Genomic DNA, 230686 nt, shown 5'->3' with positions numbered 1-230686 from the left:
TAGCATTAGAATCAACACATCATGTTTTAAAACTTTCATCACGTATTCAAAATAAATTGGACTTTATTTACCTTAAGGAATCTGAGTTTTGGTTAAGTGAAGTTATAGATTCTGCAATTTATTTACTACAACCATATCTCAATTCAGATATTAATATTATTAAGAATTACGAAGTTGACGTGAAAGTTTTGGGTGATTCTATACATTTACAAGAAACTTTTCTAAACATAATTAAGAATGCAATAGAAGCTATGGAAAGTAAAGGGGAGATAGTAATTAAAATCTATAAAACTAAAAGAAAATTATTTATAGATTTTAAAGATAGCGGAAAAGGAATTAAAAAAGATGAACTTTTACTTGTGTTAAACCCCTTCTACTCGACTAAGGGAACTAAGGAAGGTAATTATGGATTAGGTTTAACCTATTGTTATAATGTTATGCAAAAACATCATGGTGATATTACAATGAAAAGCAAACTAGGCCAAGGTACTACATTTACATTATCATTTCCTTCAAAAAGGATTATTGAACTTACCTACTAATATAATTTTAAATCAATAGGAGCGAACAACTTATGAGCAATATTAGGTTAATGATTGTAGAAGACGATCCAGTTTGGATGAAATGCTTATGTAATTATATAGGAAAAGAAAGTGATATTATTATTGTTAAACAAATATATACGAAAGAAGAAGCTTTTCAAGTATCTTGTAATGATATTGATGTAGTTTTATTAGATTTAACACTTTCAGAAAATGATGAAAACTTAAGTGGACTTGAGGTTGCAAACGAATTATACAACAGAGGATTAAAAAAAATTATAATATTAACATCATGGGATGAAAAAGAAATTATACTTGAAGCCTTTGATAAAGGGGCTATTAATTACGTCACCAAATTATCTTATAGAGATATTCCCAAAGTTATCAGAGAAGCTAATTGTAGTAAGGTCAGTCTTCATTCTGATGTCTCAACTGTACTTATTAATGAAATTAAGACTGAAAGAAAAATAAAAGTGCTAACTCCCTCGGAACGTGAAGTATATAAGCTAAAAGAACAAGGTTTAAACAAAAACCAGATTGCGACAATACTATATAAATCTATTGAAACAATAAAAAAACAAATACAGATGATAAACAAGAAATTAAAATAAAGAATTTCATTTGAAAGTTTTTGTAATAAGACTTCTGAGCAATCTAATCTCATCGTATTAATTATAAGTTACTCCCTACTCTTAAAGCATTAATAGAACAATCACTTTATTGTTCATGTAGTTAGGAATTGTTGTGATTATCAATTGTAGTTCCTTCTAGATCAAAAAAGATTTAGGAGGAACTACAATTGATTTTTTTATAACTCAAACTAAAAATCCTAAATAAAAAAGTTGTTCTAAAGAATTTTTTGACTTTCTCATGCCTTAATAATCCGTGTTATCTTAGCATACTGAAATTTGAAGCATCCTAACACAATTCAAAATATCCCATATAACTTGTAAGCTACTCTTTCAAAATAAATTGTAATTGCTTCTAGACAATTATAATTTACTTTTGAGGGCAATTTACTGTGGATAGTTTATCAAGTTTTGCATGAAAATTACAAAACAAACCTTTTTTACTCTTATTTATTTTTTCTCCAGTTATAATCTGAGAGAATAATATCATCCAAGGTATACTTAGGCTCCCAATTTAGCTTGTTTCTTACTTTTGTACAATCAGCTAACACACTTGCAGGGTCCCCTTCACGTCGTCCAACATAAGTGTAATTTAATTTTGTATCTGTCACTCTCTCAACTGCTTGAGCAATCTCCGTAACTGAAAATCCCTTTTCGGTACCGATGTTAAATAAATCAGAAGGATGTCCAGCAAAAAGATAATCCATCCCCATAACATGGGCTCTAGCTAAATCTAAAACATGAATATAATCTCTAATGCATGTTCCATCTTTTGTATCATAGTCTTGACCGAAAATTTGTAAAACATCATTTTCACCTAGAATTGTCTTATTAGCATTCGGAATAATATGTGTAGGATTTTTAACTCTTAAACCATTTGAAGCATCTAATGACGCGCCAGCTACATTGAAATATCTAAAAATAACATATCGCATATTATAACGAGAAGCTGTCCAATGAATTAATCTTTCACCTGCATACTTAGTTTCCGCATAAGGATTGATAGCTGCCACTGGTGTTTCTTCAGTAGCTTTACTATCAAAACAATTATCTCCATATACAGATGCGGTAGATGAGAACATTATTCTTTCAATCTTATATTTAACTAATATTTCTAATACTTTCTGTAATCCTGTAACATTAGCTTCATAATATTCGAATGGTTTTTCCATGCTTTCGCTCACAATAATTTTACCTGCACAATGTAATACAGCGTCAATCGTTTCATTTTCAAAAATTCGAGAAAAGTCATCTTGATTTGTAACATCTAATTCATAAAATTTTGCCCTAGAATCAATTGCATCTTTGCTACCTGAACTCAAATCATCTGCAACAACTACATTATAACCATGATTTATCAATTCTGTTACTGTATGAGAACCAATATATCCAGCTCCACCTGTTACTAAAATATTTTTCATAATTTACATCTCCTAATATTTACATATTCAATCCGCCATCAACAGTGAAAACTTGTCCTGTTATATAATCACTTTTTTTAGATGCTAAAAAGGCGACCATTTCCGCGACATCTTGTTTTGATCCAAACCTATTTAAAGGTATTTGTTTCAAATATTCATCACGAATATTTTCTGGTAAACTATCTGTCATATCACTAATAATGAAACCTGGTGCAACAGCATTTACTTGAATATTTTTTTTACCTAACTCTTTTGCTAATGCCTTGGTAAAACCAATTATTCCGGCTTTTGAAGCTGAATAATTAGTTTGTCCTGCATTTCCTGATAATCCTGAAACAGAGCTCATATTTATAATTTTACCCTGCCTTTGTTTAATCATCACCTTTGCAGCTAATTTAGACGTTATAAAGACGCTTGTTAAATTAGTATCCATGACCAAATCAAAATCTGATTTGGTCATTCTTACAATCAAGTTATCTTTTGTTATACCCGCATTATTTACTAGTATATCTATTTTTTTATATTTTTCAATAATGTTACTTATAAGCTCGATAACTTCCAATTCATCACATAAATTCGCCTTCATACAAACTACATTTCCTGCATAATTAAGTGAATTTATATGTTTTTGTAGTGTCCTTGCCGATTCTTCACTCTGAAAATAGTGTAAAATTACCAAGTAACCATCTTCTGCTAATTTTTCAACGACACTTGAACCAATTCCTTTTGAACCACCTGTAACTAAGGCTACTTTTTGCATTCGTAATCTCCTATTTCACTAAATAAATTGTTAATGGTATTACCGATTAAGTCATTAATGCTTGGTAAATTGCGAATATTAATTAGAGCATTTTGTAAAAGTTTCAGAACCTCTTCTTGAGTTAATTCCCCATCACGTTCAATAGCAGCCTTCACATCACAAATTAGTTCCAATATATCAATTAAATCTATTGAAAAGTTAGTTTTGCACTGCATTGAATTAAAATGATGTCGGTTTTGTGAATGAATTTCAATAGCTTTACCTAATTTTGTATTTAAAAATTCCTTATATTCTTTTGAATGAAAATCTTTTTTTCTTAACTCGTCATTGTATTGATCATATGAATTAAAAATGATATCATTCGTTATCTTATCGTTATCATGATACAATTGTCGCATATAGAGTTCATCTATACACCGCTTTATATTATTGCTTACTTTTTCTTTATGATTAATTATATCTTTCCGGTAGTTACTCATTGCTCCATACCTTTATCATTTCATTAATAGGATCAAAATAAGAATATCTATCTCCTATCAAAATACCATCAAACCCTATGTTTTTAGCCATTTCAGCTTCTTCTAATCCTACACAGCCACCAAACAGACATTGGTATTCAAAATTAAAGTTAGAACGTTTTAACTCATCCATACATCGTTTAATTTCTTTAAAAATACACATAATTTCATACTCATTGTAGCATTTAATACCTTTGATCGTAGATTCTATACATTCATATGCAATAATTACTTTTTTATTGTCTAAAAAGACATTCTTAAGGATACTATTCAATTCCTCAACAATTTCTGTAGGGTTGTTGGTAATACCGATACAAAGTATGGGTACAATATTATGATCCAAAGCATTTTCTAATCTTTGTTTTATAATGGAAATATCTTCATTCAATGCTTTACGTCTTTCTAAATGACCCACCATTGTATAGTTTATCCCTAATTTTTTTAAAACATTGGGGGAAATCTCCCCCACTATTCTTTTTTTTATAGAGATATTTTGACTTATAATTTCAGCTGAATACTTGTTATTCTTAATAGGCAACGTAGGGGCAATTAATATATTATGTTTAGACCCGTATGCTGGGACTTGTTCACAAAACTTTTCTTGCATGTCGATATCCATCTTGCTTTTCAAATTAATAACGCACAACATTATAATTCTACCTTAATGTATTCAATTAGTTGATTTTCAAATTCTTTATACTGAGGATCCTTAACTACATTATGGAATGAAATCGACTTACGTTTAGTAAATCCACAGAATTGCATCGTTTTATGGATTGGAAGAAGCACATCGTCTACATCTTTATTTCCAAAAAATTCTCCCTCTGTTTTAAATGCATGCTTAGGTGCATTCCAAGTTGTAGATAAAATATAACTTTTTCCTTTCATTAATCCACCAGCACCATATTTTTCTGCGAAACTATAAAATTGGTTATATTCGAATACCTCATCCATATATAACTTTAGTTTACCTGGTACAGAGAACCAATAGATAGGGAATTGATAAATAATCAGATCTGCCCATAAAAATTTATTTCTTTCCTCCATAACATTGTAATTCATAACACTACTTAATTGAATATTATGCTTACTTCTTAAATGATTTAAATACACATTGACTAATGAAAAATTCAAATCCCCTTTACTAAAATCATGCTTCTGATAACCATTTATTATTAATATATTCATTATTAAAAAACCTCACTCTTTCATTGTAATATTTCTTCACTATATATAAGTTAATAATTAATATGAACCTATCGTATTTACAAATATAGACGTTATTTTCACAAGTTTTTTGTTAAAACTTAATTAGCCTTCTATATTTCATATTGATCTTTAAATGTAAAGTTACAGTATCGTTAAAGAATAATTAGAGCTTTGCATCTCATTTTTTATTCCATCAATGCCCATATTCATACCAACACTCTCGAATTAACATTTATTTTATTTATATATTTATAAATTTTTATTTTTGTATCAGTAATTTATCTCCTTTCTTTTAACTCTTATAAGAGCCAATTCAAAACTAAAAAAGTAACATCTAATCATAAACAAACTACTTTTATTTAAAAAGTTATTTATTGGTTTATTAATAAAATCTAGATGTATAAGGGGAGTGCTTAAAATTAGAAATATCTTGTGACATTGTATTAAAATCTTCTGTAACCCATTTCATCAACAATCCAAATATTAATATATAACAAACTAAAAGAGGAGGGGTATTTTTCCCCCCCTTCTCTTTTTCCATTAATTGTGATAAAATTTACGTTTGTAAAAATTTAGTTAATGCAACTTCTCAATAAAATCCCTTGGTTTTGGTGTAAAAATTAATAATGCGTAAAAAATGAATCATTCATAACGTAATGGCATTTTATACATTAAGACCATCAGATAGATTTCATTTTTGGGTAATTTGTAATTAAATGATAGATGTATATTTCCCTAACTCAAATTAGCCCTTCCTTTACTACAAATAGGTTGGCATCATTTAATCTAAATCCATAATAAATTTCTGATTTTCTTGAATTCTCCCTAAGGCAAGGAAATTATTTTTTACAGCTGCCTCTTTGTATGAATTGTAACTATTTGCACACACTATAATTGGAAGGCTTGAATCATTGTCATTGAAAAATGTTCAGCGCTTCCGCTCCTTAAGAGAACAGTCTACGCAACTGTTCTCTTTTCCTTTTTTCACAAAAATAACAGGACAAGCATAATTAAATGCACTACGATCAATCTCATTGCAACATTCTCAACGTTCCCTCAACAATTTCTCAATATTTTTCATGGACAATAGCACACTTCCTCAACGTTATTAATATCTTAATATTAAATACTGAAGGAGGTGCTAGAAAATGACTTGGTTCATTATTTTAGGATTTATGCTTATTTTAAGTATAGGCGGCTTTCATACACATAGTATTCATATCATTTTCAAAATAGATTCAGATACAAAAACTATGCCAAGTTGGTCTTTCGTTAATAAAATAAACTTTCGAACATTTAAAGAATTGTTAAAAAACCCAAACAGGAATAAACTCAAAAGCCTTACCATAGGAGAGCTGTTTATCCCTTTAAGTCTATTCAATAAATTATTTGGCAAAACATTAATTTTTCTAATCCTATTCTTCTATTCTCAATTCTTAAACTAAATATAATATGAGATGAGTAAAAGAATAACAGTCACCAACTATAACAAACAACAGACCGCCTATTACAGACGGTCTGTTTTAAAACAAATTGACTATATCAACAGAATAAGGATGACTTAATTATTCAGAATATTCTTATTATTCATGAAAAAAATTGTAGTTAAATATAAACTATCTATTTCCTGTTATTATCAGATTAAGCCTTTACAGAGAAAAGGGGGATATTATGACTGTTCAAGAAAAAAGTAATAAGCAACTGATGGAATTATTAAATGAATGGTATGAAAAAATTCGTTTATATCATGTAAAAGAAGCAAAACAAACATATCTACAAGTAAAGGAAAGTTTAAAAGTAATAGAAACTGATCCATATTTATCATTTTATTACTCACTACTGGATTTCAGATATAAAGTCTTGGTAGATGGAGTGAGTATTACAAAAGATTCCTTTAAAAATATAGAAAAACTCCCTAATATCGAAGAGGATTTTTTATTTTTAGCTTATTATTATCATTTCTTTAAGGCAATCCACTTTACAATTATAGCAAATTATACTGAAGCGAAAACACACTATGAAAAAGCGGAAGGGCTTTTAATTGATATACCTGATGAATTAGAAAAGGCCGAGTTTGAGTATAGATTTTCAACTTACTGTTATCAATCTTATCAACCATTTGAAGCGATTCAACATGTAGTAAACGCCAAAAAAATATATTTGAACCATGTAGGATATGAAATTAATACTGCTTTATGCGACAATGTATATGGTTTAGCCTGTATAGATCTAAGAGAATTTGAAAAAGCGGAAGAATGTCTCAATACGGTTATTGATGTTTTTAATAAGTATGATGAGGAACATTTATTATTAAGAGCACGTTACAATTTAGGCTGGTTATATAATATTCAAGATTTATATCCATTGGCGATCCGACAGAGTTCTGAAATTATAAATAAAATACCGCATCATTTTAAAGCATTATTTGTCTTAGCAAGAGCATATTATAAATTAGAAGGCATTGAAACAGCTAAAGCATATATCAAGCAAGGAATAAACTATACGAATGAAGCAGGAAATGAGGAATATAAGCACCGTTTCGCAGTTTTAAATGAACTACTCACAGAATTACCTAGAATGAAACTAGAAACAGTAGTTGCTGATGCAATTTCTTATTTTGAAAAAGAAGAAATGTGGGATTGTGTAAAAGAATATGCAGAGATTTTAGCAATTCAATTTTATGAGACAGATAACCATGTTAAGGCGAGCAAATATTTCTACATTAGCAGTAATGCTGGTAAGAAACATTTGAAAAAAGGAGCGTTAAAGTGATGAAAAAAATAAAAAAAATTGTATTAAGTATGGTAGTAATAGGTGCATTAGCATATAGCATGAATAGTTTACATGCACCTCAACAATCTTCTACTAATGGTGGAGATACACCAGCACCAACAGTACCTAGTGTCTCTGTAGAAGTATCTATTGATTAATGTAATACATTTTTCTCGCTTTAAAAAATCAGAAAATTCAACCTTTTAACAAATGAATATTGAATCCCTAGTCCGAAACAGTTTTGTTTCGGGCTATTCACATTACTATACTTATACGTAGGAAGATATACTAAAAGTAGACGAGATTTTCTATACTTGACCTTCCCCCACTCACTTCGCGTTCCTTGAGGAAGGAGTCTTCTTGGCTAAAATGATAAAATACGAGCATCCTATCACCAAATATGGGATGCTCGTATCTATACTTCTAATTAATAAGATTTAAATCTACTTCTTAGAAAAATCATAATTCTATAATCATTTATTATGCTTACAATGTATTAGCTAGATTACAAGATCGCAAAATGATACCCACCCTTTGGATACCTAAAGGCGAAGGGCTTTCTCGTTCGGAAAGGACTGTAATCTCTTCTCTTTTTGAACTAAGGCCTTTAACTTTTTCAAATAATCGATTTCCATACGTAAACATTCATTTTCATCTTTTAATGCCTCTATAATCCCTTCAATAGCTGCATTATCTAACTTTGAGCTTGTTTTTTCCATAGCTGGACCCCCTTTCTTCTTTTTACATAGGAATTCCACGACCTTTAAATCATATATTTCCCTTCATCTACGAACTATTCCAATAAATTCTTTAACACAAACATTTAATTTAATTTATTTCATTTGTTTTTATTTTATTTCTCAAAATTTCAGATATATCTTTTGAAAAATCTACTGTATTCCTCCCATATCTATCTCCCCTAAATGAATCGTAATACATATTATACCCAACACATTTATAAGCTTTAATCGTAGTTTTAACAAAACCTACTTAATTTCAAACAAATATTACACTTTATTCTGTCAACTCCTCCTATATTGATAAATATAAAATATCTAATATGTTTGACATTTCAATGACTTATGACAGGAAAATATATACATTAAATTAAACCTAATGTATCTTTGAGTTGTAAGTCGTAGTTAGTTGGCCAACTTTCAATACACTTTAATAATTAAAAATAAGGGGGATTTAAAATGAATCAAGTGTTAAGGAAAAGTAAGAAAAAAATGATGTATCTAGTCGGTTCACTTCTAATTTCTCTATCAATGTTTTCAACTACAAGTTTTGCAGCTACAGAAGGTGCTGTAAAAAGTGTTACAAATGGCAACTATACCGGTATTGCAGCTGATATAAATCTACCAAAATCAGTTGTTGTCAAAGATGGATATGTGAATTGGTATTTAGGTATTGGAGCATCTAAAGTTGAAGGCGGTATTTCAAAAACATCAAGTGGATATAAAGTATTTCTTAATTCCGGATATAATGAATCAGGTCAAAACAGTAAGTATTGGAACACACAATATGATACATCAATTAAAGATGGTGATCGAGTAAATCTTAAAATAATTAATAACGGAAATGGTACGGTTACTATGTATGTAAATGGAAGCCCTAGATATGCAAATCAGCCTGTATATGGCTCATTTTCTCAATACGAACCAGTAAAAATGGTTCATGGCGTGGAAGATACTGGACGTAATTCTTTTAGCCAGGCTAGCTTTTCAAACGTACTTCTAAGAACAGATACATCTGGATCTACCTACAAAAGTTGGAACAGTTCAATTTCTTCCTCATTTTCTAAACACGGTACTTATGGTAACAATTTCACAGTTTATTCTCAAGTACCATTAAGCGCTAGTTTACGCTAAAGAGGTTATGTGCATAATAATGGTTTTGTTAAAAAAGTAGTTGCACTTTGCAGCTACTTTTCTATATGGATTAAATTATAATAAATATAGAAGCAAAAATAAATTACATCTTTCATACTTTAGCTTCTTTGAATTCAATAACATCTGATCAACCCAAACTTAACGTATCGAGGTTCTTCTTGTATTAACTACTACATGTTTTATTATGAAAAACTATTCAAGTAAACATTTATACATTTATATATTATCAATATATAAATTTTCGCTCTTTCTTTAGACGTCTACCCCTTCCCCCGTTGATAATAAACCTTGATCCTTCAACTTTTTCAAAAAACAGGTTTTTCATTTAAGTGTTATGTACAAAAAATGTAGAAATAGTTAATTTTTACGTTTTTTTACATTTTATATCCTTATACCATATTTCTAAATCCATAGGAGGCATAGTTACTTTACAGGTATATAATTTCAATCCCTCTTTTTCTATCTCACCAATCTTAATATCATGAAGAAAATATGGTAACTGCTCATATGTAAAAATTTTTATTGGTTTTTCTTTTACATATCCCATGCTATGTTTGAAATCTATTTTATAGCAACCATTGAATTGAAGAGTTACATCATTATCCCCATCATTAAAAATCAAAATCACTTCATCACCAATATAATTGCATTCTAATTTAGTAACCCACGCATCCCAGTAATTTAACTTATCAATGTTTTCTTGAATTCTTTGAACATTCATATTTCTTCATCTCACTTTTTATATGGAATATGAGCATCTAGACTTTAAGCACTTCCACCCGATTTTTTTATCTTTTCCCAACAATTTCTACAGTTTATAAAGTAGTTGAACCCTTTTATTCAACTACCTTATAATACGTTCTACATTATATTAAAATATCTACTACACTAGTTGAATTCATACTAGGACAACCTGCAAACCAAATAAACAATTAATTCAGAAATATTTTTAGAAACTTCATTATCTCACAATTACTTTTTTTAAAATAAATCAAAAAATTTTTCTTTACTTTAAATTCCATAGTTCATATAATCTTCTATGGAATTACATTTTTTTCTAAATAGCTCCTCATTTCTAAGTATTCGAAAGGGCAATTACAAATTATTATACCTTTATGTTTAACCAAGTAAAATAAAAATCCAGTTTTTCACAAGGAGAAGTGACTGCATGCAAGATATTTTAAAGCTATTTCCGAGCGTTGACGGAAATGAAGAAAAGCAACAACTTTTATTAGAATCTATGCAGAAAATAATCAAAAATCTTGACCGATTAAAAAATGAAGAGCGAGCTACTTTAGGTAAATGTGAGGAAAAATCAGAAGGATACTATAATAGCTTGATTCACCAAAGTCATATACCACTAGCTGGAATCACTATGTCTGAGGTTATAGAAGAGCTAAACCAATTTATGGATGGTCATCCTTATCCAAATAAAAATTACTTGTCTAACGCTGTACCACTACCAAGTATACCTTCACTATTAGGTGTAATAACCATGTCTCTTTTAAATGGTAATGGTGTTTGGGATGTATATGGTCCAGGGGCAGCTGAAGCAGAAGTAAAAGTGGTATCCATGCTTTCAAAACTGATAGGCTATAATCCACATAACAGCGGCGGCTATACAACATGGGGTGGACAAGGATGCGTGTTTTCGAGTTTGCGCTTAGCAATTTCTAAACAATTCCCATCAGCAAAAGAACATGGTGCTCCACAAAATGTATATTGCTTTGCTTCTGAAAATGCACATTATAGTTTATTAAAGTCAGCTGAAGCAACTGGCATTGGTTCAAATCACTTAATAAAAGTGAAAACTGATCCTTATACAAACTCTATGGATATAGAAGATTTAGAGAATAAAATGATACAAGTTATTAAAAATGGCGGTATCCCCCTTTATATTCTAGCTACTATGGGGTCAACAGATACTTTTACCATTGATGATATAAAAAAAATTAAAGAGAGTGCTGAAACAATACAGAAAAAATATAAATTAAAACCTATTTATATCCATGCGGATTCTGCAATGGGCGGATTCTATAGTTTCTTTAATAATTATAGTTTCGAAGAAAATCCACTCGCATTTGAACCTAATGTGAAAAATGCCTTACAATACGTACAAGATAAAATGCAATATATGTCCCTTGCAGACAGTGTATGTTTTGATTTTCATAAATTAGGACAAACACCTTATGCTTCAAGTATTCTAATCGTAAAAAATCATACTGATTTACAACTGATGGACATTGAACAAGATGATACACCTTATCTTGGTAATAGATCATATGGGAGTTATCATACAGGCTATACATTAGAATGTTCACGTGCTGGTAGTGCTATTCCGATGTATATCAATCTATTAGCCTTTGGAATTGAAGGATATCAAAAATTATTAGCAAATTATATTCGTGTAAATCTATTATTTAGAGAGAAGTTACGCAAGGCGCTACCTCAAGTCGCAATTACAAATGATTTTACATATGGACCAATTACAACTTTCCGTTTCTATCTGAATGGAGATGGCCAAGAAAATTGGGGAAAAGAACGAATAGGCCTTGCAACAAAGGAAGAAATTGAGGATATAAACCGATTAAATATAGAACTATTTAATTACCTAGGAAAAAATCGTGATCAAGTATTTTTTGGTGATACAACTCGTTCTTGTGTAGTAGATGTAATAAACAGTTATGATAGAAATCCAATTTCTACATTAAAATTCTTTTCTATCTCTCCATATACAACTGTTGAATGTATAGATGATATCGTAGAATTTCTTTATGAACATATTTCGATTGCTACTAAACAGATTCATTCATATGTTTCATAACCATATTTGTTAGCGCTTTAATAGTTAAACTTAACTAAATGAAATAAAATTTTTAATCCTTTTAATTACTATTCACTATATCAGGAAAGAGGAAAAACATATGAATATAGAGCTACTTGATACACACCACGTGAAAGATGCAGCACATTTACTTGCACATTCTTTTGTGAATAATGAACCTCTTGTAAGCAGTTTACAAATTCCTTTTGCTCCTTTTCACAAAATGTGCGAAGAAATGATGAAACAAGCTGTATCTCAAGCTATGTCATTTGTAGCAATAGAAAACTTTCAAATTGTTGGGGTTCTTTTAACAAAAAAAGTAACCCAGCCACTAATAGATGCAGATAAAGCGAATGAACTATGCCCACAAATGGAACCTATTTTTCAACTTTTAGATACATTAGAGACAGAATCTATTGAGTTTTCTCATTTAGATAAAGAAAAATTGGTCTATCTAGATATGGGCGCTTGTCATCCAGATTGGATGGGAAGTGGTATAGTCACTACCCTGCTTTCACATGCCATTCAAGAAATAAGTAAAAGAGATTATGATTTTATTGCTGCTTGTACAAATAAAATTTCTCAAAAAATCCTAAAAAAACTGTGTACGACCTATGAAATGAATGAAATAGTGTATAGTAATTTTCTTTATAAGGAAGCATACCCATTTGCTAACACAACATCTTCCTTAACAGCTCAATTACTTTATATACCTCATTCTCAATTCGTCATCAAGGCCATATAAATTTGTGAAGAAGGCTAGCTGTACTTTTGTGCAGCTATTTTTTATACAGAATTAGTTAGTAATAGATATTCAAGTTAACATAATTGTCACCTTTCACAATTTTACCAAATCATTAAAGGAATCTCCTTTCCCCTATCGAATTATTGTAGAGGAAAGGAGAGGAATACATGGAAATTCTAGGATTAGATCCTCGTGCATTAGCGACTTTAGGTGCACTTGAATACACCAATCGACGCAATAAATTAATTGAAGACTCGGAGAATAACATATATGAGTGTAAAGAAATAAAAGAAATACTTCAATCACTCCCTAAAGAGAAGCAGATTGAGGTTCTTGAGAATCAAGCTCACTTTGAAGCAGTGGCAAAGATGATTGAACAAAACAATTTAATTCTTTTAGAACAGATGAAAGCTCTACAGCTAATTCAGAAATAACAAACTTATGATTCATTAATTCTACATATGCTTCCATAAATTATGATATAAATTAAATAAGTTACGTTCATTAAAAAACCTCTGATTTCCATAATATATATGAAATCAGAGGTTTTTTTCAGTAGATCAAACTTCAATACTTTCAATAGGTCTTGTTTTAGAATATAAATGGCCAAATACATGAAAAAATTCCACTTTTAATGTCATCCCTTATTTTCTAAATAGAGGTGCTATTTTATCAATGCGATTTGTCCAAATTCCACCTGTATAATCATCTGGAAGGCGTTTTATATCTTCAGATGAGTCAAATCCACTTGAAAATCCAAGCCCATTTCCTCCTACAACGATAATTCGAGTATCTGATTTATCCATTCGATTAAGAAAACGATTAGGCCATCCCCAAAGCAAAGGAGCTACTTTATCTGGTATATGTAATTCTCCATGCTTCATGCTTGAAGGTATGTAACCAGTCCACCCTACCGCCATATAAGTAAGAAGATCCTTTTTCATGGTTGCTTTTGACATCGTTCGTAAACTAGGAATGTGCTCTCTTACCGCAGCAATCGGCTTATCACCACCATATACTGTTAGTTGAGCAAGGCGTTTCGCTGGTAGTTTCTTGAGGTAAGTAGCCAATTGGATTCCCTCGTTTTCATCATCACTTTTAATATGAATAAGAAAAGAACGATCTGGAAAATGGTTAAGCACGTCATCAAGTGTTGGCATAAGATTAATCCCTTTTCCACGAAACGGGAATGTTTTCCCCCCGTCAGCTGTATACCCGTAACCAATATCAAGTGCTTGTAATTCTTTTGTTGTAAAATCTCTTGTAACACCTTTACCATTAGTACGGCAATCAAGAGTCCAATCATGAAAAATGACAAAATTATTATCTTTAGTTGGTTGAACATCCAACTCTACTAGGTCAGCCCCAGCTTTAAATGCCGCTTCCATAGATGGAATTGTATTTTCTAAATAAGAATGTTCAGGTTCATGTATACGTTCTGCTGTACACGTATCCCCCTCAATTCCCTCCATGTTAAATGTTTGCGAAAGTCCTCGGTGAGCAAGAAGAAGAGGTTTTCCCTCGTCTCTCTTTGCAAAAAAAGAACTGTTATTTACATAAACAAGTACGAAAAGAATAAAAATTATCCAAGTCGTTTTACGTTTAAGTAACTTTTTTATTTTATTCATTGTATGCTCCTCTTAAATATTAGGTAAAATGCTTTAAACAATATCCGGCATTTAAATACTTTTAAATTCTATAGCTTATCCTATTCCTTTGCAATGGAGATTATAAACAATTGTATGTTACTATTTTTATATAAAGCAGGAGCGATCCAAAGGTATTTTGTAACTATTATGTAGTATCATTTTTAAGAATTCATGTCTACTTTAAGACTTTCTTAGTGGTGATGGACATGTAGTGCTCTCTATAATAAGTTTTCTTCCACAAACAAAAAGAACCATAACCTTACCGAAACGGCAAATTTATGGTTTAAATCACAATTTTATCCGTAAAGTTCTATAACTTTTTGCCACCTACTAGTAATCGAATAGTATCCCCTCATACACACATGTCTTTGTTTATTTCTTTGAGATAATTTGCAGCGTTATCTTTTAAAGACTCATGAATTGATGTTTTTTAAAAATTCATTTTCTAATTCTACTATCTTTCTTTTACGAGCTTTTATTTTTCTAACAGGCACCCCAACATACATATACCAATCATCTAAACTTTCTTTTACCATACTCATCGCGCCAACTGCTGCTCCTTCTCCTATTACTACATTTGGAAAGATAATAGAATGTGCACCAACAATGGCATGCTTTTTTAAAATAACTTTTCCAGCTTTCACATTTTTATATTGATGTGGAACAGTCGGTCCCATTAATGTATTTCCGCTAAAATCATCAATTGCTGCATATACAATTGTTTTTGATGAAATATTTGCAAAATCATGCATTTCAATTCCCATTTCTCCTCCAAATAACGCTGTATATGCCGCTATATGCGAATAACTTCCAATTGTAATTTTGCCACTTAAAATGCAAAAGTCATCAATTCTTACATTATTTCCAACAGATATAGCACCTGGATTATATATGCTGGTTTTTTTACTTATTAATACATTTTCCCCGACAGATAGAAAGCCAATTTCGCTCAATTCTTCTTGACTATAAAAACTATTCATCTGTGGAAACCTCCTTCTGCATTAAACACATTATAATTTTCTCTACGATTTCTTTTGTCATTCCTTCCCATAAAGGTAGACTAATTATTCGTTTTTCTATTTTATTTGTATTTGTTAAATCTGTAGACTTATATTTTTTAAAGAAATCTTGTTGATGACAAGATGGTGAAAAATATGATCTAGCTTCTATCTTTTGCTTTTTCAACTTTTCTATTATCTGCATATTGTTAATTTTTTCTGAACCGAGAATAGGCATAAATTGATGAATAACTGCTTTTGTCTTTTGAACTTGCCAGCCTTTTTTTATTAATCCCGTACTTTGTAATAACTGTTTATACCATTCAGAGATACGAGTTCGTTCTTGCATTTTTTGATTCCATTTATTTATCGTTGTAATCCCAATAGCTGCTGCATATTCAGTCATTTTACAGTTAAACCCCATCATCGTACATTCACGATTATGATCAAATCCAAAATTACCCATTCTTTTAATTTGATTTATCTCTTCCTCATTATGGCTATATATCATGCCACCTTCACCAATTCCGAAAGGTTTTGTTGCATGAAAGCTATATACAATCATACCACTAAAATTCTGACCGTAATGTATACCCTCATGCATTAATCCAAACCCTGGTGCCGCATCTACAACAACCGGAACACCCTTTTTCTCTAATTCTTCATAGTCTTTCAAGTCCATCCATGATCCGAATGTTGCATATGGAACAACAACTGCAACCTCTTCTTTTAATTCATCAATTTTATCCAAAAGTACCGTTTTATCCATACACCAATCATCTAATGAAATATCAATAAAATAAGGCTCCAAGCCACACCAAATAGCTGCCAATGGCGTAGCAGGGAATGTAAAACTAGGCATAAGAGCATACTTTCCTTTTTTTCTTTTCTTACATTGAATTGCCGCCATTAACCCTAGCGTTGCGTTTGCTACTGTTGTAACTGCTCCCCTGTTCTGAAAAAATTCCGACATAATTGTTTCTTCAAAACGTTGATTTATAGGTCCATAATTTGTATATATGTGGGATATATCAATTTGCTCTAATTTATCTAAGTACTCGTTTGCAGGTACAATTGACGCACGTAAAAAAGGAATATTCTCCATATGCATCTATTCCTTTCTATCATTTTCGGACAATATAGAGCATATCCGTTTCAGATAATCCGAATTTCCTAGCAATTTCTATTCCTTGTTTCTCAGCTATGTTATACAATTCTACCTTAAAGCCCGCATCTGTTAATCGTTGAATAAATCCCGATCGATTATAAATCCTAACATGATCTTCTTGACCAAAGGCTAATTTTCTCAATAATGGCGTTACAATAGATTTATCCTCTATAATAAAATCTACATTCATTACGATTGGCACTTGAATAATTCCCCATCCATTTGGCTTTAGTACCCTATATAATTCTCGCATTGCTTTTTCATCGTCAGGCACGTGTTCTAATACATGACTACATAAAATAACATCAAAGGTATTATCTTCGTATGCAATTCTCGTAATATCAATTTCCTCCATTAAAGAATCCTTTGGTTCTAAATCCCCACATGTATAAGTAATGTTTTTAAACTGGTTAAGCCACCCTCTTACCTTCTCTTCAGGTGCAATATGAAGCATAGTATAATTCCTACTTAACAAATCCGTCTCTGTTTCAATGTACGCACGATACAACCTGTCACGATCCATTGAATAGCAAACTGGACAGATACCTGTATCTTTATTCCACATCTCAAATTCATATTTTAGAAAATCATAATGTGCTGGCCAAGGAGAAAAACTTTTAAATTCTTGATTGCAATATTGGCAATAACAAATATTTTTCTCAAATATATGAGTAACTAGTTTAATTAACCCGTTTTTTATCTTTTCATTATAAATTTGATCTAGTTCTCCACTTCTTACTGCATCCTTAAGTATAAATCCCGCATTCTCCAAACAATAAGATAAGCTCTCTTTATAATCTTGTTCAGTATTTAAAAACCCACTATTATGTGCATCTGTAATTAATTCAATCCATTCTTCAATTGTCATTAATATAAAGTACATTTGTTTTTGATTTTGTCCACTATGTTGTCTAAAGTAGCTAAGAGGTTCCTCTATATAAACTACTTTTCCTTTCCTCATCATATCTAACCAAGTTGAAATGTCATTAATAGAAGAATACGCTTTCCCCTTAAAATAACCAAATTTCCCTCCAAAAAAATTGCGATTAAACAAAACCGTTGTCGGTTCTCCAACTACGTTTTTCAAGTTTTTCAACATATAATTCCCTAGTGTTTCCCCTTCAAAAATTGTAGTTTCTATGGCAATTTTCATATTCAATGTCGATGGGGGTAATACCTCTCCATTCTCATCAATCAGTTCACGGTACGACGTCACAAATGCAATGTTTTCTAATTCAAAAAAGTATTTCATCATTCTCTCAATCTTTTCAAGATGAAATAAATCATCATCTAGTAAAAAATTTATATATTCACCAGTAGCAAGCTCTATACATTGATTAAAATTTTCAGCCACCAATGGATTTTCATTTTTAACATATGTTATACATTTATGTTCTTTTAAGTATGGCTGGATCATTGTTTTTACTTCATCATTTGTACTATCGTCAGAAATTATAATTTCAATATTTTCATAGGTTTGATTCAAAGCACTTTTGAGGGCTAATTCTAAGTAATGAGGTCTATTGTAGGCAGGAATTAGTATACTGACTTTTGGGAGGTGCGAGTTGATATTCATACGCTGTTTTTTCTTTTCAATATTTATTTTCTTTAGCTTGATTTGTTGATAGTAGTCCAATGAATATAATATGGATGATGGAACAATTCTTCTTGCATAGTCTAGAAAATTTGTAATAGCTCTGTCTAACTCCTCTTCGGAGGATAAGAAACCATATTTTTCTCCAGCTATAATAATACTATGAGAAAAATCCTCTAACCCATCCATCATTTTATTAGATTCATTTAACTGCTGATTTGAATGTAATCGAAAGTAACTGAGTGTCTCCGATATATATACTGCTTTCCCTTTACTCAGTAAGGATAACCATGAAGCTACATCTACGTTGCAAAGATACCGCCTTTTATCAAATACACCATACGGTTCTGTTAAATCACTTTTACGAAATAAAACCGTTGTCGGTTCTCCTATATAATTCTTTTGATTCATAATCACCATTTTTCCTAATTGTAGCCCATCTATAATCGTATCTGTAAAAAATAAACGCATCGTTGCATAAACGTCTGGCAATAGGTTTCCTTCTGCATCCATTACTTGGCGATGTGATGTTACAAGCTTAATTTCATTATCTAGGTCATTTAAAAAGTATTTCATCATTTTTTCAATTTTATTTACATGAAATAAATCATCATCCATTAAGAAATTTATATACTCACCTTTCGCTTTATGAAATAACATACGTGAGTTCTCAAATTGTCCAAGAGTTGACTTATTTTTTATATAAATAATATTTGAATGATCATACAAGTACTTTTGTAACACTTTCTCTGTTTCTTCGTTTGTACTATCATCCCCTATTATAATTTCTATATTAGGATACGTTTGTTCTAATACACTACATAAAGCTTTTTCAAAGTAGTGTGGACGATTAAACGTAGGAATTAATACACTTACTAAAGGCGTTTGATTTATTTCCTTTTCATTTGTACCATTTTCCATTCTATTCCTCCGCCTTTTTATTTATTTTCACTTTTGAAATAGACATGCTACTACAAATCTATTTATTAGACGAACTAGATCTGAAAGGTGTTGCGAAAAACAAATAAATAACTTTAAAAACAGCATCTATGTTGACATAGTGTAGAATAAACCTGGATAACTTTTTTCGTCCCATTCTATTTATTTGTAAAATGCGGCATTCTTTTTTCAATAAATGCCTTTACCCCCTCCTTCACATCCTCTGTTTGAAATACTTTTCCAAAGTAACGCGCTTCAATCTCAAGCCCTTCTTGTAAAGGTACTGCTGCCCCTTCGCGAATTGCCACCTTCATATAGGCGAGAGCTGGAAGAGAAAATTTACTTATATCCCTTGCAATCTCTTTTGCTTTATTTAACGCCTCTCCTCGAGGGGTAATGTAGTTAACCAAGCCTATTTCTTTTGCTTCTTTAGCTGTAATCGATTTCCCTGTGAACATCATCTCTTTTGCTTTCCCTTCTCCAATTAATCTAGGTAAGCGTTGGGTTCCTCCAGCCCCAGGAAATAAACCTAACGTAATTTCCGGTAATCCAATTAAAGATTGTTCTTCTATTATCCTTAAGTCACAAGCAAGTGCTAATTCACATCCACCACCTAGCGCTAACCCATTAACAGCAGCTATAGTCGGTTTAGACAGATTCTCTAGTTGATTAAGTGGCTGTTGCAATTCTAATGATTTCATCTCGGCATATCTTTCACCTTTACCTATCCAATCTGGAAATTCTTTTATATTCCCTCCTGCTACAAAAGCCTTTTCTCCACTTCCAGTTATAATTACGACTGAAATATCATTATCAATTTCTATTTTCTCTAATACACCTACTAATTGTTGAACTACTTCTAAACTTAAAGTGTTGACTGGTGGATTTTGAATTGTAACGACTGCAATACTTCCTTTTTTATTACAAGTTACTACTCGTTCATCCTTCATAAAAAGTCCCCTTTTAAACTCTCTAATTTTTCACAACACCAAGCTTCTTCACTTTACTCACCATCAACCTAAATTTCCGAATATGTTTCCGCTTTTAGAAATTCATCAATTTATTGTATGTACTGTAGAAGCATAAAATGAGCAATCCTTTCTTGGCACCATTTTATAATCTCAACATATTTTTTAATTGTTCTTTTACTGTATTAATTAGCTTCATGTTTCTTTGGTTTCCGTTACACAGTTTCTGAAGCTGGGATGACTCTTAGAAAAAATGAGATAAGAAGACTGATACATGAGGTACATTAAATGAGAACAATTTAAGAAAGACACCATTTTAGTAACCACTTGTATTTAAGTCTTTCTTAACTAATTTGTTGTAATTACAAATAAATCACTTCATCAAACCATCCACCAAAACGAACAGTATTATTAAAAATATCTTCGAATAAACTGCGCTTTTCAGCTTGTTTAAATAAAAAATTTGAAAACCTATCTCTTAAACCCAATTTCTCAACGCCTTTCAATTAACGTACGTTTCCGGATCCGTTAAAGTAGTTTTGTTCCTATTTTAAATTTAAGCTCTGCTATGCATGTTAGACAATTAATTATGCATAGACAATTTCCCAAAAAGTATACAGCTAAATATAATATTGTGAAAAACAAGATTAAGATAAGGAGTGATTGACTTTGTATCCTCAGGATTGTTATAAAGTCCCTTATACCTATGCCCAATGTATGGCGGATTGCACACCTGGAGCTCCAGGTTTCGAATATGAATGTCGGCCTATATGTTGGCCGTATAAAACAAGACCTTGGTATCTACAATGTACAAGACCTACAGCATATACACCTTATGGCATGAACCAAGCTGTACCTTATAATCCACAGCCATCTTATTCTCCCTATTCCTATCCTGGAACGATGTACGTAGATTCGCATAGTACCCCTTCCCCTTCAAATGATCCTTGTATGAAAGAATGCGCAAAAGGTGGAAGTAGTCTTTTGGATTGTTGCTATTACTGCGGATGGTGCTAACAGATATTCCTAGAGCCAAAAAGAGCTTTGGACATCAGGTAGGCATTGTATCATAATAAAAAAACCCATCTTCTCTAAGTTGGGTTTCTTATTTTGACGAATATATAAATTTACATAAAAACGTTCTTCTCCTGATTTAGGTGCCCAGCACTTATAAAGGACTTAAAAATACACGCTATTATAACGATTAGAGTTTTTCTGTTACAACTCTAGAAGTTTCATTTTCACATATACAGTTTGTTGAGAATTTCAGGATTTTTTTCGAATAATCTCTGTTAAATAACAATGTTGACATTCCATCAAAAAAGGACTTGGTCCTTATAATTAATCTCTTCGACTTAGCCCTTAAATTCAAGAGCTGAAAGGCGTGCCTCGAGGTTAGCTAACTTCTTATGTAACTCATCATTTTCAGCCTTGAGTTTTTCATTTAAACCTTGAATAGCAGCCAAGGCTACGCCTTGTAAATCAACGGTTGAAATATGTTTATTATCCTCTTCATTTAGTTCAAAGACGCCATAGAAGTCCTGAGCGGTCGGGCCAATGTGACGCTCATTAGATGTATCATCTTTATAGTTCCAAGACTGGATTGGTATGCTTGCTAATTTATCAAGAATCTCAAGCGTGTCGACACTCGAGAAATTTTCCTTAGAGTTTTTGTCACTTGTAAGATTAACTCCGCGTACATTGACGTCACCGTTATTTAGAACCCGGAAGACCTCGCCGGCATTTCTACTTGTACCAATGATTATGTCTCCTCCTATAGTATCACTATAGGCCATCAGAGCTGGCCTAGACTCCGATCGGGTTAAAGCGAAAATACCGATGTGTTTATTACTTAACCCCCAAACACCAAAATGGTTCTCGCTGTAGGCAGAGACACCAGCTCCAGCTTGGCTTGTAGCTCTTACTCCAGAATTAACATTACTCTCACCCAAGACCCCATACCCTCCTTGGCTTCTGCCAAAAACACCAACTCCTTCACTGGCGGTATGTTCCCCAAAAACAGCAGGTACAGTTGGATTATTAGAGTCACCGACCAAATTAGGCATTTATATTCCTCCTTGTGCCATTTCAATTAACTAAATGATAAACGTTTCTCACTACAAATATATTTTGAGTATTGTATTTAAGAACTCACAATCCAATGTATAACTTGCTTATTCTTAGATTACATAATAAGTTTAATAAGAAATTCAACACTGTTAACAGCGTCTATTTTTACAATACTAATGGTTAAAAAATTAATATTCATGTTTCATCTATAAATATCATCTAAATACTCATCGTAACCTTCATCTGGAATAGTATTTTCCATCATATTCAATGTTTCTTTATGACCAATTAACATGGCAACAAACTCATCAATATGCTCCGGTGATTTACGTTTAGATGGTGTTTTTAAATTATTTATGTTTGTAATTATTTTGCGTTACTTGCACAAAAAATAAGTAAAGGATTGTCCGTTTTAATTCGATCCTGGAGTAATAAAATTTCAAAGTCATCAAATGGCTCATTCATGTGAGTTGAGTACTGCGGAACTTCCACACATTGAATACCAAGCATCTCCCACTTTGAGATACCAATCTTTCAAACTACTATAAAATCATTTTAACTTTAATTGGAAGAAAGTAGTTTGTTTTACTTACCGTTATAAATACATAGTACTTATGTACCCCATCTTCCTATTCCCTTGACAGGGTGGAAGTCGCTGGTTCGAACCCATTCGGGATCATACAAGGTAGTTTCTTATGTATAACAGTTTGTTAGGATAGATGAAACAGTCCTTTTAGGGCAGAAATGGGGCAGGAATTTTATTTTCTTCCTTTTCAACCCTACTCCTTAGAAAAAATCCTATCTAACTCTCTTTTTATATTTTTATTGTCAGGAAGCATTGCATGTTCATTCATAAGTCTCCCTGTCTTACGAAAATCATCTAGAAAATCAGACTTACTATCAGCTCTAACCTCTTTATAATTGCGGCCCGCTAAAGCTTCTTTTTCTTTCTTTTCATTAAGAAACCTCGCTTTATATCCATATACTAATCCAATTGCTATGCATGCTATAGGGGCTGTAGCTCTAAACAGTTTTGCCTCTCCCTTCTTTGATAAAAGCGAATAAGGGAATTTTTCTACAAACTGTAACTCTAATTGCTTTTTTAATTCTTTATTTATATCGTCTTTCCACAAAAATAATAAAAACATTGCAGAGCCGAACCTAAACAAGAACGAGCCCTGGAATTTCTTATATTATGTTTCCTTCTCCACTCCCCTTTCTAATAATGCAGGATTCGGAATAATCCCTAATGGGGACATATCTACATATATTTCTCCAAAAACCGAAAATTTTGCTGGATGTTTTTCACCTAAAATATAACTTAGATTGTTTTCAAACCAAGTTACTTTCTCTTTGTTCGCTCTTTCACTGTTGTATGCTATTTTCATCAACCATCTTAAAAATATTGAATAGTTATATTCTATTTGTATTACATCATTTTCATCATACTCTGTTAAGAAGGGTTTAATAATCAAGTCTCTCCTCTCAGTATCTAAGAAGGATTAATTGAATATTTTCGATTATTTAACTCGTTTGTTTTGTAAATTTAATGGAACGTTCCTTAAAAACGCTCCTTATTTTGCTTATCATTTCTTATCCTCATCGCCTTTTGTGGCGAATCTTTTTCTCATATAAACTACCAAGAATATTTTCTATATTTATGAATAACCACAAGAACACCATTTATTCAAACCATAATATTCCATGTGAATATGTTACTATAAGAGAAGATGAGGAGGTGCAAAAATGAAAGCAGTAACAAATTATCGAAAATTACTTGAGCAAGCTAATATCAGAGATGGCGATTTTTTAAAAGCGATTGAACTCATCGAGGTGACTGAAGAAAACAATCGAACTGAAATCCGTTTTTCTTATTATCACCTAACTAATAAAGGAAATTGGAGGATTACACCAAGTCCGTTAACTATTGTAGAAGATAAGTGGTGTGAACTATTCGAAAAAGCACTTCAAACAAATGTATTTCCTGGAGAATTTATTGAACATGTATACGCTGTTTGTAAAAATTACTTAGTCTCATTGTCTGAGATTGTGTACAAAATTGAGATTAAAAAAGATGGAAATTATGATATTTATGCTAAAGGCTGTATCAAGGATGGAAATTCATTACACGCGATAGAACGGGTTTATTCAAAACGAAGAAACCGCGAAGAAATCCGCTTTGCATGGTATCAACGAAATCAGCTAGGAAATTGGAGATTAGTAGCCAAAAGACCTTTAGATGTGATAGAAACGGAATGGTTTGACCTATTTCAAGTAGCAGTTAACCAACATGTATTTAATCGGTCAACTGTCGAGTTTATGATGAATACGGCAGGAAAAATGCTAGGGATTTAGTAATCTTATAACGACGTTCATAAATATTCTATACATGTACTATATACGTAGCCAGTCCTGCAACTTCGTAATAATCAATGAATGTGAAGGATCCTAAAATGACAGTTTAACGGTCTTAGATCTTGCAGTGTGACGGTACTATACGCTTTAATAAATTATAGAAAACAAGACGGATGTATAACTATTTAACCACAAACATTGATATGACGGTATCCGTAAATAATGCCGACTTCCATTGACTCCTTGACAGGATGAAGGCCATGAGTTCGATCCTCTCCGAGGTTATACTGAGACGATTAAATGGCGTTCTATCAACGGATAGAGTGTTATTTTTATGCAATTATTTAGCCGCCAAGGTTAATGAAGAGAATAAAATTTAAATTAAAAAATGTATTAATAGAGAATAAGATCAATCAAAACAAGCTGGTTCAAATACTAAAAGTAATGAATCCTTCTACAGTAAATGGAATGAGCAATGGAGATATTAAAAAGATCAATATTGAAACACTAGCCAAAGTATCGGATTATTTTAAAAAAACGATATTAGGGAATTATTCGTGACTATAATAGAAGATGAGTAGAATGCTGAATAAGGCCAGCTTTTTGATGAAATTTTTCTGACGTCGGGAACCATGTGAAGAGATAGGAGGTCTAAATTCAAGCTATTCGAAGTATAAAATTTTGTTATCTCGCATTATTCCTTACAAATTTGTCCATAAAAAACAATTCACACTCCCATAATATCCTTTTATTTGTTATAATTATATTACAATATATTAATTAAAGTGAATGAACTGACTGATACAAATGACAATAAATCTAGTGATCCGTTTATAAAAATACAAATAACTCGTGATGACTTTAATAAAATTACATTCGATCACTTTGATTATAAAAATACACCTAAAGTCGTTACAGAATACTGGGAATCTCCTGCGTATAATGGAATGTAATTAGTATCAATATTCTTATTTGAAAGGTGGCAAGTGCTATGATGATTTTTGATGATATCAATACACCTATTGCTCTCTTTTTCATGTTTTTCATTATGTTTCTTGGGAATAAAGAAAAAGATGCCAGCACGTTATGTTTATCACTTTTATTCGGTGGGATGGTAGTGGATTACTGGCTAAATATAAAAGGACTAAACGATACATATATTGGTACCGCTTGGAATGTATTCTATTGTATTATAATGATCATTCTAATACCTATGATGATTCATAAGACTATTAAAAATATAAAATACATAAAGGCAAAAATAAAAAGAAATCGAGCTATTTAAAAATTCGACCGCCCGTAATAGGCGGTTTTCTTATTCATCTCTATTCATCTTTCCTCTTAAATCCACTGCCGCATGACCCAATCCTCCCCCTCCCCTCCGCATAGCATGTACTAAAAGGAGGTACGTAATAATATGTCAAACTACTATTACGATCGGTCTAAAAATTGCTATTGGAAGAAACGTAACCACCACCAGAAATGCAACTGCGAATGTAACTGCCATCCACGCTATCATACGTTCACATCCGGCCCTTTATTCCGTAATGCAGACACCGATTTCATCCAAGTGTCCGCGCTTAATCAAACCGACGAACCACAAACCGTAACTATAGCGGTACAAAATTACCAAGATACTTGCGATGGTGATGTATACCCTTCATATGGATATCTTTGTGGTGAACTAATTAACGATGACAATAACGGTAACGGGTCAGATGCTACTACGCGCAACGGCGACGATGGTTGCATCTATTGCGAGCCCGAAGGAGTAGTCCCGTTTATTGGTCCGGTAACATTTACGATTCCACCTCGTCAATTGTTTAGCGTAAGGGTGTTTCGGCCAGGAGACCCGCATATACCGCAAGACCCTACGTATGTAGTTCGAGTGACTCTTCCAGGTGATCCTTACCGACCAGAAGACCCTTTCGCTCCTACCGATCCTCACTCTCCTATTTCCATAAACACATGGGGCATTAATTTCGCAGGTGTAATTCAGCAGGGGAATACGGTGTTGAACGGGCAGTTTACGAGGTATCCAGGCGATCCACATATTCCAGGTGATCCTGGTTAATACGTATTATTGAACTACCCCCACTTTCAATTCGTTTAGAAATGAGGGATTCCTAAGTAAAGAGTTCTATCGAACTCTAATTGATTAGGCTAACCCCGCAGTCCTTGCGGTTAGAAGCCTTATCGCTTCATTCTTTAGATTGATACTTGCGTTAATATCCCTATCATGGTGTGTACGACAAGAAGGACAGTCCCATTCACGTAGGTTTAGATTTTTAACGTCTTTATTTTGATATCCACAACAAGAACATAATTGGCTGGAAGCAAATGTTTTTGATACGACAATGACTTGTTTGCCATACCATTTTGCTTTGTATTCCAACATTGATCGAAATTGTGACCAAGATACCTCACTAATTACTTTTGCTAACTTATGATTCTTTAACATATTGGATACTTGCAAATCCTCTATACCGATAACATCGTGGTTTTTGATGATTTCAGTTGAAATTTTGTCCAAGTAATCTTTTCTAGTATTTGATATGTATTCATGAATTCTAGCTACCTTTACTCGTTGTTTATTCCAGCGAGAAGATCCTTTCATTCTTCTAGAAAGCGCACGCTGTGCTTTCGCCAACTTATTTTCTAATGATCGGAAAAACTTCGGATTTTCATAGTGTGTTCCATCTGACAAAATAACGAAATCTTTTAGTCCTACATCTATTCCAATGTAAGAATCTGTTTTCGGAAGTTCTTGTACTTCTGTTTCAACTAATAGTGACACAAAATATCTACCAGAAGGGTTCCGTCTAACTGTAGTATTGACAATACGCCCCTCTACTTCACAACTTTTGGCAAATCGAACAAGGCCTAGTTTCGGCAACTTTATTTTGTTCCCTACAACGGCAATGTTTTCATTTGTTTGTTTTGTGGTATAAGATTGTACGTTGTTCTTCTTAGATTTAAAGTGCGGTGCGCTGTTTTGTTTTTTGAAAAAGCGTGTATACGCATCCGCAAGGTTGCGAACAGACGACTGAATCGCAATACTATCCACTTCTTTTAGCCAAACAAATTCTTTCTTCATGGCAGGAAGTTTGGCAGAGCATGTACCATATGTTAAACCTTTCCCAGTTTCTTTATATGCGTGAGGAAATGATTGAATACAAAGCGAGAACAACCTATCGTTTTGTTAATTAGAATTGCTTGTGCTTGATTTGGATAGATACGAAACTTATAGGCTTTATTAATTATCATTTGATTCACCTCCATTTCGGTATATGACTATTATACACCAAACGTACATTCGGTAGTTGGTGAAGTAACACTTTATGTATGTCGAACAATTAAGATGGCTTCCTGCCATCCCTTGTTCGAAGCCAATTCATCTCCCACCTAACTCACTGGGCTGTGACCCTTCACGCTCCTTGAGGAAGGAGTCTTCTTTGCTAAAATGATAAAAAATCGACCGCCTGTAATAAGCGGTCTTTTCTACGTCTACTAACGTATATTTACATAAGTCGGACTAGCCGTAATGTAGTACGTTTTTCCTATGTATAAAGTTATGAATTATGTGCTGCCATCATATATTAATGCGGAAAGGTTGTGATGATATGAATCTTGTCCCAGATCGACAGGATACGAATTTTTGGTGGGCAAATTCAAACTTTTTAGTTAATGCTCCCTATACCGCGGAATCAAAGCCAGATGGCTTTCATTTCAAAGGTATGAAAACTTATAATGGTGGCTCGCTGCTCAAACTTCAATTCGGAGTTACGTCTCGCTATGAGCTCCAATCAAACCGGGTTCCACGACCAGATCGTGGTCCATGGCGTTCTGCTCCTAGAATTGAGTTATTTGGTGGAATACTTGGGTCTACAACTGCTGGAGGTTTATTCAGTGGTGATCAATGGAGTAAATGCTGGATGACTAAAAGACAAACTATCTATCAGCATGTCTTTGCTCCACCTGGAGCTGATAATAGGAAAATAATTGGCACAAACTCTGAAGTTCAGACACTCATTTTCTTAGAAGGCTCTAATAAATTTAAGGAGCACCGATTCACTGGATCTCAACCTATGCCATTAGTAACCCTAAACCAAATATTTCCTGGTATAAGTATTTGGGCAGAATTAGAAGTCCTTTTCCACGTTCAGCTCGAAGGTGGGAGCACTCTGTGGATAGATCATTATAACGACATTGTCGTACGTAAATTTCAATGGCCACTTGAACCAATTTAACTCCCATTAACATGTCTCTTTTAAAATCCTGTAATAAGATTTCAATTCTTTAGTTATTTATTACATTTCCTTCATAAGTTCAATCTCGTTACATATGAGCTGTTCCCGTAGGGCCTTATCCCAACAGGTATACAGCTCTTTTTTATTGATACTAAAAATTCTATGTTGGTATGACACACCATATCTTGCGTTGTCACTTTCTTAGGCATACATAGCACTACAAACTACAATTTAAACGTTTTTAAATACTCTGTATCTACCTGAATCGGAAAATTTCATAATGATACAAAATATTTTTCTTTTAAATTATTTACAATGATCTCATATTACTTTCCGAAAATTATTCTCTTATTTCTATCAAACGGCAGCGACCGGAAAAATGGAATCCACTGTAAACTATAAAAATCCATTTCCTCCTATCCATACTATATAATAAATTAATCCAATACTCTGGAAATATCATATACGAGTGTTAAGAAAGAAAAGAAATACTTCAATCACTCCCTAAAGAGAAGCAGATTGAGGTTCTGTAGAATCAAGCTCACTTTGAAGCTGTGGCAAAGATGATTGAACAAAACAATTTAATTCTTTTAGAACAGACGAAAGCTCTACAGCTAATTCAGAAATAACAAACTTATGATTGATTAACTCTACATATGCTTCCATAAATAATGTATCTTTATTTATACCTTCAGCCTCTGTTTTTACAGGGACTTTTGTTATACGTTGATTCATATTTTGAATTTGAATGGTTTCTTTCACATGTATGAATAGGTCTTCTAGTAAACCTGGTGTAGACTCTAATTCTTGTTTTTCAATCTCCTCTGTGACAGCACTTATAAATTCCCATAGTACTTTTGCACCTAATAGTTCCGCTAATCGTTTTTCACGCATTTCAAATGTTTTCATATTCATATTGAACACTTCCTTCTCCGTATTTTTTACCGTTAATTAAATTATGTAGACTATGATGTAGCTGCTATATAAGGTAATTAAATTCTCCTCACCAACTGTAAACTATAGTTTACAGTTGGGCCCGAAAATAGATTCCACGTTTGTTCCCAAAATTACAGCTATTTTTATAGCTAACTTAACATTGGGTTGTTTTTTATTATTCTCTATTTCAGAGATGTAGGTGCGGGATAACCCTGCAAGTGCTGCTAACGTTTCCTGTGACATTAGCTTTTCTTTCCTCAACTCAGCTATCTTATTCATTTCTCCAATCCCCTTCATTCTTGTATTCATTTGATTACAAAACAATTGTAAACCATAGTTTACTTAATCGTCAACAATGTTTTACATATTTTTTCTGTATTTTGGTTTCTTTTTGTAAATTATTGTTTACAATTGTACTAGGAGGATTACACATGAAGAAAACTCTTGGTGAAATTATTAAAAATTATCGTTTAACAAATAAGCTATCCTTGCGCGATTTTGCTCAAAAATGTGATGTTAGCCATACTTATATAGACAAACTTGAAAAAGGCGTAGATTCCAGAACTGGAAAACCAGTAGAACCAACACTATTAGTAATAGAAAAGATATCAAACGCCATGAATATAAGTACTAAATCCTTATTAGAAGAAATAGGATTCATTGCAAAAGATAGTACGGAAGTACATGATACAGAATTAGAGAAATGGTTTACAGCTATTAAAAGTTCCTCTCCCCAAAAGCGAGAGGAATTAAAGAAGTTTTGGGAATTTATAATACAGAAAAAAGATTAATATATCAAAAGGACCTCCACCTTGACAGGGTGGAGGTCTTGAGTTCGAATCTCTCCGGGGTCATATGAAAAACCCCTTGATAGTGAAGTGAACCCGAATAGTGGTACATGAAAAAAACACCTCCAATGAATTCGCATACTAAGTATGCAAATTCATTGGAGGTGTTTTTCGTTTGAAGACAAGAGTTCATTACCCAGAAGAAACAAAGTGGAAAGTGATTGAAATGAAGAAAGACGGCTATTCAAATCGTACAATTATGGAGAAACTCGGAATTAAAAATGTTTCCCAAATTAAGACATGGATGAAATGGTATCGTACAGATCAAACGTATCGTTTTCAACAACCTGTAGGAAAACAATATTCTTATGGAAAAGGACCAAAAGAGCTCAGTGAATTAGAACAGCTACGTTTAGAAAATAAACATCTAAAAACAAAATTACTTGTATGGGGAAAGTATCTGGAAATCGAAAGGGGCTGAAACCAGAAACTGTAGTTGCTTTATGGGAAAATGTAAAAACAAAAATAAAGGTAAAAGAATTGTGTAACGTATTAGAATTACCCCGTTCCACATTTTATCGTTGGTTACAACGAACGGAAGATTTGAAAGATGGTATAGAAGAGAAAGTAAAGGACGTTTGTCTTAGGCATAAATTCCGGTATGGATATCGAAGAGTGACCGCTACTCTTCGAAAAATGGGACTGTGTGTCAATCATAAAAAAGTATTACGAATCATGAGACAAAATCACATTCTTTCAAAAGTACGTCGAAAGAAAAAGAAATATATCAATGGTGCGGAGCCAATGGTAGGCCCTCATCGATTGGAGCGCCAATTCGATGTATCCAGACCAAATGAAAAGTGGTTTACGGATGTGACGTATCTCTTATTTGGAGAGCGTACCTTGTATTTATCAACGATTATGGATGCCTTTAATCGTGAAATTATTAGTTGTGTCATCGGCGAATCACAAACACTGACATTAGCGATGAAGACATTAAAACAAGCAATGAGAGGGCGAAAAGTAAAAGATGTCCTTCTTCACTCAGATCAAGTAAGTATTTATACAGCAAAAGAATTTCAAGCGTATGCCAAAGAAAACGGCATGATCACCAGCATGTCCTGGAGAGGAAATTGCCATGATAATGCCGTCATGGAAAGCTTCTTTGGTCATTTAAAAAGTGAAGCTTTCTATTCACAAAAGATAACAAAAGTATCCAACACAACTGTGCGAAAGATTGTGCTAGAATACATTCATTACTACAATTGTGTGCGAATTCAAGAAAAATTAAACCTCCTATCCCCTAAAGAATTTAGGGAACAAGTGGTTTAGGTGTTTTGATTGGTGTCCCCTTTTCGGGGGTCACTTCAATTTGATATGGGTGTTCATTAAATTTAATTACTTCACTAACTCTCAACTAATTATGCTCATTTCATAATCTTTTTCGAATTTTATTGTTTGTCCATCTTGTATACTTACAGCAAGAGAAGTGCGTTTCTGAATGTAACACCCTAGTTCTTTTTTATACCTGGAATCTCCCCATTAAGTTCAAAGCTAAGCTTTTTCATAATAAGGATATTTATATCTTTCAACAAACTTTGATTGAAATTTATTAAATAAGTAAGCTTCCAACCTAAATTTCCAATAAACTAAATAACTTACTATTCACTTATTCTTCTGGATACTCTCTATCAAATATTACATCGATTGCATCAGCGTCTCCTAAATCAAATCCTCGTCTATCTTCATCATAATCATCATAATCCATTTCCGGATAAAAGTGTTGATTTAATGCCTCCGTCATTTTGTCTTCAGATATATATTCATCCATCATTCTTTCTAGCTTCTCTTTGATTATTTCAAAACCTATCGTTTTATCTACCTGATTTCTAATTTCCTCACCAATATCTTTTCTAACATTCGAACAAAGCTTTTGTATTTCCTCATCAATTTTCTCTTCATCTTCCCCTGACGGCATTAAATCATAAAAAACTTCAAAACCTTCAATACCATCTATATAATCATAGACGTCAAGGTCACTTAAGTAATAATCAAGTTCCTCAAGCAAATTTGAAACTAATGTTTCTGCCAATTCAGGAAGTAACAGTTTTTCATTTTTTATCAAAGATAGAACTTCTAATATTTCTTCGAAATTTAAGCCTCCTATGTAATCATCCCTAAATTTTTCATCTTTTAAATTCTCACCAATCTCATAAAAATCATATAATGGTTTTTCTTTTAAAAACTTAACTACAAGATCTTTCTTTTTCAACTTATCATCAAAGAAACTTAAATTTTCATCAAATTTATTGAAATTACTTTCTATAATTGGTTTATAACAATCATTAAGAATTTGATATTTAGCTACACCACAAAATAAATATGATATTTTTTTATTCCCTAAGCTTTTTAGCTTTATGAAATCTCCTGATTTCAATTTACTAATTAATATTTCTTCCTTATCTTTTTTTTCATACATTTTTTCTAGTTGCTCTATATATACAATAGATTCTTTAATTGCACTGAGACCTATTTTATTCGAGTAAATATGACTATCCATATAGTCATTTATAGAAGGGTTTAGTACACCTATCTTCTTTAAACCATAGTCATCTAAAATCCTAACTAATGATTTAGTCAACCTAGCTTCCACTACAGAAAAATAATCAATTGTACTTCGTGCACGCCCTTCTTTATTCAATCGAAATATAAAACATTCTTCTAAAACATCCCTATCCACATATGTATCTGTTAACGAAAAAAGAGTATACATAAATATTCTATCTAGTTCTTCTAGCTTTTCTTCAAATTCATCTGCCCATACATCATTAGGATAATTTAAGTTTTTTAAGATATATTGATAATAACCTTGCGAATCAACTTCACTATATCTATACTCTTCAGTAACAAATTCAATTATACGTGGATTATAATTCTTATGATTAATTATACTTCTATACTTTCTATTTACCCTCAGTGCGTCGTAATACGCTTTTGGTATTTTATTTTTTAATAAATGATTGTAAAAGATTTCAGCTTTTTCTTCTGATAAAATATTTTCCATATCAATAGTCTTTAAAGGGACTTTTCCTTTGTTTAGATAACGTCTAAATTCTAATCTAGATCTTTTAGCCTCATTTAAAATTGTAACTCTAGTATTTAAAATAAGAACCTTGTTGTCATATTGATTAATATACTTTATTAAAGATATTAACTCTTGATCTTGGCCTTCTTTTAATTTGAAGTAATACTGACCTAGACAATCATCTAATAGTACAACTTCTTTTACATCCGGATTTTCAGATATAACATTTTTAATATTACTAACTTGTCCATCAGTAGTATACCTAATAATATAATCCTCTTTAACAAATGCTGCAGCCAACATTTTTGAATTAATCGATTTCCCAACCCCCGGTGCACCGTAGAGCATCAGCAATCTATGCTTCTTTAACATTTCTAACGCTTCATTAAAAACCTTAGTTTGAACAAAATATTTAAACTCTTCGTTAATGTCATCTAATAATACCGCACTATCAATGAATACTTGATTATTAAATATATCTTTCAACAATTTATCTGATAGTAACCATAATTTAAAGTTTTTTCTTAGTATATCCTGATTACTATCTTCATCTAAGAAATCAACCAAGACATCCCTAGTTATTATGTTAGAAGTATCTTTCATATATCCCTTAAACAATTTATATATTTCATTTATATTAGCTGCTGTAAGTTGTTGGGAAACACATATATAGTATTGAGTTGGTTTCAATTTTTCAACTTTATCAACTTCTTTCTTTAAAGAGGTTAACAAGCTATTAAAATTACTTTTAGCATAATGTTTAACTTGTACCACTATATTTTTATTTGCAACATCATCTACTAAATCAATTCCCCCGTCCCTTCCAGGCGCAAAATATCTTAATTTCACACCCAATTTTCTACTTAGTATATCTGCACATAACTTTTCAAATTCAACATCACTTAAATTAGTAAAATCGTACACATATCTCCCTCCCTCGTAATCAAATCTCTATTTATCGTCTATACATCTAATTAATGTAATGAACTAAAAAAACTAAACCTCTTCTTTTATATTAAAAATATCAGCTTTAATTCATTTCTTCCTTAACACTACTCAATACTTTAAAAAAATTAATAGAAGCATATAACATTGAACATGGGACATCATTTAATTTTACAATGTCCATTATGCTCATTTTGTTTTGAAGCTATTTAATCTTTTATTTAGTATTCAAAATAAAAAGAAATCCTTCTCTTTATTGAAAGATTTCTTTTTACAAATATACGAAACACTTTCTACACGTCTAAAATTATTTCCCCACTATTCTCAGTTACGAATTTGCTGAAACTGAACGCTTCTTCCGTGTTAATAATATACTTTCAATTAATTCAATTTCATCTACTGAAACAGTTTTTTCTTTAACTGCTTTTTCAAACTCTCTTGTCATATCATATGACTTAGCTAATTCAAGTACTTTTTCTTTTGTTTCCATATTTACACTTCTAAAAGTCGGAACAATTTGGGCATGAACATGACGCTTTTCATGAACAAATTTAAAATCAATAAAATCAACTAAGAGAATATCACATAATTCTTTTATATAATCGTCATCTTTCTCTCTCATCATATTAACAATCAAACTCGTCAAATGATTTTTCTTTAGTGCTTTATGGTGACTTGCACATAGTTTTAATAACTTTCTTTGACGTTCTCTGTCTCCATAATCAATATTAGGATTTATAGCATAAGTTAGGACCTCAGCAACGGCATTTTTATTTATTGAATTCAATAATACTTCTTGAATTGTCTCTGCTGAAATACTGCTTTGCAGTAGTGCTTCTAAAAGTGCATATTTCTCTTCAATTCCTACTAGTCCAGTATAAAATTTATTCACAACTCTTCTAATAACATCATCATAATCTTCGGAGTGTTTATCTTTCATACTTTCTATTCCTCTAATCAAATCAATAAATTGGGCTTTACTAATAGAATCGAATTGAGAATAAAGTTCATCTAAAAACCCTTTAGGTTCTAAGTATATATTAGTAATCAAAAATTCAATATACAAATTATAATTTGCCTCTGTAAGTTGATCTCTAACCGATTTCAAGAAGTAAAGTACATCTAATTTATTTGAATCTGTAATTGCCTTAGAAATTACTATATTTAAGGATTCTTCAATCCTCTCTTCTGGTATATTATTACCAACATACATTAAACCTTTTATCGTCACATCTGGATAGCTATCTGCAATACTAATTAGTGTATCAGTAAGTCTTTGCAAATAGTCTTTATTAATAATATTTGATGTAGTGCCTACTAGTCTTAAAAAACCTATCGCCCAACCTTGATATTGATACCATGAATTAGAAGTTAAGTAATCAATCCCCTGATGGATGGATTTTCTAATATAAGCATAATTCTCTTCTTGTTTTTTTAGTACAGTAAGTAATTTATTTACCCTATCAATGTCATCAATATTAACATAATTATTAGAAATTGTATTTGTTATACTATTAAAGAGTGCTGTTCTTTGTGAATCAGTAAAGTATTTGTTCACTCGCTCAATTATTTTATCGTATAAAGATGTACTAAATGTTTGAGTTATTAAGAAATCAGATACTTTATTTAACGCCTTAAAGTTATCTTTTTCTAATACTACAATATGTTCAATTAATAATGACATTTCCTCTAAAATAGACTTATTTTTTTGATCAAGCTGATTGTAAATAAAAGTATCTAATCTCTCCTTCAATTTCTCAACACAATCAAAATTAAATCTAATCTTTCTTATCAATCTAGATATACTTATGGTATTTTCAAAATTGATATCCGAAAGTGAATACACAATATTCGCTCCCGATATCTCATCTATATGGTGACTTACCGGCTCTAAAAGATCCAATATATTTAGTAATAGAGAGTTATCAGCAATATCAATTACTACAGAAATTGTATGAATAAATTCTTCTATGTGGCTACTTCTTATAAGAGGCGACACTTCTAAGAATACATTAGTAGCTTCATCTAGTTCGTCATCATCTGCTTCTTCCATATAAGAAATAAGTTGAATATAAAAATCAATATCAAAGTATTCCACAAATAGATTTGAATTTTTCTTATATAGATGCAATAGCTCTATAAATGGATAAAAATTATAATTTTCATCTTTCATAGCAATAAATTTTTTAATTTTCCATTTCACACTATCTGGTAACTTTTCATTCTCTGTAAGAAAATAATCTAAAAGATTCGTTATTTGTTTAATAAATTCCTTATCGTTCATTTCTTTACCGGAAATTTTTTTCCAGTTAGTATCTCTATTAAAGAGACTATCAATTGTAAATACTAAAGGTTTTTCAGCTTCAATTTTATTATCAGCTATCATATAAACATCTAATAAATTTTGTGATTCAATCTGCCAAAATCTTACTTGATTCATTCCATGTATAGTAAGTTTATATATAATTGTATTTGCAAGCTCTCTCTTTAATATACTAGGGACATGATTAATTAATTGATATGCAACTTTTAATACTGATGATAATTCTTTTTCTTTTGAATTTTTCACTTCCTCAATTACTACTTGTGTAATGTTCTCTGGTTGCTGTTCTTGCTCTAATATAGAAATAATGCCCTTTTCATTTCCACTTACTAAATTTTTACGAATATTACGTTGTTTTTCATCACCAGCTTTTAAACCAATAGCATCTTGTCCCAGATAAATAAACGGGGCTATATTTTCGATAGTAATATGTTGTGTTCTAATTAAAAAGTTTATAATTCCTTCATAATCAGATTTCAACCTATAAACTTCACTTTTTTTATCAAATAACATCTTTATTGTTGATTTCACAGTCTTTTCATTTTGGTCTTGAGCATGATAAAAAGACAATAAATCATCTAGAAAATCAAAATCATTCATAAGATTTAAATATACATCATTATAATCCGATTGTATGACAGATAACTTAGCTAAAAACCTTAACCCCTGTCCCCCCGTCAAGAGGCTGTTCTCCAACTTTCTTCCATTATCTTCTCTAGCTTTTGCTATCAGAAGATTATTAGTAAAAGTATTTAATAATTTCTTGACCTGCCTAGGTGTTGATACTTCAGCATGAATAAGAATATCCACAATCTCTTCAAAATTTTCGTCACAAAGTTCAATTAAACCAGGTGCTTCTTGCCTTACCAACTCTGATGCATATTGCTTCATATCACTCTCTATAATTGGTGGTAAGGGCATTCTAAAGTGAAACAGCTTATCTAAAAATAATTCACCGTCAATATACTCCGCAGATTTATTTAGCTTTTCTTTTTCTAATGCTCGAATTAAAATATTTTCGTCACAAGTTACAATAAAAATACATTCGTCTACATCCACAAAAGCTTTAATAGCATCTAAAGCTGCTACAACTTTCTTAGGACTTAGCCTATCTAAATCATCAACTATAACTATCAATTTACGAAAATCAGGATGCTTTTCTTTATACTTTTTGATTTCTTCTTTAAATAAATCTTCATACTCATCAGCTGTTTCAATCGGTTTAAGTACTTTAATATCTGCAGCTTTATGCTGAATAGAAGATTTCACGAAATCTTGCACCATCTTATAAAGTGGCGTAATTATAATAGGGACCCACATATTTTTTTTAAAATCTTTGAATGATTCCATTACATTTTCTTTAAAAGTATTCTCCGTAAAAATTGCATTAATTGCATCCCAGATTAAAAATACTAGTGCGAAAAGGGAGGATGAAGCTAAAAATATAAATCCTAACACACCTAGTACTGGTAATAAATCCTTTATAACTCCCTTAATACTATGTGTCTTATCATTGACATTTACATCCATAAAATATTGACGAAGGCTTTCTCCAAACTGTTTCCAAATACTATCAGATTGATCTTCATTTAATGTTTTCCATAAATTTTTTAAAAAGGCCTTTTTTAAAGAGTCATTTTCATACTTCCATGCATTAATTTCATGAATTTTATACTCAGATTTATTATGAAGTTCTTTTTTCAATAAATTTATTATGGAGGATTTCCCTACCCCCCATTTACCAATTAAAGCAATGTTAAAAGGAGGATTATGTTCATCAATTAATTTTTTAATGTTCTTCACATAATCATGATGGTGAAATGCATCATCCTCTTTATTATTTAAAGCTGTATCTTTTAAAAAATATTTCTTTTCCAATTCAAAACCACCTTTAATTTTCCATCAATTGAAAATCTACTATAATATTAGAATATACACGCATTTTTATTCCTAATTAATTATATCAAAATTTATTAGGAATTATATTCCTTTTCCTTTTATTAATTTTTCAAATCTGTATATAAAACCAGATATTGTCCTTCCTAAAAATCAACTATCTAATTTTTTTCATACTTCAATTTTTCATAAACTAATTTTGAAAAACAACTCAATTAAAACACATATTTAAATCCCTATACCTTATGAAATTTAAAATCCGTATATTATATATTACAAATTTATTAATTAAGTAAAAAAATAACTCTAGGGAAGCATATCCTTGCACAACAAAAAAGGAAGCATAAACCTGCATTTTATGCAAAGTTATGCTTCCTGTTATAAAAAATGTACTAACAGAGAATAAGATAAATCAAAACAAGCTGGTTGAAATGCTAAAGGTAATAAGTCCTTCTACAGCAAATAAAATGTGCAAAGGAAGTATTAAAAGAAGCAATATTAAAACTCTCGCTAAAGTGGCCAATCATTTTGAAATAGACGCTACTAGAGAATTATCCGAAATTATAAAAAGAAAAAAACTAAATGAAGGATTCTTTTTTTTTGAGGAATTTTATTTCCTCATTTGATATACTTAACACAAAAATATGGAAAGGCATGAAGATAGGTATGGGAAAATACGTAGAAGACGCTTTGGAAATTATCCAGGACAACTATTTATATTTTTTGTCCAGAGAGTACAAAAATTTTATAATTAATATAAAAACATACGAGACTATTAATTCCTTTATTAATCTAGGATTTATACAGAATAATCCAGATGTTTTTATCGATTTAGGGCGAGAAAGTAATAATATTACAAATTCAGATTACATAAAAATATTGAACGATCGCGAGAGTGATCAATCACTCCATACAATATGTAGCGAGAATACGTTTAAAAATTTTGTTAGTGTCCTAGAAGACTTTTTAAAAGAAATATTAGAATTTTTATTCAATAATTATCCACATCATGTTTTTCAAAAAAAGGAAAAAATTGAATTAAACCAATTACTCCAATATGACTCTTTAGATTTACTTAAAGAAAAAATAATTAAAGAAAAAATTATAGCATTATCTTATAACAATCTTGCTGAAATGATTAGTTATATAGAAAAAGAATTTAATGTTAATTTCGAATTCCCACCTGAGATTATAGGAGCTTTAGTTGAAATCACCTCAATAAGAAATATACTTGTTCATAACAAAGGAGTTATTAATGAACGTTTTTTAGAAAAACATAAAGGAAAAGAACAGTATTTTGTTGAAGAACCTTATGAATTAGACATGAAAATAGTAATGTCCGCTTCAGAAATGGGTAATATATTCGAAATGCTCGAAAAATTAGGTCTGAAAATATTTAAGGCACTAGATAAAAAGTTTAATAACTCCCCTAAAAAATAGAGAGCCAATAACTAGACTCTAATTTTATTAGCACGGACATTAACTCGAAGAAAATCTCCTAGCCATGAGAATCTTTACTGACATTTTACTAGCAATTTAAATAGAACAACATGAAATGAATATACTTTATACTAAGCAACCAGATCTATTACAGAGCTGGTTGCTTTTTCATTAAGTTAGCAAATCTTTAAATAGGAGTTTCTTGCGATAATGTAGTACGTATTCCCTTTCAAATGTACTAATTAGAGGCGTTGCTATACATTTTAAAACCTTTTTTCCTAAAGGTGGAATTTAATATTTATATCTAAAGTAATACAAACACATTCAAAAAGACCTACAACTCGCAATATCCATGGTGTTACCTATATTCCAGTGTTGTAATTATTATAACATAATAATTCTTCACTGCGTTCCAGGTGTAAGATAACTGGTCGGCTACTAAGATTCAACTAATATACTTTCATTAATCAATATGTAGAATAAAGGAAAACTATAGAAAATAATGTAAAGTTATAAATATTAATGTTAAAATATACTTATGTTTTATAAAAAGATTAATAAGGAGTGTAATCCAATGCCAGTACAAAGAAGTGGTCCAGTCCCACCGTTTTATGAATATGTTACTAATAAAGCCTTAATTCCACACAACGGCGCTAATACCCAAGCAATCTCAAATTTAGGTGTACATGAGTGGGTTGAAATCCCTAGATACCAGAGGGGAATTTCTTGGGATATCGAAAATGTAGAAGAATTCCTTGGTTCTCCTTCTATACTATTGGGAAATGTCATTCTAGCTCAATTCCCTCATACAGGTCAGTTTCAAAATCTCCAAGCAGGTAATTACTTAATATTAGTAGATGGGCTACAACGTTTTTCCGTTGGTACAATGATTCTAGCTATATTGCATTCAAAGATTTTTAGTACTGGTGCTCCTTTTCATTCTACTGATTCACAGCACTTCCCTAATCTCTTAGCAAGAGTATTTGCATTAGCTCCTGTTTATTTACATAATGACCATGAGTTACTTAATCACCCTAGAAACGCGATAGCCAACCAATATAGAAGTCTTAGAGAAAAGGTAGAGGGCTATATTAATGAGAAATTACAAAATGGTCAAGGATCTCAGCTGGCCGACCTAGTTCAAAATACTTTTTTAAACAGGCAAGTAGCTGTAGATATCTATTTTAATTTTAGTGCTCCTATAGATATAATGAACACATTCCTAGGGATTAACACAGTTAGGGTTGACCTAGGACCGGTTGATCTATTACGTGCATTAATCATTGAAAAAGGCTCTTCATCAGGATGGTCTGCAATCGATATTGATGATGTAGAGAATGATTTTACAGCTATATTTACTAATAACGATAAACCTGATACAAGCCTTTTACCTTTTGTAAACGTAATATTGAGGTCATTAAGACGCAATGGCAGTCGGGTATTTCCATCTTGGGGTGGAACCCTACTTCGATCTGAAGTAGATGACTTTCTAGACTTCGTACAAACATTTAAGAATCCAGTACAAACCAATGGGTATTTCCAAGAAATTAAGGAATGTGGAAATATACCTTTCGCAATATTATTATCGTACTACTATATACAGAATATTCATGCTGGTGCTCCTAGACCTTCCTTTTTAACGGGAGGAAATAATGAAAACTCAGATTTACATTCGTTACTAATTGCAAGCTATAGGGTTCTAATTGATGGCACGATTGGTCGAACAAGAACATTTGCTGAAAAGATAGTTGACGGTACTTTAACTGCATCTCTTTCAAATATTGCAGATGCCATTTCTAGACAATTTATTAATCGATCAGTAACTCAACAATTAGACCGTCTCTGGCTTCAATCAACATTAAATAAAGTTGATAAGAATAAAGCAAAGCGTATATTTAATGCCATGCTGTTACCGCATCACGGTTCTGTCAACCCATTTAATCCGATAGCTTTCGGACGTTCATCTATACATTTCCATATAGACCATCTTATTCCTCAAAGTCTTTTAGGAAGTGCTCAAGGCGATGAAGGAGAGACTCTAAGGAATTTTGCACCATTACCACAGAGTCAAAATAGGCTCGCAAAGGCAACACATTGTTCATCAAAATTAGCACCTGGACAAATTTATGAAAACTATCTATCAGGTGGATCGCATGTTCCTCACCCTTACTGCCAATGGCTTGTAGATAGTTACCATACGATCCCTTCACCGTCAGACCTTGATAGACCTGAGTTACTTGAACCAAATCAAACGCCCGATATTGGATCTCAACGAATTGAATATATAACTAATCAATTAATAACTAGAATTTAGAGATATAGTGAGAAACGACTTTTTTCAAAAGATCTAAGATAAACAACGTTGCTCTCCAAGAATTAAGACTGCCCTTGAAAAAGGCGTTATTTTCATTAAATCAAGAAGAGCATAAGTGGGTGATTTTATACCCACTAAAACCTGATCCTAAAAAAAGATTTGAAATTGGTTAAACTTCACTTAAGAACTTGCTTTATATATTATGAATTGTGATAGGTAATCTTTTAAACGTCATCTTTGGATGGCGTTTTTTTATATGATCATCCAGTTTCAAAAATACATCTTTATTTGTTAAACTTATTAATTCAACATTTCTGGTAGTAGACTCCTTCGTTTTCAATTAATAAGTCTTAATGGTTGTTTTTCATTTGATGTTTTAAATATAACCCTATCATCAATACAATCTATAGCAACGGTAAAGTCTTCGCCCTGATATAATTCAAAAATATTCCATATAGAAAAACTAATTTGTATAATAGTCCATTTGAGGACCTTGAACCTGTATTCTCATGTATTTCGTAAGTTTCTAAGTTAGGATAATAAATTATCTCCACTAGCTATCTCTGCTTTAAACCCCAAGAGCAATTTCATAGTAACTACACGAAAAATATTTACTCTAATTAAAGTTTAGCCATAAAAAATTATATAAAATAAAAAAGCCGCTAATGCGACTCTAACTTACTCATTATTTCTGCGAGACTCCCTAGCAATGGTTACCTCAGATACATTTGGCTTGCTGAATTTCAGTACGACAAAACCTAAGTTTATATCGATTCCTTCAAAACAATTAGTTACTTTGTTCATAAGCACCACTCCCTTTCTTACAATTTTCGCTAGGAAAGTACGAGTACCCAAGGCCCCGCCAGACTTCGGGAGCGAAGCCTCACACAAGTAATGAGTTTATTTAATTATAACAGAAAATTCTTTAAATTGACATAACCTATCGCTTTTTTTCCATACTCTTTTCTAATTTTTTTACGATATCATTTTTAATCGAATTTATCAGACATAAATATAAAATAGAACAAGTGTATCAATTTAACTTTAAAAACTTAAATTCAAATAATCATCTCTAATTTATACCATATCCTCTTCTAAACCCCTTACTATTGTTGTACCTAGTCTCAAATATTTTCAACTACTTAAGAAAGCATAATTCTGCTTCTCCTGATACATTAGTCGATAGAAGAAAACAATCCCTATATTTCTTATTCTTTATTTTAAATCATGATACAAATATAATTCTACTATTATAATCAAACTTTCATTATCTTTTCGTAACAACATTATAATTTATAAAAAATAAATGGTAGCAAATACAACTTAGCTACCATTTCACTCTAGTACTTATCTACTTAAAAATTTAAATCTCACTATAAAATCTTTACTAGCGAGTATATCTTCACTTTCTTCATTTAATATAAGGGATTTATTTTCATCTACAACTTTAATAGATGCACTTGGAAATTCCTCTTGTAAATTATCAATAAATTCTTCTATAGTAGCAGTAAAAACATTTACATCCATATTTTGTGATACTTCATTGATTATGTTCTTCCTAAGAATAGTATTGTCTACTTCCTCAATAGTAATTTGAACTTGATTTATTGTTTCTCCTTGCTCTAAAAAAGAATTAATAATCCTAGTATGTAAAGTATATGCCAATAAAATTACCTCCATCCTCTATCTATTAAATCATAACATATTTTCTTTTACTTAGTGAATCAAACAAGTACAATTGATGGGATGTACAAAATTAAATTTACTTCTCCTCTGTATATCGCTGGTATATATCGATTCCTTATGAACAACTGGTGATTTAACTCTGGACCAACTATTTCCAATGCTTTTCGTACAACTGAATAAGTTTTCTCGGTTCTGGGCGACCCATTCAAAATTTGATTTTTAGATAAATTCATATGTAACACATTCTTTCGATTTTCTGTGTTATTAGAATCAAAACCAATATTCTTCTTTATATCTGTAAGTAAATTATTACTATTATCTTTCCAAAAAACACTATTTATTTATATAATATATTTAACAAATACAAATAAAGGATTGTAGTTATGAGTAAACCAGAAGAAATAATTGAAGCATGGTGGCACTTGGAAACATTAGCACCAGGACAAATTCAAACGAAATATTTAAAAGAGCCTATAGCAAAAAAATATTTAAAAAAAGAAAGTTATGTAAAAAAGTTTTCACTATTCAAAGATGCGGAAACAATAGAGTTTCCACAAATTTGGCAGCAACTTGAATTAAAATCAGAGCAAATTCAGAAACGCTTTGGTTTTTATGGCAATGTATATTACGAACATGAATTAACTCAGTATCAACGCTATTTACATAAAGTGAAAGAAGAGATTATTAATCCCTCTTTTACAATCTGTTTTAGCTATTATGTAGAATTTGACAAAGATGGTAAATACATTGATGAATCACTTTTCATCCCCTATTTACAGCTCTATATTAAATTAATGGAAGAGCATGGTGGACTACAGGATGTAGACTTTATGCAATTGTATAATGAGCATAAATACCTTTTAAATACACAAGCAAATGCAATTAATGGCGGTCTCTTCAATGATCAATGGTTAGATGAATTCAACAAACAGTTCAAACAATTTTTTGGAACTTTACCACGTTCAGAAATTTATGTATTAGAGTGTATCTTAAAACAAGAACAAGATGAAGAAAATATGAAATTTAATAGCTTCTTTACAGAGGACTTACTGTACGCGAAAAATGATTTAAACGATACACTAGCAACATTTCTAACACCAGCAGCAAACCGGCAAGATATTAATGAAAACCGTGAATACATCGAATATATTCTACATCCAGATCGCCTTCCCTTAGGAAGATGGCCTTCGCCAATTAAGCATCGATTATCATTAATGCAACAGGTAGCTGTAAATGAATTTTTCGTATCAAATACTCCTGTCAGCTCGGTAAATGGTCCACCAGGTACAGGTAAAACAACACTATTACAAGATATATTTGCTGAAATTGTTGTAAAGAAAGCAGATGCAATGACTCGATTTAGAGACAACGTTAATGACATGATAACGAAAACGAGCCTTAAAGAAAAAATTCCGCATCTATTTAAAGAAAATGAAGAAGTAGAGCGTTTTATTTATGAAATTGCACCATCCATTACAAAACATGCAATAGTCGTTGCATCAAGTAATAATGGCGCAGTTGAAAATATTTCAAAAGAATTACCTCAACAAAAGAAAGTTGATGGATGCTTTTTAGAAGAATTAATGACTTATCAATACGCCCCAAAAACAGCAAAAAAAATGATTAGTCAGGATAGCTGGGGACTATTTTCAGTAGCACTTGGTAACAGTTCTAATATTAAAAAGGCAGCACAACAATTACTAAATCGTAAATTCAGTGTAATGACTGAATGGAATAAATCAAAAGCAGCTCGTGATGAAGCAAAAGAAAATTGGAAAACAATTTGTGATGAATTCATTCAATTAAAAAATGAGGTAGAAGCAGAGAAATATGCCATCTTACAAATGATGGAAGGACGTAAAGAAGCAGATGAAACACTACTACAGTCGACAGATGACTTTTGGAACGTTTCAAATTACGAAAAACGTCAGCAAAGTGTATTATTTCAAACAGATAATTTAAACATTAAGCGCTCAAAATTATTTATAAAGGCAATTCATGTATTAAATCACTTTATTCTCATTCATGGTGAAAAATTACGTGCGGCATTATCTATATTAGAAAAGAAAAACACATTAGATTTAAACCAAAAGGAATCGATTGAAAAGCTTCATATAATGTGGCATACTGTCCACTGTTTCTTCCCTGTTGTGAGTACAACTTTTGCAAGCTTTGCATCGATGTATCGCGGTATTGACAAAGACTTTATACCCTATTTAATGATTGATGAAGCTGGTCAAGCTGTACCCTCACAAGCAGTCGGAGCTTTATGGCGCTCACAGAAAGTAATGGTTGTAGGTGATCCGCTGCAAATCGAGCCTGTGGTTACAACAGACAATACGATGTTAGAAGATCTACGTAAAATTTATAAACTTAAGGAAGACATATTAGGTATCAAGTGTTCTGTTCAATCTGTAGCAGATCGCAGCAATTATAAAGGTTCTTTTGTCCAAGATAATCGATGGATTGGTATGCCACTTTGGGTACATCGTCGCTGCTTAGAGCCTATGTTTTCAATGGCCAATGAATTAGCTTACGGTGGAAAAATGGTATTAGGAAACGAAGGAATAGGAAAAAGTGAGTGGTATGATGTTAAAGGGAAGGTAAGTACTCAACAATTTGTTAAAGAACAAGCAGTAGAGCTTGAACAAAAATTAGAAGTGTATTGGAAACAAAGGATTCAATACCAGCTATTAATGAAAATGTGGGAACTTGCTGGAAACGAACCAGCAATGGTATTAAAAGAATTGTTTTATGAACACTTTATGGCACAGCCAGAAACTTCAACAGAGCTAGACGTACTATCTCTCCAAGAATTATTCAAACAATTTATTTCGTACAGCCCACAGCTACGCTTGGAAGAATTTGAAAACCTTTTAACATTAATTGCAGATGAAAAATTAAAACCACCTTCCATCTACATTATTACGCCTTTTACGGCTGTTAAAAACGAAACAATAAAATTCTTAAAAAGAAAAGACAATTGTTGGACGCTACTACTAAACACATTAAAACGAGAATTACGTCATGATGGTATTGATGAAGCTGCCGAAGCATATCGAAAACTATTAATAAATATTGCACAACAAGAAAATGATTGGTATAAAGATTGGGTAAGTGACAATATTGGAACCGTTCATACATTTCAAGGGAAAGAAGCAGAAGTGGTTTTCTTCATTACAGGTACAGATTATACGAAGAAAACCGCTGCAGAATGGGCGTGTAAGGAACCCAATATTTTAAATGTTGCAATCACACGCGCTAAGAAAGAATTTTATATAATTGGAGACCTCCAATTATTAAAAGAATATCCAAATTATCAGATCATATTAAATAACCAATTAAATACGTAAACATTCAATATATGCACACACATGCCGAATAAAATACATTTCATATTACTTGAAATAGTAATATGAATAAATAATTCTCTAAAATCAAAAAGATTTAATTCAAAACTAAACTTACAAATAACAATAAAGGATACGAACAAAATTCGTATCCTTTATTATTTCAGAAACTGATAAGACTATTAAAAAGCTTTTTGAGATATTAGATACAATTTAGAAATTTATCTCTTTATGTTCCCTCTTCTCTTTTTACATGAACCTACACATAAAAAATTATGCTACCAACTGAGATCTTGTCTTGGGTTATATACCTAGTCCCAGGGTAACAATTTAAGCTATTTATAACACATTAATTCTTCAATAAAGTATATCTTTTTCTCTTCCTTGTATTTTCCGCCCACAAATTAGAGAACATAATCGTTTTAATATGTGTTATTTTTTAATAATATCTATATCATTTACTTTTTTAAACTCAATAACTGCGGTTTCTATGTTGGCACTGTACTGATTAAGGTACTCATGTGCCTTATTTAGAGCTTCAGGGTCGTTTGTTTCTTTAAACAAACTAATAGCTTTTGCTGCTAATACAAGGTAACGCGTAGCTATTTCCAAATCTGTATGGGCGGAATTGTATTCATCAGGTATTTTCATCTTTTTGATTTCTTTTTGTGATTCTTCTAGATTTTTTACAGTGTCCTGAATATTAAGTATATCTGTTAATATAGTATTTGCTTCTTCTTTCGAATACACTACATTACCCTTTTCATAGTAGTTAAAGGAGTTTTCAATAGCTTTTTGAAATTGTATAGCATCATGTTGGAAGCCTTCAACATTAGATACAATTTGTTCTTCATACGATTCTTTTGATATAGGTACGCAACCTTTAGTTAGCCAAATTAATACAAAAATACAAATTACACTTCCAAACATTTGTGAGATAGTAGCGTCTCCGTTACGAATCCCTGATATTATAACCCATACAAAAACAAGTATTAGCAGAATACCGACAATTAGTCCTAAATTCAATTTGAATTACCACCCTTTTGAAATGAATTTTGTTAAAATTATATATTTATATATATTTTTATTATAATTAAAAAAATAGATAGTTCAATGTTCTTACTAAACATAGTTTGTAACGACTCTCAATTCAACGCAAGGGGAGTATTTTAGAAATGGCATCAACCCGCTGAGAAATTAGAAGCTACGGTTCTTGTAGGAATTGAATACTTTGAACGAGAAGATTTATATGAGTATATCTATGAATGCTGTAATGCTTTAGCAGAAAAGATTTCGAACAAGGCCAGTATGCCAAAGCAGGTACATACTTCTATAAATATTAACAATGTAATACTGATTGGATACATTACCATTATTTTCACTCATTTCAAAATCATAATTAACAACATTTAGTAATTATAATATAAAAGAAAAATTTTTTCCATTTAAAGGATTATTTTTACATTATATTTAAAATCCCCCTTCATAAAAGAACATACGCTCTATTATGAAGGGGGCAATCACAGTGTATGACTATTCAATCCTAACGAATAGAATCATCTTATGTGTAGTTCTATGAAGTTTTTACGATTCAGTAAGTTGCATCAAAATGGGATTAGACCCTATGCATACAAAGTTAGCAGTAGTCGGTGATGTAAATAGAAGCGGTTCAATCGTTCTAGCCGCAACTCCACCCTTAAAAGCATTGAGTGTAAAAAAGAATGTATGGTTTGGTATTTAAGAATGCAAATCAGACTGTATTTGATACTATGGAACATTATCCCTTATATTTTTCATTCCTACTGCTACTTATGTTATTTCTAAATTAATATGTTCATAATTAAAAAAGAGGGTGCTCGCAGCTCCCTCTTTTTTTAGATAATTAAATATGCTCTCCATGATCCATAAACACTTCAATAGTTTCATTTTGTGATACGTCTTTTACATTAGTAAGACCAAAAGTAAAAACAGCGGATAACATCATCATTAATAAGATTGCTTTTTTCATTTTAGCGCCCTTCTTTCTATACTCTTTTTGTCTGCATCTAAAGCGATGTGTAAATACTTGCTGGCTTTTTCGTGATTTTCTGAACCATAGAATATATTACCTAAAAGATAAGCATATTCTTTTACCCAATCATATAATTCTTCTCTTTCAAAATACGAAATACCTTCCATGACCACCTTTTCTAATTCTTCTTGTGGTGCATAGTTATGTAATGCTTTTAAAATTTGAAAATGATGACGATAACATAAGTCACTAATCTTATAGCCATTCTCAATATATTCATTAGCATTATGATTGTGACCTAACTTAAAATGTTCTCTTGCTAAAAGAAACATCGTTTTAGCGTTGTTTTCTAGTGATTCCTCTAAATGCTTAATTGCTAACTCTGACATGTTTTGACTTGCATATAAAAGTCCTAAATTGTGCTTTACACGTTTAGTAAGACTTTCGTCATGAGATTTTTGGAAAGTACCCAATGCTGAAAGTAAATATTCTTCTGCACTTTCGAAATCACTTAAGCGAGTGTGTGCCATCCCTAAAGTATTCAAACAAGCAGCAGTTTTTAATTCATACCCTGGACTAATTGAAAATACTTCATTTGCCTTCGTAGCAAATTGAATTGCTAGGATTGGTTTCAATATGTGATAGTAATGAACTGCAAGCCAATAATTAAATTCAGCTTTTTCTATTTCATCATGCATGTACTCTAAATACTTTTCAGCTTCTTCAAATTGCATTCTTGCTTCACTATGGTTTGCTGTATTAGTAGCATAAATTGCTTTAAATAAATGATGATAGTACTCTAAAAATGTTTCTGTAGGCTCTTGTAATGGCTCAATTTTATCCAAAATATCTTTTGAACTATCCATATCACGAATTAGCAGATTATACCGTGCATTCAATAAAGCATAGTAGACTAATATTGTTTGGTCTTCCTTAATATTATTGATTTTATCTGCGATCTCTTCTTTTATTTTATTAGACTGTAATACACGTTGTGAAATTATAGCTTGATACCAGTCGTTTAATAGTTTTGTGATTTCTTCTTTAGAAATAATTTCAACATTCATATACGCTACCCCCTTTTGTTAAATGTTACCACATCATACTTGTTTATATAAATGATTTTGTGAATATTAAAACTTGATAAACTTTTTCGAATACTTATATTAAACAATGTTAATTTCAGATTTATTTAACTACCCCCACTTTAAATAATTATCTGTTAATCTTACCAATCCAATTAGTACAACAGTTAATATGATACACAGGGAAGATTTAATTGAATAGAAAATATATATTGAATAACTTCCCTTAAAATTAGTATCAGTATCCCCCATTCCCTCGTCTACCGATTTTAATATCCGTATTTCTTCAAGTACACATATATATGATTTGATTTTATACGAAAAACCATGAATTATTAAAAATTTAGTTTCAGATAGAAGACGTAGACCATAGGAGTTGGTGTTTCTTAATCCAGAATACATTACTGGGTCTTTTTTTATTAATACAAGATATAAATCGTCAGTTTTAACTATATAGTTGAGAAGGAATGCTTATAAAAAGAAGGAGGATCATAATGAAATATCAAACAATGTTTCCCTCATTAAAAAATCGCTTTTTATCTTTATACTTTCTTTCAGTATGTTAATTTTCACACTCCCTGCCTCTACCTTTGCACAATCCAATAACAATGCAAATCCTGTTACAAATTACTATGTATCTCCAACCGGAAACGACCTCAATCCCGGTACATTAGATCAACCTTTTGCTACCATTCAAAAAGCTGCTAATGTTGCTAAAGAAGGTAGTACAATCTACATAAGAGGCGGAGTTTATAACCAAAAAGTTCGTGTCACTCATTCTGGTGCCTCAGGAGCACCCATTACTTTTCAAAATTACCAGGATGAGAAAGTCATTCTCGATGGTTCTAAGGTCAAGTTAGAAGATGATGGATTATTTACAATAGAAAACAAGAATTATATTCAAGTAAAAGGATTAGAATTTCGTAATTTAAAATCAACAAAAGTTAACGAAACCCCTATTGGTATTTATATCACCGGAACAGGAAGTTACATTGATATTAGAAATAATTATATCCACCACATCGAAGCGAATGTAAAGAATGGAAATGCACATGGTATTGCTGTCTATGGTACTTCATCTAGTGCACAAAATAATTTAAATCATATTGTGATTGATAATAACGAAGTAGCAAATTTGAAATTAGGATTGAGTGAGGCTATTGCTGTGAATGGGAATGTAGATTCCTTTGAAGTTACCAATAACAAGGTACATGATAACAACAACATTGGAATTGTTCTGATTGGACATGAAGGAGTATCTCCAGTAGCTGCTTTAGATCAAGCACGGAATGGAATTGTTCGTAATAACATTGTCCATCACAATTCATCCATCAATAATACTAGTTATAATGAATATTCAGCCGATGGCATTTACGTGGATGGCGGGAAAGAAATTATCATTGAGCAAAATCAGAGCTATGATAACGACCTTGGTATTGAAGTAGCAAGCGAACATGCAGGAAAAAGCGCAAGCCAAATTACCGTTAGGGACAATACAATATCAAATAATATCATGAGTGGCATTGCAATTGGTGGGTATGACAGTCAGCAAGGATATGCCGAGAATAACACGATTACAAATAATATTATTTATAAAAATGACACAAAAGATCAAGAAAGTGGCCAAATCGAATTAAATTATGATATCCGAAACAATGTAATTACCAATAACCAAATCTATGCAAGTAATAGCCGTATTTTTATTTGCAATAATTTTAATAAAAACACTGGGAACAAACTTGATTACAATCATTACTATGGAGAATTCGATCAAAGTAATGGCTTATGGCAATGGAAAAGAAAAACATATAAAGGATTTTCATCTTATCAAGCAGGGATGAATCAAGAAGGAAATGAACAACATAGTGAATTTAGCAAATTATCCCCTTCGTTCAAACTAATTTTAAAATAAAACAAATTTAATAAAACAACATTAGCTTAGCTCACTTCATCTCCCCTCTCCTATAATATCAAGGATGATTTAAAAGTTGCAGTTTCAATGGTAAATAAAAAGACTCCTCTTTGAAAAAAGTTTAATCAAAATGGAGTCTTTTTATAGAAATCTATATTTAGTTTTTATAAAAAAGATTGTTCAAAATTCATGAGCATATCTATCATATTCATTTACTCATACATGAACTATTCTTCAAACCAAAACAAAACTTCAAGAGGAGCTTTTAAAACCTTCGCAATATCATAAGTAAGTTTGAAGGAAGGGTTATATTTTCCATTTTCGAGATTACCAATTGTTTCTCTTCTAACACCGACTTCCTTGGCTAAATCTTCTTGAGACATATTTAGTTTTACTCTATATTCTTTCATTCGAGTCTTAATTGGCATCTTGCATCCCTTTCTTTTCTCTACGCTCAAATATTTCTAAATTGATTATGAATGTTCCTAAAGGTATGGACACTGAAATTATAACGAAGAACCGAATTATATGTAAACTTTCAAAAATAAAAACACTTAATAGCAATAGACTACCTAGTACTATTGCTACGAAAAAAGCCCTCGTAGCGGCGATACGAACATGTAGTATAAAAAGCTCATCTGGTACTACTTTTGCATATGCAAAGAAGAAAAAGAAACCGAAAAAATAATATGCCCATGAAATATTACCTAAAAATGTAAAGGGACCTAAAAAACCCAGAAAACCGAGAAATCCTAAATAAGACAACTTATTTTTCATAAAAACCCCCATGTGATATATTTCGCTCTATATGTTATGAATATATCACATTAACTTGGAAATAAAAAGGACTGAAAACAGTACAATTTTCCAGAAAAAACACAAATTAACTCTTTTTTATTCCAAACTTGCTATATTATTACGTATAATAAAGATATACATATATAACATTATATTTTGAGGAGGCCTTTATCTTGAACTACGGCTGGGCTGGAACTATTGAACAATTTAAGCAATTAGATGTACATTTTTTTGTTACACAATTGCTTAATCATGTTTATAAAACCAATGTAAATGATCCAAAAATAGATTCTCAAAAGAGAGCATGGATTGATAGTTATAATAAACTACAAGATTTATTTAATCGATTTTCTAATTTAGATGCATCACTTATTTTTGAATACGAGATTTTACGTGGAGGTGGTCGGCGTCCAGATGTACTTTTATTAATTAATGGTTATTTGATAGTCCTTGAATGTAAAAGTTATAATAACGTTTCGCCTTCTGAATATATCCAAACATCCCTTTATATGCGTGATCTTGAACATTATCACTCAGCTATTCAACAATCTAACATCCAAGTTATAGGTGTTTTACTGCTCACAAACTATGTAGGTGAACGCTGGATTTTCCAAAAAGATTATCAAGTAACCCTTTCAACAGTTGATGGATTGGAAATTATTATCAAACGATTATTAAGTAAAACAAAAGTACCTACTTTGACACGAGATGAAATAATTAATGGGGTCTATGAACCCTCACCTTCTATGCTAGAAGCTGCTCGTTCCATTTTAAATAATGAACCGCTCCCTGACATTAAAGCTGTATCAAGCAGTAATTTTCCAGAAGTACAGCAAACTGTACGCTCAATCATTGAAGAAGCCCGAAATACAAATACCCACCATCTCATTTTAGTATCTGGCGAACCAGGAGCAGGTAAAACATATTTAGGTTTGACCATTGCACACGAGATGAAAAATGCAGTTTATTTATCTGGTAACGGACCATTAGTAGACGTATTACAAGACACGCTGAAAAATAGAACCTTCGTACAAGGTCTATATGGCTATAAAATGGATTTTCTCGAAAAGAGAATGACTCCAAAAGAACAAATAATCATTTTTGATGAGGCCCAACGAGCATGGGATGCAAAAAAAGTCGACCAATCACTCACTCGAAGAAATCGAGAAGCTCAAAAATTAAGCGAACCGGATATTATAATGAATGTCACAACAAATAATAAGCCTTGGAGTGTAACAATTGGCTTAATTGGTGAAGGACAAGAAATCTATTCTGGTGAAGAAGGTGGTCTCGCACTATGGAATACTGCGATCGCTGGAAAAAACGTGACTGTTCACTCTAAACATCCTAATTCTATATTCACAAATGCAGCACATTATAGAACACATTCTCAGCTACATTTAAACTCATCTTTCCGTGCTCATGCAGCTTTAAAATACTATGAAATTATTAATACCTTATTAGATGCTAATTTTGAACAAACAAAAGAGCTTATTCATAAGCTACCAAAAGAACATTATCAACTTTTTATTACACGTGATTTAGCCAAAGCTAAACATACTTTACATCAGCTTTATCAGGATGATACAAAAACAGTTGGTGTTGTCTGTGCTGGTGGCGCTGATCGTCAAAAAGAAGTCCCTGTTCTACCAAGGGATGAACGATATGAACGCCCTAGTAAGATCGCTCAATACTTTAACTATCCCGAATCCCAGTACTATTGTAGGACGCTTAACTATAGCTCAACTGAATTCCAAACACAGGGACTTGAACTAGATATGACGCTTGTTCATTGGGATGATGATCTATATCTACAGAATGGGACTTGGAAGGGACAGCACTATCAATGGGGTGTTGAAGATCCGTTCCAAATTAAGCTCAATGCGTATAGAGTTATTTTAACAAGAGGTCGGGATGGAACAATTATTTACATACCACCAAAACCGATTCTAGATGAGACTTGGAACTTATTAAAAAACCATTTGCACATTCCTGAATTGATGTTTTAGAACTTTTGAATAAAAGAAGTGTAAAAAACGTTATTCTTTCTAAAAAGATACTAGAAAGAATAACGTTTTTATGAATTTTTCGATTCAACACGAATTACAGCTACATTTAACAATTTCATACATAGCCAACTATTCAATGGGATTATATCTGTTCTTTAAAAAAACTTGCACCAGAACCTTTCTTAGATACTAGTAGGTTCGGAGACTAAAATTGTTTTAATGGAATTAATCTCTTTTCTTTCATTAGTAGTTGGATCAAATCCCATTAAGTTACCAATAGCTGTATCAAAATTTTCAAGTGCTACCTTTTCCGTAATTAAATTCGATAATTCTGGGAGGTCTATAGCACAGGATAGAGCCTTTTCCATCATATGATGCGCTTCTCCAGTTCCAATAATTGTAATACCTTTTGATAGTAAATCAAACGGTTTAACCGTAAACTCATAGGTATCATCAAATCCCATTGGAATAAGTCTTCCGCCTTTTTCAATTAACGGATATGCCCAGTCTAGTTGATTACCTATGGCATCAAAAATCACATCGAACTTTCTTCCTTGATTAATCCGGTAGATTTCTTCTAAAGTAAGTTTTTGCGGATGATATACATATTTAGTTATTTTTCGTGCAGCTTCTGTTCTAAAGGGACCAATTTCTGTGGCAACTGTAATTCTAGAAAGCTTTCTAGCAATCATCTGAACTAATAGTCCAATTGGCCCAGACCCTAAAACTAGAACGGAGTCATCTGGTTTTATATTAGCTTTTTCTATAACGCTAAGAACACATGAAAGAGGTTCAATTAATGTTGCTCTCTCCCATTCCATTGAGTCAGGTAATTTATAAATAAATCTATCTTCTCCAACGTAATACTCTCCAAAAGTCCCATGAGAACCAATTCCTAGCTGCCATTCATCAAACTCTTCGCAATAACATGTTAAACCTTTTCTGCAGTAATAACATTTCCCACAAAACTGAGTAGGATCAATTACAACACGGTCTCCCACAGTTACATTTCTAACCTCTTCTCCTACCTCGACTACGACTCCAACCGATTCATGTCCCATAACCATATTTGGAGCGGCATACATCTTTCCTTTTAATACATTTAAATCGGTCCCGCAAATCCCAGTACCATAAATCTTGATTTTCACATCATTATTTTTTTGTATTTGAGGCTCTTCCACTTCTTTATATTCTAATGCTTTATTTTCAGTCCATACCAATGCCTTCATACTTTTTCACGCTCCGTTTCCAATTAATTTTCTCCAATAAATTTTGGTGTAATTCTTTGGTAGAAGCTGCTATACATGACTGCTGGTTAGTATAACTGAGATCTGTTAAAAGAGTTTCATCTAAAGAATTACCATATGCGTCAGTAATAATCACTCCTGCTTTTTTCGCTAGAAATACACTAGCAGCTATATCATATGGAAAGAGGTGTAAGACTTGACCATTTCCTACCCTTTGAAAATCTGTTAACAAATCTGGATAATCTTTAAGAAGTCTATTCCCGATATCTACATATGCATCCATTTGACCTGTAATAATTCGTGAAATAGAATAAGATGCACTATTAAATATAAATACACCACCATTATTTGCTGACTCATCAATTAGATGTCCATAAGCATCAATCATTAAGTTAGTAGGATGACCGTTAAACTCAAAACTCCAAAACATATTCTTAATATCTTTACCCTGACTTAAGTTTGGTAATTGGCTATTATAGCCTTCAAATTCAATGGAATTTGAAAAAATATCACTATACATGTAGTTACCTGTTTTCAGTTCCATTAAAAACGCATATTCAATATCTTTAATTTTAGAGTTGTCCTTGTATTTTGCTAAAGCAATAGAAATACAAGACATTTCAAGTCCTGCAGCTGCAGGACGTGTACCATCAATTGGATCTACAATTAAAATATATTGTGGATTTTCTCCAAAAATCTTAAGTCCACCATCCTCAGTATAGAATGCAACTGGTTCTTTCTTATCTGCTATATAATCTAGAACCGCATTTTCTGCTGCAGCATCAATATTAAACTGCGCGTCTCCACCTGGGGAATATCCATTTACCAAACGGTTTTTCAAAGTTCCCTTTTGACTTTTCACCTTATCATATACGTATTTTCCTAACTCAATAATATAGGTTCTCATTTGATCTCCTCCAATAGATGAGTTAATTTATAACACAATTCTTCTGCTTCACTTAGAGTAATAGTAAGAGGTGGACGAATTTTAAAAACATTTCCGTAGCCATATCTAGACGTTCTGATAATTATGCCATGATCCATAGCACGTTTTGCAATATGATTTGTAAGCTCAACATCGGGTTCATTATTATCTTTTACTATTTCAACCCCAATCATTAAACCTACACCCCTTACATCTCCAATAAACTTAAATCTTTCTTTCATTTTTTCTAAACGTTCCATTATATAATTTCCAACGACAGTCACGTTGTCCAAAAATCCAGGTCTTTGTAATATATCAATTGTGGTACATGCTGCAGCAGACGCCATTACATTGGATCCATAAGTAAAAGAATGATGATGACCAGGCATTCCTACATACTTCTCTTCGGTAAGAATAGCTGCAACTTGGAATCCAGTTCCACCTAACCCTTTAGCTACTGTCATCATATTAGGTTGTACATCAAAGTAATCAGCAGCAAACATCTTACCTGTTCTACCAAATCCAGTTTGTATCTCATCAAAAATTAATGCAATATCGTGTTCTTCACATAATTTTTTCAACGCTTTGAAATATCCTTTTGGTGGAACAATATTTCCTCCATTTCCTGAGATCGGCTCAACCATAATAGCTGCAACATTCCCTGTACTTGCATATTCAATAAAATCATTAATTCTCTCCACACATAGCATTCCACAAGAATCAGATTTTTGATTATAAAAACAACGCATGCAATAAGGGTCTGGAACTTGCAATCCAAAGGAAAATTGAGGTGGGAATGGTTCTCTTCGAAAAGCATTTCCTGAAAGAGCTGACATCATATATGTTTGTCCCAAATGGCTGCGGAACAAAGAAATAACATCACGTTTCCCAGTATTGTATTGTGCCATTTTAATAGCACCTTCATTTGCTGCTGAACCACTGCTAACTTTTGGGTGTGCTCTTGTGAGATTGCTAGGAGCAATTTCAACAAGTTTCTCTGCTAATTTGTTTACGGGGTCTGTTTGATAGGATGAAGTAACATGAATAAGATTATCCATTTGACTTTTTACTACGTCGATCACTTCTTTATTACTGTACCCTAAATTCAAATTGAATGTAGCTGATGCGCAGTCAAAATATTTATTTCCATTCTGATCGTAAAGGTAGATACCTTCCCCTCTCTCCATAACAACATCGTCTACTTTGTAATACAGACTGTCAGGATTTGTTAAACTTTTAACTTTACCATTCATTTTTACAACACTCCTATTATTTTAGTAATGTTAAAATTTGTTTGTTAGGGGCCCCACCTAACAAATAATGGATTATGACTGTATTTACTTATGCACCACAATTTGAAAATTGTTATTAAATAACAGTCTCATAATATAATGTGAAATATCCATACTACAAGTTAATTTAAAGTAAATTATGTTGAGAAAGTAAAAAATAATGAATTTTTAGAAAAAACAAAATAAAAGGTAGTATAATTAAAAATTATTACCATCTAAAAATTTAATTTTAAAATTTAAATTTTTTCTATATAACAATATTGGTAATATCTAGATATTAAATGTTTAGTATATGCAATTGATTTAAACAATAAATTACTTATAAGGGGGAGAAATAGTTGTTAAAACGTTTACTTTGGATAAGCTTCTTTTCGTACATGTTAATCGCTTTTACCTTAGTCATCATTGGTGCAATGCTACCTGAGATTCTACTTCACTATAACCAAAATTATAGTAATGGTGGTTTACTCATCTTTGGTCAATTTGTTGGGTTTTTATTTGGTGTACTTAGCATGCCTTTTCTAGTTAGAAAACTAGGGCGTAAAAATGTTGTTCTCCTGGGTTTAATTATGATTAGTGTTGAACTTTTTTCATTTTTTCTACCAAATTGGTATTTTCTTTTTCCATTAGTCGGGTTAGCAGGATTCGGGGCTGGATTAGCGGAATCTTGTATTGGCACAATCATCTTAGTTACATTTCAAGAAAAACAAGCCTCAGCAATGGGTAAACTAGAAGTCGCATTTGGATTAGGCGCACTATTTATGCCACTTTTCTCTAGCATACTTATAAGTAAGGGGATTTGGGAATATGCATTTTTGATATTGGGGTTGAGCTCATTTTTAGTTATGGTTGGATGGAAGGTATTGTCTTTTGGTGAAGTAGATGAATTTCTTATAAAGAATACAAATGTCAATACACCTGTTAATAAAACAACTGGTTCTTATACTAAAAAGACGTTTTTAATCATTACATTTTCTGCAATATACTTCTTCTGCTATGGTGGGAGCGAAGTATCTATTGTTCATTTTTTACCTTCACTTTTCATGGAAGAGTGGGAAGTCCCTAATTCTCTTGCGACACTGACGGTAACTGTTTACTGGACGGCAATGGTAATAGGGCGTGCGTTAACAGGCTTTATCTCTGAAAAGCTTACCTATAACAAGTTTTTACTTTCAATTAATATTGGCGGCTTAGTTGTACTTATTTTGCTAGCCATTAGCGGTAATGTTTGGTTAGGTTTCTTTCTATGCTTCTTTCTGGGTTTATTTATGGCAGCAATGTTTGCGATTGCCTTAATTATCACAAACCTATATTTTCCTGGTCAAACAGAAAAGACAACTAGTATATTATTAGCTACAAACGGCCTAGGTGGCTCGTTGATCCCAATCATTATAGGACAAAGTATGGATAAGTACCCTGTCCAAATTACTTTCTGGCTATTTGCCTGTATCATGTTACTCATGCTCATATTGACAATTGGAATTCAAGTTTTAGGAAATACTCATTTATCAGTTATACGAGAACATGAAAACAATCATAAAATTTAGATTCTAGAGTCTTGATGCAAGTATATAAAGAAGGACAAGCATAATCGTAGATTTCCGTTAAACCATATTTTATAACACCTCCGGGTTAAAAATCCCGTGGATTTTCAATAAAGAACGGCTTAGTTTTTCATTTTGAGGATATTTGCCTTTCTTAACTTGATAATGATGTGGTACCTTCAGCATTTCGGAGAAAACACATGCTAAGCAAAAAAATGAGCCGTCCATATGGACAGCTCATTTACATAATTTTAGTTTGTTAACTTTAGTCATTCACTATTAAAATACGTTCTTTGTCTAGTAACTCTAAGAATTCTTCTAGATATTCTAAGTTCAATTTGAATATCTTTTTCTGATTCATTAATAAGCTCCCCAATTTCACTTTGTTTAAAAGTGAGGGATTCTTATGTGAAAAATTCTATCAAATTCTAATTGATCAAGTCATCCTTCCTGTATATTTCTACAAAAAGAATAGTGATTCTTTTGAGCTATATGAATAGAAATTTATTTTAATTTAAATTACGCCTTTTTCCCTTAAGGTTATTTACTATATTAATAAGGAAAATTAGTCCACAGACAAGAAATAAACAAGGATGCACCCATGTTCTAAAATTAACAAGACTTATAATAAGCATTATAATGCAAAGGATACAACCTATAATATCAATGCTAAAAGATAACTTCCCCTTTATTGCTTTCATTTATAACCATTCCCTTCCAGATGCCACCTTTAATTTATAATTCTCAATATAATAATAATATACGTTTCGACTTTTATTTTTTTACATTTAATTACTTTTTTGGTTCTGGTGCAACAAATACCGTTATTGTGTGCACCCGGATAGCAAGATAGCAATTACCGATGAAATTAACAGTACACCTGAACAGATTGAAGAATCCACTACAAAAAAGCTAATGAAGCAAAATAAACAAAATATAGATTTGAATTATATTTCTCAACAACTAAAATTACTTAATGTGGCAAAATAATACTCGGGTTGGCACCCAATACCATATTACGATGGTTCCAGTCCCAGTAAGGCACCTTTGGGTGTTTTTTCTTTTGTTTGAAACACATTCTGGCAAAATTCTTGTATCTTTGTTGATTTACGCCTCACATAAACCAACAAACTTCGTATATATAATTTGTTACCCTAAATGGGTTGACAATACGAACCGTTATAGGAGGATTTTGTGAATGGTAAAAACAGCATGTGTAAGTATGATTACTGGCATTATTTTAATATGTTCAACAGGATGTGCCACTCAAACTGATTCTATTACAGCTAAAACTCAATCAATAGATGATGGCACATATACAACAAAAGAGATCACAGACGCATTTCCTGTAGGAACACCCATAACTACTTACATTCAAAAAGAAGAAAAACTTAACGTAAAACATCTCACCAATATTTCACTTACAGATGGTGGCGTCGGTAGAGTTCTGGAAGCAACAGATGGTTTTGTTGTTGTATGTGGGAATGAAAAAGGAGTTTTTGATGTGTTAACATTTAAAACTCTGGAAGATGTAAAGAAATATGAACAGAGTTTAAAGCGATAATTAATATCCTTCTTATGCCTTTTACACAGACATTGTCCTCTTGCTCTTGCTATGGCTTTTTCTATGTACAGTATGAATTGCATGTACACAAACGTAATAATAGTCACCTAATTACATATGAAGAGGTGCAAAAAATGAATAAAACAGGATTAACAAAAGTAGTAGTAGAAAAAGCTGAACTTATACAAAAAGATGCTACTGCAGCAACACAAGCGTTATTAGATACAATAACAAATGCGTTAGCAAATGGATAGAAAGTACAGATTTTTGGCTTTGGTACATTTGAAGTACGTGAAAGATCTGTCCCACAAACAGGGAAAGAAATGCAAATTGCGGCTTCAAAGCCACCTGCTTTTAAAGCAGGAAAAGAATTAAAAGAGGCAGTGAAACAATTACACATAGTCAAAAGGCTTTCCACGCCCCAGCTTTGCCTCCTACCCTTCGCATATCCTGTTTTGGCTAGCTAATCTGGTTTGTTAAGGAGGAAAAGAGAATGAGGGCAAAAAAAGAATCCTCTACAGACCAGGATTCTTTTTTTGAAGTATCGCCTATTGTGATGTACTTTTTAAGAATGTGTAGTAGAAGTTTATAACAAATCCGATTATAAAGAGGAATAATACGAGGAGATAAACTCCTTTTTTGTTATCTTTTGCTATTATTTTATCTAGTTCAATATAAGTACCAAAACTTATTACCGACAACAAAATAGCCTGAAAAATATTAAACATCCTTTATTAACGATATTATTAATGTCAAATAAAAAAAGAAGAGAGAAAACATTCTCTCTTCACCAATAATATTTTACAGAGTAAGTAGGGTAAAAAACTATATAGAGATGAACCACTAAAATACTTTACCTAGTGAATTATATCATAAATCACTCTAAAAAAATACATATCACATACATTTTTGTTTTATTTATGACAAAATTGTTAAATATTTGAATGAAGAAAGGCTTTATATCTAAATGAATAGAAAGGTGTTGGTGTGATAATAAAATTTAAGGAGGCTTTCTATTATGTTTTCAAAAAAACAAAAATTATTAACAGTAGTTACAACATTAACATTAGGGTGCGGATTTACTTTTGGCTTAACACCTGCTTCTGCGGATACTGCCAATAATACTTCTCCAATTAAGGAGGAACAGGTACGAATACAAATACCTTTCACGGGCTATGTTATTTCAGCAGACGATAATTACTTAATTGTTGCTGATACTTTTACGAAAGAAGAAGCACTTTATTATCAGAATAATTGGTGGGAGCTAGTTTCCCAAAATAAAATTTTAAGAGTACCTGTATCCAATGGTGAAAACTACAAATTAGGTGAAAAATTAAACGTATACGCTGCTGCTTGGACTTACTCTTTACCACCAATCGCTATAATGCCAACAATTGAAAAAGTAGTTGATTAAATACTGCTTATCTAATAAAAGAAACATTGCCCTAATTAGAGCAATGTTTCTTTTATTCATTTGGCATTAGAAATTGAAATGGAAGAGAATAGGTTTGGAATGCTATTCTCAAAAGAATCTGCTTAAGTCATACGTAAAAACATAAGGTAAATTAAATTGTATACACGCTGATCACGGTGATTTTTCGATGCCCCCATCATAATGAATCTCTCCTTTTCCTCTTTTTATCAATATTAGTAGGTAAAGAGGGGCAGACACAAAAACAGGTTGTGGAGAAAGTCTTCTTCACAACCTGAGAGTAAGTTATATATTCAAATATGACTTGTTCTTTTAACTATTTAGTCTTTTATAATCTGCTATAGTCGATATAACTAGAATCATAATAAATCCACTGACCTGTTCCAATTCTTAGCCAACCATTCTTTTCTTCATATACTGTAACTTTTTCGCCTTTACTTGTCTTTCTAACAATAGAATAGTTTGTACCTGATCCGCTTCGAACATTTACCCCAATACCATTAATTTGAGCCGTTCCAATTACCTTTTCTACACTACCATTTTCAATTACTTGTAGCATATTTAGAATGAATGTTGCTGTTTCACCACGAGTTGTTGTTCCTTTAGGGTCGTATTGATTGTCACCCTTACCTCTTACAATACCTAGGCCATACAGTCTTTGTACGTCTTCTTTATATATAATTTGGTCTTTATCTGAGAATGGTAGGTTTACAACTGGTCCCCATATACCTTTATACTGTAAAGCCTTGTTTACAATAATTGCTGATTCTTCTCTTGTAATAGGTGTGTTTGGGTCAAAATAACCATCTCCTCTACCTTGAATGATACCTGCACTTGCAGTACGTTTAATACCATCCCGTAAAGTTGAATTTGCATCGTTTAGGTCTTTAAATGAAGCATCTCCAGCTGGCAGGTTTAGAGAGTTAGAGATTAATTGAGCAAATTCGGCTCTTGTTATCGCTCTATTGGGTGCGAAAATCCCGTTTCCTTCCCCTATCATAATCCCCCTTCTATTTAACTCTCGAATAGCTTCTTCATACCAACCTCCTGTAATGTCATCTTTTGGTTGATAAAGATCATTATAATACCCCTCAACGCTATTTACGAATACATCCCATTGCCCATTATTAATCATGTTAGCAGGGCAGATTTTACCGCTCCATTTTTGGTGTTTTACAATGTTATTTAACGGTACACCAGTTTCTTTCATTAAATAAGCTACAAGTTTCTTAGCGTTATCTACCGCTTTACTGTAGTTTCCGTCACTGTTAACTGCGATTTCGATTGCAATGGATTCTCTATTACCTGGACCATCACCGTCTCCTGCATGCCATCCGTTCTCGTTTAATGGTAGGTGTTGATAAATCTCTTTATCGTCTACTGTAAAATGCCACGATGCAGCTCGGTCTGTGTTGCCTACTGCTTGGTTATAAAGGTATTGGGCGTGGTTTCTAGCACCTGCTCCTACACTTGTATTATCAGTCTCATGAATTGTAATGTACTTTGGACTCATATAGTTTTGAGGACGAATATTATCGTTACCTGCTGGTACAATCCATTCAGTGAATGGAACACCATTTATTGTACTAGAGGTGCTAGATGATATGGGAGACAAACTACGTTTTGTTCTGTTTGAATTGTTAGGAACAGTTAGTGTACCTGTTTCTTCATGAATACCTTCTGAACGTTGAAGACTATCTACTTTCTTATTGTCGACAGTGCCTCCACCACGTCCGTCTACTTCTTTAAAACTAGCTTCAATACTTTTTAAAGCCTGTTCATCTGATGTTGTTTTACTTTGTTCCTGAACGTTTGTAGATTGCTTATTGTTTACTAATTGTTGTTCCTCTGCAAACGATACCAATGGTGAAGATAATACCGTTAATCCTGCCGTGAATGCTACTACTTTTTTATTAAATTTAATATTCATTTCTAATTTGGTATACCTCAATATTTTAATAGATATACCTTCCTCCTTGTACTTCTTTTAGTGTGAATGATAGTTTGAATAATGGTAGCCTGAAACTCAAAATAACGGATTGATTTTACATTTTATATGACAACCCGACATCTATAAGTCCTTCATGAAATGTTAGTACTTTAGAATTATAACACAGCACGGTTGCAATACTTCCAAGACTCTTGCAAGTAATCTCCTAATCTTGGATATACTGATAGTTTGACTCTAAAAAAGGGCGTGATCACATTACTATCAAGCTAAGATTATACAATGTCAAGTATAGTAGTGATTATTTCTTTTTTCTAAAAGCCAGACTTAGAGAATTTAAAGGTTTGCATGCGAAATAAACCCTATCGGGTTTCATTTTTTGAATTAGGCCGCTTAATAGATCATATTCAAGTTAAATTTTCATCCCAGCAGTATAGCTACATCCTCCAGCCCCAGGGTAAATGGTTGAAAATATATCTGAAAGCTGAAATGCAGTGGAATCTAAAATGCGAATACGCTTGAAAATAGAGGTGTATGGAGAAGAAAGTGGTATAGATGAAGTTAATTTTTTATTTAGAAGGTTAGTCAATATATGTTGTAAAAACTGAACGGCTGATTTATTAAACCTTTGATACAGTCCTTCTGTGGATGCTTCTAAACAGCTAGATAGCTGCGCTAAAGAGGTTGTAGCGATATTTTGACTTATCCATATACATAAAGCGACTAAATCTTTTGCTTGGTATTTACTGGTTCGTTTTACGAAACCAACATCTCTAGCAAGATCCCGTAAGATATTTGGAGATAAAAAACTTTGAATCTCTTGAGCAAATAGTTGTAATTCATCAGATACAGAAATAGACATTCAAAAGCGCCATCCTTTCCTATGATTCTACAAAAAGAATAGCATATTTTTTTTCATTTTAGGGAGGGTTTTGTTGAATTATCTTGATAGCGATTGGTGGTACCCCTTATAGGATAATAGAAGTTTGCATTTTTAATTTTTTCACACTCTATTAACAAGGCAGTTATAGCATCCTGGTTTAGCGTTAAGAATGTGAATATATTCTACTTCTTTATTATCAAAAATTTCATCTATATTTTCTCTTAAATTTACACCTTCTGTAACCCTTGCTTCTACAATCATTGAGTCAGCATTGTAGCCGCGTACAGATAGATACCTATGATGTAACATATGCGGAATTTCATTTACATCTAGCTTAGCAGTAGTTGCTCCCTTTCGTATAAATATAGGACCACTTGCTTTATAAGGCGAATTAACACTATGATATTGGTAATTCAGTAAAATTACCTCTTCTCCTACCTCTGCATCCTTCAAACTTATCCTGCAAGGATATCCAGGGTTTTTATTTGCTATTATTTTGACTGCTCCGATACTTTTTAATACTTCTTCATTCATTAGAAATAGGTTATTAAACTCCTTCTCTTGCAACGCAACGATTTGAAAGTTATTTCTCATATTCTATCCTTCCTTAATTAGTTGTTATAAAGTATTTCACTAATGGTGCTACCACTAAAGTTCATAAAACTTGTTCAATAATCTTGCCTGATTGTTGAGGATTGAATTAAAAAGCTTACAATTCTATAACAGAGAAAAAATGGCTTATTATTGTTCAATACAAAGTTGTTTACTTTTAATCAATCAATAATGATTTATCGAAAAATACGATGAGTACAAAACACTCTTGTTAATTCATGCTATCTTTTGTTAAAGAACGTGAATTCAGTCAAGTTCTTGGTTTACGGTATTTCCACTATGGAAAGCACGGAATTGACTCGGTGAAAATCCTGTATTTCTTTTAAATGCATTATAAAAGCTAGATACACTTTGATAGCCTGTTTGATAACCAATCTCTGTACTATTAAAGACCGTTGTCAAGAGAAGTTCCTTTGCTTTCTTAACTCTGATCCTTTCTAAATATATTCGAGGAGTATACCCTGTTCTTTCTTTGAAAATCCGATTTAAATGAAAACGACTAACTCCTACCCTTGATGCAATTTCATTTAAAGACATGTTTTGAACATAATTATTTTTTATCAATCGCATAGTATCTTCCAAAACGCATTCGAACGGGTCGTATATTTTTATATTTAGATCTGATCGGCATCTTTTGCATGGGCGATAGCCTGCCCTTTGAGCTTCGTGCGCATTTGAAAAAAAGGATACATTTTCATAATTAGGAACCTTAGACTTGCAAGAAGGCCGGCAAAAAATTCCAGTTGTCTTGACTGCGTAAAAGAATATCCCGTCATACGCTGAATCACATGATACTGTTGCTTTCCACATGGTATCTCTGGAAAGGTTATTTTGATCCTTCATTAGATTTTAATCCCCCCTTGTAGGCGAAAATCTTATTACTCAAAATCATATAAATCGCATATATAGCCACGACAATTAACGGGACAAATATATATAATTGAAAAAATGGAATCACCAGCAAACATAAAATGAAAGAGATTAACGATGCCCACCATGCCGGTGTGTTCTTCCTAAATAATTTAACGCCTGCTGCCATTGAAAGAACATAAACTAGAATCCCAAGAGAAGTCGGTATAAACAAAATATCATCAAACGTTAGTGACAAAGCTTCTGTCACTAATACACCTGCTACCGAAAAACAGATAACAAACAATACCATCTGTCTTGGAATTTGAGTAGTTGCATGCAACCTTGAGAGAAATTTTGGAAAAGCACCACCTCTGCTTAATGAATATCCTAATTGCGTTAGGCTGGCTACAAAAGCATTCGCTGTCCCTGTACAAATAATTAAAGCTAAAACAGCTGTAACGACTTTGGCACCTCCACCTACTGTATCTCCCATTATAACACCAATAGGAGACAGGTTGCTTTCTTGACTGCCATACGTGGCCGTTCCAATAGTGACAAGGCTTAGCGCTAAAAATAATAATCCAATGACAACTGCACTAATAACTGCTCCTTTGACAATATCTTTTTCTGGCCTTTTAAAGTGCTCAGCCAGATTACAAATCGCCTCCCAACCGAAAAATGACCAAAAGATAACCGTTATAGCGTTCCCGACAGAAAACCATCCATTTGGAACAAAGGGATTAAAATTTCCCCATTGTATTCTTGGAAACGCCACAAATATAGCTGACGCTAAAAGAATTAGTAATATAGAACTTAAAATCAATGCAACTTTACCACTAACATTTACGCCGTAATAATTGGAAACACCTGCAATTACCAAAATAAAGACGGCAATTACAATTGTTTCAAAATGCGAAAACCCAAATGCCTGACTGACGTAAAAAGCACCAGTTAAAGATACAATCGTTTGACCAACTGCTGCTGTTACAAAGTAAAACCACCCAGCGATATTGCCAAGATGATATCCAAATGAATTTCTAACAAAGGTTGCTGCTCCACCGGAATCAGGATATATCCGTGCCAAACTAGCAAAGGAATAAGCAAGCGGAAAACTAATTATAATAACGATAAACCAGGATACAATAGATGCAGGGCCCGCTATTGAGGCCGTTACCCCCGATAAAAAAAGGACACCTGATCCTAGAATAGCTGAAATGTATAACGCAATTCCTTGAAATAATCCAATGGCTTTATTGTTCATGATCTCCCCCCCTTTTATAGTATTTAGTGTACTAGTAAAAAGGGGGGAATTCTTCTTGTTTTTTGCGGTTTAATTCGTTTAATAAAACAATCAAAAGCATTTTTATTGTTCAGTAAACAACTTGTCATGAAACCATAAAACGAACTAAAATTTTTCTTAAGAGTAGAAAATTCGGCTCGCTTTATGTTGGGATTCGCTTAGCGTATATTTTCGTTAAAACGTGGGCTGGATCCCATTGCCATCAACTTAAGAAATTAAATGTTCCCCAAAACGAAAAAAATGAATTAAATCCTCATGGACACCTATGAAAAGATGAAATTTTCGTTTTGGGGGCACTTCAAAATGTTAGCTTGATGGGCATGGGGTCCTGCCAACATAACAAGAATTTCGTATGCCAAGGAATTATTAGGTATATTTTTTTAATATATCCATTTTAAAAATAAATTATACAAATAATATGTTATATCCACATGTACCCTAACTGATATAACGTATAAGGCAGCTATTGGCTAATCAAGTGTACATATTTGCTTATGACGCAATAGATGTTTAACCAAGAAGAAAAGCATTAGAGGAAACAAGAAATTGAATAATAAGATATCTTGCAATATATTTCTCTTTGTAAAAAGATAAGATCCTACTCTCCGATCTTATCTCCTTTATTTGTAAAATTGCAATAGGGCTACCGCCATATGCCCCTTTTCATGATTAGTTGGTTTTACTTTTAATACTCTCAGTTGCTTTTTTAAATAGTTTCATTGCCTGTTCTGCTTTGTTTTCTGCCTGTTCCAATTTATTATCATTTTGTTCTTCTAATGCCTCTGAGAGTAATTGCAGAGCATTCCAGTAATTATCCATTGCCTGTTTTATCTTTTTTTGTTCAACTTCTAACCCTTTAGGTGCCTCAAGGTATTTGATGTCTCTTACGTGTATTTTGGCCATATCCAAACTCAATTGGATTTCACTTTTCTTTGACTCATAATCCTTTATATCCGAATGCCCTATATCTTGTATCAGTCTCATAACTTCATCCATCTTATTTGTATTTTCTACGATGGCTGCTTTGTATTTATCAACTTCTGAACCACTAACTTTGTCATTTAAATCTTCCTCACGATGACCCTCTTTGGCATGTTTCTGGTTCTCTTCCTTTACCTTTTTCTCTACATCAGGGTATTTCTCGTTTATCCCATTAAATACTGTCCCCCATTTAGAAACACCATCATCTATCCCAAACATACCGTTTTGTATGCTTTCTTTTGCTTTATCCTTATCATATTCACCATCATACTTACGGGCATCATACTGTCTAACTGCATCTTCTACTTTTATTAGGTGTTTTCTAATCTCTTCTACCCCTTCTTGTATTAAAAATTGGTAGTCTTCATACTTTTTAGGTGGTTTGATTTTTTCAAAACGGTTTATGTCCAAACTAATGTGACTAATTAAGGAATCTATCTCACCTATGTAGACACCCTCTTCTGTAAATAATTCATCAGTTTTCTTTTCTAGTTTTTTTAAATGATACTGGAATTCTAAGTGTAGTTCAGTCAAACGATAAGGGTAATCTTCTTCAGATACCTTTACCTTCTTTTCACCTTCTGTGTCTGATACATTTGATTTACTTTCTTTACTACTTGATTCGTCTTCCTTACTTCCCTTTTCATACTCAATTCTAGACAATGCGTTTCTTAGTTGGTTTTCAATGTGTTCATCACTATAGTGCAATTTCTTTAGGTCAGATACCATTTTATCTGCATCATAATACTTATCTACTTTTCTATACTCTGACTGTGTAAGTCCATATGTATTTAATGTACAACCTACTAGCATGAAACTAACACTTAATCCTGCTATTGCGATACCCTTAAATGATTTATTAATATTCATTTTAAACTTATCCCCTTTTTCTTTTAGTAATTCTTTTCTTCAACAATAGACAGACCTTCATGTGTTTTTGCATTGTCTGCTGCGTCAGTTTAGTTTTCCTAACTTATTGTTTCAGTCTTAACTTGAATTTCTTCCTTATAATTACAAAAGGGATATACCTAAACATATAACTGCTAGTAAAATATATCCTTATATTATTTTATAATGATAATAATTAATGAGTCAAAGTGATTTGCGAAAACTACCAACTCAGATACATACTTTTATAGAAATACAGTAGGCCTTTTTACATTAAAAAACTCACCATCCAACAGAAATGGCGAGATCCTTATATATTATTTAATATCTTGTTTTCTCTAATGCTTTTCTTCTTAATTAACAAATAACTGCACTATACGTTATATAAGCTAAAATATCTGAAAGGTTTACTCTGATAAAAGCCAAATGACTACAAATATTCCTGTAACTGCCGCACCTCCGAAAAATCCTACCAATATTTTCCCATGAGTACCATTAACAACTTCTTTTAAATCTGCTTTTGCCTTTTTCTTGTCTTCTCCTGATAAAATCCAGATAAGCAAAAAGCTAACCTTTCATGCCCAGCTTCAAATCCACTTCCTAGTAATTGCTTTCTTACTTTACTTTAAATTTTTACTAACTCATACTCTATGTGCCTCTCCCCCACATCACCATCAAGCTAACAGAACAAAATACATCCTAAAATAAAATACGCCATCCTTTCCTATGATTCTACAGAAAGAATAGCGTATTTTTTCTTTTTATGGATACATTTTTCAGCTCGATAACGATGGGGTGTTACCTCAAATATAATTATTTTATTTACATGTTTCTTTTAAATTTCTTTCAAATCTTTTCATAGGTTGGTATACAAGAACGTGTAGTGATAAACCTATCACTGCAGTAATGTTTAAAATAATACTTATAATCATTAAAGACCATTCTATAACTGGAGAAAAGTATCCATTCGTACTTAACGTAGAAGAACTTATACCAAGTAGTAAAATCACTATTAGTAAAGGTAAGTTTTTAACCAATTTGAATCCCCCTTTAAATGTAATATCTTTATATTATTATATCACACACTAGTTTATGTAATTAATATACGATAGTTATCTATGAGCAATTTTACATGTTTTTTTTGTTACAAGTTAGCACGAAATTTTGTTCTCGGGTACTATAAAATTTCCGCTTGATGGCGATGTGGTTCTATCCCATCGCTATCAAGCTAAGAAATTCATTGTACACCAAAACGAAAAAAGATGAAAAAATAATAAAAAGCTTATCATTAAGTGCTAAAAGATAAGCTTTTTTGTCTATACTTATTAAATTTTATTTGATTTCTTCCATGCTAATACTGTAATAAGATATTGAATACCAAATAGGAAAGCGAAAAGTATAATAAATCTTGCTATTACTGATAACCATCCAACGAAATCTTCAGGTAAGTTATATTTGTATGTGGTAGCACCTATTGCGACAAAACATAAAATAAAGGTATTACTCATTTTTTCTTTTAATTTTTCTTTTAATTGTTCTTTATTATTAATATCCGTTTCATAGACACCAGTTAGAATAGATTTAATAAAAACGAATATCATATAACAAATTATAATGGCTAATGAAGCAGCCCATTCTAAAAATGGACGGTGTAGATATGCTCCTCTTATTATAAAATCAACAAAAGCTATAAATAGGACAATAATTCCAGATTGAGCCCAAATTTTCATTTCGATTTGTTGAATTCTTTCATCTGGGTGTGTACTGAGTGAAAACCATTTTTTTAGTTTTTCCATTTTAAAATTCCTCCCAAAATAATTTATCTAAACTTTTATCTAGTGTTTTAGCTGTATGAATGCAAAGTTTTAAAGAAGGGTTCTAATTATTACTTTCAATAAGACTAATGGTTTGTCAAATAACGTTTACAATATCGACCAACTCTTGCAATCTTCACTTTACTTAAAGACATTAAATACACCTCACTTGTAAAGATAACTTCACACCATAAATCTTATATTTTATATATTAAATTATTAATAACATAAATGCAATATATATTTTACATTAAGTCATTTATAAGTTACTAAATTCTGTGTTTTTGTATCTAAAACTATCCTACAAATATAAAAATAGGTAATTCTTTCTGTAGAATCATAGGAAAGGGTGAATTTATTATATCTGTTTCTATATATAATAAATTAGAACTATTTGTTCAAGAGATTCAAAGTTACTTGTACTTATCTCCCAATTAATTGTGCAATCTAACCTTTTCATCTACTAAGTTCTTTTACTAAGGAATAGAAACTAAAAAAGAAATAGGAATGAACTTTTTTTATTATTGTGTTCATCTTTTTTTGTTTTAGGAGAGATTTTATCTTTTAGCCTGGTAACAACGCGGAAGGATCCTAAGTTTAACAATCCCTGTAGTTACTGCATACTAGCAACAACCTTTTGAAATTCAAGTTACTGCGATGTATAATTATCAAAAAATCTAAGGAGTCATATATATGGCTAACATAAAAATAAAAGCTGAGGTTCTGAGTATAGGGTTACAAATTGGTTTATTTTCAAAAACTGAAATAATTGATTGGGCTGATCAGACAATTGAAGCATTAGATAGCCCTTCTATTGAAATTATAGAAGTTTCTCTATCTAGTAATGATAAGTTGGTTGACATCGTACCTAAATTAAAAAACGTAAAAGGAACGTATGATAAAAAATTACCCGTAAAAATAATACTTGGACTGTTATGGGATAAATTTATCCTAAATGAAGAAAATGTATTGAAAATAAAACCATTTATATCTAATTTGATACATAATAATTGCTGTGAGGAATTCAGTTATGTGGATGAACAGCTATATAATTTTAATGAGGAAATTAATTTAGCCGCAGATAATATATATGGGAATCTAGAAGATATTAATCAAGAATTAAAAAGCTTTCTATTTCCTTATAAAGACTTTAGTAATCACTTCAGTTTTTGGGAAACTTAAAAAATATTAAATTGATGGTAATAGATCATTCGGAAATGCCCCCATAAAATAGTAGTTTTATCGTTTTCCGACAGAAGACTCCTTCCTCAAAAATGTGAAGGTGTGAAACACCAATTTTAGGTGGGAGATGAGTGTCGGTTGGCATAAGCCAACATATTTGCTATCATTTACTTGTACAGATTGCTCTTCGAAAACTGAAGATATGAGGTTGGTTGCAGAAAAACGTTGCAGCCGTAAAATCTTCAACGTTCTATCGCCCCACGCTTCTCAAAATTGCGAAAACCAAGCTAAAGTAGGTAGTGTGGTGAGTCAGCGTACAAGATACTTATGTTCTCACCGTAGGGACTGCGGGTAGAGCCTCCTAAGATAACTGGTGGATACATCGGTGTTCGCAGGAATCTCCCACTTCAAACAGTCCGTTAGGACGTTAAGTGGTGAGTAGTTCAATATTACAGCTATCCTACAAAGTGGTTTATCTGTTCATGAAAAATAAGAATTCATTACACATAATACCGAAATTTATTTTCCTGCTTTGAACCTCACTCCTATAGAATAGCTAGTACAAATAGTTGAACTCTTAAAAAGAGCTTTAAAAAATAAATAGTAAGACCAATTTTCAACCGCCCTTTACAGGTGATCTTTTACTTTTTCTACTTCACATATACAAAGAGTTCATTTGTCGTAATATAGTATCTTCTCCCCTTTTCATTCATGATTCTTTACTTCTTTTCTCTCTCTCTTGCCAATGAATAAGGTATATAATTGAGTACCTGTCAAAACTGTTTTTCTTCCACATTAAGATAAAAATTTACTATCAACTAAAGATTCTATTCCTTCACCGTTTCTCCAATACATAACTGGATTAGGCCTTCTGGAGGCTAAAGGGGCCAGGAAAGCAGCAAAGCTAGCGTAAGGTGCTAAATTCCCTCAAGGCATCTCAAAAGCTGAACAATTATTTAATATTCCTATACTCTCCACTCTCCAACATACAACAAAATACATCGTAAAATATATTTTACGATGTATTTTAAAAGGGAAATCGTCATCAGTTTTCTCACCCATATATTTATGAAGAGCTTTACCATTCACGATAAACTCCTCAAATTTTAAAAAGTTCTTTTAATTGTATTATACGTTTTAAACATAGATTTACACGTATAACAAAGGGATAATACGGATAAGTTATACTAAATGAACGTGGTTCAAGTCGCAGGAAGGCACCTTAGGGTGTCTTTTTTTGTACATAATAAAAGCCTCACCATCCTATGGAAACGGTAAGTCCTTTAAAACAAATAGTAATTGTAAATATATTAATTTTACATTACATTAAGGTTAGAGAAAACTCTTATACTAATACAGTGCTAAATAGTAGGTGAAAAAATGGAATTTAAAGATTTGGGTATTACCATTAAAGAACTTAGAATTAAAAAAAACATATCACAATCCGAATTGTGTCATGGAATATGTTCACAAAGTCAAATTAGCAAGATTGAAAAAGGTGTTATTTATCCATCTAGTATATTGTTATATCAATTATCAGAAAGACTTGGCATTGATCCGAATCATATATTTGCACTAACTCAAAACAAAAGATTAAAATATGTAGAAAATGTAAAATACGTAATAAAAGATTGCTTAAAGCAAAAACAATATAAAGAACTTTATGAAATAGTAAAAAAAGAGAAAAACTTAAATAATTTTCAAACAAACGAAGAGAAACAATTTCTAATATGGCATGAAGCAATTGCTATATTTGAGGTAAATAGATCTACAAAAACTGCTTTAACTCTTTTAAATCATGCATTAAAACTAACTTTAGCCACTTCTGATTTTTTATCAGAAAGAGAAATACATATTATGCAGACAATGGCTATATTTCATGGGGAAAATAAAGAATATGAAAAAAGTATTACGATATTAAAAAGATGTTTAACTAATTTTAACAAGTTAGATTTTCCTAGAGATAAAGAAATTAAATTAAAAATCATTTTCAATTTAGCAAAATGTTTAGACTTCACATATCAACATGAAGAGGCAATAAAATACATTGATAAGGGCATCAAATTAGCTATTAATCTAAATACTTTATACCTATTAGGTGAACTATTCTATTTAAAAAGTCAGTGTTTATTAAAGATTAAACAACACAATGTAGAAGATGTTGTTTATAACTGGAAAAAAGCATTATTTATATTTGAACTAACAGAAAAAGAATATTATATAAAAATGGTACAAGATGAACTTATTGAAATACAAAATAAAAAACACTCATAATTTCGTAAAAACTACTTAAAAAACCCACAGGAAAAGTTTCCGTAGGTTTTACATTTATAAACATATTATTATTTTTTATAAAACCGCATCTCCAATTATTAGATAACTATCTAATCCATTGGAAATGCGGTTTACTTAGGTCATTAATATTTCAGCTATTCTCTTTATTTGAAAATTACATCTACCATACTAATTTAATATTATATTCCTGAAGCCAACTATTAACTTGAAGTAAATAATCTATTATACCTCTTGCATCATTACCTGAAATTACTTCGTCTTTTCCTTCTGCAATAGCACGAACTCTTTCTACATTAATTAATGGCAAAATAGGTGATTCAGGATTGTTCAACACATGTAACATCCAATCACTAATACCTTGTAGATAAGAGGCATCCTTAGTGCTTGGATATGCACTTTTTTTGCGATAACGTACATCCTCTGGAAGTACATTTTCAAAAGCTCGACGTAAAATACCTTTTTCAATATTGTCTATGCTTTTCATTTCGAATGGGACATTCCATAGATATTCTACAAGCCGGTAATCGCAAAATGGAACTCGTACTTCAAAGCCATTCATCATACTTGTGCGATCTTTTCGTTCTAGCATAAATGGCAAGAAACGTGTAATAAACATGTAAGACATTTGACGTTGCTTCATTTGCAGATCACTTTCACCTTCTAAAAAGGGAACCTCAGCAACCGCATCTTCAAATTTTTGTTTTTGATATTTTTCAGGGCTAATCTTCGCTTTAAAATCCTCTGATAAAATTTCTGTACTATACCATAAATTAACACTCCAAGGGAATATCTCTGCATCTAGAAACTTCTCTTGATGGAACCATGGATATCCTGAGAATACTTCATCTGCGGATTCACCTGAAAGTGCAACTGTTGCGTCTTTCTTCATTTCCTTAAATAGCAAATAAAGAGACGTTTCTAGTTCTCCAACTCCAGGTAGATCACGCGCTCGCATTGGAGTTAATAAATACTCTATTAAACTATCTGATCCTAACTCTATAGAATGATGCTTTGTTCCTACATATTCAGCCACACGTTTCACCCAAGGTTCATCACGATCAAAACGAAGGAAGTCTTGCTCAAAGTCTTTTTCATCATTGATGAAATTCAGGGAATATGTATGAAGACGTTCCCCTTTATTCCCAAATTCGTTTCCTGCTAAACCTGTTAAACCACTGGAATCTAAACCTCCGGAAAGCATAGATACCACTGGTTTATCAGCAATTAACTGACGTTTAACCGTATCTTGTAAAATGGAGCGGATTGTCTCGACTGTTGTATCAATATCATCTACATGTTTTTTACTTTCAAGTTTCCAATACTGTGTCGTATTCGAACCATTAGAGGTAAACGTCATATAATGGCCAGCACGCACTTCATGTATATCCTTGAAAATAGCATGACCAGGAGTACGTGTTGGTCCAAGACAAAATATTTCAGAAAGTCCTTCTTTATCTACCTCAGCATCTACAAGTGGATGCGAAAGTAAAACTTTTAACTCTGAACCAAAGAGAATTGCGCTTCCCCTTTGAGCGAAAAATAAAGGCTTCACGCCTAGATGGTCACGACCAAGCATCAATTTCCCAAATCTTTCATCCCAAATACCAAAAGCAAAAATCCCATTTAAGTGTTGAACACAATCTTCTTGCCACTCTAAGTAAGCGTGTAGTAATACCTCTGTATCCGACTTGGTCTGAAATTCATGACCTTTCTCCTCAAGTTCTTTACGTAATTCTTGATAGTTATAAATTTCTCCATTGAACGTAAGGCCAATCGTATTATTTCCATCTTTATACAGCATAGGTTGAAGGCCACCTTCAGGATCAATGACGATGAGACGTCGATGACCTAATGCCGCTCGTTTTGAAAACCAATGCCCCTCTGCGTCAGGTCCTCGGTGAATGATAGCATCTGTCATTTTTTTTAACGTTTCTTGTTCATTAGACAAGTCTTTAGACCAGTCTATCCACCCTGCAATTCCACACATAGTGTCTACCTTCTCTCAAATAGTATAGAAACCGACTAAAATCAGATATCAGTCGGTTTTCCGTAAAAAAATCCGACTAAAAACATCTTTTAGTCATGTTTATATAATAAAATGAATTAAATAAAAAATCAAATAATTCACTCAAGAAAGAAATCACTGTCCCCTTTCACTTTAATTCTCATCGTCCGATTATAAAAATTATTACCTCAAACTTTCAACTTTATCCCTAGGTTATAAAGTTGCATTCTATTATAGTTATATACTAGAAATAATAATGGTGTATGTTATTCTATAAGAAGCAAATAAAGGACTTTCTATTAAGTGATACAAATGAACTGATACAGAATTTAAAGACAGAAAACTTCGCTAAATATTTCAAGGATAGGGTGTAGACAATGATCAAATTAGAAAAAGAAAATAAAAAGATGAAAATCATTCAATCTGCCACAATACTGTTCTCTACGCGTGGTGTCCGTAACACAACAGTTGATGAAATTGCAAAGACAGCTAAAGTTGGTAAAGGTACTATTTATTATTACTATACAGATAAAACTGAAATATTATGCGACTGCTATATGCGTCATATTCAGCTTAAACGCTCACAATTATTTAATTTATATAAAGAAGAAAAAGATGTTTTACTTCGAATACAAAAAATTCTTCATTATATCAGCCTAGAATATCATCAAGATCCGTTTGTTTCTACACTCTTTCAAGAATATAAAGAGTACCATTCACCTGAAATTACAACTTGTTTTAAACAATCTGAAGAAGAAGCAATTAACATGATAAGTAATTTACTCGAAAAAGGTTATCAGCAAGGAGCTTTGCATAAGGTACCATTACCACTTACAGCTTTTATGTTAGTACGAATGATTTTTAACTACGAACAGGATTATATAAAAGATGATAAAAGTGATACAGAATTTCTGCAGTTGCTAAAGCATATGCTTCATAAAAACTAGTTTTAACCACATACACAAAATAAGTGCGTTACAAATATATGAAGAAGAACGTGAATTATGGTGTTTTTTTATGAGCTCCTTTCACTCTAGGCAAACATACAAAATATCCAACGCTTATATAGGAATGAAAAAATAGTCCAGCAAAAAGAGCGTGTTTTCATCTATCTAAACACGCTCTTATAAATATTTAAACCCTATATGAATTGCTTATTCCACTCTAATTGTCTTTTAACTCATACATATCTTTTTAAATACGTTTATCATGCCAGAAGTTTATTGGAAAATGATTATTCTCATCATAAGCTTCAAATTCATACCCTTTTTCTTTTAATCCTTTTATTATTGCTGGGACTGCCGCGACAGATTGTGGATGAATATCGTGCATTAAAACAATTTCTTTTGAAGACGTCGCACCTGCTAAGACATTTTGAACAATTTTTGCGGCCGCTACATCCACAGGTAATTTATTGTATTTCCAATCTAGAGAATCAATTGTCCAATCCCATACTTTTAAATTATTTCCGACCACCTCATTTCGAAGTGAATCATTTAATCCAGGCATTGATCCATATGGTGGACGTGTTAATTTCGGTGTGTTTCCAATAACATTTCTAATTAAAGATTGATCCTCTTTCATTTCCTTCACATATTCCTGATTGTTGTATAACTTTTTAAAATCATGTGTCATGCTATGCATGCCCACATAATGGTTTTCTACATGCTCTCGTTTCACTAAACCCGGGAACCTTTTCACATTATCGCCAATTAAAAAGAATGTTGCTTTCACATCATTTTTCTTTAATACATCTAATAGGTTAGCTGTATATTTTCCTGGTCCATCATCAAAAGTTAAATATGCAACTTTTCTTTCTTTACCATCGAAACGATTAGGTATCGATTTTTTTAATTCATTTTTAGGTAGACTGCTCACTTGTTGAACACTGTTAACCTCTTCCGCATTTACCAGCTTAGGATTCGTAATAGATTGAAACATGTAATACCCTATTGCTACTAATGTAATAGCCAACAATACACTTACAATTCTTTTTTTCTTAAGCTTAATTTTCATATTATAAACTTCTTTCTATCAAATCATTCCACTTTAAGTCGTTTAGTTTTATTATTTTATTAACTTATTAAGTTTTTTAACTTAACCAATCTCAATTTTGGACTATCATTTTAATAATCTATATAGGTGAAAATTAGTGCCCTGCACTAGCGTTCATGGCATTTCCTATAATAGTTAAAACTACCGGAAATAATACTGGTCCTAAGGTAAGGAAAATGTTTAAAAGTATAATAAAATTATATAGTGGGCTATAATTTTTACTATTACTGTTTTCGAAAACTAGGATGAATAATGTTATTACAGTAATCAAATGTAGTAATAAAATTATCAACCAATAATACATCATTATAGTAAGATTCCACTTTCCTAATAGTTGGTATGTTACCCCTATTATTATCCCTAATATAGTAACATTAAAGGAAATAAACAAAGTTCTTTTTAGTATTTTAGGAAATGTTTTATGATCCACAGTTTTATTATATAAACCGATTAAAATACCCAAAGATAGATATGCCAGTAATAGCCCTACCCAATTCCAAATCCAATCTTGATCCCCCATTAAATTAAACAAAAGCGAAAGGATCCCTCCTACTGCAAAAATCGAGGAGATCATAATACTATTTAAAGCTGATTTCATACTATTCTCACTTCCTTAAAAATTTTACAATACAGCATTGAAGTCTACTCTTAAGTTGTCCTTTACTTATTAGAATCCTTTTCATTAAAAATCTTGTATGGAAATCCCATCATATAATCCGGTCATCATACCTATTAGCATATACGGAGAATGGGTAGGCCCAGCAAAAATTACATGTACATGATCCCATACCATAATTTTCAAACTAAACAAAACTCCACCAAATCCTACTCCACATGGTAGATATACAAATAGAGGATGCGATCCATCAACTTTTATTTGTATATCAATTATTCAGACGAGTAGCAACTACTGCATTACCTTAAAATACTTGCTTTGATTTTTCATGGTTAATAAAATAGCACATTTGATTCTTATTAACTTATGTTCCTCCTTCTTCTACTGCTTTACTATAACCAGCTGTATATTCAAAAATAGTAGCCCCTTTATTTCTAAGTTAATCTTTTTCCCACTTTTTCGCAGCTGCTGCCATATGTACATATGATATTTTAAAATTAATCATAATTTATTATAATTAAGTATATATTAACAATTTATTAAGTATAAGTAAATAAAATTAATAATAATTTAATTTTATTTACTTATTTAAAGGGGATTACATATATGAACGATATTAATGTTGGTCACAAAATTATGGTATTTAGAAAAGGTGCCGGATTAACGAGTAAGCGTTTAGCAGAGTTAGCTGATATAACACCTTCCATGTTAAGTCAGATTGAAAAAGGAATCACAAACCCTTCATTACAAACACTAAAATTAATTTCTGTAGGATTAAATATTCCATTGTTTAATTTTTTCTTAGAGGATACCAATACAGAAGAATTAGTTGTAAGAGCTAACCAAAGGAAAAAAATAACTTTTCCTGAAAGCGGCAATGTTTCGTATGAGCTATTATCTCCTAATTTAGATGGAGCACTAGAATTGGCTTTAATGAATCTGTTACCTCAAACTGCTTCATCTATGGAGCCTGTGGCACATAAAGGGGAAGAAATAGCATTTATTATGGAAGGACAAGTGAAACTATATCTAAATGATGAGGTTTTACTTCTCGATACAGGTGATAGTGTTAAAATCCCACCTTATGCAAAGCATAAATGGGAAAACAACTCTTTAAACAAAGTCACTGTTATATTTGGAGTAACTCCACCATCTTTTTAATTTCAAATACTAGCGAAGAAAAGTTAGAGAAAATAATTCTCTAACTTTTCTTGTATACATAACTTTATTTTAAGAAAGTAAAAAACTTATCTCTCAATTATATGAGATTATAATCTAAACGATTAAAAGTAGTGAAATAGATCTTTTTAATTACATACTTAATTTACTTTTTAATGTCCAGTATTTTTCTCCATTCGCTTCAAAAGAGAATTCTACCCATCCATTTGGATCTTCACGATAAATAAAGATGGTTGTTCCAGGAGTTACTGTACCAACTGTATTCTCCTCGACAGCTACATCTGGTCTACTTTTAATTTTTAAATTAAATGGATAAGGTACCTGATAGTAAGTAGCTGATGATACAACATTTGAGCTTGAACCCTCTGCATACATTTTATATGGAATTTCATTAGATAACGCGTCGACATCTAATGTTTTAGGATTCTTGGGTAATTTTTTTGCATATGTATAGTCTTCTACACGAAACGGTTTAATACGTTCCATAATCCCCGCAATTTTCTTAGCCCAGCCTTTATCTGATGCATATTTTACGTTCATGCCAGTTAATGTTGGTCCGTTATAATACATACCATTTTCTTCCAAATATCTTTCTCGTACATAATTAGCGTTATAAGCAATGCTATCGCCGTAGCTTGGTAAATATTTCGCATATTTAAAAGGATCTCCATCATATGCACGTAGACCGAATAGATTATGTTTTTGATATGCGATTTCTGATTTTCCGTATCCAGATTCTAAAATCGCATGCGCCGCTAAATAATGAGCACTCACGCCATATTGATTTTGCGCATTGATAAAATCTTGCCCATGTCCAACTAAAGGACTATCCGAATGATATTTCGCAATAAAACTATCAATCTCTTGAGCTGTAATTTTCGAAGCCACTGTTAAATTTAAATCTTCATATGAGGTAGCAGTAATAACCTCCTTTTCATCATTTAAATTTTGTTGTAACATATCTGTTTTTGCAGTAAGTTGAGCAGCTTCAGCACGTGTTATAAATCTATTTGGTTGCCAACCGTTCTCGGTACCATTAGAGATTTTTAAATCTATTAAAATATTGGCATATTTTTCTCCCCAATGCCCTTTTAAATCTTCAAATCTAACCTGCTCGTTATGATTTGGTGTGCTTTGTAGTTTATATGCATTTACTAGCATCGTAGCCATAGCAGCGCGATTTACTTTTCCGGATGGATTGAAGATTCCATTACCTTCACCTCTAACAATCCCAGCTTTTTCAGCAGCAGCAATATAAGGAGTAGCCCAGTGGTTTTGTGAATCTGTAAAAGATGGTTTTGCATTAGGATCAATTTTTATACCTAAAACTTTTGTCATAATTTTTGTAGCCGAAGCTCTGTCTAAAGAGTCATTTGAACCAAAAGTTCCATCTGGATAACCATTTAATACCTGTTTATCAACTAAATAGTTAACTGATTTATCAGCCCATGTAGGAACATCAGGGAATTTATGAGTATCTGCTAAAATATTAGAAGAATTGGAAAATATAGCTCCTGCAAGGATACCTGTTGCAATTAATTTGTGTTTCATTAAAATAAACACCTCTACCATTTTATTTATCAAATTGAGATTTTCTATTTTTATATTTACATGTTTGTAATAAGAATGAAATCGTATTATCACACATTCAATTTGATGTAATGAGTATAGTTACTTATATACATAAGTGTCAATGAATGTCTTTTACAAAAATGGATAATATTCACACAGATTTGAATTTTCCTGATCTTATAATTGACTTATGCATATGGTAAATTTAATAGTTATATTTCTTTTCGATAGTGTAAGTTTCTTGAATTTAATGCTTTATTTTTTAATCTATTAGATATAGGGGCATTTTATTAGATTATTTAGGCACCCTCTTCCGATTCCCACACTTTAATAAATTCAAAACCTTTTAATTCACTTTGTTCAATAAGAGCCTTCAACTCGTCTGAAATAAAGACAACCGTCGGATGAATTTTTCCATTTATGTAGACTTTAAAAATCATTTCATTTTGAACTATATTAAAATCAAATGCGAACTTTTCACAGCCTACTATAAGGCCTGTAATTAGTTTTTTAAAGATTGCTTTATCTCCATCAATTGCATCTAGTACATTCAACACGTGAATCAAGTAATATACCTCACTAGTTGAATTGCGTAAGAGTGGTAAAAATTCAACATTATCGCCTATTAAAGGTTCAAGTACTTGCTTGGCTTTTTCACTAATCATTGGTGCACCAGTTCCTCCCCAAAATTTAGGGAAATCACTATGATTATCTCCTTCAATACACTCTATATATATTTTTCCCCATGAATTTGTTAAATGAGTTATCGAATTTATTTTTCCATCAATATATTTTTTGTGGTCTTCTTCAAAATTTAATAACTGGAAAGACTCATAGTTATCTAATACACTCTTTAATACCCATATTTTCATGCTTATTCCCCTTAACTATTCTTTTATCTTCTAAAGTAACTAAATTATTACGTAGCAAAAAATCGTTTACTACTATTTACTTTGTGATTCTAAAATATATCTTGAATATAAATTACTATACTTATTCATAATAAAAAGCTTATACAAGTGCATAAGCTTTTTATTTTTTACTCTCTTAGATATGGGTTCATATTACTAATCTAATTAGATTTCTTTACGCACCCTCTTCTGAATCCCACACTTCAGTAAATTGAAAACCTTTTAATTCACTGTCTAAAATTGCATTTTTGAATTGATCTGATACTAAAAGATAGTTAGGGTGTACCTTCCCATTTATATTCAATTTAAAAATCGGTTCGTGCTGGACAACATAAGGAATAAATACAAATTTTTTACATCCTATTATTAAACCTGAACTTAACTTATCAAAGATTGTTTTATTAGTATCAAGTGCTTCCAACACCCTTAAAACATGCATAGCATAGTATTTTTTGTTTGTTTGTTTATGAATTAATGGTAAAAATTCAATATTATCTCCTACTATAGGTTCTAAAACATTCTTGGCTTTTTCACTAATTATTTGTACACCAGACTTTCCCCAAAAAATAGGAGAATCGCTTGATTTTCCTTCATCTGTTACCTCAATAAACTTAGGCGTCCATGAACCTGACAAACTTACCATAGAATTAAAACTAGTTTTAAAATATTTTTTATCCTCTTCATAGTTCAATAATTGAAAGGTTTCATAATCATCAGTCGAGCTTTTTAATTGCCAAATCTTCATATATATTCTCCTTTATTATTGCCATTTATATAGTTATTTCTTGGGTTCATTTAATCGCAAATTACCCTCTAATAAATCTCTTCTTATCCCATGTAACACTTCAGCTATATCAGCTTGAGTACCACCCATTTCTATAACAGAATTCAATCTTTCTGTTACTTCTCTTATATACTCTTTTGAGTGGCTACCTATATGTAAAACTTCAGTAGTTACATAATCATTTATTTTATATGGTAAAAACACCCCATTGACCGCAGCATCATAACTTATCCCTATCTCTTGTAATAATTCCTGAGCTTCCACAGCCCTACTATCATTCCAAGGTACTATGTGATGTGCCGCATTAGGATATGGAGGTGTGTCAACTCCTGCATCTTTAAGTTCTGCACGTAATTTTTGAGATGCTGTATAAGAATCAGGATATTCGTTTTTCACCTCTACTCTATCAAGAACCTTATCTGCATATTCCTGAATTACTTCTTGAACATCTTTAACTTTACTTCTTCCACTAGTTTTGGAAAACATAAATGTTTCACGAGCTTTGCGTAAAACTTCAAATGTTTTTATTTGATTGCTTCCAAATCCACTTGCACCTGCAAATGCCAACCGATCCGTCAGTGGCAATTTATTTACGAAAGAAGACATTCCTGTGGAGAATTTTGCTCCTTTTGCTAATGTAGTGACTTTACTTATCCCCTTATCACCAATAAGTCCAAGTCCAATTTGTGTAAAAGCATAACTTCCCCACTTAGCACGACTTTCAGCGTCTCCATTTATTACATCATTAATAAACGAATCTGATAATGTGTTCCACATAGCAGGTAAGGTTTCATTTAAATGAGTAAAAGCGTACCCCATGTTCTCCCATGTTTCCCATTTACCAAGTGCCACAACACCATCTATTGTATCTTCAACTGCTTGACCCGTACCTTCTAAAATACCATCTATAATTTTTTCAGAAGTAGATTTTTCAGGAGGTTTCTTGCACACCGCTCCCTCTTCCATTGATCCTTCCTTTAAAAGATTATCAACTTGACGTTTTCTTTCATCAGCAATTTCTTGGATCGAAATGGTCCAATCCATATTTAATCCTTGTGTACTAAACGTACCACTTACAGGACTAAATCCTTTCCCGCTTTGGACTTCAGCAAGGCCGGCAGTAAGGCTAGCCACGAGTTGAAGAGCTGTGTTGTAGTTATTACTGGACGTATAGTTAAATTCATATAGATGCTCTAATTTTTCTTGCAGTTTTTTTCTCATCTCCACTAAAATAATAACCATGGCATCTATTCCAGGCAACACTGTAGCAATACTAATCGATTCTATACTTGAGATCATTCGATTAATTTCTTGAATTTGCTCTCTTATTTCTTGTTCAATGACATCTGTGGAAGCAACTTGTGATTGAAAATCGCTTGGAAATGCATCATTTTGACGGATTAATTCTTCACATAAATAAATGATACCTTGTGCTAAAGGACGAAAAGTTTGGACAAAAAATATTTTTGCACTACTATATGTTTGCCCTTGTAAAACTGTATCAGTTGCAAAGGTATCAATTGATTGGATTGCTTGCTCCATAGCTTGGATAGTAGCGACACAAACAGCATTCATGCTTTGGGTCTGATTTTGTACTTCCCCTAAATACATATTTAAACTCATGCTTTGTCCTCCCTTTTTAATCGCTGTTGCCGATAGGTAAGGTCAGTTTCTAAATCAATAAGATTGCGTCTTTCTTTAAGTAATATTTCTTTTTGATTTTCCAATTCCAATGCTAATTTCCGCTCAATATTTTGCGACTCTTGAAGCTTATTCATAAAAAAATGAGAAACATCTTTATCACCATGCCATGTTTCTAAAATCCTATTAAATAAACGATTATTTCGATTTCTCAATTCGTGAAAGTCCATTTCTGCTTGTCTCTGGATTTGAATCTCTGTTTGATTTCGATCCTGTTTTTCAAATACTATCCGTAATTCATGATTAAATTCATTTATTTGCTTTTCCACATCTTGACTCATCGTATTCTCCCTACCCTTCTCCCTTTATCGTAGGTTGCCACATTAGCGAAATGTCTTTTGTAGTTCATTATCCATTCTTTCAAAATCCTTAGCTACTAAATGAATATTATCAATTGCTCGTTGAAAGGCCCCACAAAATTGTCTAGTCAAATCTAGCATTTGTTGATTCACTTCTTGGGCCTGAGCATTAACAGATAGTGTAGTACGGCTCGCCTTTGTTATAGAACGATTTGTTGCACCTTGAATTGTATCCGATGCATTTTTCATTTGTGTAGCAATTTGTGTAGCCGTTTGATAATTACTTTGAAAGTTTCCCATCATTTAAACCCCTTCTAGTTCCAAAATCATCAAGAAAATTATACCATGTAAGAATATTTCAATGTATCAAATATTTCTAGTAAGGAATTGATAGCTCTTAATGATAAGAACGAAGCTTTTCTTACCGAATTTCAATTAAGGATCTCTTCAACAGATGTAGTTGAAATAGAACTATTAGAACAAATACTGAAGTTACGAAGCAAGTTATGCCAGTAGCAGGTATGGGTGCAATGGGGAGCAAATATTTTTATGGAGTTTGGTTTAGGATGGATTGGAGATAAAGGAGCAGGTCAAATTGGAAAAGCAACTTCCCCTGGAGGCTCTGTAAAGTTAACGACATTTTCAGGTGATACACCTTATATTTCAAGCCACTTACCATTAAAAGATCGATTTGCTTTTGCTGGTGGAGATGGTTTGCGATCTAGATTTGACACACCAGACTTTAAACAAGCTGAAGAAAAACTCTCTACCTATCAATTTGCTAGTAGTGGAAGAATTAATAGTAGCAGAACTAATGGTGGCAATGTTCCGTATAGTTTTGATTCATCACTTATGGAGCACCTTTTTCACGGGGAACTAAAACAAAAATGGTGGGGACTAAAAGCTGTTGGATATCACCATGAAAGTATGATGGGTGGAGGAGAAATAGTTAGAATTACCCATGCACCAAATTCCGCGGGAGTATATAGAGCAAAAGTAAAAGTAGACGGTGAAACAAAAAACGCGCTTTCTTCATTTTTCCCTAAGGATTGGGATAGAGTACAGGTACTTGATTCTATCAAAGAAGCATACGATAATAAGATTCAAGTTGATACAGTTAGATATGTAGGACAAACATCCCACGGATTTAAAGTAGAAATGATTATACAAAATAATGAGATAATAACAGCATATCCTGTTTATACTAGGAGGTAAAAAATGAAATATACATACGAATTTTATCGTGATGGACTTGGCGGATTAAGAATACGTTTGCCAAAGGAAATTTCTATAATTTCTCATTTCTTGGAAGATATTTTAGATGATGAAGTAGATGAGTATATACAAATTTTAGATAATGTAGTAGACCAAAAAGTTCCGCAATATGAAATAGAAGGGAACGTAGCAGCAGTCTACATTGAACCTAATTACACCAGTGCTATTAACTTATTTATGAGTGCTCCAAATAACCAATGTAAAATTGAGACCTCTGAATTTAGAAAACTACTTGTGTTGTGGCGAGATACAGTGGTAGCAGAAGGGAAAGATATAGAAGTATAAAAGAAAACTACCTTCTGTGATATTTAGATCATAGATGCTAAACTCAATAAAATCAAAGGTAGGAATATATTAAATATATTTCTACCTTTTTATTATGTGGCGAGACTCCACATCCATTAACTTAAAAATTTTTTATTTAACAGGAATTGTACTTGCAGGAATATAAAAGATTTTACAATTAAGATGCTGCACTTAATATTGTTAACAGTTATTTTTGCTTATCCTTCATTAATTGTAAACTACCACCCTTAACCCCTATGTTTTTCCGGTACAAGAATAAAATGTTAAAAACAGTTTTAAAATTAGTTTCTTTTTCACCTTGTAAGCTGTAGAGCTTTCATATATTCCCCTTTTCTTTCAAGGGCCTTTTTTGCATCCTTAGCCGTTAATGCAAAATCTACTGCAATGTTCTGTAATAACTCCTTATTAGCTTACCTGAAGAAATCTCTTAGTTGTTGATTTGCTAACCTTTCTTGTTTACTATCAATCAATTCAAAAAAGAATTTTTTTGTTTAATGGTCACTTTACAATCTTCAGTTGATGGATGTGTGAACGTACCGCTACTAAAATTCTTGCTTTTAAATCATTATTACTGTATTATATTTACGTAGCAATATAAGGATTATGGTATATAAAAAGGAATCAAATCTATAAGTAAGATTTAAATCCTTTTCCAATCCAAAAAGATTTTGCCAAAATCTAATATAATTTATGCTTATCTTTTTAGTATGTATTTAGTAAAAACATATTTTTTATCAATAGAATTCTGTTTTCAATGATATGAATTAGTGTTCTAAACAAGGAACCCTACAAAGTGATCTGAATAACCTGAGAGGTATTGTATGTAGTTTGCTCATCTCCAGGTACTATAATAAAAGAGCCTTACCTCTCTAGGCAAGACTCTACTAGTTTAGTTGTATACTATTTATATAATAACTAAGAAACAGAAAACATATAACACCAAATAGCAGCACCCTATTACTCCTCCTACAGCTAATACCTGTTTAACCCAACTCTTAAATTTTCGATTACTGTAAATCGCTTGCACTCTTTCCATATTTCCTCCTATTAAGTAGAACCCTTAAAGACTCTCACCTCGCTATAGTACCATTAAAAAATGAATAATAGAGATCTAATGTATAAGTATGCAATATTGCATACAAAAATGTATTGTTATAATTGTAAGCGCTTACTATAATAAGATTATAAAGATTTATCACATCTTAATACGAAAAAAGAGGAGAGAATACTATGGAAATCGCAATGGCAGTTTTAAAATTTATAGGTGGAGCAATCCCATTAATTCAAGAACTTCTAAAAGCATTTATGTAAATTCACTATTTAGCAATTATTTATAAAAATTATCATACAAATGATCTGTATATCAAAAATGAATTGATTTACAGATCATTTGCGTGAGCAAATTCCCTTTAACATGATTAAGGGAATTTTTTAATTTTTAAATACTTAAGGTTACGCTACATTAACATCAAGTTAGCAAAACAAAATGAAAAATATACTACCCATCCCTATAATTCTACGAGTAGAATCGTGTTTTTTCATTTTTGGGACATTATAAAACTTTAACTTGATGGTGATGGGATAACAATTCTGATTTAGAGATAAGATCAGTTTATACAAAGATTATCTACCTATATTTGGAAGAGGAACGCACTTGCAAAATTGAAACGATTGAATTAAAGGACTTGATGTTAGTGTGGTTAACAGAATATGAAAATCACTTAAAAAATCGTAATCTTAACTAAAAAACACCAAGACTGCCCCTCTCCTCTCCAGAGCCATCTTGGTGTTTTTTACGTTCACATACAAATTATTATTTGTATTGTTGCATGGGTTCTTTATTAAATGATATACGTCTACTTTACCATCGATAAGCAATGACTAATGTCTCCCATTTAATCGTACTGATTACCTATGCCAGATTTTAAAGGAACTATCTTGACTAAAATGATAAAACAAGAAATCGAAAAGAGCCCCTTTTTTATTTCATAAGCTGTAAAGCTTCCATATAATGCTCTTTTCTCTCAAGAGCTTTTTTTGCATCATCAGCTGTTAATATATAATCTACTGCAATGCTCTGTAATAGCTCCTTATCCGCATTTGGCAACTGGATCGTTATATCTTCCACGCTACTCTTATTATTTCCATTTGTCTTATTAAATTCTTGAATACTTCTTGCCAGCTCTGCTAATTTTTCCATATGCACAGGATTGTTTACATCCAAAAATATATTACTTCTAAAAACTGCCGTAACATATTTCTTTACATTTTTATTTTCTTTTTCTGCTTCTTCTTTTTTATCAAAAACGATATTTCCCGTATACATTTGTTCAAACGTAAATAGATCGTTATTCTCTTTTCCAGAATAATATGTATTGAACTTTTCTTTTACATCATTCGCTTCTTTTTTGATTTTATAATTATCACTATCTACTTTTGGAGAGATTCGTCCATCCAATGTTAGCTGGAACTGCAAATACGGTTCATTTTTCTGTTGTACATGAGCTATCCGTACATCTGGACCCAGTAAATCTTTATAATTCCCCGGTATGTCAACTTCATTTAGTTTAACAGAAAAACCATACTGCGATTTTGTATAACTTTGAGCTTTTTGTTCAATTTCTTTATCCGATATATCACATGATGTTAATAGTATTAAACTAAACATCATACTACATGTTATTTTTGTTATTTTCATATGGTATCTCCTTTTATGCCTACTTCATATACATAAATGCTAATATAGATTTCCGATAAAGTCACGAAGTTTAACAAAAAGAAGAGCAGTTTTAAGTTGCTATGTTTATACAATTTTATATGAACCAGAGTTAAATTTAAAGGAACTAAATCGTGCGTTTTCTCTTTATTCAACCATTTAACTTACTAACACTTTTCATAAGGTATTTACACACTGCATTTAGGTAAAGAAATACAGAAATGTGTTTTTTTCTTTGTACTATCTAAATTTATGCTCCCTCCATGTTTTTCTACTATATGCTTAGCAATAGTTAATCCAAGACCTGATCCCCCATTATTTTCTCGAGAATCATCTACTCGAACAAATGCATCAAAAATACTTTGTTTCATATCCTCAGGTATTCCAATTCCATTATCTATAATGTTTATATATACTTTGGTTTTATCTTCAATTAACGATACAAAAACGGTCGTACCTGCCGCATTATACTGTAGAGCATTAGATATTATGTTAGAGATAGCCCGGTATAATAACCTGTTGTTAATTGGAGCAATCACTTCTTTAAAGGGAATTTGATATTGAAGGATTAAGCGCTTCGCTTGAAATAAATCATAATATTCTACAAGCAATTCACGAATAAACTCAGATACATCAGTTGGATGTACTTCAAAAGGGTAATCAGAATGCTCTAATTTAGACAGTTCAAAAATATCTTCAGTTAATATCGCAATGATTCGAATCTTATTATATATTACATTCAAAGTTCTTTCTCTTTCACTTTTTTCTGTAATGATCCCTAGTTGTAAGGCTTCAACATAACCTTGAACGGTTGTAATTGGTGTCCTTAAATCATGAGATAAATCTACAAGCATCTTTTGCTTGGTTTCTTCCAACCTCTTCTTCTCTTTCTCTATTTTATCGAGTTTTTCCGACATTACATTAAACGAATGCTGTATTTGCATCAACTCAAAATATGTTTCATAATTTAACCTTTTATCATATTTCCCACTAGCAATTTCCTCAAATCCAGTTGCTAGTTTATCCAATGGCCTGGTTATTTTCCTAGCAATTTGCCTACTAAATATATATACATTCATAGAGAAAAATACAAAAAATAAAACAATTGTAGAAAAAAATATCTTATAAAAAACATATACGTATTCCTCATTTTTATCAGAAAACGTATATTCATACTTTATTGCTTTTTTAGGAACCTTAACAAGGCAATATAATGTTTCACCTTTTTTCGTTACAAATGTTGCTACAGATGAATAATAAGGAAGCTTATCATTATCAAATAATAAAGTAGTAAATTCTCTTTGTGAATATGATAAAAGCTTATCCTTCTTTTCCCCTTTGGTATAGATAACTTGTAAATTTTCATTAAGAATTTCTACCCAACCACCAAATGATTCTATTGATTCTGCATTAATAGTTTCAAAGTTTTCACGCACTACTTCACTTGCTTTTAGATTATTTAGCTCTCCTAGTTGCTTTTCTGTTTGGTACATCAAAAATATAAATAAGATTATCACCGTGAAACCTATTGCTAGTGCAAATATAACGTAATTTTTAATTAAGATATATAAAACTTTATTTTTCATAAAGTTCTTCCTTCCTAGCAAATCTATACCCAAGTCCCCGGATCGTTTTTATATAAACTGGATTCTTAGGAGAATCCTCTAATTTCTCTCGTAGTCTACTAATATGAACCATAATCGTATTATCATCTGCACAGTAATAATCGGACCATACACTTTCAAAAATTTGTTTTTTAGTAAATATTCTCCCTGGTTCCTCCATAAAAAGTGCTAAGATTTTATATTCCGTAGCACTGAGAGAAATGGATTCGCTTGATTTATAGAGTGTACAAGAATGATGATCTAATACTAAATCACCCATATGAATTTGCTTCTCCTTACCTTCTACAGCCTTATCATTAAATTCATAGGACCTTCTAAGGTGAGCTTGAACTCTAGCTATAATTTCTAAAGCACTAAATGGCTTTGTAATGAAGTCATCTGCTCCAATCCCTAAACCGATAATTTTATCTACTTCTTGAGATTTGGCTGACAATATAAGTATCGGGAATTGTAACGTCTCACGAATCTTTTTAATTAATTGATAACCATCCATTTTAGGCATCATAATATCAACAATAGCTAAATCAATATGATTTTCTTCTAGACACTTTAAGGCAACTTCACCATTTGAAGCCTCTACAACAAAAAAATTTTCCATTTCTAAAAAAAGCTTTAAAAGATCAATAATATCTTTGTCATCATCAACAATTAATATATTTTTTTTCATACTCTCCCTCGCATCAGTCGGAATTTTCAAAAATCTATTTAAGGTTATTGTAAGATAAATGAAAGTGACATGAAAGACTAACCGTTTAATATACAGGTATGAATTAAAAAAGGAGGCATTATCACATGAAAAAACTTGTTGGAATTGCGTTAGCAGCTACCATTGGAATTGGAGGTTTAGGAACTTTTGCTACTACTAAAACTCACGCTGCAGTAAACAATCCAGAATCAACAAAATCAGTTTATCAAGTATCTGACTTGCAAGGTGAATTTATGCACATTAAAGTGGGGAAACCTTGGTCAATGACGCCAAGCGGAAAACAATACAAATATGTCTTATTTAGTGAAAACAAAATTTATGTAAACCCTAAAACTGGTGTAGTAACAGCATATGAAGAAGGAGCAGCTGAAGGTAGGGTACTAGATAAAAATGGAAATGTTGTTGCTATTTGGTATATCACAGCTTTTAAATAATGAAGGGTTAATTTTACAAGGTTGAAAAGAGCATCTTTAAGTTTATTATGAGAGTAGTAAAAGAATTTCAATACTTATATTTACACTAAAATAAAAAAGCTTATCCTTTAACACGTAATGATAAGCTTTTTTATTATTCTTTCATTTTTTGTTTTAGGAAGTATTTCTTTAAGTTGATAGCAATGTGGTGCTATCCCATCTCTATAAAGCTAAGACTTTATAGTGCCCCAAAACGGAAACAACGCGTTGCATTTATATAAATTGATTTTGGAAAAATTAATAATTTTATTTAGGGATACTTTAAGATTTTAGCTTGAATGACATATAGTGTTACCTCATACTAATTGATTAGGATATTAAACTTAAACGTGTTATTTTTAGCATTCTAAATAATCGGGTTCAATGTATTTTTCTGTTTCAGGAGAGCTTTTAATTTCTATAGGATATTTCTTAAAAGCTACAACAGTAATCCTACCTTCTTGAACTAAACTTCTGGATTCATTTATAGAAGAGAAACCTGTTCGCGTTAAAAAATTGTATAAAGAGGATTTTGTCATCCAAAAACTAGTAACGTTATCTAATGATGCCCATTTTGATTTTAAACGTTCTTCTATTGATGAATTAGCAGAGTGTTCTAGCATTGTGTGTCCCTTATATTCATAATTTTTATAAAGTACTGATACATTAGGAGTAGAAGTGATATGAGTATCAATTATTACAAACCTTTTGCATACTTCATACACTTTTTCTAAAAAGGGGAATACATCTGAGCAGTCTAAATGATATAAAATACCAGAGCATAAAACAATATCAAAATGACCATATTTTTCAGCACTTAAATTTCTTACATCATCTTGATAAAAGGTTAAGTTTTCCAACCTTAATAAATCTTTAGCGAATATAGCTTTTTGTATGTTTGATTCTCTTCCTTCTATCCCTACAACAGTTGCTCCTTGCATAGCAAACTCAATAGCGTAATGCCCCTCTAAACAAGCTAAATCTAAGATTCGAAGATTTTTAAAATCACATTGTGTGATATCTTGAATCATTGTCACAATTTTTTTTAATGCAGGATTTGGTTGTCGAATATCTCTTGTATATAGAGTATCTGTTAATTTAATATCATAAGCGGTCCATTCACCATATTTACGAATAATATTTTCTTTTTCGAGAACAAAATCTTTCATGATACAATTCGCCACCTTTAACATAATATTAGTGTAATATATATCTTTATATAATCAATATATGTGTGTATAACTTGTATTTAGACGAAGGCAAACATTTTAAAGCTTGTCACTTTATCATGTGGTACGCCAACGATCCCTTCTTTTTGGGAGCCATTCGCAAATTTATAACAATAGGCAGCTCAAATTAAACTACCTATTCATCTCACCTATCTAAATTATAGAAATCATTCTAATTTAACTAATTAAGATTTCTTATTCTACATAGAATATCTTATTATATTCATTTTTAGCCATTGCAAATGTCATAATGATAAGTGGGACACCACATTGCTATCAAGCTAAGCAAACAAAATACTCCTTAAAATAAAATGAAAAAATACATTATTTTTTCTTATAAAAGAAAAGCAAAGAATAAACTTTAATATGTATTAATCCAAACAAGAGAAGATGATTCATGTGAAACAATTTACTAAATTTCCTCTGACATTTTTAGTTATGTTCCTAGCCAATTTAGCGAACTATTATTTTATCCTATTTATGTAATAATAAAAGCCTTCCTAATTATAGGAAGGCAACGTTCTAAAATGAGAAACTATATTTGATTACTAATTAAATTACCTCAAACTGATAATATACACTTTTCCCATTCTCTCTAGTTACTTTAATTTCAGCAAATCCTTTACCAATGACATCCATTCTAACCTTTCCATTGCCCTGTACTGTATATTTGACAACTTTTTCTCCATCTATTGTTGTATGCTTTGCTGCAACTCCATCTTCTGTTCTAGATTGACCAACACGCCAACAGTCACTGCACTTTTTTGTGCTCTTAGATATCATTTCATTTTTTACATGTACACTGTTAGTAGATGCATCAGCAATACCATTTGTACTCAACAAAATTATGGAAGTTACTAAACCTATTCCCAGTTTCTTTAACATTATTTCATCCCTCCTGTGATAATTCATAATTTTATATTAAACTGAGATTCTTTCAGGTAACTTTCATTTACCTTACAATAACCTTAAATCCCTTTCTGTAGATATCGAATTCTTTGGAAGAAAGAATTCACATATCCATCAACTTAAAAGTTGTAAAAGGATCTCAAGGCAAAAAATTATAAACCTTCACTTGAGGATATCAATTTTCTCATTTTAGGTATTTCGTTTATTATCTTGATAGCAATGTGGAAACATATTAGGCTTAAGAAACCTTATCTTTTTCGTCTAATAGCAGTCCCTTTTTGAGGTTTAAGTCAATATGATGGATACTTATCAAAAATCTAAGGAATTATATATAGTTAAATACAAGTAAAGAAGATGGTCTTCTCTCTTCCACTCAAGATCATTTTTGTTTACGTCTGGCAGGGTGTTTTCGTTTGGTTTTGAGCTTTTTTATTTTTTCATGGATGACTAGGGCGTTTTCAATCATTGTTTGCCACGTAAGAACCATCCCCTAGTATCAGTGCTAACATTGCCAATATGTCTCCCCCTTTTGCACTTCCTAGATTCATTTGCCTCTATCTGTTTATCAAAGAAAATAGTTTGAAAGATTTTTTAATTTTATTAATATTTCTTCTACTAGAAACAGGATCTTGGATATATTTCGTATTTTCCCAAATAAAAAAGCACCTTTTACAGATGCTCTTTTTACTTACAAATTATTTATCGCTTTTCTTTTCTAAGTTTATTTTCTTCACTGAATTCGCTTCATAATCCCTATGACCTGTATCTTTTTCAAAATATACGTAGTCAGCATGAATAGATTTATGTATCAATTCTAAAATAACCGTAACTACCCCAATTTTCAGCATTGGACCTATTGTTGCAGAGAAATCTATGAGTAAAAAAGGCAGCCCTAATGCAAATGTTAAATCCATAAAAAATCTTAAAAATGCTACGGTTGTATAGATACCGCTCTTTTCATACTCTCTGTATTCAACGAATGAATACCATTCTCTTCGTCTTTTTTTCTTGATAAAAAAAGTAATCATTTCGTTTCTCCCCTTAATACTTTCAACATATAACTTTCAAAATTCTATTAAACATGTAAACTTAAATTCCTTTGATATGAAAGTTTGTATGCCACTCAAAATATTTATTGTTATCTTTATTCCAACGATCACAAGTTTTTCCTTGAATATTTTCAATATAACCTCTTACAGATTTCGGTAAATTTTTCGTATCCACCAAACTAATGACTTCTCCCTTTTGGACACCGATATACCCCTTCTCAAATAAATCATCACATCCAAATTTACACATTGGTATAGCGATATGCTTTATATCTAATTTTTCTTGTCTGGAGCAGTGTGCTCTCTTTTTAATATGAGCAGCTACCAATAGGTCTACTGGATACTCTTCTCCACAAATACCACAATTACATGTTTTTTTAGTGCCAAATAAATACCCACGTATTATATTTTGCTCTCTTCTTGCTCTTCTTGTAACCTCACGTTCCATGGAGCTGTTTTGTTCTAGCTCATTTATAACAACTTCAAGATCTTTTTCAGCTTGTTCTTTCGTAATGGCAGGTACATGTGTAGTACTGTCAAAGTCAAAGGTATTCATAACAATATCACTTTTCTCTTCATCTAATAATCTAAATCCTCTTATAGTATTGTCTATTTTATAACCTAATAATGTATTAAAAGTATCAATATCAATAGACTGCCTTCTTATTTCATCTAAGAAATATATATACTCCCATGTTTCTCCTTCTTTATTTTCTCCCCAAAGATTCCTTGCTAAATTTGAATTGCGTATTTTATATGTTACTGTAGCAGAAGTGAAAAATTTCTTTTTTCCATAAAATAATGCTATATCTCCTATTTTTATCTTATTCCACTCTCGTCCATTGCTAACTCCAGGTCTATCTCCCCACAAATAAGCTTTACCATCCTTATATATCTTGGATATCTCTTCGAAATCCTTCTTATTAATAAAGCGTTGAATCTGACTAAGATCTATTCCAATAGCCATAGTAGAATCATCTTTAAAATTCTCTTTACCGGTAGGTTGCAAAATTATACTCTTCATAGTTCTCTCCCATTCTTTTTCTTAAATTTTAATATTCGTTAAAAATCATTAATGCTAACTACAATATATATAAATCAATATATAAACAAATCAAAAAAATCTTCTGAAGGATTTGCTCTTGGATCAATACTTAATTAATGAAATAATAACAAAGCTAACAAATTATATATTTTGGAAAAACATTTAAAATCATCCTAGAATACACTCTCAGTTATCATATAGCCATCTTTTTTGCATGTTATTCATTATTGATCAAAGACATAACTCAAGACAGAAAACACTTAATCCCATCCCAAAAATCCTTTTGCCTCTATTTAGAATTAAATTTTCGATATAAAATTTTTTCTAACTTCCGTTCCTTAGATATATCTTCTCTATATATAATAGGTTTTTCTTGTATGTTATCATAATGTTTTTTCATCGTCTCTAATCCTCTAACTGCCACATATATACCACCATAAAAATATAGATATACTTTTATAGAATTTAAGATATAACCGAATTCTTCCTTTGGGATAGCACTAAGCATTGCTATTAAGATTGTAATCATACCTAATCCTAATTCAAAAAGACCATATATATACATTGTATTTTTATTTTGCTTTAACCTATAAAAATTAATAACTATCTTATAACAACCAATGACTAATCCTATCACTACCATCATAAAACCCGGAATTCTTAATAAAACGATGTTACTATTATCTAGAAACATAAAGACTTTACTTATTATATAAAAACAAACAATACTAATAGAAAGATATAATATTAGAATCATTATATCTGTAAAAATATTACTATTATTTTTTTGTTTTTTCTCACCCTGATTCTCTTCTTGAATCTCCTTTTTTACCTCTATTTGAATCTCCTCTTTTAATTCAGGTATCTTTTCTTTTACCTTTTTCTTTACTTCTTCTTTTACTTCCTTTTTTATATCTTTTAATACATGTTCTACGATTTTCTGTATTTCTTTCGTATCCACTAGATTTTTCACATTCCTTTCTTAAATCTCTTTATCTCATAATCTGCAAGGTATAAAAATATCCTGTAGATCGTCATTGCCCTTCAGTAGTGTGAGTGTCTCACCGTACCCGTGCACCAGCCATTATAAAAATTCATACATTTTCCTTTAATAAATGATACCATCAGTACTGGAACTGGCATTAGAATTCAAGTTGCTAGTATTTATAGCTCTTTACAGCAAAAAAACTTCTTCGCTTAGTATTAGAAGAAGCTTTTTTACTAGAGTTTAATTAATTCAGATCTTCCAAATCCGATCATATGCATACTCAGCCATTGCATTAGTTCTTTCTAAAATCAGTTCATGAGTCCAATTTTCTTCCTTCTCATATTGTTGTACAAATTGTTCAACAGTCTTAAGAGCAGATTTTTGATATGCTTTTACTTTACTCTTATAATCCACATTGCCTATTCTATTATTAATCCCTCCGGATAGAGGTAATAAATTCCCCATCATTCCTAAACTTACTTCATTATGAGTAGATTGAGAACCAATATGTTCTAGCGTTACGTTTAATACACTTAATTCATTCGTATCCTGCAAATGACTTTCCCATTTAGAGAACACATATTGAATCAATTTTTTATCTTTTTCATTTTCATCTGTATACTCAAGTTGACACCATTTATCTATAAATTCGTGTTTTGATGGTAATCTCTCTCTTAAATAACTAAGTAATTCTTCTACAATAAAGGTGCTTTGTTCTGTACTATTTGATTCCCTTAACTCTCTAGCTAATCTAGAATATGTAACTTCTAAACCAGATGCTCTTGAAGAACATACAGCAGAAAAAATGAAATGAAATTTTTCAATTGCATTTACACACTTTTTTAATTGCTTTAATTTCACAGTAGGTTGCTGCGCTTTATATCCTGCAATTAATGCAAGCAACAAACTATTTGCAGCACTAATTTTAAAGTTATTTAGTGCTTTTAGAGATAAATAAATTTCAGTTTGTTCTTGAAGTGGCCAATCTGATTCTAACGGCTTAGTAATTAACTTATAATTGTTAGACTCTATTTTTAACTCCTCTAAAAATTCTCTCATTCTTTCATTAGTCTGATCAATTATTTTGTTAAAAGATCTATATATTCTAGCCTCAGTTGTTTTTTCATATTTAGAGATCCAAAAATGTCTAAAGAATGTCGATAAATTCGTATTACTGCTTCTTTCTCTTAAATTTCCTTTTATTTCTTCCCATCCTTCTTTTGCAATATCTGAGGGATGATTAGCTGGTAGACACTGAAAGATTTTATTTTTTATTAGATCCATTGTAGATAGATCCATTCCTTTAGCGTTTAATGTTTCAAAAATTGTATATGCTTCAAACCTATTTGCTACAGTAATATATACTGTTTCTAAAGCAAGTATCTGATCTCTTATAGCACTTAAGCACATAATATATTGATGTTTATCACCAACTGAAAGCTTCAATTCTTTCTCTTCATTTAAGTGAACCATTAAATTTTTTATTTGTAATTTTCTTAAGAAAAATTTATAAGCCTCTAATAAATTACTTTCTTCTTGATTATTTGGTGTCCGACTCTCTTTGTTCAAATGCTGGACTGCACTTTGGAAAAATGGTTCAGATGTTTTTGTAATCAATCTAAAATATGGTTCATTCATTAGATTTCTTGCCTCTATGTAACTATAAACTCCTTGTGCTAAATTGTGTTCCCCTGCGCTCTTAAATGCTTCCACTAATGCTGATAGTAAAATTGTTATTGTTGTTAACCTTTGTTGGCCATCAACAATTTCTAATTTACTATCTTTGTCATCTCCTACCATTACTAAAGAACCAATAAAATACTCACTCGTACTTAACTCTCCGTCTCTCAATACAATATTATCTACAATATCATCCCAAAGCTCATTTAATTGATTCGTTTTCCAAGAATACTCCCTCTGATATCTAGGTATAATATATCTCTTATTTACACTTAGAATATCTTGAATGGTTTTTGTATATGCTTGCATTTTCATGAAATTTACTTCTCCTCTTTTATACAAAAATTTTAATGATAACATATTATATGATAATATAGATATGCATTATTTACCATATACACTTAAGTATTCTTTTTTCTTTCTATACCCGCGCAACAGTTATCTTTTAAATCTCTCATTTAATAACCCCATTAATCTACCAACAACCTCCATATATTGAACGCAACAAACTTCAAATTCACCATAAATCCCCATTCCATATAGCCTCTGACTCGATAATTACTTTAATTCTAATTAATTATATTCTTTTAGGCATTTGAATTAAGTTTTCTCCAGAACACCCCTTCAGTTGTTCAATAGCTATCTTTTGTGCATGCTCTTCACTATCAATTAAAGAGAACCCTTGATTGATAGTGCTCCAAAATTCATATCCACAATCCTCCATCCATCTATAAACTTCTGTTGTGTACAAATCATCTTTTCGTCTTATAATTTGCACTTTGTATCGTTGGCTAGGAGAAAAATATTCCTGTACAACTTGTCTCATTATTTGATTCCCCCTCTCAAAAATATTCTGGTAGTTAATTTATAAAAAGCCACCTATTTATATAGATGACCCACTCTGATTGATTATAAGGTTGAGATTTCTCACGTACTGCTCCTAAATCAATAAACTGTTTGTCCCATGATGTACTGAATCTTTTTCTCCCTTTTCGTATTGCCTCAATTTGTGGAAGAAGTATCCGACAAGGTAGCTATAAAAAAGTCTACAGAGTGTCCTAGCGGTAAAATGATTCCTATTTCCTTAAAACAAAATATAAAAGTTACAAACAAACGTAATAGTAATGAAAATAAAATCTGGAACAAAAATGAAGTAGGTTAAATTCGCTTCTTACAAAAGGAGTATATATAATGAAAGCAAAGAAACTCACATACATATAGGTGTCAATTAGGTTCCCCTAATTAACTTTTTTAGACCTTCAATCCTTTTTTGACCGCATCCTCCTATAAAACCAAGCTGTTCGGCAAGATCCCGTCTAAATTTCAAAAAAGCTTCATCATTCATCCTGTTCACGTCTCCGATATATCCAACTAGAATTTGTTTTATCTCAAGCTCGCTGTTAAAGTAATCTTTATTCTTTTTGTACAAGTCATGGATGTAATCATCTGGATAGGCTATTCTTTTCTTCACAAGCTCCTCAACTTGATTTTGATGATAATTATATAGTGCTTCTATTTTAAAAATATCCAGATGCTGGATCACCGCTTCTAAATGATTTGGTACTTCCATAGATATTTCATATGTAAGCTCATCAGCTTTAAATTTGAAATAATCCCCAATATGCTCTTTATAAGGACTGATGTTGGTAAAAGTAAAGTTTCGATCCCCTTTCAGAGATTGATTACATGATTTACATACCGGTACAAGATTATAGAGAGACATCGAAAAGTAAGGATAATAACACTTTGGTAGGAAGTGATCGATATCTGAGCGCATCTTTCCGTTGTCCGAAAGGATTGGGGTAATATACTGTCGATTGCAATAAGGACAAACCCTTATTCCGCTCTCCATTACAAAATGATAATCATTCCACTCCTCTTGAAAAATATCAACTTCTTTAAAATTATCCATGGTGATATTCAGTTGCTTCAGTTTTCTAAATTGTTTCGCACACGTATCGACATGAAGTTCTCCTAAATTCCTTGGATCAAGATAATCCTCTATTTCTTTTTTTTGTTTAGGAAAATTGGCACTTAGGATATTTACGATTTCCTCTTGTACCCTAGAAGAATATCGCTTTAACCCTAGATTTTGAAGAGCTTTTTTTTTGATATAGTAAAAAAACTCTTTTACCTTAAACTGTTTATAACCGAATATCTCATTCAAATGAGCAGAGTAGTTTTTTCCTTTTTCAAGACGAATTAATTCATAAATATAGGGGCAGTTTAGTTGAATTGACTGATCTAATCTTTTTAAATTCGTTAAATTTCCCTTCGCGAAGGTCTTGTATGCCTTCCTAATGTATCGGATTAACCATTGATGTTCATTAAATAGTTTTTGTTGAATTTCTAAATCACTCAATGTCAAATTCATTTTCCCTTTTAATTCACTTATTTCTTCAGGAGTATGGCTATATGAATGCCCTAGCTGTGGTAATATCCGATCTCTAAAATACTGTTCATGTAAATCCTCAGCCTTTTTAGAAAGTTGAATTTTCCTCATAGTTCCTGATCCTTTTCATTAGTCTGGATGATGTAATCAATTAACTCGTTACGATCTTTCGGCGACAATTTATTATACATACTGATAGCACTCTTTAGTTCTCCGGTTCGACGTCCCTCCCGAAGCTGCTGGAGTTTACCTTCAAATGCCTTTCTAATCACCTTTTCGCCAATTATACCTGTAATATATTCATAATATTTGAATTTCGAAGCATAATTAGTTCCTATTTTGTCATGTGTTACGATCTGCACCAACTTATTAAGTTCGCTTCCAACCTGTTGAATTTTCTCGTTTGAAAACTCTCCAACCGTTTGTTCCATGAAGAAGGCATCCCTAAATAATGTATAGACATTTTGTCCAAAAGTTTCAGAGTGTTCACTCTTAGAATCATTTGTACTATTTTTTAAGTAGATTACATTGCTCTTTGGAACGTCCGAAAGCATCATTGGCGAATGAGTGGTTATTATAACCTGTACCTCACAAGTTTCAAACATAACATCTAGTATATTCAATAAACGGCTTATATATTGAATTTGCCATTTTGGATGAAAAGATAAATCCGCTTCGTCAATTAATAACAAGATATTTGTGCAGGGAATTTCACCCACGGAAGAATAATTTACAACATTATCACCTCGGCTACTATTTTGCCTATCCTGTTTTAAAACTGAATGAAGTCTTGAATAAAGGTTTAATAAATTATTTTCTCCCGTACTCAATCCCCACGAGAAATTTAAAAAATAAAAAGGAGAGCACGTCTTATTGTAATGATTCAAAAAAACACCAAATCTTTCTTTGTTTACGTCATTAAGTTTAATTTCAAGCAAAGTAGCCGGGCTATCATAAATCTTTATATCAAACATCTCAACTCCATTACTCTCCAACCAATTCAAAAAGTCGAGGTAAGGGGTAACACTTGAAATGTAAAGAGAGTCTATTCTTTCTAATTCTTTCTCGAGCCTTTCTAAAAAGTTTTTACTGTACGAAATTATACTCTCCTGGACATTATATTTTTTATAAGCACGTAGAAGACAATCTAATTCCTTGTATCTACTGTCCGATGTTGTAACTGGCTCTGCAATCTCTTTAATTACATTTGTAACTAAATGATCTGCTATTTGGGCAATCCATCTTGAATTGTAGGTAATCCGTTTCCTTTTATGAATCGTAAAAATTAATTCACTAAGCTTATCTTCATTTAAAGAAATTTCATCTCTACTTCTACCCTTATACATCCCCTGAAGTTCTTTTTTTAGAACTTCTGAAAGCCTTTTTCGATTCAAATTATTATCTACAATCTCAACTGTTAAATCATTTAGCATATCAAAGAAGGGGATAGTTTTAATTTCTTCCTGCTTATATTGATATAAGAAGTTAATTTGCCTGTATATTTCATTATTAAAAAAGTTGTATATCTGATTTGCGTCATGAGATATGTAGTGATTTTCTACTGCTTTTTTATAATCTCTTTTCACTAATCCTCCTACAGACGCATCATACACCTTCCCCAGCTTCTCTTGTGAATAATCATGAATGTCTAAAACATTGCTTAAATAAACAAATTTTGTTTTACTTATCCAATCTTCAAAAGTGGCTTCCTTCATAAGAGTAACCTTCGTATCTTTACAATTTATATTCCTAATTTGCATTTTATGGCTATATATTTTTAACTCTTCTTGATTTCGGTCATAGAAACCTGCAATAAATGGACCCGTCAAATCCATAGTGTTAGTAATTCCGTCCATAATGAATCTCAGAAGAGTTGTTTTTCCAGCTCCATTATCGCCCACAATTACGCTCAGGTTAGATATATTTTCCCCAAAAAAATCATTTGGCATTTTTTCTCTTAATCCATTGTTGATATGCAGGTCGTAGGATACAGTATTGTAATCAAATTGATAGCTATTACGAAAATAAAAGTCTGTTTCTTTAAACTTTCCATATTCCTTAATCCATAAATAAATTAGTTCCATGATGCAATTCCCCTCCAAATTTATGAGTCTAGAAAATATTATACCATTACAATTTATAAATATATCAATAAAACTTAATATAAAATAACAAACATTTAACTTTACATTTTTATAAACCTTCCTAGTAGTCTCCCGTGCATTGCTAATAAAAAGCAACCTTAATATTTTAGTTCTATTAAAAAAAGGGCCACTCAAACTTGAGCAGTCCCCTTTTCATTTCACATATACATTTCAAAAAAATATTCCTTTAATTTTTAGAATTGCAAATAACTACATTAATTAAATGAATACAGTAGTTGTTTTTCAAATTAAGCTCCGCTGCATAAGAAAAGATAAAGATAGAATTCAGCAAAATTCTTCCCCATTCAACATCATTATGATATAAATTAAAAAAATCGTGATTAAATTTGGTATAGCTCTACCGTAGTAAGCATAAAAAAACTGTCTGGAGACTATCAAGATAGTAAATTGCAACATTCTAAAATACACTACATATAATATCTTGTTTCCTCTCTCAAAAATCTGATCTTAAAGGGTGCTGCATATGTATATGTGCGCTCTTTTTTGTTTTTAAATAGCGGTTTTATTAAAAACTATCCATATTAAAACTGGACAAACATACGTTGTCATATGGAGACTCCCCACTTATAGAACACTACTTTTCTAATCTATAAGCAAATATAAAAGTATGCTTTTATATTTAAGATGATATAGTGATCATTTAAAATTCCATTCTTTAGTTCACATTTAAATTATTTATTGGTTACACTCTTTAAATCCTGCACCATCATAAGCCGTACTATGTATGTAAGACAATTCCCCAATTATGCATGGACAATCACCTAAAAATTATACAACTAAATACAATAACTAGAAAAATAAAACACGATAAAGATAAAAATAAGGAGTGATTGTCTTTGTATCGTATCACCTATAATGAATGTATGTCGGATTGTATGTCTGGACCTGATGGAGGAACTTATCAGGAATGTAATGTTCCATGTAGTAAATATCATGGGGCTACACATCCAACATTTGGCTTAAAACAACCAATACCTATGGTACCTTCTAGCTATAGCTATGAACAATGTATGACCGATTGCATGTCTGGACCTGATGGTGGGACTTATCAAGAATGTAAAGTTCCATGTAGTAAATATCATGGGGCTACACATCCAACATTTGGCTTAAAACAACCAATACCTGTGGTACCTTCTAGCTATAGCTATGAACAATGTATGTGGGAGTGTCAATCTCAGGGAGGATATAGTTATGAATGTAAACCAATATGTCAGCAATATAAAAATCCAAGACCACTTTATTCATATCCCGTAAGTCCATATTCCTATTTTCCTATGCAATCTATTTTCTAATGCTCTCCTGGAAGCACCAGCCTAATAATGGAGTACCTATTTAAATCCCCCCTTATTCATGAGTCCACAGGCTGCTAAAGGAAATTCGGTTTGGAAATTTTACATTTTTTACATCAGCATCAGAACAGCTTGAGTTTACGATGATAACAAACAAAAGGACCTACGAAGGGTCCTTTTGTTTACTTCCTTTGATTTATCTCTTAGATTCTAGAGCCAATATACGTTCCTCAAGGTTAGCTAATATCATATGCAGCTCAGCATTTTCAGCCTAGAGTTATTCATTTTTCTCATTAAAACCTTGAATAGCAGCTAAGGCCAGCCCTTACAAATCTATACTTGAGATGTACTTTTCATCACCTTCATTTAGTCCGAAAGCAGCTTGAAAATCCTGAGCAGTTGTTCAAATATGACGCTAACCGGATGGGTCTTCTTTATAGTTCCAGAGGTATAATTGAATAATCTATATAACTTAGACAATTAATATCTACATTGTTCAGAAATATGTAGTAACCAATAGATTTATATTTGCGCTTATGCCTTCGGACCGTATTTCTTTCTTAATACTGCCAGTTCTTCACTTAGTTTTTCTACATCTGATCTCCAAAACAAACTCATATTTTTCATTTGTTTTAATGGGATAATCCGTTCCTTTTTAACCAATACATTTAACCTAGCGCGATTTACATTCATTATTTCCATTGCTTCTGATGTTGTCAAAATATAATCATTTACAAATTTTTTAATATCCTCTTTACTTTTCAATTCATACATGCTTAATCACCTATTTTCATAATCGTTTTTTAATAAATGCTAAAATTAATCTTATTACTAGAAGTAATACATAAATAGTAGTTGTTGTAATTACAACATAATCTAATATCCCTAAATAATTCCAGTTAACAAAGAATACTAAAACTATTGTTAACATGAGAATAATTACAAACCTGCTGTTTAAAAAGCTAATAAAATTATCTTTTAACTTTCTCATTTGTTTTCCCTCATGATTCAGCATACTAAATCATTCCTTTCTATTGCGTATAGTTGAATCATCTATATAACTTGGAACGATTAATTTCTACATGTTTCAAAACCATGTTGTAACAGCTCGATTTATATTGTCCTTATGCCTTGGGACCGTATTTCTTTCTTAATACAGCCAGTTCTTCATTTAGCTTTTCCACTTCTGATCTCCAAAACAAACTCATATTTTTCGTTTGTTTTAATGGGATAATCCGCTCCTTCTTAACTAACTCATTCAATCTAGGACGAGATACGTTCAATATTTCCAATACCTCTGATGTTGTCAAAACATGATCAATTACAATTTGTTTAATATCCTCTTCGCTTTTTAATTCATACATTCTTAATCCCTCGCTTTTATAATCGTTCATTTATAATTGTCGTAACTATATTAAGTAGTGTGGCTACTGCAAAACAGATAGTTGTTATAATAAAAACATAATCTATCGTTTTTAAGTCGTTCCAATCAATAACAAATACAAAAACCATCGCAAATAAAAGAACAGGTCCTATCGAGCTTTTTAAAATTCCCCAAAGTTTATCTTTTAAATTTTCCATCTCTATGCCCCACATGATTCATGCATACTGAATCATTCCTTTCTATAAGGTATAATGCCAAAAAAACTAAATAGTTTTAAGAAATGTTATATTTACATTGTTTAAAACCATGTTGTAACTGCATATATGATTAAAGAAAGGGCCATGATAGCTCCAACAACTATCACAATTAGTCCTATACATCCCAAAAGAAATTGAAATAGATAGTATGCTCCAATTATAATCACGAAGATCAGCGCTAAAAGTGCAAGTATCTGCAACATTATTGTTTTAAAAAAGATTAGTCCTATAATAATTACAGCTATTATGGCAAAAATCCTCATACCGAAAAAATGACCTCCAATTTCCAATAACCATATAGAACACAAACTTTGCTGCCCTAAAATCACAGTAAATTATTTTATTTGCATATTCATTATACATTATGTTATGATATAATAGTTGTTAAATTAAGTAAAGTTATTGCATTTTCCCTTCTTAATACTTTATAATGAAAACAACAATTAAACGAAGTAAAAACAGGAGCTGTTTTTCGGGAGACGCTCACCTAAATAAAAAACCGATAAAGATCAAATTCAGCGGAGTTCTTTTCTGTTTCACCTCCGTAATTATACAAATTAAAAGAACAGGCACATATTCAGCGAAGTTCTTACCCATTCACCTTCGTAATCATACAAATTAAAAGAATGGTGATTAAATTTGGTGTAGCTCTACCGTAAGTGAGCAAAACATCACCTCCCGATTCATAGAAAACCGATGATAGACGGGAGTTCTTTTTCCAATACAATCAGCTATATTAATAGCAGACAAAGATCAAATTTAGCGGAGTTCTTTTCTGTTTCACCTCCGTAATTATATAAATTAAAAGAACAGGCACATATTCAGCGAAGTTCTTACCCATTCACCTTCGCAATCATATAAATTAAAAGAATGGCGATTAAATTTGGTGTAGCTCTACCGTAGTGAGCGTGAAAAAATTGGTGTAACTCTACCGTAGTGAGTATATAAAAAACTGCCTGCAAAACCTTAGACATATCTCTAAGATTTTGCAGGCAGTTTTTCTGTAAAGAAATATAATTCATATTAAACCAATGACTAAAACTAGGTTTTATGAGGATGTTTTCAGTCTGATCACACTAAGTTTAGACTTCATGAATTTGAAAGTATAAACATGGCCATGTTCAGGTAAAGGTTTGGACATGTTTTCCATATGGATTGGCCCTACATTATTAGCTAATGAAGGTGAAATTTCTTTATAAATTAAAGAAGAAAGATTTATTATAGTATTTTAACTTAAAATACAAAACAATATTAGTACACCTATGATACTCTAAATAGTCACATGTATATTTTCTAAAACTCTTTTTTATCACCCTGTTTTAACTCCCTCCCCAGCCCCCTACATTGTAATTTTAACGAATTTTTCGAAAGAATTCTCCTTCCTCAAGCGTGTGAAGGGCGTAGCCCAACGGTAGGTGGGAGATGAATTTCGGTTTGGCGTAGCCAAAAGGTTTTCCTTTTTATTTTGCCTCTGATATAATCAGTCTTATAAATGATAAAGGCTGGTATATAAATGAAATTAGATAGTAATAACCATTCAGTATTCTTGTTGTATTATCACCTTGTATTGGTCGTGAAATACAGAAGAAACGTGTTTGATGATGATATGTCAGACTATGCAAAAAATATGTTTGTTCGACTATCTGAAAACTATAACATCACATTAGTTGAATGGAATCATGATGTAGATCATGTTCATATTTTGTTCAAGGCACACCCTAATACAGAAATGACAAAATTCATCAATGCTTATAAAAGTGCAAGTTCTCGACTTATTAAAAGAGATTTTCCACAAGTGAAAAAGAAACTTTGGAAAGAGATGTTTTGGTCAAGAAGTTTTTGCTTGCTAACTACTGGTGGTTCGCCAATAGACGTAGTAAAAACATATATTGAAAATCAAGGTGAAAAGTGAGGTGAAATGATATGACAAAGCATAATAAAGCGTATAAATTCCGTTTGTATCCAACAGAAGAACAAGCACATCTTATGCGTAAAACCTTCGGTTGTGTACGTTTCGTGTATAATAGAATGTTAGCTGAACGAAAAGAAGTGTACGAAAAATACAAAGATGATAAGGAACAACTCAAGAAACAAAAGCTTCCCACTCCTGCGAAATACAAAGCAGAATTTGAGTGGTTAAAAGAAGTTGATTCATTAGCATTGGCAAATGCTCAACTAAACTTGCAAACTGCCTATAAGAATTTCTTTCGTGGTCAAAATGACTTCCCAACATTCAAAAGCAAAAAAGACAGAAAGTCTTATACAACGAATGTAGTGAACGGAAATATTATATTGCTTAACGGTCATATCAAATTGCCAAAACTGAAAATGGTACGTATCAAGCAGCATAGAGAAATACCACAAGACCATGTAATCAAGTCATGTACGATTTCTATGACATCTACTGGTAAATACTATGTGTCTATCTTGACTGAATACGAAAAAGAGATTGTACAAAAAGAAGTAGAAACAGTTGTTGGATTAGACTTTGCGATGGATCGATTATACGTTAGTTCTGAGGGTGAGAGAGCCAATTATCCTAAGTTCTATCGTGAAATGTTAGACCGATTAGCAAAGGCACAACGAGTATTATCAAGAAGAACAAAAGGTTCTATTCGTTGGAATAAACAACGTACCCGTGTAGCTAAGTTACATGAAAAAGTAGCGAACCAACGTAAGAACTTCCTTCATCATAAGTCTAAAGAGTTAGCTACTCATTTTGATGTTGTAGCTATTGAAGATCTAAATATGAGAGGAATGTCGCAAGTACTTCATTTTGGAAAAAGTGTCGCTGATAATGCTTGGGGTATGTTCACTTCTTTCTTAGCTTATAAACTACACGAACAAGGCAAACAACTTGTGAAAATAGACAAATGGTTTCCTTCCACAAAAACATGTAGCAGTTGTGGAAATGTGAAAAATATGTCATTGTCTGAGCGAGTATATTCTTGTATATGTGGTGTAAATCTCGATAGAGATTATAACGCAGCTATCAATATCAAAAATGAAGCAATACGCCTATTAGCGTTAGCATAGATAGCAATAAAATAACCCTTGGAACAAGGGAGTTAGCTCGGCTGTCTTAGGACGAATTCGTTAGCTACCAAAAGTAACGACTAACCGAGAAGCCCCCACTTCAAACAGTCCGTTAGGACGTTAAGTGGCGGGTAGTTCACTAATCTAGTCTCTGCACATACCTTTTTTTGTAAAAAAAACTATAGTATAATAAATAACCAGAAGATCTATTTCTAGATTACCCCTATTTATGTGCCTTTCAGTTCATTTTCTGCTATTAGTTCCTGTGTTACATACATCAAATACATAATAACTGGGAGAATTAGAGAACTAACAGTTTTACCTTTGTCAGTAATAGGATGCCTTTCTTCGACCAGAATGACTTTTATTATTAACAGAGTTCCCCCTCCTAATCAAATGTAACAATTTATGAGTAGAAGAATATTTCCTGGACTTTAATGTAATGTAAAATTAGTAAAGAACGTATTTCATGAAAAAATGTTAACTAATAAAGAATTAGAAGTGATTATATGAATAAATTATTACTATGGTGTTTATTAGTTACATTCTGTCTAAATACCGCAGGATGTTCTAATGATATGACTATACTAAACAATAATTCTAAACCTTCAACACCTACGAAGGTTAAATGCATTAACAAAGCGTGGTACAAAAAATATATACCCTGTAATAGTTTATGATAAAGGTCATAAGGCGAAATTATTATATATTAATCCTGCTATAAAAATGTTGTAATTAATTGTTCTAAATATACCTAAAACGACTATCAATAATGGTGGTCTTGTTTATATTGGTGAGATTGTACTAGTATGATAGAATAGATTTAACTGTATGACGTAGGGTGGTTGGTTGCTGTCCTTTCTCTTTTTTTATGTAGAGGGAAAGGAGGTGACTCCTATGATGGAATATTTACTGTCTTTGCTACAAGATTTGTTGAAAGTATTTTTGACAACTCTTGTTACCGGTTATGGAAACAAACTGGTAAGTAATATTAGCAAAAAACGTAAAAGAACCTCCCTACGCCGTCGGAAGCAAAAGGGAAGTTCTAGAAAAAGAAAATAACTTTATTTAATAACTACCCGCCTTACGGCAACAGTTACCAGAAGAGATGTATCGAGCATCTCTTCTTTTATTATATACCCAAGGTATTACTGTAATACTACTGTAGTAATAATTATAACAAATGAACATAAAAAATCAATGAGTTAACAATGAATGTAATGGACCAAAGAAAAAACACCCTAAGATGCCTTCTTCCGACTTGAGCCCTCTATAGTAATGCGATGCCAATTAATAAAATGATTTATATAAATAATTTGCTATATCTTATGTACCCTAGCTGATATAATATATAAGGCAATTATTGGTTAATGAATAGCGTACATGTATTGGGGAGGTACATAAGTCATGGAGTTAATAATTTCTTCATTTGTATTAGTGGTAATATTCTTTATTCTTTCGATATCTTTAAGTGGTAAAGGTCAGCGAATAGCAAAAGAAGTTTTAAAAGAGCTTATTAATGGTCCTGAGGGGAAAATGTTGGTAGGTTTTTTTGGATCTGCAGCAGTTACAGGAGTAATTTTTGTCCTTTGGCTTTTATTGAACTAAGCATTCCAGTTACTCAGGCTGATACAAGGTGCAAGAAAATTACTGGATAATTAAAGGTACATATATATTAGGAGGTACATAAGCCATGTTAGAGGTAATTACGGCATTTTTCTTACTAATTCTCCATTCTATTGTTTATCTCTTTTCAAGCGGAGAAACTAAGCAAATAGCAAAAAAACATATAAAAGAAATTCTTAATAGTCCGGATGGAGTAATAATATTAATTGTTGCTGCTGCACTTTTAATCGGGGGGATATATTTATTATCATTATGATTTCAGATACCTTAGCTTAAAACGTATAAGGAAATTAATAGTATACATATAGTAGGGAGTCATAAGTAATGGTATTTATAATTGTGCTATTTTTCATATTTATCATATCTATTATTCTTTCATTATTTTCAAAAGGTGAAACTCAGCAAGAAGCAAAAGAAGTTGTAAACGACATTGTTACTGGTCCTAATGGGAAGACACTATTAATTGTTGCTGTGGTATTTGTAATTGGAGGGATATGTATTGTTGGTAGTATTGTAAATGATGGCTATGAATCACCTAAAAATCCAAGTATGCGAAACGATCGTACACCTTTAAAATGTGCTCATTATGGTGGAGAATGGGACACCGGTGGTCTTTTTGGAGAAGCTAAATGCGTTTATAATAAAACTGATGAATTGGATAATAAATAATATATAAAGGCCTTATCTTTTCTATAGGAAGATGAGGATTTTTTATGCATAAAAAAGACACCTAAGGTGCCTTACTCCGACTTGAACCAATTTAATTTTAATAATATGTGTTGGACTCTAATTCAAATATTATTTTAACACGTTAATTAGTTGCAGTTATTGAGAAATTATAAAAGCCCTCTTTCAAGTGCCTTTTTCTAATGTGTTTACATCCTTAATTGATTGTAAATTGATTTGAATACGTGAATTCACCACGATATTTAATTACAGCGACATAATTACCACTTGTATAGCTATCTGTGATAGGTGTTTGCCAAATTTCTGTTCCAGGAATAAATTCTGGTTCTATTGTTTGGAATCGTTCTAGGGTACCATTTGTGTGGATTTTATAAATTTTCATTTGTGCACCAAAATGTTCCCTACCAAAGTGCTGTGTTAAGTAAAATGTATCACCAGTTATTAAATTCCCAATCTTCCAATCAGGTTGGTATGTACTTTCCTCTGAATTTTGTAAATCCATAATGGTTTTGAATCCCCAATCATCATTAAGTGGATCTGAGTAAGCTGCAGCTGCTTGTGAGGTAGGCTTACTCATTTCTACTGCAGTAAACCCACTAAATGTTAACGCTCCAATTAATACTATTTTTCCTAATTTCATTGTTGTTTCCTCCTATATTTTTTCAGAATTATTAGAAATCATATACAAATAATAATATAATTTGTTGTATTATATTTCAAATATTTTCTAAAAAAATCTAAAATAAAAAGACACCCTAAGATGCCTTCTTCCGACTTATGAATCAAATTTATATTTTGTTCACTTTATTCAGTATGGCGATGATGGCCTTGGTATAGCAATAGAACTAAATCACGCTATAAGCATTAGCGGACATCATAACATTCAAAATCGGTCTTTTATGTCCACTAATACTTAACTTAAGTTTTGGTTTCGTTACTACACAGACTACTATATCCTCTCTAATGACTGTGATTGCATTGTCAAATACTAAAAGCATAACATCTATTTATATCATTTTAATGATTTTATTTCCTCGAATTCCCTCATTTTCTTTTAAAATATCGCTTTCTTCATGCCAGCCTTGTCCATGAACTCAACAGCTTTGATCTTCCCTGCCTTCCATTCCTTGCTTGTTATCCTCTTTCATGTACCAAGCATTAGAATTGAAACCTTTGAGATTACTGTTTCCTTAACCGCAAAGAAAACGCTAAACTTCATATATACTTTTGAGGATGTTCTGTAATACTAATTGGTTTTTATGATAATTATTCATAAGTGGATAATTCACTACGGGACTCGTCTATTGTATCCCTAGCACTTCTTAACGATTTTAAACATTTGCCTAATTTCGCTAAATCTGTTTGGCTCGCAGCATCTCCATAATTGTCTATAACAAATTGCAAGTTATCCATCGCCTTTAAAATAGATGAATGTAGACCCTTTAATTCTGTTGGGGGTTCTACATATCGTACACTAGAGATGAGATAAGACATTTTATAGAAAACATCGCCTACATCTGAAACCCATGATTTGTTTATAGTACCCTTAATTTCTGCATCAGCCTCTAAAATGCTAAATCGATTCGCCACATCAGATAGGTCCTTTAAATAATCATCCATTACCCATGCATAATGCTGCTTGTCTAAATGTTTATAATCACTTGTTTCGGCTCCTTGCTTTACTTCTTTTTGATTTCCTATATTTTTTTCATCTGCGGTTAATTCCTCAACTGCTGCTGTAATGGCCTTTATACCTTTTTTGCTACCAATAAGAGCGTCGATAGTTAAAATACTACAGATAAAAATCACAAACATGGCAATCCACTTAGCCCATTTCAGCATAAAAAAACTCCTTACTTAATATATTTCTCCTAATTTATAATATAGGATTAACAACCATATAAAAACTATGTCTCTTTACTTAATACCTTACCTACTATTTTCCCAAAATTGGCATCTTTAAGTAAATCTATATCATGTTAAAAATCCATTTTTAAATACAACATTATTAAATCTTAATATAACACTTCAATGTTGTTTTATCAAGAATATTTTTCCAAACCAAAAACCATTCATAGTCTCCTCTTTTCACCATTAAACCTAATTTATACATAATAAAAAAAGAGGATCGCCCCATAGTAGAGCAGATCCTCTCTTTCACTTCACATACACATAGGCTTCGTTTGCTGTTACATAATATGTTTTACCTTTACTATTGTGCACTCTATATTGTGATAAATTATTTACAATTACCTTTGTATCAATAATAAATCCTAAACCCATATCTACAGTACCAGCAACATCTTTATCCTGCCAAAATGGAGAATCATAGAAACGTAAATTATTTACTTTTGAAATAACTCTTTTACCAATTACTGTAGCAGGTTCAATGCCTTGGTAACGAATATATGAAGAATCATAATAAATCCATTGGTTACCACCAAGATGTAACCAGTTTCCTAATTTACTCCATACTTTATAAGCCTCACCTTTTTGTAACTTACGAATAACACTATTTTCTATTGATGGTCCAGAGCGGAGATTTACATTGTATCCTTCAATATATGCAATACCATTCGACTCTACTGTACTAGATATTTCATTTGGTTTTTGTGGTTTGGTATCCACTGTAACCGTGCTTCCGTTATAAACCTTTAAAACATCTGCTCGAAACTTAGCCTCAGATACGCCATGACTACGAAGATAATCCAGTGGATCTTCATGGTCTGTTCCACCTAATTTATAAGTAATATCCCTATGTGTCCATAATCCTTTAGAGGGATGAATATTTCGTTCTCGCAAGATTTCCCCAATTAATTCTATATATTTTGCATATGAACGTTTAAATTTCAATGGATCACTTGTCTCACACAATTCAATATGAACAAATCTTGCATTTGCTGCTGGACCTGCCCCCCATGCCTGATGTTTTGTAGATGCAATTTGAATCTTTTCATCCCAATCCACTGCGTAGTGAACAAACGCTGAACGCCATGTACGAGACTCATATTTTTGAATATTAATTGCTGGTGCCTCTGGGGTAGCTGTAGAATGTGCCACAACACCTTCATAAGCTCCAACACCATAACGGTATGGTTGTTTTGGTAAATCAGGAATAAGTAGAATTCTATCAGCAAGTACATTTGTTTCAATTGATAATACTAAAATAATAGCAACAACTATGGATAAAATATGCTTGTATTTCTTTTTCATTTTCTATCGGCATCCCTTTTTATAATTTTTGTATGGTCAAATAATCCACTAGCTGACAATCCGATAATCATTCCTTGAAATAGATTCATTTTAATATCTTGAGACAAAAATAAAACACCTAGCGTAATGCCAAGTGTTAAATTAAATAACGGAATATATTTTGTTTGCAGTCCAGTTGTTTTTGCAATTTGTGAAATTCCTACAACAGCCCCAATCATTGCCGTAATTTCAATCATTACATACCTCCTCCTTTCAAAAAGAAGGTAAGAGCAGCACTAATTAGTCCACCAATAATAAGGCGTAGGATCCAGGTTGTATTAGCACTGATTTTGTCTAATTGCTTATTAATATTAATAATATCCTTTTCATTACCTGTCGTCCGCATTTCTAAACTTCTAATTTCTAATCGTATATCCTTAATATCTTGCCTTATTTCCTGAACATCACCCTTCACCTCTTGTAAACTATCCATTTTACTACCTCTTTCCCACTTCTTACTTGATTAAAAATAAAAAGCCACTCATAGAGTAGCTCTTTATTCTCATCGTATATTAAAATGTTCTTCTTTTACCCATGTATTTTGTCCAATATCGATATAACCATCTTTTCTCGCAAAAATACCATATGGATAAGATCCATCTACATTTCCTTTATAATTTCCATTTGGGCCATCATATGTGTTAATACCATAACCTGCTGGATATTTTGAATAAGCATGGAACCACTGTACTTCAAAGTGTTCTTCTTTTGCCCATGCTTCCCAACCTAGACACAACATATTTTCATTCCCACCATACCAAGCAGCATCTATAATTAAATATGGCATTTTCGTATTAATGACATGACCTGTGAACCAAGCATCTTTTCCAGGGCCACTATATAAATTGATACCCCATCCTTCTGGGTATTTAGACGTTGCAATTCCTAGCCCTTTTGGTTGTAGTGGTTTATTATTATCTTTATTAAATGCTTTGTTTATCTTCTCAATAAATTGATCCAATCTTCCTTCATCAAGCATTCGGTGTGGGCAATGCTTTCCACTCCAGGACTTATGTGTACGTACATTACTAATCGGTATATTGAATTGTTTCATTAACTGAGCAATAACAATTGCTGCATTATCTTCCGCCTTGTAATATCTATCCCCACCGCTTAGAGAATAGCAAATTTCCACTCCGATAGATTTACGATTACCATTTCCGTTACCATCACCTGCATGCCAAGCATTACGATCAAACGGAATACCTTGTACCGCTTCTTTGTCATCTACTGCAACATGAAACGACACTGAATTATTATTCCCAATCATATACGATATCTCATTTTCTGCTGATGCATCATTGTACGTATTATGTACTGTGATGAATTCTGGTGTCATTGTATTGGGACACTTTATACCATATTTACTTGGATCCACTAATTTTCTTCTAATTTCCACTACTAAACATCTCCTTTTTCTCTTTATTTTTTATCATGTAAAATTCCATTGAATTATTAAGTCCATCTAGAAACTAAATGCTCATACATGCCGCATTTTATATAATGGGTTATGGTCCTCACATTCAAAAAGGAAAAAGAGCAACCTTTTACATCAGTTGCTCTTTCAAAAATCTCACTCTATATTCCGCCCAGCATTTTACAGATATTACTCTCATCTCAAGAGGTATGATAACAAGTTTTTTCATCCTACTTAATACATACAGATTTAAAGATATTATCTTACATTAAAATGCTCTTCTTTTACCCATGTGTTTTGTCCAATATCGATATAACCATCTTTTCTCGCAAAAACACCATATGGATAAGATCCATCCACATTTCCTTTATAATTTCCATTTGGGCCATCATATGTGTTAATACCATAACCTGCTGGATATTTTGAGTAAGCATGGAACCACTGCACTTCAAAGTGTTCTTCTTTTGCCCATGCTTCCCAACCTAGGCACAACATATTTTCATTCCCACCATACCAAGCAGCATCTATAATTAAATATGGCATTTTCGTATTAATGACATGACCTGTGAACCAAGCATCTTTTCCAGGGCCACTATATAAATTGATACCCCATCCTTCTGGGTATTTAGACGTTGCGATCCCTAGCCCTTTTGGTTGTAGTGGTTTATCAGAAGGATCAGTTGTACCACCACCATCTCCTTTTCCTAAGTAGTCTAATGGATTCACAGCATTACTCTTATTAACGTTCCAAGACCCTTTATGCAATTCAAAATGCAAGTGTTGACCACTAGAATCCCCTGTGTTCCCCATAACCCCAATAGTTTGTCCTTGTGTAACATAATCACCTTCTTTTACTGTTCGAGAACCGCTACGCATATGGGCATATACTGTTTCCCATGTAACCCCATCAATAGTGTGCACAATCATAATACATTCACCATAACTGGATGAAACATAAGAACGACTAACTCGTCCGCTAGCCGCTGCATAAATTGGATGATAGCCCGATTCAGCAAGGTCTATCCCATGATGATCTGGTCTGCTTCCCCGAAAACCACTTGTTACTCTCGTTGTATCTGTTGGATAAATAAATTTTGCCATAATAATCTTCCTTTCTATTCATACGTAATATAAAAAGGCACTTAAAAAAGCACCCTTTTATATTTTTTCTATATATTAAAATTTATAATTTAAAATCAAATAATAAAAAAACTTTGTTATTACCTTACATTAAAATGCTCTTCTTTTACCCATGTGTTTTGTCCAATATCAATGTAACCATCTTTTCTCGCAAAAACACCATATGGATAAGATCCATCTACATTTCCTTTATAATTTCCATTTGGACCATCATATGTGTTAATACCATAACCCGCTGGATATTTTGAGTAAGCGTGAAACCACTGCACTTCAAAGTGTTCTTCTTTTGCCCAGGCTTCCCAACCTAAGCAAAGCATATTTTCATTCCCGCCATACCAAGCAGCATCTATAATTAAATATGGCATTTTTGTATTAATGACATGACCTGTAAACCAAGCATCTTTTCCAGGACCACTATATAAATTGATGCCCCATCCTTCTGGGTATTTAGACGTTGCAATTCCCAGTCCTTTTGGTTGTAAAGGCTTATTGTCACCACCACCAGTTCCTCCATCAAAATCTACATATTGTTTAACAATTTCAGAGTAGAAGAAATTCCCTCCGTTTTTATATCGATAACCACCATTGTAAGCAACAGCGATAGGGTTACTATATTTCACCATAGCACCAGTCGTATTTCCAAGTGATGGCGCAACAACCGTTTTAGAATACAGATCTGCCACCGGTAATGAATGTTGTTTATTATTAGAAGCTAACCAGCGAAGGTAAGCTCGTCCAAAATTATATGATTGAACAATGGCACTTAAATCTGTAATGCCATTTTTCTTCGCATCATCAAAAGCACCCTTTAAATGCTTCACTCCGTAATAAATTGAATCTTTTGGGTTTTTAATTGTATTCATTGCCCATCCTTGTGATTCACTAGACTGCATAATATCAGGTGTCGTTTCAGAATTTCCTCCACTCTCCACCATAATAATCCCAAGTACGTAGGGAACTAATTCAGACACACCTTGTGCTGAACATTCACTTTCTACCATTGATTGCCAACGTAACACTTGTTGTGGCAGATTCTTTGTTTTAACTGAAGCAGCTAATATACTCATTATTAAATCTCTCCTTATTTTCCTATTATTTTTTTCTATAAAACTCTTACTTTACTAAGTACAACTAACACTTAAATGCACTTTATTTTTTAAAATAACTTCATGTTGCTCACCTTCTTTCACAACAAAAAGAGCAACCATAAAAATAGTTGCCCTTTCGTCGAAATCTTATATTACTACTATAAATCACTTTTTCAATACTTTCTGTACACTGCATGTATCCTACAAAAAGGTAACATTAAAACCCATCTACAAACTTGACAATTTTTCTTATTTCAGCATGTTTGCGTCGGATATAGCCTGTACTATAATGCAAGTCAAACGCTATTTGTTCTAAAGTCATTCCATCAACATACTTCATTTTAAGTATTTGATGATCTAATCCTGTAAACTTATTAATTAAAATCTTTAAATCAAATACTTCATTCATCTTATGTCCTAATTCATATTCAATAGCTTCAATCCGATCTTCTACTTTAGCCCCTTCCGATTCAGCAGTTAATCGTACATTTTGCAAGTCCCCACTAGTCCAGCGCTTTAACTCTGCTTTTGATTTGTCTAAGTTATATTCTAAATATGCAATTTCTTCTTCTAGTTTCTGATAATCTTTGAGCCAGTCAAACATATAACAATCCCCCTAATTTTCTTTATTAAAATTCTGCTTTTATTTTTATCATCAAAGATAAACTAAACTTTATTATCAATTTAATAAAATTTATAAATGTTAATTATGATTTATATTTTTTTAATAAAGTTTTTAATCTCTTACACTCTTCTTCAATAGTTAACTCATTATTTTGTATAGGCTGCTCCTCTCGAACTTCTTCTTTTTCATGTAACCATTCTGGTACCATTTCATTTCGCTTGGTATTCCCTGACCTAAATTGTTTTTTATTCTTACCAAGATCAAACTGTGCATCTAACATAGCTACATCCTTGAGTGTTTTTACCTTTTTGGCTTCCCAATTTTTAAGAATCCCACGTACATATCTCCACTTTGGTACATTTTCATCAATCGATCTATTTACTGCTTCCCCAATTAGTTCACTACCTAATGATTCACAAAATGCACCAAGCTCTATAATCGCTATTTCACTTAATGAAATTCTATTCTTTATTAAAAATTGATGACTTATTTTAAAATCATCATTTATTAACCTTTGTGAGATTAATTTTTGTTTATTATCATGACGATGATTTATATTTTGTATATCAGTATTTAGTTCTTTCGTACTTTGTATATTAGTATTTAGTAGCTTGTGATTTTCCACCGGTAGGTTATCAGCAACAGGATTTCCAGCAGGTAGGGTTTCCACTGGTGGAAAATCATCCATTGGGATTTCGTAAATAATTGTCTCCCACCTAACAATTTTGTTTTTTTCATCTCTAACAGGAAATCTTTTAATATATCCGTATTCTTTTAATTCCTGCATTCCAGATCTTAAGCTATTTATACCGTCTTTTGCATGTTGCGATAATTCCTCTCTATAAAACACCCAATCATCTGGAAGCGTGAGTATGTAAGCTAATATCCCTTTCGCCTTCCAAGAAAGTCTTTTATCCTTTAAACCGGTATTATTAATAACGGAATAATTATTATCTTTTTTTACTCGGAAAATCCCCATCGTATCTACCTCTCATATTTTCGAACCTTTGTTTACTTACTTATTGCATTCTTTAACTGTCCATTCACAGTTCTCTCATTCTGTCAAAATCAATAAATTCTTTTGCGATACCTATATCTCATCAACAAACCTTCTGCACTTGTTACAATCTCTAATCCAATCCCTCCATTATTAAAATTTCGAAGGTCCGAACTCACTACCTTTAACTTGCTCGTGACAAAATCTATTTTTCATTATTCTCAAACCAGAGCGAGGTTAAAAAGAACTTAAAGTTCGATTTATTACTAAAAAAAATATCATCTACACTCTTATCAAAAAACTGTGCAATCTTTCTAGCTGTCTCCATTGATGGAGTTCTTTCTTTTTGATCAATCATTCGAATATAGCGTTCAGTTACTTCGCAATAGCTAGCAATTTCTTTATATAAGTTTTTTTTCGAATCGTACATTTTATTTCCCATTATCCCACCTCCATAAGAACAATTGGTTCTAAATACAGATTAAAGAACTAATTGTTCTTTGTCAATGCACAAAAGAACTTTTTGTGCTAAAATGAATTCAAAGAGAACAATTAGTTCAATTAGAGAGGTGAACAATGTGATAGGACTTAGAATAAAATCCTTACGAAAAAAAGAGAATTTAACCCAAAAACAACTGGCCGAAAAAATCGGCGTATCCCAAAGAATGATAGGTTACTACGAATCAGAAGAGAGATTCCCTCCACATGATGTTCTCAGTAAATTAGCTGATTGCTTTTCAGTTTCAGCTGACTATTTACTTGGTCGATCTGTTACAGACGAACCAAACGAACAAGTAACGCCAAAAGATGAGAAAGATATAGCAAAAAGAATGGAAGAAATAAAGAAAGATCTACAAGGCGAAGATGGCTTAATGTTCTCTGGTGAACCTATGAGTCAAGAAGCAGTAGAGTCATTATTAGATGCGATGGAGTACATTGTAAAACAAACAAAAGTAATCAATAAAAAATACGTGCCTAAGAAATATCGTAATCCAGACGATAACTGATGCAAGCTTAGGAGGGAAAACATTGAAATTCGTCATTAGAGATCTAGTCCAACATCTTTGCACCAAATACAACACGAAAAACCCCTATGAGCTTGCAGATTACTTAAAAATACATGTACTAACATGGGATTTACATGAAGAAATAAATGGTTTTTATAAATATGAAAAAAGAAATCGTTTCATTGTTATTAATACTAATTTATCTCCATCTATGCAGAGAACTGTTTGTGCCCATGAATTAGGACACGCGGTTCTACATACTCATGCAAATACACCTTTTTTGCGTAAGAATACATTCTTTTCCGTTGATAAATTAGAGATAGAAGCAAATACGTTTGCTGCGCTTTTGTTAATTGACAAAAAGACCATTCAACCTGGTGATACAAAAGCATGTATAGCATACAAAAATAATATTCCAGTTGAACTATTAGAATTCTATAAACCTTTTTAAAAGGACTACAAGCTTCATATGGCTTGTAGTCCGTCTTATTCATCACAAAATGATTATCCTTTACGCGATTAACTGAATAACCCAATGCTCATGATAGTATATTTTAAAGAAAATAAAGAAAAGACACCCTAAAGTGCCTTCCTCCGAATTGAAACCTCTTAATTACATTGCATTATCTTTACATGAGAAAAGAAGATATCAATTAAGATCCCTTCTTTTACTTGTACAATTGATGTTAAGAAGATATGCATTGCCTAAATACGATAAAAAAACATAACAATCATCGAGTAAGCTTATTATAGCAGCAATACTTGAACTACCCCCACTTTCAATTGATCCCCTCATTTTGGAGGGACTATAAATTTAATATGCTATTCCCTATCCATTTCGAAATTAAACCTTTATAAAGTATTTTAAGTTTTTCTTTATGGCCCTAATGATTTCTCATTTCATTAAAATAGAATTATAAGAAAATATAGATTTTTTCTTACTGAATATATATGCACTAATTGTAAACTCTAATCGATGTAATAACATGATGAAATTAGGAGGATTTATATATGACATTAAGAAATTATAAGGTTTTAAAAGGAAAAGCTGTTAATACAGACATAGCTACGTCTGGAAAACCACATTTTGAAATCCATATTAAAGATGAACAGAACCACGATTACAGAATAGCTGTTAATATTAAGTCGGGGGCGCGTCCATCTGAAGTCCTTTACTTTGCTAGTGAAAATTTCAATTCTGAACAAATTACCAAATTACCAAATTTAAATTCTGGATTTACTTCAATAACCGAAAATAATAGAGATATTGCTCTAGACTATATTCGTGGAGGTTTATTTGATCCAAAGAAAATGATTGCTCTTCCTCATAATAAACCAGGTGCTGATAATGATTTGAAGGAAAAAATAGAGGGCTACATAAATGAAGCAATGGATCAAAACGCAACTATTTACGCTTTTGGCGAGGCATGGGGACCCGAGAAAAATGAGCCAGATAAATATTTTGATTTTGTACCTGGTAGCGGTATACATGATATTCATATGAATCAAGGTAATATCGCTAGATGGAAATCTGATGATGGAATATGGCAAGATGGTGGTCTTCTTATTCATTTTGAAGATGAAAATAGATGGGTAGGAATATTCTTAGCTTTCCAATCTCAATCGTGGTGTACAGATGAAAATGGCCACGCCACTAAACCAGCCAAACAGTGTGATCATTTACATTCAAATAATTAAGTTATAACATGGGTACTTTTAGACATGCATTAAGTTGCATTCTAAAAGTACCCAAACTAAATGCTTTATTCATTTATATTACTATTATATAAGCTGATTCTTATTTTCATTTCCTAGTTATCGTTCCACGTAATCTCGAACTTACTTTTTAGGTTTTTTAATCTATTCCCCTCTTCCATTTTCTATGCTGTATCATAGGCTACACCTGATACACCAATTTCAATACCGTTGCAAACTTAAATCTATATAATTAAATATTAAAATTAAATTTTAAAATTGTCTTTCTCATATTATAAAAATCTAATATTCATTTTTAAATCTAATACATTTTTAGAATTGAATATTTATAATTCTCTAATCACAAAATTTTTATGGTGTATCTATACTTTCAATAATAATTCCAAATGGCATTTCCTTCCGAAAATAGCACGTAACTTCATATATATATCAAAAATAAATCACTATAAAACATGTAAATTTACCAATTAATACTTGTATAAATAAATGAGTTCATTCACAAGTTATATTTGAAATACTGCTTTCTAAGAAAAATATAATTAAGGTGGTGAAACTATAAGAATGAAAACATCCATTTTTCCTGGTGGTACTAATGATTCTCATAAAGAATTACATGTTTCCGACACTTTCCCTAATCACTCTTCACCTGTTAATTCTATACAATCACTAGTGAATCAACTAAGCGAAAATCAGTTCCGGTCATATTTAACCCACTTGGTTTCATATCCAACAAGATTTTCTACTAGTTCTTTTTATGATAAAGCTGCAACATGGGCTCGTAAGATATTAGATGAAATGGGATATAAAACTAGTAGTGAAACAATCTCTGTAAATGATAAAAATAGCCAAAATATTATTGCTGACAAATTGGGTACGAATCGTAATGATGGAAACCATTTGATTATTCTTACTGCACATCTTGATTCAGTTAACCATAGTGGAGGGCCCTCATCTAATGCTCCTGGAGCTGATGATAATGGAAGTGGTAGTGCAGGAGTCCTTGAGATTGCTCGCATATTCAAAGACATACCTACACAGCACGATCTTCGCTTTATCCTTTTTGGGGGAGAAGAACAAGGTTTATTAGGTAGTAAACAACATGTTGAAAATCTCACTACTCTTGATAAGAATCGAATTCGCGCAGTTATCAATATGGATATGATAGGAACATTAAACACTTCAACACCAGCAGTTTTAATTGAAGGTTCACCTTTATCAGAAGAGATCATTAATGGATTAAGAAATGTAGCATCTTTATATACCGATCTTGACGTCAAAATATCTCTTGAACCATTTGATAGCGATCATGTTTCTTTTCTTAATAAGGAGGTCCCTGCTGTTTTAACAATAGAGGGCGAAGACTCATTAAATCCTAATGAACATACTGCAAACGATACTCTTGAGCATATCCATTATCCACTTGCTCTCGATATTTTACGAATGAATGTAGCTTTTATTGCTTCTCAAGTTACAAATTTAGAATGAAAGAGGGATTTTCATGAACAACTTTATCCATGAAGAAAGTTTCAATAACTCATCAGGTGATTCTAAAGAAACTCCCCCTACCAGACGTAATTGTGGAACTATGAGTATGCACGAAAAATTATTGAGGGAATCAGAAGAATACAGAAAAGAGCGAGAAAAAATTGAAAAAATGACTGAAGAATATATTAAAAATAAAAAGCGCTAAACATTTATATGATAACTTTTTAGTACTAAATTGCCGTATATAATTACTAAAAATTTAAATACAATCTAAAGGAGAAATTACTATGACAAATCATACCAACTCATCAGAAAAAACAATTACACCTACTGTGCGTAGATGCGCAACTATAGATCTTCACCATAAACTACTACAAGAATCCGAACAATATAAAAATGCACGTGTTGAAATAGAAAGTATGACGAATGAATACCTCAATAGCGCACGTGTACAAGAAGAAAGACCCGTTGTTAAAATTCCTGTTGTAGTTCATGTTGTATGGAACACTGAGGAACAAAATATCTCTGAGGAACAAGTTCATAGTCAAATTGATGTTTTAAATCTTGATTACCGTGCAGCGAACCCTGATATAGCAAACGTACCTTCTGTATTTAAAGATTCTGTAAGTGACGCTAGAGTTGAATTCTTTCTTGCTACAAAAGATCCTAACGGAAATCAAACAAATGGTATCACTCGTACCCATACAACTAAGCAATCTTTTTCACATTTAGATGATCCCGTTAAATCACAAAGTACAGGTGGAGTAAATGCATGGCCAGCTGATAAATACTTAAATCTGTGGGTTTGTAAGTTAGAGGGTGGACTTTTGGGATACGCCCAATTTCCTGGTGGTCCACCTAAAACAGATGGTGTAGTTATAGGATACAACTGTTTTGGCAATACAGGTACTGCGACAGAGCCTTACCATTTAGGTCGAACAGCTACTCATGAAATTGGACATTGGCTTAACTTATTTCATATTGGTGGCGATGATGATGGTGCATGCAGTGGCACTGATCGAGTTGCGGATACGCCAAATCAAGCAGGTCAAAATACTGGAAAGCCTACATTTCCTACAATTTCTTGTGATAATGGACCGAATGGCGATATGTTTATGAACTATATGGATTATGTTGACGATGACACTATGGTGATGTTTACAAAAGGTCAAGTAGATCGTATAGACGCATGTCTTGCTGGACCACGTTCATCCTTTCTTACAAACTGATGCAGTTATCTAATTTTATAACGCTGTAGTTTTAGTGTTAATTTATTAAAAAACACCTGAAATAAGTACTCTATAAATAATAGTAAATTAAATCTTGTTAAAACAAAAAGAGATGTCCTAGTACCATGTCTAGGACATCCTCTTTATTTTGCTTGTCTAAATCTCTAAATCCTATACATCTCTATCAATTAAACAATTATTAGATATATCTTCTACCTAAAACATCGTATTATCATTAGCTGCCTCATTTGGAATCTCTTGAATTACATCCCAGTGTTCGACAATCTTACCATCCTTTATACGAAATACATCAACTATAGCAACTCCCTTATCTTGAGAGTGAGCACGAGAGTGTACATGAAGAGCAACTGTATCTCCTTCAGCCACTACACGTTTAATTTCTGCAGAGGAGTTAGGATTTTTAACAAAATCCTCCTTAAAGAAATCCTTTTGTGGCTTATAATCTTCACTTACATATTTAGGAATGATATCAATATTATGTTTGTTAAAAACTTCATTTTGTGGGTATCAAAATAAAGACGTTAAAAATCTAAACCTACGTGAATGGAACTGTCCTTCTTGTCGTACACACCATGATAGGGATATTAACGCAAGTATCAATCTAAAGAATGAAGCGATAAGGCTTCTAACTGCAAGGATTTTGGAGATAGCCTAAGTAAAGAGACTTTTAATTCTGCATAAAAAATAGTTATTATTATCTCTGAAAATTTCTTGAAAATAAAAGTAGTTATGATTTGAAGAATAACTTTTCCATTAAATAATACACACAGTTTCCACATAAAGTGTCACGTGGTTTCAAGATAGTTTCTAACCCTATTTTTCAACTTTCTTTTCATGAAATTAAGTCTAATAATATTAATAAAATTCATTACATTAAGAGAAATACATGAAAAATATTGTTTTTTAAATTACTAATTGTACTATCTATGGTTATGATATGTAACCGGTTTAATATCAATCTTCATGCCGAAAATAAGAAAAGGTGCATATATACTAAATAGTATATATGCACCTTTTCTTATTTTTTTTTAAAATCCAACTGGCATCGTTACATAGGATCTACATTCAGTTTTTGCATCTGTTAGAGAGGCCCAAGTTAATGAGCAAGAACCATAAGTTACATTTACAAAAACGAATGCACAGTTATAATCATATTAAAAATTTTAAGTATCTCTTTTTCCAATTTCTCAAATTGTTAATACTCATTGGATTTCTGCTTGTTGCCAAACTTTTACTACAATATCTTCATCAACGTGCTTACTAATAGTTCTTCCCTTTCCCCTTTTAGACTAATTAGAAATAAAATCTAACTCACGTAAAATAAATCTCCAAATGGATTCTTCACCCGTAACGACAGAAACTCTGCCTACCATTCCCATATGTAATTCATCAAATTCATTTGTATCAATTGAAGCTTCCATTTCATACATATATGTTTTGGAATCTTTATCAAAAATAGGGTGGGCAGATATATAGGTTATAGTCCCAACCTGCTTATCAGTCTTTTTTAATTTAAAGGAATACTGCGCTTTGTCTCCTTTTTTTATCCCTTTTACTTCTTGAGCAGGCATTAATATCTTTATCTTTTTGATATTTTCCTTTGGAGTAATCGATATTAACTCTTGACCAGGGTCGACTAAATCACCTTTTTGTAAAATAGAGGTAAATTGTATAACACCATCATTTTGTGCCTTTATAACAGTCGTTTCACCTTGTTGATGTAAACTTTCCATTTCTTGTTTTTTTACAAATAGTTCCTCATCTACTGACTGAATACGCTGATTAATTGAAACAATAGCATCCTCTTTATATTTTCGTAAAGTAAATTTCTTTTGCTCTTGTTTTCCTTCCTTAACTGATTCAATTTTACTTCTTTCATTTTCTAATGTTACTTTTCTTTGTTCGACTCTTTTTTCTACATTAGTTTGTTGCGCCTCTAATGATTGAATCCTTTCATTAAATGAATCGATTTGTTCTGATGTCGTCTTTTCTTTCTGTTTTTGAGTAAATTTTAGCTCTCTTTGTATGTTTTCCTTTTCCGCAAGTAACCCTTGTAAAACCTCATCTTGTTCGTTAGGTAACTTATTATTCATGAGGGATTTAATCTCATTATCCTGTTCTTTTTCTAAAGCTTGATACCCTTGCTCATATGCCTTGTATTCATCACGTATTTTTTGATCTAAATCCTTAGAAAAAATTGCTTTTTCAGATTTAATACTCTGTTTTAGTTGTTCTAACATTGCTTTTTGTTCTTCTACATGTTTTATAACGTTATTTAGTTGATTCTGTTTACTTGTTAACTCCTGGTTCTTCAATTGGATTAAGGTCTCTCCTTTTTTTACTTCATCACCAGATTGCACAGAAATAGTGTCTACAATACCTACAATTTGCGTACGAATTGTACTGCTATTTGATTTCCCTTCAACTATAGCGGTACCTTTGCTAACAATATCTACTTTACCAACATATGCCCAAATAGCAAAAACTAATAGACATAAAAAAAGAAAGCTCAACAATATAGCTATAAAACGAGGCGGTTTTCTTTCTAATAACTCAACACTATCCGTTAATTCATCAAGAGAGTATATTTTAACCATATTGTCCACCTCGCATTGCATCAAATTCAGTCTCCAGATACTCTGCATGAACGGTTTGATTTTTCCATAGACGATAATACTCACCTTTTTGAATTAATAATTCCTCATGAGACCCTTTTTCTAGGATATTTCCTTTTCCCATTACAAAAATTCTATTGGCATGTTGAATGGTACTAAGTCGATGTGCAATCATGATAACCGTTATGCCTTTGGATCCTAAGTCTTTTAACATATCTGTAATATGCTTTTCTGTTGTTGAATCTAAGTTACTGGTTGCTTCGTCTAAAATAATAATATCTGGTTTTTTTAACAGTGCCCTTGCAATAGCTAATCTCTGTCTTTGACCGCCAGATAGATTTGAAGCATTTTCCTCTAAATGAGTTTCATAGCGTAAAGGTAAATCACAAATAAATTCATGCGCACATGCACTCTTACAAGCTTGAATAATTTCTTCTAACGAAAGCATTTGTTCTAATCCAAATCGTAAATTATCATAAATAGATCCACTAAAGAAGAATGAATCTTGTGATACATAAGCAATACGATCTCTTAGTGCTGTACGATTAACCTCTTTTATATGAAATTCGTCATAATATATGTCACCTTTTTGTGGTTCATAATAATTCATTAATAACTTAGCAATAGTCGTTTTACCTGAACCACTTTCTCCTACAAATGCGACTTGGTGACCTGATTGAATCGAAAAATTGATATTCTCCAACACGTTTTTACGTGTTCCATATCGGAATGTAACATCTGACCACTCTATATTCCCAGATAATGCTTTAGGAGAAACTTTACGATATTCTGTTTCATCTTTTTCTCCATCTAAATCTAAAATTTCATTTAATCGTTCGCCAGCAACTAATGCAGATTGCATCGTAGGTTGAATACCGATTAAATTTTCAATTGGATTTAAGAAATATCCTAAAAGTGCATTATATGTAATTAATTCGCCAATTGTCATATTTCCTTTTAGGACTTGTATTGCTCCCACCCAAAGAATAACAGTACCTCCAATAAGTGCTAAAACCATTTTAATAGAACCTTGTAAATTTGATAACATTCCTCTTTTAAATGTATGTTTTAATAAGTTTACAAAGCGATTTTCTGTTTGAAAAAACACTTCTTTTTCCGCATTATAGGACTTTATTGTCGCGATTCCATTTAATGATTCCACTAAATACGATGTTAATTTAGCATTACTTTCCATTTCATTACGGTTTATGGTCTGATAGGGCTTATGAAATAAAAAAATAACCCCTATATAAAATGGGATGAGAAGTAATGTAACTACAAATAAAGTGGAGCTTTGCACATATAATAAAATACCACCCAACAAAACCATAACTGTATCAATCATTAATGTAATAGTAATTGTCGATAAAGCTTCACGTATTTTACTTGCATCCATAAAGCGGGAAATAATTTCACCGACTTTTCGGGTTTCAAAAAAATTCATAGGTAAGCCTACAACATGATGATAATATCCAAGCATTAATTGAATATCCATCCGTCTACTTAAATATAGAATGAGGTGCGTCCGAAAATAGGAGAGTAATACTTTAAAAATGTATAAAATAACAATTCCTATAGATACTATATGCAGTGTTTGTAACAATTGTTTCGTAACAATATCATCAATTAAGAACTTAAAATAAAATGCGCCAGCAAAACCAAATATATTAAAAAAAATAGAAGCTATAAATAGTGGAAGTAGCAAGCTCATTTGAGGTCTTAATAGTGAAAAAAATCGAGATAATGTTCCTTGGGATTGCTTCCCTTTTTGGAAATTCTGACGGGGAGCCAGTAGTATCAATATTCCTTGCCAAATCTGACCGAAATCAACCGATGTATATGTAACAAGCCCTTGTGCTGGATCTGCTACATAAATTTTACCGTTCTTTACTTTGTGTATGACTACATAATGAAGTAGCCCACCGTCCATAACGACATGAGCAATAGCTGGCAAAGGTATTTCTGACAATGCATCTATGCTCTCTGCTTTTACACCCTTCGTATCAAAATCCAATCTATTAGCCGCTGTTAGTAAACCCTTAATGTTTGTGCCATGTAGGTCTGTTCCAGCAATTTCTCGAATTTTTGATATGGATATTGTAAGGCCGTAGTGGCGTGAGATCATAGCTAAACAAGCTGGACCACAGTCTTTTAAATCGTGTTGTTTGATACAACGAAACTTCTTTCGAACCAATATACTACCTTCTCTCTCAGTGATAAAACTGCTAAGTTACAAAACATTTTATTATCAAAGTGGCAGATACGAAATTTGCTATTACTTTTTACGTAGGGTATTTACTGTTTCTACAAATGTAGTAGCATCTGCATTCGTAATTTTATTAAATTTCAAGAATTCATCATTGTACTGCATTCGGATTCGAATTCCGAAAATATTCTTTTTCAATGTGAATGAAGAGATCCCTTCATAAAGGAATTCTTCAACTATTTCGTTTTTAAAATTCATAAAAGGTGTTCCGTAAAAAATCATTCTTTGCTCAGTGGCAACTAATATGCCGGGACGAGCACAATTTCGGTTGACATATTGGTCGAATGAACATTGTAATGTACACAATATGTTTTCAGTAGAATCCAATTGTTCCTTTATTTTTCCTAATGACTTTTGCATTCCAAAAACTCCTTACAATTTTATTTTGAGTTAGGATCTATCTCTCTTAGCCATAAATCCTAACTCAAAATAAAAGTATTTACAGTAGTTAGGATATACTATTTATTTACTTAAAAAATTTTCAATATTATCTTTTAAAGCATTTAAGTTTGATTTGATTTCATCTAGCATAATGTCATCCTTTATTATAGAAAACATTTGAAAAGCCTTTGCATAATTCCCCACATTAAAATACAACATGCCTAATAGATAAAAGATATGATATCCATTAGAATTTATTATGGAATAAGGAGATTCGACCTTTCTCATATGTTGAAAACTTTTCTCGGTAAGAAGTGAAATTTGAGATGACTGGTATTCCCAGCTACTGATTAAATTATAGTATAATCCATCAATACAATACGGGAATCCATTAGATAATTCATTAGCAATTCCATGTAGCGCTTCAAAATTATGATTATTATGATAGAGATCTGCTAACATTAAAAGAGATAATAAATAAAAATGATTATTTTTTTGCTCATTTTTACTATTCTTTATTCCTTGTACGAGTGTATGAATTACTGCTTCATCAGAATAACCAGCTAATTTTCTTTCTCTGGCTAAGAAATAAAACCATCTGATGTTGTCTGGTTCAATGCGTACCATTTCATTTTCTAAATCTAGATTTCTTTTATATTTGTTTTTTAATTCAATTATTTCTGGCTTGTACCCATCATGGTTAAGTACAAAATCAGTAGTAAAATAGATTAAGTCGTCCCCTTTTTCCTGGATATTATAACGTAAATCTTCATGGATCATTCCAAAGTATCTGAGATTATCATTCTTTTTAAAAATCCTTTTATTAAAATCCAACTCTTGGTTATCATGATTTTTAATTTTCGGACAGATAACCATTGGAGACTTAGGAAATTCATAAAATAATTCTAAGAAATCCCTTAAATCCTCTTGGTTGATTTCTAAATCCTCATCCGCATCAATCTGAAATATCCAATCGCCCGTCGAATAATCTATTAACTGATTTCTACATTCCGAAAAATCATCTTTCCACTCTGTGCAATATAATTTTACATCCGGGAATTTTTTTTGTATGATTTCTATTGTTTTATCAGTAGAACCAGTGTCTAAAACAATAATCTCATCTGCAAAATTTTTAATACTTCTAATACATCTCTCAATACATCTTTCTTCATTTAAAGTCATGATATTTACAGAAATCTTAATTCTTTTAGTGACTAGAAAGCTTTTTAGCATTTCTATAAATTGTATATCACTTAAATGATTTATCTCATCAACTGTGCCTGAATGTAATTCAGAAAGTAATTCGTTAACTTCTTCTGAATATTTATGAATGTGGTTTAACACTGCTAATCGTTTCTTAACCTTTTTTAATAAGCTATTATCATCAATATTCATTGTTAATAATTTATTACATGCTACTTCAAAAAAATTTATATTATATCTTAATTCTTTTGAAACATAATTAAAGTTTGTCATATATCATCCCTGCTTTAATGTAATAGCTACAGGGTTAGTTTTGTAAACTAACCCTGTAGCTATTATTTATTAATAAAAGTTATTAACGGCTACCATATGATCCTTTTAAGTAACCACCGCCACTAGAAGTGTATGTGCTACCTTTAATATATGCGTCGCCCATACCGCAACCATAAGGGAAAGATACAAGTCCTCTACCAAAGTCTGCGCCCCATCTTAGATGGTCTCTCCAGCCTCCACCATTAATTTCTTCTAATTCAATTTCTTCTAGATTTTTTAATAAACTATTTTCTTTGTTTAAAGTTTTCATACATAACATCCTCCATTTTTAAAAATCATTATATAAATATATTGTAAGCTTACAATATTAATTGTACACCTATAAGGAAACGTTTTCAATAGTTTTTTTACAAAATATTAATCTTAGATTATATTTTCAGAATAATATATTCAGTACACATTTTCCAAGTTTGCCCATCATTATGATTAATAGTATAGTAAAGTAAAGTAAAATACATAGTTCCTAACCAGGATTTATAATTTCACAACATGCCAAAGGAGTAGATCATGCAGAAACGTTTACATCATTTTATTTATAACTTAAGATTCCCTTATTTCATCATACTTATGACTATAGCTACATTTGTACTACCATTGTTATCCTTTCTTATACCAATAGAAGACGCGCAACGAAATCCGATTGAGGATATCTCTCTTATTCGGCAAGTTATATCTGGTTGTGTCGTAGCCCCGCTAATAGAAACAGCCCTTTATCAAATGTTTTTGTTTTGGATTTTAAAAGATATTCCATTTGTGCGTAAATACGATAATATCCCAACGATTTTTCTTTCAGCCATTATTTTTGGAACTATTCACTCATATGGGCTTTCCTATATAGTTTATAGCGCCCTAATGGGTGTTATTCTAGGATATTCATATTGGATTTATCAAAAAAAGAAAGAAAAAACATCCAAAGCCCCCTCCGCCTATTGGGTTGTTTTTTTAATCCATGCATTACATAATTTATTTACCTTTCTATTAAAAAATTTCTTTTAAACAGATTATGATTTGAACAGCAATATAAGGAATTTTCAAAGTAAAAATTATATTTCACCTTGAATTAAAAAATTCATAAAAACGCTATTCTTTCTGTATATTTCTACAAGAAGAATAGCGTTTTTTTAATTTAAATTAATATGAGATTATATTGGTTTAATAATTTTCATTCTAGTTTAAACTTCTTGCAAAAACTTTACAGAATTAAATCCTTATACAGCAAATTTATGCTTCCTGTTGCTGACTAAAGTCCTGCGTGGACTTTCCCGTATCGTAAATTCTGTAACCCCTTCTCATAATTATTGACTTACTTTTACTATTCACTTTAGATACCTTTGCATATTTTGATTTACTGCATAGACATAACATCCATTTATTCCTCGTGATATTAATACGTAATAAATAAATTTGTTTAATATAGGATGTTCACTCTTCATTATTTAAATCCGTTCCTTTAATCGGAAGGGCGTTTCGATCTTTATACTCTTTGGAATTTACAATGATGTTTGCTTTATTCAAATCATAGTCTCCATTTTCTTCACCTGTTTGACACTCCCACGGCTAAAACCGCAAGTCCTATACCTTACGGTGTAACGGATGGGATTCTTGAATGACTAAGCATTCGCAGTCCATTTCTGTTGTAATAGGATCTTTTATATCAAATAGATTCTTATCCTTTTGCGTAGACCATTTCAAAAAACTGTAAAACGATTGTCGCTTTACAGTTCGTTATATTTTTTATTACTTCCAAATACTTTTTCTACAGGATATTTCTCTGCATTCTTTACTAACTTAGCATGTACTACTTCTTGTAAATCAATAGTTAATTTATCACTTAGCATAAGTAAATAAATCATTACATCGGCCACTTCTTCTTTCATTTCCTGCATTTTCGTTTCTATTGCTTCTTCACTGGACTTCCATTGAAAAGTCTCAAGCAACTCTGATGCTTCTAAATTTAAGGAAATTGCTAGATCCTTCGCATTATGAAACTGACTCCAATTTCTCTCATCTCGAAATTTTATTACTGCCTTTTGCAAATCTTCCATCACTATTGATCTTCTCTCAATTACTTACGATCTCTTTAAAACAAAACTCATGACATCTAGAACTCCATCTAATTAACCTTAACCCAGATATAATCATCTTCATATTTAACATTTAATTTTAATCGAATCCCTTTCATATAGCCCTCTAATTGTTTTGTAAAATCCTTATCATCGGCCTGATCATATCTATCTACGTCCAAATATAACTTAAATATATTTCCTTTCGTTAAATCAAACTCCCATTTTATAAAATTATGTAGTATGTTTTCCTTACTCATGTAGCAATTAGCTTCCATATAATCTAATAATTCGTGTAGATTATAGTATACCAAGTTATTTGGTTTAAGCTCTTCACATTTGGGACAATATTCTCTGTATCTATCTTGTAATTGCATAATCATCTCTGTCCCACATTGTTTGCAGTTATACATGTAGCATTCCCCTTTACTGGTTAACCTAATTTTTCTCTCTTATGTTCTTCCTGTCCTTAAAATTGTAAATTATACTATTTTACTTTAAAAATATTTCTCTTATGCCACTTATAGTATGTTTTATTCTCTGGATAAATTGCTATCTTAACTTTTGGTATTAATCCAAACATCAAATAATCAGCTTCTACAATTAATGGAGAAATATGCACTTGCCCCTGTCCATCAAATGTGATAAATCCTTTATCGTAAAGAGCATCATGATTACAGCACAGTAGTACACCGTTATACGGATCTAAACGTTCCATACTTGTACTATCTTTCCATGGCTTTGAATGACTCGCTCTTAACAATTCTGGTAAATCTATTCCGCATAATGCACATTTCCCGTTCCAAAGCTCCATTAATTCTGCTCTAAACTTTTGTTGTCCAATTCGGATTTTTGCCTTTGTTTCGGATTCCGTCTCTGCTATCACCGGGATTAGTGTGTTGTTTTCTGTCCTTCTTACCGGATCCACTGCTAACTCTAATTGCTCATCATTTATTTTATAAACATTTAAGTCACTAATTAGTTCCATTAATTTAAGGGCTAGTTCTTCATTACAAGGGTATAAATAACCTTGATTTCCATTTGCATCTGATTGGAAAGGTGAGTATTTTATCGGCAAAAGTTGTGATATTACTTCAAAATTCTCACGAATATTTATTAATTTGTCTAATTCATGATATTGTAAAGACACCAAATAACCTTCGTTATTCCATTGATCATGGCTTTTCATAATCGATGGTTTACTCGATTCTTTACAATCTTCTACAGCAATACTTACTGCTACAATGTTTCCTTTTACATAATGAAAGACTTGATCTCCCTTTTTTACTTCCATCATTCTTTTCCATGAATGGGGTACATTACCGCCTTTATCTTTTTTGGGTGACCAAATAATTCCTAGTTTTTTTTCCTCTTGATATGTATGCCCCTGCATAACGATAAAATGATTCATATACTCTCTCCTAAAGCGTTAACTCATTACGCTGTTTTCTGTTTAATACAATACTAAATAACTCTCATATGATTAGCAAATTGTCTGTTTTATTTTAAATAAAAGACAACCTTCTCTAAAGAAAAGTACTTGTATCCCTTTTACTTAACAATAGAGCAATTCAACTTTATGACCATTTATAAAAACAAAAGAGTTGACCCGATAGGCCAACTCTTCTATTTAAAACTCTTTATTTCTCTTCTTCTTCTTTTTTTGCAAGTTCCCGTTCATTTTTAGCGATTAAATCATGAAAATGTTCTTCTTTATTTTCTTCAATATAATTCATAAGGTCTTTAAGTTCCATTTATATCGCCTCCTGTATTTATTATATCAATAATATAATAAAATGTCAGGATTAAATCTATTAATTACTTTAGTTAATTTATACGATATAAATTAACTAAAAAACAAGGACTGACTTCTCGTAAAACTGATCATTTCGAGATTCATCCACAATAATTTCTTCTACTCGTTTTGATTCTTTAAAAGCAAAAACTTCTGGTTCCTTTCCTGTATTATCATATAAAGTATAGCAATCTATTAAATCTTTAATTTTAGAAAATGTAGTAGCTACTCTCATATGACTATCTTCAATAATATGTTCAGGAACCAATCTTCCTGTTACTTTAAAACGTATATTAGATCGTTCTAAGGCCACTTTTATTGGGACATCCACAATGATTGCTTTAATGCTGAAACCCGCTTGTCTTAATTGTTGAATTAACTTTATGTATTTCACTTCATTTTTCATTGTACCATCATACATAAAGTTTAGTTTTCTTTTCATGCAGATCTTTAATAGTTTCATGGTAATATCACTACTCTCATCATGAACTAAAAAAGCTGCTTGTTTTATTGACTCAATATCTTCAGATTCCATTGCATCTTGATACTCTGGTATTTTTTCTTTAATCTTATCAGGATCTATCCAAATCATATTTTGTTTCTGAAGTTTATACCCCTTAATTACTAACTCTCCAATTGAACTTTTTCCAGCAGCAGAACCACCACCAAGTAATATAGCTTCAGGTTCCTGCTCTTGCTGTAATTGACCTTTTAGAAATGATTCAATAATTTCATTATGTAAAAGCTTACGTTCTATTGTGTACTCTCCATTAATTGCGTACTTTTCTCTAGTTGTTTTCAATTTTCATTCTCCTCTTCTATAAATACATTATTATGTCCCTTTAAAAATTAGAGACCTTATCCTTTAACTGCACTTATTACTTCAGTTTTTTGAAATTTCTATACGAGATTTCCCTTACTATGATTTCATATAACTCTTTTATCTAGATTCTCTATCCTTTATTTCTTTATCACTCATTCCTTCTAAACAATCGTCCTTCTCTGGAACTCAACACCTACTACATTTATCCACTTAAACAAAAAAAGGCTTCTTTAAGTCGATTAATTGTGCATAGCAAAATAAGCTTTATACACTAATCGGCTCAAAGAAGCCCTTTCATAATCAAAACAAGAATAAAACTTGTTTCTACAACTCTACCACATCACATAAGATGTGGGAATAAACGGAATCAAATATACAAACAATATAACTATATATTACATACTAATGTTTTTATTATCAAGAAAATTTATAAAATTATTCTTAACACAAGTATTTTATTGGTTTCCATCTGATAATTCCTTCCTCTAAAATATGAAAGTTTAAAGCATTAATAAATTATAAAAGGACAGCTATCCTTAGATAACTGTCCTTTTATTAAATATGCAATAAATATATTATTCTTATCGTATATTAATTATTCAAACTTAATGTTGATTAAAATGGTAAATATGGTTTTGGATCTACTTGTCCACCTATATACTGATTCTTAATTTCGAAGTGCAAATGGTTTCCAGTAGAATCGCCTGTACTACCTACTTTCCCTATTACTTGGCCTTGTTGTACATGTGCCCCTACAGTAGTTAAAATTGAGTCCATATGACCGTATAATGTCCAAAGTCCGTCTTCATGCCTAATAACCACTGCATTTCCATATCCACCAAATCCTTGACCTCTTACACCAAAACCAGCAAATTCTACTGTTCCTGATTTAGCTGCCATTATTGGTGTACCCTTTGCCGCTGAGAAATCAATACCTTTATGCACTGTCCCCCAACGACTTCCATACCATGAGCTAACATTTGGATTTTTGATAGGCATTTGATATTTAGAAGAACCCGAATCTGTTTCATGCGGATTCATCCACTTGTCGCCTTCCCACGTTTTAATCTTTAACCAACCACTAGTTGTCCCATCTATTATTCTAAAGTTCTGCGGACTATATAATGCTCCAGCGTTTGCTTTGCCTGAACTAAATGAAGGCTCGTTATACGCATAGAATGATTTATTTATGAATCTTTCTTCTCCATCTAGATTCAGCCATTTCTCGCCTTCCCATGTTTTAACCTTTAACCATCCATTAGGTGTCCCATCCACAACTCTAAAATTTTGTGGACTATATAATGCTCCAGCGTTTGCTTTTGCTGCATTAAATGAAGCTTCATTATACGCATAGAATGATTTGTTTATGAACCTTTCTTCTCCATCTGGATTGATCCACTTATAACCTTCATAAGTAGTTACCTTCATCCAGCCATTTTCTTTTTTTTCTACTACTCCCCAATTTTGTGGGTTAAATGGTTCTCCATAATTTGCTTTCTTTGCATTAAATGAAGGCTCATTATACGCATAGATTGTTTTATTGACAGTAATTTGTTCAGCCGTAGGATTCATCCACTTGTCGCCTTCCCACGTCTTAAATTTCAGCCAACCATCTATTGTTCCATCTACTATTCTAAATGTTTGTCGCCCGTACTTCGCTCCAGCATTCGCAACCTTTGATGAGAAAGAAGGTTCATCATATGCATAGAAATCTCCCATGACACGTTCTTCCCCATTCAAGTTAATCCAAACTGGACCTTCCCATGTTTCAATCTTCCACCAACCATTATCTCTTTTTTCCATAACTCCTACATTTTGAGCACCATACTCTGATCCACCATTTGTTTTAGCTGAATTAAAAGATGGTTCCTTATACCCATAGAATGATTGATTCACGTACTCAGAACTATTAGCAGCGTGAGTTACCATACTAAATGTCGAGATAGATAGAATAAAGAATAATAGCATTACACCCTTTTTTAGCATATATTCTTTTCTCTCCTTTCGAATAAATTTATATTTCGATTACCACATTAACATATTTTTCTTTATTTTTCTATATTTTTACTGGTAAATTTTATCTTTCATTTCCCTTTCTTATTCTCGGTTTGAATTCTCTTGATTTTTAAATTTATATAACTATACTGTTATAGCAATAAAAATAAATGCCCTATAGCATCAATACTTTTAATTTATCCAACTATAAAAAGACAGCTATCTTAGATAACTGTCTCTTCATTGAATCCAATTTAATTATTTTGAAAATCTAGCATACCCCAAGAAATGCTTTTGAGTGTATGGACTGTTTATCTTACTTTTAATTACACCTGTTGTCGTATCCGCTGCATGAATATATTCACCATTTCCTAAATATATTCCTAAATGAGAAGGACCAACTTTATATGTATTCTGTAAGAATACTAAATCTCCTGGCTGAGGATCATTTATTTTAGTAACCATGCCCCAGTATCCTGCAACACTTGTTCTCACAATGTTATATCCATTATTTTTAAACACGTAATAAATAAAGCCACTACAATCAAAACCATTTGGTCCTGTCCCAGCTTCAATATACGGCTTTCCAAGTTGTTTTAAAGCTAAATCAATTACTCCAGAAGAACCAGAGTCTGTTTGGTTTAGGTTCATCCACTTGTCGCCTTCCCATGTTTTAATCTTCAACCAGCCACTAGGTGTCCCATCTATTACTCTAAAATTCTGTGGACTATATAATGCTCCAGCGTTTGCTTTTCCTGAACTAAATGAAGGCTCGTTATACGCATAGAATGATTTTTCTATGAACCTTTCTTCTCCATCTAGATTCATCCATTTCTCGCCTTCCCATGTTTTAACCTTTAACCATCCATTAGGTGTCCCATCCACAACTCTAAAGTTTTGTGGACTATATAATGCTCCAGCGTTTGCTTTTGTTGCATTAAATGAAGCTTCGTTATACGCATAGAATGATTTGTTTATGAATCTTTCTTCTCCATTTGGATTGATCCACTTATAACCTTCATAAGTACTTACCTTCATCCAGCCATTTTCTTTTTTTTCTACTACTCCCCAATTTTGCGGGTTAAATGGTGCTCCATAATTTGCTTTTGTTGCATTAAATGAAGGCTCATTATACGCATAAATCGTTTTGTTGACAGTAATTTGTTCAGCCGTAGGATTCATCCACTTGTCGCCTTCCCACGTCTTAATTTTTAGCCAACCATCTATTGTTCCATCTACTATTCTAAATGTTTGTCGCCCGTACTTCGCTCCGGCATTCGCAACCTTTGATGAGAGAGAAGGTTCATCATATGCATAGAAATCTCCCATGACACGTTCTTCCCCATTCAAGTTAATCCAAACTGGACCTTCCCATGTTTCAATCTTCCACCAGCCATTATCTCTTTTTTCTACGACTCCTACATTTTGAGCACCGTACTCTGATCCACCATTTGTTTTAGCTGAAGTAAATGACGGTTCTTTATACCCATAGAATGATTGATTTACGTATTCAGAACTATTAGCAGCGTGAGCTACCATACTAAATGTCGAGATAGATAGAATAAAAAACAATAAGATTCCTATACTTTTCCTAAACATAAAAATATCCTCCCTTATATTTTATCTAACATATAATTTTCAAAGCTAAGAATAGATATATCCTATTTAATTATTTCAATTTTCACTTTTTTACGCCCCCATTCACGTGCTTGCTTTTCTGTAGGAAACAGAACATCAATTTTATTGCCTTTTATAGCCCCACCTGTATCTCCAGCAATTGCTTCACCGTATCCTTCAACACGAACCTTCGTTCCCAGTTTAATGACTTTAGGATCAACTGCAATTAACTTAATGTTAGGATTTTTTCCTATATCTATTCCAAACGCTGTAATTCTTTCATGTGGTGGACTACCTTCTACACTGTATGCAGTAGCTTCCACGTAGAATTCTATACCTGTAGCTTCCGCACTTAAATTAACCCACTTGTCGCCTTCCCATGTTTTAATCTTTAACCAGCCACTAGTTGTCCCATCTATTATTCTAAAATTCTGTGGATTATATAATGCTCCAGCGTTTGCTTTTCCTGAACTAAATGAAGGCTCGTTATACGCATAGAATGGTTTTTCTATAAACCTTTCTTCTCCATCTAGATTCATCCATTTCTCGCCTTCCCATGTTTTAACCTTTAACCATCCATTAGGTGTCCCATCCACAACTCTAAAGTTTTGTGGACTATATAATGCTCCAGCGTTTGCTTTTGCTGCATTAAATGAAGCTTCGTTATACGCATAGAATGATTTGTTTATGAATCTTTCTTCTCCATTTGGATTGATCCACTTATAACCTTCATAAGTACTTACCTTCATCCAGCCATTTTCTTTTTTTTCTACTACTCCCCAATTTTGCGGGTTAAATGGTGCTCCATAATTTGCTTTTGTTGCATTAAATGAAGGCTCATTATACGCATAAATCGTTTTGTTGACAGTAATTTGTTCAGCCGTAGGATTCATCCACTTGTCGCCTTCCCACGTCTTAATTTTTAGCCAACCATCTATTGTTCCATCTACTATTCTAAATGTTTGTCGCCCATACTTCGCTCCAGCATTCGCAACCTTTGATGAGAGAGAAGGTTCATCATATGCATAGAAATCTCCCATGACACGTTCTTCCCCATTCAAGTTAATCCAAACTGGACCTTCCCATGTTTCAATCTTCCACCAACCATTATCTCTTTTTTCCATAACTCCTACATTTTGAGCACCATACCCTGATCCACCATTTGTTTTAGCTGAAGTAAATGACGGTTCTTTATACCCATAGAATGATTGATTCACGTACTCAGAACTGTTAGCAGCGTGAGTTACCATACTAAATGTCGAGATAGATAGAATAAAGAATAATAACATTACACCCCTTTTTAACATATACTCTCTTCACTCCTTTTCGAATAATCTCATATTGCGCTTATTACATTAACATATTTTTCTTTATTTTTCTATATTTTTACTATTTAAAACCTATTTGATATTCCTATCTCATTCCTATAATAAGAAAATAGTTTTTACTCTAATATAAATATTTACAGTTTAATAAAAACAAAAAAACCTGCTTTAATACAGGAGATTTTGATGTTATTTCCACTCTACATATTTAAAACTCTGGCGATTTGACGGGCTTTGGAATTCTCAATATAATAATGCATTTCTAACCCTTTTCTTTCTGCACGAAGTACGGTTCCTCTCAATTTTGATAAATGTTGTGAGACCGTAGATTGCGGAAGATTTAAAATCTCTATTAACTGTGTAACATTACATGTCTTATGGTACATTAACTCATTTACAATTTGTAGCCGTACTGGATGTACCTTCGCCTTTAATACCTCTACATCTTCTTCCAAGATTTCTTTTCTCTCTTACTTTTCTTTTAACTCTAACATTTCAAATTCCCCTTTATTATTTATTTCTATTTTCCTATTATCTCTATACATAATTACTTAGATATTATTCCCTTTTTGCCTGTTAAGAAAATATATTTTGATCAAATTTTCAAATCAAAAAAAGGTTATTTTTACAGAAATTATAATAATACATACTACTTGAATCTCAATAAATATAAATTAACAGAATATTACGTCTTATATTGATAAATGCTATTAAATAGATTTTGATAGAGGAGGTTTCTGATATGATACTAATTGCTGAATAATATCTTTGGAGAGGATGAAATTGAACAATGAATGTTCATATACAGGGGAACAAGCAAATAACTCATTTATTAAATGAATGGTATCAAGAAATTAGAGCTAGGCATGTAGACGCCGCTCAATTACTTAAACAAGAAATTGAAAACAAAATTCATAACATAGAGGAAAATCAAACTATATTATTATACTACTCACTACTAGATTTTAGACATCAATATTTAATTGATAGCTTAAGTATTTCTAAAGATAGCTTTAAACAAAGTGATGCTTACAAAACTCCTACAGACGATTTCCTTTCATACTATTATCACTTCTTTAAAGCCATTCATTCCAATGTTACCGGCAATCATAGCCTTGCAAAAATACATTACGATAAAGCTGAATACTTATTAGAAACAATTCCTGATGAGATTGAACATGCTGAATTCCATTATGAGTTAGCCATTTTCTATTGTCATACACATAGATCAATTTTATGTATTAATCATGTAATGAAGGCTAAAGATATATTTTCAAAGCATCCTGGATATGAATTAAAAGTTGCCTTCTGTAATAACTTATATGGATTAGCATGCACTCATTTAAAGGAATGGGAATTAGCTGAGGAACACTTTATCTCTGCTATGGATACATTCCAAAAAGAAAATTTAGAATACAATATTTTAATTGTTCGTCACAATCTAGGGTTTATGTACGCTACACAGAATCTATCTGAAGTAGCATTACGATATTTATCTGAAGTTAATCAGAAGTTACCTAGCGATTATAAAGCTGTATTCATTGAAGCTAGAGAGCATTATAAATTAGGAGAACATGAAATTGCTCAAGAATTAATAAAAAAGGGCCTCCAACTCTCTACTCAATTGGGAATTGAAGGTTATATTCATCACTTTAATATTTTAGAAAAAATAAATCTACATAGCTGTGCTAATGATTTAGAAAAAGCTGTTTTAGAAGGAATTTCTTATTTTGAACGAGAAGAACTATATGAGTACATAAATGAATATACTGAAAAGTTAGCAACCCAATTTTACAAAGAAAATAATCATAAAAAAGCCAGCTATTACTTTTATGAAGCTAGTAAAGCCAGTGAAAAAAACTTTAAAAAAGGAGCATTAAAATGAAAAAATTAGCGGTTAGCTTACTGGGTATCTTAATTGTTGTAACAGTAACTTTTGGATCAAATTCTTCAACAGGCTCTCAAAGTACCATAAATGTTATTAAATATTCACATGGACATACTGGATGATGAAAGGAAGGCTTATACCTTCCTTTTTCTTATATTTTAGAATTCAATACGTATCCCCTCCTACATTTATTTATAAAAATTTAAGAAATAAATAATTCAAAAGATAAAATAAAAATACTATAATTAAAAACTTCCATTTGTTTCTTTTCGTTGGTTTACCAGCATGTTGTATATAAAAAAACAAGGAAATAACTGCCATTGAAATTAAAAATATTTGGTAGTAATCCATCATCTGTAATAACCCCTCCATACAAAAAATAAGAAGTCTCTTTTTAAGAGACTTCTTATTTTTAATACAAACGACATACATAGGATAAACATACACAATAAAGTCAGGATGATGTACTTTATTGCCTTTTTATCATAACACATAATTTATAATTTTTGTTTAATAATCCCATATTATGAAACTTTATCAACCTTAAAATGTTTCATAATAAAAAATGAATACAGATAAAATTAACAATATATTCACTTGATGCACATGGAATACGATCAAAAGATGTAAAAAGACAAGAACATGTTTTACTTTTTCATAATTGTTTTTTTAAATTACAATATTTATATGTAATACAAACTGTAGAAATAAATTCGAATATCGGTTCAAACATTGATTAACTTCTTCTGAACTCATATGTGTAGCTGTATTTGCATAAAGCTGACTAAATAATTAAGTAACAGAATCGCTTGTTCCTTCTCGACGAGTCCAGATACATAAAAACGTCAAATCTCGTGCGCCATACTAACTTTTACGGTTTACCAAATCTATCTCTTATTCAAGTATTTGAAGATGGGTATGGCTGTAGTTCTTTAGTGAACAAATGAAACTCATCCTGAATTGATGAATTCATACAAAACGCCATCCTTTCTGTATATTTCTACAAAAAGAATAGCGTTTTTTGTTTTATGGATAAACTTTTTAGGTTAATAGCGACGTGCTATAATCCCCAACCATTTGTGTAAACGATTAATATCCCCAAATGTCTACTTCAGCTGCTGAAGCAAATCCATTCTGTCCATTCGTTACTTCTATTTTTACATACTTTGCAGTAACTGGGTTAAATGTTGTCGTTTTCTTATCACTATTATTTCCCCATGTTCCTGATGATGCTTTTTCATATTTAATACCATCTACACTTGTATAAATACTGTACCCTAAAATACGGCCGTTCTCCGATCCATCTTGTCTTGGAAGATAATCCACTTTTGAAATTGTTTGATTTTTGTCAAGTTCCAATGTTAAATTGTATGGATATTGATTTGGTGTCCAACTGCTATGCCAAAATGTATCTGTTTTCCCATCAATTGCTTTACTAGCTGAACCACTTGCTTCCTCACTATTTGCACTTGCTTTCATTGTATTTTTAGGCAATACGTATGGTTTAACAGATGGAGAATCAGTTAGAATATCTACTTCAGCTGCTGAAGCAAATCCATTCTGTCCATTTGTTACTTCTAATTTTACATATTTTGCAGTAACAGGATCAAATGTTGCATTTTTCTTATTACTATTATTTTCCCACGTTCCTGATGATATTTTGTCATACTTAACACCATCTACACTCGTATAAATATTGTAAGTTAAAATACGGCCATTTTCTGACCCATCTTGCCTTGGAAGATATGCCAATTGTGAAATGGTACGTGTATCGCCAAGTTCCAGTGTTAAATTGTATGGATATTGATTTGGTGTCCAACTACTATGCCAAAATGTATCTGTTTTTCCATCTATCGCCTTACTAGCTGAACCCGTTGATTCCTCACTATTTGCACTTGCCTTCATTATTTTTTTAGATAATACAGCAAGTGGTTTAACAGGTTTAGCATCCGTTGCTTCCCATATAGGTGCAATTAATGTCGGGTTATTTAAAGCTTCTACTTTTTGTCTCGTTTCTTGTGTCGCTTTCAATCCCCATTGATCAAAAAATGGTAGTACATTTTGTTTTGCTACTTTCGATGTATTGTAAATAAAAGCTTGTATTTTATCTTCGTCTGTTTTTGGAAGTTGATCCTCTGGTATCTCACGATATAATTTGTGAAGATTTGGATAAAAGTCATCCCCATATGCCAAATGAAGCTGCCAAAGCATAACAAGTTTTACAAACAGGTCATCAATATTTTTATATTCTTTATTCGTTTGTTTTAAATAAGCAAAAGCCCTATTATAATCTCCCTCTGTATCTAAACGTGTTGGTTTATTTGGATATGTTTTCTTGAATGCAGCTAGAGAATATAGATTAACAGTTACTTCACCCATACCTCTTAAATCATTCCACGTCCACGGATATTGTTGTCTTGCATGTCCTGCTTCATGCATTTGTCCCCATCCAAACTCATTTACATTTAAAGTACTTTTGATTGCTTCACCAGCAGTTGTAAAGACGGCCCCATCCCAACTTGCATACATGCCCCAGCTTTGTGCATTAGGGTTTTCTACAAAGTTCCAAATACGACGAGTTGAACGATGTAAAGGATTAGGTTCTATTTCAGATAGCCCCGATATCTTGTCTTGCGCTCGAATCATTTCATCATATTTATTTAATAGTGGCACAGGATCTTGATTTACAATATATTTATTGGCACTATCACGAGTTACAGTTAGTACTGCTCGTTCTGATTTCAATTGTACCGCATGTGCATCTGGATAATTGCTCATCATGGCAATCCAGTCTTCTTTTGTGTGTTTCCCTAATACAAAGAAAGGAATAGGACTACCGCCTTGCGTTACCTGCACCTTAACTGTTCCTGTGTTTTGAAAATTATCTAACCCTAATACGCCGCCGTTTGGTGAAGAGATGGTATTAGACCCAGGAGAAAGATCAATTTCTTTTCCCCATTCTTTATCATATTGATGTGTCCCAATAATGGCTCTAATCTTTTGCGTTCCTGATACTGTAATAGTAACCTGTTCATTAGGTTTCACATAAATGCCTGTTGGCATATAATTTTTTTGTTCACCTCTTTTTTCTCTTTTTGCTTCATCTGAAAAACTGCCTGTACCTGGAAGATCAAACTCTCTTTGTTCAAGTTGAGTTGCAGTTTGTGCAGTTTCAGCATGTACAGCTAAATTATTTGTCATAATAGGTGCAAATAAAGTAGTAGCTAAAATAGCGGATGTCGCAAACACCTTTATAGTTTTTTGTAATCTATCACTCTTTCTTTTGTTCATATAAATCAGTCCTTTCGTTCAAATTCATTATTACTTACATACGAAATATCCGCTTTCTCACTAATTTCAAAAGTGGATTTATTAAATGTACACGTATTTTAAACAATGCTGATTATATTTTTGGATGAGTATAATAACACTTCAAATTCTTTTCCTAATTAATCTAGAGATACATTTCCTTCATTGATTTTTTAAATCACTCCTCTAAATAAGAATTTAAGATAAATGTCCTGTCTCAAAGATCCTTTCCTAAATTTGGTATTACGGATTAAGTATAATTCGAAAATAAAATTATACAATTGAGAAAAATAAAAATACTAAAAATTCACATACACGTAAAGTTTTTAATATTTACTGAAAAATAATATGTTATATGAGGATTAATTTAATATATTTGGTGTTAAAAAATATTTTTAATAGAGGATTGTTCATTTCCATTCAGAAAACTCCACCTTGTTGTTTTCAAATTATGAAGTCCCCACTTTCTAGTTTTTCTACAAAAGATATAAAGTTCATTTACAATCTCATTCATGATTTTTTTAAATTCCCCTTCCATTCTCCATTCCTGTTAAGAAGACTTCAAAACTTGAATAGATTACCTTATATCGCTACTTAGTGTATGCAAAATTACATACCATCCCCCATTGAAAATAGTTCTCATTGTAACTATAATGGTTTCAGGGATTGAAATTTTCACTTTCGTTTCAAATCTCACAATATATTAAAGGAGGAAATACTATTATGAAAAAATTGATTTTAGCAGGGGCACTAGGAATTGCAGTATTTTCAGGTATGAACTTACCAGGGGCAGAGGCATCAAAAGCGAGTGCAGCTACTACGAATTTAGAAATTCAAGAAGTCACAAAATACTACTCTATGAGTTCCTATGAAGTGTCTCAAAAAGAATCATTTAATCTTAAAAAAGGGGAAGAACTTACAGTCTTTGTACAAAATTCAGGGTTCCCAATTTCTTATACGGTCTTTGATGCGGATAATCAAGTAATTGGCACATTCAATGCTAATTCCCCATATGGTCGCGTATTTAAAGCGCAAAAAGACGGTAATATTTCTGTACAATTTCAAGCAGGTGTAAATTCTACGTACATGAAGAAGATGAATTTTACAGCTAAATTTGCTGTTTCTAAACTTAACCAATAATAAAAAATGTAACGATCCTCTTTAAAAACAAATTAAAAAGGTATATCCCTTCAATGGGATATACCTTTAGTTTTAGTGAATTTTATATTGACCAGATAATTGCTCTTGCGCCATACGAACTAAACGTTTTGTAATTTCTCCACCTACTGAACCATTTGCTCGTGCAGTTGAATCCGGTCCAAGTGTAACACCAAACTCCTGAGCAATTTCATATTTCATTTGTTCAATTGCACTTGCTGCAGCTGCTATTAAGATTTCGTTTGAATTATTATTTTCGCGAATTTGCATTTTTTAAACACCTCCGTTGAATTTGGTAATATCATGCTCTATTTCCAACAAAATATACAAAAAATTATTCGTTTAGCTATTTTACATATATACCTAAGCTTTCATCCCTTATGTGGGAATAAATAAAGGTATAGGTCATACCCTATACCTTTACCTATACCTTCTTCTATCCTACTTACTTTTAAATCCCCCTATTAACTCCTGTAACTCTTGGGAGAGCCACTTTAAAGAATTTGCTAACTCTGCAATATCTTGTACATACAGTTCTTGCTCTTTCATACTTATCTTCACATTACTACTGCTATTCACATATGTATTTGCAATGTGTGATAATTCATTTACAAACTGAACAATAGTTTGATTATCTTTTAGAATGTCACTTGAATGATTCGAAGTCACTTTAATTTGATTTGTAACAGATTGTGCAGATTCTGAAATCTTTTCAAAGAAAGCACCACTACTTTGAACGAGTGTTATTCCTGATTCTACTTCCTTTGAACTCTTCTGTATGGATCTTACAGCTCTCTCTGCTTCAGCCTGGGTTTCACCAATTAATTTAGCTATATCCCTTGCAGATGCCTCGGTTCTTTCCGCTAATATACGTACCTCTTCCGCAACACATGAAAATTCTTCCCCCATCTCTCCAGCACATGAGGGTTCAGTAGAAGCATTTAAAGCTAATGAATTTGTTTGATTTGAAATGGTTGTAATTACAGTAAGAATTTCATGAATTTCCTTAGATCGTGCTTCTAATGCATAAATACTAGAAGATACATCCTGAACTGTATCTTTGATTCTTTTCATTTGATTCACGATTTGCTTAATCAAATCTTTTCCCTCTACAGAATGCTGTTCCATGTCTTCCAAATCATTGCCAACTTGTTTTGCAGTTCCTTTAATTTCTTGCATCTTACTTTCCATTTTTTGAACAATCCCTAAACATTTTTGCACTACATATTCATGAGAATGTGCTCCTAAATTTAATCCTGTAATAGCACTTGCAATTTCTTTAAAGGCTATGCTATTCTCTTTTGTACTTACCGACAATTCCTGTGAAGATGTCGAAACCTGTTCAGCAGTCTGCCTTACTTTATCTATAATCCTATTAAACTTTTTAATAGTGTTATTAAAATAGATATTAGTTATCCCTATATCATCAGATCTTTCATTCAATTTAATACTTAAATCCCCTTCACCAACTTCACGTAACCCTTCTTGTAAATCCTTTAAAGGCGATAGAGAGTTTCGTGAGATAAATATTTGAATTGTAATTGCGATAGTTAATGAAATTATAATAAATAGTAAACCTTGTATCATAAAGTCTTTCTTTGTAAGAGGAATAACAGAAGCTTCCAAATCCGCTGCAACAATTGCAATTATATTTTTATTTTCATCTGTAACTGGCTCTAAAATTGTTACCCAGAACCCTAATTCATCTTCATATACTTCTGTCATTTGTGCCTGTTTCGTTTTCATTACTTTATCATATGTTTTCATCCAATAAGTAGGCTGCTCATGGTATTCACCTGGTTTTACAGAAACAGTATTTGCTAATTGTGTATCCAAAGCTACTATTTGTAATTCAGCTTTATCATTTAGCTTAGCTCCTGTAACATATGTTTGCCCAACACTTTTCATATCTTTTATTGATTTATCTAATTGCTCTGTCAATTTTTCTTTCTTCACTCTTTGAGCTGTGGGGTCTTTTGCTACATCTCTTACTATTTCTAGATCTAATTGATTTAATACCGCATCACCTGTTTCAAAAGACTGCCTCTCAAATATAGACATCATACTATTTTGAAACATATTAAAACTTAACGCTCCCATACTTCCAACAAGGGTCAGAATTACTAATACCGTTAGTAATACATTTTTTTGAAGCAACGATAGCTTATGCCAATATTTTTCCATTGATTTCACCTTTCTTATTTTCAACAATATAAAAACAAAGTAGTAACATATTAAGAGGTTCACTTTCTGTTATTAATTTAAACTTTAAAATAGCATACTAATCGTTCAACCAAACGTTCCATTTTTTTCATTTACAATTGCATCTTTTATATGTCCAGCTGCTCCTGGAAATCTATTAAAAGGAAGACGCAATACTTCTACCACTTCATCTTTTCTATTTGTACTGATTTCTTCTAAATCGATGATATTAAAGGATTTGCCTATAATAATTGCTATAATGTTTAACAGACGACTAAGAATATTTAAAATTCCATATTTATCTCCTAAAGATTTTCAAATTAGATTTGTTACAGTACCTTCAGCGAGGATTTTTTATAATATCGTTAGTTTTAAATAAAGATAAGAATTTTTAAGAGCCTCATCTTTAGTTATTTTTATTTTGCAGAACAATAAAATCCGAAAGTTTAATTCAATCTCCTATTTTATAACTTTTTTCCTTATTTTTCTATAACATTATAATATTTACCTGTACAATCTGAACTTGGACTCTTTTAGCCTTTACCCTTCAATTGTCTTAAATTCATATGAGGTAGCGCAGAAAGTAAATTTTTAATAAAAAACTTTTGTATTAAAAAATGCAAAAATACATACTCCTCCCAAACTATATGCACTTAAATATTCATATAGTAAAATAAACAGTACAAACGTGTCCTATACAGCATATTTCCTTAACGGGCTTGATATTATATTCATCATACAATTGGTGTGACCTTAATATCTCACTTAGCTCTTTAATATTTTAATATTAACAATATAGTGTTAATATATCCCTACTTTATCGCTACACCTACATATAAGCCAAGAATTCAATTACAGAACGGTTTTCATCAATAGTAGACAAAAACATGTCAAACAAAAAGAGACTCAATTATTTATTACTTTTCGTATTAAAAGATTATAGGAGAAATATATATGCTCAAAAAAATAAATAGATTTATGTTTGCTTTGCCTACAATTTCTTTTATTTTTCTTATTTTATTAGGATCATTTTTATTTGTAATACCATTAGATCTATTCTTACCTGAAATACAAAAAAACCTAATAACAGAAGCACCTCTTATTCTTCAAGTTTTATTAGGGGTATTAGCGGCACCTATATATGAAACAGTAGTTTTTCAAGTATTTTTATTTTGGCTATTAAGTTGGATTCCTTACATTAAAAATCGCGATTACCTTATCATTTTAATAGCTTCAATTATATTTGGATTAAATCATCAATATGGAATCACTTATATAGTTGGTACAACGATAATTGGTCTTTTATATAACTATGCTTATTGGATATATAAAAAAAAGAATGAAAAATATCAGGTTACCATGTCTGCTTTTGGGGTTGTTTTTTTGATTCACTTATTACATAATTCTGTTGCTTTTATAGCTTCAAATTTATCATTTTAGCAAGAAGACTCCTTCCTCAAGGAGCATAAAGGGTCAAAAAGCCAATTAAATAAATGCATTTGCTTGTCCGATGGGGTGTATTTTAGAGTATGCAACAACGGATCATGAAGGATATCATCAATATAAAACCACCCCAGAAGACTACGCTGTTTGTCTGCTACGTGAGGTATGTTTTTCAAAAAAACAAAAAGTTATCACTCATCATATATGGGAGAAATATAAGGATATCGCTAGAAAAAACAAACTAACAGTTACAGGGAAAAAGTTTTACAAAGTACGCCGTTCAACTATAGAGCGAAGCTTTGCGGACGCCAAAGAACTACATGGCTATCGATTTCGGGGGCTGAAGTCTGTCCAAATGCAGGCTTATCTCACCGCAACTTGTCAAAACATGAAAAAAATAGCCCTCCATCTGACCAAAAAAGGTCTGGTGGCGGGCTATTTTTTTGAAACTCTATTATTTTATGTTGTTTTTATTCGCTAAAATCAAAAACAAACTCATCTTATGACCGCGTTTCTTCTTACGAAATTAAGTAATTGTTTCAATAGCTGATTTTTTAGTCATAGAATTACTTTCTCTCTCAGCTTTACTATTCTGTTCTTTCGCCTAAAATTCCAATATCCCCATTACTTCCTTCGTAAATAGTTTGAAATCAGTTAAATGTTTTTCAATAATTTGACGAACAATATCTAAATTTACACTTTGATAATCATGAACGGCAATATTACGAAATCCAACCATCGCCTTTAACTTATTTGCTAGATCAGCACTAAGTAATCCTGCTGTAACCAATAAATCAAAGGCCTCTCGACTAGATTGGGGTAGTCCTAATTTTTTACCTGCAACAATATGCATTGCTAAATCAATACTCGCTTCACAAGCTCTTTGTATATTCAATATTATTGAATCTTGTTTTGTAAAGTCCTCTAAATTTTCAGGGTCATTTCCATACACATCTTGGATTCTTTTTATACAACGCTCTATTGTAGAAATTTTATTTAAAATAACCTCATTCTTCATATATAGAACCTCTTTTCTTTATATCATCAAATACTATCTGTCTTTCTTCATTCAATTTTGAATACATTTTTAAGGTTTTCATTTCAAAAATGATTTTCCGTTCTTCATCAGAACAAAATATTGTCTTTCCTGTATGTATAATCTGAGCTTGAAAAACTGTAGAAGCTTCGGATAAATCAACTAAATCAACATCTCTATGAACAATGTTAGCTAACTCCTGTGCTAATAAAAAACGTTCATAGTTCCCTAAATTTGTGTCACTTACATAAGCTATATCAATATCACTATCTTCTCGTTCTCTGTTCTCAGCCGTTGATCCAAACACAATTATCCAATAGGGATTCACCGTCTCTTGTAATTTTTCTATAATAGCTGTTATCATGCTTTGAAAAATCATTTAATTAATCCCCCTTATTTTACTTGAATTTTATTATATCATAACCAATCATAAATCCTTTAAACGACTATAAATACGTAAACAAAATTAAGCTTTTTTAGTACTTAACTCCTCACAAAATCACAAGCTTATTTCTGACCTAGAATTATTATAGTTCAGGAGTAGATATATTGTAGCTTTGGATCTTAAATAATTGTTAATAATCCAACACTTGCCTGTTAAATGCCTTTTATATTTTCTTCCTGCAAAAGTAAAAGACTGACAATAACTGTCAGCCTCTTACTTTAACAACTCTAAAGAACTTTAGCATATTTCACAATATACATTCTAATAGTTTGAGGATATATTGCTCTTACAAAGCATTATATATTAATCCACCTTTAATTTTTCTTTTACCTTTGTAGGGAGTTCGTCTTTTTTAACTTCTTCCCAAGATTTCACACCTTTTTTCTCAGAGTAATATATACGTAAAAACGCTTCTTTACGAAGGTTTTTTAACGCTGTAAACTCCATTTCTTTCTCTTTACCATCCTTATCAAATCCAGGTAATTTATATTCGTAAGTCGTATCTCCATTTACATTTTTCTCTTTTAATTTTTCACCATCCTTGGTAATTTGCACATAATATGTATCTGTACCAAGACGATTTAAATTACACCCGGATAACAACACAGTAAACATCACAAAAACGCTACACATAAGCACTATTCGTTTCATATTATTCACCTCATATCTTTTCTCATAAAAATTATATCCTAATCTATTGGCTGCCAAAATTTATTTCCATTACGCTAACATTACGTTTTTGTAAGGTAGTAAAAACAGCTTAAAATAAAAAGGATATAAATTCATATTTCTATTGAATTCATATCCTTTGTTCTTATTGAGTAAACTGTTTTGCCCCATGCTTAATAGGAGGTATTTCTATTATTCTGGGAAAATAAAGCTAGAGTCCTCTTCACCATTAGCGGTATCTTCTTTCGGGAATGTAATAGTAGATCCTTCATTTCCCTTATTCCCTTTATTTATTTCTTGTTCCTCAGGAAATACAATGGAAGAATCATTACTTAAGTTTGGTGAAAAACCAAGTTTAGACAAAATGGCTTTTAAGTCAGGTAAAACACCAATTTTATCAGAAGTTGGATCATTAGATTTCGTTCCGGTGCTAGAATCACTTAAAATATCCCTAAGCTGTCTTGGTGTATATACTCTCCCCTGATTATTTTTTGCAATTCCTTGAATTGATGCTGCAGCACCAGCAATAATAGGCGATGCACTAGATGTTCCAGCAAAACTAGATGTATATAGATTTGTTATAAATTCACTTGGTTTAGCATCTGTAGTATCTACTGCATTCCCCCATCCATACACATCCACTCTACTACCGTAATTAGAGAAATATGAACGCTTATGAGGAACCCTTGCAGAAGCTGCCCCAACCATAATTGCCCCTGAATCTTTAAAATCAGGACTATTACGATTTAAAACTTGTTTACCATTACGGTCTCTAAATTGATCCAAGTCATTTCCGCCGTTTGCACCTGCTTCAATAATAATAATTCCCTTATTTGTTCCCATACGAATTGCATCAAATATGTCTGGTTTTACTTCCACAGGAAAATAGTTCTTATCTCCATATCCATCGTAAGTTGCTTGTGCCTCTAGTAAAAGAACATCTCCAGCTTGCATATTGTTAACCGCACTTAAAATAGCATCAGCTGTATTATAATTTCCGTTATCCCTAATCTGGGATACAACCTTTACCTTAGCTTTCGGTGCGATTCCAATTCCACCTATGTTATTATCCTCTGCCGAAACAATCCCTAAGACTGAGGTACCATGATCATGGTGCTCGCTTTTATTCTGTCCAGATATTAATTCAATCTTTTGATTCACTAAATCCTCATGATTAAATAACCACCCATACTCCATATCTACGAAAGTAGTTCCTTTTCCATCTCCACCTTTTATGCTCCAGGCATAAGGTGCATTAATTCCTAATGGTGCTGGTTCAAGGTAACCTTGTCTTGTAAGTCTAGGCTCATCATATGGATTAACAGATAAATTTGGCAAACGCTCTGCTGGTGGCGCCTCTTCTTCCTGTAAATACGCCGTTTCAACAAGAGATGATTTTTCAATTTTTGTAAGTAATGCTTGTACATCAATATCATCTTGAGTTTCTACAATATAATAGTTTAACAAATTAGAAGAAATTTGATCGGAATCTTTTATTTCTTTACCAAGATTTTTAATTTCTTTAGGATTTAAAGAATTAAAAAGTCGATTTATAGTTACATTTGGATATTCAGCTAAAATTCCAATTAATTCAGGATCTTGTTTTTCTTCTTTAATGAATTTTTCTATTCCATCCTGATATGGTAAATTCGCTTCATTTTTAAATTTCAAAATTAATTGTTTAGTAACTTGCTTATGTACAGTAGAATTCAATTGCTTATTTGAATAATTGTAAGTAGCTGCATAAGCAACTTCTGATTTTTCATTTGGTAGTAGTCCGCCCACCCCATTAAATGCTGTTAATGCAATTGAAGAAACTAGAATTCCCTTAAAAATTTTCAAAACGTGCACCTCTTTTTATTAATATATAGTTATAAAAAAATGTATATTACCTAATTTCTTTTTATACAAACGTTTTATATGTAGGACTATATTTTCAACCCCATTCATTTTTTAATATTTGTTTATACATCATTAATACAACCAATTCATACCAACAACTTTATTAATTCAGTCGCACAACTGTAACTATTATAGTTACACCATTACGAAATAGTCAACCTTAAATGCAATTTTGCATGTAAAATCATACATACTTCTACCAACTTCCCCCCAATTATTTCAAGAGAAGTTGAACTTCTATCATTTTGAGTAATTGCATATATATAATATAAAACATATAAGGGGGGTTAAAACGTGGTAATCTCAAGACAAGATTCCTGGACTGATGATAACGATTTACTTCTCGCATCAACAGTACTTCAGAATATTCGTAACGGTGGAACACAGTTAGCTGCATTCAAAGAAGTAGCAAAACTACTAGCTAGAACACCAGCAGCTTGTGGATTTCGTTGGAATTCATATGTGAGAAAACAATACCAAGAAGAAATACAACAAGCAAAACAAGACCGAAAAATGGGAAACAACATTCCCCTCTCCCCATCAAAAAAAGAAAACAACTCTTTATCTATTACATTAGATGATATTATTCTTTTTCTACAAAATTATAAAGATGTGAATGAATTGACAAAGTTACAAAATCAAATTGAAGATTTAGAAACAGACAATCAATCTCTTCTACAACGTATAACTATGTATGAAGAAGAGTATCGTATGTTACTGAACCATATCGATAAGACAAGAAATTTAATTGCAGTGGATTAAACAGCATAACTATATTGACTTTCCAGTAGGATCTTTGCCCGCCAAAACCACCATCAATAAAGAAAATTCAGACTATTATTAGTGACAATAAGTAAAATACACATACATAATGTATGTGTATTTTACTTTGACTATTATTAAAAGAAATATTTAATCTATGTTACATCTTTTCTAATATTTCTTGTCTTTCACACCATTTCGTTAACTTTTCTAACGCCTTTTTAGATAAACGTTTTGTTTTATAATTACAAAATCTAGATAATGTCGATGGAGAAATACTCATTTCATCTGCTATTTCACGAATGCTTACCTTTTTTTCATTGTGTACTTTCAGTATTTGGTCACGGATCTTTTTCTCTATTTGTTCGACTGATTCTACAGTCTTCTTTATTTCTTTAACAACTGTTACTTCCGGTAATTGCTCTTGTGGTTCCTCTATACTCTTCTTTCCTATTACCCTATCCATTGACTGTAGCATTTCTTCAGGTGGTAAAATCGTTATTCCTAAGTTAGTGTAATAATTTTTAAACCAATTACGTTTCCCAATTTGTTGTTCATCAAGTGGATCACTATACTCCCAATGAGAGATTACTTTTTCATTTTCTAAATCCATTAGAACATTTTCTAACTGTTCTCTAATACGATTCGGCTTCCAATCTTTTGGGATATCCATTACTGCTAGTAGTCCTTTGTCCCCACCTATAGAATATGGCTTTTTCAATGATGAATACATTTGTCTAATTCTCCATTGCCATGTTAAGTATCGAATTAACCTTTTATGATATTTGTGTCTATAACTATTGTATTCAAGTGCTTTTTTAGACAATAGGGCTGTTGTATTATTTGATCCATACAAATAATTAGTTAAAAAGCTACCCGGCTTAATACGACAAGATTCAATGCCCATGTATTCATTAGTAACACTATGTCTCCATAAAACAACTGAATCTAATACAAATAATCTTTTGATAACTTCACGCTTTAATTCTAAACGTTCCCCATCATCATCACGATCATTTAATACAACGACTTCATTATCATCATTTAAATAGATAAAAATACTTGCTAAAGCTGCAATTCTCTTTGCTATCTTAATTTTATCTTCTGCTCTATAGTATTCTTTATTTTTAACAACTGTTTTTGGAATGTTGCACATTTCTAAAACTTGTTCATAAGAAAAGTCAATAAAATCATCTGGAGATTTTGCTTCATTGATCCACTGTATTGTGATTGCATCTAAGCAATCTGCCGTTAAATCATCCATATTACTCATTACGTCATCTACAAGGGTATTCCATCGGGCTGCTTCTTCTATATTAGTAAGTCTTAAATCTTCATCTTTGTGTGAAGAAAGCTGAGCTACACCAGTAGAAGATTTTGTTTCAATAGGATATTGTAAAACTTTACTCAATTCGTCCTCTTCAAATTGATTTTTTGCAATCCCATCTCTTAACTTATAATAAACAGCAGAGTTATTTACCTCATAATAATCCTCATGGTTTACTATGCTTGTCTCTTCTATATTTTGATCATTTTCTACTATTATGGAACTTGAAGATGCTACATTTTGAAATTCTTTGTCTATAAATCCTTCAATTTCTTTATATATTTCTTCCTTATAGGAATCAATTTTGGCATAAATTTGTACTAATGTAATTCCGGACTCTTGCTTTTTCTCTAACCAAGATACTAATGCAGTAAATGATGGAGAAGCATGGGGTGATGTGAGTACTTTATTATTATTGTTTTCAACATCTTTAAAGTATGCATTCCACTTATTCCATACTTGCTCGTTAGTTTTATAAATTGGCTCAGAGATTAACAACGCATCTCGAAACATTTGTAATAGGTTATCCACTTTCTTTTCCTCCCTAAACCATGGATCACAATAAAATAATTCTCAGTATAAAAATCTTAACCACTATTATATTTAATTCATTGTAACAGATATTTACAAATTTTTGTTTCTTTCTTTCCCTATTTCTACTTACTGCATTTCTTTTGCGCCTTGCTTGCCTTAACTCCTCAACTTGCAACAGGTTGCTCTTCCTCTTACCTATTTCTACTTACTTACATTCCTTTTGCGCTTTGTTTGCCTTATATTTCTCAACTTGCAACATGCTGCTCTTTCTTTTCACTATTTCTACTTCCTACATTTCTTTTGCGCCTTGCTTGCCTTAATTCTTCAACTTGCAACAGGTTGCTCTTTCTCTTACCTATCTCCCCTTACTTACATTCCTTTGCGCTTTATTTGCCTTAACTCTTTAACTTGCAACAGGTTGCTCTTTCTTTTCACTATCTCCCCTTACTTACATTCCTTTGCGCTTTATTTGCCTTAACTCTTTAACTTGCAACAGGTTGCTCTTCCTCTTACCTATTTCTACTTACTTGCATTTCTTTTGCGCCTTTCTTTCCTTAACTCTTCAACTTGCAACATGCTGCTCTTTCTTTTCACTATTTCTACTTACTTACATTCCTTTGCGCTTCATTTGCCTTAACTCTTTAACTTGCAACAGTTGCTCTTTCTTTTCACTATCTCCCCTTACTTGCATTTCTTTTGCGCCTTTCTTTCCTTAACTCTTTAACTTGCAACATGCTGCTCTTTCTTTTCCCTATTTCTACTTACTTGCATTTCTTTTGCGCCTTTCTTTCCTTAACTCTTCAACTTGCAACAGGTTGCTCTTTCTTTTCACTATTTCTACTTACTTACATTCCTTTGCGCTTTATTTGCCTTAACTCTTTAACTTGCAACAGTTGCTCTTTCTCTTACCTATTTCTTTCAACTTGCACACTTTTTGCGCTTTGCTTTCCTTATATTTCTCAACTTGCAACAGTTGCCCTTTCTCTTACCTATTTTTAATCAACTTGCAACATGTTTGCGGTATCCTTTCCCTATTTCTTTCAACTTGCAACAGTATAATTTATTTCTCAACCAAGTAATTTTAAAAAAATCATATCATTTTAAAGTTTTTAAGCTATTTATCTCATATTTTTAATAAGTTACATACATAATATGCAACATGTTTGCGGTATCCTTTCCCTAACTTCTTTACCATTTTCAATGTAATCCCTTATATACCAATGGTTTAGGTACTTTTCTATTTACTTTTATACATATTAACCAACTTGCAACACGTTTGCGGTATGCATGCCCTTATTTTTCTCACAAGATGCAACACTGTTTGCGGTATCCTTTCCCTACGTTCATTCTATAAATGCCAACAATTCCTTTTATATCAATGCTAATTATTACAATTTATTTTTAATGATTGCATTCACTAACTTGCAACATGTTTGCGGTATCCTTTCCCTAACTGCCCTGCCACTTTCACTCTAATCCTTTATATACCAAGGGTTTAGGTGCCTTTTCACTTACCTTTATACATACCACACAACTTGCAACACGTTTGCGGTATCCTTAACACAAAAAAAAATCATGAAATTCTCTTATCCCTTGATACCACTAGCTTCATAAGCTGTTGCAAGTTGCTATTTTTCTTCTTAAAGGAGCACCTTTCATCATTTTTCGATTTGCTATAATCAAAATTGGTATATTTTATAGTATTTTGGCATATATTTCTGAATTTGTAGAACGGAGGTGAAAAAGATGGGGAAATCATTTGTGATACGTAATCAACGTAGCTTAAATGGGGAAACAACAAACGCAGTTTTAGTAACACTCAAATCTTGGCAAAAATTTGTGGAAACATTTGAGGAGAAATACTACAGCTATAAAGATACATATTTGGAAGATATTCTGCAGCACATGACATACGAAGATCGCATTGCTGACGTAGAAGGCTTTGTCGAAAAAGCTAAGCCATCTTTTTCACGTCGCGCAATGTCTACACTTGCAGAAAAAGCGGGAAGAAAGCATAAATTATACGGCATTACAAATGCTGATCTAGAAGTGTTCTTATATCTACATAAGAAATGCTTTACTAATGGTGTTATTCCCAATGTAACAATACATATGATGTGGGAAGATTACAAGCAATATAAAGAAGAGCTTGCATACATTCAGCATTCTCAATTCTATATCGCTTTGAAAAAGTTAAGCTTACATAACATTATCTCTATTGAAAATGGCTTAGATGGCCGATATACAATCAAACTGACTCATTTTATGAACGAGGAAACAGAAAAAGCAAATCCATACGTATATATTAGTCCTGTTGTATTTACAAAGGCTTTCTTTAAACTATCTGTAGCGGCTAAGAAATTATTCTTAGACATTGCGATGCAACAACATACAGAAACAACATTAAAGCGTTCTTTGGACAAGCAGGACGAAAGAGGAAACAAAACTCACTTCGGTGGGATGTATCGTTTCTTACATAAAAAATATCCGCATCAGATTCGTGCGGTTATCGAGGAATTAACAACTGCATTACCATGTACGGGGAATCCCCTATTCAAAATTTGCAAAATGCAAAAAGGTGTAAAGCATACAAAACGATATACAACATTATATCTGTCTATCCATTCAGACTTCTTATGTTCGAAAGAAGCTGGAGAAGAACAACATAGAGATCCATTTACACCAAAAGCTACCTATGCTCGAAAAGCGAAATTTATCGAAGCAGTCCTACAAGAGATGAATATCGGTGAACTGTCTGCAGACATGAATAAATTCATTCATGTATTAAAACATACTTGTCACCGTCAAATTCGCAGTGTCATTCGTGGACTACGTGACATGGTTGATCGAAAAGAAGGATATCCAACGAAAATTGTATATACATTGAAGAAATTATTGCATCAAACATCTCAATATCAAATTCTCGATACAGCAGCAAAAGAAGGTATCTACCCTCTTATTGCGCAGCATATACCAAAAGAGAGAAATAGTGACCGTGAGCAAGCTGTGTTTAATTTCGGTTTACATTATTCTATGTACTCTCTTCACAACATTAAGAAGATGTTTAAGAATGTGCATGCACTACTGAAGCAGAAGTTTGCAGTACCAGTGACGGAAGAGTCTTATCACCGTAATTATCTAAAATACCAGGAAGAAACATTATTTAGAAAATATGCATATGATCAGGGTGTTAATCTCCATGCATATATCGCTTTAGAAATTGAAATGCGTGAAAAACTAAAAGTTCGTGGTCATAAAGAACGCACGATTCCAAGTGATGTTCGTGAATGGTTTATCGAGGCAATTGATAAGCTGCCACAAGAAAAACTTCGTGTTATTGAACTACCAAAGCAGTTTAATTTACTAGAGTTTATGCGTACCTTCGAACGTTTAGTACGTGCTGGAGTAACAATAACAGCTCCAGATCAGGTGCTACACGCAATGGAAACAAAATAATAGTAACGAGCTCTCTATTTTTGAAAAAATCGAAAGTGGAGGGCTATTCGTGTTTGTTTTATTAACACCCCTTTCTACTACTCTATTTATAAATACCAAATCGGAAGGACTTCATGTAAAATGGAGTCTTTTTTTATGCACTTCTATACAAATTCAATTCTAGCAATATATAACTCTCCACATAACACTAGGGAGTATTCTTTTAATGTATTAAAACCTATCTCATAATACCTACAAAAAATCAAAAGGAAAATTATAAAAATAGTGGATATGCGGACAAATAAGATTCAATGTGAATATAATCTTTCACAAATCATTGTAATTACTAATGTTGTTGTATATATCTAATAAAAATCATCAATAATAATGTGAGTTATGTGGAAATACTGAGTAATGTTAACAAATAGTAGCCTAATCTGGATAAAATGTGGGTAATTGAACGCTAGATACTTCTGTATTTAACAAAAGAAAGAAAATAAAGCCTATTTCCATAGTTGGATAAATATAAAGTGATTTGTATCAATTTCTTTCCGATTTCATGTAGAAACATGTGATTCCCTTTATGTTTTTTTGTAGAATTGATAGTCTAATAATCATTGAATTTCCGGATACATTTTCTACTATTTATGATTTTTTACGTTCTAACAGCAAATTTCCCCTTATGGGAGTAGATCTTTCCCCTATTTTTGATAACCTATAATAGTTTTATCTTTATTTCTTTTTAATATATAAGATATATATTTATAATAGATTTTTTTATTACTAGTATGATTGTTAATAAGATGTCTGACCTAATTGAAAATATTTGTAAAATCCGTTATAATAATGGTAATTAAACATATCATTACTCCCATGTAAAAAGACAAATCTACGAATCCTTATTAGGACGAGATTTGTCTTTTTGTCATTGAAAATAAAAAACAACATATCAAAAAGGAAAAGGGTTGTTTGTCCGTTTTCCTTTTTGATATGCCAGCAACCGAGCGTAGCAAAGGGCGGTAGCAGGTCTTTCACTTATTTTTTGTTTTAATATATGATAAGGGATTGGGTAATTATAATGAACGAGGGCATTAGTTTAGAAGTAGCATTAGAAGAAAATGGACGTAAACAATCTAGGATTGAACGTTATACTTACGATATTAAAGGTTTTTTTAGTGACTAAGAGCAAATGAGAAGCTCCTACATATCAAATCATGAAGTGAACTACCTAAAGAACATTATTAGGAGTATTTCTATGAGCTAGAAAACAAAGCACAGAATATGGCCGTTGTTAAATAAATTGAACATGTCTTTAGTGATAGATACTTCAGTAGATGATTTTCAGCTCTCCTTAATTTCTGATCAATCACTAAGTGATAAGGATTTTATTACCGAAGCAGAAGAAAAACTATTAAAACAAACTACCCTTTCAACAAAAGGATTAACAGAAAGACAAGTTGAATATCGCCCTCTTATTATGGGTAGAAACGCTTCTATAATAAATTTAGTAGTAAACTATAGGTTGTCCTTACAAGGGCTTGTATCGCTTAATATGAGCCATATACAGCTTGCTCTTTAATTGTTCCAGGAGAAAATGGAGTAGCTAGGTCTGTTTCCATAACTAAGGAAGATACAAAGCCTCTTTATAAATACTATACAACTATTCCTGAACATGTAAGGCTTAGACGGTATACAGATAATCCTTTGTTTATAGCATTTAATGTTAATCAGGGAAAATATCGTTGAGTTTACGAAAAAGATGCGCCAAAGGCTTTGTCTGAGGTTGCAATACAAAAGATGATACGACTTGAATTAAAACGTGAAGGGTTGAATAGACGTATCTTGGCGCAGCAAATGCGAAACACAGTCATTGTTTGTCTTATTAGGCAAGGCTCTTAATTACTGTTATCACGAGAGGTTTAGAAGTATATAAACAAGCGATTAGCTGCTTATTTATCTGTATTAGCCTAGATATTTTGTAATGTCAGTGAGATATCAGCCATCATAGAAGTGTTTCTACTCTAACCTAGGAAGCCAAGATATCAATAGGTTTTGTACGGTTCTTTAGCAGAATCTCAGCAATTGTATTACATAATAGTGTCAACGGACTATCTTTTCCCCACTGTAACCTACAAAACAACAATCTCGAGATAAATAGACTTTTTTCATTTTCTCTTTAATTTCTCTATAAGTATTCATCATTATATAACTTGCTCCTTCTTTTTTACATAGAAAAAGAGAGTCCCTTGCTATAGGAATCCTCTATTTTTAATCAATCACAATTTCATGTATATTTAGCTTGTTTAATTTTTCATTATAGAAACTCATTACTTTTTGAGCATGTTGAGCCATTAATCCATCTTGGACAGTAAGTGCTTCAAAATACGGATAACGAATGTTTGTAACATAACCATTCAGCTGCACGTATTGTTCTAAAATCAATGAAAACGCCTCATCTAATTTACGACAAAATTTGTGCAGCATTAAAAGGCTATGAGTTTTAGGGGCTGTTCTAATGTTTAGTGTAAGAAATCCTTTTAGAGGTTTCACAACACATTGTTGACTAGGGTAACAAATAACTGAGGCAGGGAAAGGTTTCATGTGAGTTAAGTACCTAGCAGAATCTAAATTAGATTTTGCAATGAATAGCCACTCTTCTAGATCCTCAGTATTTTTCATATAAAACTTGCCCCCCTAGTGCAATTTTGTATTCCATGGTTACATTACGGTTAGCACGTTCTTGAAACTCTTCAGGTCCATATACTAAAATATCAACTGGTGTTTCCATCACATCGTAAATACCCCAATTGATAAGATTAATCACTTCTCTTTTTCTTGCTCCTACACCATCCACAATAATACAAAGATCAAAATCACTATCTTTATTTGGTGTACCATAAGCATGAGAGCCAAAAAGGATAATTTTTTGGACAGAAGACACGGTCTCACAAATTTTTTGTACTAATAGGTTTACCTCTCTTTGTACTTCCTCGTTAATCCAAATCCCCCCTTGGAAAATAGAATTATATTGACGTTTAAGTATATTATACATGGGCTTCTCTTCTCCTTACTATTACATATTTATTTTCATATTGTGCCCTTATTTCCCAACGTCCTTCAATGCTTAATAACATTTGTAAACCTTCTTGAAGTCTTGTTAGAGCCCATCATCACAGATACCTTATTCCTTAACTTGATGAAGGACGAAAGTCTAAAGGTAAGTGAAAGTTAAATTAGGGGTTACTTGTAATAGAATGCTTTGTTCCTCTGTAGCTGTATATGAAGCAATGTTCTGTATGTAAATACATCTAAAGATTACCTTTCCAGTGGTCTTTAGATGTACTCCGCAATTTAAGTTTTTTAGAAAAACTTTGTTTTTAATAATGATATCTTGGAGGTAGTGGCTGTGGATTGAGTTCTACAAAAGTACCAGGAGGTAGTGGTTGCGGGTTGAGCTGTACAAAAGTATTCCATGACCCATACGGAATATACTGCATAGGATTTGGTGTAAATGATGTATATACCTGTAGATGACAACACGGAACTATATGCATTAATATTTCATCTCCTTCAAAATAATAATTCGTTCATGATAACTTATGTATTTTAGATTTAAGTAAAGTAGTAATACTGCCTAATTTTTAAAAATAGTTAAATCCAATTTACTCATCCAAAAATACATTCATACAATGAATATATTTTTGGATGAGAGGGGATATTTTATGGGATTTGAACCAAAAGACACAGCCGTGAACTACCCGCCACTTAACGTCCTAACGGACTGTTTGAAGTGGGGGCTTCTCGGTTAGTCGTTACTTTTGGTAGCTAACGAATTCGTCCTAATACAGCCGAGCTAACTCCCTTGTTCCAAGGGTTATTTTATTGCTATCTATGCTAACGCCAATAGGCGTATTGCTTCATTTTTGATATTGATAGCTGCGTTATAATCTCTATCGAGATTTACACCGCATATACAAGAATAGACTCGCTCAGACAATGACATATTTTTCACATTTCCACAACTGCTACATGTTTTTGTGGAAGGAAACCATTTGTCTATTTTCACAAGCTATTTGCCTTGTTCATTTAGTTTATAAGCTAAGAAAGAAGTGAACATACCCCAAGCATCATCAGCGACGCTTTTTCCAAAATGAAGTGCTTAGATCTTCAATAGCGACAACATCAAAATGAGTAGCTAACTCTTTAGACTTATGATGAAGGAAGTTCTTACGTTGGTTTGCTACTTTTTCATGCAGCTTAGCTACACGGATACGTTGTTTATTCCAACGCCCTGAACCTTTTGTGCGTCTTGATAATACTCGTTGAGCCTTTGCTAATCAGTCTAACATTTCACGATAGAACTTAGGATAATTGGCTCTCTCATCCTCAGAACTGACGTATAATTGATCCATCGCCAAGTCTAATCCAACAACTGTTTCTACTTCTTTTTGTACGATCTCTTTTTCGTATTCAGTCAAAATGGACACATAGTATTTACCAGTAGGTGTCATAGAAATCGTACATGACTTGATTATATGGCCTTGTGGTATTTCTCTATGCTGTTTGATACGTACCATTTTCAGTTTTGGCAATTTGATATGACCGTTAAGCAACATAATATTTCCGTCCACTACATTCGTTGTATAGGACTTTCTGTCTTTTTTGCTTTTGAATGTTGGGAAGTCATTTTGACCACTAAAGAAATTTTTATAGGCAGTTTGCAAGTTTAGTTGAGCATTTGCCAAAGCTAATGAATCAACTTCTTTTAACCACTCAAATTCTGCTTTGTCATATCATTTCACCTCACTTTTCACTTTGATTTTCAATATATGTTTTTACTACGTCTATTGGCGAACCACCAGTAGTTAGCAAGCAAAAACTTCTTGACCAAAACATCTCTTTCCAAAGTTTCTTTTTCCCTCTAATATACTTGCCTTGTTTATCTTGTATTTATATATCAAGCAACTGCTTCTTTGTGGCGTTAAACTCATCTTCTGTAATAACACCCATATCGCACAGCTCTTTGAACTTCTTTAATTCGTCTGCTGTTGATATTGGAGCAGATACTGCTTGTGGTTGAGCTTCATTAGGTTTGCTTTTTAAAGCATCTAGAACTTGATGGATATAATTATTAATGGATTATGCTGAATCTTTATCTAACGCAACTTTGATCTTTTCTTGCGGAGTATCAATTGTTAGAAAGCCTAACCACATCCCTATTTCAAAAGATATATCATTTATCTTTTCATGATCTACTGCTTTGAATTTTCCACCAGTCATTGTTTTTTGTCCGAATATAATGCGTTTATTAGTTACGGCGTAGGCATAATAACCATCATGCTTTGTTGTAGATTGATAATCGTGTATTCCGATATAAGTCATATGAATTTTTTCGCCATTCATCAAGTTATCTTCTAATACCTTGAAGTGTTTTACACCCCACTTTTCGTTAAAGCCAGAACTGAATGTATTATCTATACAGAATTGATACATTCCTTCAGCGCATGACAATGGATCCTCAGTAAGTTTTGCTACCTTTGCATCGATTGTCGCTTTCAATTCTTCGATAGTATCCGTACCTACACTTACAACACCCAAGCCACCTGCTTTATGAAAGCAATCTGGGCATAGCCATGCATCAGATTTTAGTATTTTATAACGATTTAAACCAACCTTTGTATCACAAACACCACATACTGCCTTTTAAAAAAAACCATAAATTTCCCCCCAATTATATATATCGAATAGTAGCAAACAAACCTAACGTTCTACGTAATATTATAATTTAAAAATATAAGTATAACACACCTAAAACACTATAGGATGCCAAACAAAGCCTTAACCATTTGTTCCTCTATAGTTTAAAAAGAAAAAAGACATTGAAACAAACTGTTCAATGTCTTTTTTCTTTTTAAATATTTGTATACTCAAAGTATAATTTTTCTGGTTTTCCATACATGTTAATTTCATTTTGATATAGGACAGCTAATGGCTGAGACATCTCAATGCTTTCCACATAGGATAATGAAGCAGTTGCTTCTATTTTTTCTTTAATCTCATTAGGAATGGCTGAGTAAGATAAGTTATTCATTTTACTTCCTAGTTTAGTATCTGTAGCAGCTTCATAATAAATTTCGGTAATTAAGACTTCATTATCATTTGGATCATACATGTATCCTCGATTAACTGTAATCATATTATATAACTCCTCTCAAGTTTCATATTCTAATTCCTTGTGCTTTTAGCATTGCAACAAGTACTTTACATATTTAGATTCCCTTGTTCTTCTCTTTCGAATGCCATTATGAATTGATACTTATTATCTTACTTCATAGTGGAATTTTGGAATTTCCAACAATATAAAGATTTGATTTTATAGATAGTAAGTTCATAGCTTTTAACGTGTTAATTAATTTTTTTCTTTTGAAAGTTTTAAATGATTTCCCCTATTGATAATGTTGACTTATCTAAAGTAATTGCATGTTCATATTTCATCATAAATATCCTCTTTTCTAAATAAAAAGCACAAAATATGTGCGTTTTATCCATATTTTTTTATGCTATACTCTGTAAAAATTCATATAATCTCTCCCCTAAATTAAACAAAAAGCACAAAATTTGTGCTTTCTCATTTAGCATACTTTTAGTCCTAAAGGTTTATGTATAAGTGATTCCTAACTTAAAGACAACACAAAAAGGACTTCTTCAAGTCGATTAAAATGTGCATAGCAAAATAAGCTATATATACACTAATCGGCTCAAAGAAGCCCTTTCATAATTGAAACAAAAATATAACTTGTTTCTAAAACTCAACCACAACTCATAGGGCGTGGGAATAGACGGAATCAATTAAACAATAAATATAGATTTATATTAAACCATTTTTATATTATATTCAATTGTTTTCAATAGAACAGGGATAAGAAGGAAGTTTATATGCAGATCCCACATGTATCGTATAATAATGCCCCTGATTCCCCTGCTATAAATCCCCTCTTATATTCAGGCCCTGGTGTTACTTCATGTACTGTATTTCAAAATATAGTTTTTCGGGCTTTTGATTTTGAACTAAATAACAAAGTATTTCCTTAATATTTTTTTCTTCTACTTCAACATTTTCCATATAGGTCATACTTTCGTTTTCCTGGACCTTTTCAAAAATAGCAATAGGTACTTTAACTGGATCAAATATCCCCATTTTACTGCCTAACTTTTTTTCTGATGTACCATCATAGAAAATTTCATTTACTATTACCTCATTATTATCAGGATCGTACATGTACCCTCTTTGTATACGTAGCAATATAGTACTCCTTTCTTGTATATTCCTTCAATAAAATAACTATATTTGTATATAATGTTATTTTATTAACAGGTGTCAAAGAATATTATTTCGCAAAATCCTTGCTTTGTATAGAGGTAGATACAGGATTATTAATTTTGTTAAGTTTTTTTGAATATTCCAAGCTAATTATAAAATAAACAAGCCACCCTTGAAGCGAAAGCTTGTAAGGTGGCTTAGTTTTCTATAAATAGCTTTGTATCTAATTGTTTAATCTCCCCTTCTGCAAGAGGTTGATAAAAAGCGTGTTGTAATCCTTGAAAATGTAAAGATTCCCCTATGCATAACAATACTTTACCAGGAATTAAATCAAGTAATAGTTCATTATTAATTTTCTTTGCTTGTTTTTTAGTAGAAACATAAATAACTAAGATTGTAGGGTTATTCCCTAAGTCCTGCATAATAACATCTTTTCCTGACTCTACAAAAGTCTGCCATCTAGCAAGTATTCGCTTTAATCGATCCTTTTGATCAGATAATAAGGTGGAGTATACAACAAAGTTAAATTTACGTTCTTTTCCTCCATTTACTATAAAACTTAAAGAAGGGGTAAAAACCCCTTTACTAATAGATGGATGCATAATATGACCTAAAAATGAAGGAGCGTAGCGTAAATGACAAAGTAGGTCTATGTCATGCCAATAACGTAGGTGAACATATTTACCATGATTGTCAAGACGCTCTGGGGCAAAGAAGAACATATTCCCTTGCCAGTATTTTAGTAGTTTAAATCCATTATTGGATAAGGTATATGTTTCTTCAAAGATTTCCATATCAAAAATTTCTACTTGCCATTTTTCTATAAATTGATAGTAAAGTAATCCTTGAAGTGCATTATTAATTTTCTTCCGTGAAAATTTATTCTTGAATAGATATAATAAATGATTAAACCGAACAGATGTATGAACACCAATGAAATTGAGTATAGCATATTGTTCCTCTGTTAAAAGCTGCTTAAACTTAACTAATTCGTCATAAGAGTGGAATACATAGGTTTTATCCAAATCATGTATCCGATATATTTGAAGTCCTTGTACATCCTCACTTGATAAATGAGGAATAGAAGGAATATAAGTAGACATTTGTTTTTCTCTTGTACGCATAATCATCCATTAAAATTGGTAAATTGACGAATTAGATTTTTTACTTTGGCCTTGCGGATAATTTAGGATACGTACAGTTCCTCTTCTATTTTTAGCATCAATATTAAGCAGCTCACATGTAACAATTGTTTGGTTTATTGCGTCATCCATGGTTGGATTTGCCAGATTACGACCCTTTAGCCCTTTAAACTGAATACCTGGTGCAACTTCTACGAAAATCCCAGCAATAGCATCTACACCTACAATTTTACCTACAAAGCGGTCACGTCGTTTGTTTAATTCTAATAGTTTTTCCATTGGATCCGTTTCTAGTTTCTTTTTATTTCCTCTAAACTCATAGCGCCCATTCTTTTCCACTACTTTATCGATGATAAGCTCTACAACATCACCAATAATAATATCCGTCGAGCGGACGAATGAATGAGACCATTGCGAGTATCTTACTCCAACTGTTACACCATGAACTTCAACCAGAATAGTTTGTGCAGATGGAATATGTCCAGAAACCGTTCCTGTGTATACTTTATTCCCCTCTTGTTCTACTATTTCTTCATATAATTTTCTTTGCAGTGCAAGTTCTCCTGCCGTGATAGATACAACAGCAAAGTTCCCCTCCTCAGTTTTTTGGAAATGCTCAATAATAACAGGTTTTGTTCTACCTATCAGCCATTGAGGATTTTTAGGTATATTTATACCTGCCTCTGTAATTGGACAATATGCTGTCGTATGAGTACCAATTTGCATTGTGAGTACTTGTATCCGCTCAGATGTCCCGTTTTTAGTTGGGAATAATTTTTCAGATACTACGGTAATTAAGCCTTTCCCTACAGTACGTTCACGTTTCATACGAGCTAATTCTTCCAATTCATGTTCACGTATTCGTTCAAATTGATTGAAAGTTGTTTCTATAAAGGTTGCCTCTAGCGTGCTATCAGGTTCAAATACCATCCCTAGCTCTTTTGTAATATGAGTATTTATTTTATCTTCTACCATTATATTTTCCTCCTAGAACGTAAAAAAGGACACACCTGTACCGTTGGAATGGTACGTAAGGTGTGTCCTTCACGTAAGTCATGTTTTATTTTTATAATTATTAATTAAAATATAACGTTTTTATATGAATCGTGCAAGTTTTATTTTTTGAAAAGGAAAAAGTTAAAATACTATATCTAACCTTTTCTCCTATTTTAAGCTAGCTTTTTCCTGAAAATAAAATCTTGAATAAAAAGTTTTTTAGGTTTCTATAGGTATTAATCAAAAAAATCATCTAATTCCTTACTCATTACATTAGATGTATTTTTCTTTTGTTGCTGGTTTTTGTTAAATAGTGAAATTGTATTGTTATACTTATTTTTTTGTTTGGCTTTTAAGCCCTTTTGGCGTTCTTTATAGCTCATATGTTTATATGCAGGCTGCTCTTCATTATTTCTAGTGTTCTCTACCAAATTCTTTTCTAAGTTTTGATGAACAGTAATGCTAATAGATTCGTAAACTTTTGCAACCTCTTCATCAAGTTTATTTTCTTTAGTGGGATTAACTGTTTTTGTAGCTGGTTTCAAATTAGTTTTCATATCTATTTTTGCTTCCTCTAATACTGTAGTTATAAGTCCCTCTGTTAGAAGCTTTTTTTGCAATGGATCAGTCTCAACAGGAATTCCTAAATGAATTGGGTAATCTATATCCCTTTTTGGTTCCAACATAGTATTAGATACCTCTTTCTTCCGTTCTGCTAGCTCCATATTTTTTTTAGGACTTACAATTTCCATATGTGTCTCCTTTGTTATATTCGGCAGCTCGCCATTCCGTTGTAGGGCATCTTGTAATCTTGAAGCACGTGTATAATCGATTTTAAATGCGTTCTGTAGTGCATGTATAGAAGCATTCCCTGATTCCTTAACAAAGGCTACTACATCATCATATAGGATGTCTTTAAAGAAGCCTGTTTCCTCTTGCTTTGCTTCTGTCTCTTCGTTTGGAATGCTATTTTCTCGTGAAGTCGTATTATCTAAATCTGTATTAGATGAAAGAGTAGTATTGATTTGAGAATCCTTTGATAATATTGACGTACTATTATTTTTTGAAATTAAAACTTTACGAGGGCTATTCCCAGTGTAAGTGCTCACAACCTGATTGTGTTCTAACTTCTCAATAAATTGTACAGCCTTTATATGGCTGATTCTGAATTTTCTTTGCAAAAGAGATGGCGAGATTTGTTGTGATTCGATCACAAATGCCTTAATTTCTTCATACAACTTATTTTCAGTTTCTTCAATAACATGTCCCTGTTGACTGACATCCGTAGAATAATCAGGAAAAGTTACATTTTCTACGGTGTTTGTTTCATATTCGGACTTGTGTTCTTTATAATTCTCCAACTCTACAACATGTTGGTTCTTATTGTTTGTTTCTATGGAATTATTTTGGCCTATTTTATCACCATGCATAGGTGGAAATGATTCTATCTGTTTTATATTATTTACATCTACATGTTTCATAGGATTTGATTTTGCGATAGATTCTTCAATGAGTCGAAGACGTTCGTTTTCCCAATATTGTCCAGACTTAATCTCTACTTGAATGATTGCTTGAGCAAATTCTTCTTTGGGTACAAAGTTACTAGTAATTTGTTGTACAGGTTGTACATGATTGTCTTGTACAATACGTGCAGCACAAATGAAGGCACCTTGTGCCATGATATCTCCTGGTGACATAACGACTTCTTTTAATTTTTGATATGTCGAACCTAAGCGACTAACGGGATTCTCTTGCATAGGAGAAATCCCTTGTTCAGATTCGGATTCTTTAAATTCCTCTGTTTCACCAAACATGTCAGAGAAAATTTTTGCATCATATGGTGTTACATCACCAAATATCATCTTGTTACGGAACGAACCTAGTAAAGTAAACATATACTGCTCTGTGAAATCCAAAGCTAATTGAGATAGTGTTTGACTTGCAATTGTCAGAATGACTTTATATTTACGAGATTGTGCAGGGAACTCTTTGAACGGGCGCACAACATAATCAGGGAATTCATCCACAATAATATGATGGTATGGTGAAATATTTGGTTCTCTTCGGAATACAGCATTTTGCATACTTAGTAATACGAATTTTCCTAGTACATTAGAAAGATCTGCAAGTTCTCCTTTGGCTGTATTTACTAGTAAAATACCACCTTGCTCTAGGTGAACATCAAAATCAAAATCTGATTTTCCAAATAAAACACGTCGTATTAAAACATTTGAGGCTAAATCTTTTAAGATGTTACGCAAACCTTTTACATATTCTTCTTCCCGGTCATAATGCATTGGTTTTCCACGATATTTTCCAGATTTATAAACGGCCGGTTCCCCTTGGAAACCCATTTTTTCACGAATGGTATTATCGAACCATTCATCGATACCTTTTATAATCTTATATTCGTTTTTCTGGTCACGTGAAGCAACACCACTTTGAACAAAATCATATAATTTTTCTACCTGTACTTTTAATAGTTTGTGCATACGGTGTACACGTTCTACATCGTCGTACATATCTATTAAGTCATCAAAGGTCACATCTTTTTGTGGGTTATGTAGTTTTAATAAATAAATATGTTGCTTAAGGTGGTTCCGTTGGGCTTGTTCAAAGAATGCATTATTAGATTCCGACAAACCCTGGATAACCATTGCAAAAACCTCTGCTACCTTATCAACTGGTCCACGTAAAATATTAATGTTTTTGGTATCAGGATTTGTGGGATCGATATAATAAATTGAACTTTCAGGAATTTTGTGTGCTTGTACTAACTTAAATACCTTTTGACATAAATCATTACTCGGTTCAATAACAGTTATCCCATTTAAAAATGTTCCTTTTACTTCTTCTGTATCATAATTATTCTTTTTATACGTATTTTCAAACTTATTAATAAAACGTACCATCCAGTGTAAATCTTGATTAATCATTGGAATAATTAAACTAGATGTCTTACCAGATCCAATAGGACCAATAATAATTCCATTTAGGGTTCTATCTTTCCCTTTGATTCGAATCATTTCTTTGTGCTTAATATGAGGCCCTATCTCAACATCAGGGTATATTTGTTCCTCTTGGCTATTAAACCACTTTTGCAACTTATGATTTTTATATTCGTATTTTTGTACCCACTTTAAGATTTCTTCTCTGTAACGGACAATATGGCCACTATACCAAAGACTAAACAAAATCATAAATACGGTCGGTAAGAATACAAATATCATGGTGAGTGTATGGAAATTTCCTGTTAATACATCCCCTATTGCTTGATACTCACCAAAATTAACATGTTTTGCTTTATTCATAAGATAAGGAATAACTTTCGCATGGATAGGAGTAGTTGCAAACCATAAAAACTGAATATCTACTGCAATATGAGAAGCAATTAAAATTAATAACTTGCCATTTTGAAATTGTAAAGCTGGGATACGGCTGTAGAACCTAAAACTAAATTCTCCTAATAGCAAAGAGAAGAACATTAAAAATAGTGGTACATATGTAATTTCTATAGGATAAGACGGTGGTTCAAATGCATAGTAGAGTAACTGTATGTAGTTTGCTACACCAAATCCAAATGAAAGGATAAATCCGCTAATTAAGGCGATTGTAGTGTATAATGGTAATCTTTGCTTAGATGTCTCCATAAAGGTTCACCTACTTTTTAAAGACATAGTTGAGCTTTATGGTGTAATGTAAAACGATTATGAAGTTCTGGCTTGAATTGTTCCTTTGATTTTTTTAGAAAGAACTTCGCTGCATCTTCAGTTTGTTTTAAATATAAGTCAATACTATCTCCTTCACACAATTGGTTATATTCTTCTTGAGAAAGTACGGCAATATTTATCTCTAGTTTGTTATTCGTTGCAGTTTCAATTATTACATCGTACCAATAATAATTAGGCTTTCCTGGGATTTTGATATCTTGTAGGGAAACGCAAAATTTAGCTCCCCCTTCTGTAATATGTTTAAGGACTAGTTCTGGAGTTTTAAATGCTTCTCTTGCTGAGAGCACTCCCCCAGTAGTTGTTGCAAATTGTAAGTTCATTGTCATTTTCCACTTCCACCTTTCTCCATACAAAAAAAGGCAAGCGACACCCACTGTAAAAACAGCGTGTGTCGCTTGCCTTAATTTCATATGTTCTGATTTGATTGTAGTTTTGAGTGTTTAGTTCAAGCATTATTCTATCACCTTAAATAATAAAAATCAATAAAATTATATAAGAGTATATAAAAAAATAAACGATTAATATAATTCTACAAGTTTACGTCTTTTCGGATTAACGTTATTTGCAGCATGTACCATGATCTGTTCATCGGTTGCTATATTTGTATTTTGAATGGATAGAAGTAGTACATTATCATAAGTATCCATCAGTAGAATATCCCTAGGATTTTCACGTTTAGGATAGATAACTACAAGCGGAACGCCTTCATCTCCATCCCTTCTTGAAAACACGACATCATCTAATCTTGCAATCATTCGGTAATCATTTTCATTTCCAAAAATAAAAAAGAAATCTTGAATAGAATCTTTATCTCTCCTGTATGTTCGTCGAAGGCCACCATCTATTGATTCTTTAAACGTTTGAATTTTTTCGACAAATGTGTAACGCCAATTGACATCTCCTATCGTACGTTGAGATAAAGGAAAAAGAATATCTTGTTCCAAGTTTTGATTATCGTCTGTTCCTAGAATGATATCTGAAATAACATCTCCAGCATCTTTCAATGAGCAAATGTGTACATTTAGATTTGATATATTCATTAATAGTTCATGATACTTCCGCATAGAAAATAATAGATTTTTCATACGTACGTATGGCGGTTCTGCATCTTCTGCAAGGAACATTGATTTGTCGTACATAACAAAGACAACCGTTACATCTTCATTTGTTTTTTTTGTATATTCTATGTACTTCTCAACTTTTTCAACTAAGGTAGAATTGGTTTCTTTACACATACCATCTCAATATGGATATTTTTATCTTGATATGAAATATGTTCATCAGGAATCAAGGCCAATTGGTTGTCCTCAATTTTCACATTTTTTTTCTGGTAAAAAGAACGAATATCCAATTCATATAATATTTCATTGGTTTGTGTCTTCTTTGTAGTCGCTAAAAGAGTACGGATCATGACCTCACGTGAACACATTGTGTGAAAAGAAGTTGCTCTTGAGTAACGTCTTTTTGAACTTTTTTCAGAAATTCTTCCTATTTCCATTAAGAATTCAATTGTCTTTTCTTTTAAGGAAAATAAAGCACGTTTCGTAATACTGTCAGCCTTTTTATCTATTCTTTTAGTTAGCATAGCTCCATATTGTGAGTAACGGTCAAGCTTTGTAAATATGCTAGCTTCAGAACATTCTCTTCCCTCAAATGCACTATATAACTGAGTGATTTGTCTTGTTGTAAGTGCTCTTTTGTAATATAAAACTGTAAAGACAAATATATCAGCTTCTTTTAAGTGAAAATGTTTTTTGGTACCTGATCTTCTATATTTATACACTTTTCCGGACAATACATACACCTCTTATATTGAATTAAACTTAAATTAAATACTTATTATTTTTAATATACTATTACATTGATGTGATAGTTGTAAAACAAGAAAAAATGAATAAGAGATTTTTAATCTTTAGAGATACCTCATTTTGTACATCGAAGTTGAGATGATAACTACTCTTATAAATCTCTTATAAATTATTGATTTATAAGGCTCTATTAAATCCTTTGTTTTGTTAGGACGAGCTACTACTAGACACCTAACAATAGTTATAATGGAATTCCATTTATAAAATAATGTTATGACGTCCTAACATTTATTAGATAGTAAAAATATAATTTTAATTGATTAAAATTATTCAAGAATTATAAAAAGGCTTATTGATACTAAAGAGTAATTTTCTCTATCTTTAACTCGAAATTCAACTTTTTATATGTGATGAAGCGCTCTTTCAGAATTCTGATATTGGCTCAATTTAAAATTCCAACTTTTTCTTTTAGTTGTTTTTTATTGTATAGAATCATGAATTCACTAAGATAAATATTATTAATTGTTTCTACCAAATCAAAAATAAGTTAGAAATATGTCTACAGGTACTTAACATATAGATTTTAGTTACGTGAACTACTTCCCCTTTTGCTTCGTTGAAAAGGAGTAATCCTAACTGAAATAATAAAATTAACCAATTGTTAATTTTATGTAAGGTTATAATTGCTATCATCATTCCTACTACATTACAAAAGTTTTTATTGTAATGTAAATATCACTTTGATGTTAATAAGATGAGATCTCACTATTAATAATCTAGCTTGAAGAAATGTTTGTTTTTCATAGTAGTGATGTGATTGTTAGCCTACTACTTTTAGAATGTCACAGTTGATTTATCTTAGTATTCTCTTTTTAATATGTTGAATATTGAGGGTATTGATGCTGTTTATATGAAATTAACAACCTCTTCTACCGGTTTTCAAGGAATGAATGAAATTGACAAGGAATTGAATTCAAATGAGGAACAGAGGGTAATTTTTCTTATAACATATATAATAATGTGAACTAACAATTACTAAGTGAAGAACAGTGCATTAACATAACATTAACAATGAGCGGTCTTTTAAGTAATAAATCCTGTTAAAACAGCTAGTTAATAAAGCAAACCTTAGTGTGAATTGCTATAAAAACGTCTTGAAATCTCCCTAGTAATATAAATACACACGACCAATATAAGATGTTAGAAAATTACGGAAAATGAAGGTGGATTATGTAAGCTGTACATATACGTTTCACATAAAAGTTGTATATAAGAGTCTTATATACAACTTTTATGTTAATTGGATAATAAGATTTTTGTTTTGATATTGATATAAAAGCATTTTCTTATACATCGTATATATAAAACTTATATATACGATGTATAAGTTTTTCTTGGATTTTTATAGTGGAAAAATAGGCGGTTTTTAATCATTTTTTTGAAATTTTAATCTGGATTTTTTAATGATCTTTGTTGAAATGTAAATCACATGAAATTTAAGATTGATATAACATGTATACGCATTATATATACGTCGTACATTTAAACCCTTATAAAATATAGATTAATTCTAATTTTATCTTTATAAAACTTATATATAAGTCCTATATATAAGTTTTATTTATAATGACTTGATATACGACGTGTAATGATGTACTATGTTTCTAGGAATAATTAACCAGTGTTTTAAGGGGGGGACAACTTGAACGAAGTTTTAAGTGAAAAATATCAAACAATCAAGTTTGCAGATGAAGTAGTAAACATGTTTGCTGATATACTTGAACAAGATGAGATACTCTATAGTGTATTTCTATACATAGGAAACATAGTAAATAAACAATTTCAAGAGACGAAGTACATGAGGGGCATATCTATTAATGAAATAGTGGAAAATGTAGTTATTGATAGGAGAGTAAAGAAAAAAAAGGGAAAATCCTATTCATTAGAGGTTGAACGTACGAATATATCTAGACGTTCAGCTGAAATAAGTGTAAGTACGCTATCATCAATGTCTTTAATCTATGAAAAAACCATGCACCCATATAAATTTTTGATCTCAACTTATAGAGGGCAACAAGTACTGATTGAGTTAGGGAAAAGAAAAAAGATAAATAAGGAGAGATAAAATAATGGCAAAAAACTTCTTAAAGAATGAAGTGGCAGTTAAAATGACGATGGTCGGTTTTGGTCAAGCTGGTACTAGAATGGTAGATAAATTTGCGGAATATACACATACAGATGGTACAGCAGTATATAATTGCTTAGCACTAAATAGTAATGATGGAGATCTAGCTGAATTAAAAAATGTACCAAAGAGTAATCAAGTTTCACTGAAATTAGGTGGTTTAGGTAAGAATCCTGAGCGTGCAGTAAAAGTCCTTGATTCAAATGAGGAAGCAAAAGAAAAGCTAAAAGAATTTATTACTGAACGTGTAAGACCTTCGGATGAACTTGTTTTATTTTTTGCAGGTTTAGGTGGAGGAACTGGAACTTCTACAATCATTAAGGCCATTGAAGAATTTTCGGCTTTTCACAACAAGCCAGTAATCAGACAAGAATTACAAAAGGTTGCGCAGCTATATCCAATGGCTGAAATTAAGGCGAATCAAGCAAAGTTTGCAAGAATAGCCTTTGAAAATGCTATTGAGCGCAAAGACTTTATTAAAATGGGGATTGTTGTAACTCTTCCCGTCCGAGCGGATGGGCCTGATGTATTACGACAAGTAAATAAATTTTCACAGGAAATTTGGAAATTAGCAAATGATAAATCAAAAGGTGTAGCATTTGTAGTATTTGCCGATAACCAGCATTTTTACGATGAATTTAAGGAATTGAATGAAAATGAGAAAAAAGGTGTCGCTAATTCACGAGATTATGCAAATCAACGTATTAGTGAAATTATTCATGAGTTAAATACCGCTGCTAATGGATCTGGTACATCTGTAATACTGGATTCTCAAGACTTTAAACGTATTTTACTTGAGAAAACGGGCTGTTTAGTAATTAATAAGGTTTCACGTAATATGAATCAAATAGAAAATAGCCATGCAATTATAGAAATGTTTCAAGAATCATTAAGAGGAAGCTCTTTCCATCCCCCAATTGATTTGATGAAGAAGAACGATGATGGCTCTGTTGAAGCATCAAAAGTACATCATTTTGGTATGCTTGCTATCCTAGATGAGCAAAAGAATATTAATGATTCCTTTATGGATGACGCTAAGGTAGAAGTTTCAAATAATTTACCTATAAATGGAACAGTCTTTAACGGATATTTGGTAAGTAAGAATGATTTCTTAGGAAGTGTATATACGTTCTATAAAACTGATGCATTACCATCGAGATTATCTAAAGGTTTAGTTGAAGAATTTAATGAGTTTAAAGAAAGACAAAGCCAAATTCAGTATAAAAAGTCTCAAATTAGTACGATTGAAAGTATAGATGAGGATGAGGATTTAGGTTTTGCATTTGGAGATTTTATCGATATGGGTAGTGACGAAGAAAATAATAATGCTGGAGCAAATGAAGATGAAGATCTAGCAGATTTTCTAGATCCAGATAAGATGTTTGGTACTACAAAATAATAAAAAAGTCTGGACTAAGTTCCAGACTTTTTTATTATTCTACTGAATTCATAAGAGATTTTATATGCTCAATAATATTATCTTGTATGTACTGCTCTATGAAGAGTTGTTTTTTACTCAAATCTTCCTCTTTTTTAAACCAGCCTGCTTTTCTAGTACGCTCTTCCTCAGGTTTATTATTCCATAAGCTCTCTGCTTGTTTTCTTAATTCCTGGCGTGCTCTATGCTCAATAATAAAATTATCAAGCCTATCTTGGCGTTGGCGTAATTTTAGCGCTTCTACATCTTCTGGTTGTGGTAACTGCTTTAATATACTCTCTACCTTCTCTTCATAATGAGATTCAATATGTTTTATTTTTTCTTCTAACTGTTTAGTTACCATTTTTTCAATAATTTCTGCAGTAGCTTGAAGGTTTAATTCAGTGGATACCTCATTTGTTTGATGTTCTGGTGACACTGGTCTTAAATCAAACTGGTGTGGTAAAAGGTCAATAATTGCATCTAAAGACCATTTCTCATCCCTTTTCTGCTTTATAAATAGAGCAATTTCAAGGTCTAAAGCATTATAGAGTTTTTCATTTGTATTTTGAGTTCTTAAAGTTTCATGAAGTCCCTTTTCTTCTAGGATATTGAACCAATTATAAACTGTATTATGATGACGTCCTACTAGTTTTGAGAATTCTGTTATCCGCCATGCTTTTTCGAAAACATTATCATCTAATATATCATCATCGTTAATTTGATGGTCTTGTTTTTCATTTTTTTGTTCAATCATTGTAACTACCTCCTCAAAAATCAACTCATAAACAACTAATTATAATTAACATGTGAGCTGAAATTAACATGTTAGCTAGTATTTCGATAATATTTGTAAAAATTCCTACCAATCCAGTGAATTACATGAAATATGAAATTAACATGTAAACATATACTTGTTAACAAAACATTAACGTTTGATATAAAATCCAGTCGAATTAGTAACTTTATTACCAATTTGAAATGTATAATTGGTAATGTTTTGTTAATGGGAATATATATATTATGTTAGTAGCACTACTGATAGTTGCTATGAGATTAACAAATTAGGCTACTTAATATTAATGATAAGGAAATAAAGCTATTTTGTAAATAAGTTATAAGGATATAATCCAGGTATATAACAGAAAATACACATAGTAACGTCCAAAATGTAATTATCATGTATAAAAACTAGTAAAAAGTAAAATAATATTAATGTAGATTTAGTATTGTTCAATAAACAAAACAGTATGTAAGGATATAGGAGCACAATCATAATACTTTGAAGAGGTTCGCTCCTATTCCCCATTCACTTGCTACGGATCTACTTATGTGTATTAATTTAGTATAGAATGTACAATTTAAGTTGTATATTGCATGTCATGATAGAAATTTATATAGTCAGTATCAACAAAATGAACTTTATCGGTACTTAAGGACAAACTGCGCCTGCGAATTGACATTGATATAAAAGGTGACATTGACATGAAACCAACACTAAAACATTCTTCTAACAACACACAAGTACCTATTGTTAATGTTTTGTTAACTATAATAGGTATATTAACCCTATGTTTACATGTTGATCTAAAAAGATTACCCTTTAACATGAAATGTGAATCGTAAACGAAGGGTTTTATGAGGAATTTTAAGGAAGTTTTTAAGATACTAAAGTTTGACTTAGAATACTAGAATAATCCTGGTGGTGTTTTTTTGTAGATATCCGATCTCTAGTACATGCTTGCATATAATAATAAGATCATAAATAAGATGATGAGATTGATATGTTAACCAAACTTAGATAAGTATACTTCGAATATCCATAAAGATAACATTAATATGAAACAAGAAATCGCTATGAGATTAATATAACATTAACAAAAAAATATTCAAACTAAGGATGGATCATCCTAATTGTTAATGTCATGTTGATCAGAGATAGAAACTACCATTTCGACTTAGAGATACTAGTTATTCTAATGGGTGTTTATGACTTAAACCCCCTTAAAAAGTTAATAAAAGTAATTGGTAATAAAATATAGCATGTGCTGGTTTGCTAGTTGTTACATCCTATTAACTAATAATAATAAATGTAGATCCACCAAATGGTTTTACGTTAATTCACATCTAGGTACCATCGGATTGATATAATATGTAAAATATCGATATGAAATTAACATCTACACATTTTTATTTCGTTTCATATCAATGTTAATTGATATGAAAATTTCAATCGGGAGGTATTAGTGTTGGATAATTGTTTATATGACATTAACATGCCTGGGTTATTTACTTCAAATTGTGTTAATAAATTAAATAGAGATAGATTTTCTTTGAAACCTTCTTGATCAAGGAGATTTATAAAAAGAATGGTGTAGCATATTTGAAATTTAGTTATAAATAGCAGTTGTAATGTTCAGGTATATGACTTATTTAGTTGGGCATACTATAATTATAGATTGTAAAGATATTATAGTATTTGAGTGAAAGGAATGGTTTTGTGCGGCATTCAATTTTAAGCATGCGCAAACTAAAAGTCATTTTAATTCTTACAAGAAAAACATGTTATGGATGTATATTCATCATTAGCGTTCCTTTTTGTCTAATAACTAAAATAGGAATCCAAAAGCTATTTTATAATCTTTGTTTGCGAAATATGTAATTAGTAAGTTGGCTTAGGTATGAACGGGCTGGGTTAGTTTAACTTATATTTATCTCTCAATATAGGATTTCATGTCAATGTCAGTTGATATATTAATATCAATGAACGTGTTTATACCGCTGGATTGTTTACATAACATTAATATGTATTAATCGTTTGCTGTTAGTTATGTTATGAGTACTATAAAGATTGTTTTGTAACTAAAGTTCTCTAAGGTAAGGAATATATCAAATGAATGTTTTTTACTTTTGATATTTAGTTGTAAATATAAATCGAAATTTTGGTATGAAAATCTTGTACTTAGATATACTAATAGTATTACCTGAATTAGGTGATTAAATGACATATGCAAAAAAAGAAAAAGGTTAATCAATTAGAAGCATTATTTTTGTGAGCTTAATTAATAATTGCGAAGTAGTATTGACATTTAGATATTATAGAGATAATCTTATACATAAGTTTTATTGTTTAAAATTAATATACGAATCGAGAGATATTTAATTCTTGCTAAACGGACACACCGAGGGCATATACCTGCCATTGGTGTGTCTTTTTTTTATTTAATAACTAGAAAATGATAAGGAGAGTATTAAAGAATGAATGAAATTATTAGTGAAAGCAAAAGAAGATTTGATAAATATTGTAAAGATAATCAAGTTTTTGAGGAGAGAATTAATTCTCTTATTAACTACTATTTTTTACTGCTTGCTGATCGTGTAAACATTTTACAAGATAGAGAATTTAATAACGAGGTCGAAGAGAAGCAATTTAAAAGCAGTCTCAAAAGGTTTGAAACATTATTCCCAGCTGCTGCTAAGAATGCATTTCTAAAAGGATATCAGCTTGGTTTAGAGTTTTTCAAACATCCAGAGACAGTGATTCCGGATTCTCTATTTACAAATCCTAATTTTGTACAAGATATTCCTTTTGCAATTGTAAATGCAGCGGAATTTAGCATTTATGAATTAGTTCGAACGGATGAAACACAAGAGTTTAGTGTATTTGCTGTTCGAACGTATGAAGGCATTAAACCCATAATGGAGCAAGTATTTTGTGAAATTGCATTGTTTGGTGCGGAAATTGCACTTGAGCATGAAGGTGAGGAAAGAGGACTGAAAGTAGTAGAAGGAAAAACAACTACTTTTACAAATGTTCCAGTAGATCGTTTATTTACAATTACTCCATCTGTAGCTGCTAATGTTGTGCATGCAGACGGCCGCTGTGAAATCTGGAGTCTAAACTGGAATACGAAAGTAACTTTAGATAACCCTTTTATTGAATTAGCACAAGTAACCATTGTTTACAAAGACAAGACAGAAATACAAAAAAATCTTCGGGATGGATTTATATATGAACAAAGTTTATTTAGTGCGGTACCGTTAGAAGAAATCGAGGATCGTTTAGAGGTTAGAGTCAAATATAACCTTATTGATAATATGCCATGTAATTTGGAGGGATTTGAAATAGAATCACTTCTCACCGAACTATTAACAAAAATACAAAATGCAACAAAAGTGCCTTTTGAAAACATGCTATTACTTTAAAGCGATTTTCTATCAAAGAGGAGTTTTTTATAATGAAAAAGATTGTATTAGCTATTAGTGATTCTGTGTATACGGCATATTTACGTGAGGATTTTATTGGTGCGGGATTTGAAGTAGCTGATAGTGATGTCATGCACATCAAGTATTTAGATGAAATTCTGGATATGGAAAAACCCGATATTCTATGTATTAATGACAAACGATTAAATATTGATGCAGGACACGAAGATAAGCGGGAATTAATTATCTTACAGAAGTTAAGAGACATTCGCTTTCAGAAGGATATTCGAATTGTAGTATTTACAGAGCGTGAAAATGATGATGAGTTTTTAGCCAAATTGATTTATCTAGGTATCTATGACATTTTTAACTCTCGTAAAATTGATATTGATAATAAAGTCATACCGCAGCTGCTGCAGGAATCAGATATTAAAAATGTAGTGGAAATTGTAGGAGCAAGTCAGGCACCGCAACAAACGAAATTGTCCGACGTTCCTGTTGATGAGGAACAAGAGGAAGTATCAAGTGAATTAGAGGAAGGTAGCAACAGTGAACCGCACTCTAAATCAAAATTATTTAAAAACAAAAAAAAGCGTAAGTATATTCAGGAGGAAACGCCAAAAGCGCCAATTATTAAAAAACAGTATAAATTGGCTTTTGAGCCAGTATATGAGAAACAAATTGGTATTGCTATTCCAAGAAAAACAATTGTGGTGGCCAGTATGAACAGGAGAAGTGGTGCTACTTTTGTTTCGCATCTTTTAGCTGCTTATTTAAATGAACTACAGATTGATGTGAATTATATAGAGAATCTATATGATGATGGCTATACGTATCCAATACTTAAGGGATATACAGAAGCTCCAAAAAACTACCGTAGTGAATTTATGTTGCAAAGATATAAGGAGATGCTACAAAAGGAAGCTGATATATTATCAATTCCAAAATGGAAGCAAGGAAGAATAAATTATATCGTAAAGAATCCTATAGTGGACCAAGAGTTGAAGAATGAAACAGATCATGACTTTGACCATTTTATTAAGGTTTTATTGGGTAACCAAGAAGCACCTATTTCTATTATTGATGCAGGGAACGATTGGGATAAAGATTTATACCATGAGATATGTGAAATGGCAGATTATATATTCTTTGTAGCAGAACCAGATTTGCATCAATTGCTAAAGATAGCGCATCCTCTTACACCAAAAGAGAGAAAGCTCGTTTCTTACTTAAATTTAGAGAAAACGAGAATCATTGGGAATAAGTTTTCTTCTGCACTTTTAAAGCATGAAGTAGTAGAAGAATGTTTTGGAGATAAGGTATTAACTGCTTTACCAACATATGAGATAGAAGATGTATTTGAATCTCAATTAAATAGTAGTACGTTACTATCTAGTCGGAACTATTATAAAGAGTTAGAAGGAATAATGAAGGAAATAGCAGAGTTGCTGCTACCAAACCAATTGTTGAACCAAAAGAAAAGTTCCATTTTAAGTGGATTTCGATTTCGAAAGTCTGAAAGTTAATGGAGTGTGAAGAGGAATGCAAAAATTTATTATAGGTGCCGCCTCATTAATATTATTTGTCGGCTGTTTATTCTTAATGACAGATATGATTATTGGAGATACGACACACACAGATAATAAGTCTGCACTAGAACGTGCTGGAAGTACAGCAATGGATAAATCCGTAAAAGTAGGTGTTTTACGAGCACAAGAAGAAATTGCTATTGAACCAGAAATCGCAAAGAAAGAATTTGAAAAGTCTTATAACCAAAATGCAACATTTAAGGATCCGGCATCAAAACGAGAGTTTTCTGTACATGGTGTACAAGAGCAACCTGCAATGATTGCGGTTGAAGGAGAAGCCGAAGCTGCTAGTTATACTAAACAATTTGATGAAAAGAAAGGCAGCATTAAGAGTAACGCAAAACACATATTTATTTATGAAGCAGATTCTGACAACAAGAAAGCTGGAGGAAACGTGAAATAAATACGAAAAAGTAGGTGTGTAAGAAATGCAAAATACAGTAACAATAGCGCTTTTTCTAACACTTTCTTTACTATTGATAACTCTTATACCAGAAGGTGTACTGTATGGAATGCAGTTAATAAAGGCACATGATTTTGCTTCTAGTACAGTAGAGTTAGCAGAAAAAACAGGTGGTTTTCAGTACACGTATGAAGGAAAAAACGTAAATCTAATCCCTGATATAGAGAAGAAAATGAAAGAGCAGAATATGGATGGATGGAAATATGAATATACAAAAGGGCGCGTAGATCATAATCAGCCATTGATTTTTAAGATAAAAGCTGAACATCACTTCTTTATTTTTAAAATGATAGGGATAGATAGTGTGAAAGCACCGATATGGGCTAACAAAGATGGAATGGGACAAATTTATTTCCGTTGAAAATATCAATATGTATAAAAAGAGGTAAAAAACTATACTTTTCAGTGTAGTTTTTTTGCTAGAAAAATACATTTAAAAATAAAAATATACAAATGCTCTACAAGCTCATTTCTATATGGTAATATTTTCTTTATAGAACAGCGGTTATAAAAAAACATTAATCAATAAATTTATATGTTAAATTATGTGGATTTTATATTTAAATTCGGTACAATAAAGGAATCTATGAAAAAACTAATATATTTGGAGGAACAAACAATGGCAAACACATTTTTAAAAACAGCAACAGCACTAACAATTATGGGTACTTCACTATTAGGAGCAGGAGCATTTACAGCGAAAGCTGCTGATAACACAGATTCACTAAAATTCAATGATGTTCCAGCAAATCACTGGTCTACAAAAGCAATTTATGATTTAACAAATCGTAAAGTAGTGCAAGGGTACGGAAATAATATCTTTGGTTTTGGTGACAATGTAACTCGTGGGCAAGTTGCTCGTATGATTTATATGTACGTAAAACCAGCAGATGCAGATGCTAGCTTCAAAAATCCGTTTACTGATATTAAAGGACATTTGTTTGAAAAAGAAATCTTAGCACTTGCTAAAGCAGGACTTGTGAATGGATTTGGTGATGGAAAATATGGTCCAGATGATATTTTAACTCGTGAACAAATGGCACAAGTACTTACAAATGCTTTTAAATTTAAGGCAACGAAAACATCAAAATTTGCAGATGTTGATAAAAATTCTTGGTCTTATGGAGCAATTAGTGCATTGGAGGAAAATGGGGTTACAATTGGTACAGGAGGTAATATGTATTCTCCAAAAATGTTTGTAACACGTGAAGCGTATAGTCAGTTTTTATATAACTCTATTAATGCAGTTGAAAAAGAAACAAAACCAGACCCAAAACCTGAAACAAAACCAGGGGAAAAACCAGAAGTGAAGCCAGATTCAAAGCCTGAAACAAAACCAGAGGAAAAACCAGAAGTGAAGCCAGATCCAAAGCCTGAAACAAAACCAGAGGAAAAACCAGAAGTGAAGCCAGATCCAAAGCCTGAAACAAAACCAGAGGAAAAACCAGAAGTGAAACCAGATCCAAAGCCTGAAACAAAACCAGAGGTTCCAGAGGGGCTAGATGTAGATCTTGTACAACCAGATTTTAAATATCATCCAGAAGGATTAAAAAATTCTAATATTCAACCGCATTTAACATTAGAAGCACAAAATCTTGTGAAAGAAATCAATAAAAAATATAATACAAACCTTAAATATAAAGATTTACAGGGTAGCGTACATATGATGGATACAGGTATGTATTATCCAGAGGGATCATATATTGGTGGTCAATTTGTAGTTTACGGTGATAAAAATGATCTTGACCTTACATTTTTAGATAATAACCCAGCAACTGTAGAGTTAACAAAACGATGGATTACTTATGTAACTGGATTAAATTTAGATAAAGAAATTCAGGAAACAGTAGATGCAGATTCAATTAATAATTATGAAAAGGGAAATTATAAAATTCGTGTAGGTCAAACTATGGTAAAAGATATGATGTATGTTCAAATTAAAGCGAATTAATGTTACAATATAAAAATAACTTTAAAACCAAATATAATATTTAATAAATATACGAAAAGGACACACCTAACGTACCAACCATGGTATAGGTGTGTCCTTTTTTATATTCTAGGAGGAAAATACAATGAAATTAAAGAGAAGTGTATTATTAACGCTATGTACTTCAACGATACTGATGGTTCCAAATATAGTAAGTGCAAAAAATGCTGATGTACCTTTTTATAATGGCAAGGATGATACGCTTATTTCATCTAATTATTTGCAAATGCCAGGTAAGTTTTTTCGTCCTGGGAGTGGATTTGAGCCAGTAAAAACATTATATAAAGCTGATGTACATTACCCAGCAGTCTATGATGGTTCTTTTAATTGGCATAATCCAAGAGAAAATTTAGTGCAAAGCGAAGATAGTTCAGAAGCTTTTATTCGTATTGCTAATGAAGGTTATTTTAATAGTTCAGTTGTTGTTGGTGACAGGATGGTAACCGAAATTGAACATGTAAATTCATCTGTTATTAAAGATAAGTATTGGGGGAATCCAGATTTTGTTTTAAATAATATGATGCGCCATAGACTTCTTGGCTCTATTACATCAAAAAATATGGGAGAGTTTTATTGGATTAGAGACATAGCCTATCTTTCTGGTGGATACGCAGGGGCTGGTGGTGTAGAAGGTGTGAATAGGTATAGCTTGTGGTATGTACGCACAAGTAAACCTCAAATAAAAGATTTTAAAGCTACGAGTGGGAAAAAAGATATACCCGTAAAATTTACATTTAACGGTTTTGAATATGTAAGTAAAAATAAAGGATACAATGACCGAGATCCTAATGGAACAACAGTTAATCCTTATCAAAAAGCTGCTGGAGAACGGAACCGAGTTAAATGGATGTTAGATATTACAAAAGATGGTGAAACCGTGTATCATCAAGAAAATTACCTGCGTTCAACTCCGCAAAAGGATAATCAAAAACTCAATGAAGGTGATGCAGGGCAATTTAAGTCAGAAGAACTAAAGTGGCAGCCACAAATGTGTGGTCGATATACTGCAAAAATTAAAGTCCTTGATGCTGTTCAGAGGGAATCAAACGAGAAAACTGTTGATTTCACCATAGATGGTAACTGTGGTACTGAAGTAACACCTACCCCAGATCCTGGAGATGAAGATGATTTTAAGTATAAAATTGATTTTTCTGCTGATCGAATTGAAGGAGAAACGGCAAGAGAAGGAAAGGATATTAAAACAAGAGTAGATGTATCACGTGATAATTTTAAATCAGAACGTGACCAATATAGAGAAAAGGTAAATAATAATATTAATAAGTCCCAGCAAGAAGTAAATAGTTCTGAATCTGATAGAGATGGTGCGCAGTCTAGTCTTAGTTATTGCCGTCGTAATCCAATTTATGAGGTAGATGCAGAAGGGAACCATCACTATTACGATAGAGATTGCTCTTGGGAAGAAAATAAACTAGATAGTGCGGCAAGTAGGCTAGATAATGCAAGGCAGAAACTAGAAAAAGAGAAGAATAAAATTAAAAAGTTAGACGTATTAGAGGAAAAATATACAAATCCTGAAACAGTAGTTGTGTTAAAACATAACGGACAACAAGTCGCATCACAAAAGGTAAGATTAACAGAGGGAGAAAAGAAAACCCTGAAGCTTGACTGGCAGCATAAGGGGAGAGGAACAATTCAAGCAGAAATTAATCCTGCTAGTAATCGCCTAGACATAGAAGAAACCACATACAAAAACAATCCTATTAAAACAGCTATCTATGCACCATCTCATGAAAAAGGAATGTGCGGTGTAACGAGTGTAAAAGGTGTGGTAGAAACAGTAAGTGAACGTGTATCAAAAGAAGACACAGTGGGAGAAATGTTCTATGAAACATTAAATGGAGGTATTGATGATCTATCACCTTCTAAGCTTCATAGTGGCTATGGCTTTTCGTATCAAGTAAATGGAACATATAAAAATCAGTGGAATGAAAATTATCCTGGTGTATTTACAGCAGCAACGGCACAATATCCATTTGCAGATGAAGGGCTAAAAACAGCACAAGATTTAGAGGCTGTTTCTAATACTGGATTAGCATCCAAATTCCAACCTAAAAATATGTATATGTCTGAAATAACAGGACATGTTTTCGATAGCAAAAGACCAACTAAGTCTCTATATTGGGATGGTCAAGAAAAAATTATTGATGGCCAACGCAAATGGTATGCACCATTAAAAACGAAAGATGGGAAATATGCGTTCAATGTTGAAACAAAACCAGCAGGTATAAATGAAATGAGCTTATGTCTGACAAGTGAGGTAGAAATTAAAGGGGTCGCATACGATGACTTTAAAAAGAGAAGGGTGCTTGCAGATCTTCCATTTCCTGTACAAACACCAGGCTGGAACTGGGTTGGAAAGGAACATATTATTACTGATTTATCAAACTGGTACTATATGAAGAATAGAAAATAGTTAAGTAGTATTGTATAATAGGTTGAATCGACACAATAATATATCCATCTTAAACTAGTAGCTGAATGGATAAACCAAAGGCACATCCCTTAATGGGATGTGCCTTTTTTTCATAGAAAGGGGAAATTAGAGTGGATAAAAAGAAAAAACAACGTGTTAGACGTTTGATTATTATGGGGACTGTCGCAATTATTGTATCGCTATACATTGGAAACGAATTTCAGGATCGGAATGGGAAGAGTTATGCTCCCGCAAAGTATTTTGAAACAGGAACAAAATTGATTTCGTTTTAATAATAATTGTGTCTCTTTCATCAACTATCGTGAAAAGTATTTCTATGCTAGCACTTCTTTTCTCCATAAAATGAAAAAGAAAGGATAGCAACCGACCACCTAGGAATATTCGGTTGCGTTAGATTAATTACAACATATTTTTGGTATGCTTAATAGGTTATAAACCTTGTTATAACAGAGTTTTTGGAGGTTTTTTAATTTGTAGATTACGTGTTTTTAAATAGAAAAAACAGATATTTTTTAGAAATGATTGACATGAAACTATATATATCATAATATTGAGATTGTAATATTAAAGAAAATAAATCCAACATTTTCATATAGACTTTAGATTAGCTAAAAGGACACACCTAAGGCGTTTTACGCCATAGGTGTGTCCTTTTTTGCGTTTAAAGGCTACATAAGGAGGAATATAAACATTGAAGCCGTCTAAGTTTCAAAAGAAGCAGATTACAGCGGTAGGTTTAGCTGCTATAACAGTAGCGGGTATCTATGGATACAATCATTTTGCAGTAGAAAATGCAGTGAAACCAACGAAAGTTGTGGTAGCAGCAAAGGATATACCTGCGCATACAGAGATTAAAGAAGAAATGCTAGTGGAACGAACATTACCTGGTGATGGGATTCCTCCAAATGCATTACGCGTAAGTAAAAAAGAGGTTATAGGTAAGTGGACAAATGATGGGCAGCCCATCACCGAAAATAGCTATCTTTTTAAAAATAAAGTAGTAAAGAAAGAGGAGTTAGCTGACTCTGCAATTTTAAATTTGAAAGATGGAGAAGTTGCATTCCCGTTACTCGTTGATTTGGAAACAAGTTCAGGTAATAGTATCATTCCTAATACCTATGTGGACTTGTATTTCAAACAAGTTGTGAAAGACGGAGACAATGAGAAGGTTGTATTCGGTGGTCTTTTCCAACGTGTACGTGTGACTGCTGCAAAAGATAGCAATACAGAAGATGCATTTGTATTAGAAAAGAAAGAATCAAAAGAGGAACAAGAAGGAAAACAAAAGCCAAAGGTAACGCGATTATATACACTGGCTGTTTCACCTGAACAGCTTCAATACTTAAATCGTGCAAAAACACTTGGAGATGTAATTCCTGTTGCAGTCGGACAAAAAGTAGAACAAACAGGGAAAGAACTAGAACCAGCTGAAGGATTCTCGCAAATATCTGATCAAAAGAACATTTTAGACTATATAGAGAAGCATTCGACCAATCCAATTTCTAAAAATGTAAAAGAGTATGTAGCGCAGTATCTGAACGAATCTAAGTAAGAAAGGAGTTTTTAGGATGGATAGGCAGGTAAGAATTATTGCTTTTTATGCCACAAATGAAAACGTAGGAAAAAGCACATTAAGTATTACGATGGCAAATCAGTTAGCTCATCTAGGAAAAAAGGTGCTTTATGTAGAAGCGGACCAAGTAAGGCCAAACTTCGCGGTTGGAACAGGTCTTAGCCATGAGAGTAAAAATATGCTAGGGCTTGTAAGAAAAGAAAATGAATACGATCTCTTGCAGTATATTTGCACAAAGCAAGATTTACTAGAGAAAAAAGTGAATCCAAGGTTGATGCAAAAATTGCACGATAAAATGGATTTTCTAGTATTTCCATCAGGCTATAGCTTAGCTCAATTCCCTGAAATTCAAAACAAAGAATTGTTTGTAACGACATTTTTCGAATCACTTGTAGAAACAGAATATGACTACATCATTCTATCGGTACCAACTGAATTATCCGAGATACTGAGTTATCCAATCCTATACAAATCAGACCTTGTTGTTCATGTGCTAAATGGCAACCCTCGTGGTGCGCTAGCAATTAAAAGAGAATTACAACTAATAGAAGAAGCAAAGCTAACATTGCCTTGTATGATTCATGTTTTAAATATGGGAGATGAGGACTATGTAGAAGATATTGAAAAGCTTTCTTCCCAAAAGATTGCGGTGACAATTCCGTATGACAGGGATCGTACGAGTTATGAATGGGGGATGCAATTTGGTTCCCCGCAAATTAATGCTAAGGTCCATCACATTATGGAAGCAGCTGGTCTTAATATTCCATCCCAGCAATCCTCTATGAAAAAGGGTCTCTTTGGTTTACGAAATTAAAAAGGAGGCATGTAATATGTGGGGCTATTTACAGGAAAAACAAGTTGCCTTAAAGCGAAATCGAGTGGATTTATATCACTTTGGTTATATGATTCGTTCCAAATCAGCTCGAAAGTTAGGAACAACTACAGCTCAACAAATTAAAGATATTACAGATGAAATTCGTGCATTTTTAGTAAAGGAACATCGTGATATCTTAAGTGAATCCTTTATGAATAAAGAGAAGAGAACAGCTGTGGAGCAAATTATTAAAAGCTTTTTACTAAGCAATCAAGTCGTTGTTTCAGATGTACCTTCTGAACAGTTACTAAATATGGTGTGTGACGAAATTGTTGGATTTGGGATTATAGAACCGTTAAAAGAAGATAAGGATGTAACCGATATTTATATCAATGGCACAAAAGAAATTATTTACGAAAAAATTGGAGAGGGAGAATGTACATTTCCTTACCGATTTGAGACGGAAGAAGAAGTGAAAGCTCTAGCTTATAAGATGGTAAACAGTACATCAGAGTCATTGAATACAGCAAAGCCATATGTGGACTGCGTATTTCCGTATATACGTATCAATATTGCGTTAGATGAACTTGGGGGACTCGGAACAACGATAACGATTCGTAAGAATGCGGATCACCTTCGTGCTTCTGAAGAGCGTATGTTATCTACCAATCAAGCATCGAAAGAAATGTTGAACTTTTTGGCTGCATCTGTGAAAGCCAAAATGAATATTTTAGTTGCTGGAGCCACGGGTACAGGGAAATCAGAGTTTATGAAATATCTTGCTTCTCACATTCCGAAAGGAAAGAAAAAAGAACGTACTCTTGTAGTAGAAGATAACCCTGAATTATATTTGCATCGCATTTTTCCAGAACATCATTTTGTTCCGATGCAGTGTAGGGCATCGGAAGTAGAAGAAAATGCAATCGACTTTGATAGATTGTTAACAAATGCTTTACGTCAAGGGCCAAAGCGATTAATTGTAGGGGAATCGAGGGGGAAAGAAGCGTTAAAAATGATTAACTTTTTCCAAACAGGACATCCTGGTTTCACCTCTGTCCATGCAAGAAGTGCAAAAGAAGCAGTTAGGCGTTTAATGCTTATGTGTCTGCAAAGTGGTGCGAATATTGATGCCCAGTATTTATATGAATTGATTTCACAGACATTTGATGTAATTGTCTTTTTGGAAAAGAAAGATGATGGAAATCGTTATATTACAGAGATGATTGAATTGTTGGATTATCAAGATGATATACAGTTCAATCAGCTTACTCAATTTATTCCGTCGGGTGAGGAATACGATGAAATGAATGAGAGAGTAGGAAAGATTCATGGAGATCATATCATTACAGCAAAAATGTCAGCTGAAATGGAGAAGAAATTCCGTTCTTCTACTGTAAATCCAGCTCTTTATGCGCCATTCCTTTCACAACAGGAGGTGCAGTATGCATAGTTTATTGGCTTATGGATGTATATTTTTAATCTTTATTAGTGTTGGATTGCTCGTTTTACTTTTTACAAAATCTAAGGGTTCTGCTCTCTCTCAATTTGTACAAGAAAACGAGAAAGAAGAAAGGCGCTTGGAATTAAGAAATATCAAAGGTATACGAATGTATCTGCCACAATCCGTTATCCAAGAAGCCCAAAAGTACGAATGGAAATTGACGAAAAGTATGTACTGGATATATACGATTCTTTCTGGGATGAGTATTGCAGTAGTATTCTATTTTTCTTTTGGTAGAGATCCTTTTACACTGATTACCGTTTTATCTGGATTTTTAGTTCCAAGGTTTCTTCTTTATCGAAGAAAAAAACGTTACTACTTGGTTGTCATTGACCGTCTTTCTATCTATATGAAAGCTGTAGCAAATGCACTTCAAATTAGTAACAATGCAAAACGGGTGTTAGTTCAGGTGAAACCAATGATGCATGAAAGCATTCAAGAAGAAATAGAAAAAGTTTCTCTTTTATTAGAAGGTGGAACCACAATGCATCGTGCATTTAGAGGATTCAATGAAACGTTTAACTTTAGAGAATTGGTTTTCTTCCATGAAATGTTGGAAGTATGCAGTCGAGAAGGTGGAACAAATTCAGTACAAGTCTTACTAGATATTGCAGAAGATTTTGAAAAACAAAAACTATACCTGGCAAGATTGCGTTCTAGTTTGTCGCAAGCACAACGTGCTTTTGTACAGAACTGCTTAATCGTCATCGCTATGCCGATTGTTATTATGTTGATGTCAAAAGAAGCATATGGATTTTTAGCAGGTTCTATGATGGGGAAAATCGCGTTATCGGTAAATATGTTAATTGTTTTTTTCTTAGCAACCCGTGTAGAAAAGATTGCAAATTATAACCCAACAGAAAGAGGGGAATAAAGTGGCTACGATTTTAGCTGTAGTGGTATTCGTTGTCATGTATTGGGTATTCTCTACCTTTCTACAAAGTAAAAAAGACAGCGGTAGCTTACTTACGAACTATGTAGAAAATGCAAAACGAATTGAAAAGAAGAATTTAAATCAAATGATGCTCGCTCCCTTCCAGTCGTTATCACATAAGTATCTGACAGAAGAAAAGAAAGAGCAGATTCAGAAAAAATTAGAAGAAGCTGGCCTGGATACGAAACCAGAAGAATATTTAAAAATGAAGGTAGCATATCCCATCATTTTCACCTCTGTTTTCTTGATATGTACGGTGTTCCATGATTACTACTTATTTAAAGTGGGTGTTTTGGTTTCACCGCTGCTTTATTTCTATCCTAATTATCTATTAAAGAGAAGAATCAAGCAGGCGATAGAAGCTAGGAAGTTCGAATTACCAGAGTATCTAATTCCTATGCTGCAGTTGTTAAAAACACATACAACATTAGAAGCAGTAAAAAAGGCGCAAATATATGCTGGAAGACATCTTCGTCCGTATGTATCTACACTTACTGCGGAATTAGAAATGTATGCAGGATCGGATCAACCATTTCGAAACTTTGCAGCAGCCTTAAATAGTCCAGAAGTAAATACCTTTACGATTGCATTGCAACAAGCGCAAAAAACGGACAAGGTACAGAGTCTTCGTATTATGGATGCACAGATTAAAATGATGCGTGAGTTAAAACATGAGAATTATAACCGTCTCATTCAAAATAAGCCAATGGAAATGAATAAATTTAACGTGGCTGTTATTGGTTGTATTGTGATTTATCCGATGGTGATTGTTATTCAATCTTTAATGCAAGGATTTGCAAGTTTATAGAAGACATTATTAAAAATGGAATAGGAAAAGGAGTAATACACATGTTAACAAAAATGAAGAATTGGTTAAAAAACGAAGAATCACAATTATCATCAGAAAACGGTATGTTAATCGCCTTGGCGGTCATTATCGTATTAGTGATTGGCCCGTTTGTATGGAAAGCAATCCAAGGTGGTTATGATACGATTCTAGCTCGATTCACAAAAGCATCAAATAATGCTGATGTAAATTCTTGGAATAAGTAATAAAGGTTTTAGATTAATGATGTTTGTAACGTATAGCTCAAATAAATAGATAAGGGGAATTTAAATATGTTATCCAAAATGAAGAACTGGTTAAAAAATGAGGATTCACAGTTATCATCAGAAAACGGTATGTTAATCGCTCTGGCAGTAATTATCGTATTAGTAATTGGCCCATTTGTATGGAAGGCAATCCAAGGTGGTTATGATACAATCCTGGCACGATTCACAAAAGCATCAAGCAATGCAGACGTAAGTTCTTGGAATAAGTAAGAGAAGATTTTGATAGGTAAATTCTTATTTTAATAGATTTTTAAAATTTGTATATAAGGGAGATAAAATGTAATGTTAGCAAAAATGAAGAATTGGTTAAAAAACGAAGAATCACAATTATCATCAGAAAACGGTATGTTAATCGCGTTAGCGGTGATTATTGTATTAGTAATTGGCCCGTTCGTATGGAAAGCAATCCAAGGTGGTTATGATACAATTCTAGCTCGATTCACAAAAGCATCAAGCAATGCAGATGTTGATTCTTGGAACAAAAAATAAATATAAAAATAAACGAGGGGGCTACTCTAAAAGTGGTTCCCTTTTTTACACAGTATTTTTATATGAAATTAAGAGGGGAGTAAAGAAAATGAGCCTGTATATCATGGGATTATTTCTAAGTTATATGGTACTTAATGTATTTACCGACTTAAAGTATAGAAAAACAAAAAATATATGGCATTTCATTTTTTTAATAGTAGGTTTAGGTATCACGTATTTTACTGGAATACGAACGGGAAAAGAGATTGTAATTGTACTAACTATGGCCTTAGTATGTGGCTTATTGTTAGAGACATTTAAATTTTCTTCACCCGGTGATACAAAAATGCTTGTGGTGGCAGCTCTATATGTTAGCAATGTAGTAGAAGAATCGGCTATACTTACCGCGATTACATTAACAGCTTTCCATTTACTATTCTTTTGGATTGCTAGTGTTTATCGATTAATTAAAATTTTAGGGTTTGTAGGAGCGATTAAAGACCAATTGGAGCATGCTGCGTCTATATTTGGTGTGAAACTGCCTAAGAAAGAAATAAAGCTAATACAGAGCTTTCCTGGGGCTTGTTCTATTTTACTAGGGGCGATGGTTTATATTGCGTTCACTATCTATCAAAATGGAGGTATCTTGGCTTGAACAGTAGAATCATTCATCAAAGAGAAACCTATATTTACTTTACAATTTTTACGCTAACAGGCGTTATTATTTTAAACATGTTTATTAACATATTGTTTGTATTAGCATATCCTTTACTGATAGGATTAATTGTGCAGGTTATCTTGTTGCAGAAGATAAAGAAGCCATTTTATCGGAGCGGGAAAGAATTAACAGAACAGTTAAAACTAAAAAATATGTTTCTAGTAGAATCAAATATTTTAGGAGATGAAGAAGGAACAGTTTATGAGGTGCATCAAATGCCTTTTACAATCTCTAATGGATTAATTAATAAAGATAAGACTTATAAAGTGATAAAACAAGAGTATGAGAGAAAAGTCAAAGAGGATTTAACGAAAATTTCTAAATGGCAAGTTACAACAAAAGCTAGACTTGTTACGACAACTCATTTTCGTTTATATACAATTTGGCAGAAAAATAGTACAGGCTATCAGCTAAAGAAGTTAGAAGATTGTATAGATCCATATGCCAAGATGAACTTTATTCAATGGATAATTGCTTCATTCTGTACGACTGGCCGTTTAAAGTATGATAAGAAGCCTAAAGAATGGGAAAGTTACGAATGGATAACCTTAAAATAAAAAGACAAAAGTTATAATACTTTTGTCTTTTTTTCTTACTATTTCTTCTAACAGTTTCGTGAACTATACATGATTTTTAGCAAGTTCTATAAATGCTTGATATTTTGTTACTTTACTAATATCAAGTCCGAAATCGAAAGCATCTATTTCTGCATGATAACCGTAAGATACTAAGCCGAAATCTTTATGTGAATCAGGGAAGTAAATAAGTACTTTTGCAATTTTATAGTCTGTTAAATTTAATAATTCATACATTTTAACGATTAGATATTTGCCAATTCTATTAATTGCACTTGTTCCGCTTGTGATGTTAGAAATCCCATCATAAATGTGTAATGTATGATTTTCACTTTCGAAGATAAATAAAAAAAGACACCCAAAGGTGCCTTCCTGCGACTTGAACCATCTTAATTTTAATAATATGTATTGGACGCCAATCCAAAGATAATTCTAACATGTTTTCATATAAATGAAAGCGAATTCTTTAACTTACTTAATTACTTTGTCCATAACTTCTTTATATTTGTTAAATTGTGCATCTTCCATATCACCATTCATTTGTATAAGGAAGTTCCCTTTTGCGTAAGTATGAGAGAATAGCATTTGATTACCATTACCTAAATCGTCATAGTATTTCTTAGCTTTTTCAAGATCTTCTTTGTTTTTAAACTCAAATATTCTACCACCACTATCTTCACCTAATGCTGGAACAAGAATGCGCTTTGCTTCTTTTCTAGTATTTCCAAATTCTTTTTCTGGTAGGTCACTAGGATTGTCAGCTTCTAATCCTGCAGCTTTAAATTCTTCAATTATCTTACCAACCGTGACATTACTTGTCATTGATTTAACGCTGTCACAAGCGGATAAACCAAATAATAATAGAGCTCCAATAAGTAATACTGCTAATCTTTTAAACATAGTTGTTCATTCCTCCTAATGTAAATAAATCCTTAAATATAATAACAAACTATTTATCTTTATATTGTCATGTATTGTCGAACGGAAATAAAAAAGAGAGCTGGATCCTTCAAGGGCCATCTTGGAATTCAATACCACAATTCATTTTTGGGGAGTGTATTCGAGAACCTTTTATTTTTGAATTATAAGAGTGCTCTTACATTTACGACAAGCAATCTTCTCTTCCTCAAAAATGAATAAATTCTCAGCATCACATTCTGGGCATACAACCGCAAATGGTGTTTTTATATTTTTATAACATAGGAAAGACATGACTGCCAGGAATAGAGCAGGTATAACAAGCATCATAAGTAAGAATAGGCCCGCAAAAACGCCTGCAATTATGGAAAGTGGTTTCATTAGTTTTCTACCTACGGAGTTTACTTGATTATCCTTTTTACGAAAAGCAGTAACAAGGTAAGTTTGGGTTTCTTTTACTGGCTCAAATGCATTTACCGTATTGTAATCTTGTTCATCCATAGTGGGATAGGAAGTGTTTGGTCCTTGATACCCTCGTTGTATATAATAGTTGTTTGACTCAGATATTCGTGGCGTATACGAGATTCCAGTTCCAGGTATATAAGTTGTTGTTCTTGATTCAGGTGGAATGGAGTTCCCTCCTGTACCTGTGTATGTAAAGTTAATTTTCACACCCGGGGAAACTTGGATAATTCTACGAAACTTATAACCCATAATATTGTATCCTCTCCATCTAATTAATATAATCATTCACTAATTATAACAAATTTTTAACTTAAAATTAATATATTAAATTAAAACAAACTAATAAAAAAGAGTAATATTGAAGTTGACTAATTTAAGGCGTTTTAGGAGTCCTTTTTTATAAAAAAAACACCCTAAGGTGCCTTCCTCTAACTTGGACTATCCTGTATTAATGCCATATTGGTTAATACATTAAATTATAAAAATAATTCATTATTCTTCCATGTACTCTAGCTGATATAATGTATAAGGAAATTATTAGTTAATTAATACTGCACATATATTATAAGGGGAGGCAAATAAGTTATGTAGATATTGTTAGAAATTTTTTCTGCTATATGTGATTTCTTTTATGCTGTACAACGGACGAAAGAAGAGAACAAGCAAAATAAGGAAGGTACTAGTAGTATGGTCTATGTTTTTTCCGTACTCGTAATTGTAGTAATGATTCTTTTTGCAATGTCTGCAACGCAATAGATGTTCAATCAAGAAGAAAGTATTAGAGAAAACAAGATAGTGAATAATATACATAAGCATCTCACCATCTCCATAGGATGGCGAGGCTTTTTAATGTACAAAAAAAAGACACCCAAATAAGAGTGTCTTTTCCCATAGTTTTTAGCAGAAGCAAGAAGCTCCGACAATAATTAATAAAATAAATAATACAACTAATAAAGCAAATCCTCCTGCAAAGCCACAGCCGCCACCGCAGCTACCACCAAAGCCCATAATAATTCCTCCTTTAAAGAGTAGGAGAAAAATAAGGAGTCACTCATGTATTTTAATGGATTCAAATTACTTTATGTTTTTATGGATTAAATGAGCATGGCCTTTTGAAAATAAAAAAAGACGCCATAAAGCGCCCCCCATTTGGGTAAATAAGAAGTAAGGTTTCCATTTTAATTGAAAAAAATAGAACAGGTGCTTAGATTTTATCACGATTTTTTGCTGAATGAACATGCATTATTACATACAATCATAAATTCCTCTATTTTCCATTTGATAAAGCATGTTACCAAGAACTAAATAAATATTTCTAAAAATTAAAAATATTTACAAAAATAACAAAAGTGATACATTTAAGGTGCAAGTTATAAAAAACTATTAAAGGGGGATTTATTATGTTCAAGAAATTAGTAGTTGGAGCATTAGCAGCTGGTATTGCATTGACTGGAGGAATTGGGGCTGCGTCAGCAAGTACTGAGAATACAGCAAGTGCAACACTTGCTAATGAATGTTGGGCTTTTGATAATATTACTTATCTCGGGGATAATAAGTATGGAAAAACTTAATATAGTGATAATTAGATTTTTTTCTGATTCATATGATGAGCAAGTTTGTGGAGGAACAATGTATTGGTATTTTAAAGGTCTTAATAGTAATGGAAGGGCTATTTATGAAGGACGACTTGTAAAATAATTTTTTTAATTATTTCACAAGTACGAAATCTATTAATAGATTTCGTATCAACAGATAAAAATGTGATAATAACAAAAGAAGACATCGATTAAGATGTCTTCTTTTACTGGTACACTTGGTGTATGGTATAAACAGCACCATAGTGACTTTGATTGCGATGTCATTTATAGTTAGGTTAAACGGTTCAAAATTAATGATGATATTCACTTACCTTCTTTTTAATCTTATTATTTTTATAATGCATTTCTAATATTTTGTCCGCAATAAAAAAGACACCCAAAGGTGCCTTCCTCCGACTTGAACCACATTAATTTTAATAATATGTATTGGACTCCCATTCAAGTATCATTTTTCTCAATGAATGATTGGTATATTTTAGGGTGTTTTTTACTATTTTTATGTTAAGATATTTTGGTTGATATTCATCTTATTTTAGGAGGTTGGAAGATCTGTTACATGCTTTTCATATGGATTTTAGTTTCTATACAGAAAATATAAAAGTTTTAGGGTTATTAGGGAATTCTACTCGATTATCAATTGTTTGTAAATTGATTACATATGGATCGTTGTCGGTTTCTGATTTAAGTAAGCAAACAAGAATTACAGAGGATTTGATTGTACAACATTTGCGTAAATTAGCCTTTGGAAATATTGTAATTAGTGAACGGATAGGGAAAAGGCTTTATTTTAAAATAAAAGATAATAAAACAATTGAGATTATTAGGGTATTAGGGTTACAAAGTTAAATTTAATTACTTTCGCTACAAGTGATTTTGCTATAAATTAATTGTGCAAAATTACATTTAGCTCGCCTACGGAATAGGTGGGCTTTTTTATATTGAGAAAAAGAAAAGACACCCAAAGGTGCCTTTCTCCGACTTGATAACCATATTTTATGTATTAAAGGTAATCATATAATTTTGAGAAAATATACGTTTACACAAAAAAATAACTGGCCTCCTATTTATTAAGGAAGCGGTTATTGAAATTATTTATTGATAGTAAAGAAGTCATTTTTTACAAACTCACTTTTAATATATCCTACTGCAATATAATTACCTGCATCATAAGCATCTGTAATTTGCGCTTCAAATGTTGCAAAATTTTGCATTGAACCGTAATCATGTTCTTGTTTCCAGTTCATTGTTTGATAACGAGCTAAGTTGCCACCCGGTAGGATTTTGAAGACTTTAATTTGGTCTTGAGATGTGAATGTATTTGTTTCCCAAGGTACAGTAATAAAAATAGGACGACCACCAGTTTTATAGCTGGCTTGCATATTGTGTGTGTAAATGCTAGGCATCATTTTAGCTCCAACTTCCACGTCAAAAATTGTTTTAAAGCCCCAGTCCTCAGTTGTTACTGCTTTTTGTACACTTGTTGCTGCTGCCGCTGGTTTTGCATCAAGTGTGCCAACTGCTGATAACCCCCCTAATGCTAAAGCTCCGACTAATACTAATTTTCCTAATTTCATTAAAAATACCCCTAAATATTTCTATAATTATAAATAATTACTATATAATGATATAATTATTTGTATAATATTTCAAATATTTCTAAAAAAAGTTATAAATATAAAAAGACACCCATATATGAGTGTCTTTTCCAATAGTTTTTTTAGCAGAAGCAACTGCATCCGATAATGATTAATAGAATAAATAATACAACTAATAAAGCAAATCCTCCAGCGAAACCGCAGCCTTTATCGGAACTACCACCATATCCTATAACAATAGTGCCTCCTTTAGATTAGAGGATAAAACTAGGGTTCATTCCACGTAATTTAATGGGTGCACACTACCTTATGTATTTAGGAATGAATTGGGCAGATATTCTTGAAAATAAAAAAAAGACGCCATAAAGCGCCCCCCATTTGGGTAAATAAGAAGTAAGGTTTCCAAGATAACTGAAAAAATAGAACAGGTGGTTAGATTTTATCATATTCTTTTGCCCAATGAACATGCATTATTACATATCATCGCAAACCCCTCTATTTTCCATTTGATAAAATTAAATCCCAATATTGTTAATGATTAAATAAATATTTCTACAAATTCAAAATATTTATAAATAATACAAAAGTGATACATTCAAGGTGCAAGTTATAAAAAATATTTAAGGGGTATTTAAGGGGGATTTATTATGTTTAAGAAATTAGTTGTAGGAACATTAGCAACTGGTATCGTATTAACTGGAGGGATTGGAGCAGCATCAGCAAGTACAGAAGGTGTAGATAATACTAAAAATTCAGCGCCAATTATCCAACGTACCCAAATACTTAAAGATGATTTCAGTCTGATAAATGGTGAAAGAGAAGTATCGTTCGAGCATGTAAAAAAAGCGGATATGAGAGTTCATATGACAAACAATACTAAAGGTACACTTCACTGGTCTTTAAAAGACTCAAAAGGTAATGTTATTGGTTCTGGATCGTTAGCAGCAGGAAAGGGTTTTACAAATACGTACAATACTCTTTCAAAAGGTAAATATAAGCTTAAAGTTACTCACAGAAATGGTGGCTCTGGATCATTCTATGCAGCTGCTCGTACTTTAGACTAATATACAAAGAACCATCTTAAATATATTGAAGAAGAACAATGGGGGAGTTTGAGGATAAAGGAGTTTTGTTATAATATCATCGCACGCAAATGCAAAATCAAAAATGGCCTACCTAGGGAAATAGGTGGGCTTTTTAATGTAGAAAAAAAGACACCCAAAGGTGCCTTCCTCCGACTTGAACCACTTTAATTTTAATGATATGTATTGGAATCTCATCCGAATATTGTTTTAACGTATTTATCCATATTTTTGATTGCGAAAAAATGAAAAGCATAATATCTTATTACTGCTTGTTCATAGCTTTTATCTGTTCTTCATACACATATTTAGTCGTCATGAAATCGTTAGGGAAGTCGTTAATCGCTTTCTTCATAACGTTTAGTTCTTCCTGAGATTTGATTTCAATACCATTTATATAATCAAACGCCTTAGACTGTTCATCTGCTACGTAATTCTGTGTCATGTAATCATCTGGAAAGTCTTTCTTTGCTTTTTCTTTGACGGCATTCATAGCAGCTGTTTTATCGATATTTTTTATAGGATTTGTAAATCCCGATGCAGATTGTTGAACATCTTGTTTGGGTTGTTCTGGTTTTATTTCTTTTTTGGTTTCGGTTGGAGTTGTTATAGCTTCTTCTTTGTTGTTTTTTCCACCAACAACAACAATTACGACAACGGCAATGATAAACCAAAACCACCACTTTGTATAAAAAGAGTTTTGCATAATTCGTTTCCTCCGATTATAGGGAATGTAGAATTTCTCATCCAAGCATAACAAATCTCGTTACAACTATTTTGTTGTATCATGTCGAACGAAAATAAAAAAGAGAGTACCAGTCTCTCCTTTTTATCTATTAGTAAAAAAATAGTCACCTATATGGTAGATGTTGATATTGGTGATACTGTTGATATGATTGAAAATGTTGTGTCGGTATACTATAAGGATGAGCATATGGATCTGGTGGTGGATCTGGTAGTGGAATATGAGTATGCCACCACCACCATGGTATTTCATGTGTCCAAGGTTTAGGGATAGTGGTTAACATAGGACTCTGTCTATAAAAATATCCATTCAAGTTCCTTCCTCCTAACATAAATTTGATATTTATTTGATGTATTATATCTAATTGGGAACATTATGGATAATTGTCCCTTTAGAATTGGGGGAACATCTAAATGACAAAAAAAAGAGAGTAATTTGCTCTCTTACTGCATTTGGTAAAATTACGAAAGATTTTATCTGTAGATATTGGAAATGATTTCTTTTATGATGAAATTAAATCATAGTATATCCTTGTTGTTTTGTAACATTTTCACGTACAATGAAACTTGTTTTGTAAAACGGCCTGCTGACGTCCATCAATCTCCTCATAAGCTTTTTGGATGTCATTACAAAATATAAAATTATTCACTAATCGAGATAAAGAAAACATTGATATCTTACCATAAAAAAAGACACCCAAAGGTGCCTTCCTCCGACTTGAAACACTTTAATTTTAATAATAGGGATGCACTTCAAGATAGACAGCTTGCTTTTATTCTGTATAGTTAACCTCTGTTGATCATGTTTGTTTACAATCATTCGTAACTGTTTATTACCTTGCTTATAGATGTAAATTTCAGTCCCACCAACTCCCACTTGTGCATCCGAGGGTAATGGAAGAATACTGTCATACTTCATAAAATCCGATCCAATCACAATTTTGTTAGCTACTTCCTGGCTCAACTGGTGACTTTTGTTATATTCGTCGTCCGGTGCCTTCTGTTCTGCTTCAATCTTTTGCTCATTTTCCCATTCTTTTTGAACATGTTCACATGTTATTCTAACTTCTGGTGAACCGCAAAGTTCAGGTTCTTCTTTCTTTTGTTGCTTCACTTCACGTTGCTTTTGTGCTTGTGCTGTTTGTTGTTTACGGGCTTGTTCCTGCTCTTGACGTTGCTGTTCTTCTTGCTTTGCCTTTTCTTCGGTCTTCTGGGCTTTCTCCGCTTCTTTTTGTGCTTCAGATTTAGAGTCATTAGAAGTACTTGCTGTTTCGTTAGATGAGCATGCTGCTAATCCCATAATCAAAGCGCAACTTGTGAGTGCGATTAATAGTTTATTGTACATAATATGTAACCCCCTAGGATCAAAAATGTAAGATTTCTCATCTAATGGTAACAAACAAATCATTTGTATATTGTTATATATTTTCGAAAGGAAATAAAAAAGAGAGCCAAGGCCCTCTATACCAACTACTAATAACCATAGTCACTACTCTCATAGTAATATGAATTTGATTCACCACAACAAATACATGTTGTTTGTTGGATAAATAATGGACTAAGTTCAGCGTTAGCTGTAGTGGCATTTGAGAAAGTAATACTTTGAACATCCTCAAATAAGAAAGTTTTTATATCTCCTGGTGTTAATGTAATTGTTTGTGGAGTTGTGGAATTAAATGTTCTAATAGTCAATGTAACAAACGCAGCAAATACAGGGCTAAAACTAAAGCGAATTAGAGTTTTATTGTGATTAGTTGTAAAATTTTCAAATAGGGTAATTGTAGAACCGGGTGGAATTTCAAGCCTTGTAGGGGTAGTTTCAGAGCCGAAAATTGTAAATGTTTCTATGAAACAGTTATTGGAGTTTGAAGAGTTACATGATTTATCTTTTTTCTTGTAATATTTCTTTCCATCTTTACAGAAATAATCTGCCATATCTCATCATTCCTTTCAAAAAAGAGTTTAAAGTTGTCCCATATATATTATAAAGATTGTATAAAAAGGTTCTAGTTTAAAAAGAGTAAATAAAAAAGAGAGCCGAGGCCCTCTTCCTTTAAAAGTTACTGTATCTGTAATAATCCGCCCGAGTTTACTACTCTGTTTTATCAAGATCAGCCGATAATTTCTTCAAAATATCACGTGCTTCTTTCTTCTCTTCATCTGTTAACTTAGCAGTCTTACTCTTTGCTTCAAGTGATTTAAGTACTTGCATGTATGTACTATCTTTAGTACATACAGTGTCTGTATAAGAGTCGCCAATAGCTACTACTGAATAATACGTTTCATCAGGAGCATAGTAATTTATTTTTGCCACATATCCAGCAGCGTATAAAGTTCCGTCTTTATCAATGCTTATAGAATTATTTGAAGAACCGACATGGAATAATGAAAATGGCATTTTCCATTTTAGTGTTCCATCTGGATTTACTGCAAATACTTCTCGTTCTGACCTAACATAAACTACACCATTTTTATCTATTACTGGTGAGTTCACAATAACCTGAGTACCCGTTGAGTATTTCCACTTTAATGTATAGTCTTGATTATATGCAGATAACCCGCTATTTCCGGCTATATAAATTGTTCCATCCTTCGAAGAGATTGTAGGAGCAGCTTTTGAGTTTATATCATCTTGTCTCCACTGCTTTATTGGATTTCCATTTTTGTCAAAAACATATACAACAGATCCACCATTTATATATAACTCACTATTTAATCCTAAAGAAAAACCAGGGTTCCCCCCATTCCCGCTAAACTTTTTATTCCATAATTCCTTGCCATTCTTATCATGAGCATAGAGAAAATAGTTTTGACCACTTGAAAGCAAAGTGTAAATAGTTCCGTTTTTTGACACTAATGTAGAATTCTTGCTATCGGTAGCTCCTATAAACATCTCATCTGATACCCATTTCTTTGATCCATCCGATTTATAAGCAGTTATTGTTTTTGAGTTATATACATAAACTGTACCGTCACTGTCTATAATGGGAGTATTATAAGTATTTGCATCTTTAACTTGCCATTTAATCGAACCATCAGGATTTAAAGCAGTTAGTTTTCCGCTTGTAACATAAATTATTCCATCTTCCGCTATAACTGGTGTACTACTTAAGTATGCTACATCATCTTTAATCCATTTAATTGAACCATCTTTATTTAACGCATACAATTTTCTATTGTAGTTTCCAATATAAATCGTCCCATCACTTCCTATCGCTGGCTGAGACTCCATCAATTGAGTACCACCATCTTTTGCATAAAGCTTGTACTCCCATTTCACTTTACCTGTTTCTGTTCCAGCATACGGTGAATTCCTATTCCAGTTCTGTCCAAAAGGAAAATCAGCTTTCAAATCATATTTACCTTGTTCAAATTGCTCACCTTGTGTACTAGTGGTTTCTGCTTTTGTCATTGAAGTAGGATGTAATCCTACCATCAATATAAACAGAAGCATCATTAGCATAAATTTCTTTTTCATAATATACCTCCTATATGTAATGTGAATTATTATATCATATTAAATCGATTTAAGGATTTACAAGGCGGGATATCATAAATAAAAAAAGAGAGTCGTAACTTTCACTGGTCAATACGATAAAATAGGCATCAGGGTACTTCATACAGAAAAATGCACTATTGCATATCCTTATCCGTAAGTGCGAGAAAGCATTGATGTACAGCTGTTTTTACTGAAGAAAAAATTGAATGGATAAGAAAACACTACAAACCAGGCCACTCTAAGTATGGACCTAGAGCAATGGCTAGAACATTCGGAACATCACATTCAACTATAGGGAAGGTTGTAAGAAATGAGACATGGAAGCATGTGTAACGAGCTTCTAACAAAACGCGGAATCATTCCAGAAATGGATAGGGAGGCGGTTTAAATTATGGAAGAAAGCACAATATCACTGTTAATTGTATCAGCAGCGATATTGTATTCGTATACCTGGTACACCGAATAGATGTCTGGGACAAAAAGACAGGGTGGTCACGGAATGACAAATAAACAGCAGTGTGATGAATATGAACGTAAGAAAATCTTGTGCATTATAAAGGATTTAAGATCAAAGGGTGTACATAATAGCGCAGATAAGGTTGAGGAAACATACAAGAGGTATATCACAATCTAGCTAAATGATAAAAGCCCTGCAAGGGGATGCAGGGCAAGACTAAGGGTATTGAAGAATTGTCGATTCTAAAAGTAAAGGACTTCTCGGAATGTAATAAGTTTAACACATACTTCATTAAATTTTTATATAAAGATTTTACATATTTATGAACATAGACAAACCTTTACTTGTCTGAATGTTCAGGGATTTAATAGGGATTCTCCAACTTATTGAGAGGTTCCTGGATATTCCGATGTGTGAAAGCATCAAAAAAGCCCGTACAGAAGCACAGGCCAGTTGTTACACATATCGGTAACTAAATTTTAACAAACTTTCAGAAAGTTAGCTATTGAAAAATAAAAAACGCTCGATGGCAACGAGCGCTGTAGAAAAAACATTCCCTAAAATTAGCTACCTCTATTATACCATGAATTTTCTCTCAGTAAATAAGGAGTGAAAGACCTATGTTAGATAATAATCAATCTAAAGTCGTCCTTCCGAAGTGGATAGAAGACGTCATGCCGTTATGGAGGAGTTAAGAAAAATTCATCAATTACAGCTGGAGGGAAAATGGGATGCCACGAATTGGATCGGATTTGGAAAAGGAGAATTACACAATGGCGTTGCAGAAGGAGAAGTACATGAAGAAATCGCGTCGTAACTTATATATTGCTTTAGAAGAGTTGGATTTAGTGTTTGATGAAAGCGAAGTGACTCAATTAAGGGAAATGTGGGATGAGGATAAAGATATTCTTGAAATAGCAAAAGAGTTAGGAAGACATCAACTAGAAATCGCCGCATTGATTATGGATAAGACAGATAAGAAAAAAATCAAATCGCGTCCAATGGGGTTAGGGGCATGAAACAACTAACACTGGAGGATATAGTCGGAAGTTTTGATTATACCGCAACAAGTACCGTGAACAAATTCTTGAAGCGTAATAGCGTTATGAAGTGCTCAGTAGAGTTTTACGACAAAGACGAGAAGTGGAAGCTTCGTTGGTTTGATGCGAAGTCCGAGAAGCAAAGCTATAGAAATGGCTAAAAAGAAATACAGAAAGATACAGATTATCACCACGTATATTTCTGATAGAACCTTAGAAGAGATAATAAATTTGGATTAGGAGACATAGCGTTATGACGTATTTAAAGGGTAGAAACTCATTTGATTGAACGAGGCACTTGTAGGCGTCATAGCGTCAGTAGATACGTTGGGATTATTGGAATCAGAAAGAAATATGGGCTTCGTATTTACTGGCTAGGGGCACTAAATAAAAAAGGCTAGGAGTTCCCTTAGCAAAGAGTTATGTCGTACAGAAAGGTACAAACTTAATGTTTGCGATTTCATTAGATAACGTTCCTGGGGTGGAAGGATTGACTCATAGCAATCTTTACGTAACTTTTACATGTGCTTGAAGTATTTGGTAACATAGACATGGATTTATTAGAAATTGAAATTATTAAAGGAATTTATGTTTATGTAAATTTAAAAAATACTTATTGGAATAAAAAAATGGTCCTTACTATTACGTAGGAACCCTATAACCGAAGAAAAAAAGTCGTATGTGAAACCAAGTGGGAATCACAAGTATATTTTAACATATAAATATATAGTTGTCTATACATCAAATCAAACAACATAGTTATTAAACGAAGGAGCCCTAGCTTTAGGGATCTAGGGCTTCTTGTGTTGGTATAACTCACAAAATTTTATGAAAAGAACTTACTGAAGATAACATATGAATGTTTCGTAAATGTATCAAAAAAGTGAACAAAATAGTTATTTAAATCGGAAATAGCAGGTAATTGACCAAATTACCTGCCATGTGCCTAAACAGTTCGGAGGGGTAAAGCCCCGATTTGAAAGAGTGTAGTCATGGGAAGTTGACTTGAGGATAGTATGTGTAATGTAAAAAAGGTTATTCGTAAAGGGGCATGAAAAAAAGAGTACATATCAAATATGTACTCTTGAAAAAAGGAGAACCCTATAAGCGATGAAACATAATACTACAACATATGCTTGCCTCATTTAAAGGTGTGAGGAATATAACAAAATAGTTATTTTATGATGGATAAATAAAAGAATCCGTTTGTTATAAACGGATTCTTCCCACAAGGTTTGCAAGAAATTCAAGGTAACTAGACCGGAGTACTTATTGAATTTCTTGTGATAACACTGTATGCAAAGGAATTAATAAGGTTAAAGAAATTTAAACAAAATCCTTATTTAACAACAAATAAAAAGAGCGCTAATTGAGAACGCTCTTTATACCTAATTATAACGAAAGTGACGAACTCACATTATACAGAAAGGCACTATTATTGTATGTCAAAGTATGAGATTAGTGAATGGATTTAGATAAAATCGTTATCTAAATAAAAGAACCCCCGATTATCCCCGGGGCTTCTAAGGGTATGTGTCAAGTAATGACGTACTCGACTAATTAACCATATCATGAATTTTTTTGGTAAAAATACTGGTAAATGTGTCCGAATAAGCAGGGCATCAATTTGAATAAAAAACGCTATTTTAGTAGAAAACGTTGAAAAAGGACCCGGAAAAGGGGTAGGGGTCCTTTTTAATGGAACAATAGAATTTCATGGGATTACCAATAGGTTACCATAAAAGGTAATTTGTTTCCAGGCTATAGATATTGAGAAAACTTTCTATAAAAACTTCATTTTAATAGAAAACGGGGGTGATTAATTGAGAGTTGATAAAACTTTTTCAGAACTATGGCATTTACATTTGAGAGGAAATTTAAACACCGAATTAATGACCACAGAAGAATATCAAGAAAACGAAAAAGAAGTTAAAGATATATCTTTGATGGCTATAAACACAATTAAAAAGCTGCAAAGAAAAAGTGAACTTGAATTAGAAAACAATCAACTGAAAGGTATAAGTAAGTTTTCTTAATAAAAATTTCATTTTGTTTTATTTTAAAACCAAAAGAGAGCACTTAGTAAAGTGCTCTCGTGACGAACCTCATTTTATAACGACTATTTTATAAAGAAAGGAACTCATAATATTATATGTGAGTCCAGTTAATTGAGTGCTTCTTACAAATAAAGAGCAGCTAGCAAAAGCTAACTGCTAGGTCCTCCAAGGGGGAACAAGGAGAAAATCTGATGTCATATACAGTGTTGACAGAATATTAAATTTTATTCACGAGAGATTATATTCTGAAATTTGAATTATGATAGTCGATATTCTCCATATTGACCAGAAAAGAACTAAAAGTTCTAGTGAAATTCCAAGGGTTCTTTTCTTAGTTTTTTGAGATTCTTTTATCAAATAGCCAACAGCACTAATTGCTATAAGAATGAAAAGAATAAGTTCGAGTGTAACTGGCATTCTATCTACTCCTAAAAATAAGTTTGTATATAAAAATTATAAGATATTTAGGGTGATTGGTAGTAAAAAATTCAACAAAATAATCCTTTTAATAGAAAGTGAGGAATAACAATGGGACTAGGAAACCGTGGGATGGCATTTGAAATGCTTATCAATCTAGCGAATGAAATGTATCAAAGAGAGGGAGTGGCGCTTATTAACAAGCGTCCGACTCCTGTGAAGGTGTTAAAGAGGAAAGGTAGCTGTGTACTAAATGGATTCTATGAAGCAAAGAGCACAGTAGACTATGACGGTGTATATAAGGGGCGAGCTGTAGTATTTGAAGCGAAGTCTACAGAGAAAGATACACGTTTTGATTTAAAGAACATTGCACAGCATCAATTGGATTACCTGGAGAAAGCGGGAAGATGGGAGTGATTTGTTTCTTCTTTATAGAGTTTAGTAAGGATAAGTCAGTATTCGTGGTACCACTATCAATCATTCAATCTTATGTATGGATGTCTCATCAACCTAAAGGCAAGAAGTCTATACAAAGAGCAGACTTTGATATTTAAGGGTATTTAGTAGAACAGACAGAGCGAGGACCAGTGGATTACTTGCAATAAGTAGATGAAGCGGTAGCACCAGTTATGTTTGATGGAATGATTTAGGTTGATCAGGACCATAAGAAAGTAGCCAATAGCGTTGAAGCAGCAAAAGAGAAGATGACCAACAAGAAACGTAAATTATTAGAGGCTTAATGAATAACGGAACCATGCAGAGTGGATGGTGGGGGCTACTCGCTATGCACGGTTCCCTTATTCAATAAAGAAATAGTAAAATTTCACGTACCTAATGTGATGTTATAAAAATAAATTCAGAAATAGGGGGATTCCTGAATGGAGAGAAAATTAACATTATTACCAGCTATCGATAGAGAGACAGAGAAACAAGTTCAGAAAGAAGTAGTAAAAATACTAAAGGAATACCGTGCATTAAAACCTCGTTTTGAAAATGAAGTGGGGGTTAAAACATGAAGGAATCAGTTTGTTTCCAGAGATTAGAGACACGAGACATATTAGCAATATCAAGTTCAAGCAGATCGATAAGGCTTTACAGTACGTTTTAGACTATGACGAGGCTGAGAATATCAAGAGGAAGTACTTAAATCCGGATAAGCCGAAAGACAGCTTTATTTACACTGAATTATCGATGAAGAAAGATCACTTCTATTATAAGAAGAAAAATGCGCTTCGATTGATTGCTACATCTTTAGGGATGATTTAATAATAAAAAAGCCAAAGGGACAGTTTTTAATTAACTATCCATTTGGCTTTTTATGTTTTATTTTTTAGGCATCCATGTATGTCCGCAATTCATGCAGCCATTAACAATATTTTTTCTACCAACAAATCCACTGAATAAAGTTATTGGTGGTCCTAGAAATATAATAAGAAGACCAACAAAAATAAAAAGATTAGTAAGTCTATCAAAAGAATTTCGAGGAACTATATCATAAATAAAATTAGAAGCTATTCCAATAGTTATAAGTGTACCTAACAGAAGAAACAGAATAAAGAACGCCCTTTTGAAATTATAACCACGCTTATTACCGACTATTTGATCTGATTTACATTTCCTACACACTACGCGCCTTGTTACTTTTTCTTGCTTTACTGTCATGCCTAACCATCCTTACTTGTATAAAATTATAATAGTTTAATTATATGATATTAATACCTGAACTGGATACAAATATTATCAAAAAAAGAAAAAATATAATAAATTGGAATGTTTATGTTTTTTAAAACATCGACAAAATGCCGATAAAAATGGGGACTAAATAGGGGGATTTTGATAATGAAATCAACGGTATTCTTAAAGTACAAGCCCTTTGACAACCGTATATCGAAGAGGATTACTACACCTATAAGTGAAACGTTCTTATGCGAGAATGTCACGGTAACGTATACCGCATAGTAGGGCGGGGGCAGCGGTACGAACCCGCATTAAGACGAAAAGACCAATGAATGTATAACAATGACATATTCCAGTGTGGTGGGTGTGAGAGATCGCACATTCATCATGCTGTTTCTATTATGTTGATCAATCAACTCGGAATGTGTCCTCTGGGTTGATAATAAATATAAATCTATTTTCTTCTATTATGTTGGTTTTGAAAATGGAATGGGGGTGGTTGCTCTTGGATGAGTAACGCTTGCATTCTAAAACTCTAAAAAGTATACGTGATCTCGTACATTAGTAATTACTCACGATTCTTATTAATGATCAAACGAGGGCAAGGAGTTCCGCTCTTTGTTTGAGCCAGTACAATGGAACGGTCCCCTCCGTATAGTGCATGTGCTGCTTCAAACAAGGTGTCGGAAGATTTATATACGAATAATTTCAGCTATATAAATGATTTGGTTAGCTAAGGCCCTGCGAAAGCTGATGTATTGACCAGCTCCACGGAATATAAACAAGAGAGTCCCTAGCTCTCTTTGAACCGATGACAGCTCTTACGCCTGGAGCGCCTACTGAACGTCGTCGGTTGAAAGTGGTTATGGAAGCTCTCGCTCTTCTCCCAGTCACCGAACGTAAAGCGCGTAGCTAATAAGAGCTAAAAAATTACATGATGCGGTGGCTTGGAGAAGGTTGAGAGTACTCAGCCTTGAAATGATTGCAAAATTCCTCTTTCGTGAATGATTTCTCGCAGCCCCTTTAATATTTTTATAAGCCTGAAAGAGTGTCACCTTGGTGATGGCTTTTTGTGTTATAAAGGTAATTGAATTGATTCTAAAGATGAGATGTTGAGAAATGGCTACTATAATGCGATAATAAAAATAAATAGATTTTATAATAAGCTTAATCAGTATATTTATTATCGAATTATATATAGATGATCTTTTAGGGGAGGATAAGTTAGTTTGTCAGATGGAAATAAAAAGAAAATATTCGTAATAATTTTATTAGGCCTGTCACTGACAGTGAATACAATATCTAAAAAGTTTGGATATTTTGCTATTGCAGGTATAAGTACCTTATTTGGATATGCGGTTGCTTTAGCATGGCTCGTTGAAAGTATTATAGATAAGAGAAAAGAAAAGAAACAGAAAAAGCATCCATAGCGGGTGCTTTTTTCTTTGTTATATAGAAATTACACATTAAACAACTTTAATAGATGTCTTAGGTATAGTTAGGGAATCATATACTAATACTGAAAGGTTTCAAACATATTACCCCATATTTTTAAGGAGAGAGCACTTGCTGGGGAAATGCTCTCTTTCATTTGCACCTTTTGGTAAGGACAAGCATATATTAAAGTGTAGGACAGGCTCACACGCTTGTATCTATCTTATTTCAATACTCATTGAAAACCCTTATCACGTTAAGAGCATCTACTGGCGCAGGTGCTCTCTTTTTATTGAACAAAATGGACATTTGAATAGAAAACATATTCTTAAAATAACCTTAATTTAACTATGGATTTAATAATACCCGAAAACTAAATGGTATAATTTTCTAAAGGAACTCAAATAAAGTTTACTTTAGAAAAGGGGTAGAGGGAAAATGTTTCAGAAGCTTAAATTTTATTTAATGAGCATATTAATTAGTGTATTTTTAGGTGGGATTATCATAGGTGCTAATTTCTTGGTCCATAACATATATAATTTAGTTGCAGGTAAAGAATATCATTTTAATATGTGGTCTTCTATTATTATATTTAGTGTTGTATTTATTTCGGGTTTCTCGTACATGTTGAAGAAGGGACCAGATATACTTGTTAATGATTAAACCAATAGCAATTCATGATCTGGGTGGCGTCTTGTTTGTTGTTAAGGAAAGATAAAGAGTGAGATAGACTTGCAAATTGAAATATTATTAGTTTGAAACATAGAATAGTAAACAAACTATTTCTACCTTTTAATCATAGAATATGATGAATTCTATTTTTAGAGGAGGGAATCATATCTATGGGATGGAATAATAATTTTGGACATTCTCGAGATTGTAATAGATTTTGGGATGATTTAGTATTTTGCGGTTGCGGCCGTAGACGAAGAAGAAACGATTTTAACGACTGTCATTGTAGACGTGACTTTGATTGTGATGAGTGTCGTCGTAGACGTAATCATGACCGCGATCGTGAGCATGAACATGGTGACCATCGAGATTGGTAAAGCCTTTTGAAAGAGTGCATATTTTAATAGCACTCTTTTTTATTCTTTTTTTAATTTTTGATTGATGCCTATTTTGTGATTACAACTACATTTTTACTTATACACTTGGTGTTAAGGAGGTATTGTATTGCATAAAAACCATAAAAAATATAATAATCGTCGAGTAAATCTATAATAGCATCAATAAATAGAGGTTTATTATATGCAATAATGCATATATATAGAATTATTTATATTTTATCTATATAATTAAATTGTCTGTTTCTTGTTTTAATTCGTTTGTTTATTTTATTTTGGAGCGCTCCAGCAATGGAGCCTTTTTTTATGCAATAAAACATTTTTTTTGCATTACTTAGTTGATCTATATTAACTTTATCTTTTTAAATAATATCTATATTTTACCAAAAAATCATAGAGATAGTTAGTGTTTTCAATAATTTAGTGGATTAATAGTTTTTAATTTATTTGTTAATTAGTATAGGGAAATTTATCATGCAATGAAGAGTAAGAAATCAAGAATTATAAAAAATATATAGCATCTTGGAAAATGATATATACATCAAAATTTATATCTCTAAAACTATCCAAAAGTACTGCCATTAATGGTAATCTTTTTATATTGGTGAGATTGTACTAGTATGATGGAATAGAATTAGCTGTATATTGTGAGGGTAATTGGTTTTCTCTTCTTTCCATTTGGAAGGAAAGGGGGTGATATATTTATGGGGTTTTTGTTTGAACTTCTAAAAGAATTTGTGAAAGCCATTGTACGTGAAGTTTCTGCGTATGTTTTTAGGAAACAAATTTTAGAAAAAGATAACAAAACCCCCATTCCTCGTCGCCGTCGGAATCAAAAAGGTGGGGTTCGTAAAAAATAAATGATATAACCACCACCCTGACGGTAACAGTTATTAGAAGAGATATTAGCGTATCTCTTCTTTTATTATATACACAAGGTATTACTGTAATACTACAGTAATAATATCAAACGTACATAAAAAATCAATGAGCATATAATAGATATAATGTACAAAAGAAAAGACACCCAAAGGTGCCTTTTTCCTATTCTACTTTTAACTTAATTTCTTTACCTGTCATACCGCCACTAGCTTTTAAGAAAAGGCCTTCAGCATCTTTTGGTATATCAAATACAATTTTACCTGTCTGTGTTAAACCAGGATTCAATTGTTTTAAGAAGAAGTCAGTTTTCCCACCATTAGCTAAGTCAAAAGATGTTTGACCTTGTGTTGAATATGTGAATTCACGACCTTTGTTATCTACTAATTTAAAACTATTAGCATCAACAGTAATAGCGTCTTTTTGATTATTAGTAAGTGTAACTTCTAAAATTTTAAAGACACCTTGTGCTTGTTCTTTTGTATATTCATTACCCACAGAATCTACTGTTTCCATAGATCCTACAGCGATTTTTACATCAGAAGATACACCTTCTTTTGATACTGCTTTAGTGTCTGTTGAAGTTTTTTCTGTTGAGTCTCCACCACCAGCGACCATAGCAATTATTCCGATTACAAATAAAGCTATAATGCCTAGGCATCCAAATTTAAATATTTTTCCCACGTTTGTTCCTCCAATTATGTAAAATATAAGATTACCAAGCTAATAATAACAAACTATATATAAGGATATTGTCATATTATGTCGAAAGGAAATAAAAAAGATAGTTTAGAATTTTCAGGCTGAAATTTTGTCTTATGATCTATTTTTCTTCGCATCTTGGCAGTACTTCTTACTCATAAAAAAAGACACCCAAAGGTGCCTTTTTCCTACTTAAACCACTTTAATTTTTGGACTCTCATCCTTACCGAATGGAAAGTAGATATGATTCAATTATGTACCGATCTGGAGCGTCTCCTATATAGTCAAAAGGATAACAAGTTGTTAATGTTAATGTCGGCTCACTTTTTTCTACAATAACTGTTCGATCTTCTGAATCTGTTATCCAATGCTTGTTAATTTTATATGTATATGTTTTATTTTCATATTCCACGATAAGTTGGTCATTTTCCTTTAATTGACCAAGCTCGGTAAAAACAGTATCTCTATGTCCACTTAAAACTGTATGACCATTTCCAGATGGTGTAGTAGTTAAGTCACTAACAAACATACCTACACCCTTTTTTAGTACTTTATCATCAGCTCCCCAATATACAGAGTATTTCTTTTGTATTTTAGGGATAATTAAATATGCTACTTTATCTCCTAACTGATGGTTTACCTTTGAAGCAGGAATTTGTACAGCTTCTTCTTGTAATGAAGTGTCAGTCTTTATCTCTGTCTCTGTTTGATTGATGTTTTGCGTTTCATTTTCTTTAGAAGGTGTGGAGATCTCATATTGTTTAGCCTCGCTAGTTGTTAACGACTCTGCTGATTGTCTAGCACTATACCATTCCAGAAAATAATAGGAAAAGATAGTAAGTCCAATAACAGTTAAACATAAGCCTATCCATTGTTTTTTATTCACTTTTATCACTCCATTTGAAAACGACAGGATTTCTCCTGCCGTTTTAAGGAACTATTTTATGCGTTTGTCTTTTTACGACGGAACATTAATACAGATCCAGCTAATGCTAATCCTAAGCTTGCTAACATCATTGTAACACCGTTTGATGCTGTATTAGGTAATTTCTCACCTTGTTTTTTCGTTTCTTTTTTCACAGTTGTATTAGTATTTTTCTTTGTTTCTTTTACAGTTGTTTGAGGCTTAGTTTGTTCTTGTTTATTATTTGTTGTTTGGTTATTTTGTTTTGAATTCTCTTGTTTATTGTTTTCTTGTTTAGGTTGTTCTTGAGGATTAGTAGTTTCTTTATGTTCTGTTGTAGTATTTGTGCTCTTTGGATATTTATAATCTTCACATGGAATGCCGTCTTTATCATTATCTAAACGATGTGGATCATTCCCAACACCATATCCATTTTGATCCCAGAATGCTTGAGCATCTTGTTGACTTTTAAAATGTCCACAGTTTTTTGTATCATTAGGACTCTTAGCTGCAAATGCAGAAGAACTGTACCCCACTGTTAATAGTGTTACCGCTGTTGCTGAAGCTAATAATTTTTTCATAATTTTCTCCATCTCCCTAAATGGTATGTATTTACATTGAAATGTTTTACATTTAAAAAATTAAAAATACAATAATAATTTGTAGATAAATGTAAGATTTCTAGATAATAATAGCAAATTATTAATTCGTATATTGTTATATTATGTCGAATGAAAATAAAAAAAGACAACCTAAGGTACCTTCCTCTGACGTGAACCCGCTTAATATTAATAATATGTATTAGGACTCCTATCCGAATATTATTTAACATGTAAAGATAAAAGCTGACATTAATTCTAGGATGATAACACCAGCTGAATGGAATGGAATAAGCCAGTCGGCCTTCTTCAAACAGGTCAAAAATGGTATGAATTCATATGAAACAGCAAAGAAGGGAAAAGTGTACGCAGTGCATTTGGAATTAGTGAGAAAGAAAGGCAGTAAGAACGTTACTTTTTACTCAAGGGTTAAAAGAGGGATGCAGATGCTACCTACTAGGAATAAAGCTCCAAGCAAAATTAAAGAATCAACTAAAACCAAGAACCGGTTTATCTGAGGCTTTCGAAATTTCTTTAGTATGCTAAAAACAGCACTCATTCCGAAACAAATATATTACAAAATCATTATTGTCTCTAATATATTGATAATTTAATTATATGCTGAAAAATATGTACATATAAATTTTAAAAAAGTCCTTATTTGAATAAAAAATGGTCCTTAAATTACGTAAGAACCCCATAATCAAAGAAAAAAGTCGTATGTGAAACCACGTGGGAATCACAATAATATTTTAAAATCTAAATATATAGTTGTCTATACATGATTGAACAAAGTAGTTATTAAAACGAAGAAGCTCTAGATTTAGGGATCTAGAGCTTCTTGTGTTGGTATAACCCACACGGTTTATGAAAAGAAAAGAACTTACTGAAGATAACACATGAATGTTTCATAAATGTATCAAAAATGTGAACAAAATAGCTATTTTATGTAGTTGAGTAGGTAAGATGAGGAAAACGTCCATAACGGTTGCTTTTTTCATAGTTATATAGAAATTACACATTAAACGTATTTAATGAGTCATCTAGGTATAAAGATAATCAATCATACAATGATATGGAAGGGTCTTTTCTAACGTGTTAGTTACCTCAAAGTATATGTATCTTTTGGCGCCTGGGCGAGGGTGCTCTCTTTATATTGAAAATAAAGTATAAATACATATAATATGATTAATGGATTTATATTTTAATCTGAGGGGTACAAATTCGATGCGACGTAAAAAGGATTTGTTAAAACAATGGAAGGTGGATTTGCAGGCTGTTCAAGAAGAAAAGAGGATGAAGAAGAAGAGCAAGAATAAGAAATATAGCATCCCTGGTAATACAGCTGGATTCATGAATGGGAAGAATACTTATCGTAAAGAGAATGGGGTGTGGAAACAAAGAAATAAATAATGTGAGGATAAATGATTTTGATTAAGTGTATAGCAATTATCGTAGGCGCTGCCGTGATCTGGGTGGCGTCTTGTTTGCTGTTAAGGAAAGATAAGGCGTGAGATAGACTTGCAAATTGAAATATTATTAGTTTGAAACATGGACTAATAAACAAACTATTTCTACCTTTTAATCATAGAATATGATGAATTCTATTTTAGAGGAGGGAATCATATCTATGGGATGGGATAATAATTTTGGACATTCTCGAGATTGTAATAGATTTTGGGATGATTTAGTATTTTGTGGTTGCGGCCGTAGACGAAGAAGAAGCGATTTTAACGACTGTCATTGTAGACGTGACTGTGATTGTGATGAGTGTCGTCGTAGACGTAATCATGACCGCGATCGTGAGCATGATCATGGTGACCATCGAGATTGGTAAAGTCTTTTGAAAGAGTGCATATTTTAATAGCACTCTTTTTTATTATTTTTTAATTATTACTTATTAACTAGAAGGATGCAGTTTCAATTTTATTTAACATTTTACAAAATAAACGAACACAAAGAACGAAAATAAATTTCAACTGTCTAAAAGTTGATGCTTTTAGATGATGTGGGGAAATGCTGTGAAAAATTATTAAAATCATACCTTATATTTATCTAAGAGTTAGTCCGAAATAGAGTATATAAAACAATGATAAATTTTAAATAGTATTAGGGGATGACTGATGAAATTAGTGTGATATGTACGAGCTAGTATAAGAGAGCAAGATTTAGAATTGCAATTTAACACGGTAGAAACTTATGGTTCTACAAAAATATTGACTGGAAAGTAGAATGGAGCGAAAAATCTTAAGGAAATATAAAGTTGTTGAAATTTTTATGTGAATTCATTAATATGTAATTGTATTTATTGTTTATTTGATTCTGTTTATTCTCACACTTTATGAGTTGTGGTTGAGCTGTAGAAGCAAGCTGCGTCTTGTTTTAATTCTGAAAGGGCTTCTTTGAGCCGATTAGTGTATATATAGCTTATTTTGCTATATACATTTTTAATCGACTTGAAGAAGTCCTTTTTGTGTTGTTTCCAAATCTGTTTGATTGGAGAACCCATTATCACATCGGGGAAAAATTTTTATTTAGGGGACTTAATTATGATTGTCTGTTATGAAGTATCATTATTTTATTCTGCACATCCAGATGGTCCTATTCAAAGTTTACGTGCATTACAAGCACTTAATCCGATAAAAGAGGGTGTATTCTCTTTAACAGGTGTCAGCGTATCGTAATGAATAATTTACAGAACCATATGGAAGTATGTAGTCAGAGGGAATGACAGAAATCCGTAGTGAAGAATTACTATGAATTTCTATCTTTTATTTTATCAGGAGCAATAAAGACACGTATGGAACGTAAGATTGACAAAGAATTCAAGAGATTTACACAAATGTTGGCTTATTTTTATGAAAAATAGGTGGAAAATTTGATGGAATGTCTTATCGAGCGAAAGGGTCTGTGTACTTTGTGATACAACAATTAAGTTAGATAAGAAGAGAAGCAAAAAGTATTAGTCTACAAATCACGAGATGTTTGCTAGAGCATTTGAAGCATACGTAGAATCGGATTTGCAAAATCAAGAACATAGAAATGATTATTTAGTTTGTAATGCGTATCCTTCTGTATATCCATTAGGTGATTATACGTAATATCCTAATGTAATTATAAAAAGTTTAATGGAAGTAATAGTCCCATATATAATAAAAAGTATATAAGGAGTGGGGAAAAATGAATTATAACATTCAAAAAGGACAGTTTCGTTTAACAAGTGCTTATCCGAGAGGTAGTTGGTGGGAGTTTTACCGTATACCTTGTCCAGTTTGTTATGATACAGGCAATTGTATGCTGCACGTTTCGCAAGATAAGGTAGCATGTACACGTGTAGAAAGTAAATGGATTTATGGAAAAAACACGGGTAATCCAAGCTACATTCACTACATAAAAGGAAAAGATAAATATCAATTGCCTGAGGTGGATGAAATTCAGATTCATGATAAGAAAAGTAATGAGGAATTAAATGTGTTTAATCGTAAATTAATGGAGTTCATACCATTACAAGAGCATCATCATGCACATTTATTAAGAGATAGAAAAATGAGCGAGGAACAAATACAAGTACGTCAATATCGTTCTTTCTTAAAACAACAAATTGTGTTAGAGGAGGGTAATACGTATACGACTGTTTGGGAGCAGCTATTTAAACAGATTGGGAATAAAAAATGCTGGCAAGGAATCCCAGGGTTCTATGAGATGAAAAAAGGTCAACTTTCTCTTCGTTTGATGTCAGGATCTCCTGGTATATTGATTCCTTTTCGGAATCAGTACAATCAAATTGTTGGATGGCAGGTTCGTGTGGATGAAGTGAAAAACTCCGTTCATGTGAAAGCGGCACCTACTGGAGTTCAAGCAGAATTAATCGAACAGGCTAATGTTGTGAAGATAACTAAAAATGGTGATTGTATCTTTGAAGGCGAACTAGAAGTGAGCAAAAAGGTAGAGATTCCATTTCAAGAGGGACAAATTGTTGTAAAGATACATAAAGGGCAAAAATATCTCTGGCTCTCATCAGCAAACAAAAATCATGGAACTGGGGCAGGAGGTAGTGAAAATCCACTTCCTGTGCATGTGGCGGTACCAAGTTCTCATTTAAAACATTGGAATTCTGGTATACTTCATCAAACTAAATCAGTAATGATTACAGAGGGAGCTATGAAAGCAGATCTGGTTGCTGATTTGCTTCCAGAGAGATTTAATAAAGAGGAGCTTTCTGAAATGGGAACAACCGTTCTTGCGATTCCTGGTGTAAATGCTTGGCGAATTACTATGCCTGTATTAAAAGATATGGGTGTAGAAAATGTCTATTTAGCGTTTGATGCCGATTTAGTAGAGAATCAAAAAGTAAGAAAAGCTCTTATAGATTTTGCGACAAAGTTAAAGACAGAGGACTATAACGTAATCATAGCTGCATGGAACCCAACGCAAGGTAAGGGGCCGGATGATACAATGCAAGCGGGATTTAAACCTGTATTTCAGAGATTGTGAAAGTCATAAAGTAGGTTGATATTTTCATAAATAGGCAGATTGAAAAAGATAGAGTTTTTAATTCTATCTTTTTCTTATATCCAATTAACTAAAAGAAGGGTAGAAGAGAATATGAATACATCTATGAAAAAAAATCTAGTGAATTTACGAGTTGATTTTGCTTTCAAGCGCTTGTTTGGAGTAGAAGGAAACGAGGAGATACTCATTGGTTTTCTTAATGCGGTATTACAATCCTCTTTAGATGAGGAAATCATTTCTTTGCATTTAGATGATCCGCATCTTCCAAGGGAGCAAAAGGATGATAAATTGTCTATTTTAGATTTGCGAGCTACTCTGAATAATGGTATAAAATTAAATATAGAGATACAGGTTCGCGACAAAAAAGATATGATTGAGCGATCTTTGTTCTACTGGGCTGGCATGTATTATTCTCAAATGACTCAGGGGATGAAGTATACAGAATTAAGACCAACTATTTGTATTAATATAGTGGATTTCATTCTGTTTCCAGGAGAAGAAGACTTTCATAATGTCGGTGTAGTCATGAATAAAAAATCGAAACACATAATTTCAGAGAATATGCAATTGCACTTTCTTGAGATTCCAAAAGTAATTCGAGAATGGCAAGAAGATCGAATGGATCCATGGGAGGATATATTAGCACGTTGGCTATTATTATTTCCTGCATATAAAGATGAGAAATTAACTACAATCCTGGAGGGAATCGCGATGGAAAAAGATCCAGTTTTGAAAAAGGCAATAGAGGATTGGGAGCGTTTAAGTAGTGATAAAGACTTTTTACGCTTATATGAGGCGAGAGAGAAGGCAATAAAAGATAGAATGTCAGAAATAGAGACAGCAGAAGAAAAAGCAGCAAAAGAAGCTAGAATAGCAACTAAGATAGAGATGATTCACAATTTAATTAATGTCGGTGTACCTATAGAGAAAGTAGCGGAAGCCACTGAATTAAGTGTGGAAAAGGTTAATGAAATTTTAAAAAACAAAGAGTAGATAGAAGTAGTGAAAAACAGGTACTTGTGAAAAACGCACAAGTACCTGTTTTTTGTTTCTAATAAATAGTTTGATAAACACAAGACTTAGATACTCCTTAATAGGTAATATACTCTTATTAAGGAGTATAATAAGTTGTTGGAAAGATTAAAAATGAATAAGAAAAAAGAAGCGCATTATGTACACGTATATATCCTTAGAGATAAAATTACAAAATGGATAAAATAGAATCATGTTGCTCACTGAAAGAAAAAATGAATGTTTTAGGTCTTAAGAATAGTGATATTTTTTAAATTCAGATAGTATGGTACGATCCTAACAAAGAAATAAAGGTGTAAACAAGGACTTGTTTTTTTAATATCGTATTGATATAATATAAGGGTAATAAGATTTTACAATAAAATATAAAATTAATCAGTTCGCATATAAGAGAAGACCTCAATATGCGCCATGTCCTTAGGGGACGTGTGCGTGTATTGGGGTCTTTTTGCGTTTAGCGAGCAAAAACATCCGGAGGTGCAGGAATTATGTTGAATTGGTTGTCTGCAAAACTTATGACAACATCAGTAGGAGATTTCTTACTGGCAAAAAATAGTTTTTCAAAAGGGCTTGGTGGTAATGGTGGTGGCGGTAATGCTGAAACCGTTCAAAAAAGCATGAATACTTTGGTGAAAACCTTAATTGGTTTTGGGGGAATTTGGGTGGCAGCTTGCGTTGTATTTGCAGCTATTAAACTATCTGGAGCACAAGGGAAGAACCCTGAAAACCGTACACAAGCTATGATTGGTTTAGCTTGTGCGGCAATTGGAGGCTTTGTCATGATCAAAGCTTACGATATCGCTGCTTGGGTGACGACAATCTAACATAAGAGTTTGTACAAGCTCTCCTCGATTTGGGGAGAGCTTCTCTTATACAAGGGAGGAAAAAGAATGAGAAAAGTAACTGTTCCTGTTGATATGACCTCGGAACAAAAAACACTACTAGGTGTGCTGAGCAAGCGCCAATTGATTTATCTATTGGGTGGCGGAGCATCCCTTTATTTATATGTACCATTTTTATGGCGACTATTCGCACCTATTGATGTAGTAGTAGCGTTTTTTATTTGCTTAATTTTAGCACTACCGACGGTAATAGGTGTTATAACGTTTGCGTTTATATATAAAGAAAAACAACACATGTATCTAGATAAGTATCTACTTATCAAAATGCGTAGCCGCTCCGAAAAAGGTAAGTGGCGAAAAGGGTACGAGCCAACTACATGGGTAAAGGAGAATTTGTAAATGTTAGAAATGATATATTTTGCGGCAATAGCCATTGTAGGATTTTTCTTTTATCGGAAAATGAATGGAAAACCGCTGTTTGGTTCTAAGAAAAAAGGGAAAAAGCAAGGTGGAGTAGAGAAACACACTACTGAAAAAGCTGGAAAGAAAAATAAAAAAAATATGCCTGCTGAATCGGAAATTGATGAGGATAATGTTGACTTCTTTCGTGCTTTTGTAGAAGACATTAAGGAAATCGATAATCATATGATTCGGTATCATGATGACACATTTGTCATGATTGCGGAAGCACATCCAGTTAACTATTACTTACTCTCCAATATGGAACAAGAAGCAATTGATATCAAAATTGAATCATGGTTAACCACATTAGAGTTTAATACGAAAGTATATATTCAAAGTAAGTTTGTGGATTTAACAGATCCTGTACGCAAAATGACAGAAACGATGAAAGGTGCGAAGGACCTTACACCAGAGACGGTTCTATATGGACAAGAAGTTATCGATAACTTAGAGTACTGGCAGCGTTCGCAACCTCGATATGAACAAAAGCGTTATTTAATTTATCCATACAAGGTTGATATTAGTACGATTACTGCTGATACAGAGGAAGAGTTGGAAGAAAAGATTGTGGATAAGGCGTTTAACGAATTATATCGCCGTTATAATGCTTCTCGAAATCTACTA

211 protein-coding genes and 23 pseudogenes (1 of these 234 cut by a window edge) are annotated in these 230686 nt (G+C 32.2%); 103 read left to right on the top strand and 131 right to left on the bottom strand.

Going from position 1 to position 230686, the window contains the following annotated elements:
* Together ACTFRM_RS20175 and ACTFRM_RS20170 are read left to right on the top strand one after the other, a co-directional pair.
* A protein-coding gene (locus ACTFRM_RS20175) for a sensor histidine kinase (protein WP_000602258.1) crosses the window boundary here: on the top strand, positions 1-542 show its final stretch. Its footprint begins 793 nt before the window's first position; only the last 542 of its 1335 coding nucleotides appear in the window; its start codon lies off the left edge, out of view; it ends in the stop codon at positions 540-542.
* Between the two features lie 32 nt (positions 543-574).
* Positions 575-1153 (top strand): response regulator transcription factor, encoded by a 579-nt coding sequence (locus ACTFRM_RS20170; RefSeq protein WP_440043531.1) that lies wholly within the window; start codon positions 575-577, stop codon positions 1151-1153.
* 464 nt (positions 1154-1617) lie between these two features.
* Here the strand turns inward: ACTFRM_RS20170 and galE are convergent, their stop codons facing one another.
* Genes galE through ACTFRM_RS20145 form a run of 5 tightly spaced genes read right to left on the bottom strand, consistent with a single transcriptional unit; the run spans position 1618 to position 5058 of the window.
* Positions 1618-2592 carry a UDP-glucose 4-epimerase GalE gene (gene galE, locus ACTFRM_RS20165; RefSeq protein WP_000789915.1) on the bottom strand — a complete coding sequence of 325 codons (975 nt, stop codon included), beginning with the start codon at positions 2590-2592 and terminating at the stop codon, positions 1618-1620.
* A gap of 19 nt (positions 2593-2611) precedes the next feature.
* On the bottom strand, positions 2612-3352 hold the full coding sequence (gene fabG, locus ACTFRM_RS20160) for a 3-oxoacyl-[acyl-carrier-protein] reductase (protein ID WP_173600880.1): 741 nt from the start codon (positions 3350-3352) through the stop codon (positions 2612-2614).
* Positions 3340-3831, bottom strand: coding sequence for a DUF5662 family protein (locus ACTFRM_RS20155; protein WP_000073903.1), 492 nt, complete (start codon positions 3829-3831; stop codon positions 3340-3342). Before ACTFRM_RS20155 ends, fabG begins: the two co-directional genes overlap by 13 nt.
* A complete protein-coding gene (locus tag ACTFRM_RS20150) occupies positions 3824-4519 on the bottom strand; it encodes a triose-phosphate isomerase (protein WP_000882812.1) in 696 nt (231 codons plus the stop codon). The genes ACTFRM_RS20155 and ACTFRM_RS20150 overlap by 8 nt, the downstream gene beginning before the upstream one ends.
* A complete protein-coding gene (locus ACTFRM_RS20145; protein ID WP_001023223.1) occupies positions 4519-5058 on the bottom strand; it encodes an NAD(P)H-dependent oxidoreductase in 540 nt (179 codons plus the stop codon). Before ACTFRM_RS20145 ends, ACTFRM_RS20150 begins: the two co-directional genes overlap by 1 nt.
* Before the next feature lie 1169 nt (positions 5059-6227).
* Between ACTFRM_RS20145 and ACTFRM_RS20140 the strand changes: the two genes are divergently transcribed.
* From ACTFRM_RS20140 to ACTFRM_RS20130, 3 genes are all read left to right on the top strand, one after another.
* Positions 6228-6524: a hypothetical protein gene (locus ACTFRM_RS20140; RefSeq protein WP_000219739.1), complete on the top strand. Its 297-nt coding sequence runs from the start codon at positions 6228-6230 to the stop codon at positions 6522-6524.
* A gap of 226 nt (positions 6525-6750) precedes the next feature.
* Positions 6751-7851, top strand: coding sequence for a hypothetical protein (locus ACTFRM_RS20135; RefSeq protein WP_000217997.1), 1101 nt, complete (start codon positions 6751-6753; stop codon positions 7849-7851).
* Positions 7851-8009, top strand: a complete 159-nt coding sequence (locus ACTFRM_RS20130) for a Phr family secreted Rap phosphatase inhibitor (RefSeq protein WP_000721349.1) — start codon at positions 7851-7853, stop codon at positions 8007-8009. The genes ACTFRM_RS20135 and ACTFRM_RS20130 overlap by 1 nt, the downstream gene beginning before the upstream one ends.
* Before the next feature lie 384 nt (positions 8010-8393).
* On the opposite strand, the gene ACTFRM_RS20125 is transcribed toward ACTFRM_RS20130, so the two are convergent.
* Positions 8394-8570 carry a hypothetical protein gene (locus tag ACTFRM_RS20125; protein WP_440043530.1) on the bottom strand — a complete coding sequence of 59 codons (177 nt, stop codon included), beginning with the start codon at positions 8568-8570 and terminating at the stop codon, positions 8394-8396.
* Between the two features lie 477 nt (positions 8571-9047).
* Here ACTFRM_RS20125 and ACTFRM_RS20120 point away from each other — a divergent pair, with 477 nt between their 5' ends.
* Positions 9048-9722, top strand: a complete 675-nt coding sequence (locus ACTFRM_RS20120) for a hypothetical protein (protein ID WP_001077582.1) — start codon at positions 9048-9050, stop codon at positions 9720-9722.
* A gap of 385 nt (positions 9723-10107) precedes the next feature.
* Here the strand turns inward: ACTFRM_RS20120 and ACTFRM_RS20115 are convergent, their stop codons facing one another.
* Positions 10108-10464: a hypothetical protein gene (locus ACTFRM_RS20115; RefSeq protein ID WP_440043529.1), complete on the bottom strand. Its 357-nt coding sequence runs from the start codon at positions 10462-10464 to the stop codon at positions 10108-10110.
* Positions 10465-10911: 447 nt separating this feature from the next.
* Here ACTFRM_RS20115 and ACTFRM_RS20110 point away from each other — a divergent pair, with 447 nt between their 5' ends.
* From ACTFRM_RS20110 to ACTFRM_RS20100, 3 genes are all read left to right on the top strand, one after another.
* Positions 10912-12567, top strand: coding sequence for a pyridoxal phosphate-dependent decarboxylase family protein (locus tag ACTFRM_RS20110; protein WP_001152310.1), 1656 nt, complete (start codon positions 10912-10914; stop codon positions 12565-12567).
* A 100-nt stretch (positions 12568-12667) separates the two neighbouring features.
* The gene (locus tag ACTFRM_RS20105; protein ID WP_001019436.1) at positions 12668-13312 is read left to right on the top strand and encodes a hypothetical protein; all 645 of its coding nucleotides are present in this window, start codon (positions 12668-12670) and stop codon (positions 13310-13312) included.
* A gap of 167 nt (positions 13313-13479) precedes the next feature.
* Complete coding sequence (locus ACTFRM_RS20100) at positions 13480-13746, top strand: hypothetical protein (RefSeq protein ID WP_000404243.1); 267 nt, start codon at positions 13480-13482, stop codon at positions 13744-13746.
* Between the two features lie 210 nt (positions 13747-13956).
* Here ACTFRM_RS20100 and ACTFRM_RS20095 read toward each other — a convergent pair whose 3' ends face one another.
* The 9 genes from ACTFRM_RS20095 to ACTFRM_RS20055 form a co-directional block, all read right to left on the bottom strand.
* Positions 13957-14940: a glycerophosphodiester phosphodiesterase family protein gene (locus ACTFRM_RS20095; RefSeq protein WP_400589666.1), complete on the bottom strand. Its 984-nt coding sequence runs from the start codon at positions 14938-14940 to the stop codon at positions 13957-13959.
* A gap of 434 nt (positions 14941-15374) precedes the next feature.
* Positions 15375-15941 carry an acyltransferase gene (locus ACTFRM_RS20090; protein ID WP_001084199.1) on the bottom strand — a complete coding sequence of 189 codons (567 nt, stop codon included), beginning with the start codon at positions 15939-15941 and terminating at the stop codon, positions 15375-15377.
* Positions 15934-17064, bottom strand: coding sequence for an aminotransferase class I/II-fold pyridoxal phosphate-dependent enzyme (locus tag ACTFRM_RS20085; protein ID WP_000427936.1), 1131 nt, complete (start codon positions 17062-17064; stop codon positions 15934-15936). The genes ACTFRM_RS20090 and ACTFRM_RS20085 overlap by 8 nt, the downstream gene beginning before the upstream one ends.
* A gap of 19 nt (positions 17065-17083) precedes the next feature.
* Positions 17084-19642: a glycosyltransferase gene (locus tag ACTFRM_RS20080; protein ID WP_440043528.1), complete on the bottom strand. Its 2559-nt coding sequence runs from the start codon at positions 19640-19642 to the stop codon at positions 17084-17086.
* Between the two features lie 176 nt (positions 19643-19818).
* Positions 19819-20610: an enoyl-CoA hydratase gene (locus ACTFRM_RS20075; RefSeq protein ID WP_440043527.1), complete on the bottom strand. Its 792-nt coding sequence runs from the start codon at positions 20608-20610 to the stop codon at positions 19819-19821.
* A 380-nt stretch (positions 20611-20990) separates the two neighbouring features.
* The gene (locus ACTFRM_RS20070) at positions 20991-21134 is read right to left on the bottom strand and encodes a hypothetical protein (RefSeq protein WP_325851796.1); all 144 of its coding nucleotides are present in this window, start codon (positions 21132-21134) and stop codon (positions 20991-20993) included.
* An 849-nt stretch (positions 21135-21983) separates the two neighbouring features.
* Complete coding sequence (locus ACTFRM_RS20065; RefSeq protein ID WP_002183074.1) at positions 21984-22694, bottom strand: tail fiber domain-containing protein; 711 nt, start codon at positions 22692-22694, stop codon at positions 21984-21986.
* A gap of 783 nt (positions 22695-23477) precedes the next feature.
* The gene (locus tag ACTFRM_RS20060; RefSeq protein WP_440043525.1) at positions 23478-23846 is read right to left on the bottom strand and encodes a hypothetical protein; all 369 of its coding nucleotides are present in this window, start codon (positions 23844-23846) and stop codon (positions 23478-23480) included.
* A gap of 45 nt (positions 23847-23891) precedes the next feature.
* On the bottom strand, positions 23892-24173 hold the full coding sequence (locus ACTFRM_RS20055; RefSeq protein WP_000584503.1) for a hypothetical protein: 282 nt from the start codon (positions 24171-24173) through the stop codon (positions 23892-23894).
* Between the two features lie 271 nt (positions 24174-24444).
* On the opposite strand from ACTFRM_RS20055, the gene ACTFRM_RS20050 reads away from it, so the two are divergent.
* The 5 genes from ACTFRM_RS20050 (at position 24445) to ACTFRM_RS20030 (ending at position 27127) form a co-directional block, all read left to right on the top strand.
* Positions 24445-25053, top strand: coding sequence for a hypothetical protein (locus tag ACTFRM_RS20050; protein WP_325851788.1), 609 nt, complete (start codon positions 24445-24447; stop codon positions 25051-25053).
* Positions 25054-25413: 360 nt separating this feature from the next.
* The gene (locus ACTFRM_RS20045) at positions 25414-25614 is read left to right on the top strand and encodes a helix-turn-helix domain-containing protein (RefSeq protein ID WP_440043524.1); all 201 of its coding nucleotides are present in this window, start codon (positions 25414-25416) and stop codon (positions 25612-25614) included.
* Between the two features lie 224 nt (positions 25615-25838).
* Positions 25839-26006 carry a hypothetical protein gene (locus ACTFRM_RS20040; RefSeq protein WP_325851787.1) on the top strand — a complete coding sequence of 56 codons (168 nt, stop codon included), beginning with the start codon at positions 25839-25841 and terminating at the stop codon, positions 26004-26006.
* 38 nt (positions 26007-26044) lie between these two features.
* Positions 26045-26338: a hypothetical protein gene (locus tag ACTFRM_RS20035; protein WP_086389373.1), complete on the top strand. Its 294-nt coding sequence runs from the start codon at positions 26045-26047 to the stop codon at positions 26336-26338.
* Positions 26339-26623: 285 nt separating this feature from the next.
* The gene (locus tag ACTFRM_RS20030; protein ID WP_325851786.1) at positions 26624-27127 is read left to right on the top strand and encodes a sodium:proton exchanger; all 504 of its coding nucleotides are present in this window, start codon (positions 26624-26626) and stop codon (positions 27125-27127) included.
* An 84-nt stretch (positions 27128-27211) separates the two neighbouring features.
* Here the strand turns inward: ACTFRM_RS20030 and tnpB are convergent.
* Positions 27212-28320: pseudogene (tnpB, locus tag ACTFRM_RS20025) on the bottom strand (IS200/IS605 family element RNA-guided endonuclease TnpB).
* A 356-nt stretch (positions 28321-28676) separates the two neighbouring features.
* Between tnpB and ACTFRM_RS20020 the strand changes: the two are divergent.
* Positions 28677-29303 carry a hypothetical protein gene (locus ACTFRM_RS20020; protein WP_440043522.1) on the top strand — a complete coding sequence of 209 codons (627 nt, stop codon included), beginning with the start codon at positions 28677-28679 and terminating at the stop codon, positions 29301-29303.
* 504 nt (positions 29304-29807) lie between these two features.
* Here the strand turns inward: ACTFRM_RS20020 and ACTFRM_RS20015 are convergent.
* Both ACTFRM_RS20015 and ACTFRM_RS20010 read right to left on the bottom strand, forming a co-directional pair.
* Positions 29808-30218 (bottom strand): hypothetical protein, encoded by a 411-nt coding sequence (locus ACTFRM_RS20015; protein WP_440043521.1) that lies wholly within the window; start codon positions 30216-30218, stop codon positions 29808-29810.
* A 102-nt stretch (positions 30219-30320) separates the two neighbouring features.
* Positions 30321-30518 carry a helix-turn-helix transcriptional regulator gene (locus tag ACTFRM_RS20010; protein WP_440043520.1) on the bottom strand — a complete coding sequence of 66 codons (198 nt, stop codon included), beginning with the start codon at positions 30516-30518 and terminating at the stop codon, positions 30321-30323.
* A gap of 152 nt (positions 30519-30670) precedes the next feature.
* Here ACTFRM_RS20010 and ACTFRM_RS20005 point away from each other — a divergent pair, with 152 nt between their 5' ends.
* Positions 30671-31030, top strand: coding sequence for a helix-turn-helix domain-containing protein (locus ACTFRM_RS20005; RefSeq protein ID WP_440043519.1), 360 nt, complete (start codon positions 30671-30673; stop codon positions 31028-31030).
* A 172-nt stretch (positions 31031-31202) separates the two neighbouring features.
* A protein-coding gene (locus ACTFRM_RS20000; RefSeq protein WP_440043517.1) for an IS3 family transposase occupies positions 31203-32359 on the top strand; the annotation gives its coding sequence in 2 pieces (ribosomal slippage) (positions 31203-31455 and positions 31455-32359; 1158 coding nt in all).
* Positions 32360-32696: 337 nt separating this feature from the next.
* Here the strand turns inward: ACTFRM_RS20000 and ACTFRM_RS19995 are convergent.
* Both ACTFRM_RS19995 and ACTFRM_RS19990 read right to left on the bottom strand, forming a co-directional pair.
* Positions 32697-35036, bottom strand: coding sequence for a restriction endonuclease (locus ACTFRM_RS19995; protein WP_440043516.1), 2340 nt, complete (start codon positions 35034-35036; stop codon positions 32697-32699).
* Positions 35037-35385: 349 nt separating this feature from the next.
* A complete protein-coding gene (locus ACTFRM_RS19990; protein ID WP_440043515.1) occupies positions 35386-39258 on the bottom strand; it encodes a KAP family P-loop NTPase fold protein in 3873 nt (1290 codons plus the stop codon).
* A 386-nt stretch (positions 39259-39644) separates the two neighbouring features.
* Here ACTFRM_RS19990 and ACTFRM_RS19985 point away from each other — a divergent pair, with 386 nt between their 5' ends.
* The 3 genes from ACTFRM_RS19985 to ACTFRM_RS19975 all read left to right on the top strand — a co-directional run bounded on the left by ACTFRM_RS19985 (position 39645) and on the right by ACTFRM_RS19975 (position 43030).
* Entirely contained in the window at positions 39645-39902 is a 258-nt protein-coding gene (locus tag ACTFRM_RS19985; RefSeq protein WP_440043514.1) for a helix-turn-helix domain-containing protein, read from the top strand.
* A gap of 28 nt (positions 39903-39930) precedes the next feature.
* On the top strand, positions 39931-40716 hold the full coding sequence (locus tag ACTFRM_RS19980; RefSeq protein ID WP_440043513.1) for a hypothetical protein: 786 nt from the start codon (positions 39931-39933) through the stop codon (positions 40714-40716).
* A 574-nt stretch (positions 40717-41290) separates the two neighbouring features.
* Positions 41291-43030, top strand: coding sequence for a GmrSD restriction endonuclease domain-containing protein (locus tag ACTFRM_RS19975; RefSeq protein WP_440043512.1), 1740 nt, complete (start codon positions 41291-41293; stop codon positions 43028-43030).
* Between the two features lie 678 nt (positions 43031-43708).
* Here ACTFRM_RS19975 and ACTFRM_RS19970 read toward each other — a convergent pair.
* Entirely contained in the window at positions 43709-43834 is a 126-nt protein-coding gene (locus ACTFRM_RS19970; RefSeq protein WP_255291092.1) for a hypothetical protein, read from the bottom strand.
* A gap of 543 nt (positions 43835-44377) precedes the next feature.
* Positions 44378-44710 carry a hypothetical protein gene (locus ACTFRM_RS19965; RefSeq protein WP_440043511.1) on the bottom strand — a complete coding sequence of 111 codons (333 nt, stop codon included), beginning with the start codon at positions 44708-44710 and terminating at the stop codon, positions 44378-44380.
* A 389-nt stretch (positions 44711-45099) separates the two neighbouring features.
* On the opposite strand from ACTFRM_RS19965, the gene ACTFRM_RS19960 reads away from it, so the two are divergent.
* Complete coding sequence (locus tag ACTFRM_RS19960) at positions 45100-48069, top strand: AAA domain-containing protein (protein WP_440043509.1); 2970 nt, start codon at positions 45100-45102, stop codon at positions 48067-48069.
* Between the two features lie 429 nt (positions 48070-48498).
* On the opposite strand, the gene ACTFRM_RS19955 is transcribed toward ACTFRM_RS19960, so the two are convergent.
* Positions 48499-49092: a hypothetical protein gene (locus tag ACTFRM_RS19955; protein WP_324657034.1), complete on the bottom strand. Its 594-nt coding sequence runs from the start codon at positions 49090-49092 to the stop codon at positions 48499-48501.
* Between the two features lie 499 nt (positions 49093-49591).
* On the opposite strand from ACTFRM_RS19955, the pseudogene ACTFRM_RS19950 reads away from it, so the two are divergent.
* A pseudogene (locus tag ACTFRM_RS19950) lies at positions 49592-49786 on the top strand (DNA repair protein); the annotation flags it as partial.
* Between the two features lie 162 nt (positions 49787-49948).
* On the opposite strand, the gene ACTFRM_RS19945 reads toward ACTFRM_RS19950, so the two are convergent.
* On the bottom strand, positions 49949-50074 hold the full coding sequence (locus ACTFRM_RS19945) for a hypothetical protein (protein WP_000709205.1): 126 nt from the start codon (positions 50072-50074) through the stop codon (positions 49949-49951).
* On the bottom strand, positions 50071-51144 hold the full coding sequence (locus ACTFRM_RS19940) for a Rap family tetratricopeptide repeat protein (protein WP_086389387.1): 1074 nt from the start codon (positions 51142-51144) through the stop codon (positions 50071-50073). The genes ACTFRM_RS19945 and ACTFRM_RS19940 overlap by 4 nt, the downstream gene beginning before the upstream one ends.
* A 512-nt stretch (positions 51145-51656) precedes the next feature.
* Between ACTFRM_RS19940 and ACTFRM_RS19935 the strand changes: the two are divergent.
* Positions 51657-53074, top strand: a pseudogene (locus ACTFRM_RS19935) (right-handed parallel beta-helix repeat-containing protein).
* Positions 53075-53301: 227 nt separating this feature from the next.
* Here ACTFRM_RS19935 and ACTFRM_RS19930 read toward each other — a convergent pair.
* Both ACTFRM_RS19930 and ACTFRM_RS19925 read right to left on the bottom strand, forming a co-directional pair.
* Positions 53302-53502: a helix-turn-helix transcriptional regulator gene (locus ACTFRM_RS19930; RefSeq protein ID WP_001121908.1), complete on the bottom strand. Its 201-nt coding sequence runs from the start codon at positions 53500-53502 to the stop codon at positions 53302-53304.
* A complete protein-coding gene (locus ACTFRM_RS19925; protein ID WP_173600858.1) occupies positions 53492-53851 on the bottom strand; it encodes a DUF3796 domain-containing protein in 360 nt (119 codons plus the stop codon). Before ACTFRM_RS19925 ends, ACTFRM_RS19930 begins: the two co-directional genes overlap by 11 nt.
* 194 nt (positions 53852-54045) lie before the next feature.
* Here ACTFRM_RS19925 and ACTFRM_RS19920 point away from each other — a divergent pair, with 194 nt between their 5' ends.
* Positions 54046-55881 carry a DNA/RNA helicase domain-containing protein gene (locus ACTFRM_RS19920; RefSeq protein WP_414964754.1) on the top strand — a complete coding sequence of 612 codons (1836 nt, stop codon included), beginning with the start codon at positions 54046-54048 and terminating at the stop codon, positions 55879-55881.
* 182 nt (positions 55882-56063) lie between these two features.
* Here the strand turns inward: ACTFRM_RS19920 and ACTFRM_RS19915 are convergent, their stop codons facing one another.
* From ACTFRM_RS19915 to ACTFRM_RS19905, 3 genes are read right to left on the bottom strand one after another with little or no spacing between them, the layout of a single operon-like run.
* Complete coding sequence (locus ACTFRM_RS19915; RefSeq protein WP_173600856.1) at positions 56064-57110, bottom strand: zinc-dependent alcohol dehydrogenase; 1047 nt, start codon at positions 57108-57110, stop codon at positions 56064-56066.
* The gene (locus ACTFRM_RS19910; RefSeq protein ID WP_173600855.1) at positions 57088-58035 is read right to left on the bottom strand and encodes an inositol monophosphatase family protein; all 948 of its coding nucleotides are present in this window, start codon (positions 58033-58035) and stop codon (positions 57088-57090) included. The genes ACTFRM_RS19915 and ACTFRM_RS19910 overlap by 23 nt, the downstream gene beginning before the upstream one ends.
* Positions 58032-59306 carry an aspartate aminotransferase family protein gene (locus ACTFRM_RS19905; RefSeq protein ID WP_016083062.1) on the bottom strand — a complete coding sequence of 425 codons (1275 nt, stop codon included), beginning with the start codon at positions 59304-59306 and terminating at the stop codon, positions 58032-58034. The genes ACTFRM_RS19910 and ACTFRM_RS19905 overlap by 4 nt, the downstream gene beginning before the upstream one ends.
* Before the next feature lie 377 nt (positions 59307-59683).
* Between ACTFRM_RS19905 and ACTFRM_RS19900 the strand changes: the two genes are divergently transcribed.
* From ACTFRM_RS19900 to ACTFRM_RS19885, 4 genes and pseudogenes are all read left to right on the top strand, one after another.
* On the top strand, positions 59684-60892 hold the full coding sequence (locus tag ACTFRM_RS19900) for an MFS transporter (RefSeq protein ID WP_000919810.1): 1209 nt from the start codon (positions 59684-59686) through the stop codon (positions 60890-60892).
* A gap of 1195 nt (positions 60893-62087) precedes the next feature.
* Positions 62088-62453, top strand: coding sequence for a hypothetical protein (locus ACTFRM_RS19895; protein ID WP_440043508.1), 366 nt, complete (start codon positions 62088-62090; stop codon positions 62451-62453).
* Positions 62454-62587: 134 nt separating this feature from the next.
* Positions 62588-62842 (top strand): annotated as a pseudogene (locus ACTFRM_RS19890) (HU family DNA-binding protein); the annotation flags it as partial.
* Positions 62843-63471: 629 nt separating this feature from the next.
* Complete coding sequence (locus ACTFRM_RS19885; RefSeq protein ID WP_000491768.1) at positions 63472-63867, top strand: DUF3221 domain-containing protein; 396 nt, start codon at positions 63472-63474, stop codon at positions 63865-63867.
* Between the two features lie 346 nt (positions 63868-64213).
* Here the strand turns inward: ACTFRM_RS19885 and ACTFRM_RS19880 are convergent, their stop codons facing one another.
* The 10 genes and pseudogenes from ACTFRM_RS19880 to ACTFRM_RS19835 form a co-directional block, all read right to left on the bottom strand.
* The gene (locus ACTFRM_RS19880; protein WP_002183092.1) at positions 64214-65815 is read right to left on the bottom strand and encodes an S-layer homology domain-containing protein; all 1602 of its coding nucleotides are present in this window, start codon (positions 65813-65815) and stop codon (positions 64214-64216) included.
* Between the two features lie 433 nt (positions 65816-66248).
* Positions 66249-66695: pseudogene (locus ACTFRM_RS19875) on the bottom strand (IS4 family transposase); the annotation flags it as partial.
* Between the two features lie 141 nt (positions 66696-66836).
* The gene (locus ACTFRM_RS19870; protein WP_001245414.1) at positions 66837-67310 is read right to left on the bottom strand and encodes a DUF1203 domain-containing protein; all 474 of its coding nucleotides are present in this window, start codon (positions 67308-67310) and stop codon (positions 66837-66839) included.
* Positions 67311-67574: 264 nt separating this feature from the next.
* Positions 67575-68171 (bottom strand): bifunctional transcriptional activator/DNA repair enzyme AdaA, encoded by a 597-nt coding sequence (locus ACTFRM_RS19865; protein ID WP_000654819.1) that lies wholly within the window; start codon positions 68169-68171, stop codon positions 67575-67577.
* Positions 68155-69441 carry an APC family permease gene (locus ACTFRM_RS19860; protein WP_173600853.1) on the bottom strand — a complete coding sequence of 429 codons (1287 nt, stop codon included), beginning with the start codon at positions 69439-69441 and terminating at the stop codon, positions 68155-68157. Before ACTFRM_RS19860 ends, ACTFRM_RS19865 begins: the two co-directional genes overlap by 17 nt.
* A 708-nt stretch (positions 69442-70149) precedes the next feature.
* The gene (locus tag ACTFRM_RS19855) at positions 70150-71331 is read right to left on the bottom strand and encodes a DUF7018 domain-containing (lipo)protein (RefSeq protein ID WP_173600852.1); all 1182 of its coding nucleotides are present in this window, start codon (positions 71329-71331) and stop codon (positions 70150-70152) included.
* Positions 71332-71756: 425 nt separating this feature from the next.
* Positions 71757-71912 carry a hypothetical protein gene (locus tag ACTFRM_RS19850; RefSeq protein WP_002183093.1) on the bottom strand — a complete coding sequence of 52 codons (156 nt, stop codon included), beginning with the start codon at positions 71910-71912 and terminating at the stop codon, positions 71757-71759.
* A gap of 255 nt (positions 71913-72167) precedes the next feature.
* Positions 72168-72386 carry a hypothetical protein gene (locus ACTFRM_RS19845; protein WP_000240400.1) on the bottom strand — a complete coding sequence of 73 codons (219 nt, stop codon included), beginning with the start codon at positions 72384-72386 and terminating at the stop codon, positions 72168-72170.
* A 288-nt stretch (positions 72387-72674) separates the two neighbouring features.
* A complete protein-coding gene (locus ACTFRM_RS19840) occupies positions 72675-73145 on the bottom strand; it encodes a DUF6773 family protein (protein ID WP_149215846.1) in 471 nt (156 codons plus the stop codon).
* 1 nt (position 73146) lies between these two features.
* A pseudogene (locus tag ACTFRM_RS19835) lies at positions 73147-73318 on the bottom strand (helix-turn-helix transcriptional regulator).
* Positions 73319-73856: 538 nt separating this feature from the next.
* Between ACTFRM_RS19835 and ACTFRM_RS19830 the strand changes: the two are divergent.
* On the top strand, positions 73857-74345 hold the full coding sequence (locus ACTFRM_RS19830; protein ID WP_400154780.1) for a hypothetical protein: 489 nt from the start codon (positions 73857-73859) through the stop codon (positions 74343-74345).
* Between the two features lie 1380 nt (positions 74346-75725).
* A complete protein-coding gene (locus ACTFRM_RS19825; protein WP_400155287.1) occupies positions 75726-76619 on the top strand; it encodes a helix-turn-helix domain-containing protein in 894 nt (297 codons plus the stop codon).
* Positions 76620-76800: 181 nt separating this feature from the next.
* Here the strand turns inward: ACTFRM_RS19825 and asnB are convergent, their stop codons facing one another.
* Positions 76801-78627, bottom strand: coding sequence for an asparagine synthase (glutamine-hydrolyzing) (gene asnB, locus ACTFRM_RS19820; RefSeq protein WP_325851943.1), 1827 nt, complete (start codon positions 78625-78627; stop codon positions 76801-76803).
* Between the two features lie 395 nt (positions 78628-79022).
* On the opposite strand from asnB, the gene ACTFRM_RS19815 reads away from it, so the two are divergent.
* On the top strand, positions 79023-79592 hold the full coding sequence (locus ACTFRM_RS19815) for a TetR/AcrR family transcriptional regulator (protein ID WP_400155286.1): 570 nt from the start codon (positions 79023-79025) through the stop codon (positions 79590-79592).
* A gap of 247 nt (positions 79593-79839) precedes the next feature.
* Here the strand turns inward: ACTFRM_RS19815 and ACTFRM_RS19810 are convergent, their stop codons facing one another.
* The gene (locus tag ACTFRM_RS19810; RefSeq protein ID WP_400155285.1) at positions 79840-80661 is read right to left on the bottom strand and encodes a peptidoglycan-N-acetylglucosamine deacetylase; all 822 of its coding nucleotides are present in this window, start codon (positions 80659-80661) and stop codon (positions 79840-79842) included.
* A gap of 133 nt (positions 80662-80794) precedes the next feature.
* Positions 80795-81298, bottom strand: coding sequence for a DUF3902 family protein (locus ACTFRM_RS19805; protein ID WP_098348495.1), 504 nt, complete (start codon positions 81296-81298; stop codon positions 80795-80797).
* Positions 81299-81922: 624 nt separating this feature from the next.
* Here ACTFRM_RS19805 and ACTFRM_RS19800 point away from each other — a divergent pair.
* Positions 81923-82477: a helix-turn-helix domain-containing protein gene (locus ACTFRM_RS19800; RefSeq protein ID WP_400155283.1), complete on the top strand. Its 555-nt coding sequence runs from the start codon at positions 81923-81925 to the stop codon at positions 82475-82477.
* Between the two features lie 150 nt (positions 82478-82627).
* Here the strand turns inward: ACTFRM_RS19800 and ACTFRM_RS19795 are convergent, their stop codons facing one another.
* From ACTFRM_RS19795 to ACTFRM_RS19770, 6 genes are all read right to left on the bottom strand, one after another.
* The gene (locus ACTFRM_RS19795) at positions 82628-84046 is read right to left on the bottom strand and encodes an S-layer homology domain-containing protein (RefSeq protein ID WP_440043483.1); all 1419 of its coding nucleotides are present in this window, start codon (positions 84044-84046) and stop codon (positions 82628-82630) included.
* Positions 84047-84366: 320 nt separating this feature from the next.
* Positions 84367-84939, bottom strand: coding sequence for an imm11 family protein (locus ACTFRM_RS19790; RefSeq protein ID WP_440043507.1), 573 nt, complete (start codon positions 84937-84939; stop codon positions 84367-84369).
* Positions 84940-85153: 214 nt separating this feature from the next.
* Positions 85154-85723 (bottom strand): imm11 family protein, encoded by a 570-nt coding sequence (locus tag ACTFRM_RS19785; RefSeq protein WP_440043506.1) that lies wholly within the window; start codon positions 85721-85723, stop codon positions 85154-85156.
* Positions 85724-85756: 33 nt separating this feature from the next.
* The gene (locus ACTFRM_RS19780) at positions 85757-87385 is read right to left on the bottom strand and encodes an AHH domain-containing protein (protein WP_400154963.1); all 1629 of its coding nucleotides are present in this window, start codon (positions 87383-87385) and stop codon (positions 85757-85759) included.
* A complete protein-coding gene (locus tag ACTFRM_RS19775) occupies positions 87382-87744 on the bottom strand; it encodes a DUF3958 family protein (protein ID WP_000076392.1) in 363 nt (120 codons plus the stop codon). The genes ACTFRM_RS19780 and ACTFRM_RS19775 overlap by 4 nt, the downstream gene beginning before the upstream one ends.
* Before the next feature lie 42 nt (positions 87745-87786).
* Positions 87787-88065: a TIGR04197 family type VII secretion effector gene (locus tag ACTFRM_RS19770; RefSeq protein ID WP_002183102.1), complete on the bottom strand. Its 279-nt coding sequence runs from the start codon at positions 88063-88065 to the stop codon at positions 87787-87789.
* A 246-nt stretch (positions 88066-88311) separates the two neighbouring features.
* On the opposite strand from ACTFRM_RS19770, the gene ACTFRM_RS19765 reads away from it, so the two are divergent.
* The 3 genes and pseudogenes from ACTFRM_RS19765 to ACTFRM_RS19755 all read left to right on the top strand — a co-directional run bounded on the left by ACTFRM_RS19765 (position 88312) and on the right by ACTFRM_RS19755 (position 90654).
* Entirely contained in the window at positions 88312-88977 is a 666-nt protein-coding gene (locus tag ACTFRM_RS19765; RefSeq protein ID WP_440043505.1) for an EndoU domain-containing protein, read from the top strand.
* A gap of 3 nt (positions 88978-88980) precedes the next feature.
* A complete protein-coding gene (locus ACTFRM_RS19760) occupies positions 88981-89322 on the top strand; it encodes a hypothetical protein (protein ID WP_000878120.1) in 342 nt (113 codons plus the stop codon).
* A 1145-nt stretch (positions 89323-90467) separates the two neighbouring features.
* Positions 90468-90654, top strand: a pseudogene (locus tag ACTFRM_RS19755) (hypothetical protein).
* A gap of 670 nt (positions 90655-91324) precedes the next feature.
* Here ACTFRM_RS19755 and ACTFRM_RS19750 read toward each other — a convergent pair.
* From ACTFRM_RS19750 to ACTFRM_RS19740, 3 genes are all read right to left on the bottom strand, one after another.
* Complete coding sequence (locus ACTFRM_RS19750) at positions 91325-92041, bottom strand: hypothetical protein (RefSeq protein WP_000704984.1); 717 nt, start codon at positions 92039-92041, stop codon at positions 91325-91327.
* Between the two features lie 206 nt (positions 92042-92247).
* Complete coding sequence (locus tag ACTFRM_RS19745; RefSeq protein WP_322372737.1) at positions 92248-93645, bottom strand: sensor histidine kinase; 1398 nt, start codon at positions 93643-93645, stop codon at positions 92248-92250.
* Complete coding sequence (locus ACTFRM_RS19740) at positions 93635-94351, bottom strand: response regulator transcription factor (RefSeq protein ID WP_000739375.1); 717 nt, start codon at positions 94349-94351, stop codon at positions 93635-93637. Before ACTFRM_RS19740 ends, ACTFRM_RS19745 begins: the two co-directional genes overlap by 11 nt.
* A gap of 125 nt (positions 94352-94476) precedes the next feature.
* Here ACTFRM_RS19740 and ACTFRM_RS19735 point away from each other — a divergent pair, with 125 nt between their 5' ends.
* On the top strand, positions 94477-94824 hold the full coding sequence (locus tag ACTFRM_RS19735) for a hypothetical protein (RefSeq protein WP_324657053.1): 348 nt from the start codon (positions 94477-94479) through the stop codon (positions 94822-94824).
* 377 nt (positions 94825-95201) lie between these two features.
* Here ACTFRM_RS19735 and ACTFRM_RS19730 read toward each other — a convergent pair whose 3' ends face one another.
* The 7 genes from ACTFRM_RS19730 to ACTFRM_RS19700 all read right to left on the bottom strand — a co-directional run bounded on the left by ACTFRM_RS19730 (position 95202) and on the right by ACTFRM_RS19700 (position 102568).
* A complete protein-coding gene (locus ACTFRM_RS19730; protein WP_140159173.1) occupies positions 95202-96011 on the bottom strand; it encodes a class I SAM-dependent methyltransferase in 810 nt (269 codons plus the stop codon).
* Positions 96012-96623: 612 nt separating this feature from the next.
* Positions 96624-96956, bottom strand: coding sequence for a hypothetical protein (locus tag ACTFRM_RS19725; protein WP_000914230.1), 333 nt, complete (start codon positions 96954-96956; stop codon positions 96624-96626).
* Positions 96957-97675: 719 nt separating this feature from the next.
* Entirely contained in the window at positions 97676-98008 is a 333-nt protein-coding gene (locus ACTFRM_RS19720; protein ID WP_254520385.1) for a hypothetical protein, read from the bottom strand.
* A gap of 61 nt (positions 98009-98069) precedes the next feature.
* Positions 98070-99053, bottom strand: a complete 984-nt coding sequence (locus ACTFRM_RS19715; protein ID WP_400589860.1) for an HNH endonuclease — start codon at positions 99051-99053, stop codon at positions 98070-98072.
* Positions 99054-99363: 310 nt separating this feature from the next.
* The gene (locus ACTFRM_RS19710) at positions 99364-100035 is read right to left on the bottom strand and encodes a hypothetical protein (RefSeq protein WP_324657055.1); all 672 of its coding nucleotides are present in this window, start codon (positions 100033-100035) and stop codon (positions 99364-99366) included.
* 276 nt (positions 100036-100311) lie between these two features.
* The gene (locus ACTFRM_RS19705; protein ID WP_324657056.1) at positions 100312-102057 is read right to left on the bottom strand and encodes a DUF262 domain-containing protein; all 1746 of its coding nucleotides are present in this window, start codon (positions 102055-102057) and stop codon (positions 100312-100314) included.
* Positions 102058-102319: 262 nt separating this feature from the next.
* Positions 102320-102568: a hypothetical protein gene (locus ACTFRM_RS19700; protein WP_086388401.1), complete on the bottom strand. Its 249-nt coding sequence runs from the start codon at positions 102566-102568 to the stop codon at positions 102320-102322.
* Between the two features lie 180 nt (positions 102569-102748).
* On the opposite strand from ACTFRM_RS19700, the pseudogene ACTFRM_RS19695 reads away from it, so the two are divergent.
* Positions 102749-102874 (top strand): annotated as a pseudogene (locus ACTFRM_RS19695) (helix-turn-helix domain-containing protein); the annotation flags it as partial.
* Positions 102875-102970: 96 nt separating this feature from the next.
* Here ACTFRM_RS19695 and ACTFRM_RS19690 read toward each other — a convergent pair.
* The gene (locus ACTFRM_RS19690; protein WP_324657057.1) at positions 102971-104245 is read right to left on the bottom strand and encodes an HNH endonuclease; all 1275 of its coding nucleotides are present in this window, start codon (positions 104243-104245) and stop codon (positions 102971-102973) included.
* Positions 104242-106218: an AAA family ATPase gene (locus ACTFRM_RS19685; protein WP_324657058.1), complete on the bottom strand. Its 1977-nt coding sequence runs from the start codon at positions 106216-106218 to the stop codon at positions 104242-104244. The genes ACTFRM_RS19690 and ACTFRM_RS19685 overlap by 4 nt, the downstream gene beginning before the upstream one ends.
* Positions 106219-107135: 917 nt before the next feature.
* Here ACTFRM_RS19685 and ACTFRM_RS19680 point away from each other — a divergent pair.
* A complete protein-coding gene (locus ACTFRM_RS19680) occupies positions 107136-107591 on the top strand; it encodes a hypothetical protein (RefSeq protein WP_324657059.1) in 456 nt (151 codons plus the stop codon).
* Positions 107592-108122: 531 nt separating this feature from the next.
* Here ACTFRM_RS19680 and ACTFRM_RS19675 read toward each other — a convergent pair.
* The 4 genes from ACTFRM_RS19675 to ACTFRM_RS19660 form a co-directional block, all read right to left on the bottom strand.
* Positions 108123-108362 (bottom strand): DNA-binding protein, encoded by a 240-nt coding sequence (locus tag ACTFRM_RS19675; protein ID WP_440043504.1) that lies wholly within the window; start codon positions 108360-108362, stop codon positions 108123-108125.
* Positions 108363-108378: 16 nt separating this feature from the next.
* On the bottom strand, positions 108379-108603 hold the full coding sequence (locus ACTFRM_RS19670) for a hypothetical protein (protein WP_324657061.1): 225 nt from the start codon (positions 108601-108603) through the stop codon (positions 108379-108381).
* A gap of 109 nt (positions 108604-108712) precedes the next feature.
* Positions 108713-108982 (bottom strand): DNA-binding protein, encoded by a 270-nt coding sequence (locus ACTFRM_RS19665; protein ID WP_324657062.1) that lies wholly within the window; start codon positions 108980-108982, stop codon positions 108713-108715.
* Positions 108969-109184, bottom strand: coding sequence for a hypothetical protein (locus ACTFRM_RS19660; protein WP_141559141.1), 216 nt, complete (start codon positions 109182-109184; stop codon positions 108969-108971). Before ACTFRM_RS19660 ends, ACTFRM_RS19665 begins: the two co-directional genes overlap by 14 nt.
* A gap of 1558 nt (positions 109185-110742) precedes the next feature.
* Between ACTFRM_RS19660 and tnpA the strand changes: the two genes are divergently transcribed.
* The 6 genes from tnpA to ACTFRM_RS19630 all read left to right on the top strand — a co-directional run bounded on the left by tnpA (position 110743) and on the right by ACTFRM_RS19630 (position 114560).
* Positions 110743-111141, top strand: coding sequence for an IS200/IS605 family transposase (tnpA, locus tag ACTFRM_RS19655; protein WP_065705278.1), 399 nt, complete (start codon positions 110743-110745; stop codon positions 111139-111141).
* 11 nt (positions 111142-111152) lie between these two features.
* On the top strand, positions 111153-112265 hold the full coding sequence (locus ACTFRM_RS19650) for an RNA-guided endonuclease TnpB family protein (protein ID WP_440023268.1): 1113 nt from the start codon (positions 111153-111155) through the stop codon (positions 112263-112265).
* An 897-nt stretch (positions 112266-113162) separates the two neighbouring features.
* The gene (locus ACTFRM_RS19645) at positions 113163-113327 is read left to right on the top strand and encodes a hypothetical protein (RefSeq protein ID WP_173601114.1); all 165 of its coding nucleotides are present in this window, start codon (positions 113163-113165) and stop codon (positions 113325-113327) included.
* A gap of 345 nt (positions 113328-113672) precedes the next feature.
* Positions 113673-113873 carry a hypothetical protein gene (locus tag ACTFRM_RS19640; RefSeq protein WP_065705274.1) on the top strand — a complete coding sequence of 67 codons (201 nt, stop codon included), beginning with the start codon at positions 113673-113675 and terminating at the stop codon, positions 113871-113873.
* 85 nt (positions 113874-113958) lie between these two features.
* Entirely contained in the window at positions 113959-114147 is a 189-nt protein-coding gene (locus ACTFRM_RS19635; protein ID WP_000895161.1) for a hypothetical protein, read from the top strand.
* 68 nt (positions 114148-114215) lie between these two features.
* Positions 114216-114560: a hypothetical protein gene (locus tag ACTFRM_RS19630; RefSeq protein ID WP_000231285.1), complete on the top strand. Its 345-nt coding sequence runs from the start codon at positions 114216-114218 to the stop codon at positions 114558-114560.
* Positions 114561-114774: 214 nt separating this feature from the next.
* On the opposite strand, the gene ACTFRM_RS19625 is transcribed toward ACTFRM_RS19630, so the two are convergent.
* From ACTFRM_RS19625 to ACTFRM_RS19575, 11 genes are all read right to left on the bottom strand, one after another.
* The gene (locus tag ACTFRM_RS19625) at positions 114775-115218 is read right to left on the bottom strand and encodes a DUF5065 family protein (protein WP_322372722.1); all 444 of its coding nucleotides are present in this window, start codon (positions 115216-115218) and stop codon (positions 114775-114777) included.
* 626 nt (positions 115219-115844) lie between these two features.
* A complete protein-coding gene (locus ACTFRM_RS19620; RefSeq protein ID WP_400589670.1) occupies positions 115845-116420 on the bottom strand; it encodes a hypothetical protein in 576 nt (191 codons plus the stop codon).
* A 315-nt stretch (positions 116421-116735) separates the two neighbouring features.
* Positions 116736-117791 (bottom strand): N-acetylmuramoyl-L-alanine amidase, encoded by a 1056-nt coding sequence (locus ACTFRM_RS19615; RefSeq protein ID WP_088321850.1) that lies wholly within the window; start codon positions 117789-117791, stop codon positions 116736-116738.
* On the bottom strand, positions 117788-118027 hold the full coding sequence (locus ACTFRM_RS19610; protein WP_000570182.1) for a hypothetical protein: 240 nt from the start codon (positions 118025-118027) through the stop codon (positions 117788-117790). Before ACTFRM_RS19610 ends, ACTFRM_RS19615 begins: the two co-directional genes overlap by 4 nt.
* On the bottom strand, positions 118027-118263 hold the full coding sequence (locus ACTFRM_RS19605) for a hemolysin XhlA family protein (RefSeq protein WP_000377826.1): 237 nt from the start codon (positions 118261-118263) through the stop codon (positions 118027-118029). Before ACTFRM_RS19605 ends, ACTFRM_RS19610 begins: the two co-directional genes overlap by 1 nt.
* Before the next feature lie 69 nt (positions 118264-118332).
* Positions 118333-119229, bottom strand: coding sequence for a peptidoglycan recognition protein family protein (locus ACTFRM_RS19600; protein WP_322372717.1), 897 nt, complete (start codon positions 119227-119229; stop codon positions 118333-118335).
* A gap of 276 nt (positions 119230-119505) precedes the next feature.
* Positions 119506-120348, bottom strand: coding sequence for a M23 family metallopeptidase (locus ACTFRM_RS19595; RefSeq protein ID WP_322372716.1), 843 nt, complete (start codon positions 120346-120348; stop codon positions 119506-119508).
* Between the two features lie 119 nt (positions 120349-120467).
* Entirely contained in the window at positions 120468-121454 is a 987-nt protein-coding gene (locus tag ACTFRM_RS19590) for a lysozyme family protein (RefSeq protein ID WP_322372715.1), read from the bottom strand.
* 238 nt (positions 121455-121692) lie between these two features.
* Positions 121693-122079 (bottom strand): hypothetical protein, encoded by a 387-nt coding sequence (locus ACTFRM_RS19585; RefSeq protein ID WP_065705261.1) that lies wholly within the window; start codon positions 122077-122079, stop codon positions 121693-121695.
* A gap of 103 nt (positions 122080-122182) precedes the next feature.
* Positions 122183-123079, bottom strand: a complete 897-nt coding sequence (locus ACTFRM_RS19580) for a DnaD domain protein (RefSeq protein WP_322372714.1) — start codon at positions 123077-123079, stop codon at positions 122183-122185.
* Between the two features lie 223 nt (positions 123080-123302).
* The gene (locus ACTFRM_RS19575) at positions 123303-123539 is read right to left on the bottom strand and encodes a helix-turn-helix transcriptional regulator (RefSeq protein WP_000527106.1); all 237 of its coding nucleotides are present in this window, start codon (positions 123537-123539) and stop codon (positions 123303-123305) included.
* A 136-nt stretch (positions 123540-123675) separates the two neighbouring features.
* Here ACTFRM_RS19575 and ACTFRM_RS19570 point away from each other — a divergent pair, with 136 nt between their 5' ends.
* The 6 genes from ACTFRM_RS19570 to ACTFRM_RS19545 all read left to right on the top strand — a co-directional run bounded on the left by ACTFRM_RS19570 (position 123676) and on the right by ACTFRM_RS19545 (position 128534).
* Positions 123676-124104, top strand: a complete 429-nt coding sequence (locus ACTFRM_RS19570) for a helix-turn-helix domain-containing protein (protein WP_078984856.1) — start codon at positions 123676-123678, stop codon at positions 124102-124104.
* 22 nt (positions 124105-124126) lie between these two features.
* Complete coding sequence (locus tag ACTFRM_RS19565; RefSeq protein WP_098450982.1) at positions 124127-124555, top strand: ImmA/IrrE family metallo-endopeptidase; 429 nt, start codon at positions 124127-124129, stop codon at positions 124553-124555.
* Positions 124556-125115: 560 nt separating this feature from the next.
* Positions 125116-125802, top strand: a complete 687-nt coding sequence (locus tag ACTFRM_RS19560) for a YukJ family protein (protein WP_000175370.1) — start codon at positions 125116-125118, stop codon at positions 125800-125802.
* 579 nt (positions 125803-126381) lie between these two features.
* Positions 126382-127305, top strand: a complete 924-nt coding sequence (locus ACTFRM_RS19555) for a M28 family metallopeptidase (protein ID WP_322372712.1) — start codon at positions 126382-126384, stop codon at positions 127303-127305.
* A 13-nt stretch (positions 127306-127318) separates the two neighbouring features.
* The gene (locus tag ACTFRM_RS19550; protein ID WP_001058668.1) at positions 127319-127510 is read left to right on the top strand and encodes a hypothetical protein; all 192 of its coding nucleotides are present in this window, start codon (positions 127319-127321) and stop codon (positions 127508-127510) included.
* Positions 127511-127592: 82 nt separating this feature from the next.
* Positions 127593-128534 carry a zinc metalloprotease gene (locus tag ACTFRM_RS19545; protein ID WP_000181486.1) on the top strand — a complete coding sequence of 314 codons (942 nt, stop codon included), beginning with the start codon at positions 127593-127595 and terminating at the stop codon, positions 128532-128534.
* A 216-nt stretch (positions 128535-128750) separates the two neighbouring features.
* Here ACTFRM_RS19545 and ACTFRM_RS19540 read toward each other — a convergent pair.
* Positions 128751-129053, bottom strand: a pseudogene (locus ACTFRM_RS19540) (nuclear transport factor 2 family protein); the annotation flags it as partial.
* Here ACTFRM_RS19540 and ACTFRM_RS19535 point away from each other — a divergent pair.
* Positions 129049-129210: pseudogene (locus ACTFRM_RS19535) on the top strand (zinc ribbon domain-containing protein); the annotation flags it as partial. The pseudogenes ACTFRM_RS19540 and ACTFRM_RS19535 overlap by 5 nt on opposite strands.
* 634 nt (positions 129211-129844) lie before the next feature.
* On the opposite strand, the gene ACTFRM_RS19530 reads toward ACTFRM_RS19535, so the two are convergent.
* The 5 genes from ACTFRM_RS19530 to ACTFRM_RS19510 all read right to left on the bottom strand — a co-directional run bounded on the left by ACTFRM_RS19530 (position 129845) and on the right by ACTFRM_RS19510 (position 135603).
* Positions 129845-131152: an HlyD family efflux transporter periplasmic adaptor subunit gene (locus ACTFRM_RS19530; RefSeq protein ID WP_000239149.1), complete on the bottom strand. Its 1308-nt coding sequence runs from the start codon at positions 131150-131152 to the stop codon at positions 129845-129847.
* Positions 131145-133364, bottom strand: coding sequence for a peptidase domain-containing ABC transporter (locus ACTFRM_RS19525; RefSeq protein WP_000251809.1), 2220 nt, complete (start codon positions 133362-133364; stop codon positions 131145-131147). The genes ACTFRM_RS19530 and ACTFRM_RS19525 overlap by 8 nt, the downstream gene beginning before the upstream one ends.
* An 81-nt stretch (positions 133365-133445) precedes the next feature.
* Complete coding sequence (locus ACTFRM_RS19520) at positions 133446-133796, bottom strand: PH domain-containing protein (RefSeq protein ID WP_001172489.1); 351 nt, start codon at positions 133794-133796, stop codon at positions 133446-133448.
* Positions 133797-133898: 102 nt separating this feature from the next.
* Positions 133899-135293: a glycosyltransferase family 2 protein gene (locus ACTFRM_RS19515; protein WP_173601109.1), complete on the bottom strand. Its 1395-nt coding sequence runs from the start codon at positions 135291-135293 to the stop codon at positions 133899-133901.
* An 82-nt stretch (positions 135294-135375) separates the two neighbouring features.
* A complete protein-coding gene (locus ACTFRM_RS19510; protein ID WP_000854592.1) occupies positions 135376-135603 on the bottom strand; it encodes a hypothetical protein in 228 nt (75 codons plus the stop codon).
* A gap of 257 nt (positions 135604-135860) precedes the next feature.
* On the opposite strand from ACTFRM_RS19510, the gene ACTFRM_RS19505 reads away from it, so the two are divergent.
* Complete coding sequence (locus tag ACTFRM_RS19505) at positions 135861-136349, top strand: CPBP family intramembrane glutamic endopeptidase (protein ID WP_001172082.1); 489 nt, start codon at positions 135861-135863, stop codon at positions 136347-136349.
* Between the two features lie 320 nt (positions 136350-136669).
* On the opposite strand, the pseudogene ACTFRM_RS19500 reads toward ACTFRM_RS19505, so the two are convergent.
* The 9 genes and pseudogenes from ACTFRM_RS19500 to ACTFRM_RS19460 form a co-directional block, all read right to left on the bottom strand.
* Positions 136670-136895: pseudogene (locus tag ACTFRM_RS19500) on the bottom strand (hypothetical protein); the annotation flags it as partial.
* Between the two features lie 173 nt (positions 136896-137068).
* On the bottom strand, positions 137069-137398 hold the full coding sequence (locus ACTFRM_RS19495; protein WP_000389843.1) for a nucleotide pyrophosphohydrolase: 330 nt from the start codon (positions 137396-137398) through the stop codon (positions 137069-137071).
* Between the two features lie 68 nt (positions 137399-137466).
* Positions 137467-137829, bottom strand: a complete 363-nt coding sequence (locus ACTFRM_RS19490; protein ID WP_000282128.1) for a hypothetical protein — start codon at positions 137827-137829, stop codon at positions 137467-137469.
* A gap of 74 nt (positions 137830-137903) precedes the next feature.
* The gene (locus ACTFRM_RS19485; RefSeq protein ID WP_098348315.1) at positions 137904-138827 is read right to left on the bottom strand and encodes an HNH endonuclease; all 924 of its coding nucleotides are present in this window, start codon (positions 138825-138827) and stop codon (positions 137904-137906) included.
* Positions 138828-139266: 439 nt separating this feature from the next.
* Positions 139267-140013 carry a zeta toxin family protein gene (locus ACTFRM_RS19480; RefSeq protein ID WP_000859041.1) on the bottom strand — a complete coding sequence of 249 codons (747 nt, stop codon included), beginning with the start codon at positions 140011-140013 and terminating at the stop codon, positions 139267-139269.
* A gap of 636 nt (positions 140014-140649) precedes the next feature.
* On the bottom strand, positions 140650-142020 hold the full coding sequence (locus ACTFRM_RS19475; RefSeq protein ID WP_088322599.1) for a M23 family metallopeptidase: 1371 nt from the start codon (positions 142018-142020) through the stop codon (positions 140650-140652).
* 267 nt (positions 142021-142287) lie between these two features.
* Complete coding sequence (locus ACTFRM_RS19470) at positions 142288-143628, bottom strand: C40 family peptidase (protein WP_440043502.1); 1341 nt, start codon at positions 143626-143628, stop codon at positions 142288-142290.
* Between the two features lie 62 nt (positions 143629-143690).
* On the bottom strand, positions 143691-144953 hold the full coding sequence (locus tag ACTFRM_RS19465; protein ID WP_322372706.1) for a 3D domain-containing protein: 1263 nt from the start codon (positions 144951-144953) through the stop codon (positions 143691-143693).
* 218 nt (positions 144954-145171) lie between these two features.
* Entirely contained in the window at positions 145172-145426 is a 255-nt protein-coding gene (locus ACTFRM_RS19460; RefSeq protein ID WP_000390683.1) for an ArsR/SmtB family transcription factor, read from the bottom strand.
* 335 nt (positions 145427-145761) lie between these two features.
* Here ACTFRM_RS19460 and ACTFRM_RS19455 point away from each other — a divergent pair, with 335 nt between their 5' ends.
* Together ACTFRM_RS19455 and ACTFRM_RS19450 are read left to right on the top strand one after the other, a co-directional pair.
* Positions 145762-146856 carry a Rap family tetratricopeptide repeat protein gene (locus tag ACTFRM_RS19455; RefSeq protein ID WP_001100607.1) on the top strand — a complete coding sequence of 365 codons (1095 nt, stop codon included), beginning with the start codon at positions 145762-145764 and terminating at the stop codon, positions 146854-146856.
* A complete protein-coding gene (locus ACTFRM_RS19450; RefSeq protein ID WP_000732002.1) occupies positions 146853-146981 on the top strand; it encodes a hypothetical protein in 129 nt (42 codons plus the stop codon). The genes ACTFRM_RS19455 and ACTFRM_RS19450 overlap by 4 nt, the downstream gene beginning before the upstream one ends.
* Before the next feature lie 967 nt (positions 146982-147948).
* Here ACTFRM_RS19450 and ACTFRM_RS19445 read toward each other — a convergent pair.
* Positions 147949-150150, bottom strand: coding sequence for a M60 family metallopeptidase (locus ACTFRM_RS19445; RefSeq protein WP_440043500.1), 2202 nt, complete (start codon positions 150148-150150; stop codon positions 147949-147951).
* Positions 150151-150891: 741 nt separating this feature from the next.
* Here ACTFRM_RS19445 and ACTFRM_RS19440 point away from each other — a divergent pair.
* Entirely contained in the window at positions 150892-151308 is a 417-nt protein-coding gene (locus ACTFRM_RS19440; RefSeq protein ID WP_000733523.1) for a hypothetical protein, read from the top strand.
* Between the two features lie 72 nt (positions 151309-151380).
* On the opposite strand, the gene ACTFRM_RS19435 is transcribed toward ACTFRM_RS19440, so the two are convergent.
* Both ACTFRM_RS19435 and ACTFRM_RS19430 read right to left on the bottom strand, forming a co-directional pair.
* Positions 151381-151596, bottom strand: coding sequence for an alpha/beta-type small acid-soluble spore protein (locus ACTFRM_RS19435; protein WP_001167047.1), 216 nt, complete (start codon positions 151594-151596; stop codon positions 151381-151383).
* Between the two features lie 171 nt (positions 151597-151767).
* Complete coding sequence (locus ACTFRM_RS19430) at positions 151768-153510, bottom strand: methyl-accepting chemotaxis protein (protein ID WP_440043499.1); 1743 nt, start codon at positions 153508-153510, stop codon at positions 151768-151770.
* Between the two features lie 972 nt (positions 153511-154482).
* Here ACTFRM_RS19430 and ACTFRM_RS19425 point away from each other — a divergent pair.
* Together ACTFRM_RS19425 and ACTFRM_RS19420 are read left to right on the top strand one after the other, a co-directional pair.
* The gene (locus ACTFRM_RS19425; RefSeq protein ID WP_440043498.1) at positions 154483-154968 is read left to right on the top strand and encodes a CPBP family glutamic-type intramembrane protease; all 486 of its coding nucleotides are present in this window, start codon (positions 154483-154485) and stop codon (positions 154966-154968) included.
* A 49-nt stretch (positions 154969-155017) separates the two neighbouring features.
* Positions 155018-155452 (top strand): annotated as a pseudogene (locus ACTFRM_RS19420) (transposase); the annotation flags it as partial.
* 123 nt (positions 155453-155575) lie between these two features.
* Here the strand turns inward: ACTFRM_RS19420 and hepT are convergent.
* From hepT to ACTFRM_RS19400, 4 genes are all read right to left on the bottom strand, one after another.
* Positions 155576-155989, bottom strand: a complete 414-nt coding sequence (hepT, locus tag ACTFRM_RS19415; RefSeq protein WP_000787540.1) for a type VII toxin-antitoxin system HepT family RNase toxin — start codon at positions 155987-155989, stop codon at positions 155576-155578.
* Positions 155979-156386, bottom strand: a complete 408-nt coding sequence (mntA, locus tag ACTFRM_RS19410) for a type VII toxin-antitoxin system MntA family adenylyltransferase antitoxin (RefSeq protein WP_440043497.1) — start codon at positions 156384-156386, stop codon at positions 155979-155981. Before mntA ends, hepT begins: the two co-directional genes overlap by 11 nt.
* A gap of 369 nt (positions 156387-156755) precedes the next feature.
* Positions 156756-157103, bottom strand: coding sequence for a YxeA family protein (locus ACTFRM_RS19405; protein WP_000822914.1), 348 nt, complete (start codon positions 157101-157103; stop codon positions 156756-156758).
* A 210-nt stretch (positions 157104-157313) separates the two neighbouring features.
* Entirely contained in the window at positions 157314-158963 is a 1650-nt protein-coding gene (locus tag ACTFRM_RS19400) for a S8 family peptidase (RefSeq protein WP_324657073.1), read from the bottom strand.
* Positions 158964-159317: 354 nt separating this feature from the next.
* Here ACTFRM_RS19400 and ACTFRM_RS19395 point away from each other — a divergent pair, with 354 nt between their 5' ends.
* Positions 159318-159785, top strand: a complete 468-nt coding sequence (locus ACTFRM_RS19395; RefSeq protein ID WP_000237079.1) for an RsfA family transcriptional regulator — start codon at positions 159318-159320, stop codon at positions 159783-159785.
* A 160-nt stretch (positions 159786-159945) separates the two neighbouring features.
* Here ACTFRM_RS19395 and ACTFRM_RS19390 read toward each other — a convergent pair whose 3' ends face one another.
* Positions 159946-161643 carry a helix-turn-helix domain-containing protein gene (locus ACTFRM_RS19390; protein WP_000369392.1) on the bottom strand — a complete coding sequence of 566 codons (1698 nt, stop codon included), beginning with the start codon at positions 161641-161643 and terminating at the stop codon, positions 159946-159948.
* A 1749-nt stretch (positions 161644-163392) separates the two neighbouring features.
* On the opposite strand from ACTFRM_RS19390, the gene ACTFRM_RS19385 reads away from it, so the two are divergent.
* Positions 163393-165102, top strand: coding sequence for a hypothetical protein (locus tag ACTFRM_RS19385; RefSeq protein WP_000520259.1), 1710 nt, complete (start codon positions 163393-163395; stop codon positions 165100-165102).
* A 1057-nt stretch (positions 165103-166159) separates the two neighbouring features.
* Positions 166160-166974 (top strand): annotated as a pseudogene (locus tag ACTFRM_RS19380) (integrase); the annotation flags it as partial.
* Positions 166975-167110: 136 nt separating this feature from the next.
* Here the strand turns inward: ACTFRM_RS19380 and ACTFRM_RS19375 are convergent.
* The 13 genes and pseudogenes from ACTFRM_RS19375 to ACTFRM_RS19315 form a co-directional block, all read right to left on the bottom strand.
* Positions 167111-167283, bottom strand: a pseudogene (locus ACTFRM_RS19375) (phosphoadenosine phosphosulfate reductase family protein); the annotation flags it as partial.
* A gap of 66 nt (positions 167284-167349) precedes the next feature.
* Positions 167350-167760 carry a HEPN domain-containing protein gene (locus tag ACTFRM_RS19370; RefSeq protein ID WP_088321886.1) on the bottom strand — a complete coding sequence of 137 codons (411 nt, stop codon included), beginning with the start codon at positions 167758-167760 and terminating at the stop codon, positions 167350-167352.
* Positions 167747-168133: a nucleotidyltransferase domain-containing protein gene (locus tag ACTFRM_RS19365; protein WP_166696296.1), complete on the bottom strand. Its 387-nt coding sequence runs from the start codon at positions 168131-168133 to the stop codon at positions 167747-167749. Before ACTFRM_RS19365 ends, ACTFRM_RS19370 begins: the two co-directional genes overlap by 14 nt.
* An 837-nt stretch (positions 168134-168970) precedes the next feature.
* Positions 168971-169868, bottom strand: a pseudogene (locus ACTFRM_RS19360) (RNA-guided endonuclease TnpB family protein); the annotation flags it as partial.
* Between the two features lie 16 nt (positions 169869-169884).
* Positions 169885-169998 (bottom strand): annotated as a pseudogene (locus ACTFRM_RS19355) (transposase); the annotation flags it as partial.
* A 33-nt stretch (positions 169999-170031) separates the two neighbouring features.
* A pseudogene (locus ACTFRM_RS19350) lies at positions 170032-170798 on the bottom strand (PH domain-containing protein).
* A 194-nt stretch (positions 170799-170992) separates the two neighbouring features.
* On the bottom strand, positions 170993-171277 hold the full coding sequence (locus tag ACTFRM_RS19345) for a hypothetical protein (RefSeq protein ID WP_086388439.1): 285 nt from the start codon (positions 171275-171277) through the stop codon (positions 170993-170995).
* 819 nt (positions 171278-172096) lie between these two features.
* Positions 172097-172384 carry a hypothetical protein gene (locus ACTFRM_RS19340; protein ID WP_002183131.1) on the bottom strand — a complete coding sequence of 96 codons (288 nt, stop codon included), beginning with the start codon at positions 172382-172384 and terminating at the stop codon, positions 172097-172099.
* 215 nt (positions 172385-172599) lie between these two features.
* The gene (locus tag ACTFRM_RS19335; RefSeq protein ID WP_002183132.1) at positions 172600-173526 is read right to left on the bottom strand and encodes a hypothetical protein; all 927 of its coding nucleotides are present in this window, start codon (positions 173524-173526) and stop codon (positions 172600-172602) included.
* Between the two features lie 9 nt (positions 173527-173535).
* On the bottom strand, positions 173536-174519 hold the full coding sequence (locus ACTFRM_RS19330; protein WP_173601051.1) for an RNA-binding protein: 984 nt from the start codon (positions 174517-174519) through the stop codon (positions 173536-173538).
* Between the two features lie 257 nt (positions 174520-174776).
* Complete coding sequence (locus ACTFRM_RS19325; protein WP_000450207.1) at positions 174777-178190, bottom strand: DNA translocase FtsK; 3414 nt, start codon at positions 178188-178190, stop codon at positions 174777-174779.
* Between the two features lie 17 nt (positions 178191-178207).
* Positions 178208-178681 carry a hypothetical protein gene (locus ACTFRM_RS19320; protein WP_003308869.1) on the bottom strand — a complete coding sequence of 158 codons (474 nt, stop codon included), beginning with the start codon at positions 178679-178681 and terminating at the stop codon, positions 178208-178210.
* Positions 178682-178789: 108 nt separating this feature from the next.
* Positions 178790-180066 (bottom strand): annotated as a pseudogene (locus ACTFRM_RS19315) (replication-relaxation family protein).
* Positions 180067-181781: 1715 nt separating this feature from the next.
* Here ACTFRM_RS19315 and ACTFRM_RS19310 point away from each other — a divergent pair.
* Positions 181782-182204 carry a hypothetical protein gene (locus ACTFRM_RS19310; protein ID WP_001006726.1) on the top strand — a complete coding sequence of 141 codons (423 nt, stop codon included), beginning with the start codon at positions 181782-181784 and terminating at the stop codon, positions 182202-182204.
* A 4-nt stretch (positions 182205-182208) separates the two neighbouring features.
* Entirely contained in the window at positions 182209-183663 is a 1455-nt protein-coding gene (locus ACTFRM_RS19305) for a cell division protein FtsZ (RefSeq protein ID WP_001097029.1), read from the top strand.
* 34 nt (positions 183664-183697) lie between these two features.
* Here the strand turns inward: ACTFRM_RS19305 and ACTFRM_RS19300 are convergent, their stop codons facing one another.
* On the bottom strand, positions 183698-184438 hold the full coding sequence (locus ACTFRM_RS19300) for a MerR family transcriptional regulator (RefSeq protein ID WP_000572533.1): 741 nt from the start codon (positions 184436-184438) through the stop codon (positions 183698-183700).
* A 2501-nt stretch (positions 184439-186939) separates the two neighbouring features.
* Between ACTFRM_RS19300 and ACTFRM_RS19295 the strand changes: the two genes are divergently transcribed.
* The 17 genes from ACTFRM_RS19295 to ACTFRM_RS19215 all read left to right on the top strand — a co-directional run bounded on the left by ACTFRM_RS19295 (position 186940) and on the right by ACTFRM_RS19215 (position 202062).
* Positions 186940-187887: a hypothetical protein gene (locus ACTFRM_RS19295; RefSeq protein WP_173601052.1), complete on the top strand. Its 948-nt coding sequence runs from the start codon at positions 186940-186942 to the stop codon at positions 187885-187887.
* 32 nt (positions 187888-187919) lie between these two features.
* Entirely contained in the window at positions 187920-189413 is a 1494-nt protein-coding gene (locus ACTFRM_RS19290; protein WP_173601053.1) for a hypothetical protein, read from the top strand.
* A gap of 16 nt (positions 189414-189429) precedes the next feature.
* Positions 189430-189879, top strand: a complete 450-nt coding sequence (locus ACTFRM_RS19285) for a hypothetical protein (RefSeq protein ID WP_088321890.1) — start codon at positions 189430-189432, stop codon at positions 189877-189879.
* Positions 189880-189904: 25 nt separating this feature from the next.
* Positions 189905-190300, top strand: a complete 396-nt coding sequence (locus ACTFRM_RS19280) for a DUF4320 family protein (protein WP_440043496.1) — start codon at positions 189905-189907, stop codon at positions 190298-190300.
* A gap of 258 nt (positions 190301-190558) precedes the next feature.
* Entirely contained in the window at positions 190559-191890 is a 1332-nt protein-coding gene (locus tag ACTFRM_RS19275) for an S-layer homology domain-containing protein (protein ID WP_173601055.1), read from the top strand.
* 124 nt (positions 191891-192014) lie between these two features.
* Entirely contained in the window at positions 192015-194363 is a 2349-nt protein-coding gene (locus tag ACTFRM_RS19270; RefSeq protein WP_173601056.1) for a hypothetical protein, read from the top strand.
* 131 nt (positions 194364-194494) lie between these two features.
* Positions 194495-194656 carry a hypothetical protein gene (locus ACTFRM_RS19265; protein WP_000358421.1) on the top strand — a complete coding sequence of 54 codons (162 nt, stop codon included), beginning with the start codon at positions 194495-194497 and terminating at the stop codon, positions 194654-194656.
* Between the two features lie 419 nt (positions 194657-195075).
* The gene (gene cpaB, locus ACTFRM_RS19260) at positions 195076-195936 is read left to right on the top strand and encodes a Flp pilus assembly protein CpaB (RefSeq protein ID WP_173601057.1); all 861 of its coding nucleotides are present in this window, start codon (positions 195076-195078) and stop codon (positions 195934-195936) included.
* 16 nt (positions 195937-195952) lie between these two features.
* Positions 195953-196771 carry an AAA family ATPase gene (locus tag ACTFRM_RS19255; RefSeq protein ID WP_173601058.1) on the top strand — a complete coding sequence of 273 codons (819 nt, stop codon included), beginning with the start codon at positions 195953-195955 and terminating at the stop codon, positions 196769-196771.
* Positions 196772-196787: 16 nt separating this feature from the next.
* Positions 196788-198221, top strand: a complete 1434-nt coding sequence (locus ACTFRM_RS19250; protein WP_173601059.1) for a CpaF family protein — start codon at positions 196788-196790, stop codon at positions 198219-198221.
* Positions 198214-199146: a type II secretion system F family protein gene (locus ACTFRM_RS19245; RefSeq protein ID WP_065705178.1), complete on the top strand. Its 933-nt coding sequence runs from the start codon at positions 198214-198216 to the stop codon at positions 199144-199146. The genes ACTFRM_RS19250 and ACTFRM_RS19245 overlap by 8 nt, the downstream gene beginning before the upstream one ends.
* Before the next feature lies 1 nt (position 199147).
* On the top strand, positions 199148-200014 hold the full coding sequence (locus ACTFRM_RS19240) for a hypothetical protein (protein WP_440043494.1): 867 nt from the start codon (positions 199148-199150) through the stop codon (positions 200012-200014).
* Between the two features lie 41 nt (positions 200015-200055).
* On the top strand, positions 200056-200259 hold the full coding sequence (locus ACTFRM_RS19235; protein ID WP_000956361.1) for a hypothetical protein: 204 nt from the start codon (positions 200056-200058) through the stop codon (positions 200257-200259).
* A gap of 66 nt (positions 200260-200325) precedes the next feature.
* Positions 200326-200529, top strand: coding sequence for a hypothetical protein (locus ACTFRM_RS19230; protein ID WP_000949460.1), 204 nt, complete (start codon positions 200326-200328; stop codon positions 200527-200529).
* A 72-nt stretch (positions 200530-200601) separates the two neighbouring features.
* Positions 200602-200808, top strand: coding sequence for a hypothetical protein (locus ACTFRM_RS19225; protein ID WP_000879958.1), 207 nt, complete (start codon positions 200602-200604; stop codon positions 200806-200808).
* An 88-nt stretch (positions 200809-200896) separates the two neighbouring features.
* Positions 200897-201442, top strand: a complete 546-nt coding sequence (locus ACTFRM_RS19220; RefSeq protein ID WP_440043493.1) for a hypothetical protein — start codon at positions 200897-200899, stop codon at positions 201440-201442.
* Positions 201439-202062, top strand: coding sequence for a hypothetical protein (locus ACTFRM_RS19215; protein WP_065705174.1), 624 nt, complete (start codon positions 201439-201441; stop codon positions 202060-202062). Before ACTFRM_RS19220 ends, ACTFRM_RS19215 begins: the two co-directional genes overlap by 4 nt.
* A gap of 63 nt (positions 202063-202125) precedes the next feature.
* Here ACTFRM_RS19215 and ACTFRM_RS19210 read toward each other — a convergent pair whose 3' ends face one another.
* From ACTFRM_RS19210 to ACTFRM_RS19200, 3 genes are all read right to left on the bottom strand, one after another.
* The gene (locus tag ACTFRM_RS19210; protein WP_440043492.1) at positions 202126-202317 is read right to left on the bottom strand and encodes a hypothetical protein; all 192 of its coding nucleotides are present in this window, start codon (positions 202315-202317) and stop codon (positions 202126-202128) included.
* A 234-nt stretch (positions 202318-202551) separates the two neighbouring features.
* Positions 202552-202980: a hypothetical protein gene (locus ACTFRM_RS19205; RefSeq protein ID WP_000476455.1), complete on the bottom strand. Its 429-nt coding sequence runs from the start codon at positions 202978-202980 to the stop codon at positions 202552-202554.
* Positions 202981-203151: 171 nt separating this feature from the next.
* Positions 203152-203712 carry a DUF4236 domain-containing protein gene (locus tag ACTFRM_RS19200; protein WP_000540764.1) on the bottom strand — a complete coding sequence of 187 codons (561 nt, stop codon included), beginning with the start codon at positions 203710-203712 and terminating at the stop codon, positions 203152-203154.
* A gap of 345 nt (positions 203713-204057) precedes the next feature.
* Here ACTFRM_RS19200 and ACTFRM_RS19195 point away from each other — a divergent pair, with 345 nt between their 5' ends.
* A complete protein-coding gene (locus tag ACTFRM_RS19195) occupies positions 204058-204219 on the top strand; it encodes a hypothetical protein (protein WP_000889654.1) in 162 nt (53 codons plus the stop codon).
* Between the two features lie 141 nt (positions 204220-204360).
* Here the strand turns inward: ACTFRM_RS19195 and ACTFRM_RS19190 are convergent, their stop codons facing one another.
* A complete protein-coding gene (locus ACTFRM_RS19190; RefSeq protein WP_000505681.1) occupies positions 204361-204471 on the bottom strand; it encodes a YjcZ family sporulation protein in 111 nt (36 codons plus the stop codon).
* 392 nt (positions 204472-204863) lie between these two features.
* On the opposite strand from ACTFRM_RS19190, the gene ACTFRM_RS19185 reads away from it, so the two are divergent.
* A complete protein-coding gene (locus ACTFRM_RS19185) occupies positions 204864-205034 on the top strand; it encodes a hypothetical protein (protein ID WP_440043595.1) in 171 nt (56 codons plus the stop codon).
* A gap of 594 nt (positions 205035-205628) precedes the next feature.
* The gene (locus ACTFRM_RS19180; protein ID WP_002183137.1) at positions 205629-205907 is read left to right on the top strand and encodes an ArsR/SmtB family transcription factor; all 279 of its coding nucleotides are present in this window, start codon (positions 205629-205631) and stop codon (positions 205905-205907) included.
* A 242-nt stretch (positions 205908-206149) separates the two neighbouring features.
* On the opposite strand, the gene ACTFRM_RS19175 is transcribed toward ACTFRM_RS19180, so the two are convergent.
* A complete protein-coding gene (locus ACTFRM_RS19175) occupies positions 206150-206635 on the bottom strand; it encodes a DUF5065 family protein (protein ID WP_440043491.1) in 486 nt (161 codons plus the stop codon).
* Positions 206636-206778: 143 nt separating this feature from the next.
* Complete coding sequence (locus ACTFRM_RS19170; RefSeq protein WP_440043592.1) at positions 206779-206889, bottom strand: YjcZ family sporulation protein; 111 nt, start codon at positions 206887-206889, stop codon at positions 206779-206781.
* 414 nt (positions 206890-207303) lie between these two features.
* Here ACTFRM_RS19170 and ACTFRM_RS19165 point away from each other — a divergent pair, with 414 nt between their 5' ends.
* The gene (locus tag ACTFRM_RS19165; RefSeq protein WP_440043490.1) at positions 207304-207720 is read left to right on the top strand and encodes a hypothetical protein; all 417 of its coding nucleotides are present in this window, start codon (positions 207304-207306) and stop codon (positions 207718-207720) included.
* A gap of 283 nt (positions 207721-208003) precedes the next feature.
* Here the strand turns inward: ACTFRM_RS19165 and ACTFRM_RS19160 are convergent, their stop codons facing one another.
* The 6 genes and pseudogenes from ACTFRM_RS19160 to ACTFRM_RS19135 form a co-directional block, all read right to left on the bottom strand.
* On the bottom strand, positions 208004-208444 hold the full coding sequence (locus tag ACTFRM_RS19160; protein ID WP_440043489.1) for a hypothetical protein: 441 nt from the start codon (positions 208442-208444) through the stop codon (positions 208004-208006).
* Positions 208445-208589: 145 nt separating this feature from the next.
* Positions 208590-208796: a hypothetical protein gene (locus tag ACTFRM_RS19155; RefSeq protein ID WP_098664429.1), complete on the bottom strand. Its 207-nt coding sequence runs from the start codon at positions 208794-208796 to the stop codon at positions 208590-208592.
* 205 nt (positions 208797-209001) lie between these two features.
* A pseudogene (locus ACTFRM_RS19150) lies at positions 209002-209111 on the bottom strand (XRE family transcriptional regulator); the annotation flags it as partial.
* A 20-nt stretch (positions 209112-209131) separates the two neighbouring features.
* Positions 209132-209827 (bottom strand): hypothetical protein, encoded by a 696-nt coding sequence (locus ACTFRM_RS19145; protein WP_440043487.1) that lies wholly within the window; start codon positions 209825-209827, stop codon positions 209132-209134.
* Between the two features lie 128 nt (positions 209828-209955).
* Positions 209956-210417 (bottom strand): hypothetical protein, encoded by a 462-nt coding sequence (locus ACTFRM_RS19140; RefSeq protein ID WP_000796351.1) that lies wholly within the window; start codon positions 210415-210417, stop codon positions 209956-209958.
* 157 nt (positions 210418-210574) lie between these two features.
* Positions 210575-211960, bottom strand: a complete 1386-nt coding sequence (locus ACTFRM_RS19135) for an outer membrane protein assembly factor BamB family protein (protein ID WP_440043486.1) — start codon at positions 211958-211960, stop codon at positions 210575-210577.
* 1160 nt (positions 211961-213120) lie between these two features.
* Between ACTFRM_RS19135 and ACTFRM_RS19130 the strand changes: the two genes are divergently transcribed.
* From ACTFRM_RS19130 to ACTFRM_RS19115, 4 genes and pseudogenes are all read left to right on the top strand, one after another.
* Positions 213121-213255, top strand: coding sequence for a hypothetical protein (locus tag ACTFRM_RS19130; RefSeq protein WP_254918795.1), 135 nt, complete (start codon positions 213121-213123; stop codon positions 213253-213255).
* Entirely contained in the window at positions 213212-213457 is a 246-nt protein-coding gene (locus tag ACTFRM_RS19125; RefSeq protein WP_050552698.1) for a hypothetical protein, read from the top strand. The genes ACTFRM_RS19130 and ACTFRM_RS19125 overlap by 44 nt, the downstream gene beginning before the upstream one ends.
* A pseudogene (locus ACTFRM_RS19120) lies at positions 213454-213718 on the top strand (hypothetical protein). Before ACTFRM_RS19125 ends, ACTFRM_RS19120 begins: the two are co-directional and overlap by 4 nt.
* Before the next feature lie 1583 nt (positions 213719-215301).
* Positions 215302-215514, top strand: coding sequence for a hypothetical protein (locus ACTFRM_RS19115; protein ID WP_001261788.1), 213 nt, complete (start codon positions 215302-215304; stop codon positions 215512-215514).
* A 249-nt stretch (positions 215515-215763) separates the two neighbouring features.
* On the opposite strand, the gene ACTFRM_RS19110 is transcribed toward ACTFRM_RS19115, so the two are convergent.
* Entirely contained in the window at positions 215764-215952 is a 189-nt protein-coding gene (locus ACTFRM_RS19110) for a hypothetical protein (protein WP_001145518.1), read from the bottom strand.
* A gap of 111 nt (positions 215953-216063) precedes the next feature.
* Between ACTFRM_RS19110 and ACTFRM_RS19105 the strand changes: the two are divergent.
* Positions 216064-216692: pseudogene (locus tag ACTFRM_RS19105) on the top strand (Holliday junction resolvase RecU).
* Between the two features lie 138 nt (positions 216693-216830).
* Positions 216831-217218: pseudogene (locus ACTFRM_RS19100) on the top strand (ArpU family transcriptional regulator).
* Positions 217219-217275: 57 nt separating this feature from the next.
* Here the strand turns inward: ACTFRM_RS19100 and ACTFRM_RS19095 are convergent.
* Positions 217276-217614 (bottom strand): hypothetical protein, encoded by a 339-nt coding sequence (locus tag ACTFRM_RS19095; protein ID WP_000216753.1) that lies wholly within the window; start codon positions 217612-217614, stop codon positions 217276-217278.
* A 1244-nt stretch (positions 217615-218858) separates the two neighbouring features.
* Between ACTFRM_RS19095 and ACTFRM_RS19090 the strand changes: the two genes are divergently transcribed.
* The 4 genes from ACTFRM_RS19090 (at position 218859) to ACTFRM_RS19075 (ending at position 220990) form a co-directional block, all read left to right on the top strand.
* The gene (locus ACTFRM_RS19090) at positions 218859-219059 is read left to right on the top strand and encodes a hypothetical protein (protein WP_001279523.1); all 201 of its coding nucleotides are present in this window, start codon (positions 218859-218861) and stop codon (positions 219057-219059) included.
* A 442-nt stretch (positions 219060-219501) separates the two neighbouring features.
* Positions 219502-219726: a hypothetical protein gene (locus ACTFRM_RS19085; protein WP_322372695.1), complete on the top strand. Its 225-nt coding sequence runs from the start codon at positions 219502-219504 to the stop codon at positions 219724-219726.
* 179 nt (positions 219727-219905) lie between these two features.
* Entirely contained in the window at positions 219906-220112 is a 207-nt protein-coding gene (locus ACTFRM_RS19080; protein WP_440043485.1) for a hypothetical protein, read from the top strand.
* A gap of 722 nt (positions 220113-220834) precedes the next feature.
* Positions 220835-220990: a hypothetical protein gene (locus ACTFRM_RS19075; protein ID WP_000506113.1), complete on the top strand. Its 156-nt coding sequence runs from the start codon at positions 220835-220837 to the stop codon at positions 220988-220990.
* A gap of 184 nt (positions 220991-221174) precedes the next feature.
* Here ACTFRM_RS19075 and ACTFRM_RS19070 read toward each other — a convergent pair whose 3' ends face one another.
* The 3 genes from ACTFRM_RS19070 to ACTFRM_RS19060 all read right to left on the bottom strand — a co-directional run bounded on the left by ACTFRM_RS19070 (position 221175) and on the right by ACTFRM_RS19060 (position 223196).
* Positions 221175-221693: a DUF4352 domain-containing protein gene (locus tag ACTFRM_RS19070; RefSeq protein ID WP_000516001.1), complete on the bottom strand. Its 519-nt coding sequence runs from the start codon at positions 221691-221693 to the stop codon at positions 221175-221177.
* Between the two features lie 241 nt (positions 221694-221934).
* Positions 221935-222597 (bottom strand): class D sortase, encoded by a 663-nt coding sequence (locus ACTFRM_RS19065; RefSeq protein WP_001036109.1) that lies wholly within the window; start codon positions 222595-222597, stop codon positions 221935-221937.
* A gap of 56 nt (positions 222598-222653) precedes the next feature.
* On the bottom strand, positions 222654-223196 hold the full coding sequence (locus ACTFRM_RS19060; protein ID WP_088321908.1) for an excalibur calcium-binding domain-containing protein: 543 nt from the start codon (positions 223194-223196) through the stop codon (positions 222654-222656).
* Positions 223197-223477: 281 nt separating this feature from the next.
* On the opposite strand from ACTFRM_RS19060, the gene ACTFRM_RS19055 reads away from it, so the two are divergent.
* From ACTFRM_RS19055 to ACTFRM_RS19010, 10 genes and pseudogenes are all read left to right on the top strand, one after another.
* Positions 223478-223732 carry a hypothetical protein gene (locus ACTFRM_RS19055; protein ID WP_414964458.1) on the top strand — a complete coding sequence of 85 codons (255 nt, stop codon included), beginning with the start codon at positions 223478-223480 and terminating at the stop codon, positions 223730-223732.
* A 709-nt stretch (positions 223733-224441) separates the two neighbouring features.
* Positions 224442-224627, top strand: coding sequence for a hypothetical protein (locus ACTFRM_RS19050; protein WP_001253139.1), 186 nt, complete (start codon positions 224442-224444; stop codon positions 224625-224627).
* 217 nt (positions 224628-224844) lie between these two features.
* The gene (locus ACTFRM_RS19045) at positions 224845-225051 is read left to right on the top strand and encodes a hypothetical protein (protein ID WP_002183203.1); all 207 of its coding nucleotides are present in this window, start codon (positions 224845-224847) and stop codon (positions 225049-225051) included.
* A gap of 712 nt (positions 225052-225763) precedes the next feature.
* Entirely contained in the window at positions 225764-225898 is a 135-nt protein-coding gene (locus ACTFRM_RS19040) for a hypothetical protein (RefSeq protein ID WP_000634444.1), read from the top strand.
* Positions 225899-225990: 92 nt separating this feature from the next.
* A pseudogene (locus tag ACTFRM_RS19035) lies at positions 225991-226381 on the top strand (LPD1 domain-containing protein); the annotation flags it as partial.
* A 13-nt stretch (positions 226382-226394) separates the two neighbouring features.
* The gene (locus ACTFRM_RS19030) at positions 226395-227708 is read left to right on the top strand and encodes a DUF3854 domain-containing protein (RefSeq protein ID WP_088321909.1); all 1314 of its coding nucleotides are present in this window, start codon (positions 226395-226397) and stop codon (positions 227706-227708) included.
* Positions 227709-227819: 111 nt separating this feature from the next.
* Positions 227820-228719, top strand: a complete 900-nt coding sequence (locus tag ACTFRM_RS19025; RefSeq protein ID WP_088321910.1) for an Rpn family recombination-promoting nuclease/putative transposase — start codon at positions 227820-227822, stop codon at positions 228717-228719.
* 527 nt (positions 228720-229246) lie between these two features.
* Positions 229247-229582: a hypothetical protein gene (locus tag ACTFRM_RS19020; protein WP_000935868.1), complete on the top strand. Its 336-nt coding sequence runs from the start codon at positions 229247-229249 to the stop codon at positions 229580-229582.
* 66 nt (positions 229583-229648) lie between these two features.
* Positions 229649-229999 carry a PrgI family protein gene (locus tag ACTFRM_RS19015; protein ID WP_088321911.1) on the top strand — a complete coding sequence of 117 codons (351 nt, stop codon included), beginning with the start codon at positions 229649-229651 and terminating at the stop codon, positions 229997-229999.
* The coding region (locus ACTFRM_RS19010) for a hypothetical protein (RefSeq protein WP_440043484.1) at positions 230000-230686 on the top strand (687 nt) is incomplete at its 3' end.

This window comes from Bacillus cereus group sp. MYBK227-1, assembly GCF_051916325.1.
GTDB lineage: Bacteria > Bacillota > Bacilli > Bacillales > Bacillaceae_G > Bacillus_A > Bacillus_A cereus.
The sequence above is the reverse complement of the archived record's forward strand: the minus strand, read 5'-3'. Positions and strand labels throughout refer to the sequence as shown.

Excerpts from the sequence above, each read along its gene's own strand:
- ACTFRM_RS19560 (WP_000175370.1), top strand. The coding sequence starts at position 125,116 with ATGACATTAAGAAATTATAAGGTTTTAAAAGGAAAAGCTGTTAATACA.
- ACTFRM_RS19720 (WP_254520385.1), bottom strand. The coding sequence starts at position 98,008 with ATGATTACTTTTTTTATCAAGAAAAAAAGACGAAGAGAATGGTATTCA.
- ACTFRM_RS19440 (WP_000733523.1), top strand. The coding sequence starts at position 150,892 with ATGAAAAAATTGATTTTAGCAGGGGCACTAGGAATTGCAGTATTTTCA.
- ACTFRM_RS19285 (WP_088321890.1), top strand. The coding sequence starts at position 189,430 with ATGCAAAAATTTATTATAGGTGCCGCCTCATTAATATTATTTGTCGGC.
- ACTFRM_RS20145 (WP_001023223.1), bottom strand. The coding sequence starts at position 5,058 with ATGAATATATTAATAATAAATGGTTATCAGAAGCATGATTTTAGTAAA.
- ACTFRM_RS20050 (WP_325851788.1), top strand. The coding sequence starts at position 24,445 with ATGAAAGCAGTAACAAATTATCGAAAATTACTTGAGCAAGCTAATATC.
- ACTFRM_RS19595 (WP_322372716.1), bottom strand. The coding sequence starts at position 120,348 with ATGGCAAAATTTATTTATCCAACAGATACAACGAGAGTAACAAGTGGT.
- ACTFRM_RS19590 (WP_322372715.1), bottom strand. The coding sequence starts at position 121,454 with ATGAGTATATTAGCTGCTTCAGTTAAAACAAAGAATCTGCCACAACAA.
- ACTFRM_RS20115 (WP_440043529.1), bottom strand. The coding sequence starts at position 10,464 with ATGAATGTTCAAAGAATTCAAGAAAACATTGATAAGTTAAATTACTGG.
- ACTFRM_RS19770 (WP_002183102.1), bottom strand. The coding sequence starts at position 88,065 with ATGATGGGAAACTTTCAAAGTAATTATCAAACGGCTACACAAATTGCT.
- ACTFRM_RS19045 (WP_002183203.1), top strand. The coding sequence starts at position 224,845 with ATGGGATGGGATAATAATTTTGGACATTCTCGAGATTGTAATAGATTT.
- ACTFRM_RS20170 (WP_440043531.1), top strand. The coding sequence starts at position 575 with ATGAGCAATATTAGGTTAATGATTGTAGAAGACGATCCAGTTTGGATG.
- ACTFRM_RS19860 (WP_173600853.1), bottom strand. The coding sequence starts at position 69,441 with ATGAACAATAAAGCCATTGGATTATTTCAAGGAATTGCGTTATACATT.
- ACTFRM_RS19640 (WP_065705274.1), top strand. The coding sequence starts at position 113,673 with ATGGAGTTAATAATTTCTTCATTTGTATTAGTGGTAATATTCTTTATT.
- ACTFRM_RS19880 (WP_002183092.1), bottom strand. The coding sequence starts at position 65,815 with ATGAATATTAAATTTAATAAAAAAGTAGTAGCATTCACGGCAGGATTA.
- ACTFRM_RS19125 (WP_050552698.1), top strand. The coding sequence starts at position 213,212 with ATGGCGTTGCAGAAGGAGAAGTACATGAAGAAATCGCGTCGTAACTTA.
- ACTFRM_RS19455 (WP_001100607.1), top strand. The coding sequence starts at position 145,762 with ATGAATGTTCATATACAGGGGAACAAGCAAATAACTCATTTATTAAAT.
- ACTFRM_RS19670 (WP_324657061.1), bottom strand. The coding sequence starts at position 108,603 with ATGCTGAATCATGAGGGAAAACAAATGAGAAAGTTAAAAGATAATTTT.
- ACTFRM_RS19605 (WP_000377826.1), bottom strand. The coding sequence starts at position 118,263 with ATGGATAGTTTACAAGAGGTGAAGGGTGATGTTCAGGAAATAAGGCAA.
- ACTFRM_RS19425 (WP_440043498.1), top strand. The coding sequence starts at position 154,483 with ATGCTCAAAAAAATAAATAGATTTATGTTTGCTTTGCCTACAATTTCT.
- ACTFRM_RS19210 (WP_440043492.1), bottom strand. The coding sequence starts at position 202,317 with ATGTATGAATTATTAAATTTAACAGACTATAAAATTGCAAAAGTACTT.
- ACTFRM_RS19530 (WP_000239149.1), bottom strand. The coding sequence starts at position 131,152 with ATGGTTAAAATATACTCTCTTGATGAATTAACGGATAGTGTTGAGTTA.
- ACTFRM_RS19735 (WP_324657053.1), top strand. The coding sequence starts at position 94,477 with ATGAAAAAACTTGTTGGAATTGCGTTAGCAGCTACCATTGGAATTGGA.
- ACTFRM_RS19555 (WP_322372712.1), top strand. The coding sequence starts at position 126,382 with ATGAAAACATCCATTTTTCCTGGTGGTACTAATGATTCTCATAAAGAA.
- ACTFRM_RS19840 (WP_149215846.1), bottom strand. The coding sequence starts at position 73,145 with ATGGAAAAACTAAAAAAATGGTTTTCACTCAGTACACACCCAGATGAA.
- ACTFRM_RS19815 (WP_400155286.1), top strand. The coding sequence starts at position 79,023 with ATGATCAAATTAGAAAAAGAAAATAAAAAGATGAAAATCATTCAATCT.
- ACTFRM_RS19245 (WP_065705178.1), top strand. The coding sequence starts at position 198,214 with ATGCATAGTTTATTGGCTTATGGATGTATATTTTTAATCTTTATTAGT.
- ACTFRM_RS20100 (WP_000404243.1), top strand. The coding sequence starts at position 13,480 with ATGGAAATTCTAGGATTAGATCCTCGTGCATTAGCGACTTTAGGTGCA.
- ACTFRM_RS19645 (WP_173601114.1), top strand. The coding sequence starts at position 113,163 with ATGATGGAATATTTACTGTCTTTGCTACAAGATTTGTTGAAAGTATTT.
- ACTFRM_RS19665 (WP_324657062.1), bottom strand. The coding sequence starts at position 108,982 with ATGAACGATTATAAAAGCGAGGGATTAAGAATGTATGAATTAAAAAGC.
- ACTFRM_RS20035 (WP_086389373.1), top strand. The coding sequence starts at position 26,045 with ATGATGATTTTTGATGATATCAATACACCTATTGCTCTCTTTTTCATG.
- ACTFRM_RS19230 (WP_000949460.1), top strand. The coding sequence starts at position 200,326 with ATGTTATCCAAAATGAAGAACTGGTTAAAAAATGAGGATTCACAGTTA.
- ACTFRM_RS19725 (WP_000914230.1), bottom strand. The coding sequence starts at position 96,956 with ATGTTAAAGAAACTGGGAATAGGTTTAGTAACTTCCATAATTTTGTTG.
- ACTFRM_RS19060 (WP_088321908.1), bottom strand. The coding sequence starts at position 223,196 with ATGAAAAAATTATTAGCTTCAGCAACAGCGGTAACACTATTAACAGTG.
- ACTFRM_RS19930 (WP_001121908.1), bottom strand. The coding sequence starts at position 53,502 with ATGCCAATTAAGACTCGAATGAAAGAATATAGAGTAAAACTAAATATG.
- ACTFRM_RS20090 (WP_001084199.1), bottom strand. The coding sequence starts at position 15,941 with ATGAATAGTTTTTATAGTCAAGAAGAATTGAGCGAAATTGGCTTTCTA.
- ACTFRM_RS19190 (WP_000505681.1), bottom strand. The coding sequence starts at position 204,471 with ATGGGCTTTGGTGGTAGCTGCGGTGGCGGCTGTGGCTTTGCAGGAGGA.
- ACTFRM_RS20095 (WP_400589666.1), bottom strand. The coding sequence starts at position 14,940 with ATGAATAAAATAAAAAAGTTACTTAAACGTAAAACGACTTGGATAATT.
- ACTFRM_RS19140 (WP_000796351.1), bottom strand. The coding sequence starts at position 210,417 with ATGGCAGATTATTTCTGTAAAGATGGAAAGAAATATTACAAGAAAAAA.
- ACTFRM_RS19485 (WP_098348315.1), bottom strand. The coding sequence starts at position 138,827 with ATGAATCATTTTATCGTTATGCAGGGGCATACATATCAAGAGGAAAAA.
- ACTFRM_RS19280 (WP_440043496.1), top strand. The coding sequence starts at position 189,905 with ATGCAAAATACAGTAACAATAGCGCTTTTTCTAACACTTTCTTTACTA.
- asnB (WP_325851943.1), bottom strand. The coding sequence starts at position 78,627 with ATGTGTGGAATTGCAGGGTGGATAGACTGGTCTAAAGACTTGTCTAAT.
- ACTFRM_RS19050 (WP_001253139.1), top strand. The coding sequence starts at position 224,442 with ATGCGACGTAAAAAGGATTTGTTAAAACAATGGAAGGTGGATTTGCAG.
- ACTFRM_RS19905 (WP_016083062.1), bottom strand. The coding sequence starts at position 59,306 with ATGAATGGTAAAGTTAAAAGTTTAACAAATCCTGACAGTCTGTATTAC.
- ACTFRM_RS19435 (WP_001167047.1), bottom strand. The coding sequence starts at position 151,596 with ATGCAAATTCGCGAAAATAATAATTCAAACGAAATCTTAATAGCAGCT.
- ACTFRM_RS19575 (WP_000527106.1), bottom strand. The coding sequence starts at position 123,539 with ATGGGAAATAAAATGTACGATTCGAAAAAAAACTTATATAAAGAAATT.
- ACTFRM_RS19980 (WP_440043513.1), top strand. The coding sequence starts at position 39,931 with ATGAAGATAGGTATGGGAAAATACGTAGAAGACGCTTTGGAAATTATC.
- ACTFRM_RS19275 (WP_173601055.1), top strand. The coding sequence starts at position 190,559 with ATGGCAAACACATTTTTAAAAACAGCAACAGCACTAACAATTATGGGT.
- ACTFRM_RS19185 (WP_440043595.1), top strand. The coding sequence starts at position 204,864 with ATGTTCAAGAAATTAGTAGTTGGAGCATTAGCAGCTGGTATTGCATTG.
- ACTFRM_RS19610 (WP_000570182.1), bottom strand. The coding sequence starts at position 118,027 with ATGATTGAAATTACGGCAATGATTGGGGCTGTTGTAGGAATTTCACAA.
- ACTFRM_RS19630 (WP_000231285.1), top strand. The coding sequence starts at position 114,216 with ATGGTATTTATAATTGTGCTATTTTTCATATTTATCATATCTATTATT.
- ACTFRM_RS20120 (WP_001077582.1), top strand. The coding sequence starts at position 9,048 with ATGAATCAAGTGTTAAGGAAAAGTAAGAAAAAAATGATGTATCTAGTC.
- ACTFRM_RS19220 (WP_440043493.1), top strand. The coding sequence starts at position 200,897 with ATGAGCCTGTATATCATGGGATTATTTCTAAGTTATATGGTACTTAAT.
- ACTFRM_RS19805 (WP_098348495.1), bottom strand. The coding sequence starts at position 81,298 with ATGAAATCAGCTTTAAATAGTATTATGATCTCCTCGATTTTTGCAGTA.
- ACTFRM_RS19040 (WP_000634444.1), top strand. The coding sequence starts at position 225,764 with ATGATTGTCTGTTATGAAGTATCATTATTTTATTCTGCACATCCAGAT.
- ACTFRM_RS19870 (WP_001245414.1), bottom strand. The coding sequence starts at position 67,310 with ATGAGAAATAACTTTCAAATCGTTGCGTTGCAAGAGAAGGAGTTTAAT.
- ACTFRM_RS19365 (WP_166696296.1), bottom strand. The coding sequence starts at position 168,133 with ATGTATAATATACTTAAACGTCAATATAATTCTATTTTCCAAGGGGGG.
- ACTFRM_RS19910 (WP_173600855.1), bottom strand. The coding sequence starts at position 58,035 with ATGAGAACCTATATTATTGAGTTAGGAAAATACGTATATGATAAGGTG.
- ACTFRM_RS19405 (WP_000822914.1), bottom strand. The coding sequence starts at position 157,103 with ATGAAACGAATAGTGCTTATGTGTAGCGTTTTTGTGATGTTTACTGTG.
- ACTFRM_RS19625 (WP_322372722.1), bottom strand. The coding sequence starts at position 115,218 with ATGAAATTAGGAAAAATAGTATTAATTGGAGCGTTAACATTTAGTGGG.
- ACTFRM_RS19620 (WP_400589670.1), bottom strand. The coding sequence starts at position 116,420 with ATGCTGAAATGGGCTAAGTGGATTGCCATGTTTGTGATTTTTATCTGT.
- ACTFRM_RS19750 (WP_000704984.1), bottom strand. The coding sequence starts at position 92,041 with ATGAAAATAACAAAAATAACATGTAGTATGATGTTTAGTTTAATACTA.
- ACTFRM_RS19985 (WP_440043514.1), top strand. The coding sequence starts at position 39,645 with ATGCTTCCTGTTATAAAAAATGTACTAACAGAGAATAAGATAAATCAA.
- ACTFRM_RS19940 (WP_086389387.1), bottom strand. The coding sequence starts at position 51,144 with ATGAATGTTGAAATTATTTCTAAAGAAGAAATCACAAAACTATTAAAC.
- ACTFRM_RS19830 (WP_400154780.1), top strand. The coding sequence starts at position 73,857 with ATGGCTAACATAAAAATAAAAGCTGAGGTTCTGAGTATAGGGTTACAA.
- ACTFRM_RS19795 (WP_440043483.1), bottom strand. The coding sequence starts at position 84,046 with ATGAAACACAAATTAATTGCAACAGGTATCCTTGCAGGAGCTATATTT.
- ACTFRM_RS19345 (WP_086388439.1), bottom strand. The coding sequence starts at position 171,277 with ATGATTACAGTTAATCGAGGATACATGTATGATCCAAATGATAATGAA.
- ACTFRM_RS19775 (WP_000076392.1), bottom strand. The coding sequence starts at position 87,744 with ATGAGTCAAGATGTGGAAAAGCAAATAAATGAATTTAATCATGAATTA.
- ACTFRM_RS19075 (WP_000506113.1), top strand. The coding sequence starts at position 220,835 with ATGGGGTTTTTGTTTGAACTTCTAAAAGAATTTGTGAAAGCCATTGTA.
- ACTFRM_RS19465 (WP_322372706.1), bottom strand. The coding sequence starts at position 144,953 with ATGTTAAAAAGGGGTGTAATGTTATTATTCTTTATTCTATCTATCTCG.
- tnpA (WP_065705278.1), top strand. The coding sequence starts at position 110,743 with ATGAAATTAGATAGTAATAACCATTCAGTATTCTTGTTGTATTATCAC.
- ACTFRM_RS19615 (WP_088321850.1), bottom strand. The coding sequence starts at position 117,791 with ATGAAAAAGAAATACAAGCATATTTTATCCATAGTTGTTGCTATTATT.
- hepT (WP_000787540.1), bottom strand. The coding sequence starts at position 155,989 with ATGAAGAATGAGGTTATTTTAAATAAAATTTCTACAATAGAGCGTTGT.
- ACTFRM_RS19225 (WP_000879958.1), top strand. The coding sequence starts at position 200,602 with ATGTTAGCAAAAATGAAGAATTGGTTAAAAAACGAAGAATCACAATTA.
- ACTFRM_RS19330 (WP_173601051.1), bottom strand. The coding sequence starts at position 174,519 with ATGGTAGAAGATAAAATAAATACTCATATTACAAAAGAGCTAGGGATG.
- ACTFRM_RS19945 (WP_000709205.1), bottom strand. The coding sequence starts at position 50,074 with ATGAAAAAAGCAATCTTATTAATGATGATGTTATCCGCTGTTTTTACT.
- ACTFRM_RS20125 (WP_440043530.1), bottom strand. The coding sequence starts at position 8,570 with ATGGAAAAAACAAGCTCAAAGTTAGATAATGCAGCTATTGAAGGGATT.
- ACTFRM_RS19030 (WP_088321909.1), top strand. The coding sequence starts at position 226,395 with ATGAATTATAACATTCAAAAAGGACAGTTTCGTTTAACAAGTGCTTAT.
- ACTFRM_RS19690 (WP_324657057.1), bottom strand. The coding sequence starts at position 104,245 with ATGAGGAAAATTCAACTTTCTAAAAAGGCTGAGGATTTACATGAACAG.
- ACTFRM_RS20110 (WP_001152310.1), top strand. The coding sequence starts at position 10,912 with ATGCAAGATATTTTAAAGCTATTTCCGAGCGTTGACGGAAATGAAGAA.
- ACTFRM_RS19475 (WP_088322599.1), bottom strand. The coding sequence starts at position 142,020 with ATGCTAAAAAAGGGTGTAATGCTATTATTCTTTATTCTATCTATCTCG.
- ACTFRM_RS19020 (WP_000935868.1), top strand. The coding sequence starts at position 229,247 with ATGTTGAATTGGTTGTCTGCAAAACTTATGACAACATCAGTAGGAGAT.
- ACTFRM_RS19675 (WP_440043504.1), bottom strand. The coding sequence starts at position 108,362 with ATGTATGAATTGAAAAGTAAAGAGGATATTAAAAAATTTGTAAATGAT.
- ACTFRM_RS19250 (WP_173601059.1), top strand. The coding sequence starts at position 196,788 with ATGTGGGGCTATTTACAGGAAAAACAAGTTGCCTTAAAGCGAAATCGA.
- ACTFRM_RS19320 (WP_003308869.1), bottom strand. The coding sequence starts at position 178,681 with ATGAAATTAAGGCAAGCGACACACGCTGTTTTTACAGTGGGTGTCGCT.
- ACTFRM_RS19025 (WP_088321910.1), top strand. The coding sequence starts at position 227,820 with ATGAATACATCTATGAAAAAAAATCTAGTGAATTTACGAGTTGATTTT.
- ACTFRM_RS19715 (WP_400589860.1), bottom strand. The coding sequence starts at position 99,053 with ATGAAGAGTATAATTTTGCAACCTACCGGTAAAGAGAATTTTAAAGAT.
- ACTFRM_RS19300 (WP_000572533.1), bottom strand. The coding sequence starts at position 184,438 with ATGATTGAACAAAAAAATGAAAAACAAGACCATCAAATTAACGATGAT.
- ACTFRM_RS19865 (WP_000654819.1), bottom strand. The coding sequence starts at position 68,171 with ATGAAGGATCAAAATAACCTTTCCAGAGATACCATGTGGAAAGCAACA.
- ACTFRM_RS19760 (WP_000878120.1), top strand. The coding sequence starts at position 88,981 with ATGAAATATACATACGAATTTTATCGTGATGGACTTGGCGGATTAAGA.
- ACTFRM_RS19550 (WP_001058668.1), top strand. The coding sequence starts at position 127,319 with ATGAACAACTTTATCCATGAAGAAAGTTTCAATAACTCATCAGGTGAT.
- ACTFRM_RS20020 (WP_440043522.1), top strand. The coding sequence starts at position 28,677 with ATGAATCTTGTCCCAGATCGACAGGATACGAATTTTTGGTGGGCAAAT.
- ACTFRM_RS19790 (WP_440043507.1), bottom strand. The coding sequence starts at position 84,939 with ATGAAAATATGGGTATTAAAGAGTGTATTAGATAACTATGAGTCTTTC.
- ACTFRM_RS19800 (WP_400155283.1), top strand. The coding sequence starts at position 81,923 with ATGAACGATATTAATGTTGGTCACAAAATTATGGTATTTAGAAAAGGT.
- ACTFRM_RS19180 (WP_002183137.1), top strand. The coding sequence starts at position 205,629 with ATGGATTTTAGTTTCTATACAGAAAATATAAAAGTTTTAGGGTTATTA.
- ACTFRM_RS20010 (WP_440043520.1), bottom strand. The coding sequence starts at position 30,518 with ATGAATAAGATAGCTGAGTTGAGGAAAGAAAAGCTAATGTCACAGGAA.
- ACTFRM_RS20065 (WP_002183074.1), bottom strand. The coding sequence starts at position 22,694 with ATGCCTAATTTGGTCGGTGACTCTAATAATCCAACTGTACCTGCTGTT.
- ACTFRM_RS19145 (WP_440043487.1), bottom strand. The coding sequence starts at position 209,827 with ATGTACAATAAACTATTAATCGCACTCACAAGTTGCGCTTTGATTATG.
- ACTFRM_RS19080 (WP_440043485.1), top strand. The coding sequence starts at position 219,906 with ATGGGATGGAATAATAATTTTGGACATTCTCGAGATTGTAATAGATTT.
- ACTFRM_RS19205 (WP_000476455.1), bottom strand. The coding sequence starts at position 202,980 with ATGTTTAAAAGATTAGCAGTATTACTTATTGGAGCTCTATTATTATTT.
- ACTFRM_RS19810 (WP_400155285.1), bottom strand. The coding sequence starts at position 80,661 with ATGAAAATTAAGCTTAAGAAAAAAAGAATTGTAAGTGTATTGTTGGCT.
- ACTFRM_RS19200 (WP_000540764.1), bottom strand. The coding sequence starts at position 203,712 with ATGGGTTATAAGTTTCGTAGAATTATCCAAGTTTCCCCGGGTGTGAAA.
- ACTFRM_RS19305 (WP_001097029.1), top strand. The coding sequence starts at position 182,209 with ATGGCAAAAAACTTCTTAAAGAATGAAGTGGCAGTTAAAATGACGATG.
- ACTFRM_RS19585 (WP_065705261.1), bottom strand. The coding sequence starts at position 122,079 with ATGTTTGACTGGCTCAAAGATTATCAGAAACTAGAAGAAGAAATTGCA.
- ACTFRM_RS19370 (WP_088321886.1), bottom strand. The coding sequence starts at position 167,760 with ATGAAAAATACTGAGGATCTAGAAGAGTGGCTATTCATTGCAAAATCT.
- ACTFRM_RS19855 (WP_173600852.1), bottom strand. The coding sequence starts at position 71,331 with ATGAATATTAATAAATCATTTAAGGGTATCGCAATAGCAGGATTAAGT.
- ACTFRM_RS19235 (WP_000956361.1), top strand. The coding sequence starts at position 200,056 with ATGTTAACAAAAATGAAGAATTGGTTAAAAAACGAAGAATCACAATTA.
- ACTFRM_RS19495 (WP_000389843.1), bottom strand. The coding sequence starts at position 137,398 with ATGGAAGATTTGCAAAAGGCAGTAATAAAATTTCGAGATGAGAGAAAT.
- ACTFRM_RS19335 (WP_002183132.1), bottom strand. The coding sequence starts at position 173,526 with ATGCGTACAAGAGAAAAACAAATGTCTACTTATATTCCTTCTATTCCT.
- ACTFRM_RS19470 (WP_440043502.1), bottom strand. The coding sequence starts at position 143,628 with ATGTTTAGGAAAAGTATAGGAATCTTATTGTTTTTTATTCTATCTATC.
- ACTFRM_RS19975 (WP_440043512.1), top strand. The coding sequence starts at position 41,291 with ATGCCAGTACAAAGAAGTGGTCCAGTCCCACCGTTTTATGAATATGTT.
- ACTFRM_RS19780 (WP_400154963.1), bottom strand. The coding sequence starts at position 87,385 with ATGAGTTTAAATATGTATTTAGGGGAAGTACAAAATCAGACCCAAAGC.
- ACTFRM_RS19055 (WP_414964458.1), top strand. The coding sequence starts at position 223,478 with ATGATAACACCAGCTGAATGGAATGGAATAAGCCAGTCGGCCTTCTTC.
- ACTFRM_RS19510 (WP_000854592.1), bottom strand. The coding sequence starts at position 135,603 with ATGAAAACTTTAAACAAAGAAAATAGTTTATTAAAAAATCTAGAAGAA.
- ACTFRM_RS19660 (WP_141559141.1), bottom strand. The coding sequence starts at position 109,184 with ATGTGGGGCATAGAGATGGAAAATTTAAAAGATAAACTTTGGGGAATT.
- ACTFRM_RS19015 (WP_088321911.1), top strand. The coding sequence starts at position 229,649 with ATGAGAAAAGTAACTGTTCCTGTTGATATGACCTCGGAACAAAAAACA.
- ACTFRM_RS19925 (WP_173600858.1), bottom strand. The coding sequence starts at position 53,851 with ATGAAAAATAAGTTGTCTTATTTAGGATTTCTCGGTTTTCTGGGTTTT.
- ACTFRM_RS19960 (WP_440043509.1), top strand. The coding sequence starts at position 45,100 with ATGAGTAAACCAGAAGAAATAATTGAAGCATGGTGGCACTTGGAAACA.
- ACTFRM_RS19740 (WP_000739375.1), bottom strand. The coding sequence starts at position 94,351 with ATGAAAAAAAATATATTAATTGTTGATGATGACAAAGATATTATTGAT.
- galE (WP_000789915.1), bottom strand. The coding sequence starts at position 2,592 with ATGAAAAATATTTTAGTAACAGGTGGAGCTGGATATATTGGTTCTCAT.
- ACTFRM_RS19095 (WP_000216753.1), bottom strand. The coding sequence starts at position 217,614 with ATGACAGTAAAGCAAGAAAAAGTAACAAGGCGCGTAGTGTGTAGGAAA.
- ACTFRM_RS19325 (WP_000450207.1), bottom strand. The coding sequence starts at position 178,190 with ATGGAGACATCTAAGCAAAGATTACCATTATACACTACAATCGCCTTA.
- ACTFRM_RS19765 (WP_440043505.1), top strand. The coding sequence starts at position 88,312 with ATGGAGTTTGGTTTAGGATGGATTGGAGATAAAGGAGCAGGTCAAATT.
- ACTFRM_RS19520 (WP_001172489.1), bottom strand. The coding sequence starts at position 133,796 with ATGCAAAAGTCATTAGGAAAAATAAAGGAACAATTGGATTCTACTGAA.
- ACTFRM_RS20015 (WP_440043521.1), bottom strand. The coding sequence starts at position 30,218 with ATGAATATGAAAACATTTGAAATGCGTGAAAAACGATTAGCGGAACTA.
- ACTFRM_RS19685 (WP_324657058.1), bottom strand. The coding sequence starts at position 106,218 with ATGGAACTAATTTATTTATGGATTAAGGAATATGGAAAGTTTAAAGAA.
- ACTFRM_RS19515 (WP_173601109.1), bottom strand. The coding sequence starts at position 135,293 with ATGACAAACTTTAATTATGTTTCAAAAGAATTAAGATATAATATAAAT.
- ACTFRM_RS19385 (WP_000520259.1), top strand. The coding sequence starts at position 163,393 with ATGGGGAAATCATTTGTGATACGTAATCAACGTAGCTTAAATGGGGAA.
- ACTFRM_RS20140 (WP_000219739.1), top strand. The coding sequence starts at position 6,228 with ATGACTTGGTTCATTATTTTAGGATTTATGCTTATTTTAAGTATAGGC.
- ACTFRM_RS19825 (WP_400155287.1), top strand. The coding sequence starts at position 75,726 with ATGGAATTTAAAGATTTGGGTATTACCATTAAAGAACTTAGAATTAAA.
- ACTFRM_RS19130 (WP_254918795.1), top strand. The coding sequence starts at position 213,121 with ATGGAGGAGTTAAGAAAAATTCATCAATTACAGCTGGAGGGAAAATGG.
- ACTFRM_RS20075 (WP_440043527.1), bottom strand. The coding sequence starts at position 20,610 with ATGAAGGATGAACGAGTAGTAACTTGTAATAAAAAAGGAAGTATTGCA.
- ACTFRM_RS19270 (WP_173601056.1), top strand. The coding sequence starts at position 192,015 with ATGAAATTAAAGAGAAGTGTATTATTAACGCTATGTACTTCAACGATA.
- ACTFRM_RS19160 (WP_440043489.1), bottom strand. The coding sequence starts at position 208,444 with ATGCAAAACTCTTTTTATACAAAGTGGTGGTTTTGGTTTATCATTGCC.
- ACTFRM_RS19490 (WP_000282128.1), bottom strand. The coding sequence starts at position 137,829 with ATGTATAACTGCAAACAATGTGGGACAGAGATGATTATGCAATTACAA.
- ACTFRM_RS20060 (WP_440043525.1), bottom strand. The coding sequence starts at position 23,846 with ATGTTTTTATTATTTTTGTGGAAAGACGATATAAATAAAGAATTAAAA.
- ACTFRM_RS19635 (WP_000895161.1), top strand. The coding sequence starts at position 113,959 with ATGTTAGAGGTAATTACGGCATTTTTCTTACTAATTCTCCATTCTATT.
- ACTFRM_RS19295 (WP_173601052.1), top strand. The coding sequence starts at position 186,940 with ATGAATGAAATTATTAGTGAAAGCAAAAGAAGATTTGATAAATATTGT.
- ACTFRM_RS19885 (WP_000491768.1), top strand. The coding sequence starts at position 63,472 with ATGTTTTCAAAAAAACAAAAATTATTAACAGTAGTTACAACATTAACA.
- ACTFRM_RS19580 (WP_322372714.1), bottom strand. The coding sequence starts at position 123,079 with ATGGGGATTTTCCGAGTAAAAAAAGATAATAATTATTCCGTTATTAAT.
- ACTFRM_RS19505 (WP_001172082.1), top strand. The coding sequence starts at position 135,861 with ATGCAGAAACGTTTACATCATTTTATTTATAACTTAAGATTCCCTTAT.
- ACTFRM_RS20085 (WP_000427936.1), bottom strand. The coding sequence starts at position 17,064 with ATGGAGAATATTCCTTTTTTACGTGCGTCAATTGTACCTGCAAACGAG.
- ACTFRM_RS20080 (WP_440043528.1), bottom strand. The coding sequence starts at position 19,642 with ATGGAAAATGGTACAAATGAAAAGGAAATAAATCAAACGCCTTTAGTA.
- ACTFRM_RS19165 (WP_440043490.1), top strand. The coding sequence starts at position 207,304 with ATGTTTAAGAAATTAGTTGTAGGAACATTAGCAACTGGTATCGTATTA.
- ACTFRM_RS19175 (WP_440043491.1), bottom strand. The coding sequence starts at position 206,635 with ATGAAATTAGGAAAATTAGTATTAGTCGGAGCTTTAGCATTAGGGGGG.
- ACTFRM_RS19745 (WP_322372737.1), bottom strand. The coding sequence starts at position 93,645 with ATGAAAAATAAAGTTTTATATATCTTAATTAAAAATTACGTTATATTT.
- ACTFRM_RS19135 (WP_440043486.1), bottom strand. The coding sequence starts at position 211,960 with ATGAAAAAGAAATTTATGCTAATGATGCTTCTGTTTATATTGATGGTA.
- ACTFRM_RS19785 (WP_440043506.1), bottom strand. The coding sequence starts at position 85,723 with ATGAAGATTTGGCAATTAAAAAGCTCGACTGATGATTATGAAACCTTT.
- ACTFRM_RS20045 (WP_440043524.1), top strand. The coding sequence starts at position 25,414 with ATGAAGAGAATAAAATTTAAATTAAAAAATGTATTAATAGAGAATAAG.
- ACTFRM_RS19545 (WP_000181486.1), top strand. The coding sequence starts at position 127,593 with ATGACAAATCATACCAACTCATCAGAAAAAACAATTACACCTACTGTG.
- ACTFRM_RS19705 (WP_324657056.1), bottom strand. The coding sequence starts at position 102,057 with ATGAAAATGCAAGCATATACAAAAACCATTCAAGATATTCTAAGTGTA.
- ACTFRM_RS20005 (WP_440043519.1), top strand. The coding sequence starts at position 30,671 with ATGAAGAAAACTCTTGGTGAAATTATTAAAAATTATCGTTTAACAAAT.
- ACTFRM_RS19290 (WP_173601053.1), top strand. The coding sequence starts at position 187,920 with ATGAAAAAGATTGTATTAGCTATTAGTGATTCTGTGTATACGGCATAT.
- fabG (WP_173600880.1), bottom strand. The coding sequence starts at position 3,352 with ATGCAAAAAGTAGCCTTAGTTACAGGTGGTTCAAAAGGAATTGGTTCA.
- ACTFRM_RS20105 (WP_001019436.1), top strand. The coding sequence starts at position 12,668 with ATGAATATAGAGCTACTTGATACACACCACGTGAAAGATGCAGCACAT.
- ACTFRM_RS19700 (WP_086388401.1), bottom strand. The coding sequence starts at position 102,568 with ATGAGACAAGTTGTACAGGAATATTTTTCTCCTAGCCAACGATACAAA.
- ACTFRM_RS19430 (WP_440043499.1), bottom strand. The coding sequence starts at position 153,510 with ATGGAAAAATATTGGCATAAGCTATCGTTGCTTCAAAAAAATGTATTA.
- ACTFRM_RS19965 (WP_440043511.1), bottom strand. The coding sequence starts at position 44,710 with ATGGAGGTAATTTTATTGGCATATACTTTACATACTAGGATTATTAAT.
- ACTFRM_RS19650 (WP_440023268.1), top strand. The coding sequence starts at position 111,153 with ATGACAAAGCATAATAAAGCGTATAAATTCCGTTTGTATCCAACAGAA.
- ACTFRM_RS20150 (WP_000882812.1), bottom strand. The coding sequence starts at position 4,519 with ATGTTGTGCGTTATTAATTTGAAAAGCAAGATGGATATCGACATGCAA.
- ACTFRM_RS20135 (WP_000217997.1), top strand. The coding sequence starts at position 6,751 with ATGACTGTTCAAGAAAAAAGTAATAAGCAACTGATGGAATTATTAAAT.
- ACTFRM_RS19970 (WP_255291092.1), bottom strand. The coding sequence starts at position 43,834 with ATGAACAAAGTAACTAATTGTTTTGAAGGAATCGATATAAACTTAGGT.
- ACTFRM_RS20130 (WP_000721349.1), top strand. The coding sequence starts at position 7,851 with ATGAAAAAAATAAAAAAAATTGTATTAAGTATGGTAGTAATAGGTGCA.
- ACTFRM_RS19255 (WP_173601058.1), top strand. The coding sequence starts at position 195,953 with ATGGATAGGCAGGTAAGAATTATTGCTTTTTATGCCACAAATGAAAAC.
- ACTFRM_RS19085 (WP_322372695.1), top strand. The coding sequence starts at position 219,502 with ATGTTTCAGAAGCTTAAATTTTATTTAATGAGCATATTAATTAGTGTA.
- ACTFRM_RS19445 (WP_440043500.1), bottom strand. The coding sequence starts at position 150,150 with ATGAACAAAAGAAAGAGTGATAGATTACAAAAAACTATAAAGGTGTTT.
- mntA (WP_440043497.1), bottom strand. The coding sequence starts at position 156,386 with ATGATTTTTCAAAGCATGATAACAGCTATTATAGAAAAATTACAAGAG.
- ACTFRM_RS19915 (WP_173600856.1), bottom strand. The coding sequence starts at position 57,110 with ATGAAGGCATTGGTATGGACTGAAAATAAAGCATTAGAATATAAAGAA.
- ACTFRM_RS19730 (WP_140159173.1), bottom strand. The coding sequence starts at position 96,011 with ATGAAAGATTTTGTTCTCGAAAAAGAAAATATTATTCGTAAATATGGT.
- ACTFRM_RS19450 (WP_000732002.1), top strand. The coding sequence starts at position 146,853 with ATGAAAAAATTAGCGGTTAGCTTACTGGGTATCTTAATTGTTGTAACA.
- ACTFRM_RS20155 (WP_000073903.1), bottom strand. The coding sequence starts at position 3,831 with ATGAGTAACTACCGGAAAGATATAATTAATCATAAAGAAAAAGTAAGC.
- ACTFRM_RS19895 (WP_440043508.1), top strand. The coding sequence starts at position 62,088 with ATGGTAAAAACAGCATGTGTAAGTATGATTACTGGCATTATTTTAATA.
- ACTFRM_RS19110 (WP_001145518.1), bottom strand. The coding sequence starts at position 215,952 with ATGCCAGTTACACTCGAACTTATTCTTTTCATTCTTATAGCAATTAGT.